We start from the raw sequence: 230,686 nt of genomic DNA on the forward strand, positions 1-230,686 counted from the left end.
TCATGAGCCTCGACGACGTGTCCGCTGCCTCCGACGCCCGGGATTCCGGGGTGTTCCACGACAGGGAGTCCAGCGCGTTCCACCTTCTCCTCCGTGAACAGGTGCGACACGAGTTCACCGCCTCGCAGCAGTACATCGCGATCGCGGTCCACTTCGACGGGGCGGATCTGCCGCAGCTCGCCGCACGGTTCTACGCCCAGGCCGACGAGGAACGCGGCCACGCCATGATGATGATCCAGTACCTGCTGGACAACGACCTCGAGGTCCGGGTGCCCGGGGTCGACGACGTCGTGAACGCGTTCGGGTCGGTGCGCGAGCCGGTCGAGCTGGCGCTGCGGCAGGAGAAGAAGGTCACCGAGCAGATCACGACGCTGGCACGCACCGCCCGCGACACCGGCGACTACCTGGGCGAGCAGTTCATGCAGTGGTTCCTCGCCGAGCAGATCGAAGAGGTGGCGTCGATGACGACGCTGCTCACCATCGTCGACCGTGCCGGCGAGAACCTCTTCCACATCGAGGACTTCATCGCCCGCGAGATGACGAGCGAGTCCCGCGGCGGCGGCAACGCGCCGAGGGCCGCCGGGGGACTCGCCTGATCGTCAGCGCAGGGTGACCTGGCGGCTGCGCAGGCCGTCACGGGCGCGCCGCTGCTCGGAGGTGAGCTCGCTGGTGTCGGCCAGCGTCTCGTCGAGCCTGCGGCCGAGAGCCGCTGTGCCCGTTGCCCATTCGTCGGGATGAACCTCGGGATCGAGGTCGAAGACGGGCACGAGCAGGCCGTGGGTACGGAACGAGCCGGCGAAGCGCGATCCCTCCCCCACATGCAGTTCACCCACCGACTGCAAGCGAGCCAGCGCGATCATCAACTGATCCTCGTCCTCGGGGCGGACCCAGCGGATGTGCGCCTTGTCGCCGGCGTCGACCCACCAGGCCGCGGACACACCGTCGGCCGTGATGCGGGCGGACGGGAGGATCGCACCGTTGGCGCGCTCGATGGTGGCGTCGACCTCGGGGTCCGCTCCCGCGCCCTCCGGGATCCACCACGAGAAGTCCTTGTGGACGGTGATGTCCAGGGGCGACGTCGCGTCCACGAGTTCCTTGAGTGCGGGCGTCTCGGCGGACGGGTTCGACGCCGCCGTCGAGGTTCCGGGCGTCGCCGAGGAGGCCCACACGACGGAGGCGGCGAGGTCGGCCGACAGATCCTCCGAGAAGGTCTGGACCTGCATCGCGACGAACGCGTTCTTCTGCTCGTCGTCACGCACGAGTGCGGCGACGGCACCGGGGAGCACGGTCGCGAGGGTGAAGGGACGGTCGCTTCCCGTCACCGGGAGGGATGCCGACGCGGAGGCGACGAACTCGCGCATCGCCACGATGTCGCACTCGAAGGCGAGGCCCTCGAACGGCCGCACCGGCGCGGACGACAGCGCCTCACGCTCGGCTCTGCGCTGTTCCAGCAGCTCCGCGCGTCGACTGTCGGGCTTCGGTCCGCTGTTTCTCTTGCTCTTCTTACCCACGAGCGTCGAACCTACCGGGTGATGCTGTCGTCCAACCACGCGAGCGCCCGACCCGGATGATCGGTGGCGAGCCAGCGCACCCCGAGGTCGTGGCACAGATGCACGTCCTCCTCGGTGTTCACGGTCCAGCAGTACGTCGCTCGACCGGCCGCCGCGGCGTGATCGACCAGGTTCGGATGATCACGCAACGTCTTGATCGAGGGCCCGACCGCCGTGGCGCCCACCGTGGTCGCGGCGCCGCCGCCGATGTAGCGCGACGCGGTGCCGAGCAGCACGGTCGGCAGCATCGGAGCCGATCGCCGCACCCGCCACACCGCCGAGGGGCGCGAACGACATCACGACGGCGCGGGACAGGGACGCCGACCCGGGTCGGCCGATGCCGAAGCGGTGCAGTTCCGCCAGCACGGCGTTCTCGATCAGGCCTCCGTAGCGCACCGGGTGCTTGGTCTCGATGAAGATCTTGGCGGGCTTCGCCTTCCACGCCATGACCATGTCGATGAGATCGCTCAGCAGCAGCACGTTCGCCGGATCGTCGGCTGTCCCGTAGTCGTGGCCGGACAGTGCCTCGTAGGTGAGGGCACTGACGATCCCGGTTCCCGACGACGTCCGGTCGATCCGTCGGTCGTGGACGCACACCACCCGGCCGTCGCGCGTGAGCCGCACGTCGCACTCGACGCCGTCGGCCCCCTCGCGCAGCGCCTGTTCGTACGCCACCAGTGTGTGTTCCGGCCGCGTTCCCGACGAGCCTCGATGCGCGACGACGAGGGGTGTGGCCTCGTGTGCGGAGTAGATCATCGGACGTCGGCGAGCTGGTCGGGTGCGGTGTCCTCCGGGGCCGGGGTCGTGTCGGACACGGGGGTGGTCGGCAGGACCGTCCATCGCGTGAGGGTGCGGGTGTCGCCGCGCACGGTGCGGCCGTCGGCTCGGCGGATCACGGTGAGCGTGAGGGCGGCCACCCCCGCGGCGACCAGGTCGGTGATCGCGGTGAGGACCACACCGTTCGCCTGCGCCTGGATGCCGTCGACGGTGCGCCACGCGACAGTTGCGGCGATCAGCAGCCAGTTGCCGACCCAGGCCGCCCACCACCACGGCACCAGGCGCTCGAGCCGGAGCCGGTGCTCGCTCGTGCGGGCCAGCTCCGTGAGGAAGACCCCGGGCAACAGCAGGGTGACGATCGGCAGCAGCGATCCGAGGTACAGGGTTCGCGTGCGCCGCGGATCGGTGAGTCCGTGACGGGCGTAGGCGCCCCGCCGCAACCGGACCACGCGGGCGACCGTCGCCACCGCGGCGACCAGACCGACTCCGAGGGACAGGAACGACAGGCACCACACGGCGGCGTCCGACAGTGCGAGGACCGCGGCGGGCATCAGTCGGTCGCGACTGACGAGCAGCACGACGTACCGGGCCACCTCGGCGACGGCCGCCGCGACGAACAGGGCGACGGTCGCCGTGAGCAGGGAGGTCGAGCGCCGGGCCAGCCGGTCCGTGGCGCTCTCCGGCGCACTCGGGTGCGGGCGCGGCGCGATCGGCAGACCCCAGGTGGGCATGACGTCGTAACGGGGGGTGGGGGTCGGGACCCGGCGGACACGGCGCCGCGGCGCGGATCCGGGCGCGGAGGCCACCCAGCGGAAGTTACGACGGACGGCCATCGTCGACTGCCCGACCGGGGCAGTCGACTGCCCGACCGGCACCGGGGAGAGCAGGACCCCGTGGCAGACGGGACACCACTGCCGCGGCGACGGCCCCACGTCGATGCGCCGTGTGCAGCGCGCACAGATCTGGAACCAGGCCACCGGCCGAGGAGCGGTCACGGCGTCAGTACACGGTGGCCGGGCGACCGGCGTCGTCGACGACCGGGAGGCCGGCCTGCTGCCACGCCACCATGCCGCCGTCCACGTTCACCGCGTCGACTCCCGCGTGCTGCAGGTACTCGACGACGCGGGCCGAACGCCCACCCTGGCGGCACACCACGTAGAGGGTGCCGTCCACGCTGATGTCGGCCATCCGCGACGGGACGTCGCCCATCGGGACGTGCAGCGCGCCGGGAGCGTGCCCGGCGGTCCACTCGTCGTCCTCACGGACGTCGAGCAGGGCGGCGCTGGGACCGGGCTCCGGGACGTCGGAGACGGACACGGACGGTACGGATCCGAAGCTCACGCACTCGATCCTGTCACGCCCCTCGCCCCGGTGCCACCGTCGATCACCAGTCGTTCTCGAACCGCCCGCTCTCGAACCGTCGTGCGCCGCGGGCCACCACCCACGTGGTCCCCACCTTCGCCGCGGGCAGGGTGCCCGCCGCGATCTGCGCGAGCACGGCCTGTCGGGAGATCGCCCGCTCCGCCGCCACCTCGGACACCGACGACCACCCGTCGGTGGGCGGCAGTCCGGAGACCGACTCGTGGTCTCGTGCCGAGCGGACGGACAGCGACACGAGGTCGCGACCGCCGACGAGGTCTCGCAGCAGAGCCGAGGCGAGGGTGACGGCCTGCGGCAGGCCGTCGGCCGAGAGTGTGACCACCAGGCGCGCGCGGCCGAGATGGCTCCGGGTGAGGCGCCCGCGAAACGGCGCGACCGCCGAGGCCAGGGAGTCGATCTCCGCGGCGTGCAGGTCGTCGAGCGCGGCGGACAGTTCGGCCTCGGCGGTGAAGTCCATGGGGAGCAGTATTGTCGATCAGCATCTTCGAATCCCTATGGGGGTTGCTGATCGACAATCACCATCCCCATCATCCACAGAAACATCCACAGAAACGGGACTCGATCCCGTTTTCTTCGCGTGTGTCGCACCCACGGTCGCTCCCCGACTCCGGCACGCCCTTCTACTGTCGAACCATGGACCTCAGAATCTTCACCGAACCGCAGCAGGGCGCGACCTACGACGACCTGGTCCGCGTGGCGCGCGCCGCCGAGGACTTCGGGTACGACGCCTTCTTCCGCTCCGACCACTACCTGGCGATGAGCACGGACGGTCTCCCCGGACCCACGGACGCCTGGATCACCCTGGCCGGCGTCGCCCGGGAGACCTCCACGATCCGCCTCGGCACCCTCGTCACCTCGGCCACCTTCCGGTACCCGGGCCCCCTGGCGATCTCGGTCGCGCAGGTCGACGCGATGAGCGCCGGCCGCGTCGAACTGGGGCTCGGAGCAGGCTGGTACGCAGAGGAGCACGCGGCGTACGCGATCCCGTTCCCGTCGGTGGGCACGCGCTTCGATCGCTTCGAGGAGACCCTCGCGATCGTCACCGGTCTGTGGGGCACTCCCGCGGGTGAGACGTTCTCGTACCAGGGCGACCACTTCACCGTGACCGACTCACCCGCTCTGCCGAAGCCGGTGCAGAGTCCGCCGCCCATCATCATCGGCGGCATGGGGAAGAAGCGGACGCCGGAACTCGCCGCGCGTCACGCGACGGAGTTCAATCTCCCGTTCGCGGACACCGACGCGACGGCGACACAGTTCGACCGGGTGCGCGCAGCGTGCTCCGACATCGGCCGTGATCCGTCGTCGATGACGTTCTCCAACGCGCTGGTGCTGTGCTGCGGCACCACCGAGGACGAGATCGCCCGCCGCGCCGCCGCGATCGGACGGGACGTGGAGGAGCTCCGGGCGAACGGCGCGGCAGGGACGCCTGCCGAGATCGTCGACAAGCTCGGAACGTACGCCGAGCTCGGATCCACCCGGTTCTACCTGCAGATGCTGGACCTGTCCGATCTCGACCACATCGAGCTGGTCGCCGCCGAGGTGATGCGTCAGCTGGCCTGAGGGCCGGAGGTCGGGTCACTCGAGGTCGGCTCGTTCGCGGTCGGGGCAGGCGTCCGCGGATGCCCGCGACCAGTGGCGGGCGATCCACCGTGCCGCCGGCGTCTCGACGTAGCGGTACACGAGATCCGAGAGCACACCGGTGATCAGCGCGAAGACGAGCACCGCAACGGTCGCACCGAGATGCGGCTCGACGAGCGAGTAGATGCGGTAGAGCACCAGAGTGTGGACCAGGTAGATCGTGTAGCTGCGCGTCGCGAGCCAGTGGATCACGCGCGAGCGGCCGAACGCGGTGTCGGTGGGAGCCACCAACACCACCGCGACGACGAGCACCAGTACCGTCCACAGGTGACCCTGCTGACCGACGTGGAAGGCGTCCACCGTCGTCGCGTACCGGATGACGGCGAACTGGGCGAGACCCGCGAGAAGAAGGAACCGCCACGACGCGAGCCGGGCGAACGCGAGATACACGATCTGGCCCAGGAAGACGGTGGGCAACGTCGCCGCGACCTTGTCGACCATGGGGATCGTGTACTCGTACGGCACCAGATCGGTGTAGAGCAGGATCAGCCAGCACACGGCCGCACCGACGATCGGAACCAGCACGGGGCGGGACGCGAGCACCCGGCGCATGCTCACCGCGTACACGTAGAAGACCCCCTGGACCACGAGCGTCCAGGTGACCCCGAGGACCACGACCTCCGGGCGCACGAAGAAGCCGCCGAGCACGAAGCTCATGGCGGCCTCGGCGTTGCTGATGCCCACGGTCTGCGAGAACATCCCGTTCACCCCGAGGCGAACCAGCACGATCGCGGCGAGGACCGACAGCCAGAACACCGGGAGCAACCGCGCTGCCCGCCCCACGAGGAAGGCGCGCGGCGAGTTGCGGACGACGGACGCGGTCGCGACCAGTCCGGTGAGGATCATGAAGAACGCGACGCCCACGAACGAGAGATGGTGGTTCAGACCGCCGTGCTCGACGAACACGAGGGTGACGACGTCGATGAGCCACCACGGTGTTCCGAGATCATCGACCAGGAAGTACGAGATGTGCGAGTACACGACGGTCAGGACCGCCAGCGCACGCAGGACGTCGACTCCGCCGAACCGGATCCGCGGCGGATCGGCCGCCGTACGGACGGAGACCACCCCACCGTCCGAGTCGGGCGTCGAGGAGGTCATCACCCTCGATCTTAAGGTTCCGTTCACCTGTCGGTCGAGTTCGCCCACGTCATCGCTGCGCGCGGGCAAGGGGACCACGGTCCGCATCGGTGCGTCTGCGCTGCACTCCGACTGCGTCGAACTCTTGCGCGAGGTGTACGAATGACGTTGGCTGGGTAACGCCAGCAGTCAGCTACAACAGATGCAAGAGAAGGGAAACACGTGTCCGAGTACACACTGCCCGACCTCGACTACGACTATGCAGCTCTCGAGCCCCACATCTCCGGGGAGATCAACGAGCTGCATCACTCCAAGCACCACGCCACCTACGTCGCCGGCGTGAACACCGCACTGGAGAAGCTGGCCGACGCCCGTGACAAGGACGATCACGGCTCGATCTTCCTGCAGGAGAAGAACCTCGCGTTCCACCTCGGTGGCCACGTGAACCACTCCATCTGGTGGAAGAACCTCTCCCCCAACGGTGGAGACAAGCCCGAGGGCGAGCTCGCGGCCGCACTGGACGACCACTTCGGCTCGTTCGACAAGTTCCGCGCGCAGTTCACCGCCGCGGCCAACGGTCTGCAGGGCTCCGGCTGGGCAGTGCTCGGCTACGACACGCTGGGCAAGAAGCTCCTCACGTTCCAGCTGTACGACCAGCAGGCGAACGTGCCGCTCGGCATCATTCCCCTGCTGCAGGTCGACATGTGGGAGCACGCCTTCTACCTGCAGTACAAGAACGTCAAGGCCGACTACGTGAAGGCGTTCTGGAACGTCGTCAACTGGGCCGACGTGCAGCAGCGCTTCGCCGCAGCCACGTCGCAGACCTCGGGTCTCATCTTCCCGTAGTCCCGCCGCACAGTCGCACCGCGAATGCCGCGTCCCACGAGGGCGCGGCATTCGTCGTCTCACCGGCCACATCTGGCACTCGTGACCACTTGTGTGCCAGCGCGATGGTGGTGTTCTCTTCCTCTACCCGACGTTGTGTGCCGATGGTCCGCGCACGTTCCGCGCAGGCCGTCCCGCTCGATGCCGGCCAGTGCGAGGAGAACGTCATGACCAGTCCCGATCGTCGCATCATCGGTGTGGCCCCGTTCCACGACTCGGGAACCCTGCGCGGCTTCGTCATCTCCGGCCGGTGGCCCGACACGACGAAGGAATGGGCGCAGCTTCTCGCCTTCACGGTGCGGGTCGCGTCGACCCCCGGCCTGCTCGACACCAGCACCGTCTTCTGTGTCCGCGAGGAACTGCCCGACGACCCGCACGAGGGGACCGTGGGCATCGTGGTGTCCGAGGGCCCCGTCATCGGGGACCACGCGGTGACCCCGGAGCGCTTCGCGCTGCATCAGCCGGCCGCGCTGATGATGCTGCATCCGCCGTCGGAGACGATGCCGACGCTGCCGGAGTGCGCCGGGGCCGCGTCGGGGTGCGTGCTGTTGCCGGGTCTGCCGCACCTCGGGCTGGACCATCGCGCCGCCTGGGTCGAGGCCGAGGCGGACGGCACCGTGACGTCGATGATCAGCCGTGTGGGCCTCGATCCCATCAGCCATCCCGATACGGCCGTCCTCGCGATGTTGCTCGCTGCATGACACGACAAATTTCGGGTAGCCGAACAGGTTTGTCGAAGTTGCAGAAGCCTGACCAGGGCTTTAGCGTGGAGATCAGCGAAGGGGAGTAGCCCCCGATCATCCAGTCGACATACTGGCGCGCACCGGTTCGCCGGAGCGCTCCCGGCTCGGTGAACCGAGCTGCCACCCACGCGGCAGCAGGTGGGCGAGACCTTTCGTCGACCGGCCGGCCTCCGGCCTTCCCGCACCGGTCCCGATGACCGCACGGTGCGCTGCACCGAGCGTCGGCCAGGTTCTCCCCTCGTGTCGGCCGACGCGCCCTGTCCTGGAGGTTCGACGTGCTCGCCGCCCTGCTGCTCAGCTTCGGAGTCATCTTCGTCGCCGAACTCGGTGACAAATCCCAGCTGATGGCCATGACGTTCGCCCTGAAGTACCGCTGGTGGGTCGTCATCGGCGGCATCACGGTCGCCACGACGCTCGTCCACCTCGTCTCCGTCGCCGTGGGCCACTACCTCGGTGTCGCGTTGCCCACGCACCTGATCGGCATCGTCGGCGGCGTCGCGTTCCTGGTCTTCGGCCTGTGGACGCTACGCGGCGATTCGCTCGACGACGAGGAGAAGACGAAGGCCGACCGGGTGACGAAGTCCGCCTTCATCGCCGTCGCGTCCGCCTTCTTCCTCGCCGAGCTCGGCGACAAGACGATGTTGGCCACCGTCACGCTCGCCTCCGACAACGACTGGGTCGGCGTGTGGATCGGCTCGACGCTGGGCATGGTCGCCGCCGACGCTCTGGCCATCGTCATCGGCGCGACCCTGGGCAAGCACCTGCCCGAGCGGCTCATCACCCTCGGTGCCGCGACCCTGTTCTTCGTCTTCGGCGTGTGGCTGATCCTCGAGGGGCTGCTTCCCGGCACACCCGTCGGACTGATCGCCGCAGCCGTGGTCCTCGCCCTCGGTATCGCGGCGACGAGCTGGACTCTCACCCGTCCGACGGCAGACCGGCATTCCGACGATGAAGTGCCCGCATCTCCGCGCTGACCTCCGGTACGGGCCCCCGCACCCGGATCCGCGGCGCAACGTCGCCGATGGGCAGCGCGGCGACAGGGCCCGGCTCCAGACCCCACTCCGACCGCCACGCGGTGAGCTGAGCACTCGTCACCGCGACGACGATGTCGCCGAGCCCCACCCACGCGTGCGCCGCCGAACACATCGGGCAGTGCTCCCCCGATGTGTACACCGTGGTCCGGGCGCGCTCGTCGGCCGTCAGGTTCCGCACGGCCCACTCCACGATCGTGAACTCGGGATGGCGCGTCGAGTCCCCGCCGCCCACGCGATTGCGGTCCTCGAAGAGCACCTGACCGTCCGCGTCGACCAACACCGACCCGAACGGCTCGTCACCGGCGTCGAGTGCCTCGCGCGCGAGCGCGACACAACGCCGGACATGGACCTCGTCTGCCGAACCGGGGAACGTCATGTCGCGAGTCTGCACCCACCGACTAGGGTTCGTTTCAGTGAGCGGCCGGTAACCGAGTCGGCCGTCCGACGAGAGGACACGGCAGTGGAGATCGCGGGAACAGCGGCATTGGTCACCGGCGGCGCATCGGGGCTCGGCGCGGCCACGGCGAAGCGGTTCGCCGACAACGGCGTCACCGTCTTCGGCCTCGACCTGCAGCAGTCCATCGACAAGGCCGGTGACTCCGTACCGGACGGCGTGACGCTCATCGCCGCCGACGTCACCAGCGACGAGGAGGTACGGGCCGCCCTCGCACAGATCGGCGAGGCCGGCGTCCCGCTGCGCATCGCCGTGAACTGCGCCGGCGTGGGCTGGGCGGGACGCATCCTGTCCAAGAAGGGCGTGCACGATCTCGAGCTCTTCCGCACGGTCATCACCATCAACCTGCTCGGCACCTTCAACGTCATGCGTCTGGCGGCCGATCACATGCAGACGCTGCCGACCGTCGACGAGGCCGGACAGCGCGGCGTCATCATCAACACCGCGTCGGTGGCCGCGTTCGAGGGCCAGATCGGTCAGATCGCCTACTCCGCCTCCAAGGGCGGCGTGCACGGCATGACCGTCCCCGCGGCGCGCGACCTCGCCCAGGTGGGCATCCGCGTCAACACCATCGCCCCCGGCATCGTCGACACCCCGATGCTCGCCGGCGTCACCCCGGAATACCGCGCCGGCCTCGAGGCGGGCGTCCCGTTCCCGTCCCGACTCGCTCAGCCCACCGAGTACGCGCAGCTCGCACAGATGATCGTCGAGCACGACTACCTCAACGGCGAGACCATCCGCATGGACGGCGCACTCCGGATGGCACCGCGGTAACTGCTCGAAAAAAAGTTCTTCGTCACCACCCATCCACACCGTGTACTGGGACGAATCACATCTCGAGACGCTCGTCGTCGCTGCCAACCCCCGACTGGTAGCGATGGCGAGCGTTTCACTTCGTTACAGAGGAAATCCCGCCGAGCTCGTCCGCAGTCGGAATCTCCCGCGCGGCCGCCCCGTCCATCCAGACCCGCAGCGCGCGGGTGGCCTGCACGTCGTCCTCGTTGTACTCGAGCAACCGCGTGCGTTGCGACGCGTCGACGTCTCCGTCGTATCCCACCGCGCGGCGGTACCAGGCCATCGACGCCTCGCCGCCCGCCTCGTCGTCCCGCCAGTGGAAGCCCGCGACCGGTGCGACCTTCTTGAGGCCCTTGCCCGACGGACACACGAAGTTCTGGGACACCGCGATGTAGATGTCGACCCAGTCCGGCCCGTCGATGAACTCCCGCACCTCGGCCTCGGTGGGGACACCGGGCATGCCGGCGAACCGCCGCGCGGATCCCAGCAGCCATTTGTCCTCGGCGGCGCGCGAGTAGCAGTAGGCCGCGAACGTCAGGCCCTCCGCGTGCGCGTCCGCACGCACGCCCTGCATCCAGGACCAGAACTCGCCGAACGAGCGCGCCTCGTCCATCGTGGGAACCGGTTCCCACGTCACGAAGGCGCGGTACTGCGGCTCGGCACCGTCCCGCCGGTCGAGGAGCGTTCCCCACATGTAGGCGCCGTGCTCCTGATAGCTCTCCATGTCGACGTCCACCTCGACGTCCGCCCGCTGGACCGTCACGGTGTCGCGGCGCCGGACGAGCGGCAGGTCGGCGATCCATGCACGGGCGATGACGACCGTCTCGTCGAAGTCGCCGTGCGGCCACTCGTCGGGCACGCCGCCCGTCCAGTCCGCCAGGTCGTCGATGGTGACGATGCCCGCGGACCGCAGGGCGTCCGCTCGCGACCCCGCCGCCACCAGCGAGACGTCCCGCGTGCGCCGCAGGGTCTCGCCGCACTCGGACCACCACGGACAGGACCGACATTCCGACACCTTCGACGGCGACGTGACGACCGAGCCCGACGCGATGGCCAGTCGGTCACCGAAGCGCGTGTCGTACTCCGCCTCGACCGCCGTCAGATCGTGCACGAGCATCACCTCGGCACCGAAGCCGATGACACCGGCTCGCGCCGACACACCGGCCTGACCGATGCGGCCCAGGAGCCGATGCACGTGCACGGCCGCCAACTGGTCCCGTAACTGCGGTCGCACCTTGCGCGTGGGATCGAGAGCCGGGGCCCACGACGTGAACGGCGTGGTCACCGCGCCGCTTCCCGGATCGGTGACCTTGTGGTTGACCACCAGTACCGGGATGTACCCGCCGTCCGGATCGCGCACCAGCATGTCGCACCGGCCACGCCGACCGGCGTCCTCGTCGTCGGCGAAGGTGGCGTTCCAGATGCGCTCGACACCGGACTCGCACGCCGCGCGGGTGGCGCGGACCTGCATCGAGCGGGACATCGACGGGGAGACCACCACCCACGACTGCGGATCCGCGGCGACCAGGGTGTCCCGGATCTCGGCTCGGTACGCGGCGGCCGCCTCCCGGCGCATCTGCACCCCCGCGTCCTCCGCGGTGTCGACGAGCAGAGAGCGGTAGGCGGTGTCGAGATACACGCGGTGGCGGCACCGGGTGAGCGACGACGCGTCGATCAGCACGGAGGGGCCGGACGCCGGAGCGGGGGGCGGCACGACGTGGGACATTCTCGCAGCGTAGATCCACAGGCCGACACCTCACGCGGATGCAGCGCACCCGGAGCGGACCGATAGGCTGGCGGCAGGCATTCAGGCGCTCGTCGGTCATCCGGTCGGAGCGTTCTGGCGACGTAGTCGGACACGATAGGGGCACGTACACCATGGCTCTGCGCAAGAAGCGTTCTCGCCGTGCGACCCGGAAGGCCGAGGCCAAGGCCCTGCGCCACAAGGCGGGCCTCGAGGCGAAGTACACCGCCCGGAACGAGCGCAAGCATCTGAAAAAGCTGGCGAAGAACGACGCCAAGGCGCTGACCAGCCAACAGAAGGTGGATCAGGCGCACATCAGGACCCTGGCCGCACGGGAGAAGGCCGCGCGCGAAGGCAAGATCAACGCGGCGAAGGTGCGCAAGTACGTCGGCATCGGTCGCGTCCTGGCCCCCGTCCTCGTGCCGATCGCGTACCGCGCGGCGACCCTCCTGCGGGGTCAGCTCGACCAGTACCGGGCCGGCCGCATCGGCGTCGACGTGAAGGAGCTCGGCCAGTACACCGGACACGGCGCGAAGCTCAGCGCTCGCATCGTCGGTGCCGAGCGTTCCGTCGCCGAGGTCGCCGCGTCGCACCAGGACGCCGAGACGGGCGCCTTCGCCGACGCGATCCGGTCGCGCCTGACCGAGCTCACCACCGCGGTGCACGCCGCCGAGCAGATGCCGCCGTCGCGCCGCAAGCTGGCTCACGGCGCCATCTCCGACGAGCTCGACGGCATCGAGGCCGACATCCTCGCGCGCCTCGGCGTGCGCTGATCCCTGCCTGAGTCGACGATGGGGACCGAGCGCACGCGCGTGTGGCGTGGTGGTGCCGTGGGAGCACTCACGGCCACGCTCGCCGTCGCCGCGCACGGTGTCGGCGGTGGTGGCGTGCCCACCTCGTCCGCTCTCTCCCTGCTGCTCGCCGTCGCGATCGGTGCGGGCGTGCTCGCCGCCGGTGTCGGGACCGCCCGGACCGGCCCCCTCCCGATCCTCCTGTGGCTCGTGGGCGGACAGGTCGTCGCGCACGAGGCACTGGCCGCCGTCGCGGAACACGCCCACCCGCTCGACGCGTCGATGCTCGCGGCGCACGCCGTCGCCGTCGGTGTCGGCGCAGTCCTGGTCGCCTCGTCGGAGCGGCTGTTCGCCGCGATCACGTCGGTGCTGCGCGCACCGCAGCTCACGTTCTCGCCGCCGCGTCGCCCCCGACCCGTCACCGCCACCGCGCCGCTCGATCGGCCCGTTCCCGTACCCGTTCTGTCCGCCGTCTCCAGGAGAGGACCACCGCAGGTGCTCGTGCAGCCACTCACACCGCGGTACTCCCTCACCTGAACGGAAGACATCTGTCATGACCAGCTTCTCCACGCGTGCCCTGGGCACGAGTGTCCTCACCGCCGCCGCCCTCCTCGCCTCCGCAGGACTGGCGTCCGCCCACGTCGTCGTGTCCGCTCCGGACGCGGCACAGGGCGGATACGGCGTTCTCACCTTCCGGGTGCCGACCGAGTCGGAGGCGGCGTCCACCACCTCCGTCACCGTCCAGCTGCCCGGCCTCACCTCGGCCCGCACGCAGCCCATGCCCGGATGGACCGCCGTCGTCGAACGCTCGGCGGACGAACTGGCCACCTCGGTCACCTGGACGGCGGATCCCGGCAACCCCGGTGTCGGGCCCGGACAGTTCGAGCAGTTCCAGCTCTCGGCCGGCCCCCTGCCTGAGGAGGAGAGCGTGTCCTTCCCGGCCCGCCAGACCTACAGTGACGGCGAGGTCGTGAACTGGGACCAGCCGACACCGGAGGACGGTACCGAGCCCGAACTGCCGGCTCCCACACTGGAACTCGCGGCGAGCAGCGGCGATCATCACAGCAGCCCCACGGTGTCGTCAGCGTCCTCGACCACCGAGGCCGCCGCGTCGTCGTCCGACACCACGGCCCGGTGGCTCGGCGGGATCGGCCTGGTTCTCGGAGCACTCGGTGCCGCACTCGGGATCGGCGCCACGGTGCGGAGTCGACGCTCGTGAGCCGGTTCCTCGCTCTGCTGCTCGCCCTCGCCGCGGCGCTGCTGCTCGGCACCTCGACGGCGTCCGCGCACTCGGTGGTGGTGTCCAGCTCCCCCGAGAACGAGAGTTCCGTCGATCAGGGTCCGGCGGAGGCGACGGTGACGTTCAACGAGGCCGTGCAGTCGCAGTTCGCCTCGCTGACCGTCGTCGGTCCCGACGGCAACCTCTGGTCCGACGGTGACCCGCGGGTGTCGGGTTCCACCGTCGCGGTGGACCTCCGAGAGCTCGGGCCGACGGGCACATACACCATCGCGTTCCGCGTCACGTCAGCCGACGGCCACCCCGTGAGCGGTACGCGGACATTCGAGCTGACGACGGCCGGCACCGGGACCCCCGGTCCCGCGGCCGACGCCGGCGCGTCCTCGACCGAGTCGGGGGGCGGTGTGCCGCTCTGGCCGTTCCTGGTCGCCGCCGCGGTGGTGTTCCTCGGCGGTCTCGCGTTCGCTCTGCGGAAGAAGAACTGAGTCGTGGCCGGAACGACGACGGCGCGGTGGTCACCGCTCGCCGTCGTTCCGGCTGCACTGCTCGGAGTGATCGCCGCCCTCGTACTGGCGCCCTCCGACCTTCCGCTCGACTCCCTCGTGCGGACCGGTGCCGACGTCGCCGGTGCCGTGGTGCTCGGGTTCGGTCTGCTGATCCTGTGGGCCCGCGATTCCCGGCACGTCGACGACCACCTCGCGTGGCGCGGCGCCCTCGTCGCGGCCGCGTGCTGGGCAGTCTCCGAGGTCACGCTGCTGGTGCTGGGGGCGGCGCGGTCCGATGCCGTCAGCGCCACCGCGGTGTCGCTCGGCACGTTCACCGACTACGTCCAGAACATCGCGAACGGCCGGATCGGCTCCGCGGTCGTGGTCGTCGCGCTCGCGATGGCCGTGCTGGCGGCCACTGCCCTCCGCTCCGATCTGGAAGTCTCCGGCATCGTCGTCGTCGTACCCACCGCCGTCGCCCTCATCGCTCGCCCGATGACCGGCCACATGGCGCAGCACGCCGTCGGCGCGCTGCTCGTCGCCGTGCACGTCGTGGCGGCATCGGTGTGGCTCGGGCTGCTGGTCGCGATGGCGGTGACCCTGCGGTCACGGACCGCCTGGGCGGATCTGCTCCCGCGCTACTCGGCGGCCGCGCTGTGGTGTGTGGTCGCCGTCGCCGTCACCGGTGTCGTCAACGCCGCCGTGCGGCTCACCTCGGTGACCGCCCTGGTCGACACCGACTACGGGCGGCTGATCCTGCTCAAGTCGGTCCTGCTGGTCGCCCTGGTGATCGGCGGGTGGTGGCGACGGCGCACGTGGGTGAGCGTCATCGGTGCCCACACCACGCACGCCACGGTCTCGACGCGGCGTGCCGTCGTCGAGACCGCGGCGATGGCCGCGGCGTTCGGCGTGGCCGCCGCACTGGCGACCACGGCCTGATCACGCGGGCAGCGGGTCCGCGCTGGGCAGCAACCGGACGAGCACGTCCGACATGGTGATGACACCGACCACCGCACCGCCGTCGCGCACCACCGCGAGATGGTTGCGGGTCTCCCGCATCTCCGCGAGCGCGACGTACACGGGCGCGGCGGCGTCGAGCTCGAAGGCCGGTCGCACGAAGTCGTCCACCGAGCGGGAGTCCTCCGCCTGCAACGTGTCCCGCACGTGGACCAGACCGATCACGTCGGCGCCGTCCCGCACGAGGATGCGCAGATGGCCCGTGCGCAGCGACGCCGCCCGCACGTCGGCGACCGTCGCCGTCGTCGCCACCGCGGTGGGCTCGGAATCGATGCGCACGAGGTCCGCCACCGTGAGCTTCTGCAGTTCCAGCGCACTCGAGAGCTGATCCGAGTAGCCCTTGTCCAGCGATCCGACACTCACCGAGTGCGCGACCAGCTGCTCGAGATCGTCCGGGTTCTGGCCCGACATCACCTGATCGGCCGGCTCCACACCGGCCCGGCGCAGCAGTGCATTCGCCATCCCGTTGAGCGACACCAGGATCGGGCGGGTGAAGAACATGAAGACACGCATCGGGATCGCGAGCATCGTCGCCGACTTCTCGGGATGCGCGATGGCCCACGACTTCGGCGCCATCTCGCCGACGACCAGGTGCAGGAAGGTCACGATGACCAGGGCCAGGACGAAGCCGAGCACGTCGGATGCCCAGTAGGGCAGACCGAGTGACTCGAACAGCGGCCGGAGCCAGTAGTGCACGGCGGGCTTGGTGAACGCACCGAGTGCCAACGTGCACAACGTGATACCCAGCTGCGAGCCGGCGAGCAGCACCGTGAGCTCGGTGGAACTGCGGAGAGCGGCGCGCGCCGACCGCGAATCGGCCGCCGCGTCCTCGAGCCGGTGCCGCTTGGCGGCGAGGAGCGCGAACTCGACGGCGACGAAGAAGGCGCTGAGCGCGATCAGGCCGACGGTGACGACGAGGAACACCAGGGGGTTGCTCACAGCGCGTCCTCCGTCTCACTCATGGCCGGGACGTCGTCGGAAGTGCGCTCCACGACCTCGAGCGTGACCGACGACGGCACGTGGTTGTCGATCTCCAGGACCTTCATGACGAGGAACCGTCGGGGCGGTTCGGCGTCGGTCGCGAGGTCACCGGGGTCGATGGGCAGCTCCAGTTCGATGACGTCGCCGACCTCGGGAAGCGATCCGTGGACGCTTATGGCCAGTCCGGCGATGGTCTCGATGTCACCCTCCGGAAGTTCGCGGTCCAGAGCACGTTCCACCTCGTCGAGGTGGACGTCGCCGGCCACCGTCCACACACCGTCGTCGCCGGGCACGGGTTCCGCGCCGTCGGCGTCGTCGTGCTCGTCGGTGATCTCGCCGACGAGCTCCTCGGCCAGGTCCTCGATGGTGACGACACCGGTGAAGGAGCCGTATTCGTCGATGACGCAGGCGAGTTGGTTCTTCGACGCGCGAAGCTCCCCCATGGCGTCGGGGAGCATCTGGGTCTCGGGGAGCACCAGTGCGTCGCGGGACAGCACGGCGACCGGTGTGTCGCCGGGCAGGTCGGTGGCGAGCACGTCGCGCAGGTGCACGACGCCCTCGATCGAGTCGTCGGCATGGAGCACCGGATACCGCGAGTGCTCGACGCTCATGAGGGCGCGCACCTCGGCGATGGTGGAGTCGGAGCGCACCGTCGCCACCTTCGCGCGGGGGATCATCGCGTGACCCGTGGTCTGGGTGGGGAAGTCGAGGATGCGGTCGAGCAGTGTGGACAGCTCCTCGGGCAGGTCACCGGTGCCCCGGCTCTCGGCCACGATGTGTTCGAGGTCGCGCGGGGTCGCCGAGTGCTCGACGTCGTGGACCGGCTCGATCTTCAGCGCCTTCAGCAGCGCGTTGGACGAGGCGTCGAAGATACGGATGAGCCAGCCGAACAGCTTGAGGTAGATCGTCGTCGACAGCGAGAGCCATCGCGCGACGGGTTCGGGGCGGGCGATGGCGAAGTTCTTGGGGAACAGCTCGCCGAAGAGCATCTGCACGAACGTCGACACCACCAGCGCCGTCACCGCACCGACGGCGAGTCCGACACCGCTCGGAATGCCGACGCCGCCGAGCAGAGTCCCGAGGGACTGTCCGATGAGCGGCTCGGCGAAGTTACCGACGAGCAGGCCGGTGACGGTGATGCCCAACTGAGCGCCCGAGAGCATGAAGGACGTGCGCTTCGTGACGACGAGGGTACGCGCGGCGACGGTGTCACCCGCTTTCGAGCGCGCTTCGAGCCTCGACCGGTCCACGGTCATGTAGGCGAATTCCTGGGCCACGAAATAGCCTGTGCCAGCGGTGATTCCGACGACGACGACGATACCGAGGAGAAGCGTCAACAACTCGCTCATGTGCCGGTCACCGCCCTGGTCGCATCGGTCGATACGAGGGGGGCCATGACCGGCCCGGGTTTGTCGCTGTCCATTCGTCCTCTAGTCGCTGCGGGTGTTTCGCCCGATTCTACGGGATGCGCGCCGCTACCGTCCCGGCACGTACTTCAGCGCCCGGATGAAGATCGGCAACGTCTTCGCCCAGAGCTTCGGAGGCAGCCGTCGTCCGCCGAGGTTGATCAGGCGCGTCGTGGAGACGGTCTGCGACTCGGTGTACTTCAGGACGCCGTCCGGTCCGTGTCGACGACCGACGCCCGAGACACCCATGCCGCCCATCGGCGCACCGGTGCTTCCCCAGGTCGGCGCGTACCCCTCGTCCACGTTCACGGTGCCGGCGTGCAGTCGCGCGGCGATGGCCTCGCCCTGCGCCTTCGTCTTCGCCCACACGCTGGCGTTCAGTCCGTACTCGGTGGCGTTGGCCCGCTCGACAGCCTCGTCGACACTGGCGACGGGGTAGATGGAGACGAGGGGACCGAACGTCTCGGCTCCCCAGCACTCCATGTCGTCGGTCACGCCGGTGAGCACGGTGGGCTCGTAGAACAGCGGGCCGATGTCGGGGCGTGCCTTGCCGCCGGCGACCACGGTCGCACCCTTCACCCTCGCATCGTCCACGTGGTTCGAGATGGCCTTGACCTGGTCCTCCGAGATGAGGCTGCCCATCTCGACCCCGAACTCGTACGTGGCGGCCAGCGTCATGCGGCGCACCCGCTCACCGAACGCGGCGGTGAACTTGTCGGCGATCGACTTCTCGACGTAGATGCGCTCGATGGAGATGCAGAGCTGACCGGAGTTGGAGAAGCAGGCACGGACGGCCGCGTCGACCACCTCGGGGATCTTGGCGCCGGCGGCGACGATCATGGCGTTCTTGCCGCCGAGCTCGGCGGAGAACCCGATGAGTCGCCGACCGGTCTGCTCGGCGAGAAGCTGGCCGGTGGCGGTGGAACCCGTGAACATCAGGTAGTCGGAGGTGTCGACGATGGCGGTGCCCACCACCGATCCGGGGCCGGGAACCACGGCGAAGAGGTCACGGGGCAGACCGGCCTGGTAGAGCAGTTCGACACATGCGAGCGCGCAGTACGGCGTCTGGCTGTCCGGCTTCAGCACGATGCCGTTGCCGGCCATCAGAGCCGGGATGGCATCGGACACCGCGAGGGTCATCGGGTAGTTCCACGGCGAGATGATGCCGACGATGCCTTTGGGCTGGTAGTTGACCTGCGTCTTGGTCAGCACGGGAAGCATGCCCTTGACGCGCTTGCTCTTCAGCAGTTCGCCGGAGACCCGCGCGTAGTGCCGCGCCGTCATCGCGATGTCGAGGACCTCCTCCTGGGCGGCGGACCGGGACTTCCCGGTCTCTGCCTGCGCCAGGTCGATGAGCGACGCCCGGTGCTTCAACACGAGGTCGCGATACTTGTGGAGGATCTTCGCTCGATCTGCGATGGACGTCGTCGCCCACCGCTTCTGGGCTGCGCGGACCTTGTCGTTCGCCGCCAGCACGTCGTCGCGGGTGCCGACGGGGATGGTCGCCATCTCGCGGCCGGTGAACACCTCGATGACGGGCTTGGTCTCCCGGCCCGGTGCGACCGAGGCGAGGGCGACGAGTCGTGTGAACGTGTCTGCGGTCGGCGCTGACATGCGTATCTCCCAGTGGCGGATGAGTGTGACGACGGTTGACGGATACACCGTCGGTATCGACACGGTACGCCAGGAGTGCGTTCGGACACAGCCCCCGACCGGACGCCTCGGCGGATCGGGCCAAGATTGTGCTTGACCCTCACGCAACGGGAGGCAGAACAGTGACCGGTGTGAACGATGCACTGACCGTGGGACAGGTCGCCGCGCTGGCAGACGTCAGCGTGCGCACCCTGCACCACTACGACGCGGTGGGCCTGGTGGTGCCCGGCGGCAGGTCTCCTGCGGGATACCGCACCTACTCCTCGCAGGACGTGGAGCGCCTGTACTCCGTGCTGACCTATCGCGAACTCGGGTTCCCGCTGACCGAGATCAAGGAGATACTCGACGATCCCGCCGCGGACGCGCTCGAGCATCTCCGACGGCAGCGCACCCTGCTCGACCGGCGCATCGCTCACCTGACAGCCATGGCGAACGCCGTGGACACCGTGATCGAGAGGAAGACGATGGGTACGAACCTGACCCCGGCCGAGCAGCGTGAGATCTGGGGCGACGACTGGGCCGGCGAGAAGTACGAGGACGAGGCCCGCGAGCGCTGGGGAACCACCGATGCGTGGGCCCAGAGCACGGAGCGCACCGCCGCGATGTCGGCCGACGACTGGCGTGCGATCAAGGCCGACACCGAACAACTCGAGGCTGATCTCGCTGCAGCGATGCTCCGCGGCGTGGAGCCCGGTTCGGACGAGGCCGACGTCCTCGCGGAACGCCACCGAGCGTCGATCGACCGTTTCTACGACTGCGATCACGCGATGCATGTCTGCGTGGCCGGGATGTACACCGCCGACGAGCGATTCCGCGCGCACTACGACGGGCGGGCCGCCGGGCTGGCGGAGTGGATCGTCGCCGTCGTCGGAGCGAACGCCCGCGAGAACGGGGCCTGACACACGGACGGAGCACGAGGCCGAGAGGCCACGTGCTCCGTCGTCAGTACTGTCGGGGGCTCTAGACGAGGCCCGCGATCCTGCCCACGACACCGAGGACGATCAGCACCACGACGACGCCGACCGCGACCAGGAACACGATCGCGGGTGTCCGAGTGCGCTGGGGCGGTTCATGATTGGGACCCGCGGCCGACGTGGAGTCCGGCGGCGTGTCACCCGGCACGATGCTGCCACCGGGTTCGAGTCCTGCAGTCTCTGCGGGATCGGGGTTCTGGCCGGACATGGGGTGGTCCTCTCGGGTGGCGTCGCGCGCAGTCTCGTCACCGGTGTGACCGTCGTTGCCGTCGTGACTTGTACTCATGACGTGCGGGTTCCCCCGACCTGCACCGTCCAATCGACCTCGAGGGTCCGAACCGCCGACGCACCAACCGCCGCCCCGGCGGGTGTCCCCGACAGCGTGACCCGACGTGCCGCAGGACTGCCGCTAGCCTGTGACGCCATGAGCACCTTCATCGCGACCGCCGATCTCGCCGACACCATCGGGCCGGACATCCGGAGCTGCGACACGCAGTTCCGTCAGCTCGGGGCCGTGCGGGAGTTCTGCGGACCCATCACCACCATTCGCTGCTTTCAGGACAACTTGCTGGTCAAGCAGACATTGTCGGAGCCCGGCAACGGCGGAGTCCTGGTGGTCGACGGCGACGCGAGTGTCCACACCGCCCTCGTCGGCGACATCATCGCCGGGCGCGGTGTGGACAACGGGTGGGCGGGCGTCATCGTCAACGGTGCCGTGCGCGACTCGGCCATCCTGACGACTCTCGCCATCGGGGTGAAGGCGCTGGGAACCAACCCGCGCAAGAGCACGCAGACAGGGTCGGGTGAGAAGAACGTCACAGTCGAGTTCGGCGGAGTCACCTTCATCCCCGGCGAGTTCGTCTACAGCGACGACGACGGTGTCGTCGTCGCGGCGCAACCCCTCCCGCCTCAGGGCTGACCGGCAGCTCAGGCCTGAGCGACGCGGGCGGACACCCCGCCGACGGTGACGGTGTCGCCCGCACGGAGCTGACGTCCTCGGCGCAGTTCGGTCTCACCGTTGACTTCGACGAGACCGTCCGCGATGACGGCCTTCGCCTCGGACCCCGACTCGATGAGGTCGGCCAGCTTGAGGAACTGCCCCAGCCTGATCACCTCGTCGCGGATCTCGACCGTTCGATCGCTGCTGTGATCCCGGCCGTCCTCCGGCCTTCCCGCATGACCCCGGCCGGCCTCCGGCCTTCCCGCAGTCACAGGAAGGTCACCCCCTGGGCGAGCGGCAGCTCCGAGCTGTAGTTGACCGTGTTGGTGGTGCGTCGCATGTAGGACTTCCAGGCGTCACTGCCCGATTCGCGCCCGCCACCGGTCTCCTTCTCGCCGCCGAACGCGCCGCCGATCTCCGCGCCCGACGGGCCGATGTTCACGTTCGCGATGCCGCAGTCCGATCCTGCCGCCGACAGGAAGCGTTCCGCCTCGCGCAGGTCGGTCGTGAAGATCGACGACGACAGCCCCTGCGGTACGTCGTTGTGGAGGGCGATGGCCTCGTCCAGATCGCTGTAGGTCATGACGTACAGAATGGGCGCGAACGTCTCACGGCGCACCACGTCGGTCTGCGCGGGCATCCGCACGATGGCCGGCTGGACGTAGACACCGTCCTCGGCGCCCGCCACTCGCACCCGCTCACCACCCGCGACGACGGTGCCGCCGTCCTTCCGCGCGAGCTCCAACGCGTCGGCGTACCCGTCGTGCGCGGCCTCGTCGATCAGCGGTCCGACCAGTGTCGACGAGTCGAGCGGCGACCCGACGGGCAACGACGAGTACGCGGTACCCAGTCGGTCGACGAGGGTGTCGGCGACGGACTCGTGCACGATGACGCGGCGCAGGGACGTGCATCGTTGACCGGCCGTGCCGGCCGCGGAGAACACCAGGCCGCGGACGGTGAGGTCGAGATCGGCGCTCGGACAGACGATCGCGGCGTTGTTGCCGCCGAGTTCGAGGAGCACGCGGCCGAACCGTGCCGCGACGCGGGGGCCCACCTCGCGGCCCATGCGGGTCGATCCGGTGGCGGAGACCAGGGCGATGCGCGGATCGTCGACGAGGGTCTCACCGACGGCACGGTCACCGACGACGAGTTGCGCCACCGCCGGCGACACCCCGGCACGGCGTGCGGCTTCCTCGAACAGCGCCTGCACGGCCACCGCGGTGACGGGCGTCTTCTCCGACGGCTTCCACACCACCGTGTCGCCGGCGACGAGGGCGAGCACGGTGTTCCACGACCACACCGCGACCGGGAAGTTGAAGGCCGTGATCACGGCGACGACTCCGAGTGGGTGCCACTGCTCCATCATCCGGTGGCCGGGCCGCTCGGTGGAGATGGTGTTGCCGTAGAGCTGGCGGGACAGTCCGACGCCGAAGTCGCAGATGTCGATCATCTCCTGGACCTCGCCGAGGCCCTCGCTGACGATCTTGCCGGCCTCGATGGACACCAGCTCACCGAGTGCGTCCTTGTGTTCGCGGAGCAGTTCACCCAGCTCACGCACCAGACCGCCGCGTACCGGCGCGGGAACGAGAGACCACGACCGGTAGGCGTCCGCGGCTGCGGCGATCACCGAGTCCACGTCGCTCGTGAGCGGCACGTGGCCCAGCACCGCACCGGTGATCGGGCTGGTCGCGGCCAGGCCGGAGTCGTGGTCGAGCGGCGCGGCCCCGACTGCGGCGAGCAGCTCGGACGTACGGGCGGACAGGTCGACGGTCGATGTCATGGATTCATTGTCTCCGATGGTCGTGACAGGATTTATTCCGGCTTAGCTGTTGTTTGACAGTATTTTATCGCGTACTTTCGCCTTCATGACGCAGGTACTGCCATCGCGGCCCACCACCCCCGTTCCCGCCGGTGCGCCGGAGTCGGTCCACGACGTGCTGTCGCGCCACATCCTGGCCGACGGCTTCGACATGGTTCTCGACCTCGAGCGGTCGCACGGCTCCACACTCGTCGACGCGCGGACCGGTGCGTCCTATCTCGACATGTTCACGTTCTTCGCCTCGAACGCGCTCGGGATGAACCATCCGTCGCTCGCCCGCGACGACGAGTTCCGGGCGGATCTGCTGACGGCCGCGCTGCACAAGCCGAGCAACTCCGACCTCTACTCCGAGCCGATGGCCCGCTTCGTCGCGACCTTCGCGCGCGTGCTCGGCATCCCCGAACTACCCCACCTCTTCTTCGTCGAGGGCGGTGCGCTCGCCGTCGAGAACGCCCTGAAGGTGGCCTTCGACTGGAAGAGCCGGTTGAACGAGTCCCGCGGTCTCGACCCGGCACTGGGCGGACGGATCCTGCACCTCGAGCACGCCTTCCACGGCCGGTCGGGCTACACCATGTCGCTCACCAACACGGATCCGATCAAGGTCGCGCGTTTCCCGAAGTTCGACTGGCCCCGCATCCCGTCGCCGTACCTGCGCGAGGGCGCGGACATGGACGCTCTCGAGGCGCGCTCACTGGCCGCTGCGCGGGCCGCGTTCGAGTCCTTCCCCGACGACATCGCCGCCGCCATCGTCGAGCCGATCCAGGGCGAGGGCGGCGACCATCACTTCCGACCGTCGTTCCTCCTCGGGCTGCAGGCTCTGTGCCACGAGTTCGACGCGTTGTTCGTCGTCGACGAGGTCCAGTCCGGGGCGGGCATCACCGGCACCGCGTGGGCGCACCAGCAGCTGGGCGTCGAACCCGATGTCCTCGCCTTCGGCAAGAAGACCCAGGTGTGCGGCATCATGGCGGGCCGCCGCGTGGACATGGTGCGCGACAACGTCTTCGAGGTCGGATCACGGATCAACTCGACGTGGGGCGGCGGCCTGGCCGACATGGTGCGAGCACGGCGGATCCTCGAGGTGATCGAACGCGACGGCCTCATCGCCCGCGCCGCGGAGAGGGGCGCGATCCTCGGCGCCGCTCTCGACGCACTCGCGGTGCGTCACCCGTCGATCTCCGACGTGCGGGGACGCGGCCTGTTCCGGGCGTTCTCACTGCCGGACACCGCGACTCGCGATCGACTGATCACGCGGCTCCTCGTCGACGAGCGCGTGATCATGCTGGGGTGCGGCTCGCGCAGCGTCCGGTTCCGTCCCGCGCTGACCGTGACCGAGGAGGCGCTGGCCGACGCCGTCGCGGCGATCGACCGGGTTCTCAGCTCGTGACCGGATTGTCTGTGTACGCCGAGTGACAGGCACTGCGCCGGGCTCCGCTACCATCCGCCCATGACACTGCGCTACGACGTCGACGGTCACGGTCCCACCCTCGTACTGGTGCACGGAGTCGTTCACCGCCGCCAGGCGTGGGACGCGGTGCTGGACCTGCTCACGCCCTATCGGCGGGTCGTGACCGTGGACCTGCCCGGGCACGGGGAGTCGGAGCCGCTGCACGAGTCCGGTGAGAACGTGCTGCTCACGCTCCAGAACGAGGTCACCGAGTTCGTCCGCGAGATCGAGGAGCCGGACCACCAGGTGCACATCGCCGGCAACTCGCTCGGCGGCTACGTCGCGCTGTGTCTCGCCGCGCAGGGCGAGGTGGCGTCGGCCACCGCGCTGTCCCCCGCCGGCTTCTTCCTCAACCACACCGACCAGGCTCGAACCATGGTGACGTTCCGCGCGATGCGGACCGTCGCGCGCACGTTCGGCAAGGCCACACCGACGGCGCTCAAGATGCGGGCGGTGCGGTACCCCACGCTGCTGCCGTTCTTCGCGCATCCGAGCAGGGTGTCGTACGAGGCCGCCGTCGTCGACGCCTCGTCACTCACCACCAACGCGATGATCGACGCGGGCATCGACGCGCCGTTCGAGTTCCCGCCACTCACCGAGCCGCTGGTGCCGGTGACGGTGGCGTGGGGCACGCGAGACCTGATCCTGCCGCACTACCAGGTGCGGGGCGTCCGTCGCCGCTTCCCGCACGCCCGCGTCATCTCGGTCCCCGGGGTCGGCCATGTGCCGATGACGGACAATCCCGAGCTGATCGCGTCGATCCTCCTCGCGGGAAGTCAGGACCGGTCCCCGACCGCAGACCCGTCCTGAGGTTCTAGGCGGTCTCCATCTCGGCGACGATCCGCGCGACGATGTCCGCGGCCGGCGCGGCGGTCACCGAACGCCACCCGGTACCGGCCCACAGGTTGGGCACGTCCGCTCGGCCGGCAGCCGTCGCCGCGGTGCGGATCGGGCCCGTGATCGCGTTGACATCGGGATAGCCGGCCGGTGCGGAGGCCGTGAACTGCGCCGCGAACTCGTTCTCGAGTCCCCGAGCCGGTCGTCCCGAGAACGCGCGCGTCACCACGGTGCGCCGGTAGCGGCGGTCCAGCAGTGCGGCGCGGTGCACCGCCGAGGTACCGGCCTCGTCGGAGCACAGGAACGCGGTGCCCATCTGCGCAGCGACGGCGCCGAGTCCGAGAGCGGCCACCACGCCGGACCCGTCCATGATCCCGCCGGCCGCGATCAGGGGCACGTCGACCGACAGTCCGACGGCGAGCAGCAGGGACGGCAGCGACATCGCGTCACCGCCTCGAGGAGACGACGCGTCGTCGGTGAAGACGCCCCGGTGTCCGCCGGCCTCGCTGCCCTGGACGACGAGCATGTCGGCCCCGTCCTCGACGGCCTCGCGGGCCTCGTCGACGGAGGTGACCGTCCCGATCATCAGGGCGCCGATCTCGTGCACGCGGGCGGTGAGTTCGGCGCCGGGTCGACCGAACGTGACCGATACGGCCGCCGGGCGGTGGGCGAGCACCACGTCGATCACCGCGTCGATGTCGTCGGGGCCGGGTGTCGCCGGGCCGGGTTCGACCCCGAACTCGGCGGCGATCGGGGCCAGCGCGGCGCGGTACGACTCCATCTCGTCGGCGACCGCGATGTGCGCTGACGGGAGGAAGAGATTGACGCCGTACGGCGCCGACGTGAGGGACTCGATCTCGGAGAGCCGGCCGTCGAGCGCCTCCGGGCTCAGCAGCGCTCCGGCCAGGAACCCCAGGCCACCGGCATCGCTCACGGCGGCGGTCAGGGCGGGGGTGGACGGGCCTCCGGCCATCGGCGCGCACACGACGGGAAGCCTGGCAGGGAACACAGCGGTCATGCGGCCGATCGTACGTCGAGGGATGATCTCGGCTACCTACCACGAATACCCGATGTTTCACCGGTTTTGGGCCGACCAAACCGACTACACGTACACTTCACTGGTCACCAGCAGGGACACACGCCGCGTCGGGGGTCGCATCGAGTTCGAAGGGATTCTCCACGCATGCCGCACCCGACCCGTCCGCCGGTCACGCAGCGCGTCCGCGCGTCCCGCGATCGCGCTCGCCCGGGTCGACACAGCGGATCCCGGCGCATCCGCAACGCGCAACGCAGACCCCTCACCCACCGGCCTCGGGACAGCGCACTCGACGTCGTGCGTCGGTGGCTGACCACGCCGCACGATTTCGACTGGATCTTCGTCCACCACTCCACCCGGTCCATCCACGGCATCATCCGGCTGGTCTTCGCCGGCGCGGTGCTGCTCAACGCGACCGTGTCCATGTTGATGCTCGCCTCGCCCAACGGCCCCTCCGGCACGCCGGCGATCGTCTACGTCTTCCTCGTGCTGGCCCTGCAGATCGCCGCGATGATCTGGGTGCTCACGGGACCGACGCCGGACACGAAGGCGCAGTTCCTCGGGTTCCTGATCTTCGGCGACGTCGGCATCGCGTCGGTGATCCTGCTGGACACCCCGACGTCGGCACTGATCGGCACCTTCCTGTTCGCGATCAACGGCGCTCTCTGCACGTTCTTCCTCAGCCCACGAGTGCTGCTCGCCCATCTCGCGTTCACCAATGCCGTCATCGTCCTCATCGGCACCCTGGCGTACGTCCAGAACCTGTGGGGGCCGTGGGACGCGATCGCCGCGGTGCTGGTGGCCAGCGGCGCGAGCAGTGGGGTGCCGGTCTTCGCGTCCATCGCGTGGTCACTCGTCTCGACGGACGCGAAAGCCTCGGACCTCGATTCGCTGACCGGCGTCAGGAACCGCCGCGGTCTGCAGAACTCGGTCGAGGATCTGTGGGAGACGGCACTCGCGACCACATCGCCCGTGGTGGTCGTGATGATCGACATCGATCGTTTCAAGAGCGTCAACGACCGCTTCGGACACGATCAGGGCGACACCGTGATCGTCCTGGTCGCGACCCGGCTCGCCGAGCTCTTCGACGGCCACGGGGTGCTCGCGCGTACCGGCGGCGAGGAGTTCGTGGCGGTCCTCACCGATGTGGACGGTGACGTCGAGTCGGTGGTCGCCCGTGTCACCGAGACGGTCCACGATCGACAGGACACCATTCCCGTGACCGCCAGCGTCGGCGTCGCCGTGTTGACTCCCGACTCGTCGCTGTGGAGTTCCGGACCCGGGGCGATCGACCGCGCGACGCGGGGTGCGGACTCGATGATGTACCGAGCCAAGGCCGCCGGCGGGCATCGGCTGCTCTCGACCTTCCTGTGACACCCGCCCTGCATCGGACCCAGACGAGGAAACCCACCCCGTGATCGACATCTTCCACGCACTCGTGGTCATGAACTCGCTGTTCGCCGCGTCGGCGTGGTGCCTGGCGCGGCCGAACGCCTGGTCGATCTCCGCGGTGGTGCTCGCGTCGATCGGCTGGCTGCTCTTCAACGCGCCGCTCGAGGGCCGTGTGCTGGTGGTGTTCTCACTCCAGCACGGATTCACCGAGTCGGACGTGCTGTCCATCGTGGGCATGATCATCGGGGCGGTCGGCGTCGTGCGCGCGAGGCGACGAGCCGACCGCCCCGAGATCAGGCGTCGAGACTGATCAGACGCTGATGCCGAAGTCGCGGGCGATGCCGGCGAGTCCGGAGGCGTAGCCCTGGCCGACGGCGCGGAACTTCCACTCCGCACCGTTGCGGTACAGCTCGCCGAAGACCATGGCGGTCTCCGTCGAGGCGTCCTCGGTGAGGTCGTAACGGGCGAGCTCGGTGCCGTTCGACTTGTCGATCACGCGGATGTAGGCGCCGCGGACCTGGCCGAACGACTGCGAGCGCGCGTCGGCCTCGTAGATCGAGACGGGGAACGTGACGATGTCGACGGTGGACGGGACCGCTGCGAGATCGACGTCGATGACCTCGTCGTCGCCGTCGCCCTCACCGGTCTTGTTGTCACCCGTGTGCTGGATCGAGCCGTCCGGAGTCTTCAGATTGTTGAAGAAGACGAAGTACTCGTTGCCGGGCGCCTTCTTGTCCGGGCCGAGCGCGATGGCGCTGGCGTCGAGATCGAAATCCGTTCCGGTCGTCGTGCGCAGATCCCATCCGAGTCCGACGGACACCGCGGTCAGATTCGGTGCGGCCTTCGTGAGAGACACGTTGCCACCCTTGGTCAGGCTGACGCCCATGTGAGAGATCCCTTCTCGTTTCGCCCGATTCATCCGTATTCGGATCGGTGCTGCCCGGCCAACGAACCCGACGTCGTTCCGGTTCCCGGCCCTTCGTGACGACCCGCCGCGCAGCACAGGGCGCGCGGCGGCATCGAACGCTGCATAGTTGTCTGTCACAGCCTGTGTCCTGCGGAGCACGGGCTCGTCCCGTCATCCACGGTCCCGGCAGGAGGCGCTCGATCATGGCCACACAGGCGACCCCGGCGGCATCCGCCGCGGGCACTGCATCACCGTCCCCGTCAGGCCTGTCCGACGCGTCCCGCGTCGCCCGCGCCGATCGCCGGTCGCGCCACAAGGGGCGCCTGCGGCAGGTGCCGCACCACGTCGGCCTCGTGCTCGGTGTCTACGCGACGCTGGTCCTCCTGTGGAGCCTGTCACCCGCGCTCCGAGCCCTCGTCCACGTACCCCGCGAGTGGCTCGACTCGTACGTCATCGACGCTCCCGACACGAGCCTGTCCTACGGCTTCGTGGTCGCGCTGGTCGCCGCGGCGCTGTCGACGCGCAAACGCGTCGCGTGGTGGATCGCTCTTCTCTACACGGCCGGATCCGCGGTGGTGAACGTATCGACCCTGGTGGACGATCCCGGCAGCGTCGGGTCCTGGATCGGCCTCGTCCTGCAGGTCGCGGTGCTCGCACTGCTGCTCGCCTCCCGCACCGAGTTCGACACCAAGGTCCGACGCGGCGCCGGATGGAAGGCACTCGGTGTTCTCGTCACCGGTCTGATCGTCGGCATCCTCGCCGGGTGGGCGCTGCTCGAGGCCTTCCCGGGTTCGCTGCCGCGGAACGAGACCTTCCTGTGGTCACTCAACCGAGTGGCCGGCCTGGCACTGGTGGACAACGAGCAGTTCAGCGGCCGACCACACGGATTCCTCAACTTTCTTCTGGGACTGCTCGCCTTCGTCGCCCTCGCCGCGGCGGTGGTGACACTGTTCCGCTCGCAGCGTGCGAGCAACGCCCTCACCGGCACGGACGAGTCGGCGCTACGCGGACTCATCGCCCGCTCCGGCCACGACGACTCGTTGGCCTACTTCGCCACCCGCCGCGACAAGGCGGTGGTCTTCGCACCGAACGGCAAGGCCGCCATCACCTATCGCGTCGAGGTCGGAGTGTGCCTCGCCAGCGGCGATCCCATCGGCCTCGAGGAGTCCTGGCCTCACGCGATCGAGGCGTGGCTCGAGATGTCGTCTCGGTACGGGTGGGCCCCGGCGGTGATGGGAGCGAGCGAGACCGGTGCCGCCGCGTTCCGGCGGGCGGGACTCGCCGTGCTCGAACTCGGCGACGAGGCGATCCTGCAGACCCGCTCGTTCAGCCTGAACGGACCCGACATGCGCCCGGTGCGCCAAGCGGTCAATCGGGCGCGCGGCAAGGGCGTGACGGTGCGCATCCGACGGCATCGCGACATCCCCGAGGACGAGTGGCCGGGCATCGTCGAGCGTGCCGACCGCTGGCGTGACACCGAGACCGAACGAGGGTTCTCCATGGCACTCGGGCGCCTCGGCGACCCTCTCGACGGCGACTGCCTGCTCGTCGAGGCCGTGCTCGATGCGGACGACCGCGTCGTCGGCACCCTCTCCCTCGTGCCCTGGGGCGCGAGCGGAGCATCGCTCGACCTCATGCGCCGTGATCCCGCCTCACCCAACGGCACCGTCGAGCTCATGGTCTCCGAGCTCGCGTCCCGCTCGGACACCGTGGGCATCACCAAGGTGTCCCTGAACTTCGCCGTCTTCCGCTCCGTGTTCGAGGAGGGCGGCCGCATCGGTGCGGGACCTGTTCTGCGCTTGTGGCGTTCGACGCTCGTGTTCTTCTCGCGATGGTGGCAGCTCGAGGCGCTGTACCGATCGAACCTCAAGTACCAGCCCGAGTGGGTACCGCGGTACCTGTGCTTCGAGGACAACCGCGATCTGCCGAAGGTGGGTACCGCATCGGCCATCGCGGAGGGCTTCCTCACGCTGCCGGGCCTCGGTGCACGCACTCACACCGGCACCCGACAGGCTGTTCCCGCCGCGCTGCTGGCCGACGGCACGCTGCACGCCGACGGGAGCGAGCCCGACGACACACCCGTCGACACGCTGCCCGGCCGGCGACGGCCGGAACAGGTCCGGGTGCGGATGTCCAAGCTGGACAGGCTCTCCGCGGACGGCGTCGACGCCTACCCCGTCGCGCATCCGCCCACCCACACCGTGGACTCCGCGGCGAACGCCCCGGAGGGCACCACCGTGCGCGTGTCCGGTCGCCTGCTGCGCATCCGCGACTACGGCGGCGTCGTCTTCGGCCTCGTGCGCGACTGGAGCGGGGACCTGCAGATCCTCCTCGACAGCGAGCGCATCGATCGAGATCGGTTGCGACGCTTCACCTCCGACTTCGACCTGGGCGACCTCATCTCCTGCACGGGAGTGGTCGGTCGCAGTCGCACCGGAGCGCTCGCGCTGCTGGTGAGCGACTGGCGCATGAACGCGAAATCGCTGCACCCGCTGCCCGACAAGTTCCGCGGGCTCACCGACCCGGAGGCGCGGGTGCGTCAGCGCTACGTCGACATGGAGATCAATCCGCAGGCGCGCGCCCTCATGCGTGCTCGCAGCGCGGTGGTGAAGTCGCTGCGCGACACGTTGGGCGACCGCGGATACATGGAGGTGGAAACGCCGATCCTGCAACAGATTCACGGCGGCGCGAACGCGGCACCCTTCCTCACGCACATCAATGCCTACAACCTCGATCTCTACCTCCGTATCGCGCCGGAGCTGTACCTCAAGCGGCTGTGCGTCGGCGGCATGGAGCGGGTCTTCGAGATCGGTCGCGTGTTCCGCAACGAGGGCGCCGACTTCAAGCACAATCCGGAGTTCACGATCCTCGAGGCCTACGAGGCGCACAGCGACTACGAGCGCGCGATGGTGTTGTGCCGGGAGCTGATCCAGCGCGCCGCCGTGGCCGCGCACGGCCGCGAGGTGATCTACCGGCCGGCCGAGGACGGCACCATGACGGAGATCGACATCTCCGGCGAGTGGCCGGTGAAGACCATGCACGGCGCCGTCGCGGAGAAGATCGGTGCCGACGTCCGGCCCGACACACCGCTCGCGGAGCTGCAGCGTCTGTGCGATCTGCACGACGTCCCGTATCAGTCGACCTGGGACGAGGGGGCCGTGGCGCAGGAGATGTACGAGCACCTCGTCGAGGACTTCACCGAGTTCCCGACGTTCTACACCAATTTTCCCACGTCGATGTCCCCGTTGACCCGGCCCCACCGCAGCATCGCGGGCGTCGCCGAGAAGTGGGATCTGGTGGCGTGGGGGGTCGAGTTGGGCACCGCGTACAGCGAGTTGACCGACCCCGTGGACCAACGCGCTCGTCTCACCGCGCAGTCGATGCTCGCCGCGGGCGGCGATCCCGAGGCGATGGAACTGGACGAGGACTTCCTCCAGGCGCTCGAGCACGGCATGCCGCCGACCAGTGGCCTCGGAATGGGTGTCGACCGGGTGGTCATGCTCATCACGGGCGGGTCGATCCGCGAGACCCTCGCGTTCCCGTTGGCCAAGCCTCGGAGCTGAATGTTTCACATGAAACCGAACGGCGAGGTGGTCGTCGACGTACTGGGGACCGCCGTGCACGTGGTGGTCTCCCGTCCTGACGCGGCGGCGGCGCCCGCCCCGGTCGTCGTGCTGTGCGGGGGGCTCGCCTCGACGTGGCACGACTGGATCGACGTGTCCGCGCTGCTGGTGGCGGCCGGCCACACGACGGTGGCCATCGATCGACCAGGCTTCGGCGACAGCGAACCGCTGCCTCCGGACCGGGTGCCGACGGTGCACGAGGAGGCCGATCGCATCCTCGCCGTCCTGGACGCCCTCGCGATGACGGACCCCGTGGTCCTGGTGGGGCACTCGATGGCCGGCTTCTACGTCGAGGGCTTCGCGCGGTCGTACCCCGCGCGCACGGCGGGGCTCGTGCTGCTCGACTCGAGCGTCGAGAAGTCGCCGTCGGCCCTGGTGCCGCCGCGCATCCGCATTCCGGTGACTCGCGTGATCGCCCGCATCGTCTCGGCCGCCGGTCTGCAACGGTTGCTCGCCGATCCGGTGCGCCACGTCCTGACGCAGGCCATTCCCCCGGACGGGTACGCGCCCGACCGGGTCGACGATCTCCGCCGCATCTACCGCGATCCCTCCTATCTGGAGGCCGCCGCGATCGAGTACGCGGTGTACGCCGACATGGCCCTCGAGTTGAACCGCCTGCGCCGCACGACGCCCGTTCCGTCCGTCCCCGTCATCGTGGCCGCCGCGCACACGGGGCGACGGACCCCGTGGGGAGCGCAGTGGTTGCGGCGCCAGCAGCGTCTGGCCCGCTACCTCAGCGGCCGCTTCGCCGTGGTGTCCCCGTCGCACCACCACGCCATGATCGATCAGCCCCGGCGAGTCGCGGCGCTGGTGAGAACTGTCTCCACCGGCTGAACGCCGCGCGAGCGCACACTGGAGAGATGAATCCTCTGCGCACGGTCCAGACCCGAGTGGGCGAGACCATCTTCGCGCGGGTCGCGGGCGACGAGGGCCCCGCTCGACGCGACCGGATCCACCTGGCCGAGGGGCCGCGTCGGTACGGCCCCGATTCGGCGATCCAGCGCGTCCACGCCGATGCGTCGATGTTCGTCGGCGGAATGCGCGCCCTGCTCCTGCAGTCGTTGCACCCGCTGGCGATGGCTGCCGTGGACGAGCACTCCGGCTACCGCGGCGACCCGTGGGGCCGTCTGCAACGCACCAGCACGTTCCTCGCCGAGACCACGTTCGGCACCATCGAGGACGCGGAGCGCGCCGTGCGAATCGTGCGCGCCGTGCACAAGCGCATCACGGGAGTCGCGCCGGACGGGCGGCCGTACGCCGCGTCGGATCCGCACCTGCTGCGGTGGGTCCACGTCGCGGAGATCGACAGCTTCCTGCGCGCGCACGATCGTTACGGTGCCCGACCTCTCGATGCCGGCGGCCGCGACGCCTACGTCCGGGAGTCGGCCTGGGTCGCTCGCGGGCTCGGCGCCGAGGACGTGCCCGAGACGGTCGACGAGCTGAACGAGATGCTGGCGATGTACCGGCCCGAACTGCGCGGCACTCCCGCAGCACGTCGCACCGCCCGCTTCATCCTGCTCAACCCACCGATCCCGTTGGCAGTACGCCCCGCCTACGGTCTGCTGTCGTCGGTGGCGGTGTCGATGATGCCGCGGTGGACCCGCTTCCCCCTCCGGTTGCCCTACCTTCCGATCACCGAGGCCACCGCCGTGCGCGCGAGCGGCATCGCCGTCACCACCGCCATCCGGTGGGCACTGGGTGCGGGCCCGACGGTGCAGGATGGGCGCGAAGCGGGCTGAGGAGGGCGGCGGGCCTCCCGGGCATCGGATCACAGGTGCGGCCGTGCCGGAGTCGGGGGCCGATCTGTCACGCTCCACGATGATCGTGCACGGTCGCCCGGCCGGTGAGGATCAGGACAACCGCTTTCGCCGGTAAGATCAAGGTGTCGCCGTCTCCGATGCGGAAGTCGATGTCGGACGCCTGAAGTGCACACCCGTCGAGGTCGGCGCCGAAATAGGCCATCCGATTCCTGGACTCGATCGTGCGAAGCACCACCTCCAGTTGCGGCGTCGTGGCGGTCGCGGGCAGTCCCAGTCCCTCCGTCAGATCGAGTCCGTGAACGACGTCGTGGCACAACGAATCGACGAGGTCACCTCCCGGTGGACTCCACTCGGTGGTGATGTTGTCTCGGAGCGCGGCAATCAGTTCGACTCGGCCCATCGTCGCGGCGTCACGGCGGGCAAGACGGTCGGCCGCGCGGTCGAAGCTGCCGCGTTCTCGAATCATCGTCACCAACAACTTGGGCAAGCTCACCCGAAAAGACATCGACAGATGCGCCGCCAGGTCGGCAACGGTCCAACCCTCGCACAGAGTCGGTTGTTGCCACTCGGTGTTCGACAGTCCTTCGAGTACCGCGACCGTTGCCTGCCTCTGCGTCGCGGTCAGTGCCGCGACGCGCTCTCTGTCCAACTCGTTCGACATGCGACTCCACATCCTCCGTCGTGTTCGAGACCTGCCACTGGACAGGCCTGCCACTGGACAGACATGGCGGCGGATCGAAAGTCATCGAAGCGCGGGGCTTCCGGACCACACGCGGTCCGGGCGATCTTCCGCCCGTGACCGGTGGCATCATGCGGTAGTGACGCGTGACGTATCTGCCCACCTCGACGTGACCGTCGTCGACCCCAGCAACCTCGAGTTCCAGATCGCGGTCGCCGAACTACCGGGGACGACGGTCACCGAGTCGCTGTCGTTCCGGCTCGACGGCGAGGAGATCACGCCCACGGTGATCCGTGCGGAGACCGGCGGGCGCATCCACCGATTCGATTGTGGGCGTGGTCAACTCGTCGTCGACTACCGCGCCCGCGTGGAGGGCGAGGCGGATCCCGCCCCGGTGGTCGAGCGGGACCTGTCGGTCTACCTGCGGCCGAGCCGCTACAGCGAGTCGGACAAGTTCCTGGGCTTCGCCGAGACCGAGTTCGGGCGCTACACCTCCGACGCCGACGTGCTCGAGCGCGTCTCAGCCTGGGTCGGCCGCCGTCTGCGCTACGTCCCCGGCAGCAGTGACCCCATCGACGGCGCCACCGACACCCTCCTCGCGGGTAGCGGAGTCTGCCGCGACTACACGCATCTCGTCGTCGCGTTGCTGCGGGCGATGACGGTGCCGGCCCGCCTCGTCGCGGTCTACGCGCCCGGCTGCGACCCGATGGACTTCCACGCGGTCGCGGAGGCCTACGTCGACGGCGTCTGGCGCGTCGTCGACGCGACGCGGCTGGCCCCACGGCAGAGCCTCGTGCGCATCGCCACCGGGCGGGACGCGTCCGACACCGCGTTCCTCGACAACCACGACGGGTACATCGTTCTGGACCGCATGCAGGTCATGGCCACGGTGGACGGGATGCTCCCCTACGACGACGTCCACGAACTCGTGTCCATGCGCTGATCGTGATCACCTTCCGGCGGGTCACCGAGGACGACTTCCCGCTGCTCGCGCGCTGGTTGTCTCACCCGCACGTGGCGCGGTGGTGGAACCACGAGGTCACCGCCGAGGCCGTCGCCCGCGACTTCGGAGCGTCCGCCCGCGGCGAGGAGCCGTCCGAGGACGTGCTGGCTCTCGACGACGGAACCCCCGTCGGCCTGCTCCAGCGCGCCCGGTGGCACGACTACCCGGAGTACGTCGACGAGCTGGCGCCGTTCTGGGCGGTGCCCGCGGAGGCCGTCACCATCGACTACCTCATCGGCGAGGCGCACCTCGTCGGGCACGGCCTAGGCACCCGCGTGCTGATCGAGTTCACGGCCGACACGTGGCGGCGGTACCCGAGCGCGACGTGCGTCGTCGTGCCGGTGGCCACGGGCAACGTGGCGTCGTGGCGGGCGCTCGAGAAGGCCGGGTACCGACGTGTCGCCGAGGCCCACCTCACCCCGGACAATCCGATCGACCCCACCGACCATGTGGTGATGGCGATCGACCGCCCGGCTCGATGACGAGGGCCTAGTCTCCTCGGTCATGGAGCATCCCGTGCGATTCCGCGACGACGATCCGTTGTTGGCCACGGTGCGGGAACGAGCCCTGCGCCTGCCGGGCGCCACCGAGAAGGTCTCCCACGGCCGCCCCAACTTCCGCACCACGAAGGTCTTCGCGATCTACGGCGCCACGGTGAAGGGGGACCATCACTCCACCCGCTGGGATCGGTCGCTGCAGGTTCTGCCCGACACCGACGAGCGAGCGGCGTTGCTGGACGACGAGCGATTCTTCGAGCCCGCGTACACCGCGGCGAGCGGCTGGGTGGGACTCGACCTGACGATCGGGACCCCCGACTGGACCGAGGTCGACGAACTGCTCGACATGTCGTTCCGGCGGACGGCGCCGGCACGGCTGGTGGCAGAACTCGGAACGCTCTCGTGACCGTGAGACAGTGGCCGCTGTGCAACTGCTGCTGATCCGCCACGCTCTCCCGCTGCGTTCCGACGCGGATGCCGATCCCGCCCTCGCGCCGCTGGGACTCGAGCAGGCCGCGCGCGTGCCCGACGGGCTGCGCGCCCATCGGCTCGCGCGCATCGTCAGCAGTCCACAACTGCGCGCCCGGCAGACCGCGGAACCGCTCGCCGCGGACACCGGACTCCCGGTGGACGTGCTCGACGGTCTGGCCGAGTACGACCGCGACTTCCCGGGTTACCTCCCCATCGAGGAGGCGCGCGAGAAGTTCCCCGCCGAGTTCGAGCGCATCAAGGCCGGGCATCTGCCGAGCGCGGTGGACGCCGACGCCTTCCGCCGACGGGTGTTCGACGACATCGCCTCGGTGGTGCGGGACGCGGAGCCGGAGGACACGGTCGCGATCTTCGCCCACGGCGGGGTGATCAACGTCCACCTGCAGGATCTGCTCGGCACCGCCATGCCTCTGACCTTCCCGATCGACTACGTCTCGGTCACGCGAATACTGTTCTCGCGCAGCGGCAGACGTACGGTAGCGTCGGTGAACGAGACGCAGCACGTGTGGGATCTGCTCCCCCGGAACCGCGCACGATCCTCACCGACTTCTTAATCGCGCAGGTCACCGGGCATTACGGGCACGATCGGTGCTCGGCACGGTCCGTCGAGCGCGTCGGCACCGGTTAGCCTGAGCAGTATCATGACTTCTCCCTCAGCACACGGTGCCCCGCGTTCGGGTCTCGTCGCCACGTTGTCGCGGCCCGTGATCGTCGTTCTCGTGATCGCCCTCCCCCTGCTCCTGGCCGGCCTCTACGCGTCGTTCAGCGGGAACGACGTCGTTCCCCTGGCCTCGCAGAGCAATTCCGAGACCACCACCTCGGCAGACGGTTCCGAGGGCACGGACGGCGGCACCCCCGCTGCGGGAGACCCGCTGGCGAAGACGCGCTCGGCTCTCACCCAGACGCAGTTGCCCCTGAGCCTGCTCAGCGGTGGACTCACTCAGCTGACCGACGCGGCGCCGCAGCTCACCGACGGCGTCACCCAGCTCTCCGACGGCCTCGGGCAGGCGCGCTCCGGGTCGCAGCAGCTCGCGGACGGCAACTCCCAGCTGGCAGGCGGACTCGTGCAGCTGCAGGGCGGCGTGGGCCAGCTCGGTGACGGCGCCGTGCAGATCAGCGGCGGCGTGAACCAGCTGACGACGCCCCTGCTGGCGCTCGGCGAGAAGCAGGCTCAGGTCACCTCGTCCATCGCGGACGTCGCGAACCGCATCGAGGTGCTGAACAACCCGATCACCACCGACGCGGCACGGCAGCTGCGTGAGCTCATCGACACGCTGAACGCGCAGGGCATCGGCCCCGACACCGTCTCCCAGATCAACCAGCTGCGCGACGGCGCCGCCCTGCTCGCGTTCCAGCTCGACGATCCGTCCAGTGAGTTCGTCACCGGCGTGAACACTGCCGTCGACGGCAGCGCGCTGCTCTCCACGGGCGCCGGCCAGCTGAACGACGGCATCATCCAGCTCGACGACGGCGGCAAGCAGCTCAAGGCGGGCACCGACCAGATCACGACCGGCATCGAGCCGATCGGCGGCGTCGTCAGCAGCCTGCAGACCAACGTGAAGACCGCGCAGACCTCGCTGCCCGCGGCCAACGCAGTAGCGGCGACCACGACCACCGACGAGAACGGTCAGACGCAGACCACCCTCGTCGTGCAGGGAAGCACCCCGTCGAACTACTACCTGATCGCGGCACTGGTGGCCGTGGCCGCGGCTGCCGCCGTGAGCCTGATGCGCCTGCTGACGCGTCGGGACCGCGTGGCGCGCATCGCACCCGTCCTCGGGGCCCTCGCGGTCACCGCAGCTGCGGGTATCGCCTACTGGTTCGTCGGCGACGGTCTCAGCTTCGGCTCGCTCCTCGGCGGCATCGTCTTCCTGTTCCTGGGTTCTGCGGCGTTCCTCGCCGCGGCGGGCGCCGTGCAGATGGCGTTCGGCCGTGCCGTCGGCCAGTCGATCAACCTGGTGCTGCTGCTCGTCCAGCTGGTCCTGGCAGGCGGAGCCCTGGTGGGGTCGCCCGACAGCTCCGTCTTCGGCAAGGCCGCGTCCTTCACGCCCGTCGGATGGCTCGCCGCCGGGCTCGAGCGCATCGCGGCGGACGCCATGGACTCGACCGGCTGGCTCGCCGTCCTCGTGATGGTCGCCCTGCTCGCGGTGTCCGGTCTCGTCTACTCGCTCGTCGCCCGGTCCGACCCGGAGGACGACCGCGCGGCCTACCGGGACGAACCGCGCCTCGCCTGACTCAGGCGGGCGTCAACGGGTGGATCGCCAGGGCGCCCAGCTTGGCGCCGTGGCGACCCATGACGTCGGCCATGTGCGGTGACGCCATGTGCCCGTCGAGGGCCGCCTGGTCCCGCCACACCTCGACGGTGACGATGGTGTCGGGCGCCGCGTTCGAGGTGTAGACGTCGTACTCCAGGCAGCCGTCCTCCTCGCGCGTGAGAACGGCGAACTGCCGCATCGCCTCCAGCACCTCGTCGAAGCCGTCCGTCACCGGAATGGTGGCCACCACGTGCAGATCACTCATCGTCGTTCTCGTCTCGCTCGTTCGTCATCGGTCCACCCGAACGTACGGCGAGGAGCGGCGGCGGGCGTCGGTTATCGCCCGACTGCCCGCTGGCGACTCAGCCCTGGAACCCCTCGTCGTTCTCGAAGGCCGTGACGACGGCCGCCAGATCGTCGGCGCCGTGCCCCGCGACGCTCGCGTCCACGTACGCACTGCGCACGGCCTGCAGCAGGCGGGAGGTGCGCGGATCCACCGCATCGATCATGAGGTCGACGTCCTTGACCACGCCGTCGATCCCGAACGACGGGGTGAAGTCGCGCTCGATCATCGAGCGGCCCTTCATCTGTGTGTACGGCGCGTTGATCGGACCACCGTCGAGCGCCTCGAGGACGAGCGAGGGCTCCAGGCCCAGTTCCGACGCCATCGCGAGGGACTGCGCCGTGGCCGCCGTGAGCGTGGACACCATCGCGTTGCACGCCAGTTTGAGCGCACTCGCCCGGCCGGGTTCCGTCCCCGCGTTCACGATCTTCACCGTCATCGACTCGAGCACCGGGCGCACCGACTCGAGCCCCCCGGCGGGTCCGGAGGCCAGCGCCGTGAGCTTTCCCGACTCCGCCGGCTCCTTGGTCCCCAGCATCGGGCAGTCGAGAAAGGCGACCCCGTGGTGCTGCGCCAGATCGGCCAGCCGTCGGGCGCCGGCCGGACCGACGGTCGCGGACTGGACCCACACGGCGCCGTCCTTCACCGCTGACAGGAAGGTGGTGGCCGTGTCCGCGGTGGCCGACTCGTCGTAGAGCATCGTGACGATCACGTCGGCGTCGGCGACGCAGGCCGCCGGATCGTCCGCGACGGTCGCCCCCTGGTCCTTCAGCGGCGCCGCGCGATCGGCGTTGCGGTTCCACACCGTCACCTCGTGGTCGCCGCGGAGCAGAGACCCCGCCATGCCCGCGCCCATCGTTCCGGTTCCCAGTACTGCCACCCGCATGTTCGTTCCCTCTCACCGGCTGGAGCGGATTCTTTTCCGACCCGCTCCGTGTGTTGCAATGCAGGGTGTTCCCCTCACGGAGCACCACCACACGCACTCTCGAACGGATCACGCATGACCAGCACCGACACGCCCGCCACCGAACGGGCGGGGCGTCGCGAGTGGTGGGGTCTCGCCGTCCTCGTCGTCCCCATCGTCCTCGTCTCGATGGACATGTCGGTCCTGTACCTCGCCCTGCCCTCGCTGACCGAGGACCTCCAGCCGAGCAGCTCGCAGCAGCTGTGGATCCTCGACATCTACAGCTTCATGCTCGCCGGCCTACTGGTCACGATGGGCTCCCTCGGCGACCGCATCGGCACCCGTCGGCTGCTCATGATCGGGTCGCTCGTCTTCGGCATCGCGTCCGTCGCCGCCGCCTTCTCGCACACCCCGGAGGCCCTCATCGCCTCGCGGGTGCTTCTCGGAATCGGCGGCGCCACCCTCGCGCCGTCGACACTGTCGTTGCTGCGCAAGCTCTTCGTCGACCCCGTGCAGCGCGGTGTCGCCATCGGAATCTGGACGGCCGGATTCGCCGGCGGTGGCTCGTTCGGCCCGGTCATCGCGGGCGCGTTGCTCGAGTACTTCTGGTGGGGCTCGGTGTTCCTCATCAACATCCCGATCATGGTGGTCCTGCTGATCGCCGCGCCGGTGATGCTGCCCGAGGCGAAGAACCCGAACCCCGGCCGCTTCGACCTGCCCGCCGTCGGCGCCTCGATCGTCGCGATGCTCGGTATCGTCTACGCGCTCAAGCACGCCGCGCAGAACGGCCTCGACTGGCAGGTGGCCGCCGCGCTCGCGGTGGGGCTCCTGGTCGGCTGGTGGTTCGTGCGACGTCAACGCGCGAGCACGCACCCCGTCATCGAGTTCGATCTGTTCCGCACCCCGGCGTTCTCCGTCGCGGTGATCGTCATCCTCGTGTCGGTCTTCATCATCACGGGCTTCAATCTGATGCTGTCGCAGTATCTTCAGCTCGTCATGGGGCTCGGAACCCTCGAGGCGGGACTGTGGTCGCTGATCCCGGCGATCGCGACGGCCACCGCCTCACTGACGGCCCCCCTGATCATGAAGCGCCGCCCGCCGGCCGTCATCCTCGTCGGCGCCATCTCCGTGATGTTCGTCGGTGCCGTCGTGATCGGTGCGGTGGCCCTCCCCTCGGACGTCGGGTCGGGCGCCACGCTCGCGATCCTGCTGTGCGGCATGGTGATCGCTGCGTTCGGTGTGGGTACCGGCACGACGTTCGGCTCGGATCGGGTGCTCGCCACCGCGGCACCGGAGAAGGCGGGCGCGGCCGGTGCCGTGTCGGAGACGGGCGCGGAACTCGGTGGGGCACTGGGCATCGCCGTGCTCGGCTCCATCAGCGTGGCCACGTACCGCCTGGTGCTGGGGCCCGCCGACACGTCCGGAGACGGCACGCTCGCCGGCACCCTGGCCGAAGCCGGCCGGATGTCACCCGACGTCGGGCCCGACCTCGCGTCCCGCGCCCGCGAGGCGTACGTGGACGGCATCGTCGCCGCGTCCGGGGCCACGCTCGTCACGCTGCTGATCGCCGGCAGCGCGGCCGCCGTCCTGTTCCGTCGAGCGCGCTGACGCACCGACTCCCGACACAGAACACCCCCCGCAGCAGGCTGCAGGGGGTGTTCTGTTCGTACCGGGGGTGTGGGCTCGCTACCGCTGGGGCGCCTGGGTGGGCACGATCGGCGCGGGCAGCGCCGTCTTTCCCATGAGGAACGAATCGACCGCGGACGCGCAGGAGCGGCCCTCGGCGATGGCCCACACGATGAGCGACTGACCGCGGCCCATGTCGCCGGCCACGAAGACGCCATCGACGTTGGTGTTCCACTTGTCGGTCCGCGACACGTTGCCGCGCTCGTTGAGGTTCACCCCGAGATCGGTGAGCAGGCCCGGCTTCTCGGGTCCGGTGAAGCCCATCGCGAGGAACACGATGTCGGCCTCGAGGTGGAAGTCCGACCCCTCGACCTTGGCGAAGCGACCGTCCTTGAACTCGACCTCGTGCGCGTCGAGTCCGGTGACCATGCCGTTCTCGCCCGTGAAGCGCTCCGTGTTGACGGAGAAGACGCGCTCGCCGCCCTCCTCGTGAGCCGAGGACACGCGGTAGACCAGCGGGTAGGTCGGCCACGGGGTGGATCCGGCGCGCTCCTCCGGCGGGCGGGGCATGATCTCGAACTGGTGGACGCTGGCCGCGCCCTGACGGTGCGACGTGCCGAGGCAGTCCGCGCCGGTGTCGCCGCCGCCGATTATGACGACCTTCTTGCCCTTCGCCGTGATGGGCGGCTGGCCGTACTGGTCGACGACGTCGTCGCCGAGCTGAACACGATTGGCCCAGGGCAGGAACTCCATCGCCTGATGGATGCCGCCGTACTCGCGGCCGGGGACCTCGAGGTCGCGGGCCTTGGTGGCACCGCCCGACAGGACGACCGAGTCGAACTCCTCTCGGAGCTCGTCCGCGGTGATGTCGACACCGACGTTGACACCGGTTCGGAAGATGGTGCCCTCGGCCTCCATCTGCGCCAACCGGCGATCGATGTGGCGCTTCTCCATCTTGAACTCGGGGATGCCGTAGCGCAGGAGTCCGCCGATGCGATCCGCTCGCTCGAACACGGTGACGGTGTGGCCGGCACGCGTGAGCTGCTGCGCTGCAGCGAGACCCGCGGGACCGGAACCGACGACGGCCACCTTCTTGCCGGTGAGGTACGTCGGGTAGACGGGCTGGACCCATCCCTCGTCGAAGGCGCGATCGATGATCTCGACCTCGACCTGCTTGATGGTCACCGGGTCCTGGTTGATGCCCAGGACGCACGACGCCTCACACGGAGCCGGGCACAGCCGGCCCGTGAACTCCGGGAAGTTGTTGGTGGCGTGCAACCGGTCGATGCTCTCGCGCCACCGGTCCTTGTACACCAGGTCGTTCCACTCGGGAATCAGATTCCCGAGCGGGCACCCGTTGTGGCAGAACGGAATGCCACAGTCCATGCACCGGCTGGCCTGGGTGCGGAGGGTGTCCGTGGAGAAGTCCTCGTACACCTCCTTCCAGTCCATCAGGCGCAGGTCGACGGGGCGCCGCGACGGGAGCTCCCGCGACGTGTTCTTCAGAAATCCTTGTGGATCACCCACGAGCTGCCTCCATGATCGCCTCGTCCACGTCCGCGCCGTTCTTCTCGGCCTCGGAGATCGCGAGCAGTACCTTCTTGTAGTCGCGGGGCATCACCTTCACGAAGTGATTGACCTGCTGAGACCAGTCCGCGAGGATGCGCTCGGCGACCTCGGACCCGGTCTCGTCACGATGCCGCGTGATCGCATCCTTGAGCCACGCGAACTCGTCACCCTGGAGCTCCTCGATGTCGACGAGCTCGGTGTTGAGGTTGTCCTCGAACGTCGAGTTCGGGTCGAAGACGAACGCCACACCGCCGGACATGCCGGCACCGAAGTTGCGGCCGGTCTCGCCGAGAATGACGACCTTGCCACCGGTCATGTACTCGCACCCGTGGTCACCGACACCCTCGACCACCGCGACGGCGCCCGAGTTACGGACGGCGAACCGCTCACCGACGACACCGCGGATGAGCGCCTCACCCTCGGTGGCACCGAAGAGGATCACGTTGCCGGCGATGATGTTGTTCTCGGCGACGAAGCTCGAGTTGGCCTGGAGCGACGGGCGTACGACGATCCGCCCACCGGACAGACCCTTGCCGACGAAGTCGTTGGCGTCGCCCTGCAGTCGCAGCGTCATGCCCTTGGGCACGAACGCTCCGAAGCTGTTACCGGCCGATCCGGTGAAGGTGATGTCGATCGTGCCTTCCGGCAGACCGTCCTCGCCGTACGCCTTGGTGACCTCGTGGCCGAGCATCGTGCCCACGGTGCGGTTCACGTTGGTGATCCGCGTCGAGAACTCGACCTTCTCGCCCTTGTCCAGTGCCTCGCGGCTCTGCGCGATGAGTTGCTGGTCGAGAGCCTTGTCCAGTGCGTGGTCCTGCGTGCCGGTGCAGTAGAGATCCTGGTTCATGAACGCCGACTCCGCGACGTCCAGGATCGGCGACAGATCGAGCTTCGACGCCTTCCAGTGATCCTTCGCCGCGGTGGTGTCCAGCAGCGCGACCTGGCCGATGGCCTCGTCGAGCGTGCGGAAACCGAATTCCGCGAGGTACTCGCGGACCTCCTCGGCGATGTACAGGAAGAAGTTCTCGACGAACTCCGGCTGACCGGCGAACCGCTTGCGCAGCAGTGGGTTCTGCGTCGCCACGCCCACCGGGCAGGTGTCGAGGTGGCAGACGCGCATCATGATGCAGCCCGAGACCACCAGCGGCGCGGTGGCGAAGCCGAACTCCTCACCACCGAGCAGCGCGGCGACCATGACGTCGCGACCGGTCTTGAGCTGACCGTCGACCTGCACGACGATGCGATCGCGAAGACCGTTGAGCAGCAACGTCTGCTGGGTCTCGGCCAGGCCGAGCTCCCACGGTGCGCCGGCGTGCTTGACCGACGTCAACGGGGTGGCGCCCGTGCCGCCGTCGTGGCCCGAGATGAGCACCACGTCCGCGTGCGCCTTGGAGACACCGGCGGCGACCGTACCGACACCGACCTCGGAGACGAGCTTCACGTGGATGCGCGCCGACGGGTTGGCGTTCTTCAGGTCGTGGATCAGCTGAGCCAGATCCTCGATCGAGTAGATGTCGTGGTGCGGGGGCGGCGAGATGAGGCCGACACCCGGCGTCGAGTGACGCACCTCGGCCACCCACGGGTACACCTTGTGCGCCGGAAGCTGGCCGCCCTCACCGGGCTTGGCGCCCTGCGCCATCTTGATCTGGATGTCGGTGCAGTTGGTCAGGTAGTTCGACGTGACACCGAAACGACCCGACGCGACCTGCTTGATGGCCGACCGACGCCAGTCACCGTTCTCGTCGGGGAGGAAGCGTGCGGTGTCCTCGCCGCCCTCACCCGAGTTCGAGCGACCACCGAGGCGGTTCATCGCGATGGCCAGCGTCTCGTGCGCCTCTGCCGAGATGGAGCCGTAGCTCATCGCACCCGTGGAGAAACGCTTGACGATGTCGCGTGCCGACTCGACCTCGTCGATCGGGATCGGGGTGCGACCCTCGGTCTTGAAGCGGAACAGTCCGCGCAGCGACGCGAGCCGCTCGGACTGGTCGTCCACCATGCGGGTGTACTCCTTGAACACGGAGTACTGACCGGTGCGGGTGGCGTGCTGGAGCTTGAACACCGTGTCCGGGTTGAACAGGTGGTACTCGCCCTCGCGGCGCCACTGGTACTCGCCGCCCGTCTCGAGCTCGCGGTGCGCGCGCTCGAACTTGTTGTCCAGGTAAGCGACTCCGTGACGCACCGCGACGTCGGCCGCGATCTGGTCGAGGTCGATGCCGCCGAGCGGCGACTGCACGCCGTAGAAGTACTCGTCGACCAGGGCCTGCGACAGGCCGATGACCTGGAACAGCTGGGCGCCGGTGTACGAGGCGAGCGTCGAGATGCCCATCTTCGACATCACCTTCAGCACGCCCTTGCCGGCGGCCTTGATGTAGTTCTTGACGGCACTGTCGTAGTCGATGCCCTGCAGGGTGTCGCGGTCGATCATGTCCTCGATCGACTCGAACGCCATGTAGGGGTTGACCGCTGCGGCACCGAAGCCGACGAGGGTGGCCATGTGGTGGACCTCGCGGGCGTCACCGGCCTCGACGATCAGCCCCACCTTGGTGCGGGTCTTCTCCCGGACGAGGTGGTGATGCACGGCCGAGGTCAGCAGCAGCGACGGGATCGGTGCCAGCCGTTCGCTCGACTCGCGGTCGGACAGGATGACGATGCGCGCGCCGCCGTCGATCGCCGCGGAGACCTGCGAACGAATGATCTCGAGCGAACGACGTAGTCCCTCACCGCCTTCGGCGACCGGGTAGAGGCCGCGGACCACCACGGAGCGCAGTCCGTCCTGGGTGCCGTCGTCGTTGATGTGGACCAGCTTGGCCAGCTCGTCGTTGTGCAGGATCGGCGACTTCAGCACGATCTGCCGGCATGCTTCGGCACTGGGCTGCAGGAGATCTCGCTCGGGACCGATGGTGCCGCCGAGGCTGGTGACCACCTCTTCCCGGATGGCGTCCAGGGGCGGATTCGTCACCTGGGCGAACAGCTGGGAGAAGTAGTCGAACAGCATGCGCGGGCGGTTCGAGAGCACGGCGACGGGCGTGTCGGTGCCCATGGACCCGATGGCCTCGGCGCCCGCCTTGGCCATGGGAGCGACCAGCATGGTCAGTTCCTCGGTGGTGTACCCGAAGATCTGCTGACGGATCAGCACGCGGTCGTGCGTCATGTGGACGTGCGGGCGCTCGGGCAGGTCGTCGATCTCGACGAGACCCTCGTCGAGCCACTCCTGGTAGGGGTGCTCGGCGGCGAGCTCGTCCTTGATCTCGTCGTCGCTGACGATGCGGCCCTGCGCGGTGTCCACCAGGAACATGCGACCGGGCTGCAGGCGGACCTTGCGCACGATCTTCGACGGCTCGATGTCGAGGACGCCGACCTCGGACGCCATGATGACCAGGCCGTCCTCGGTGACCCAGAGACGGCTCGGACGCAGGCCGTTGCGGTCGAGAACCGCGCCGATGACGGTGCCGTCGGTGAAGCACACCGACGCCGGTCCGTCCCACGGCTCCATCAGAGTCGAGTGGTACTGGTAGAACGCCCGGCGAGCCGGATCCATCTTGTCGTGGTGCTCCCACGCCTCGGGGATCATCATCAGCACGGCGTGCGGCAGGCTGCGACCGCCGAGGTGCAGGAACTCCAGCACCTCGTCGAAGCGCGCGGTGTCCGACGCTCCGTGCGTGTTCACCGGGAAGATCTTCTCGAGCTTCTCCGGGCCCCCGAAGACGTCCGACTCGATGAGGGCCTCGCGGGCACGCATCCAGTTCTCGTTGCCGGTGACGGTGTTGATCTCACCGTTGTGCGCGACACGGCGGAACGGGTGTGCCAGCGGCCAGGAGGGGAACGTGTTGGTGGAGAAGCGCGAGTGCACCAGACCGAGGGCACTGACGACGCGCTCGTCCTGCAGATCGAGGTAGAAGCCTCGCAGCTGCGGCGTCGTGAGCATGCCCTTGTAGACGATGGTCGACGGCGACAGCGACGGGAAGTACACGGACTCGCGTCCGGGACCGTCCTTGCCGGGGCCTTCGAGGCCGAGTTCGTGCTCGACGCGCTTGCGCACGACGAACGCACGGCGCTCGAGATCGATGCCGGACAGCGCACGGTCGGGAGCGGCGACGAACAGCTGGCGGAACGTCGGCATGGCGTCGCGCGCCAGCGCGCCCAGGGAGGCGTCGTCCGTCTCGATGTCGCGCCAGCCGAGAACCTCGAGGCCCTCCTCGGTCACGACACGCTCGACACCGGCGACAGCCTCGGCGGACGCGGCGCGCGCCTGCGGGAGGAACGCGATACCGGTGGCATAGGAACCCTCGGGCGGCAGATCGAAGTCGACCACGGCGCGGTAGAACGCGTCGGGGACCTGGATCAGGATGCCGGCACCGTCACCCGTGTTGGGCTCGGCACCCGCAGCGCCGCGGTGTTCGAGATTGATCAGCGCCGTGATCGCCTTGTCGACGATGTCGCGGCTCCGTCGGCCGTGCATGTCGACCACGAACGCGACACCGCAGGAGTCGTGTTCGTTGGCGGGATCGTAGAGGCCGCGCGCTGATGGGTACCGGTGTCCGGGAAGCTGCATGTGTCTTGCCTAACTGACGAGTCGAGCCAAGATCCGCGAGAGCGCGGCCACGTCCGAGATTCGACGCGAGCCACCGCGGGGCGATGCGAGAGCGGGTTCGCCGTTGAACACGCACTCCGATGGGGCTCCGGCCACTCTCGGACAACGATCCGTTCCGAGGTGGTGACCGAGTGTTTTCGGGCAGGGGCGATCCTTGTGGGTCGACCCCGCAGCTGAACGATAAGTCAGGAACCGGTCGAATTCACAAATCAGGGCATCCTCATTCAGGCCTGACCTGGTCGTTCCCCCGGTGGTGTGGGTGTGTGCGCGACGTTGCGCGGTACCTCGGCGTTCGTTCACGAGAATACTCCGGGAGCGCACGAGCTCGACGTCGGAGATCTCACACCGAGACGTACGTCCGATGAAAGACTACTGGCCGTAGCGATTTCTCGGCTACGGCCAGTGTGGTGGGCGAAGGGGGACTTGAACCCCCACGTCCCGAAGGACACTGGCACCTGAAGCCAGCGCGTCTGCCATTCCGCCACTCGCCCGAGCGACGGGACGAGATTAACACGACCCGTCACTCGGGCAGAAATCCATACCGTCGGTCCGGGTTTCCGGTCCCGAGGCGGGGCCGGGAACCGGTTCCGGGCGTATAGCATGGATCGGTAGTCGCACGACGGAAGGACACGCGAGGCCGCACGGCCTGCGCGGACGTCGGCGGCGTGGACGCCTCGGGGACGGTTCCAGCATCATGAGTCTCCGACGCACGGACGCAGTACCGATGTGAGACGCAGTACCGACGAAGACGGAGAAGGAGGGTGTCGTGGGAGTGGTTCAGCGATTCGAGAGAAAGCTGCAGAGTGCTGTCGGTGACGCCTTCGCTCGCGTCTTCGGTGGCGGTGTGGTGCCGCAGGAGGTCGAGGCGGCCCTCCAGCAGGAGGCCACCATGTCGGTCCGCACGCTGGACGGCGGACATCTGCTGGCACCCAACGCCTACGTCATCACCATCAGCCCGTCGGATCACGACAGGCTCGCGTCCGACCACGACCTCACCACTCGCGCCTTCTCACGCCATCTCCAGGACTTCATCACCGACCAGGGATGGCAGACGTACGGGCGCGTGGTGGTCCGCTTCGAACCGTCCACCACACTGCACACGGGACAGTTCCGCACGTCGGGAACAGTCGATCCCGACGCGTCACCCCAGCAGAGCGCTCCACCTCACCAGTCCACTGCACAAGACCGACCGTCGTCGACATCAGGAGCCGGCCCCATGACCCAGAACTCAGGGACTCAGAACCAGGGCGACGAGCCCGACCGCGACAACGATCGGCCCGCATCGGGCGTCGCCGCCCGTGCCCCTCGCAACGGCAGCGCGTACCCGTCCGAGGCGTACGACCCCGAGGCGTCGGGCCGCGTCGACCCGGCGGCGGAGAACCGGGTGCGCCCGCCCCGCGCGTACGGCGACTCCGAGCAGGACGCCCGCGGCTACGGCCGCCCGCCCGCCGGTCAGGAGCAGGGCGGATACGGACGCGCACCGTACGGACAGGGGCACGATCAGCAGGGCTACGGCCAGGCCGGGTACGACCAGCAGGGGTACGGCCAGGCCGGGTACGACCAGCAGGGTCACGAGCAGGGCGGCTACGACCAGGGTTACGGACGCCAGCCGCAGAACCGCGCCCCCTACGACTCGCGTGCCTACGGCCAGCAGCCTCCCGCTCAGCAGCCGTACGACCGCCAGGCCTACGGACAGCCGGCGGCGGATCCGCGCGGTCACGGCCGTCCTCAGTACGACCAGGGTGGACCCGATCCCCGCGCCTACGGCCAGCAGGGCTACGACCAGGGCGGCTATGACCAGCGCGGGTACGACCAGGGCGGCTATGACCAGCGCGGCTACGACCAGGGTGGTCACGACCAGCGCGGGTACGACCAGGGTGGGTACGACCAGCGCGGCTACGACCAGGGCGGCTACGACCGATCGGGCTACGACCAGCACGGTCAGGACCAGCACGGTCAGGACCGTCAGCAGGCGTACGGCGACTACGACCAGCGCGGCTACGACCAGGGCGGCCAGGCCGCACAGCCGCGGGCGTACGGCGCCGCGGCGGCGTACGACCAGCCGGCCACACAGGGCTACCAGCAGGTCGCGGACGGGGACGACTACGACCGCCCGGCCGCGTCTCGCGGGCTCGCCGCCACCCTGCAGCTCGAGGACGGCAGCGGCCGTCACTACCAGCTGCGCGAGGGCGGCAACGTCGTCGGTCGCGGCCAGGAGGCCCAGTTCCGGCTCCCCGACACCGGCGTCTCGCGTCGGCACTTCGAGATCCGCTGGGACGGCCGGGTGGCCATGCTGTCCGACCTGGGTTCCACCAACGGCACGACCGTGAACGGTGCACCGGTCCAGGACTGGCAGCTGGCCGACGGCGACATCGTCCGCGCCGGACATTCGGAGATCCTCGTCCGCATCGTCTGACACGACCGGACCGGCGACGGGTGCGGCGGCCGACACCGGCCGTCGGCGCCTGCCCTTATGATGCTCCGAGACGGGACGTCCCCCGGGCGACCGAGAAAGCCGTGACCCGGCTTCTGGTGACACGAGGAGGTGACACGCTGTGCAGGGATTGATTCTGCAGCTCACTCGAGCTGGCTTCCTCCTGATCCTGTGGTTGTTCGTCTGGGCAGTGCTGCGCACCCTGCGGTCGGACATCTATGCGGCCTCCGGGCTGCGCGTGGCACCGCGCTCCCGCACGTCACCGGTGTCGCTGCAGGGCCGCAAGGCGAAGGTGGCCAAGCAGCTGGTGGTCACGCAGGGTTCGCTGGCCGGTACCCGCATCACGCTCGGGTCGCAGCCGGTCCTCATGGGTCGGGCGGACGACTCGACGTTGGTCCTCACCGACGACTACGCGTCCACGCGCCACGCACGGCTGTCTCCTCGCGGGGGTGACTGGTACGTCGAGGATCTCGGTTCGACCAACGGCACCTACCTCGACCGGGCCAAGGTCACGACGGCGGTGCGCGTCCCGCTGGGCACGCCCGTCCGCGTCGGCAAGACCGTGATCGAGCTGCGCCCGTGACACTGGTTCTCCGCTACGCCGCGCGCAGCGATCGCGGTCTCGTGCGATCCAACAACGAGGACTCGGTCTACGCCGGTGCGCGCCTGCTCGCTCTCGCCGACGGCATGGGAGGGCACGCCGCCGGTGAGGTCGCGTCCCAGCTCATGATCGCGGCGCTCGCCCACCTCGACGACGACGAGCCGGGAGACGATCTCCTGGGCAAGCTCGAACGGGCGACGCGCGAGGGCAACTCCACCATCGCCGAGCAGGTCGAGGAGGATCCCGAGCTCGACGGCATGGGCACGACCCTGACGGCGATCCTGTTCGGCGGCAGAAAGATCGGGCTCGTCCACATCGGCGACTCGCGTGCCTACCTGCTGCGCGACGACGAGCTGACGCAGATCACGCGAGACGACACGTTCGTCCAGTCCCTGGTCGACGAGGGCCGGATCACGGCCGAGCAGGCGCACTCGCACCCGCAGCGGTCGCTCATCATGCGCGCGCTCACCGGTAACGAGATCGAGCCGACGCTCACGGTGCGTGAGGCCCGCGCCGGGGATCGGTATCTCCTGTGCTCGGACGGCCTGTCCGACGTCGTCAGCAGCGAGACCATCGCCGACACGCTCCGCGAGGGCGAGAACGACGAGTGCGCCGATCGGCTCATCGAGCTGGCGCTGCGCAGCGGTGGCCCCGACAACGTCACCGTCGTCGTCGCCGACGTCATCGATCTGGACTACGGCCAGTCGCACCCCATTCTCGCCGGAGCCGCGTCGATGTCCGACGAGGAGGACGCGCCGCCGCCGAACACGGCAGCCGGCCGCGCCGCCGCCATGCGGCCGCCCCGCACCACCCCGAAACGTGTCGTGACACCGCCGCCCGTGCCGGAGAAGAAGTCGCACAAGCTCCGGTGGTCACTCGCCGGCCTCGGCGTGGTCGCCCTTCTCGTCGTCGGCCTCGTCGTGGGATGGCAACTGCTGCAACGTAACTACTACGTCGGAACCGACGACGGTCGCGTGGTGGTGATGCGCGGAGTCTCCGGTTCGGTGCTCGGCTTCTCGCTGCAGGAGGTCGATCTGGTCGGCTGCGTCCGCGACGGGGCCACGGCCACCGAGGACGCGACGGTCGAGCTGCGCGCTCCCGGCGACGCCGACTGCACGATCCTGGGTGTCGACGATCTCCAGCCCTCGGCACGCGAACAGGTGCGCTCGGGTCTGCCGTCGGGCACCCTCGACGACGCGCGCACCCAGGTGGCGCGACTTGCGTCCGGTGACCTGCTGCCCCCGTGCACGCCGCCGGCGAGCACCACCACCACGCCGAGCGCCACTCCCGAGGCCACGCCTGCTCCCACGGCCGCACCGCCCGCTCCGGACCCGGCGGTGCCCGTCGATCCGGCGGCTCCCGTGACCACCACGATCGAGCCCACCCCGGCACCGACGCCGACGCTGGTGGCGGGCCAGACCTGCAGGACGGGTTCGTGATGTCCGCTCCGAACCTGCCGACCCCGAACCGGCCCACCCCCAGCCAGTCGTCCGCCTCATTCCCCAGCCCGCCAGGTGGGTTCGCCCCCGCCCCGCCGCAGTCGACGAGACGCGGTGTCGAGGCGGCACTGCTCGGCGCGGCCGCGGTCATCACCACGGTGTCGCTGGTGCTCGTCGAGGCGAGCCAGGAGCAGGCCATCACCTGGGACCTGGCGAAGTACGGCCTCGCCTACCTCGCGATGTTCGCGGTCGCCCACGCCGCGGTCCGTCGTTTCGCCACCCACGCGGATCCGCTGCTGCTCCCGGTAGTCGCCATGCTGAACGGGCTCGGACTGGTGCTCATCCACCGGCTCGACCTGGCGGCGCAGCAGTCGGCGGTGTACCTCGGCATCGAGGAGCCGTCGGCCGACGCCACGCAGCAGGTGCTGTGGACGGCCCTGGGCATCGCCGGGTTCATCGCTGTCCTCGTGCTGATCCGCGACTACCGCACCCTCGCGCGGTACGGCTACACCCTGGGCCTCGGCGGTCTGGTGTTCCTGGCCCTGCCGGCCGTCCTGCCCTCCTCGTTGTCCGAGGTCAACGGCTCGAAGATCTGGATCCGGTTGCCCGGCTTCAGCATCCAACCCGGTGAGTTCTCGAAGATCCTGCTGCTCATCTTCTTCGCCTCGGTGCTCGTGGCGAAGCGCGAGCTCTTCACCACCGCGGGCAAGCACGTGCTCGGCATGGACTTCCCGCGCGCCCGCGATCTCGGACCCATCGTCGTCGCGTGGATCGTGTCCATCGGCGTCCTGGTGTTCGAGAAGGATCTCGGCACGTCGCTGCTGATCTACTGCACGGTCCTGGTGATGATCTACGTCGCCACCGAGCGCGTCGGCTGGATCGTCGTGGGTGTGGCGCTGCTCCTGCTCGGCTTCCTGCTCGCGTATCAGTTCTTCGGGCACGTGAAGATCCGCACCGACACATGGCTGGATCCGTTCGCGGACTACAACGACACCGGCTATCAGATCTCGCAGTCGCTCTTCGGTCTGGCGACCGGCGGCATGGGCGGTACCGGGCTCGGCAGTGGCCGGCCGTCGCAGGTGCCGTTCGCGAGCACCGACTTCATCATCGCGACCATCGGCGAGGAGCTCGGCCTCATCGGCCTGGCCGCCGTGTTGATGCTCTATCTGGTCTTCGTGTTGCGTGGGCTGCGCACCGCCCTCGCGGTGCGCGACAGCTTCGGCAAGCTGCTCGCCGCCGGACTGTCCGTCACCATCGCGGTGCAGCTGTTCGTCGTCGTCGGCGGCGTCACCAAGCTCATCCCGCTCACCGGTCTCACCACACCGTTCATGTCCTACGGAGGATCCTCGCTGCTCGCGAACTACGCTCTGGTCGCCCTGCTCATCAAGATCTCGGACGCCGCACGGGCGCCCGTCGTGCCGCAGAAACGCGGACCGGCGGCTCCGATCGGTGACGCTCCCACCGAGGTGGTGAAGCGACCGTGAACACACCTCTGCGCAGAGTCGCCATCGGCGTCATGGCGATGATCGTCGTCCTGCTCGCGAACGCGACGTACGTCCAGGTCATCAAGGCGGACGACCTCCGAACGGATCCGCGGAACTCGCGGGTGCTGCTCGACGAGTACGCACGCCAGCGTGGGCAGATCTCGAGCGGCGGCCAGGTGCTCGCGGCCTCCGTCGCGACCGACGATCGCTACAAGTACCTGCGGACGTACCCCGCCAACCCCGCGGCACCGTCCAGCCCGGCCGCCAACGCACCGGTCACCGGCTTCTACTCGATGCTGTACTCGAGCACCGCTCTCGAACGGTCCGAGGACGCAGTGTTGAACGGCTCGGACAACCGACTGTTCGGCAAGCGGTTCTTCGACCTGCTCTCCGGTCGCGACCCCCGCGGCGGCAACGTCGTCACCACGATCGATCCGGTGATGCAGCAGGTCGCCTACGACCAGTTGACGTCGAAGGGCTACACCGGCTCCGTCGTGGCCATCGAGCCGTCCACCGGCAAGATCCTGACGATGGTGAGCACGCCGAGCTACGACCCCAACGAGCTCGCGACGCACGACGGCGAGACGTCGACGCAGGCGTGGGAGCGACTGAGCAGCGATCCGGGCGAACCCCTGGTCAACCGCGCGGTCTCCCAGACCTACCCGCCCGGTTCGACGTTCAAGGTGGTCGTCACCGCGGCGGCGCTGGCGGCCGGCTCCACCCCGGACACCCAGCTCACGGCGGCGCCGACCATCACGCTGCCCGACACGTCGACGACGCTCGAGAACTACAACGGCTCCACGTGCGGCGGCGGCGCCACCGCGTCGTTGCGCGAGGCGTTCGCGCGCTCGTGCAACACCGCCTTCGTGGAACTCGGTATCGACGCCGGCACCCAGAACGTCAAGGACACCGCGTCCGCGTTCGGCATCGGCGAGGCGAACCAGGCCGTGCCGATCCCGGTCGCCGACAGCACCGTCGGGGAGATCCCCGACGACGCCGCCCTCGGTCAGAGCAGCATCGGCCAACGCGACGTCGCACTGACACCGCTGCAGAACGCCGAGATCGCCGCCACCATCGCGAACGGTGGCGTGCGCATGGCGCCGCACATGGTGGCCCAGCTGCAGGGTCCGGATCTGTCGACCCTCGACACCACCGAGCCCACGTCACTGGGCCAGTCGATCTCTCCCGAGGTCGCGTCCACGCTCACCGATCTGATGGTCGGCTCGGAGAACAACTCCGGCGGCGAGGGCAAGATCGCGGGGGTGCAGATCGCATCCAAGACCGGCACCGCCGAGCACGGCAGCGATCCGCGCAACACCCCTCCGCACGCCTGGTACATCGCGTTCGCGCCGGCACAGGACCCGAAGATCGCCATCGCGGTCATCGTCGAGAACGGTGGTGACCGCGCACTCGCCGCCACCGGTGGGTCCGTCGCGGCACCAGTGGCGAGAGCAGTGCTCGGCGCCGGATTGCAGGGGAGGTGAGCCCCGCATGAGTGGAGGCCTGGGTAACGGAGCAGTGGTCGCCGACCGCTATCGACTGCTCCGACTGATCGCGACCGGTGGAATGGGACAGGTCTGGGAAGCGACGGACAACCGGCTCGATCGCCGCGTCGCCGTCAAGATCCTCAAGCCGGAGTTCTCGGACGACCCCGAGTTCGTCGAACGGTTCCGTGTCGAGGCGCGCACGACCGCGCTGTTGAACCATCCCGGCATCGCCAACATCTACGACTACGGCGAGGTGCGGGACGCCAACGGGCAGTCGCTCGCGTATCTCGTCATGGAGCTCGTCATCGGCGAGCCCCTCAACACGGTGCTCACGCGCATGGGTCGGCTTCCGCTGGTCCACGCACTGGACATGCTCGAGCAGACCGGCCGCGCCCTGCAGGCCGCGCACCGCGCAGGCATCGTCCACCGTGACGTGAAGCCGGGCAACATCATGATCACGCCCGACGGGACGGTGAAGATCACCGACTTCGGCATCGCGAAGGCCGTGGACGCCTCGCCCGTCACGCGGACCGGCATGGTCATGGGCACCGCGCAGTACATCGCTCCCGAACAGGCGCTGGGTCAGGACGCGACGTCCGCGTCCGACGTGTACTCGCTCGGCGTCGTGGGCTACGAGGCCATCAGCGGGACCCGTCCGTTCGTCGGCGACGGCGCGCTGACGGTCGCGATGAAGCACGTGCGGGACGCCGCGCCGCCGCTTCCCGGCGATCTGCCGCAGCCGGTGCGGGAGCTCATCGAGATCACCATGACCAAGGACCCGGCCGCACGGTACGAGAACGGCGGGGAGTTCGCCGACGCGGTCGCTGCCGTGCGCGCCGGCCGGCGCCCGCCCGCCCCGGGCACGGCGTCCGGTACCGGTCGGGTCGCCCCGCCCGTCGGCGCCGTCGGTGGGCCGTCCAGCACCCGCATGATGACCACGTCCGCCACCGGCTACGCCGCCGCGGCAGCGGCCACACCACGATCACCGGAACCTGATCGTGACCGCGAATCGGGCATGACCCCCGGGCAGAAGGCCCTGGCCTGGGCTGCCGGTGGACTGCTCCTGCTCGCCGCCGTCGTCGCGTTCGGGCTGTTCGTCTTCACCGAGAGCAACGGTTCGACGCCCGTCGTCACCTCGACCACCACGGCGGCGACCACCACGGAGCCGACCACCACCACGACGCGGCCGACGACCACCACCACCGAGCCCACGACGACGACCACCACCACCACGACCACCACGACGACGGAACCGACGACGACCACCACCGAGCCCACGACCACCGAGCCGACGACCACCACCACGACCACGACCGACGGGGGACTGTTCACCATCCCCGGTCTCGGCGGCGGGAACGGCAACGGCAACGGGGACGGCAACCCCTTCAACTACGCACCGGGAGGATCGCGATGACCACACCGCGCAAGCTCTCGTCCCGGTACGACCTCGGGGAGATCCTCGGTTTCGGTGGCATGTCGGAGGTCCACCTCGCGAAGGACGGCCGTCTCGATCGCGACGTGGCCATCAAGGTGCTGCGTCAGGATCTGGCACGCGATCCCACGTTCTACCTGCGGTTCCGCCGCGAGGCACAGAACGCTGCGGCACTGAACCATCCGGCGATCGTGGCGGTGTACGACACGGGTGAGGCGGAGACCGAGACGGGTCCGCTGCCCTACATCGTCATGGAGTACGTCGACGGCGACACGCTGCGCGACATCGTCCGCGCCGAGGGGCCGATGGCTCCCAAGCGTGCAATGGAGGTCATCGCCGACGTCTGCGCCGCCCTCGACTTCAGCCACCGCAACGGCATCGTGCACCGCGACGTCAAACCGGCCAACGTGATGATCAACCGCGCCGGTGCGGTCAAGGTCATGGACTTCGGCATCGCGCGGGCCATCGCCGACAGTTCGTCTCCGATGACGCAGACCGCTGCCGTCATCGGTACCGCCCAGTACCTGTCGCCCGAGCAGGCTCGCGGCGAACAGGTCGATGCGCGATCCGACGTCTACTCGCTGGGCTGCGTGCTGTTCGAGATCCTGACGGGCGAGCCGCCGTTCACGGGTGACTCCCCGGTCGCGGTCGCGTACCAGCACGTCCGGGAAGATCCGCGACTGCCGTCGTCGGTGAATCCGGACATCCCGCGGGAGCTGGACTCGATCATTCTCAAGGCGATGAGCAAGAACCCGGCCAATCGGTACCAGAGCGCCGCGGACATGCGCACCGATCTCATCCGCGTCCTCGGTGGCCAGCGGCCCAGTGCGCCGATGGTGATGAACGACGAGGATCGCACCACCATCCTCGGCTCGATGGATGCGCCGCGGTCCGGCGCTCGGCCGGCGTCCGACAACTCCGGCGAGCCTCGCCGGATCGCCCGCCACGCGCATCCCGACGCGGACGACGACGGAGACCGACCGCGCCGCAAGGGCGTGCGCGTCGCCGTCATGGCGCTCGCCGCCCTCGTGGTCGTCGGCATCGTCGGCGTCTTCCTGTGGAATCTCGGCCCCGGTGCGGAGGCCCGTTCGGTGACCGTCCCGGACGTGTCCGCGCAGACCGCCGACGCCGCCCGCACCACCCTCGAGAACGCGGGCTTCCGCGTCGACGTCCAGCAACGCTCCGACGCGACGGTGCCCGAGGGGTCCGTCATCGGCACGCGACCCGTGTCCGGCACGACGGTCGACGAGAACAGCACCCTCGTTCTCGAGGTGTCCACCGGTCCGGAGCAGATCCAGGTCCCCCAGCTGGCAGGACTGACGCAGAGCGCTGCGGAACAGGCACTGGTGCAGGCCGGTCTCGCTCTCGACCCGTCGATCGGCCGGGCCGCGTCGTCTCGCGCGGACGTCGACAAGGTCATCGGTCAGGAGCCGGCTCGCGGATCGTCGATGGCTCAGGGCTCGTCGGTACGCATCACGCTCGGATCGGGACCGCGTCAGGTGCGGGTCCCCGACGTGGTCGGTCAGAACATCGAGGTCGCTCAGCCCAACATCGCGGGTGCCGGTTTCCTCGTCGACCGCCAGAACGTCGACTCGACGCTCCCGGCCGGTCAGGTGGTCGCCACGACGCCCGCGGGCGGCAGCAACGCCACCGACGGCGACACCGTGGTGGTGCGGGTGTCCAACGGATCGCAGTTCGAGATCCCGGACCTGGCAGGCCAGACCCCGGTCCAGGCCGTCGACCTCCTCCGCGCCGCCGGCTGGGAGGGCACCATCGCCGAGATCGACCAGGTCGACGTCCAGACGTCGGACCTCACGCAGGTCAACCGCGTTCAGCAGCAGGCGGTCGCGCCGGGGACGGCCATCGCCAAGACGGCGCGCGTCAACGTGACCGTCGGCAAGTTCGGGCTCTGACCCGACGCGGCGCCGTGCTCAGACGCGGGCGGCGCTCTCGAGCTCGGCCACCAGGCCCGGTTCGGGAGCCTCGCCGCACACGGCGAGCCAGTTCGCCAGCATGCGGTGACCACCCTGCGTCATGACCGACTCGGGGTGGAACTGCACGCCGTGGATCGGCAGCTCCCGGTGGCGCATCGCCATGACGATGCCGCTCTCGGTGCGCGCGGTCACCTCGAGGTCGTCCGGGATCGTGTCCTCCCGCACCGTCAACGAGTGGTAGCGCGTCGCGGTGAACGGATCCGGCAACCCTGCCAGCACGCCGTCTCCGGAGTGGTGGACGACGCTGGTCTTACCGTGCAGCAGTTCCGGCGCGCGTTCGACCACGCCGCCGAAGGAGGCACCGATGGCCTGGTGTCCGAGGCACACGCCCAGCAGGGGCGTTCCCGACGACGCGCAGGCCTGCACCATGTCCATGGTGACGCCGGCACGCTGCGGCGTGCCGGGTCCGGGACTGAGCAGCACTCCGTCCACCTCCGCCACTGCGGCCTCGACATCGAGCACCCCGGGGTCGTCGTTCCGCAGCACTCGGGCCCGTGTCCCCAGCTGGCCGAGGTACTGGACCAGGTTGAACACGAAGCTGTCGTAGTTGTCGACGACGAGGATGCGCATGTCACAAGACTAATGCCGCACGGGTGGGAGCTCGGCTGCAGGTTATCGTGGACGTGAGCAGTGAGCGTCCCCACCGTGGCTCACACCCGCCCGCCTGCAGTCCGGTACGAGAGTTCGAGGTCATCCATGCCCAAGTCGAAGGTCCGCAAGAAGCCCGACTACACGATCGATCCGGCGTCGCGGACGCCCGTCAAGGTCAAGGCCGCGCCGTCGAGCACGCTGTATCTGTCGGTCATGTTCGGTTTCATGGTGCTCGGTCTGGTGTATCTCATCGTGTACTACCTCGCCCAGGACAGCATCGGCTGGATGTCGGATCTGGGGGCCTACAACCTGCTGATCGGCTTCGGTTTCTGGATTGTCGGTCTCGTCATGACGATGAAATGGCGCTGACCGGGGCTTCCTCCGCCATGCGCGCCGAAATTACACGCGTGTTGTTCATCCACACTGTGGATAACTTCTGTGGATAACTTGTCCACAGGTGGCCGCGAGGCACCGCAGTCCTGGTCCACACCCCTCGCCGCCGTGGCCGCGCTGGGGGTGGGAGCCGCTGCACTCGCCGCCGCTGCCGTCGCCACGACGGGTGATCCGGCCGGCCGCGCGCTCATCGGACTCGCCGCACTGGCAGCCCTGGCGCTGGCTGTGCTGGCCGCGGTCCAACGTCCGAAGTTGAGTGTCGACGGCGACGTCCTGCGCATCAGAACTCTGCGCGGAACCCGCGACTACGGGCGCGACGACGTGCTCTCACTGCGTCTGGTCCCGTACCCGCGGCTCGGTCGACGGGTTCCGATGCTGGAGATGGACGTGACCGACGGCGACGACGAGCGACTCGTCATCTTCGGTCGCTGGGACCTCGGGGCCGATCCGCGCGCCGTGTTCGACACCCTCGAGCTACACGGGTGGGTCGACGCGGGCTGGTCGCAGCGGGACTAGCTGTAGTTCCCAGGGACGTTGCGGACGGGGACGCGGTCGATAGGTGACTGGCCACCGATGCCGGTGTGGGGTCGGTGGTGATTGTAGGTGTGGATCCAGTCCTGGTAGGTCGCTGCGCGGGCTTCGTCGGACAGGTAAGTGTGGGCGTGGGCCCACTCGGCGGCGAGGGTGCGGTTGAACCGTTCGACTTTGCCGTTGGTCTGCGGCCGGTACGGGCGGGTCCGTTTGCGGACCACAGTTCCGAGCGCTTCGGCGAACAGTGTTGAGCGGTAACAGGATCCGTTGTCGGTGAGCACTCGGGTGACGGTGACGCCGTGCGCTGCGAAGTACGCTTGGGCGCGGGTCCAGAACGCTGCGGCGGTCTCCTTGCGTTCATCGGCGAGGATCTCGGAGTACGCGAGCCGGGAGTGGTCGTCGACGGCGTGGTGGACGTACGCGTATCCGAGGCTTTGCTTCTTGTTGTGCCGGTTGCCGATCGTGCGGCCGAACTTGCGGTGCCCGCCGCCGTCGGGGATGCGGCCCAGTTTCTTGATGTCGACGTGCACCAGATCGCCAGGGGTGGGGTGTTCGTAGCGTTGGGCCCGTGGGCGTCGGACGGGTAGTCCGGTGTTCTGGTCCAGGTGGGACAGCAACGGCATCGCGTATCGGCGCAGTACTGCTTCGACGGTCGAGCGGGCCAGGTGCAGGTGGTAGGCGATGCGGTGAGGTCCCCACCGCCTGGTGAAGCGCAGGTTGATGATTCGGCGTTCGGTGCGCTGGTCGGTGCGGGTGGGACTGCGGTGTGGGCGGCTCGAGGCGTCGCTCATCGCCGCTGCACCGCCGGCGGCGTAACGCCGCGCCCACTTCGATGCGGTGGCGGGTGAGCACTGGAATCGTTCGGCGGCGCGGCGGACGGTCCAGCCGGCGTCGACGATGGTGCGTGCCAGGTCCAACCGTCCCCGAGGGGTGAGGTAGGCGTTAGCGTGTGTCATGAGGGCCTCTGGTGGTCGGGGTGTGTGTGGTAACCACACCGATACCGGAGGCCCTCCCTCATCGACTCACGCCACGCCGTTCACAACCTCAGCAAGAACTACAACTAGCCCACCACGAGAGTCGGAGCGAGCGTCGCGGCACGCAGACCGATCAGCGCCAGGGCGAGCAGCCCGACGCCGGCGATGCCGAACCATCCCAGTCGGCGTGACCGACGAGCGTCCGAACCGGTGACGAACAGCACCGCGGCCGTGGCGGCGGCACCGGCGGCGAGCCCGCCGAGGTGTCCCCACAGGGAGATACCGGGGATCGCGATGCTCAGCACCACGTTGAGCCCGATCACGACGAGCACCGGGGTGGGGCTGCGGCGCAGTCGGACGAGGATCACGGCCTGTGCACCGAGGAGGCCGAACACGGCGCCGGATGCTCCGACCGTCGCCACCAGGGGGCTGGACAGCCACATCACCGCCGCGGCGCCGCCCAGCAGCGCGACGACGTACACGGCGAGGTATCGCGAGCGTCCGAGCACCAGTTCGCAATCGCGCCCGATGACGTACAGGGCGAACATGTTCACGGCGAGGTGCACGATGCCGGAGTGCAGGAAACCACTGCCCAGGATGCGGACGACATCGCCGTCGGCCACCAGGAGCGGAACGAGCTGCCAGCTGCGGAACAGCGAGCTCGACTGGTTCGCCAGGCCGCCGGACTGAGCGGCCGTGAGGGCGAACACGAGGATGTTCAGTGCCATCAGCGCGTAGGTGACGACGGGGGTGGAGACGGTCCTGCTGACACCGCCGGCCATCGTGCGGGCACGCGGGATAGACCCCGCAGCCTGTGCCACGCACTCGACACAGTGCTGACCCACCGCGGCCGGCCGCAGGCATTCCGGGCAGGCCGGTCGGTCGCACCGGGTGCAGGACAGGCCGGTGGGCCGATCGGGGTGGCGCACGCAGACAGGGAGGGGCGGCACCGGAGCGCCGCCCCATCCTGGTCCTGTCATGTCACACCGATCTCGCGACGGGGGACCGTGTCGGTCGAATCAGGCAATGGTGACGGATTCGATGACGACGTCGTTCACGGGGCGATCGCCGCGGCCGGTCGCGGTCGAGCCGATCTCGTCGACGACCTTCTGCGACGCGGGATCGATGACCTCGCCGAAGATGGTGTGGCGACGGTTGAGATGCGGAGTCGGGCCGACGGTGATGAAGAACTGCGAACCGTTGGTGCCGGGGCCCGCGTTCGCCATGGCGAGCAGGTACGGACGGTCGAACGACAGCTCGGGGTGGAACTCGTCACCGAACTTGTATCCGGGACCACCCGTGCCGGTGCCGGTGGGGTCACCACCCTGGAGCATGAAGCCCGCGATGACGCGGTGGAAGATCGCGCCGTCGTAGAAAGGTCCCTCGGAGGAGCCCGACGCGTTCTTCGTGCTGTAGTCCTTGGTGCCCTGCGCGAGACCGACGAAGTTCTCGACCGTCTTCGGCGCGTGGTTGCCGAAGAGGGCGATCACGATGTCGCCGTGATTCGTGTGCAGGGTCGCGGTCTGAGTCTGTAGAGGTGAGGTCACAACACCATCGTGCCACCCGGGGAATGTGCAAGGGTGAACGGATGACGTCAACACCCGACAGTGCCACCGCCAAGAAGGCGCTCGGCATCGCCCGTGACACCGCCCTCACGCTCGCGAAGGGCCCCGCAGCAACAGGTTTCGTCGTCACTCGCAAGGGGGTGTCGGTCCTCCGGTCACGACGCGCCCAGCAGCGTGCCGCTCGTCCCGCACCCGTGCGTGCGGCGGCGCCCGTTCGACGCGGTCGGTTCGTGCCCGGCCGCCGCGCCGGCGTGATCGGACTGCTCGTCCTCCTCGGCGCCGGCGCTGTCGCGTTCTCCCGCTCGCGCCGCACCGAGCTGCCCCCTCCCGCCGCCGAGCCGCCGAGCCTGGGCACGCCGACGACCAACGGTCACCAGGCGCCCTGACACTGCTCCGCCGGTCAGAGCATCCCGAGCACGAACCGCGCCACGTCGGCCAAGTCCATGGTTCGTGGGGCGGGTGGGCTCGGCACTCCGGCCACCACCTCGGCCACGGCCCGTGCCGACACGCTGCCCGGTTCCAGGTAGTCGGCATGGCCCACGGTGCCCGCCGTGTCCAGCGCCTCGGTCTCGGGTCGCTCGCTGGGATCGGGCCCGAACCGTCCCAGGTCGGCGACGGGGTCCCACGCCGCCTCGGCGACGTGCACCGGGCCCGGCGCGGCTGCGGCGGCGCGGTCGCTCCATCCGGGCGAGCCCATCACCACCACGGCGTCGACGGGGGCACCGGCCTCGATGGCCTGCGCCGCGACGACGGTGCCGTAGGAGTGCGCCACCAGCGTCACCTCCGGAGCATCACCACCGTGTCGACGATCGCCGAGCGCCTCGAGAACGCCGACGAGTGCCGGCGCGCCGGCCGCAGCCGGTGCGGTCGAGGCCACGCTGCGCCCGGGCTCGACGAGCTCCGTGTTCCATTGCGGCGCTTCGTATCCGAGCCACGACACACCTGCGGCGAAGGAGCCGGGTGACAGCGCACCCGCCTCGGTGACGAGTGCCGCCGTCTCGCCGTCGTGTCGCGCGATCGACCCCGCCACCGTGGTCCCGGCGCCCGGAACCACCACCGCCACCCGATCCGCACCGTCGAGGTCGCCGACGGACACCGCCGCCAGGGTGCGGCGCGCGCCAGCCTCGTAGTGCACGAGACGGCGCTCGGGTCGCGCGAGCACCTCGATCAGCGCGTCGATGGCCGCCAGGCGCTGCCGCGTCTCGGCGAGTCCCGCGTCCACGTTCGAGAACGCGCCCCCGAACGCGGCGTCGTCGAGTCGCGCGGACAAGTCGCGTTCGGCGACGACGAGGCGCTCACGGTCCTCGGCCATCCGCGCCCGGTTGGCGGTGTCGAGCACCGCCGCGGCCCTCGTGGGCGCCGAGTCCGGCGGCGCGTCTCCGCCTGCCCTGGTCAGGTCCTCGGCGACCGTGCGATCCAGTTCGGCGAGGGCGCCCGTCCGATCCGCGGGATCCCATCGCGACAGGGCTGCACGGTCGTCACCCGCGCGGGCGAGGACGTCCGCGATCCGACCCAACACGTCCGCTCGCGTCGACAGCTCCGCCGCCGTACCCACGACGGCCGACCGAGCGGCGTCGGCCGCCGCTCCCTCCCACCCGGGCAGCCGCCCGATCGCGGTCGTGCGATCGACCAGCACGCGCAGGCGAGTCCCCGCGGACACCACCCTCGTGTGCATGTTCCACATGTCCGGTGCTGTCCAGACCACCGACTCGCTCACGCCGACCCCCGTCGTTCCCGGACGGCACGTGGAGGCCGCCTCGAGCGGACAGTGGACCAGATGGAGCCGGCGGGCCTGGCTGCGTCGTCCACAGCCCGGGGAACGAGCCGTCAGCGCCGCTCGGCGGGCACTCCGGTGTCCTCGATGACGGCCCTGGGCACCGGCGTGGACATCTGCTGGGCACCTCGGCTGCGCTTGGCCTTGTAGAGCTCGGCGTCGGCGGCCCGGTAGATCTCCGACCACTTGCGCACGGTGGGCATGCAGACCAGTCCGACGCTCCACTCGGCCGAGTGCGCTGCCCGCAGCCGCTCCAGAAGGGTCGCCGCCTCGCCCTCACCGGTTCCCGGCATGAACAGCACGAACTCGTCGCCGCCGAGACGGCCCAGGACGTCGCCCTTGCGCAGCTGACCGCGCCACGCTGCCGAGACCCGCTCGAGCAGTACGTCGCCGGCGATGTGCCCGTAGATGTCGTTCACCGTCTTGAAGTTGTCGAGATCGAGAACCGCCATGCTCACCGGCAGACCACGAGAGGCGAAGACCGGGAGCAGTTTCTCGACGCGGTCCTCGAGGCCCTGACGGTTGAGGAGTCCGGTCAGGGCGTCCCGCGACGCCGAGTGCCGCATGCGCCGCGAGTGGGAGCCGAAGAACTCGGCGGCGGCCACGATGCCCAGCGCGGTGAGGACGTAACCCACCATCGGCATGGTCGACGGCGACAGCGCGGCCGCCACGACCGATCCCACCGTCAGCACGCTCACCCACACCCAGCCGCCGCGCTCACTCCAGTACCCCGCGAGCTGCATGCCCAGGAACATCGCCGCCTGACTCAGCAGCAGGTACGCCACCGGTCCGTCCGACGTGAGGAACATCGCGCACAGCGACGCGACGGCGCCGCCCGTCACGATGCCCAGCGTGCGAGGCGAGGTCGGACGCGGGCCGAAGTGCAGGACGGCCGCACCGAGGAGTTGGAGACCTGCCGCGAGGACCATGACCACGGTTCCGGTGGTCGTGCCCGAGAACGCGACGGCACCGGCGATGAAGAGAACGGCGGTGGGACAGAGATAGACCACCATCGCGGTGCTCGCTTCTGTTCCTCGTCCGGGGTTCACGCGTCAAGTATCGACGATGAGGCGCGCAGTGGTGGACGAAGCATCGCCGGTGGGCATGGTGACATGTCCAGAGACGAGAACACCCTGCTCCGGCATGCGGAACAGGGTGTGGTCGTGACTGTGGAGCCTAGGAGATTCGAACTCCTGACATCTGCCTTGCAAAGGCAGCGCTCTACCAACTGAGCTAAGGCCCCGGATCGACATCCGGCAGACGATGCCACCGCGTACTCTCCACGCGGATCGCGCGAACAGTGACGGCAACGACGACCGACGTCACGAGGGCGGGGAGAAGAATCCTCACGGACATCCTTTCTCGCTCTCGTTCGTGGGCCTAGGAGGACTTGAACCTCCGACCTCTTCCTTATCAGGGAAGCGCTCTAACCGCCTGAGCTATAGGCCCGCACTCGGCTCGCAGAGCACGGTGGAACGTGCTGTGCTGACCGAGGAACGAGATTACCGCACACACGGCGCGAGACCAAAACGCCGGTGTGCGGTGGGTCAGTCCCGGTCCGCCAGCGTCACTTCCAGGCCACCGACGAGGTCGGAGCACAGGTTGTAGATGAACGTGCCGATGGTCGTCAGTGCTGTGAACAGCACCACGTTGATGAGACCGATGACGGCGGCGTAACCAAAGATCTGGCCGGCCGACACCAACCCGGACTCGCCGGACGTGGCGACGATGTCGGAGAACGCATTGTTCAGTCGATCCCACACGCCCATGCCGTCGAGCACCATGTACAGCAGCCCGACGGCCACCATCCAGACGAAGAACAGCGACACGGAGATCACGAGCGACAGCTTCAACATCGACCACGGATCGATCTTGCGCACCTGGACGGTCGCGCGCAGCGGCTCACCGGACTCCGACGATCGCGCCGTCATCATCGGGGTGGCGCGCTCGGTGCGCTGCTCCTCCTGCTGCGGGTGACGGACCGTCGAGAGGTCCGGCATGTCGGTGGGCAGGTCGTTCCGCGCGATGTTGCGCGTCGGCCCGTCGATCACCGCAGCCTTGGCCGTCGCCTCGGCGGGACGCCCCTGGCGGGGACGGTCCTGACCGTCCGTCGGACGTGCAGCGGGCTGCACGGTCGTCCGGGCCTGACCCTGGTCCGGACGAGCCTGCTCGGGAGCGCGGCCCGTCGGAGAGGGACGGCTCTGCAGGTTCGTCTGCGGCTGCCGCTGAGGTGGCTGCTGCTCCCGCACGGGAGCCTGCTGGGAGTCCGGTGTCCGAGCCGGACGGGGACCCTGATGGCCGGGGTCCTGCCGAGCAGGGTCCTGTCGAGCGGAGTCCTGCTGCACCCCGTCCTGGCGTGCGCCGTCCTGCTGGGCAGGCGGCCACGCCGCGGGCGGGCGAGGTGCCGGGGGTCCGCCGGCAGGCCGTGGGGCCTGACGGTCGGACGTGGTGCTCGGCGCGGGGCGTCCGTTTCCGGTGGACCCGGGCTGTTCGGGAGTACTCACTGCGCTCATGACTCCTTGGATCCGTCGGCCTCGGCGATCGCGAGGTCCTCCGGCTCGTCCGCGTTGCGTGCGATGGCCAGCAGGTTGTCGCCGTCGCCGAGGTTCATCAGCCGAACGCCCTTGGTCTGGCGTCCTGCCTTGCGAACCTGACGAGCCGCGGTGCGGATGACACCGCCGCTCGAGGTGATGGCGTAGAGCTCGTCGTCGTCCTCGACGATGAGCGCTCCCACCAGGGTGCCACGACGCGGGTCGTACTGAATGGTCAGCACGCCCTTGCCACCGCGGCCCTGCGGGGGGTAGTCCTCCATCGCGGTGCGCTTCGCGTAGCCACCGGACGTGGCGACCAGCAGGTACGTGCCGTCCTTCACCACGTTCAGGGAGAGCAGTGCGTCCTCGCCGTTGAAGCGCATTCCCTGGACACCCGAAGTGGCGCGGCCCATCGGGCGCAGCACCTCGTCGGTGGCCGAGAAGCGGATCGACTGGCCCTGAGCGGACACGAGCAGCAGGTCGTCCGAATTGGTGCACAGCACGGCTCCGACCAGCTCGTCGTCGCCACGCAGGTTGACGGCCACGATGCCACCGGAACGGTTGGAGTCGAAGTCGGCCAACTTGGACTTCTTCACCAGACCGGCCTTCGTCGCGAGCACCAGGTACGGCGCGTCGTCGTAGGTCTTGATCTGGATGATCTGCGCGATGCGCTCGTCGGGCTGGAACGCCAACAGGTTGGCGACGTGCTGTCCGCGGGCCGTGCGGTTGGCCTCGGGGAGCTCGTACGCCTTGGCCCGGTAGACCCGGCCCTTCGTGGTGAAGAACAGGATCCAGTCGTGCGTCGAGCAGACGAAGAACTTGCTGACGATGTCGTCCTGCTTGAGACCCGCGCCCTGCACACCCTTGCCGCCGCGCTTCTGCGATCGGTAGAGGTCGGTCCGCGTGCGCTTGGCATACCCCGTCTCCGTGATGGTGACCACGACGTTCTCACGCGCGATCAGGTCCTCGTCGCTGACGTCGCCGTCGGCCGCGATGATCCGGGTACGACGATCGTCGCCGAACTTGTCGACGATCTCCTTCAGCTCCGAGCGCACGATCTCCCGCTGACGCTCCGGACGGTCCAGGATGTCCTGCAGGTCCGCGATCTCGATCTCGATCGCGGCGAGCTCGTCGACGATGCGCTGCCGTTCGAGGGCAGCGAGGCGACGCAGCTGCATCGCGAGGATGGCGTCCGCCTGGATCTGGTCGACGTCGAGCAGGTCCATCAGGCCCTGGCGTGCGACATCGGCGTCGGCGGACCGGCGGATCAACGCGATGACCTCGTCGAGGGCGTCGAGCGCCTTCACCAGTCCGCGCAGGATGTGGGCCCGCTCCTCGGCCTTCCGCAACCGGTACCGCGTACGACGGACGATCACGTCGAGCTGGTGGGTCACGTACAGCTTGATCATCTGGTCGATTCGCAGGGTGCGCGGAACGCCGTCGACGATCGAGAGCATGTTGGCGCCGAAGCTCGTCTGCAACTGGCTGTGCTTGTAGAGGTTGTTCAGCACCACCTTCGCGACCGCGTCGCGACGCAGCTTGATGACGATGCGCATACCGACGCGGTCGGACGACTGGTCCTCGATGTCGGAGATGCCGGCGATGCGGCCGTCCTTGAGCTGCTCGGCGATCGAGGCGATCATGTTGTCCGGGTTCACCTGGAACGGCAGCTCGGTGACGACGATCTGCGTGCCGCCGCGCTCCCCCTCCTCGATGTCGACCACGCCGCGCATGCGGATCGATCCGCGACCGGTGCGGTACGCGTCCTCGATGCCCTGCGATCCGACGATGAGACCGTGAGTGGGGAAGTCCGGTCCCTTGATCCGCTCGATCATCGCCTCGAGGGCGATCTCTTCACTGGCCTCGTAGTTGTCCAACATCCAGTACACACCCTCGGCGAGTTCCCGAAGGTTGTGCGGCGGAACGTTGGTCGCCATGCCGACCGCGATGCCGCCACTGCCGTTGGCGAGCAGGTTGGGGAACCGGGCGGGCAGCACGGTCGGCTCGAGGGTGCGGCCGTCGTAGTTCGCGATGAAGTCGACGGTCTCCTCCTCGATGTCCGCGAGCATCTGCATCGCGAGAGGAGTGAGCCGACACTCGGTGTACCGCATGGCCGCCGGGCCGTCGTTGCCGCGGGAACCGAAGTTGCCCTGACCGTCGACGAGCGGGTACCGCATGGACCACGGCTGCGCCATGCGCACGAGGGTGTCGTAGATCGAGCTGTCGCCGTGGGGGTGGTAGTTGCCCATGGTCTCGGCCACCGGTCGAGCCGACTTCACGTATCCGCGATCGGGTCGATATCCGTTGTCGAACATGGCGTACAGCACGCGGCGGTGCACGGGCTTGAGACCGTCGCGCACCTCCGGGAGTGCTCGACCGACGATGACGCTCATCGCGTAGTCGATGTAGCTGTTCTGCATCTCCTGCTGGATGTCGACCAGCTCGATGCGGTCGGACGTGGGTCCGTCGCCGCCGGTGGGGGGCAGGGTGGTGTCTGTCATTGCATTCTCCTAGCGCGGCGCTCGGGGCGCGGAGCGCCTATACGTCGAGGAAACGAACGTCCTTGGCATTACGGGTGATGAAGCTGCGGCGGGCCTCGACGTCCTCACCCATGAGGATGGAGAAGAGTTCGTCGGCGGCGGCAGCGTCGTCCAGAGTCACTTGACGCAGCACGCGCACGCTCGGATCCATCGTGGTCTCCCACAGTTCCTTCGCGTTCATCTCGCCCAGGCCTTTGTAGCGCTGGATGCCGTCGTCCTTGTTGATCTTCTTGCCCGACGCCAGGCCGGCCTCGATCAGTCCGTCGCGCTCCCGATCGGAGTAGGCGAACTCGGGATCCGCACCTCGCTGCCACTTGAGCTTGTACAGCGGCGGCATGGCCAGGTAGACGTAGCCGTGCTCCACGAGAGGCCGCATGAAGCGGAACAGCAAGGTGAGCAACAGAGTCGAGATGTGCTGGCCGTCGACGTCGGCGTCGGCCATCAGCACGATCTTGTGATAGCGCAGCTTCGCGATGTCGAACTCGTCGTGGATGCCGGTGCCGAACGCCGTGATGATCGACTGGACCTCGGTGTTCTTGAGGACACGGTCGATGCGGGCCTTCTCGACGTTGATGATCTTGCCGCGCAACGGAAGAATGGCCTGATACATCGAGTCGCGACCGGACTTGGCGGAGCCGCCGGCCGAGTCGCCCTCCACGATGTAGATCTCGCACTTCGACGGATCATTGGAACGGCAGTCCGCGAGCTTGCCCGGCAGTCCACCGATGTCGGTGGCGCTCTTGCGCCGCACCAGATCTCGCGCACGACGAGCAGCTGTGCGCGCCTGCATCGAGGCGACGGCCTTGGAGATGATGAGCTTGGCCTCGGCGGGATTCGCCTCGAACCAGTGCGTGAGGTGTTCGCCGGCGGCCTTCTGCACGAAGGACTTCACCTCGGTGTTGCCGAGCTTGGTCTTCGTCTGGCCCTCGAACTGCGGCTCACCGACCTTGACGGAGATGATGGCGGCGAGACCCTCGCGGATGTCGTCTCCGGTGAGGATGCCGTCCTTCTCCTTGACGAGCTTCTTCTCGTTGGCGTACTTCTTCACGACGTTGGTCAGCGCGGAGCGGAACCCCTCTTCGTGCGTACCGCCCTCGTGCGTGTTGATCGTGTTTGCGAACGTGTGCACGGACTCCGCGTACGTCGAGTTCCACTGCATCGCGATCTCGAGTTCGTGGCCCGGGCCCTTGGCCGAGAAGCCGATGACCGACGGATGCTGCGGCGTCTTCGCACGGTTGATGTAGCGGACGTAGTCCTCGAGACCACCGGGGTAGTGGTAGGTCCGGGTCTTGATCTTGGCCGGTGCTCCCGACGGCTCCTCGGCGTCCGCCTTGGGCGTCTCCGCCAGCTCGCTCTCGGAGGCCTCGTCGGCGATGCGCTCGATGTCCGAGGCGCGCTCGTCGGTGAGGACGATGGTGAGTCCCTTGTTCAGGAACGCCATCTCCTGCAGGCGACGCGCGACCGTGTCGAACTTGAAGACGGTCTCCTCGAAGATGTCCGCGTCCGGCCAGAACGAGATCGCCGTACCCGTGCGCTTCGTCGGCTCGCCCTTGATCAGCTCGCCGGGGACGGATCGCGTGTAGGTCTGCTCCCAGTGGAAGCCGTCGTTGTCGACCTGCGCCAGCAGGGTCGTCGACAGAGCGTTGACCACGGAGATACCCACGCCGTGCAGGCCGCCGGACACCGCGTAGGAGTCGGAGTCGAACTTGCCGCCGGCGTGCAGCTGAGTCATGACGACCTCGATGGTCGGGATGCCCGAGGAGTGCATGCCGACGGGGATACCGCGACCGTCGTCGACGACCCGCACGCCGCCGTCGGCGAGAAGGGTGACCTCCACCGTGGTGGCATGACCTGCCATCGCCTCGTCGACGGAGTTGTCGACGACCTCCCAGATCAGGTGGTGCAGGCCGCGCTCTCCGGTGGAACCGATGTACATACCGGGTCGCTTGCGTACCGCCTCGAGTCCTTCGAGGACGGTGATCGACGACGCGTCGTATTCCTTCGGCTTGTCGCTCTTGCCTGCCTTGGGGTCAGCCACGGTCAGCTGTTCTCCTTCTCGACTACGCTCCCCCGACACTCACCTCGCTCGGTGAGGACGGCAGAGGACCTCGACCCGAAAAAATGCGCTCGGGGACGCATGCCCCTCGCGCTCGGTGGTCTTTACCGGTCCATCGTACCGGTAAAGCGTGGGTCGCGGCTCACGTCGACACCCGAAACGGCCCCTCATTGCGTCGGAGACGGACTTTTCTCGTGTTCCGCGGTTCATTTCGTGGGTACGAGGGCTCCGCGCGTCAGAGATCGAGCGTCAGCCGCTCGCCCGCGGAGCGCGACACACAGATCAGCATGTGATCCTCGCGCTCGTCGTCGGCGAGGCGTCGGTCCCGGTGCTCGGGAGCGCCGGCCAGAACCTTCACCTTGCACGTTCCGCAGAAGCCCTGGCGGCACGAGTACGGCACACCCGGGACGACCTCGCGGATCACGTCGAGTGCCGTCCGGTCCGCCGCGACGTCGAGCACCGTCCCGGACGACGCGAGTTCGACACTGAACGGGGATCCCGCTACGACGGGCGGCGGCGAGAACCGCTCGTAGTGCAGACGCGTCGCCCCCGTCGCCGGGACACCTTCACGCACCAGAGCCAGCATCGGCGGCGGACCACAGCAGTAGACGGATCCGCCGTCCGGCGCGTGGCGGAGAAGATCCGCTGCGGTGGGCAACCCGTCGACGTCGTCGGTCCGGACGGTCACACGCTCCTGGTCCCACGTCGACACCTCGTCGAGGAACGGCATCGACTGCCGTGAGCGTCCGCTGTAGACCAGATGCCAGTCCATGCCGAGGGCACGGGCCCGCCGCACCATCGGGATGATCGCGGTGATGCCGATACCGCCGGCCACGAACAACGCGGATCCGGACGCGTAGAACGGAAAAGCGTTGCGCGGGCCGGTGACCGAGAGTCTGTCTCCCACCTCGAGGGTGTGCATCTCGGCCGAACCGCCGCCGCCGTCCGGTACCAGTCGCACCGCGATCGAGTACGCGTCCTTCTCGAGCGGGTCACCGCACAGCGAGTACTGCCGGCGACGCCCCGAAGGGAGCACGAGGTCGAGGTGGCTGCCCGGATGCCACGGCGGGACGTCCCCGCCGTCGACTCGGCGAAGCGTCAGCCCGACCACGTTCTCGTCCCGGCACAGCGTGAAACGCTCGGAGACCGCCATCGTGTGCGTCCGCGTCTGGACCGGCGCCGCACGCGCCTTGTACTTCGAGTGATCCAGGATGGCGAACAGTTTGTCCAGCCCGTCCGTGATCTGCGCCAGCGACTCGTCCATGCCGCCCTTGCCGAGCAGATCCTCGGGAATCGTCCGGGACGCGCGGTACTCGCGCACGGCCGCCATGGCTCGTGCGAACGTGCGATCGCCCATCAGACCGTGGCGGCCCTCGCCGCCGGGGAGGTGGCGAGGTACGCGACTGCCAACGAGGTGGATCCCTCCTTGGACGGGTGGTAGTCCTTCCGCAGGTACCGCACGGACGCCTTGCCGACGGCCTTGGCGGTGGGGAACAACCCGCGCTGCGTGACGGCCCTGATCTGCTTCAGCGTGTAGCTGCGCTGATCGTCCGTCAGCGTCGGATCGTTCTTCATGAGGAAGCGGAGACCGCGGCCCCACATGACCACGACGGTCGGTGCGACGAGAAGGTAGGTACGCGTGCGGCGGAACCGTCGCGTGTCGAAGTACTGCAACACGTCGTAGGCCACGGCGCGGTGCTCCACCTCCTCGGCCCCGTGCCAGCGCACGAGGTCCAGCATGCGGGGATCCACGTCCGCCTCGTCCAGGCCTTTCTCCGTCAGCACCCACATGCCGAGGAACGACGTGAGGTGCTCGATGGCGGCGATCAGGGCCAGGCGCTCGACGAGGCTGTTCTTGGTGTTCGTCGACCTCTTGTCGAGAGCGACCCGGAAGACGTACTCCATCTGCTTCACGTACGGCGCCGGGTCCAGGCCCTGGTCGGCCAGGAACGTGTGGATGCCGGAGTGCGCCTGCGCGTGCATGGCCTCCTGGCCGATGAAGCCGATCACGTCGGCGCGCAGCTTCTCGTCGTGGATCAACGGCAGCGCCTCCTTGAACACGCGCACGAACCACTCCTCGCCCTCGGGGAGGAACAGGTGCATCACGTTCATGAGGTGCGTGGCCAGGGGGTCACCGTCCATGTAGTGCATGCGCATGGACTCCCAGTCGAACGAGACGTTGCGCGCCTGCAGGACGACGGGTCCTGGATCGTCGTTCATCATCGGGTCCTTTCGTGGCTGATCATTCGATCATTCGCCGCAGAGCGCGAGTTCGGATCGGATCCACCGTGACGCTGTCCCCGATCACCACGTCCGGTCGTTTCCCCGTGAAACGCTACGCACCCTCGTGACATCGATCAATGGGCCCGGGGGTTCACCCGTAGGTGTCACGAGGTCCGCGACCCGACACGTGACGGTCGCCCTTCTTCCAACTGGGCGCAGCCGGGCCGGTGATACGGAGCGACGTGACCACACCGTGGCCCACGGACGCGGCGATCTTCGCGAGGATCTGCGACTGCATCAACCGCAACTGGGTCGCCCACGCCGTGGACTCCGCCGACACCGCCAGCACGCCGTCCCGGACGGACACCGGCTCCGCGTGTGCCGCGATGTCCTCACCCACCACCTGGGGCCACCGGCCGAGCACCGTGCCCTCGTCCACCTTCGCCGACCAGCCACGCGACGCGGCGAGCGTCTTCGCGAGCGACCCGAGTGCCTGCGGATCACGGTCGTCGGGCCTCGAGCCGGACCAGGTGCGCGACCGTCGCGGCCGGCGTTGCGTCGACGCGCGACCCTGCCCCACGGCCTTGCCGTTGGCCTTGGCCGCCGCACGCGCGTTCTCGAGCGCACGCCGCGCGATGTCCGCTCCGCGCAGCGGGGGCTCGGCCGGATCGCTGCCGGACGGCGTCTCGTCCGTCATGACTCCTCCTCCACGTGGCTCGTGTCGACATCAGTATCGGACGTGCCTCCGACAGAATCCGACCCGGACACCTCGGTCAGTTCCGATCTGCGTGCACCCTCGGTCTCGTAGGCACGGACGTCCATGCGGCGCGCTCTCAACTCGGGCGGAACGTCCTCTGGCACTGCCGCGGTCACCAACACCTGCTCCGCCGTCACCGCGACCCCCGCCAGGGCGGTCCGCCGCGCACGATCGAGTTCGGCGAAGACGTCGTCGAGGAGGAGCACGGGATCCGAACCCTCGGAACGCAGCAACTCGAAAGCGCCGAGCCGCAGGGACAGTGCGAAGGACCACGACTCGCCGTGACTCGCGAACCCCTTGGCAGGATCGGTTCCGAGTACGAGGTCGAGATCGTCACGATGCGGGCCGACGAGGGTGACACCGCGTTCGATCTCCCGTGTCCGCATCACCGAGAGCTGTTGCAGGAAGGCTGCTTCGAGCACCTCGACGTCGTCCGGTTCCTCCGTTCGATCCAGCGCGAGCATCTCGGGGGGCATGGCGTCGGCGAGACTGCTCCGGTACGCGATGGCCGCAGGCCGCGACGACGGTGCGATCCGGCGGTAGGCGTCGACGACGAAGGGACCGACGTCGCGTACCGCGCGCAGCCGGTGCTCCACGATCTCGGCACCGAAGCCGGCGAGCTGCCCGTCCCACACGTCGAGCGTGGCCAACGCGTTCGCGCCGTCGCTCGACGACGATCCGCGTCGCAGAACCCCGCTCGCGCTCTTGAGTAGCGCGGACCTCTGCCGGAGAACGCGGTCGTAATCCGCACGGACAGCGGCCATTCGAGGAGACCGCGCGACGATCAGCTCATCGAGGTAGCGGCGACGCTCGCTCGGATCGCCGCGCACCATCGCCAGATCCTCGGGTGCGAACAGCACCGTGTTCAGGATGCCCAGCACCTCCCGTGTCCGCCGCACCGGAGAAGTGTTGATGCGAGCGCGATTCGCCCGCCCGTCGTTGATCTCCACGTCGACGGTGAGCTCGCGACCGAGGTTGACGACGGACGCCCGCACGAGAGCGCGTTCCGCACCCGTCCGGACGAGCGGAGCATCGGCCGACACCCGGTGCGACGACAGCGTCGCGACGTACCCCAGTGCCTCGAGAATGTTGGTCTTCCCGTGGCCGTTGGGACCGACGAACACCGTCACCCCCGGCGCGAGATCCACCGAGAGTTGTTGCCAGGAACGAAAATCGACCAGGGTCGCCGAGCGGACGAACACTTACGCGCCGGTGCTCTCCGTGTTGGGGGCACGCTGCACCGCGTGTCCACCGAACTGGTTGCGCAGCGCGGACACCGCTTTCATGGCGGGCGAATCCACCTGTCGCGACGCGAATCTCGCGAACAGTGCCGCGGAGATGACGGGAGCCGGCACCGAGTGTCGGATCGCCTCCTCGACGGTCCAGCGTCCTTCACCGGAATCCTGTGTGTAGCCGGAGATGTCGGTGAAGCCCGGATCTTCCTGCAGAGCCTTCACCAGGAGATCGAGCAACCACGACCGTACGACGGTGCCCTTGGTCCACGCACGCACCACACCGGTGACGTCCTCGATGAGATCCTCCGCGGCGAGGAGCTCGTACCCCTCGGCGTAGGCGTGCATGAGGCCGTACTCGATACCGTTGTGCACCATCTTCGCGTAGTGACCCGCGCCCACCGGGCCGGCGTGGACGAAGCCGTCCGCCCGCTCGCCCTCGGGACGCAACGCATCGAACACGGGCATGGCGCGCTCGACGTCCGCGGCAGCACCGCCGACCATGAGGCCGTACCCGTTCTCCAGGCCCCAGACGCCGCCCGAGACGCCGGCGTCGACATAGCCGATGCCCTTCGCGGACAACAGTTCCGCGTGCACCGCGTCATCGGTGAAGCGCGAGTTGCCGCCGTCGATCACGAGGTCGCCCTCGGACAGCACGCCGGCCAGAGTGGTGACGGTGTCGCGTGTGACGGGGCCGGACGGCACCATCACCCAGACGATGCGGGGAGCGGGGAGCGCGGCGGCGAGGGCCTCGAGCGACTCGACGTCGGTGACCTCCGGCCGCGGATCGTAACCGGTGACCTCGATGTCGTGGCGCCGCAAGCGCTCACGCATGTTGAAGCCCATCTTGCCGAGACCGACCAACCCGATGTTCATGCGTGGCTTCCTTTCGATGGACCTGCGCCGGTGCCTCGCGAGCGACTCAGCCCGGAAGGCGTACCGGCATGAGCAGGTACGTGTACGCACTCTTCGGTGCGCTGAACGTTCCGGTCTCGTCCGGCTCGAGCTCGTCCTCACCCGCCGGGCGCAGCACTGCGGGCCGGCTCGGTGTGGTGAACCCGAAGGACACCCGCTCGGAGTGCAGCGAGTTGAGACCGTCGATGAGATACCCCGGATTGAACGCGATCACCAGGGGCTCGCCCTGGAAGTTCGCCTCGATCGACTCCTCGGCCCGGCCTGCATCGTCGCCGCCGGCGGACAGAGTGACCGTGTCGGCCGAGAACTCGAGGCGGACCTGCGCCCCACGCTCGGCGAGCAGAGCGACACGCTTGATGGCCTCGAGGAGGGGAGCGATGGGCACGCTGGCGACCGCGGTGTGCTCGGACGGCAGCAACTGCCGGAACTTCGGGAACTCTGCGTCGAGCAGGCGGGTGGTGGTGCGGCGGCCGTCGCTGACGATGCCCAGGAGGCCGTCGTTGCCGATGTGCGATGCGGAGCCCAGAGCGAGCTCGACGCCCGACTCCGCGCCTCCCCCAATGCTTTTCGCGGACTCGGACAGGGTCTTGGCGGGGATGAGGACCGCCGCGGCCGTACCGGGTGCGGCCGGAGTCCAGTCGAGTTCGCGCACGGCGAGACGGAACCGGTCGGTAGCGGCGAGCACCACGGAGTCGCCGTCGATCTCCATGCGGATACCGGTGAGCATCGGGAGCGTGTCGTCACGGCCCGCGGCGATGGCCACCTGGCTGATGGCCTCGGCGAACACGTCGACCGGGACGGTGCCCGTCTGCGACGGCAGTTCGGGGAGTTGCGGGTAGTCCTCCACCGGCATCGTGGGAAGCGAGAATTTGGCACTGCCGCACGTGATGAGCACCTTGGTCCCGTCGACCGAGACGTCGACCGGCTTGTTCGGCAACGAGCGCGTGATGTCGGCGAGCAGCTTGCCCGACACGAGCACCTGGCCTCCGCCGGCGACCTCCACGGGAACGCGTACCTGGGCCGACACCTCGTAGTCGAAGCCGGAGACCGTCAGTCCGGAGTCGTCGACCGACAGCAGCACACCGCCGAGGACGGGAACCGCGGGACGGGACGGGAGTGATCGCGCCACCCAGGCCACCGAATCGGAGAAATCTTCTCGAGCAACTCGAAACTTCACACTGCCAAGCTCCATCGCCCGGTTGATCCTCTCGCTGACCTGCTCCACACGAGTCGGTGGGCAAACCACACCGTATGCCCTCGAGCGCGTGCTGAAAAGTCGGGGTTGGTCTCGATCAGAGGCCTCGGAGGCGGTTGTGAATGGATCCGTCCCCACCCTGTTTTCAAAGAGATGTTCCTAGGAAGAAATACAAGCAGTAGTCATAGGTCCTGTGGAATCTGTGGACCGACCCTGTCCGGTGCTGGTGGCACGGCGTGGCGGCTCGAGGATGAACCCGGGCATCACGACGGGCTCGGTGCGGGTCACATGTGGACGGACGGTGGACTCGGTGCGAACTACAGATTTCATCCCCGGGGTATCCACGTTATTCACACAGTTGTCCACAGGTGTGTATCGAGCAGAATCGGCCCGGATCCCGGCCGAACTCGTCTCCCTTCGGGGCTCCGTACCGACGAGAACGGCCGCCCGCATCGCCGCGGGGGCGAGTCGAACGGCCGTGGACACTCGGAGGGGTCAGCGCTTGGAGCGCTGCTTCACGCGAGCGGTGAGCTCCTGCACCTGGTTGTACGTGCGGTGCCGCTCGGCCATCTCCTTGCGGATCTTCTTGTCGGCGTACATGACGGTGGTGTGGTCACGGCCGAACGTCTGACCGATCTTGGGCAGCGACAGATCGGTCAGCTCGCGGCACAGATACATCGCGATCTGTCGCGCCTGCGCCAGCGCGCGGGCCTTGCCGGGGCCGCACAGTTCCTCGATCGAGGTGTCGAAGTACTCCGCGGTGACGGCCATGATCGTCGCCGCCGTGATCTCCAGTCCCGTCGAGTCCGGCATCAGATCTCGGAGAACGGCCTCGGCGAGCGCGGTGTCCAGGTTGTGCCCGTTGAGCGACGCGAAGGCCGTGACTCGGATGAGCGCGCCCTCGAGCTCACGGATGTTCCGCTCGATCCGGCTCGCGATGAGTTCGAGCACCTCGTGGGGCACGTCGAGGCGGTCCATCTGCGCCTTCTTGCTCAGGATCGCGATACGCGTCTCGAGCTCGGGCGGTTGCACGTCGGTGATGAGGCCCCACTCGAAGCGGGTGCGCAGTCGTTCCTCGAGGGTCGCGAGCTGCTTGGGCGGCCGATCGGAGGAGACCACGATCTGCTTGTTCGCGTTGTGCAGCGTGTTGAAGGTGTGGAAGAACTCCTCCTGGATACCTTCCTTGCCCTCGATGAACTGGATGTCGTCGACCAGCAGGACGTCCGTCTCGCGGTAGCGGCGCTTGAACGCCACCTTGCGGTCGTCTCGAAGGCTGTTGATGAAGTCGTTCGTGAACTCCTCGGTGGACACGTACTTCACACGCATGCCGGGAAACAGACGTTGGGCGTAGTGGCCGGCGGCGTGCAGCAGGTGCGTCTTCCCCAGTCCGGACGCACCCCAGACGAACAGCGGGTTGTACGCCCGCGCCGGAGCCTCCGCGATGGCGACGGCGGCCGCGTGGGCGAACCGGTTGGAGGCGCCGATGACGAAGGTGTCGAACGTGTACTTCGCGTTGAGGCTGGTGCTGCCCGTCGGAGTGGACGTCGAGCGCGGCGGCACCGTGTACGAGGTGGGCCACGAGTTCTGGACGCTGGTCAGAGCGTCCCGGTCGTCGTCGACCTCCTCGTGATCGCCGTAGTCACTGCTCTCGGAGTCGGACGGCTCGCCCGCGGTGGACTCGGTGAGCAGGCGCCGGCGATACACGGGTGCACTGTGTGCGGTGTCGGGGCGACGTTCGGTGTCGACGGGCGTGGGAACGTCCGAGAGGTCGGCGTCGGCTCCGGGCGCCAGCCGGACACCGAGTCCCTCGACCGGGCGGTCGAGGTGGCGACCGAGGGCCGCGAGGATGGGTTCACGCAGACCGCGCTCGACCGCCTCCTGCGCGATCGGCGACGGAACCGAGAGCAGAGCGAAACCTTGCGCCAGAGTGATGGGGCGGACGAGAGCGAGCCACGCCTTCTGGGCGCGAGACAGGGAGGACCCCGAATTCGACTCCGCCGTGAGCTCGGCGACGACGCTCGGCCATACAGCGGCCAAGACGTCCGGATCGTCCTCCACGGTGCCTCCCCAGGGCCGTGGCGTGACCGCGGCCGTCGATGATGCTGCGGTGCCTCGAGGGCCCCGCCGACGACACGAATATGCCACCCGACCTGTGTTTCCACATAATTATCCACAGCTGTGGACAAACGACACCGGTGTAGCTCGACGGCATCTCGCACGGAGACGGCCCGGAGCAGCGGCGTTCTGACCTGCGGCGATGCAGAGCCTTGGTGAGAGATCCCCACCGACGGGGCGAGACGTCGTCACCCGCACAGCGAAGTTAGCAGGCTCGTCGGTGCACAACAAGACGAACGGTCCTCTCCTGCCTCCGCGAGGTCGTCGTCGTGCTCGAGGCGTGTCATCGTGACAGGAGCACCGTCCCCGGGGTAGCGCGGTTTGACCTCGTTCGACGCCGTCAGTACCCTCGAACGGTCACCCGCGACATGCGTGGATCGGTCCTGCCGTTCTCCTGCGCGAGTGGCCACCGAACTCGAGTTCGCCGAACTCGCGACCATCAGCACACCACCGGCAGTCCTCGGGACTGCCGATATCTCGAGGAGTACCACCGTGGCCAAGGGCAAGCGGACGTTCCAGCCGAACAACCGTCGTCGTGCACGCGTGCACGGTTTCCGTCTGCGCATGCGCACGCGTGCCGGTCGCGCGATCGTGTCGGCTCGTCGCGGCAAGGGCCGCGCGTCGCTGACCGCCTGATTTCCCGGTAACCGGAACGCTCGGGTGTTACCTGAGCAGCATCGGCTGCACCAGTCGTCGGATTTCCAGGCGACGGTGCGCCGCGGCCGCCGTACAGGACGCCACGACATCGTCGTGCACCTGAGGTTCCGGGGGGACGAGAACGCTCTCGTCTCTTCCGGACACCCGCGTTTCGGGCTCGTGGTCAGTAAAGCAGTGGGGCCGGCGGTGACTCGACACAGAGTCGCACGCCGGCTTCGTCATATCTGCAGCTCGATGCTTCCTCTCGTCGAGTCGGATGTCGACGTGGTCGTGCGGGCACTGCCCGGAGCAGCGACCGCGGCGTCCTCCGAACTCGAACGCCAGCTGGCGTCGGGTCTGCGACGACTCGGAGCGATGCGCGCGATGAACTCCTCTCACCCGGTTCCCGCCGAGCGCCCCCGCGCCCTCGGCCGGTCCGAGACGTGATGACGGAGTCCGCGAATCCGGTCCCGGTCGAGCCTGCGTCCGACCGGAGCCTCCTGCGTCGGCTGATGTCTCTCCCGGCCCGATCGGTCATCCTCATCATCGAGGGGTACCGGTCCTACATCTCCCCTCTTCGCCTTCCGACGTGTCGATTCACGCCGACGTGCAGTGAGTACGCCGTGGAGGCGCTCCGCACCCGTGGGTTCGTCGTCGGTGCCGTTCTGGCGGTCGTCCGCCTCCTGAAGTGCGCGCCCTGGCACCCTGGTGGGTGGGATCCCGTTCCACCCCCGCGTCGTCTCCGGGGTGGTGCCGACGCGGTGCCCACCGACACCGACCACGCTTGCCCGCAGTCTCGTGACCCCGTGAGGGTGAATCAACAGAGGAGTACATAGAGCCGTGCTCGACTTCATCTACTACCCGGTATCCGGAATTCTCTGGGTCTGGCACAAAGTGTTCGGCGCCGTGCTCGGCGCGGACAGCGGTTTCGCCTGGGCGCTGTCCGTGGTGTTCCTCGTCTTCACACTGCGTCTGATCCTCTACAAGCCCTTCGTCAAGCAGGTGCGGACGACGCGCCAGATGCAGGAACTTCAGCCGCAGATCAAGGCTCTGCAGAAGAAGTACGGCAAGGACCGTCAAAAGCTGGCCGTGGAGATGCAGAAGCTCCAGAAGGAGCACGGCTTCAACCCGATCATGGGTTGCCTCCCCGTGCTCGCACAGGCGCCGGTGTTCATCGGCCTGTTCCACGTGCTCCGGTCGTTCAACCGCACCGGCACCGGAATCGGGCAGCTGGGTCTGAGCCCGGAGGTCAACGCCGAGACTCCGAACTACTTCTTCAGCGTCGAGGACGTCCAGTCCTTCCTGTCGGCACGTCTGTTCGGTGCGCCCATCTCGGCGGCCATCACGTCACCCGAGTCGCAGCTGCGCGCGTTCGAGCCGTTCGGCGGCATCCCGTCGATCGGTCCGATCCTCGCCGTCTCGATCCCGCTGATGATCATCGCCAGCATCGCGACCCACCTGAACTCGCGCGCGTCGGTGGCGCGTCAGAGCGAGGCAGCTGCGGCCAACCCGCAGTCCGCGATCATGAACAAGCTCGCTCTGTACGTGTTCCCGCTCGGCGTGCTCGTCGGTGGCCCGTTCCTCCCCGTGGCCATCCTCCTGTACTGGGTGAGCAACAACGTGTGGACCTACGCGCAGCAGCACCTCGTCTTCGGTCGCATCGACAAGGAAGAGGCGGCGAAGAAGGAAGCCGCTCTGGAGCGCCGGAACGAGAACGCTCCGAAGCCCGGTGCGCGCCCTGACGCTCTGAAGAAGAAGCCGGCACCGGGAGCCAAGCCCACCCGCGCCGTCGCGGCAGAATCGACCACGGACACCGGTAGTGACACGGCATCATCGGAGTCGAACCCGACACCGGGCACCGCGGCCACCAACGGCGCCACCACTCCTCGGAAGAAGAAGACTCCTCCCGGCAAGGTGCGACCCAAGCAGCAGAAGCGCCGCTGATCCGGCCGTCGTGACCCTGCCGGTCCGCCCGCGGACCAGAACCACGTGAAGTGATACGAGTGCGAACGGAAATGGACGACAACGTGACCATCGATTCGAAGACGGACGAGCAAAGCACACCCGAGGTCGAGGCCTCGGCAGACGACACCGTGGTGGCCGCTGCTCCCGTGACCCCGGAATCAGACACAGAGGCGGACGAGCCCGAGGGTGACGCCGAGGACTACCTCGTCGAGGAGGGCGAGATCGCGGGCGACTACCTGGAGCAGTTGCTCGACGTCCTCGACTTCGACGGCGACATCGACCTCGACGTGGAGGGTGACCGTGCAGTCGTCAGCATCGACGGCGGCAAGGATCTCAACAAGCTGGTCGGTCGCAAGGGTGAGGTACTCGACGCACTGCAGGAACTGACGCGTCTCGCTGTGCAGCAGTCGACGGGCGACCGCAGCAAGCTGATGCTCGATGTGGCCGGATGGCGTGCGGGCCGCCGCGAGGAGTTGACGCGACTGGGAACCGAGGCCGCCGAGCGAGTCGCGGCGTCCGGTGACAGCGAACCCCTGGAGCCGATGACCCCGTTCGAGCGCAAGATCGTGCACGACGCTGTGGCGATGATCGCCGGTGTGACGAGTGAGAGTGACGGCGTCGAGCCGAATCGACACGTGGTCGTCGTCAAGGAGTGATCTGACGACGGAGTCGACAAGGGGCGCGGTCCACGGACCGCGCCCCTTTCTCGTGCCCGGGGCCGGACGACGTCTCGGCGGGTGAGGAATGTCTGCGGTCCGCACTAGACTGCCTCCAGCGCGTGGCGCCCGGCGTCAGCAGAATTACACGAGTGTGGTTCACGACCACTCAGGACGACGCGAGAGGATGTTTCACGTGGAACATGAGGAAGAGTCCGCGACTCCAGCGTGGGTCGACGATGCCATCGTTCGAGTGTTCGGTGACCGTGCCGACACGGCTCGGGCGTACTACGACTCCCTGAAGGGTGACGGTGTCGTCAGAGGATTGATCGGTCCGCGCGAGGTCCCTCGGCTGTGGGAGCGTCATCTCCTGAATTGCGCCGTGATCGGAGAGCTCATCCCCGAGGGCGCCAGCGTGGTCGACGTCGGCAGTGGTGCCGGGCTGCCAGGGATCCCTCTCGCGATCGCTCGACCGGATCTGTCCGTGTTCCTTGTCGAGCCGCTCCTACGGCGCACGGTGTATCTCGCAGAGATCGTGGAGCAACTCGGTCTCGACGTGACGGTGGTGCGCGGACGAGCCGAGCAGCCGGGCGTCATCAAAGAAGCCGGCGGTTGTGACATCGTCACGTCGCGTGCGGTTGCCCCGTTGGAGAAGTTGGCGCGCTGGTCCCTGCCCCTCGTGCACGAGGGCGGCGTGATGCTCGCCTTGAAGGGCAGCACGGCGCAGGAGGAGATCGATCGCGACTCCGGGACGCTCACGCGGATAGGCGCGAAGAACTTCCAGGTGTTGCAGTGTGGTGAGGGCGTCGTTCCCACACCGACTATCGTTGTACGCGCGGAGCGCGCTGTGCGTGGTAACCGCGTCCCCAAGTTCTCCGCCGGCTCACGCTGACGTCTGCGTGGATCGATCGTTGTCGAAGGAGCAAGTCATGTCGGGTGAATCCGAAGCCGCTGTTTCACGTGAAACACCCGCCGTCGACGTTTCACGTGAAACACGATCGGCATCGGAGTCCTACGGCTACTCCCCCATCACGTCGGACGACACCCCCATCGGTGCGGCGGCGCAGCGCGCGAGCCAGGTTCTGCACAAGAGCGGCGTCGCTCTGCCGCGACCCCCGGTTCGGAGAGTGCTGACGATCGCCAACCAGAAGGGCGGCGTCGGCAAGACGACGACGGCGGTGAACATCGCCGCGGCACTCGCTGTGCAAGGACTGTCTGTTCTGGTCGTCGATCTGGATCCCCAGGGCAATGCGTCCACGGCTCTCGGCGCCGTCCACACGTCGGGCACCCCGTCCAGCTACGAGCTGCTCCTCGGTGAGATCACCGCCGTGGAGGCCATTCAACGCAGCCCGAAGAACGATCGCCTGATGTGCATCCCGGCGACGATCGATCTGGCAGGCGCCGAGATCGAGCTGGTCTCCATGGTGGCTCGCGAAGGTCGACTCAAGACCGCGTTGTCCAGCGCGGCGCTCGACGATCTGCAGATCGACTTCGTCCTCATCGACTGCCCGCCGTCGCTCGGACTCCTGACCGTCAACGCGATGGTCGCGGCAACGGAGGTGCTCATCCCCATCCAGTGCGAGTACTACGCACTGGAAGGCGTCGGTCAGCTGCTGCGCAACATCGAGTTGGTCCAGGCGCACCTCAATCCGCGTCTGCACGTGTCCACCGTGATCCTCACGATGTACGACGGCCGAACCAAGCTCGCCGACCAGGTGGCCGACGAGGTGCGCAAGCACTTCGGTGATGCCGTACTCAAGTCGGTGATTCCTCGCAGCGTGAAGGTCTCCGAAGCTCCCGGATACGGAATGACCGTCTTGGACTACGACCCGGGTTCACGTGGCGCCATGTCCTATCTCGACGCGGGGCGTGAGATGGCAGCGCGGAGCGCGAGCATGAACGCAGCAACGGAGGGAACGGCATGAGTTCGACCAAGAAGGGCGGTCTCGGCCGCGGTCTGGCGGCTCTCATACCGACATCCCCCGGTCAGAGTTCCGGCCTGGGATCGGCGGCCGCGGACGTCGTCATCGGTGGCGAGTCCCGCACGGCGACGGCTCCGTCCCCCACTCCGCCGTCCATCGAGGAGGACGACCTCTCGCCCGCCGGCGCGGTCTATCGGGAGATCGCACCCAGCAAGATCGAACCGAATCCGAAGCAGCCGCGCTCGGTGTTCGAGCAGGAAGCGCTCGACGAACTGGTGCACTCGATCCGCGAGTTCGGCCTCATGCAGCCGATCGTGGTCCGCCAGATCGGCGACGATCGCTACCAGTTGGTCATGGGTGAGCGCCGTTGGCGGGCGAGCCAGGAAGCCGGACTCGACGCGATTCCGGCGATCGTGCGCGAGACATCCGACGACACGCTCCTCCGCGACGCGCTCCTCGAGAACATTCATCGGGTCCAGCTGAACCCACTCGAAGAGGCGGCTGCGTACCAGCAGCTCCTCGAGGAGTTCGACGTGACGCACGATCAGCTCGCTGCGCGGCTGGGTCGATCACGCCCCGTCATCACGAACATGATCAGGCTTCTACGGCTCCCCATTCCCGTACAGAGGCGCGTGGCGGCGGGCGTTCTGTCCGCCGGTCACGCTCGAGCACTGTTGTCGCTCGAGGCGGGCGCCGCGGCACAGGAGGAGTTGGCGGCACGCATCGTGGCCGAGGGCATGTCGGTGCGAGCCACCGAAGAGGCGGTGACTCTCGCGAATCGGGAGGACCCGGCTGCGCCGGCCCCGGCTCCGAAACGCAAGCCGATCCAGATGCCGGGTCTGCAGGACGTCGCGGAGCGGCTCTCCGAATCGTTCGACACCCGTGTCACCGTGAGCCTCGGCAAGCGTAAAGGCAAGATCGTGGTCGAGTTCGGCTCGGTGGACGACCTTCAGCGCATCGTGGAGATGATGGAACGCCAGAAGTCGTCGTGACCGCGTCGATCGCGGGTATGGCCACCCCCGCTCCTTTCGTCACTGTGACGTAACTTCGCCATCGAAACCGAAAGTCAGTGCACTGCTTCGACTTTCGTCTGGCGGGCGACGTGGTGTCCTCGGGAGAGGCCTATCGCTTATCCTGAAGGGGCACACACAGTCGCGGAGGCTCGTCGCCGCCGCGAGTCGGGGTACGGAGGCTGAGTCAACGCGTGTCGATCGTCGTCTCCACACTCACCCTCGGCGGATTCGATGCGCTGCCGGCACACGACCGCCAGTGCGTCTTCTGGACCATGGATCCCGCGGCCCCCTCCACGGCAACTCTCGTCGACACCGAATTCGAGAAGGAAGCGTGGCTGTCGATGGTCATGCTCGAGTGGGGTCCGTGCGGACAGGTCGCCACCGATGTCGCGGGCGCCGATGTACCGGCATCCTCCGACTCGGTGGGGTGCGCTCTGTACGCACCTCCCGGCGCCGTGCCCCGAGTCGCGCACTTCCCCACCGCACCGGTCAGCCCGGATGCAGTCCTGTTGACGTCGCTCTACTCACCGCTGTCCGCGGAGGACGGTGACGGAATTCGGGACACGCTCCTGCACGCAGTGGTGCGCGATCTCGTCAACCGTGGTGTGCGAGCTCTCGAGGCGTTCGGAATCCGGCTCGAGGATAACGAGGTCGACGAACGCCGGTCCCTCATCGACACCCCACCGTGCGGGGAGGCGACCTGCATGATCGACGCCGACTTCCTCGAGAAGTACGGCTTCGAGGTCGTGGCTCCGCATCACCGGTTCCCGCGGCTCCGGTTGGAGCTCGATCGGGACCACGGGTGGAAGGAAGACGTGGAGGCTGCGCTCGAGCGGTTGCTGGAGGCTGCAGCACTCACCGTGATGGAAGCCGATGCTCGCGTGCCCGTCGGGGCTCGCTGAGCGACGTCCGGCCGGCCGGACGGAGGAGTGTCAGGCGCCCTCGGCGACAGACAGCTCGTAGGCGAGCAGCTCGGCGAAGGTGAACGTTCCCGTCGGCTGATCGTCCTGGCCGAGGAGATACAGGCGCTTCACCGCGACGAGGACGGCCTCCGCGATGATGTCGCGCATCCGCGGATCGGCGAGCACCTCGACGTCCTCGTGGCTGGTGAGGTAACCCAGCTCGAGCTGCACGGTCGGCATGTTGGTCAGACGCAGCAGGTCCCACGTGCGACCGTGACTCCGGCAGTCCTGCAACGAGGTCCGTGCCACGATCTCACGCTGGATGTAGCTGGTGAGCACCTGACCGATGAGCGACGCGGAGCCGTGTGAATTGCCGAAGTGGAAGCTTGCCACACCGTGCGCCACCGGCGACGGGTAGCTGCTGCAGCGCAGCGAGATCATGAGGTCGGCGCCGATACCGTTGGCGGTCTCGGCACGCTCAGCCGTGCTGGGATCCGCGGACCGGGCACGCGACAGGTACGTCTCCATACCGGTCGCCGCCATGCGCCCCTCGAGCCGTCCGGCGAGATCCCACAGGATCGCCTCCTCGGTCAGCGGACCGTCGGGGGTCTGGACGACCATGCCGGAGTTCACGCCACCCAGTCCCGGGTCGATCACGATGCGCTTGCCCGTCAGCTGCGGTCCCGACCGACGGACGAGCTCCTCCTCGGAGATCGCGTGCGGCGATCCGCCGGTGACCCTGGTGCCGAGCAGGTCGAGGGCACGCAGGGTGGCGGGTCCACAGATGCCGTCGGGCGACAGTCCGATCTCGCTCTGGAAGGACGACAGACCCTCGTGCGTCTCGCCACCGAAGTAGCCGTCGACCCGTCCGTTGTAGAACCCCAGGTCCTGCAGGCGACGCTGCAGGGTGGCGACGTCGTCGCCGTACAGCGGAGCGGAGAGCTGGTAGATCAGGGTGCGGGCGCCGAGTCGGAAGGATGCCTCCTTCACCGAGCGGTACGTGGCGGTGTCGACCTCGCCGGTGACCAGGAGGCCGCGCTGCTGTTGGAACGCGCGGACGGCCTCGTCGAGAGCGGCGTCGAACAGGACGTCCGGCTCCGCCCAGGCAGTGTCGCCGTCCACCGCGGCCGAGGGAGGCAGGAAGCCGAGACCCGAGAGGATGTCCCGGACCTCCGCGACGGCTGGACCTCGATCGCCGTGGCGGAGTGGCTTCATACTGTCGTCGACCCTTCTTGGTGACCGATCGCAACGGCGACCGGCGGTACACGTCCCCGGTGGGTGTTCCTGATGGACGATTGTCTCAGAAGATCATGCTCCTCCCACAATCGTCCCGGCCGCAGAACGCACACACGCCCGGCGTGTCATGGACAGGCCGGGCGTGTGGTGGTGCGGGAATGTCAGGTCAGGCGAGGACGCCGTCCAGGTCGCGCAGCAGCGCGGCCTTACCCTTGGCTCCGACGATGGTCTTCACGGGCTCACCGTTCTGGAACAGGATCATGGTGGGGATGGACATCACCTTGAAGTCACGCGCTGCCTGCGGATTCGCATCGATGTCGAGCTTGGCGACGGTGATCCTGTCGGCGTGCTCTCCGGCGATCTCCTCGAGCACCGGTGCGACCATCTTGCACGGTCCGCACCACGTCGCCCAGAAGTCGACCAGGACGGGCTTCTCGCTCTGCAGGACCTCGGTGGCGAAGGTGTCGTCACTGATGGTGACGGTGTTCTTGTCGGTCATGTTCTCGTGCCTCTCGTGTGCCGGACGTAGCGGGATGGACGGTGCTCAGACACTCACGACGTCGACGTCGCGGTCGGCGTTCTCGAGCGTGTTCTCGGTGATGTCGCCCTGGTCGGCGAGCCAGCGCTCGGCGTCGATGGACGCGGCGCAGCCGGTACCGGCCGCGGTGATGGCCTGCTGGTAGACGTGATCCACCAGGTCGCCGGCCGCGAAGACACCGTCGATGGAGGTGGACGTGGTGGGCGCCTGAACCACCACGTAGCCCGCGTCGTCGAGCTCGACCTGTCCGCGGACGAGCTCGGAGCGGGGGTCGTGGCCGATGGCGACGAACACGCCGGTGACATCGAGGACGCGCTCCTCACCGGATCCCGTGTCACGGATCTTCAGACCCGTCACGCCGGACTCACCCTGCACCTCGACGACGTCGGCGTTGGTGACGAACGTGATCTTCTCGTTCTCCTTGGCGCGCTCGAGCATGATGCGCGACGCACGGAACTCCTCGCGGCGGTGCACGATGGTGACCGAGCGCGCGAAACGGGTGAGGAAGGTGGCCTCCTCCATGGCGGAGTCGCCACCACCGATGACGGCGATGTCCTGGTCGCGGAAGAAGAAGCCGTCGCATGTCGCACACGCGGAGACGCCGCGGCCGAGCAGCGTCTGCTCTCCGGGAACACCGAGGTAGCGTGCGGCGGCACCCATGGCCAGGATGATCGCGCGGGCACGGTACTCGGTGCCGTCGACGGTCACGGTCTTGACGTCACCGGTCAGTGACAGCTCCTCGACGTCCTCGGTGCGGATGTCGGCGCCGAAACGCATGGCCTGCTCGCGCATCTGCTCCATGAGGTCGGGGCCCATGATGCCGTCACGGAAGCCGGGGAAGTTCTCCACCTCGGTCGTGGTCATCAGCGCGCCGCCGAACTGGGTGCCCTCGAACACCAGGGGCTTCAGCTCCGCGCGAGCGGCGTACACCGCAGCGGTGTAGCCGGCGGGACCGGACCCGACGATGATCAGGTCGTGGATGTCCGAAGTAGTCATCTTCGCCTTCCGAGATCGTGTGTGGAACCAGGGTCGGCGCTCCAGCGCTCGCCCTCTGATGCCCTCAACACTAGGTCAGGAGACGTTGTTCCCTCACTCGAGGCAGGCGGCCCGAGGCGACGGCACCGGGCGTGTCAGCCGATCTCCGCGCGCGAGACCGTGTCCGGATCGTCCGGACCGCAGGAGTCGCCCACAGCGACCGCGACGAGCGAACCGGGCGTGGTCCCGGCCGTGACGAGAAGGGTCGCCTCGATGCCGTCCAAGGTGACCGGGCCGGATCCGACCACCGTGGCCGACGCCGGGATGCCGTTGGCCTCGAGGCAACCGGCCAGCACGGCGGCATCGACGAAGCGGCCTCGATCGACCGACCCGACGACGGACAACACCGTGCGGTCGTCGAGTGGCCGGGCCGAGGCGATCACCTGATCACCGCCCCCGACCGTCTCGATGGACGCGAGTGCCAGTCCCGCACCGGCCCCCACCAGCGCGACGATCGCCGCGGCCGCCGCGATGATCGGGATCCGAGTGCGTCGGCCCGAGCGTCGTGCCGCCAACTCGTCCCGCGGTACTCCGGTGAGCGCGCCCTGCAGTCGCTCGGCGACGTCGGGCGGCATCGTGACACCGGCGGTGAGATCGGCGCCCCGTGCGCGCACCATGTCGACGACGGCGTCCAGGTCGGCCAGACGGGCCGCTGCCTCGGGATCGGTCTCGACGCGCTGGCGGATGCGGGCGGCCTCGTCCTCCGGGAGCAGGCCCGCGTGCAGGTCGGCGAGGAGGTCGGGAGTGAGGGGAGCGCGGTCGGTCACGGACACGTCACCGCCTCGTCTGTCGCCATGACAGATTGGACGCCCGCGGAGGGTCCCCGGTTCCCCTCACTCGTCCGAGTTCTGCACACGGACGGAGGCGAGGACGACGGCGAGCTTCTGACGGCCCCGGGCGCAACGGCTCTTGATCGTGCCGACGGGAACCCCGAGCGCCGCGGCGGCATCGGCGACGGAGTACCCCTCCATGTCGACGGCGACGATCGCGGCGCGCTGGTCGGGAGGGAGTGAGAACAGTGCCTTCTCGACGACGAGGGAGAGATCGACGTCGGCGTAGCGGTCGAAGGGATCACGTGGCTCGCGGGTCTCCTCCCCGAGCGGCACGGTGGGTCGGACGCGATTGCGGCGGATGCGGTCGAGGCACGCGTTGACGACGATCCGGTGCAGCCAACTGCGGACGGCGGCGTCCGCACGGAACGAGGCGGCGGTGCGGTGCGCGGACAGCAGCGCCTCCTGGAGGGAGTCCGCCGCGTCCTCCGCGGAGTAGCTGGCCCTCCGTGCCGTGAGCCAGAGATGGTCCTGGTGGCGCCGTACGAGCACGGCGAAAGCCGTCGCGTCCCCCGCGATGTGCGCCCCGAGCAGCTCGCCGTCCGTGGCCTCACCACCCGCGACTCCCCCGATTTGTCGCACCCGCGGAGGCTAGCCCAGAAACGAACCGTCCGAGCTGGTCACGAAATCTGTTGTGACAGCGCACGACACGCGGCGATCAGGATGCTGCGGAGACCCCGATGTCCGCGATGGTGCTCTGGTTGCCGCCACCGGATGTGCTGAGATCCGTGATCCAGAACAGCACGTACCGGACGGGTCCGTCGGGTGTGACGGCGATGTCGGTGAGGCCGTTGCCGAGCGTCGCGGACCCGATCACCTGGGTCTCGTCCAGGCTGGGTGTCGCGCTGGTGGCCGACCGGATCTCGACGACCGTGCCGGGCGACGGCGAGTTCACGTAGACGCTGGCGGGAGTGGTCTCCTGGTCGAGCGTCGCCATGATGCCGACGCCGGACTTGAGGGACGGGAACGGGTTGAAGTACGAGTCCGTCTCCCACACCGTCCCCGCGTCGTTGTCGGCCACGTTGTCGACGGTGCCCGGGTTGTCCGGGGTGCCCTGCGGCGAGAAGACGTCGACGGACGACAGAGCGACGGGCACGGTGGTCGGCGCGGGTGCCGCCTCTCCGGGCGCGGCCGGAGCCGACGCGGACGTCGTGAGCCCGAAGTTCTGCTCGGTGAGAGGTTCGTCGGAACCGCCGCCGGCGAACAGGTTGGCGAGCCACCAGCCGACGAGGCCGAGCACCACGACAGTGAGGACTCCGAGGCCCACCAACGCGGCGACCATGACGTTGGAGCGGTCCGCGGGCGGCTCGTCGTCGGGGTCGGCGAGTGCGTGACCGGTCGATCCGGGCGGCCGTTGACCCAGCCGCAGTGCGGGGATCATCTCGGTCTTCTCGTTGACCACCGCGGCCTGGCCGAGGATGTGCTGCACGGTGGCGGCGGTCCGGATGCCGCTGTTCTGCTCGAGGGCACGCACGGCGACGGCGGAGATCTCGAACGGTACGTCGGGGCGGATCTCGCGGGGCTCGACGGCCGCACCGGACGCCGTGCGATCGGCGATGCGCATCCCGCCGACGGTCGCGGGGCCCGACGGGTCGCCCAGGGGCCACCGCGCGGTGATCAGGGCGTAGAGCATCGCGCCCAGTCCGCGTACGTCGGAGCCGGGATCGGCATCACCGAAGGTGGCCGGGAACGCGAGAACGGCGTCACCCTTGATGCTGATGCGCACACGGTCCGGGTGGTCGATGGACAGTGCGCCGCCGCCGCGATGGGCGGCCTCGGCCGCAGCGGCCAGCGACTTGATGGCGTTGGCGGCGCCCAGGGGCGACGGTTCCGTGTCGGCCATCTCGCGCAGGGATCGTCCGCGAGTCCACTCCGCGACGACGATGCCGCCCGAGCTGCCGCGGACGACGTCGAGGACGCGGGCGAGGCCGGGCGAGTTGATCCGGCCCAGGCGCAGAGTCCGGGACAGCACGGCCTGCGGGCCGTCGGCGCGCTCGGGTGGCGTCGCCGGTCGATCGTTGGTCGGCGTCGACGAACGTCAGGGCCACCTCGCGGTCGAGCTTGACGTCGTGGGCCTGCCAGAACTTGAGGCCGCGTGCGCCGCCGTGCGGTGCGAGAAGGCGGTAGCGCCCGCCGGCGACCGACGCGCCGGGGATGAGCTTCGGTCCGCGCAACGGTGTGCGGGGCGACTCGGCGACGGGGACGGCCGGGGGCAGCGTGGGCGATCCGACCGGCATGACGCCGGTGTCGACGAGTCCGGACTCGGTCTCGTCGGCCGTGCGCTCGGTCTCGGTGACGTCGGCCTGGCCGGACACGTCGGGGCTCGACTCGATCGGATCCGTGGTGGACGCGTCGTGCTGCCGGTCGGTGTCCTCGGACGACCCGGTGGCGGCATCGGAGTCGGCGACGCGACGGTCGTCGGTGGACACGCCACCGGGCTGAGCGGCGTCCTCGGCCTCGGACGGCGTACGCCCCCGTGCACCCTCGTCGTCGGTCACTGACACTCCTTCGTCACTACTGGTCGTGAACGCGCCGGTGTACGCGGGGATGATCGTCGTCTCCGACTCGTCTCCGGTGTACATCGGCGCGCGGGAACCGCCGTGTGCTCGCGGGTCCACTCGCCTGTCAGGGTACGGGAGCCGACCCGCGCCGGTGGCCCGACCGAACCCCTCGGTCGGCCGACCCACCGGGGGCATGTCGGGGCCGCCGATCGCGGGGATCAACTCGGTCTCCGCATACATCGGATCGGTCCCGACATGCGCTGTCGTCACAGGTCCGGACGTCACGGCCGGGGCGCGGCCGAGGCGACGCGCCACCGCGACGGTGATGGATTCGATTTCCGGGATCCGTGCCCGGTACAGGCACAGACCGGTGATCAGCAGCATGACTGCGCCGTCGAAAGCGACGCGGAGCAGCGCGCCCGGTCCGGTCAGACGGTCGAGCCCGAGGGCCGTGTCGGCCGCGAACACCGCGAGCATGCCGATCGCGGTGGAGATCAGCGTCGCCGCGACCGTGCGCCGGACTCCCGCGAGTCGTAGTTCGCCGAGGCTGCGACGCAGCAGCATCCATCCGATGATCGCCCCGGTGATGTAACCGAGACCGTTGGCCGCGCCGAGCAACAGGACCACGGATCGATCCGACGTCGCCAGGAACGGCGTCAGGGCGGACAGCGCGATCTTGACGCCGGTGATGCCGAGAACGATCCACGTGGGCGTCCACGCCTGCTCGCGGGCGTAGAAGACCCGCAGGTGGATCAGGACTAGCGAGTAGGGAACGAGGGTGAAGGCCGACCAGCTGACGGCTTCACCGAGTCGCTCGGCGTCGGCTGCGCCGAAGTTGCCGTAGCCGTACAGAGCCTCGCCGACCTGCGGGCCGGCCACGGTGAGGAAGCCGATGACCGGGATGAGCGCGAGCATGGTCATCCGGGTGGCCACCGACAGGTCGTCGACGACGGCCGGGGTGTCCTTGGCGGCGGCGTTGCGGCTGAGCCGGGGCATGATCGCCGTCAGCACCGTCACGCCGAGCACGCCGTACGGCAGCTGCAGCAGGATCCAGGCCTGGTTGTAGATGAGCGGGCCGGCGGGGTCGACGTGCGAGGAGATGCGCGTCGCGAACACCATGCCGGCCTGACTGATGACGACGTAGAGCACGATCGCGACGGCCATGCCGCCGAACTGACGCAGCCTGTCGTCGAGCCCCCACAGCGGGCGCAGATCGATCTTGTTGCGCCGCAGCGCGGGCACCAGGCTCAGGGCCTGGACCACGACGCCGAGCGTGATGCCGACGCCCAGCACCAGCAGCTTCGGGTCGCTGATGCGCACCGGATCGAGGGAGATCTCGCCCGGTACGACGAGGTAGATCACCAGGACGGCGAGCACCACCAGGTTGTTGAGCACGGGTGCCCAGGCACCGGGCTTGAAGTTCTGCCGAGTGTTCAGGATCGCCGTGAACAGAGCGGAGAGGCCGTAGAACAGGATCGCGGGCAACAGCAGGAGAAGGAGTGCGGTGGTGAGACCCGTGTTCACCTGGCCGTCCTCCGACAGGAAGACGTAGCGCGTGAGCAGTGGCGCCGCGGCCGTCGCCAGCACCGCCGCGAGGATCAGCATGGTCAGCGCAGCAGTGAAGAGCCTGCGCACGAAAGCACGGCCGTTGTCGGCGTCCTCGCTCTCCGCCCGCACCAGCACCGGCACGACGATGGCCGTCAGCACGGCACCGAGGACGAGCTCGGCGATCATGTTGGGGATGACACTCGCGACGGTGTACGACGTGGCGACGGTGGTGCCCAGCACCGTCACCAGCAGCAGTTGCTTCGCGAATCCGGTGATGCGGCTGATCAATGTCGCGAACGCGATCGCACCCGTCGCGGAGAGCAGGCGGGAGGAGCTGGAGCCGGACGCCGGCTGCGGTGACGCCGTGGCCGGGGGTATGCGGGTCGGGGCGGCAGGACGGACCGGGGGCGCGACGCTCGTGGGCACCATCATCGGATCCTGAGCCGCGTCGGAGCTGCGCTGCTGCGCCCCATCGGAGCTGCGCTCCCAGGGCGCGCGAGGCGCCCGCGGTACGGCGTCCCGTCGCCCGTGAGGAATGCTCCCCGTCATCGAGAATCCTTACTGTTCGTCGGCGGGATCCGGTTGGCCCCGGAACCGGTGCCACAACCGTCGGCCCGCGAGCAGCAGCAGGAGCGCACCGGCGCCTGCTGTGATGATCGCCAAAGCACGACCGTACGCATTGGACCGCACATTGACGGTCGCAGCCTGCCCGAGTCGCGTCCCGTCGGTGGTGCTCAGGGAGAACTCCACCACCATCTTGCGCGAATCGCTCACTCGAGCGGGGATCTGCAGAGAACGACTTCCCCGTGGGGGCAGCTGCTGCGGGCCGATGTTCTCGATCTGCATCGCGTCGGGCGCGTCGACCGCCAGGTCGACGGTGATGCCGATGGGCAGATCGTTCCGCGCGACCAACAGCAGCGGGCTGGCCTCCGAGGCGAGGGTGAAGACACCGCCGGGCGCGAGGATCGTCACGGATCCGTACAGCCGGTCCAGGCCGGCGGCAACGTCGGCGGCACGGCGGCGCGCGGCCTGTTCCGACTCCCCGCGCTGCCCGCCCCGACGATCCGACGTGGTCATCGCCCGCAGGAGATCCTCCCGGAGCGGAGCGACGTACAGCGCGGGCGAGATCGCGGCACGCGAATCGTCGATCAGCGCGGCCGCCAGCGCACCGATGCGGGCGTTCTGGGCAGCCACGACATCGCGGACATCGGCCGGTGCGCCGTCCTCCACGGCCGCGTCCGGGTAGTCCGACTCGGCCGCCTCCAGCGGAGGCGGGACCGCCAGCAGGTCGGACAGGGAGCGCGGCGTCGCGAGTCCGCTACGGAACAGGCCCGCGATGGTGCCGAGCACCGCGGAGGCCTCGTCGCGGTCGGGAGTCCAGGTCTGTGGCGGCGCGACGGTGAGTGATCGTGGGCCGTCCGTGGCAGCGACCGTGTCCGGGGCGCCGGCGTTCAGCGCGTCGAAGTGCAATGCGCCGAGCGCGTCCTGCAATCGGGCCGTGCGCGAGTCCTCGGCGACGTCGTACACCTGCTCACGCGGTGTCACGGACGGGGTCGTCGGGTGCTCGCCCACCGCGGACAGCGCGGTGGAGACCTCGGTGTCGTAGAGCGCGGCACGCAGCGGAGGGGTGCCCGCATCGGTCGCGAGGGTCACCGTGTCGGGCGTACTGACGGTCTGCACGGCGTCCTGTGCGAGCAGTGCGACCGTCCGGCCCGACGCCGCGACCATGCCCGCCCCCGCATCGTCGAGAGCACCCGCGTCCGGCCACAGGACGTCGCGGCGGGACGTGACTCCGAGGATCGAGTCGGCGACGTCCGTCGGAGTCGTGATCGCGGCAGAGGTCAGAACCGGGTCGGCCACGGCGGCGACGGCCGCGAGGTCGGTCTGGGCGAACGGCACCGCGGTGACACACATCGAGGACGCGAGGGTGCGGACGCGATCGAGCCACGACGCGGCGGCGACGGCGCCGCTGCCCTCGGAGGCAGGGCCGGTGGGATCGGCCGGGTCGTCGACCACGAGGTAACCCCGCGTCATGCTCGAGACGGTGACCAGCAGGTCGGGATCGACGGCGAGACACGTCGAGGAGGCGAGTGCGCCCTCGGTGTCGACGGTCGGTCCGGTCGCGAACTCCAGTGCCGACACCAGTCCTTCGAGTCGACCGCCGGCGGAGAGCGAGGCGGCGAGGTCGTCGTCGTTCAGTCGCACCTCCTCGTCGACGGTGCCGGGCAGGCCCGCCGCCAGGTGTGGGCGGTCGGCCAGCGGCCAGAGCAGCGTCGTGGCGACGGGGCGTCCCGTGTCCGGTGGAAGCGGAACGGCATCGGGAGCGGCCGGATCGAGCACCGTGGTGTCCCGCGGCAGACCCGCGACGGGAAGCAGGAACGCGGCGTCGTCCAGCCGTGCCTCCTGCCCGTACTCGGGGTTGCCGTTGACGTTCACCATCATCGGATAGACACCCGGCCGATCCAGACCCAGTGACGGTCCGGTGGTCGAGCGCAGCGGCAGGGTCAGCTCGAACGGCAGCGTGTCGCCGCGTTGCAGCGCGGTGTCCGATCCGTCGCCGGTGAGCGACTCGAAGGGCCCGACCGTGTCGAAGCGGTCCTGATCCTCGGTGAGCGAGGTCCGGAGTTCGTCGGCCGTGCGTACCGCGGGTGCTCGCTGCAGCCGGACCGAGATGTCGCTGACCGCGCGGTCCCCGACGTTGGTCACCGTTCCCGTGACGGTGACGACCGGCGCACTGCTGGTGGAGACGGTGGTCGGCGTGACCTCGTCGACGGAGATCGACAGGAACGTGCCGTCGATCGAGGTGTCCGGTGGCGCCAGCGTGGCCGAGGGCGACGGTGTGCTCCGCGTCGTGGTGGGGTCGCTGGGCGGGGTGGAGGGTTGCGCTCCCGCGGGGACGGTCAGCCAGGCGAGCACGGCGAGGATCGCCATGACCACGGCGAGGCGCCGGGCCGTCGGTGCGGACCGGGTCATTCGGCGGCGGGAAGGTCGGAGACCGGTCGGGGGGAGGCGGGAAGGTCGGAGACCGGTCGGGGGGAGGCGGGGAGGTCGGAGACCGGTCGGGATGGTGCGGGAAGGTCGGAGACCGGTCGGGGGGAGGCGGGAAGGTCGGAGACCGGTCGGGGGGAGGCGGGGAGGTCGGAGACCGGTCGGGATGGTGCGGGAAGGTCGGAGACCGGTCGGGGATTCTGCGTGTCGGCGGACTTCTCGCGCGCCATCGAGTCGATCATCTCGCCGGCTCGCTCGGCGAGCTTGCGCTCGTCGGCGTACGCGAGCCGGGAGTGCAGTTCGCTGAGCGGCACCCAGGCCACCTCGGTGACCTCGACGTCCTCGTCCGACAGTTCGCCGCCGAGGGATCGCAGCAGGTAGTGGTGGACGGTCTTGTGGACGCGTCGTCCCTCGGTCACGAACCAGTAGTCGATGCTTCCCAGGGGCGCGAGGACGGACCCGGTGATGCCGGTCTCCTCCTCCACTTCCCGCTCGGCGGTCTGCTCGGGCGTCTCGCCCTGCTCGATGTGACCCTTGGGCAGCGACCACAGCAGGCGGCCGCGTCGGTCGGTGCGACCGATGAGGGCGGCGCACAGTCCGTCGCGGGGTCCGTCGAGTCCGTCGACGACCAGGCCGCCGGCCGAGGTCTCTCGAACGGTGCGCAGTGTGGGTTTGTCGGCCCCTCGTGTTCCGGGGTCGGCGGCGGCACGAGGACGCCGTCGCACACCGCGACGTGTTCTCTTGGCTCGCTCGGCACCGGACACCCGATCGATACTAGTTCCGTCCGCCCTGCTCCCGGTGGGACGCACCGCGAAGTGCGCGCCTCGGTAGGGTGTGACGTCGTGCCTCCCCCGCCTGCCACCGATCCGGACCGCCGCGCACGGCTCCTCGCGTCGGGTGCCGTGGCCCTGCGCGCGCACGACGACATCCTCGGTCCACTGGGGTCGCTGTTCGCTGCGGCGGCGCCACGAGTTGTACCTCGTCGGCGGGAGCGTCCGGGACGCTCTCCTGGGCCGCTTGAGCAGTGACCTCGACTTCACGACGAACGCTCTGCCCGAGCACGTGCAGGCGCTGCTGGCGGGCTGGGCCGACCATCAGTGGGACACCGGCATCGACTTCGGCACCGTCAGTGCGGTCAAGCACGGTCGGCAGATCGAGATCACGACGTTCCGGAGCGACAAGTACGACCGGGTGTCCCGGAATCCGATCGTGCAGTACGGCTCGACGCTCGAGGACGACCTGGTCCGGCGCGATTTCACGCTCAACGCCATGGCCGTGCGGATCGGGCCGGACGGGGCCGGTGAGTTCGTCGATCCCCTGGGTGGCCTGGACGCGCTGCTCGAGGGAGTCCTGGACACGCCGACCACCCCGGAGGCGTCCTTCGACGACGATCCGCTCCGGATGCTGCGCGCTGCGCGGTTCGTCGCCCAGCTCGGCTTCACGATGCTGCCGCGGGTCCGCGCGGCGATCGAGAACATGGCGGAGCAGATCGACCGGATCACGGTCGAACGCGTCACCGCCGAGCTGGACAAGCTGATTCTCGGCGAGTTCGCCGTCGACGGCATCGACGCCCTGTGCGAGACGGGGATCGCGGCACGCATCCTCCCGGAGGTGCCGGCGATGACGCTCGAGATCGACGAGCATCACCAGCACAAGGACGTCTATCAGCACTCCCTCACGGTTCTGCAGCAGGCGATCGACCTCGAGGACGGCGATCCGGACCTGGTGCTCCGATGGGCGGCGCTGCTCCACGACATAGGCAAGCCCGACACCAAACGCAACGAGCCCGGCGGCGGGGTGAGCTTCCACCACCACGAGGTGGTGGGCGCCAAGATGGTGCGTCGCCGCCTGCGCGCACTGAAGTTCCCGAAGAAGCTGACCGACGACATCGCGCAGCTCGTCTTCCTTCATCTGCGTTTCCACGGCTACGGCAAGGGTCAGTGGACCGATTCGGCCGTGCGTCGTTACGTCACCGACGCCGGCGATCTGCTGCCCCGGCTGCACAAGCTGGTCCGCGCCGACTGCACCACCCGCAACAAGCGCCGTGCAGCGTCCCTGCAGGCGACGTACGACGATCTCGAGCGGCGTATCGCGGCACTCGCCGAGCAGGAGGACCTGGCCAGGGTGCGTCCGGATCTGGACGGCAACGCCATCATGGAACTGCTCGGCATTCCGGCCGGCCCGCAGGTGGGAGAGGCGTGGAAGTTCCTGAAGGAGCTTCGTCTCGACCGCGGGCCGCTCAGTCGTGAGGATGCGGAGAAGGAGCTCCTGGCGTGGTGGGCCGCGAGGTCCTGACGCCGATCCGGAGCGCGATCGCCGCTGCCGCCGCGTAGGCGACGACGCCGGCGACCACGCAGACGATGGCTGCGGACGTGTCGACCGCGGTCGACCCCGGACCGATCACGAGGGCCGCGCCCGCCACGGCGCCGACGAACGCCGCGCTGAACACGGTGTCCTGTACTCCGAAGACGCGTCCGCGAGTGTCGTCGTCGATGTCCGTCTGCATGGCCGCGTCGGCGGTCAGCTTGACCGTCTGACCTGCGAACCCCAGGAGAAAGGCCGCGAGGATCAGCAGGTCCGGCACCAGCCCGACGACGAGGGTGGCCTGGGTGAGCGTGGCCAGGACCAGCGCACCGACCACTGTGCGCGTGCGGCCGAGGCGCGGCAGGAGAACGGACGTGCCGAGTGCGGCGAGGAACATGCCCGCCGCGGCGGCACCCACCGTCAACCCGAAGCCCGCCACACCGCCGGGCAGGACGGACGAGTGCGCGCCCTCGCGCAGCACCAGCACCATCACGAGGGTGTCGATGCCGAAGGCAACCCGGTGGGCACCCACTCCCACCAGCGCGGCGGCGACGGACGGGGTACGGCGCACCGCGACGAAGCCGGACACCCAGTCGGCGAGAACGCGGCGGGTCGGGGCGGACACCGAGGCGGCGCCGGGACCCAGCCGTCCGGAAGCGAAGCCGCGCGCCAGGAGAGTCGCCGCGACGGCACCCACGGCGGACACGGCCGTCGCGAAGGCCGTGGCCCGATCCGACGGCCCGACGAGTCCGAGCACCAGGACAGCCACCGACGCGCCGACGGCGGAGACGACTGCGCCGACGGTGACCAGGGCGGCGTTGGTCGCGACGAGCGATCGCACCGGAACGACGTGCGGTAGCGACGCGGACAGGCCCGCCAGGACGAACCGGCTCACTCCGACGACGGCGAGGGCCGTGATCAGGACGGCCGTCGTCGAGGCGCCCGCGACGAGTTGCCCGGTGGCGCAGAGGATGAGGAGCGACTTCACGATGCCTGCGCGGGCGAGCACGGTCGCTCGATCGACGCGGTCGAGGATCCGCGCGGCGAACGGGCCGATCAGCGAGTACGGCAACAAGAGCACCGCGAAGCCGGCGGCGATCGCAGCGGGATCGCCGCCGCGCTGTGGGTCGAAGAGAATCGCGCCTCCGAGGGCGGCCTGGAACATGCCGTCGCCGAACTGAGAGGCGACACGCAGCGCGACCAGACGAGGTGCTCCGGGCTCGTGTCGGACGGATCGCAGCGCGTCGACGGCGCCGGTCCGCTCCGTTCGGGTCACGCGGGTGACACTAACCGCCGCCTCGGCGCGTCATCTCTCGCACTGTCGAGGCTGCCGGTGCCATGATGAGGAGGTGGCACACGCAGAAGAACCGGAGGACCGGACCGCGTCGGCCGATCAGGTGGTGCGGCCGGGATCGCTGCTGGTCTCGTCCACGGAACTCGTCGAACCGACGTTCCGTCGCACCGTGGTCTACATCATCGAGCACAACGACGCCGGCAGCCTGGGCGTCGTCATCAATCGGCCGAGCGAGACCGCTGTGCACAACGTGCTCCCGCAGTGGTCGGATCTCGCGGCGTCCCCGAAAGCGCTCTACGTGGGCGGACCCGTCAAACGCGACTCCGCACTGTGTCTGGCCACGCTGCGGTCCGGCGTGGACGTCGACGACGTGCGGGGCATCCGTCGAGTGGACGGCCGTGTCGTGATGGTCGACCTGGACTCCGACCCGGCTGCGATCACCCCGCTGGTGGAGGGAATGCGCATCTTCGCCGGCTACTCGGGATGGACGCTCGGACAGCTCGAGGGAGAACTCGAGCGGGACGACTGGATGGTGGTGTCCGCGCTGCCGTCCGACGTCGTGGGCCCGCCGCGCGTCGATCTGTGGGCGCAGGTGTTGCGCCGTCAGCCGCTGCCGCTGGCGATGCTGGCGACCCACCCGATCGACGTCGACCGGAACTGAGACCGAAGTTCTCGTCAGTGGGCGAAGTGCCGAGCGTGCGAGTGCCCGTCGCCGTCGGTGGAGAGCGACGCCAGGACGGCGTCGATCGCTTCGCACAGCATCCTACCCAGGTCTGCCGAGAAGCCCTCTCGCACAACGATTCTCAGGACCGAGACCGACTCGGCACGGGCCGGCATGGTGTACGCGGGAACCTGCCACCCGCGGGCGCGGAGTTCGTGAGAGACGTCGAAGACGGTGAAGCCGCAGTTCTCCCGCAGCGCGAATGCCACCACCGGGATGTCGGACCCGTCGGAGATGACGTCGACGTCGCCGTGCTCGCGCAGGTGGTCGGCGACGCGGGTCGCGGTCGAGCGCAGCGAGGTCATGACATCCGTGTAGCCGGCGCGGCCGAGGCGGAGGAAGTTGTAGTACTGACCGATCACCTGATTGCCCGGGCGTGAGAAGTTCAGGGTGAACGTCGGCATGTCACCGCCGAGGTAGTTGACGCGGAACACGAGGTCCTCGGGGAGGTCCTCCTTCTCGCGCCACACGACGAATCCCAGGCCGGGGTAGGTCAGTCCGTACTTGTGACCACTGGCGTTGACGGACTTCACGCGCGGCAACCGGAAGTCCCACACCAGATCCGGGTTCAGGAACGGGACCACGAAACCGCCGCTGGCACCGTCCACGTGGATGGGGACGTCCGGCCCGCCGGCCGCGGCGATCTCGTCGAGCACGGCCGAGATCTCCTCGACCGGTTCGAGTTCGCCGGTGAACGTGGTCCCGAGAATCGCGAGCACGCCGATGGTGTTCTCGTCGACGGCGTCGCGCACCTGGTCGGCCGTGACGACGTAGCGGCCCGGCTCCATGTCGAGGTACTTCGGCTCGACGTCGAAGTAGCGACAGAACTTCTCCCAGACCACCTGGACGTTCGTCCCCAACACGAGGTTGGGCCGACCGGTGTCCGCACCGGCCGCGGTCCGACGTGCGCGCCACCGCCATTTCAGTGCCAGACCGGCGAGCATGACGGCCTCGGACGAACCGATCGTCGAGACGCCCGTTGCGCTGGACGGATCGGTCGGGTCGAGCCCGGGCGCGTTCCAGAGATCCGCCACCATGTTGACGCACCGCTCCTCGATCGCCGCGGTGGCCGGGTACTCGTCCTTGTCGATCATGTTCTTGTCGAACGTCTCGGCCATCAGCTTCTCGGCCTCGGGCTCCATCCACGTGGTGACGAACGTGGCGAGGTTGAGGCGGGAACTGCCGTCGAGCATCAGCTCGTCGTGGATGAAGCGGTAGGTGACGTCGGGATCCATGCGGTCGTCCGGCAGTCGCAGCGCCGGAACGGGATCGTTGGCCAAGCGCCCGGTGTAGGCAGGAGAGATCGTTCCGTCGCGCGGGATTCTCGTCACGACGCCACGCTACTGCGGTGACCGGGGCGGTGCCTGTGAACTTCCGGTGTCATTCCAGAAGTGATGCGGCCACTCGCAGATCGGCGACGAGTGCGTCGAACGCGGCATCGCGTTCGTCGTCCGGCGCTCGGAGGACGGCCGACGGGTGCGCGGTGGCAACAGCTCTCGCCTCGCCCACCTCGAGGACGCGCCCCCGGTCGACACCGATCCGGAACGAGGTCCCCAGCATCGCCTGCGCCGCCGTCGCGCCGAGGAGGACCACGACGGACGGGTCGACGGCGCGGATCTCCGCCTCGAGCCACGGGTGACACGCGACGACCTCCGAGCGCAGCGGCTTCTTGTGGATGCGCCGCGGGCCGCGGTCGGCACGCGTGAATTTGAAGTGCTTGACCGCGTTGGTGACGTAGGTCAGCTCCCGGTCGATGTCCGCCTGCGCCAGAGCACGATTCAGGAGCGCACCCGCCGGGCCGACGAAGGGCTGTGCCCGTCGATCCTCCTGATCACCCGGTTGCTCGCCGATGAGCATCATGCGAGCGGACGGGGTGCCGGCTCCGAACACCGTGTTCTCCGCGGGCTCCCACAGGTCGCATCCCCGGCAACTGCGGGCGGCGTCGGCGAGAACGCGGAGATCGTCGGACTCGGGCACGAAGGTGCCTGCGCCGGGAAACTTCGGGGCCATGTCTTCGGTGGTACCCGCCACGGACCCGGTGACACCTGTTTGGCACCCCCCACGGCCGGGGCATGCCACGGCGATGACCGACCAGTACACGTTCACCGATCCCGTCACCCAGTACCGACAGGACGGGTACCCCGAGCAGCACCAGGATCCGCCGGGCCTCGCCGCGGAACTCGAGCCCAAGGCCGACCACGGTGAGGGCAGCTACCGCGGCACCGGCCGGCTGACCGGGCGCAAGGCACTGGTCACCGGTGCGGACAGCGGCATCGGCCGCGCCGTCGCCATCGCGCTGGCCCGCGAGGGCGCCGACGTCGTTCTCAACTACCTGCCGTCGGAGGAGAAGGACGCGCAAGAGGTGGCCGACCTGGTGCGCACCGCTGGGAGGACCGCGGTACTCGCTCCCGCCGACCTCACGGACGAGTCCGCGGCTCGCGGCATCGTGCGCACCACCGTCGAGAAGTTCGGTGGCATAGACCTTCTCGTGAACGTCGCCGGCAAGCAGCAGTACGTCGAGAAGCTCGAGGATCTGAGCCCGGAGCAGTTCGACGCCACGTTCAAGACCAACGTGTACGCGCTGTTCTGGATCATCCAGGAAGCGGTTCCGCACATGCCGGCAGGATCGACCATCGTCAACACCAGTTCGATCCAGGCGTACACGCCGTCACCGGGACTCGTGGACTACGCGACGACCAAGATGGCGATCAACACGATGAGCAAGGCGCTGGCGCAGCAACTCGCTCCTCGTGGGATCCGCGTCAACGTCGTTGCTCCCGGTCCGTTCTGGACGCCCTTGCAGGCGTCCGGCGGACAGCCCACGTCGGCGCTGCCCGAGTTCGGCCAGGAGACGCCGCTCGGTCGTGCGGGTCAGCCCGCCGAGTTGGCCGGTGCCTACGTGTACCTCTCGTCGGCCGAGTCCGGGTACGTCACCGGCGACACGCTGAACGTCAACGGCGGCATGCCGACGCCGTAGTCGCCCGATCGTGGACTTCCGGCCCCGCATTCCGGGGTCGGGAGTCCACGATCACCGGAGCTCTCAGGCCTACCCTGGTGACATGACCGACTTCTCGTCCGACCAGGCCGCGTCGTTGCCCGATGCGGAGGTACTCGATCTCGTCGTCGCACTCACGAGTGCTCGACCGGCGCTGCGTTCGGTGCACGCCGCCGCCGTGGCTCTGACTCCCGAGGCGTCGGTCGACCCCGACATCATGCCGCGCACGCCGTCGGTGTCCGACATCCCCCAGGTTCCGACGGACCCGGGGTTCACCTACGCCGGAGTGCCCACCTTCGACGCGGTGCGCGAACGCATCGACGGGCGTTCGGGGCGCGCGGTGGGTTCCACCGAGCTGGACGCCGAGAGCGCGGTCGGACGCACCGAGGCGGAGAAGTTCGCCGAGCGGGAGCGTGCCGGCAAGGCGCGCCTCGACGAGATCAGGAAGTCGATGCAGCGTCCCTGATCGCCTCGCGCTCGTAGCGGCCCGCCAGGACGGCGCACACCACGAGTTGGATCTGGTGGAAGATCAGCAGGGGAAGCACGATCACTCCCACGGGTTGCCCGACGAAGAGCACGGAGGCGATCGCGATGCCGCTGGCCAGGCTCTTCTTCGACCCGCAGAACACCACGACGATGCGGTCGGCGCGAGACATGCGCAATGTTCGCGCGATCCCGGCTGTCGTCGCGAGAACAACAGCGAGCAGTGCACTGCACAAGACCACCACTGCGACGATCTGCCACGGCGTCGTGGCAGCCCAGACTCCCTCGACCCGTGACGCACTGAATGCGGCGTAGACGATCAGGAGGATCGATCCGCGGTCGACGAGCAGCGTGGTGGACCGATGCCGCTCCACCCGTCCTGCGAGCCATCGCCTCGCGAACTGTCCGGCCACGAACGGCAGCAGGAGTTGGAGCATGATGTCGACGATCGATCCGGCATCGATGCTCGCACCGCCCGTCGTGCTCATCAGCAGGACCACCAGCAGCGGCGTCGCGAACACTCCGATGATGTTGGACAGCGACGCGCTGACGACGGCGCCGGCGACGTTGCCGCGGGCGATCGAGGTGAAGGCGATCGACGACTGGATCGTGGACGGAACGAGGCAGAGGTAGAGCATCCCGGTGTAGAGGTCGTCGGTCAGCAGCCCCGGCGCCAGTACGCGAACGCCGAGTCCGAGGAGCGGGAACAGCAGGTACGTGCAGGCCAGAACGACCCCGTGCAGTCGCCAGTGCCGGACTCCGTCCATGGCGTCACGCGGAGACAGTCTGATTCCGTACAGGAAGAACAGCAGGGCGATGCCGATCGTGGTGACCCACGACAGGACGTCCGCTGCGGTGCCGGAGACCGGGAACACGGTGGCCGCGATGGCAGCAGCGAAGATCGCGAGGACGAAGCCGTCGAGCGCTCTGATGGTGCCTGTCAGGGAGAACGCCACGTCAGGACGGCTGGCACGCGTCCTTGAGGCTGCACGAGATGCAGCTGTGGCCGCATCCACCGGTCTCCTCGACCGGCACTGCGGCCGCGGCGCGGGTGCCCATGGCACCGCCGTACGCAGCGGTGACGAGCGCGGCGACGGTGGTCAGCACGGCGGCGACCACGCCGAAGATGCCGCCCGGCGCGAGGGTCGCCACTGCGCCGACCAGCAGGAAGACCGCGGCGGCAGCCGTCGTCGGGCCGGCGACTCGGTTGGCGACGGTGAACGTCTCGTCCGAGCGCATGCTCGCTTCCGTTCGGACTCCGGCGACGGAGTTGCGCTTCAAGCGGCCGGTCAGACCGAGGAACGCCACCGCGCCCAGCGCCACGGCGCCGACGAGGAGTACGAGCAGAAGGATCACGGACACGACAATCACGAGCACCACTTTACGGCGTCGTGGCCGGGCGTCCGCGTGCGGATCGTCACGCTTTACGCTGGTCGGGTGAGTGAACACGGCGACACCTCCCCCGACACGACCCCCGGCCACCGCTACACGGCGGATCTGGCGGGTTCCCTCGAGTCGCGCTGGCAGGAGCGGTGGGCCGCCGAGGGGACGTTCGACGCACCCAATCCGGTGGGCGAGCTCAGCACCGGCGATCCGGTTCCGACCGACAAGTTGTTCGTGCAGGACATGTTCCCGTACCCGTCCGGCAGCGGTCTGCACGTCGGCCACCCGCTCGGTTACATCGCGACGGACGTGTTCGCCCGCTACCACCGCATGCAGGGCCGCAACGTGCTGCACACGCTGGGTTACGACGCCTTCGGCCTGCCCGCCGAGCAGTACGCGGTGCAGACGGGCACGCACCCGCGCACCACCACCGAGGCGAACATCGCCAACATGCGCCGGCAGCTGGGGCGGCTGGGACTCGGTCACGACACCCGCCGCTCGCTCGCCACGACGGACGTCGACTTCTATCACTGGACGCAGTGGATCTTCCTGCAGATCTTCGATTCCTGGTACGACACCGAGGCCGGTAAGGCACGACGGATCGCCGAGCTCGAGGAGGAGTTCACCTCCGGTGCTCGGACTCTGGACGACGGGCGTGCGTGGGCCGATCTCTCGGTCTCCGAGCGTCGCGACGTCATCGACGGTCATCGTCTGGTCTACCAGTCCAACTCGCTGGTCAACTGGTGCCCCGGTCTGGGCACCGTGCTGGCCAACGAGGAGGTCACCGCCGACGGTCGCAGCGACCGCGGCAACTTCCCGGTGTTCCGGAAGAACCTGCGCCAGTGGATGATGCGGATCACCGCGTACTCCGACCGGTTGATCGACGACCTGGATCTGCTGGATTGGCCGGACAAGGTCAAGACGATGCAGCGCAACTGGATCGGGCGCTCCCGCGGCGCCGAGGTGACGTTCGTCGCCGGTCTGCCGCACGGGTCCGGCACCGCCGACATCGACGTGTTCACCACCCGCCCCGACACGCTCTTCGGCGCCAGCTACGTGGTGCTGGCACCCGAACACCCGCTGGTGGACGACATCACGGCGGCGGCATGGCCGACGGACACCGACGAGCGCTGGACGCACGGTGAGGGAACTCCCGTGCTCGCGGTCGGTGCCTACCGTCGTGCGATCGCAGCCAAGTCGGACCTCGAGCGCCAGGAGAACAAGGAGAAGACCGGTGTGTTCACCGGCGCCTTCGCCGTCAACCCCGTCAACGGCGCGTCGGTGCCGGTCTTCATCGCCGACTACGTCCTGACCGGCTACGGCACCGGTGCCATCATGGCCGTCCCGGGTCACGACCAGCGTGACTGGGAGTTCGCCACGAAGTTCGGACTGCCTGTGGTGCAGGTCATCTCGGGCGGCGCTGTCGACGAGTCCGCATGGACCGGCGACGGCGAGCTGATCAACTCCGATTTCCTGGACGGCCTCACCGTCGACGCGGCCAAGGCGCGTGTCATCGAGCACCTCGAGTCCGAGGGCCGCGGCAGGGGCACCATCCAGTACAAGCTGCGCGACTGGCTGTTCGCCCGTCAGCGGTACTGGGGCGAGCCCTTCCCGGTGGTGTACGACGCGGAGGGCAAGGCGCACCCGTTGCCGGATTCTGCTCTGCCGGTGGAACTTCCGGAGGTGGAGGACTACGCACCCGTGTCGTTCGACCCGGACGACGCGAACAGTGAGCCGTCTCCCCCGTTGGCGAAGGCGACCGACTGGGTGAACGTCGAGCTCGACCTGGGCGACGGGCTGCAGACGTACACGCGCGACACCAATGTCATGCCGCAGTGGGCCGGTAGCTCGTGGTACCAGCTGCGCTACATCGATCCGACCAACTCCGAGCAGATGTGCGCTCCGGAGAACGAGGCGTACTGGATGGGACCGCGCCCCGACGTTCACGGCGAGAACGACCCCGGCGGCCTCGACCTCTACGTCGGCGGCGTGGAACACGCTGTGCTGCACCTGCTGTACGCGCGGTTCTGGCACAAGGTGCTGTTCGACCTGGGGCACGTCAGCTCGAAGGAGCCGTACCGCCGCCTGTACAACCAGGGGTACATCCAGGCGTACGCGTTCACCGACGCGCGCGGCGTCTACGTCGCGGCCGACGAGGTGGAGGAGCGCGACGGCGGGTACTTCCACGACGGGCAGCCCGTCACTCGTGAGTACGGGAAGATGGGCAAGTCCCTGAAGAACTCCGTCTCCCCCGACGAGATCTTCACCGAGTACGGCGCGGACACCCTGCGCATGTACGAGATGTCGATGGGTCCGTTGGACACGTCCCGGCCGTGGGCGACCAAGGACGTCGTCGGCGCGCACCGTTTCCTGCAGCGCGTCTGGCGTCTGGTGATCGACGAGGAGACCGGCGCCGTCCGGACCACCGACGCGACGCCGAGCGACGCCACGCTGAAGGCTCTCAACCGGACCGTCGAGGGTGTCGACGCGGATTACGCTGCGCTGCGGGACAACACGGCCGGCGCGAAGCTCATCGAGTACACCAACCACCTCACGAAGGAGTACCCGCAGGGCGCACCTCGGGACGCCGTCGAGCCGTTGGTGCTGATGCTGGCTCCTCTCGCACCACACATCGCCGAGGAACTGTGGAACACGTTGGGACACAGCGAGTCACTGGCTCACGGTCCCTTCCCCACGGTCGACGAGAAGTGGCTCGTGGACGACACGGTGGACTACCCGATCCAGGTCAACGGCAAGGTGCGCAGTCGCATCACGGTGGCGGCCGACGCGTCCCGCGAGGACGTGCAGGCGGTGGCCCTGGCCGACGAGAAGATCGTCGCGCTTCTCGACGGCAAGGATCCGAAGAAGGTCATCGTCGTGCCGGGCAGAATGGTGAACATCGTTCTGTAGCTCGACCGACCTCACCACACCAGGTCGTCGGCTCTCTCGATCTCGCGCCATTCGACGGGCCGGACGCCGGGAACCAGAGCGAGGCGATCGGCCGCCGTCAGCTCGGCCATCGCCAGGTCGGTCGCAGCGGCGATGTCGGTGATCGGCACCTGATACGTGCGGTACGCCCCGAGCGGAGGGATGTCGCTCGCCAGGACGCCGCGTTCGAGAATGGGTGCCAGCGACTCCGACTGGTCGAGCACGTAGCCGGTCGCGGCGAGCACGTCGTTCTGCCACCAGGCCGCGATCTTGAAGAAGCGCCGCGGGATCGCGACACCGCGGTAGACGGGATCGTCCTCGGCGAACACGCAGCCGCTGAAGACGGAGATCGTCTGCCCGTACGTCCGCGCGTGCTCGAGCACGTAGTCCTCGAGGCCCAACCACAGTTCCTTGGACTGGTTGAGTGTCGCCGTCTGCGGTCCGCACACGGTGTAGTGGAAGGTGTCCTCGTTGGCCTGCTCCGCGACGTCGAGAGTGCCCCACACGGGATCGCGTCGTCGTACGAGGTGCCCACGGTCGATGTCGTTGTTCGCGTACAGCTCCGGGCCCGCCTGCGCGGTCGCCGGCAGTCGCGGATCGAGGCGCCAGTCGTCTCCGCGGTCCACCTCCTGCAACGCGCCGCCGTCGATGTTCACCGCGGTCACGGCGGCGAGGCGCCGTTCGGGGTCCATCGACACGGAGAAGTGCGTGTAGGTCAGGACGGTCAGGTCCGGCCGGGCGGGGAGCGGCAGCGGGGTGGTGGACAGGAAGGTCTCGTCGTATCCCATGCCGTCATTCAGCCACGGTGGGGTGACACGGGGGTGAACACCCACGAACCCCCCGCGAGTACGTCCTGATTGTCGTGATCAGCAGCTGGATCACGACACTGTCGACGTACTCGCGAGGGGTGAGGGATGAAGCACGGTGCTCTAGAAGTCCACCTTCGCCCGCGACCGCACCTTCGTCACGATGGAGAAGACCACCGCGATGACCATCAGCGTGTACAGCACGACGGTGATGCCACTGCCGACGAGGACGGAGACGTCCCCTTCACTGACGGCCAGGGCTCGTCGCAGCGAATCCTCGGCGAGCGGTCCCAGGATGACGGCGATGAGCACCGGCGCCAACGGGATCCCGAAGCGGCGCAGCATGAATCCGATGATGCCGAGTCCGAGCATGGCGATGAGGTCCACGATCGAGGCGCTCACCGCGTAGACGCCGAGCGAGGCGAACACGGTGATGCCGGCGTACAGGTAGTTCTTGGGGATCTTGAGCAGCTGCGCCCACAGGGGGGCGAACGGCAGATTCAGGATCAACAGGACCACCATGCCGACGAAGAGGCTGGCGAGCAGTGCCCAGACGACCTCACCGTTGCGCTCGAACAGCAACGGTCCCGGTTGGATCCCGTACTGCTGGAACGCTGCGAGCAGGATCGCTGCCGTCGCCGACGTGGGGAGCCCGAGAGCGAGAAGTGCACCCATCGCGGTACCGGCGGTGGAGTTGCCGGCGGCTTCCGGTCCGGCGACGCCGCGGATCGCGCCCTTCCCGAACATCGGATTCTTGCTGCGTCGGTCCAACCGGCGCTCGGTGCCGTAGGCCAGGAAGCTCGGCACCTCGGCGCCGCCGGCGGGAATGACGCCGAAGGGGACTCCGAATGCGGTGCCGCGCAACCATGCAGGCATCGCTTCGCGGAACTCTGCCTTGCTCAGGAAGGGTCGACCCTTCGACGGGATCAGCGTGTTGTCGTCGGGCTTGCCGATCTTCGAGGCGATGAAGATGACCTCGCCGAGGGCGAGCATCGCGACGGTGATGACCACCACGGAGATGCCGTCGAACAGTGCCGGTACCTCGAACGTGAACCGTGATGCGCCCGAGGGTCCGTCGATACCGATGACGGCGAGTGTCAGACCGATCAGCAGTGCGCTCAGACCCTTGAGGACGGAGTCGGACACCACCGCGGACGTCGCGATGAAGGCGAACACCGCCAGGGCGAAGTACTCCGCGGGTCCGAAGTTCGTGGCCAGGTCGGCGAGCGTCGGGGCGAAGAACACCACGAGGGTGGTGGCGATGATGCCGCCGATGAAGGCGCCGATGGCGGAGGTGGCCAACGCTTGTGGGGCGCGGCCGTTCTTCGCCATGCGGTGCCCCTCGAACGTTCCCGCGATCGCCGTGCTGTTTCCGGGGGTGTTCATGAGGATGCCGGAGATCGAGTCACCGAACAGGCCGCCGAAGTAGACGCCGGCGAACATGATGAGCGCCGAGGTCGGCTCGAGGGTGAACGTCACGGGCAGGAGCAGGGCGACAGCCATGGCCGATCCGAGTCCGGGGAGGACACCCACCGCGGTGCCGAGCAGGGCGCCGACGACGACCCACACGATGTTCATGGGCGTCAGCGCGGTGCCGAAGCCGTCGATGAGATTGGAGAGTGCGTCCATCAGAACACCGCCGCGAGGATGCCGCCGGGCAGCGTGAGCCCGAGTCCACCGGAGAAGACCAGCTGGACGACGGACGACATGACCAGCGCCACACCGGCGTCGAAGACGAACCGGGTGCCGCCGAGTCCGATCGAGACGCCCCAGAACAGCAGCGCACCGGCGAGAACCCATCCCAGCGGATTCAGCAGGGCGATGAACAGGGCGATCGAGCCGACGGTGATGCCGACGGAACGCCAGTTGGACACGGTTCCGGTGTTGGGCTCGCCTGCCTCGTCGACGCCGAGGTCGACCTCGTCCGGAGTGCGCAGCAGTTGAACCGCGACGAGCACGGCGATCACGAAGCACAGTCCCGCGATGATGGCCGGGAAGACCTGCGGGCCGGGCGATGTCGCGGTGTCGGGTACGTCCATGGTGACGGTGCCGTAGATCAGGAACAGGCCGAGGGCGACGAGAAGCGCCGACACCACCAGTCCGCTCCGGCCGTGGAGGAAACCACGATCGGTATCGGGCGGCGTTTCCGCCCGCGTGGTCGAAACACTCTCACTCATACCAGGCCCAACTCTCGGAGGATGTCGGTGATGCGGGTCTGTTCGACCTCGAGGAAGTCACCGAAGTCGTCCCCGGTGACGAAGGACGGCTTCCACCGGTTGCGCTCGATGGCGGTGTCCCACTGTTCGGTCTCCTGCATCTCGGTGACGATCTCGATCAACGTCTGCCTGTCGGTGTCCGAGATGCCGGGAGGTGCGACGAATCCGCGCCAGTTGACCAGGTCGACGTCGTACCCGAGTTCCTTGAACGTCGGGGTGTCGATCCCGTCGACGGGCTCGGGTGCCGCCACCGCGAGGGCGCGGACGTTCCCGGATTCGATCTGGTCGCGGAAGTCGTTGTATCCGCTGACGGCGATGCCGACGGTGTTGGACAACAGCGAGGTCAGCACCTCACCACCGCCGGAGAACGCGATGTAGTTGATCGCTGCCGGATCGATGTCGACCTGCTGTGCCAGCTGGCCGGAGACGATGTGGTCGATACCGCCGAGCGAGCCGCCGCCGATGGGGAGACCGCCGGGGTTGGCCCGCCATGCGGCGATGAAGTCCTCGAGGTTCTGGTACGGCGAGTCTCGCGGTACGACGAAGACCTCGAAGTCCTCGGCCATCTTGGCAATGGGCACGGTGTCCTGCAGGGTGATGTCGGAATCGTTGATCGCGATACCGCCGAGCATGACCGTGCCGGTCACCATGACCGTGGTCGACTGGCCCGTGAGATTCTCGAGCTGACTGAGCCCGATGGTCCCGCCGGCCCCGGGGACGTTCACCACCTGGGCGTTGTTCACGATGCCGTCGGAACGGAGTGCTTGCTGCGACTCACGCGCCACCAGGTCCCATCCACCTCCCGCGGCGGCGGGAGCGATCAGGGTCAACTTGGCGCGGGCGTCGGATCCGCTGGCGCTGCCGGCCGCGTCGATGCCGGCGACGGCGACGACAGCGACGACAGCGAGCGTGCCGAGCGCGCGCTTCACTGTGATCTGCATGGGCACGACAACTCAGGAGTGGTTTCGGTCACATCAGGAGGCTAGGTTCTGGATGTCCGAATAGTCCAGGGAATCCGAGTTGTGGCCATAGTGTGCACGGACGAATACCGCGAAACGTACGTCGCCGCGACGGAATCTCGGTGAACCTGGAGTCTCCCCGATGTGAAAGGCACCGTCATGACCGTTGCAGTAGCGATGAATTCGACACCCGAAGGCCGTGAGGCGCTCGTGCAGGGACAGGCGGAGGCGACGCTGAGGGGAACCGATCTCGTCGTCCTGTCGGTGATCGACGCCGATTCGGTCACCACCGCCCACCGGGACGCAGCCGAGGCGCAGGCACGTCAGGTGCTGGGAGAGAACTCCTTCACGGTGCGCGTCGAACCCGACGGCGGCGATCCGGCGGGGGCTCTCGTCGATCTGGTCTCGGATGTCGGTGCCACGCTGGTGATCATCGGATCACGTCGCCGAAGCGCGGTCGGAAAGTTCCTGACCGGCAGCACGGTTCAGCGCGTGTTGCTCGACAGTCCGGTCCCCGTGCTCGTGGTCAAGGCGAACGAGCACTGAGTCACGCTCGCCCCTGATCCCCGATCACCGTGTGCGCAGGACGATCTCGGTGGGATGCGCATCAGCAGGGGTGTCCACGGCCTGGCGGACGGCGCGGGCGACGGTCTCGACGGTGAGGTACTTCGAGGCGTCGTACTCGTCGCCCTCGCCCGCGACGATCGCGCGCTGCATGTCGGTGTCGATGCGCCCCGGGTGGACGGACGTCACGCGCAGGGTCGGCTCCTCGAGGCGCAGTGCGTCGCCGAAGGCCCGCAGCGCGAACTTGCTCGCGGCGTAGGCACTCCACCCCGGGTTGGCCCTGATGCCGGCGCCCGAGTTGATCAGCACGACGTGGCCGCAGGCTGCTCGGAGCGCGGGCAGCAGGAGGCGGGTGAGCTCGGCCACCGCGAAGACGTTGGCCTCGAACGTGTGTCGCCAGTCCGCGAGCGTCAGCGTCTCCACCGTGCCGAGATCGGCGACGCCCGCGTTGTGCACCAGGACGTCGAGGCTCGTGATGTCCGCGGTGGCCGCGGCGAGAGCGTCCGCGTCGGTGAGGTCGACGGGCCACGGCCGCGCGCTGATCAGTTCGTCGGAGATGCCCGCGACGGAGTCGGCCGTCGACCCCCCGACCCAGACGTCGTGATCGGCGGACAACAGGCGAGCGATTCCCGCTCCTAGTCCGCGGGCGGCTCCGGTGACGAGTGCTGTGCGTGGCATACAGCGAGGCTATCCGGCGCCCTTCTGGATGTGCGTCCGCATGTCCGAGTACGCCCTCGCGAAGGTCGCGACGTCGTCGTCGGTGAGGACGTCGAACATCGACGCCCGGACGGCGCCGACATGGCCGGGGCTCGACGCCGCGAGCTTGTCCATACCCGCGTCGGTGAGTTCCGCGAGCATCCCGCGACGGTCGTCCTCGCACTCGACGCGGACGACCCAGCCGGCGTCGACGAGTCGGGTGATCGCCCGGGTGACGCCACTGCGGGTGGTGGTCACCGCATCGGCCAGGTCGCGCATCCGCATCTGTCGGCCGGGTGCCTCCGAGAGCACGACGAGCAGCTCGAAGTCGGTGAAGGAGATCCCGGAATCGCGCGTGAGCTGCCGATCGAGCGTCTGCATCAGCAGACGCGTCGCGTCGAGGTACGAGCGCCAGGCGCGCTGCTCGTCCTCGGTCAGCCACTGAGTCATGACACGAGTCTACCCAAGTAGTTGACAGCGCAACCATGTGCGGTACTGTTCTCGGTAGTTGACAACGCAACGATTCGATCGAAGGCGGAGACGATGAGCATGACAGCCGACGAGCAGCAGCGCTCGGACGAGTTCGAGGCCCGGCGCGACCGACTGCGGGGCCTGCACCTGCAGCCTGCGGAGTCCCGCCCGACGTCCTCGGCGCGCGGACTGCACCACACCGCGCTGATCAGCAGCGACGTCGAGCAGACCATCCTGTTCTACCAGGGTGTGCTCGAGTTCCCGCTGACCGAGTTGATCGAGAACCGCGACTACCCCGGCTCGTCGCACTTCTTCTTCGACATCGGGAACAGCAACCTCCTCGCCTTCTTCGACTTCCCCGGCCTCGACGTCGGCCCCTACGAGGAGGTGCTCGGCGGACTGCATCACGTGGCCATCAGCGTGGAACCCGACCGCTGGGAACACCTGCGCACCAAGCTGACGGATGCGGGCGTCGAGCTCACGGAGCACAGTGGAGTCTCGATCTACTTCCGTGATCCCGACGGTGCACGCCTCGAACTCATCGCCGACCCGCTCGGCGAGATGTACGGCCACCACGTTCTCTGAGTCCGAATCACCCCCGAACCACGTCCCTCTCCCGAAAGGTCACTCATGACGAAGCTCGCGATCCTCTACTACTCCTCCACCGGCCACGGCACCACGATGGCGGCCGAGCTAGAGAAGGCCGCTCAGGCGGCCGGCGCCGAGGTGCGCGTCCGGCACATCGCCGAGACCCGTGACCCGGCGACCTTCGCCGAGAACCCCGCCTGGACTGCCAACTACGAGGCCACCAAGGATCTGCCGGCCGCCACCGGTGACGACATCGTGTGGGCCGACGGCGTCATCTTCGGCTCGCCGACCCGTTTCGGCAGCGTCGCGTCCCCGTTCCAGACCTTCTTCGACACGCTCGGTGGCCTGTGGGCCCAGGGCAAGCTCGCCGACAAAGCCTACGCCGCGTTCACCTCGAGCCAGACGGCCCACGGCGGCCAGGAGACGACCATCGTCAACCTGTACACCTCGCTCATGCACTTCGGCGGCATCCTCGTTCCCCCCGGCTACACCGACGGACTGAAGTTCGCCGACGGCAACCCCTACGGCGTCGGCCACGTCACCGGACCCGACAACCAGAACGAACTGGACGACGCGACCCGCGCCGCGCTCGGACATCTCGCCACCCGCGTCGTCACCATCGCGGGCAAGCTCGCTCGGTAGTCTCACTGTCCATCCCGAGAAGGGACCCCCATGACGACCTCCACCGCACCCGAACTCGACGTCCGTCGCGCCGACGACCGGCCGGCCACGAACATCGGCTGGCTCGACTCGCACCATTCGTTCTCGTTCGGACATCACTACGACCCCGACAACACCCACCACGGGGTGCTGATGGTGAACAACGACGACATCGTGGACGCGGGTACCGGTTTCGACACGCACCCGCACCGGGACATGGAGATCGTCACGTGGGTCCTGCAGGGATCCCTCGTGCACCAGGACTCCATCGGGCACAACGGGCTCATCTACCCGGGGCTCGCCCAGCGGATGAGCGCCGGCACGGGAATCCTGCACTCGGAGAAGAACGACTCGTGGCGTCTCGCGTCGACGGAGAACCCGTCGCAGAAGCATCGGGACCCGGTGCACTTCGTGCAGATGTGGGTCGTGCCCGACGAGGCCGGCATCACCCCCGGGTACGAGCAGCTCGAGATCTACGACGAACTGCTCTCGGGCGGGCTGGTTCCGGTCGCGTCGGGAATGGACGCCTACAAGGACCACTCGGCGATCCGCATCAAGAACAAGTACGCCGCGATGCACGTCGCACGGTTGCGTTCCGACACCCCGGCTCAGGACCTTCCGGATGCTCCGTTCCTGCACGTCTTCGTCGCCCGCGGCGAGGCCTCGCTCGAGGGCGTGGGCCTGCTGCGCGAGGGTGACGCGGTCCGCATCAAGGGCGGTGGCGGACAGACACTGTCGACGACGTCCGCAGCCGAGGTCATCGTCTGGGAGATGCACGCCACCATCGGTCGCTGATCAGCCCTGGAGCCTGTTCGGCTCCAGGGTCGATCGCCGTCGTGAGTAGGTGAAGTAGAGCACCGACGTGGCCGCCAGCCAGACCGCGAAGAGGATCCACGTCTGGATGTGCAGGGTGCTGATGAGGTACAGGCATGCGCAGATCGACAGGATCGGGAGCACCGGGTACAGCGGAACCTTGAAGCCGCGCTCGATGTTCGGCTCGCGGCGGCGCAGGATGATCACTCCGGCGGAGACGACGATGAAGGCCACGAGCGTGCCCATCGACACCAGGTCCGCCAGGAAGTCCAGCGGCAGGAAACCCGCGAGCAGGGACACGAAGAACGCCACGATGATCGTGTTCTTCACCGGTGCGAGGCTGCGAGGGTTCACCTGCGAGAACACCTTCGGGATCAGACCGTCGCGGCTCATCGCGAACAGGATCCGAGTCTGCCCGTAGAGGGTGACCAGCGTGACCGAGAAGATCGAGACGACGGCGCCCGCCGACAGCACGATCGACGGCCAGCTCGATCCTGTGACGTACTGCAGGATCTCGGCGAGACCGGCCTCCTGGCCCTCGAACTCGGTGTACTTCTGCGCGCCGATCGCCGACATCGTCACCAACAGGTAGATCAGCGTGACCACCACCAGCGCGCTGATGAGCGCGATGGGCAGCGTGCGCTTGGGATTGTGCACCTCCTCGCCGGCCGTCGACACCGCGTCGAGTCCGATGAACGAGAAGAAGATCAGGCCGGACGCCGCACCGACACCGGCGACTCCGAACGGGGCGAACGGTTCCAGATTCTCGAGACTGAATCCGGTGAAACCGACGATGGCGAACATCGCGAGGATGCCGATCTTGATGACGACCATGACGGCGTTCGCACGAGCGGACTCGCTCGTTCCGCGGATCAGCAACACGGCGCACAGCGCGACGAGAACGATGGCGGGCAGGTTGACGCCGAAACCGGCGCCGTCTCCGGGTGCATGCGACAGCACGTCCGGAATGCGTAGTCCGACAGTACGATCGAGCAGGTCGTTGAGATACTGGGACCACAGCACCGACACCGCGGCCGTCGACACGCCGTACTCGAGGATGAGGCAGGCGCCGACGAGGATCGCGACGAACTCGCCGATGGTGGTGTACGTGTAGGTGTAGGTAGACCCGGAGGCCGGGATCGACGACGCCAGCTCGGCGTAGCAGAGCGCCGTCAGGCCGGCCGTGACGGCGGCGATGACGAACGAGAAGATGACCGCGGGGCCCGCCACCGGGACGGCGGACGAGAAGATGAAGAAGATGCCGGTGCCCACGGTCGAGCCGACGCCGATGCACGTCAGCTGGAACGTGGTGATCGACCGCTTCAGCCGACCTTCGCCCGTCGTTTCCAGTGCCGCGATGTCGCTGATCGACTTGCGTCGCAGCAATCCCGAACCGTTGCTCGGATCGCTCATGTTTCCTCCACTATCGGCGTGGTTCACCGAGCGAATCGGCTTCCACGGGGAACGACCAGAATCGGAACAGGGCTGTGCCGCAAGATCTTCGACGCGGTGGAGCCGAGGAACACCCGGGCGAGAGGTCCGAGGCGGGACGAACCGAGCACCAGCAGGTCCTCGGGCCCCAGCTCGACCGAGTCCACCACGTGCTGCCAGTCCCCGCCGGATCCCACCGCGCACGTAGGGGACAGGGCCGGGTAGGCGGACGTGACGTCCGACGCCGCGGAGTGGAGCATCTCGGTGGCCTGCTCGCGCCACTGCGACGTCACCAGATCCTCCGCGTCGTAGCCGCCGAAGGGGGGATACGTCGTCGAGCGTCGTGGTGCGAACGCCACCAGGCGCAGCGCGATGTTCCAGCGCACCGCGAGAGCCGCCGCGGAATACAGCGCATCCTTGGCTTCCGGGGTCCCGGTGTAGGCGCAGGAGATGCGGGAGACGGCGTCGGTGCGGCGGCGCGCGCCGCGCGGCGCCAGTGCCAGCGGAACAGCCGACGAGTGCAGCAGCGTCTCGCTCGTGCTCCCCGGCGTGAAGCGATCGTCGGGACCGTCGGAGCTCCCCAGCACCACCAGGTCGGCATGGTGAGTGGCCGCCGCCGCGGTGAGTGCGGCCGACTCGGCGGCGTTCTCGGCGAAGAAGGCGGAGGGCGATCCCAGATCGGCCGGAGTGAGCAGGTCCGCCATCGCCGCATCGGCCCGAGCGGCCGCATCCGTGCCGCGCTCCTCGAGCCAGCGTCGGTACTCCGCGTCCACGTGCGCCATCGACGGGAACGGCCACGTCCGCGGCAGGACGGTGCACGTGCGGACCGTCATCGCGCCGCCCGCGGCCCGAGCGGTGGTCGCCATGCGCGCGGCCAGACCCAGAGCATCGTGACCGGAGTCGTCCGGCAGCCACCCGACCAGCGCGGACATCGACGCGGTCGACACACCCACCACCCCCGACCAGTTGCCCCGGCGCGTTCGACGCCGATGGCTCAGTATGCGACCGACGCGCCGGGCCCGCACCCCGACTCACCGGCGCGTCCTGCAGGATTGCGCCGTCCGACGGATGATGTCTCCCATGGCCGCCCCCGGATTCACCCCGACTCAGCTCGCAGCACGGGCCGCCTACCTCCTGCGCGGCAACGATCTGGGCACCATGACCAGCGCGGCTCCGCGTCTGTACCCGCACATGTGGAGCTGGGACGCCGCCTTCGTGTCGGTCGGGCTCGCCCCGTTGAGTGTCGAGCGGGCCGTCGTCGAGCTCGACACCCTGTTGTCCGCGCAGTGGTCCAACGGCATGATCCCGCACATCGTCTTCGCCAGCGGTGTCGACGGATACTTCCCCGGGCCCGCCCGCTGGCAGGTGAACGAACTCGCCGCGCACGCACCCGTCGGCGTCCACACCTCGGGCATCACGCAGCCCCCCGTGCACGCCATCGCCGTGCAGCGCATTCTCGATCACGCCCGTCGACGTGGGCGGACCACGCGGCAGGTCGCCGGTGAGTTCCTCGATCGGCGATGGCCGGATCTGGTGCGGTGGCACCGCTGGCTGGCACACGCACGCGATCAGAACCACACGGGGCGCATCACGCTGTACCACGGGTGGGAATCGGGCATGGACAACTCGCCGCGCTGGGACGCGGCGTACGCGAAGGTGATTCCGGGGGCGGTGCCGCCGTACATCCGGGAGGACACGTCCATCGTCACCGACTCGTCGCAGCGCCCGAGCAACATCGAGTACGACCGCTATCTCTGGCTGCTCGAGGAGATGAAGCTCGCCCGGTACGACGATCTCGCGCTGAACAGTGCCATGAGCTTCGCGGTGGAGGACGTGTTCGTCAGCGCGATCTTCGCCGTCGCCTGTGACGTGCTGGCCACCATCGGCGAGGACCATTCCCGGCCTCATGCGGACGTGCGGGACCTGCGCGCCTGGGCCGACCGGTTCCGGAGCGGCGTCGTCGCCACCACCGACGCGCGTTCCGGCGCGGCTCGGGATCGCGACGTGCGGTCCGGGGAGTGGATCAAGACCGACACGATGGCGATGTTCGCGCCGCTGCTGTGCGGTGGGTTGCCTCGTGACACCGAGCGGGCGCTGCTGCGACTCTTCGAGGGTCCGCGCTTCTGCGGGCACCCGGACTTCAAGTACGCCGTTCCCCCGTCGACGTCGCCGATCTCGAGGGACTTCCGACCTCGTGAGTACTGGCGCGGTCCCGTGTGGCCGGTGGTGACGTGGCTGTTCTCGTGGGCCTTCGCCCGACGCGGGTGGTCGGAGCGGTCGGCGATGTTGCGCGAGGAGGGGTTGCGGCAGGCAAGCGACGGCAGCTTCGCCGAGTACTACGAGCCGTTCACCGGAGAGCCGTTGGGAAGCATGCAGCAATCGTGGACCGCGGCCAGCGTGCTCGACTGGCTGGGCTGACCGCGGTCCACGACGGCAGGGAGAAGGTCAGACCTTCCACACCGCGACGACCGACGGACGGGGCTGCGAGTCGCCACCGTCGGGCCAGTGCGAGGCGGGGGCGTCGGCACTGGCGTCGTCCTCCTCGCCCGGGTGCTGCACGCTCACGACGACACGCTGCTCCTGCACGATCGGACCGCAGGTCTCGGCGCCCTTCGGCACGGTGAGGAACTGCTTCGTCTGGCCGCGGCGGTCACCGTCGAGAACCACCGAGAACAGGCCGTCGTTGGAGTCGAGGGCGTTGCCGTCCGTCGACACCCACAGGTTGCCGTCGGCGTCGAACGCCAGGTTGTCCGGGCACGAGATCGGGCTGACCTGCGACTTGTCGAAGCCACCGAAGTAGGTGTCGGCGGCTGCGGGATCGCCACAGACGAGCAGAAGGTTCCACGTGAAACTGGTCCCGGCGTGGTCGTCGTCGAGCTCGAGGACCTGTCCGTTCTTGTTCTTGTCCCGCGGATTCGCCTCGTCGGCGGCGGCCTTGCCCTCGGTGCCTCGGTTCGAGTTGTTGGTCAGCGCCACGTACACCTTGCCGGTGACGGGGTTCGGCTCGAAGTCCTCCGGCCGGTCCATCTTGGTGGCGCCGACCTTGTCACCGGCGAGGCGCGTGAAGACGGCGACCTCCTCGGCGGACATGCCGTCGACCAGGGACTCGCCGCGGCCGTCCTCGCCGGTACGCAACAACGGGATCCACTCGCCCTTGCCGGCGAACTGTCCCGTCGTCGGGAGCTTTCCGGAGCCGTCGATCTGGTCGGGCGCGTCACCGGAGAGCGTCGCGACGTAGAGGGTTCCGGCGTCGAGAAGCGTCACGTTGGACCGCAGTGCCGCAGCGCCGGTGCCCTGCATCATCTTCCGGCTGGAGACGAACTTGTACATGTAGTCGAAACGCTCGTCGTCACCGCTGTAGGCGACCACGGTGCCGTCGTCGGTCACGTGGATGGTCGCGGCCTCGTGCTTGAACCGGCCGAGTGCCGTGTGCTTGATCGGCGCTGCGGTGGGGTCCCACGGGTTCACCTCGACGACCCAGCCGAAGCGATTCACCTCGTTCGGCTCCTGCGCCAGATCGAAGCGCTTGTCGAATCGCTCCCACTTGCGCTCGGACGCAGCACCTTCCACGCCGTAGCGCGCCAGACGCTCGGCGACCACGGGGTCGGTCACACTCTCGGCGTTGGCGAAGTACTGGTTGATGTTCTCCTCGCCGGACAACACGGTGCCCCACGGGGTGACGCCACCGGAGCAGTTGTTGAACGTGCCGAACACCCTGGTGCCGGTGGGATCGGCGGAGGTCTTGAGGAAGTCACTGCCGGCCGCGGGTCCGGTGAGGACGAACTCGGTCGATCCGGTGATGCGACGGTTGTAGCGGCCCATCTGCGGGGTGAGCTTGCCCGAGCCGTTCTCACCGGCCACCTGGACCACCGAGAGACCATGGGCGGCAAGGCCGATGGCGACCTGCTCCGCGGTGGGGTTCTCCGCGTCGTACCCCTTGAAGAGGAACGGTTCCGTCGTGTACTCGTGGTTGACCACCAGCAGGTACTCGGTGGACGACCCGTCGATCGGCAGCAGACCCGCGAAGTCGTTGTTGAATCCGAACTGCTTCTCCTGGGCCGCCGAGGTCTGGTTGTCGAAGTCGAAGGCAGGCGCACCCTCGACCACCGGGTCGCCCCACCGGATGACGACGGCCTGCTCGTACCCCTCCGGGACGACGACCGCGTCCTCGGTGTTGGGCGCGACGGCGGCGAAGTCGAGTCCACGTGGCTCCGGGGTCGGGGTGGCCGACGCGGTGGTGGCCGTGCCCGAGTCCTCTGTGCCGCACGCGGCGAGGGCGCTGGTGGCGCCGACGGCCAGCACGGCCATCGCACTACCGCGCAGGATGCCGCGGCGCGTCATCGCCGTCTTGACGATGTCGCCGAAGTACTCGCTCGACGACGTGTTGGGCACCTCGTGGAAGCAGGCGTCGCCGCACTTGTACTTGCACGTCAGCGACGACCGCGAGGAGCTGCCGTCGTGCTGATGGGAGACGATCAGGGGAAGCGGAATCGTGGTCACCGGTCGACCGTAGAAGTGCCGGGCAAAAGGCAAAGGGAAGGTAAGCAACTCCCCGGGTGCAGGAAGGTGAACGGTGGGCGAACGTGTGTCGTCGGGGCACGCTCCGGGTAGACCGAGAGCGACGCGGAGACACCGCGACGAAGGAGGCACGACATGCCGATGCTCTCGGTGGGAGTCGAGAACGACGCCCCGATCGACCTGCACTACCAGGACCGAGGCGAGGGCGCGCCGGTGGTGTTGATCCACGGCTGGCCGCTCAACGAGCGGTCGTGGGAGCCCCAGATCGTCGCACTGCTCGACGCGGGCCACCGCGTCGTCACGTACGACCGGCGTGGATTCGGCAGCTCGTCGCAGCCCGAGTCCGGTTACGACTACGACACGTTCGCCGCGGACCTGTCGGTCCTGCTGGAGACGCTCGACCTGCGGGACGTGACGCTGGTGGGTTTCTCCATGGGCGGCGGCGAGGTGGTGCGCTACCTCGCGAAGTACGGCAGCGACCGCATCGCGAAGGCGGTTCTCGCCGGTGCTGTTCCCCCGTACCTCTACAAGTCCGAGGACAACCCCGACGGCGGCTTGGACGACGAGACGATCGCGGGTTTCGAGAACGGCGTCGAGGAGGACCGCAACGCCTTCCTCGACGGCTTCGCCACCAACTTCTTCAGCGCGAACGGCGAGCTGAAGGTCTCGGAGGAGGATCGTCAGTACGCGGTGGACATGGCGGCCGAAGCGTCGACACCGGCGATCCTCGGGTGCATCGAGGCGTTCGCGCGCACCGACTTCCGTGAGGACATGCCGAAGATCGACGTCCCCACCCTCGTCATCCACGGCGACGCGGACGCCATCGTTCCGTTCGAGGTGAGTGGCAAGCGCTCACACGAGGCGATCGCGAACAGCACCCTGGTACTCGTCGAGGGCGGCCCGCACGGGTTCAACACCTCGCACCCGGATCGGTTCAACCAGGAACTGCTCGCGTTCCTGGGCTGACGCGCACTCGCGAGGTGGGCGCCACAGCCCACCTCGCGAGAGTCGGTCAGGCCGCGCCGAGGAGCCCGTGGGGGTCGAGCACGAACTTCGTGGCCTCACCGGAGTCGAAGTCGGCGTAGCCCTGCGGAGCCTGCTCGAGCGAGATGGCGCGTGCGTTGACGGCCTTCGCGATCTGCACGCGATCGTGCAGGATCGCCATCATCAGGCCGCGGTGGTACTGCATCGTCGGGCACTGTCCGGTGGCGAAGGACAACGACTTGGCCCACCCGGTGCCGAGGCTCAGCGACAACGCGCCGACCTTGGCGGCTTCGTCGGATGCGCCGGGATCGCCGGTGACGTACAACCCCGGAATGCCGAGCGAACCACCCGCCGTCGTGATGTCCATCAGCGAATTCAGCACGGTGGCAGGCGCTTCCGTCGCCGACCCGTCACCGTGACCGCGTGCCTCGAAACCGACGGCGTCGACGCCGCAGTCGACTTCCGGCACCCCGAGCAGCTGCTCGATCTGATCCTTCGGATCGCCCTTGCTGACGTCGACGGTCTCGCAACCGAAGCTTCGGGCCTGCGCGAGCCGGCTCTCGTTGAGGTCGCCGACGATGACGACGGCGGCGCCGAGCAGTTGCGCACTGGCTGCGGCGGCGAGCCCGACCGGACCGGCGCCGGCGATGTAGACCGTCGATCCGACGCCCACTCCAGCGGTGACGCAGCCGTGGAAGCCGGTGGGGAAGATGTCCGACAGCATCGTCAGGTCGAGGATCTTCTCCATGGCCTGGTCTCGGTTCGGGAACTTCAACAGGTTCCAGTCCGCGTACGGCACCATGACGTATTCGGCCTGGCCGCCGACCCAGCCGCCCATGTCGACGTAGCCGTAGGCGGCGCCGGGACGATCAGGATTGACGTTCAGACAGATGCCGGTCTTGCGTTCCTTGCAGTTCTTGCAGCGACCGCACGCGATGTTGAACGGCACCGAGCACAGATCACCCTGCTTGATGAACTCCACGTCGCGGCCCACCTCGATGACCTCGCCCGTGATCTCGTGCCCGAGCACCAGGCCCTCGGGTGCCGTCGTGCGGCCGCGAACCATGTGCTGATCGCTGCCGCAGATGTTGGTGGACACCACCTTCAGGATCACTCCGTGCGGGCACTCGCGGCCCACACTCGCCGGGTTCACGCCGGGCCCGTCTTGCAAGGTGAAGCTGGGGAAGTCGATGTCGACGACCTCGACCTTCCCGGCTCCGGCGTAGGCGACGGCTCTGTTGTCGGCCATGTTTTCAGCTCCCGTTCGAGGTAGAGCGCCGACATTCTCGAGTGCGAATGTCGGCATCTCTCTCGACCGTACGCGAGATGCTGTGCGCGGCGTCACATTCGCGGCTCGGGGATCAGAGCACTTCGGACAGGAACCTCTGCAGTCGCTCGGTCTGCGGGTCGTCGAACAGCGCTGCGGGCGGGCCCACCTCGACGGCGCTGCCGTGGTCCATGAACAGCACGCGGTCGGACACCGAGCGGGCGAAGCCCATCTCGTGCGTGACGACGACCATCGTCATGCCGCCGGTCGCGAGGTCCGCCATGAGGGCGAGCACGCCCTTGACGAGCTCCGGGTCGAGGGCGGACGTGGCCTCGTCGAAGAACATCACCTGCGGTTCCATGGCGAGTGCTCGCGCGATGGCCACGCGCTGCTGCTGACCGCCGGAGAGGTTGCCGGGGCGCGAGCCCGCTTTCTCCTTCAGGCCCACCTTGTCGAGCTGGGCGAGCGCGGCGGCGTGTGCGTCGTCCTTGCTCAGTCCCTTCAACTTCCACGGACCGAGCGCGACGTTGTCGAGGACGGTCCGGTGCGGGAACAGGTTGAACTGCTGGAACACCATGCCGATGCGCTGGCGCAGCGCGTCGGGATCGTCCTTCAGCACCGAGCGTCCGTCGAGCAGGATGTCGCCCTGCTCGGGCTCGTGCAGTCGGTTGAGCACGCGCAGGAGCGTGGACTTGCCCGACCCGGACGGTCCGATGACAGTGGTGGTGGCTCCTGCGGCGACGTCGATGTCGACGCCGCGCAGGACCTTGTTGGTGCCGAAGGACAGGTGCAGGTCACGGCCGGCGAGTGAGACGCCGGTCAACGGCTCGGTCGAGGGTGCGGTGGTCATGTGTCAGCCTCTTTCCACGACGATGGCCTGCTCGACCGGGTCGAGTGTCTGCTCGGCCTTGCCGACGCGCAGACGCTTGTCGATGTAGTTGACCAGGTGGGTCAGCGGGACGGTCATCGCGAGATAGACGAGTCCGGCCGCCACCAGGGGTGACAGGTTTCCGGTCTGCGCGTTGAGGTCTCGGCCGACGGCGAACAGTTCGCGCTGCGTCGCCAGCAGACCCAGGAAGTAGATCAGCGACGAGTCCTTGATCAGCGAGATGAACTGGTTGACGAGTGCGGGAAGCACGCGCCGGACACCCTGCGGCACCACGACCAGGCGCATCGAGCGTCGGTAGCTGAACCCGAGAGCACGCGCTGCCTCGATCTGCCCCTTCTCGACGCTCTGGATGCCGGATCGGAAGATCTCGCCGATGTACGCGGCCGCGAGCAGCGACAACGCCACCGCACCGAGCCAGTACGGGTTGTTGCCGGTGATGCCGCTGACCACCGGTCCGATGCCGAGACCGATGACGAGGATGATCACGACGGCGGGCAGTCCGCGGAAGATGTCGGTGTAGACGCGTGCCGGCCAGCGCAGCCAGCGGGTGCGGGACAGGCCCGCCAGTGCGAGAAGCATGCCGAGAACCGTGCCGATGATGCCCGATGCCAGCGCGAGGATCAGCGTGTTCGGCAGGCCGGTCTCCAGCAGGTCCGGCAGCGCCTGCTTGTAGAGGTTCCAGTCGAAGAACGTGTCGCCGAGCTGCTCGAACGTCGACTTCGGTGCGACGGCCTGCGCGGCCGGGGCATTCGCGTCGTTCTCGGCGGCGATGGCCGCGAAGTCGGGAAGCTCGGGCTGCGGCGCTGCCTTGCTACCGGGCTTGAATCCTTCCGGGAGTTCGCGCGGCACCCAGTCGGAGTACAGCTGGGCCCAGGTCCCGTCCTCGATGATCGCGTCGAGGCCGGAGTTCAACGCGTCGATCAGCGGCTGGTTGTCCCGCGCGACGGCCCACCCGACGAAGTTGTTGAGGCTGAACGTGTTCTGCGTGATCGCGGTGCCGTCCTCCGGCTTCACCAGGCCCTCGGCCTGCTGCGACGGTGCGACCCAGGCGTCGATCTGTCCGGTGCGGAGATTTGCGTACGCGGTGTTGTAGTCGGGGAACTTCACCGGGTCCAGGCCCAGGGTGTTGACGACGTAGTCGTCCTGCACCGTTCCCTGCACGACGCCGATACGGGTGTCCGGCCCCAGGTTCTCGAAGGCGGTGATCGGTCCGCCGGCCTTCGCGACCAGGGAGAAGTAGCCGAAATCATAGCCGTTGGTGAAGCCGACCGTGTTGCGCCGCTCGTCGGTGGTGGTGATGGACGACGACCCGACGTCGAAGCGTCGGCCGGCGACCTGCGCGAGCAGACCCGAGAACTCGGTGCCCGAGAAGTTGATCTGCAGGCCGAGCTTCGCGGCGACGGCCTTCAGCAGCTCGTTGTCGTAGCCGGTGTAGGTGCCGGAGCCGTCGACGCAGATGCTCGGCGGCGCGTCGGAGAGCGTGCCGACGGTGAGCTGGCCGGGCGTGATCAGTCCGAGCTGCGAGGTGTCGATGCGATCGAGCGGCGTGACCGACGGCGTCGTGTACCGATCCTCGGTCGCGGCGGCGGCCGCGGCGTCGAAGTTGGTCGGCGTGGACGACGCGCTGTCCACACCGGGAGGTGAGCACAGTTCGGTCGGTGCCGCGGCAGCGGACGAGGAGCCGTCCGACGAGCCGCCGTCCGAGGTGCCGCAGGACGCGAGGAGGACGGCGAGGAGAAGTGTGGAGACGAGGACGATGAGTTTCCGTCCCACGCGGTGCGCAAGCATGAGATGAACACTAGGGCTCACGTGCCGGGATCACCGAAACGTCGAACGCGCAATGGTTGTGCTCAGTGATCTGTTGCCGGTGATCGCCGTGGGGACCGCTCCGACCAGGGGTCTAGTCTCCGTCGGGGCGCACGTCACCGACTATCCAGGACGCCTGGAGGGTGTGCGCCGGGGGACGGAAGGTGTTCGTATGTACTCCAGTCTCGAGTACCCGCTGACGGGCGCTCCGGATGCCGGCAACACGGCGTGGGTTCTGGCCAGTGCCGCGATGGTGCTGTTGATGACTCCGGGGCTCGCGTTCTTCTACGGCGGCATGGTGCGCGTGAAGAGCGTGCTGAACATGATGATGATGAGCCTGTCGGCCATCGGGGTCGTGTGGGTGCTGTGGGTCCTGTTCGGATACTCGATGGTGTTCGGCGACGACAGCGTCGGTGGGTGGATCGGGAACCCGACGCAGTTCGCCGGCCTCACCTCGTTGATCGGCGGCAGCTTCGGAGCCGGGGGCGGCGCGGTCGAGATCCCGCTGGTGGGAACCGTTCCGGCGCTCGCCTTCGTCGCCTTCCAGGCAGGCTTCGCGATGGTCACCGTGGCGCTCGTGTCCGGCGCCGTCGCCGACCGGATGCGTTTCATGCCGTGGGTGATCTTCGCCGGCCTCTGGGCGACACTCGTCTACTTCCCCGTCGCACACTGGGTGTTCGCGTTCGACGGTGTCACCGCGGAGACCGGGGGCTGGATCGCCAACCAGCTGAAGGCCATCGACTTCGCCGGGGGCACCGCGGTGGAGATCAATGCCGGCGCGGCCGGACTGGCGCTCGCCCTGGTCGTCGGCAAGCGTCGTGGGTGGCCCCGGGAGGCGATGCGACCGCACAACCTGCCCGCCGTCATGGTGGGTGCCGGGCTGCTGTGGTTCGGCTGGTTCGGCTTCAACGCCGGATCGTCGCTCGCGGCGGACGGCGTCGCCGCGGTCGCGTTGGTCAACACGATGGGCGCGGGCGCGATGTCGATGGTGGCGTGGCTGGTGGTCGAGAAGATCCGCGACGGGAAGGCCACATCCTTCGGCGCGGCGTCGGGTGTCGTCGCCGGTCTGGTGGCCATCACGCCGTCGTGCACGGCCGTCACCCCGATCGGCGCTCTGGGCGTCGGCGCTGCCGCCGGTGTCGCCTGCGCCCTGGCGATCGGCCTCAAGTACCGCTTCCGGTACGACGACTCGCTCGACGTGGTCGGAGTGCACCTGGTCGGCGGCATCGTCGGCACGCTCATGATCGGCCTCCTCGCGAGCAGCGACATGCCGCCCGGTGTCGACGGCCTGTTCTACGGCGGCGGCGTCACGCAGCTGGGTCGACAGGTGGTCGCCGTCGTCGTCGTTCTCGCCTATGCGTTCCTGGTCACCGCGGCCATCGCCACGGTGCTGAAGCTGACCATCGGGATCAGAGCGGATCCGCAGCACGAGACGGACGGCATCGACGAACACGAGCATGCCGAGTCCGCCTACGAGTTCGCCTCCTCGCACGGCGGACACGGCAGCTCGGGTCTGTTCGGGAAACAGTCCGGCTGACCGTCAGCCCTGGTGCGACCGCGCCCAGGAGATCGCGTCGGTCAGCTCGGTGAGGTCGTAGTCGGGGCCGTTGACGCCGACGGTGAAGAGGGTGGCTCCGGCGTCGACGAAGGCCTGCGCGTCGCCCGCGCCCGGCCACGCCACCGATCGCTCGATCTGCGACACGTCGCGGCCGACGGTCTCACCGTGTCCGGCCAGGACCTCGGACTTGTGCTTCAGCGCGTCCAGGTCGGCGAAGCTGTGCCAGACGTCCGCGTAGCGGGCGACCATCTTGAGCGTCTTCTTCTCACCACCGCCGCCGATGAGAATCGGGATGTGGCGAGTGGGCGCCGGATTGCCGACGGCGAGACGCGAGGTGATGCGGGCGAGACTCTCGTCGAGCAGTGCCAGGCGTGAGCCGGCGGTGCCGAAGTCGTAGCCGAAGTTGTCGTAGTCCTTCTGGTTCCACCCGGCGCCGATGCCCAGGATCAGCCGTCCTCCACTGATGTGGTCCACGGTGCGCGCCATGTCGGCCAGCAGGTCGGGATTGCGGTAGCCGCCGCCGGTGACGAGCGCGCCGATCTCGACGTTCGAGGTCTGCTCGGCCCAGGCGCCCAGCATCGTCCAGCACTCGAAGTGGGCGCCGTCGAGGTCGCCGTACAACGGGTAGAAATGATCCCAGTTGAAGACGATGTCCACGCCGGCGTCCTCGGACCGCAACACCGCGTCGCGGATGAGGCCGTAATCGGGGGCGTGTTGGGGCTGAAGCTGAACTCCGATGCGAACGGACATGTGTGATCCTTCGGTGAGTGCGCTGGCTGTCGCTTCCATGGTGCCCGGCCTGTCAACCGATGCGCACTCCACACGCGTGCATCGTCGCGCGGAGGACGAAACCTGCCTCGGCGCCGATGATCTCCGAGACCAGGGTGAGATAGCGATCGACGAACGCGCCGCCGTGGGCCGGTTCGCGGTGGTCGTCCGGATCGCCGGGTTCGAGATGGTGCGCGATCTCGTGCAGCACCACCATCTCGCGCAGGGCCCATGCGCGTCCCCGTACGTGGAGTGGGACAGCGATGGTGGCGGTGTCGACCTCGTAGTGCGCGGCGCCCGCGCCCGAGCGGGCCCGGACCCGTACCGGGACGGCCGCGCGTGGCCACTCGCTGCGCACCCAGTCCAGAGCGGTGACGCCGTCGACGTAGGTCTGCACCGAGTCGAGCGAGGCGAAGCGCCGCTCGATCGGCAGGGTGACCGTGGACCCGAGGATCTCGACGGTGCGCAGGCCCCGTTCGTCCGCGCGGTCGAACATGGTGCGGACCTGATGCTCGGCGTCGTAGACGCGGGAGCGCTGGCTGTCGCGGGTCACCGTTCGAGTTGTCCTCGGGGGCCGCCGATCTCGCTCTGATTGCCCAGGCGTGCACGTCGACCGGCGTGGTCTCCGGCTCGCCGAGCCTCCGACGAGTACGAGCGACCCGAGCTGCCGCGCCAGGTACCCCGGGCGGTGGAGGCGGACCGGTAGAAGTCGCGCAGCTCGATCTCCTTGTCACGCAACACCAGTGCGGTGCCGGCCTCGGGAGCTTCCGTGGCGACCGCCTCGGCCTCGGCCTCCTTCTTGACGGCGGCCAGGCGCTCGCCGACCCGGTGCGCGAACGCGGTCTGGAACTCGATCCTGGCAGTGACGCCGGCGAGCGGCGCCCGCTCGACCGTGCGATAGCGCCGGCGTCCTCGGACGACGGTGACCTCACGGTCCACGGTGGCGTCCCGGTACGCACCCGACGAGATGTACGTGTCGCTCGCGCGCACCATCTGCACGAGCAGGCTCGCGTACAGGGCCTCGCACGTGTCGATGTCGCTCTCGAACCCGTACGCGAAGACCTGCGTCGACGACTGCGCCACGTCGCACTGCACGTCGTTCGCGCGGGCGATGGCCACGAACAGCAGGACGTAGGTGCGCAGGCCCTTCTTGCCGTGCTCCCCGATGTGGACGACGCGCTGCACCGGCGTCGCCCGCTTCTCGCGCGAGGCGGTGTGCGAGCGTGCCACGGCCAGATCGACCGAGGCGGCGGTCGCGAGACGCTGCGCGGCCTCCATGAACGCCTCGGCCTCGTGGGGATTGTCCGTGGACTCGGCCTGACGCAGAAGCCCACCGATGCGGGCCACCATCCTGTCTGAACTCACGGGCCGAGAGTACGCCCGGACCAGCCGTGAGCCGGGCCCACCGAGCGTCCCCGGGGACGGCCGTCCACAGGCGCTCGCAGGGTCTTGCGGACGACCGCGTCGGCGAGTAGCAGTCAGCGCTCGGAGTTCTCCACCAAGGCCGCGACGGCGTCGATGCGCCGCCGGACCGCCGAGGCTCCGATGACGTCCGCACGGGTGCGGGCCGACGCCAGAGCGCGGGCCGCGAGCCGTCCGGTGCGGGCGTGCTCGATGCGGAGACCGAGATACGCGTCCTCCGCGCTCCATCCCTCGAAGCCGCGGGCGACGTGCAGGCGCCGCGCGGCGTGCAGATGGCGACCCGCTCGCTCGACGTGACCGGTGGCCAGGGACGCGTCGGCCAGGTGGTGGTGCACCACGCCGAAGACGCTCGGGGCGACCGACACGGTCTGCTCCGCGTAGGGCAGCAACCGTTCGTACACGTCGGTGCACACCAGTGTGTTGCCCACCGTGGCACCGGCACGGGCGATGAAGGTCATCGACATCAGCCAGAGCATGTCCGGGGCGATCGCCGCGAGCCGTTGCTCGTCGTACCAGTCCATCAGCTCGCGCGCCTCGTCCATGCGTCCGACGTCGGCGAGCGAGGACGCCACGACCGGGCGGAACGCCGGGATCAGGTCGAACATCGTGGCCATCTCGTCGCGCCGATCCGCGAAGTGCCGGAGATCTCCGCGCATCGTCCGGAGGGTGAGGATCGACGTGTGTTCGCGGCCGTAGGTGTGGCTGCCGAGCGCGGCGTCGGGCGTCTCGCAGATCCGTGCCAGCACGGTCTCCGCGCGCACCAGTCGTCCTGCCGACACGTCCACGCCGAACTTGGAACACACCATGGCCCAGGTCATCTCGGGGTCGCCCGCGAGATCGGCCCGGGTCACCGCCGCGAGTGTCGAGTCGGCGCCGCCGAGGTCGCCGAACGCCTGCTGGGTCCTGGCCAGGATGGTGGCGGCGGACGGATCGCGATGCCGCCGAGACGATGTCGACTCCAGCTCGACGAGGCGCGTCATCGCCTCCTGGCGCAGATCCCAGCACTGGGGCACCAGGAGGCACCACAGCATCGCGCGCAGCGCCGACTCGAGGGCACTGCGGTCTCCCACCGAATGCGCCAGCGTCACAGCCTGTTCGAGAAGGTCTCGGCGTTCCTTCCAGTCATCGGTCCAGCTCAGCTCCATGGCCAGCAGTACCAGGACCTTGGCCGTGGCGGCGCTGTTCGAGCGGCCGGAGTCCTCGAGGACGTGCAGTGCGTCGTGCAGGCTGTCGAGTCGTTCCGGCAACGGGTCGAACATCTGGAACAGGCCCGCACCACTGATCGTGTCCGCCAGCGTCGCGTCGACCTGTAGGTCGACGTCGCCCAGTCTCCGCGCCATGGCGATCGCGTCGAAGAGAGTGGCCCGGTAGGACCGGTCGATGCACTTGCGCTGCGCCCGGCCGAGGTCGATCAGCAGTCGGCACCGCTCTCGGGAGTCGCCGTGCGGCACCATCTTCCGAAGGGCGGTCCGGTACCCCACCACCGCGTCCTCGTACGCGGACACCGCGTAGGCGGCGTCGCCGGCACGCCGCGCGTAGAGCGCGGCCTCGGAGCGGTCGGAGTCCAGCGCCCTGCCGAAGTGGTACGCGATGCGCGCGAGTTCGTCGGCGGTGGTGTCGGCACCGAGATCGACCAGGGCCCGAGCCACGTCGGAGTGCATCTGCGCTCGCCGCGCCCCGGGTATCGCGTCGTACAGAGTCGACTGCACGAGAGCGTGTCTCATCACCAGCTCGTCGTCGGTGTCGCCGGCGACCAGGAAGTTCACGGCCAGCAGTTCGTCGAGGGTCTCGGCGAAACGGAGATCGGACGGGATCGTCGAGGCGGCCCGCAGCAGCGGGCGCGAGACCGTCACCCCGGTCACCGCGCACAGTTCGAGCAGAGTGACTGCGTCACAGCTGAGTTCGCGACTCGCGAGACGCACCGCGTCCGTGACCGTGAAGGGGAGCGAGCCGCCGGGTTCGCGCTCGTGTGCCGCGATGACGGTTGCGACCAGCAGGGCGGAGCCACCCGTCCGTGCCACGATGGCCTCGGGGTCGAGGGTCGAGTTCTGCTCGCGAAGGAGGTCGTGCACCGCGGCCAGAGACAGTCCGCCCAGGGTGATCTCGCGGAACCCCGCCGACAACCGGATGACGTCGAGGGTCGCCTGGAGTTCCGGGTACACGAGGTTCTCGTCCCGCATTGTCGCGAGGATGCAGAGTCGGTCGTTCTGCGTCGACCGCGCGAGATGGCGGACCAGGGCGGCCGTCGTGCCGGAGGCCCACTGCAGGTCGTCGATCACGAGCAGGGTCGGGGCCTGTCGAGCGGGCCCGACGAGCCACCGCTGCACCGCGTCGGACGCCCCTGTGCGGTCGTCGTCCACGTGCGGGGGGATGAGGTCCCCGAATCGACGTGCGGCCCCGGGATGATGCCGAGGATGTCGGTGCCGTTGGTCCGCAGCCACTGACGCGCTCCGATGACGCCGCGCGAGTCGAGGTCGCGGGTGACTGCCTCCACGAACGGTTCGTACGGGATGGTCGAGTGTTCGCTGCAGCGACCCGACACGACGTCCGTGCCGGCGGCGCGGGCACGCTGCATCACGGCGCGGGCGAGTGACGTCTTCCCTGCCCCCGGCGGACCCGAGACCAGGAGAAACCGTCCATGACCGGCAGCGGCCGCCTCGAGGTCCTCGACGATGCGGCTCATCTCGACATCGCGTCCGACGAAGGCGGATCCCACCGGCGGCTCCTCGCGCTGCGCTGGGGTGGTCTCGGTATCGTCCTCCAACAACTCCAGGTACAACGACTGGGTCTCGCGTGAGGGGCTCACCCCGAGCCGGTCCGCCAGCACCGCTCGGCATCGCGCCGCCGCCCCGAGAGCCTGTCCGCGGTCGCCCAGTGCCACGTAGCCACGCATGGCGATGCGGTACGCGCTCTCGCGCAGGGGGTCGGCTGCCAGCAGGGACTCCGCGGAGGACACGGCATTCTCGAACGCACCCAGATCCATCGACGCGGTGGCGTCCGCTTCGAGGGCCGTGAGCCGCAGGTCGTCGAACTCTCGCCGGACGTCGTCCGCCCACGCGCCGTTGGCTCCGATGAGCACGGGTTCGGCGAGCAGACGCAACGCCGTCCGGGCATCGCGGGCGCGGTCCGCGGGTGATCCCTCCGTGCGCCGGCACGCGTCCCGGATCTCCTCGAGATCGACCGTGGTGTCCGGCGGAAGAGTCAGACGCACCATGCCGGTACGGGACACGATCGACGTACCCGCGATGTCTGCGGCGTCGAGAACGTCCCGCACCTTCGAGATCACCCCGCGCAACACAGAATTCCAGGTGCGCGGCCGCTTCTCCGGCCAGAGCAGGTCCGCCAACTCGTCGTGCGAGACCTCTCGATGGCGATTGACCGTCAGATACGACAGCAGTTCGACGCAGCGCGGCCCACCGATGATGCGGGGATCGACCACCCGAGAGCCACGCTCGACGGTGACGGCACCGACGAGTCGGACGGAAGCGGGTGAGTCACTCGTCACCGGACAAGTCTAGTCAGCTGTACGTATTCGCGCCGCACGCAGGCACTTTTGCACTTCTTGTGCACGCGTCGGGCACGGTGAGTCAAGGAGAATCCGGCCGACCCGGCCGGCGCACGACCCTCAGGAGCGACCCATGCCTCGAACCTCCGTCACGGCCTGCCTGCTGGCGGGGTCCGTCGCCTCGCCCCTGTGCCCACAGCGGAGCCACCGACTGGGTTCCGGCCCGTCCTGCGGTACCGCGGACGTCGCGTCCGACGGGATGTTCACCTACTCGCGTACGGCGTCCGTGGACCGGTGGGAGGACGACCCGTCGTCCTTCGGCTCCGATCGCTTCACCATCGTCGTCACCGACGGCGACCACGAGGTGGGGGAGATCGTGATCACGCCGGTGTTGTCCACGAGTGCGACGGAACCGATCACGGCCGTCGGCGTGGTCACCACCGAGGGCACCGTCGTGACGTACGAGCACGACGCGGCGGCGTCCGCACGTCGCCGACCGCTCACGGAATCGTCTCCTCCGCGGGGGCCGCGCGTGACGGGTGCGCACCATCGACTCGCCGTCGTCCGCTTCGGTACCGAGACCTGCGATAAGACGTTCCAGGTGTTCGTGTCCGACGGTGTCCGCGGCACCACGTCGTACCTGCTCGGCGTCCCCGACGGCCCGCTCGACCGGTGAGACGCCGACGGGGCCGCCGCGGCCGAGTGATCGACCGTGACGACCCCGTCGGGACGTTCGCGAGTGGCTACTGCTCGTCGGAGCCGATGATGAACGCCTCGAGCTGCTGACGAGCGATGTCGTCGGCGAGCTGCTTCGGCGGGCTCTTCATCAGGTACGCGGACGCGGGCACGACAGGTCCGCCGATTCCGCGGTCCTGAGCGATCTTCGCTGCACGCACGGCGTCGATGATGACGCCGGCGGAGTTCGGGGAGTCCCAGACCTCGAGCTTGTACTCGAGGTTCAGCGGGACGTCACCGAACGCGCGACCCTCGAGGCGGACGTAGGCCCACTTGCGGTCGTCGAGCCAGCCGACGTGATCGGACGGGCCGATGTGCACGTCCTTCGCATTGAACTCACGCTGCAGGTTGGACGTGACGGCCTGCGTCTTCGAGATCTTCTTCGACTCGAGGCGCGTGCGCTCGAGCATGTTGAGGAAGTCCATGTTGCCGCCGACGTTCAGCTGCATCGTGCGATCGAGCTGGACGCCGCGATCCTCGAACAGCTTGGCCATGACGCGGTGGGTGATGGTGGCACCGACCTGGCTCTTGATGTCGTCGCCGACGATGGGCACACCGGCGTCGGTGAACTTCTTGGCCCAGACCGGATCGGACGCGATGAAGACGGGCAGCGCGTTGACGAACGCGACCTTCGCGTCGATGCAGGCCTGCGCGTAGAACTTGTCGGCTTCTTCGGATCCGACGGGCAGGTAGGAGACGAGCACGTCGACCTTCGCGTCACGCAGTGCCTGCGCCACGTCGACCGGCTCCGCGTCGGAGATCTCGATGGTCTCCGAGTAGTACTTGCCGATGCCGTCGAGTGTCGGGCCGCGCTGGACGCTGACGTCGCTCGGGGGCACGTCGGCGATCTTGATGGTGTTGTTCTCGCTGTTGAAGATGGCTTCGGACAGATCGAAGCCGACCTTCTTGGCGTCCACGTCGAACGCGGCGACGAACTCGACGTCGCGGACGTGGTACTTGCCGAACTTCACGTGCATGAGGCCGGGAACGGTGGTGTTCTCGTCGGCGTCCTTGTAGTACTGCACGCCCTGAACCAGGGACGACGCGCAGTTACCCACGCCCACAATGGCCACGCGCACCGCAGTGCTGTTGTCACTCATGGTCGGGTTCTCCTTCTTTTCCGTATCGGGTGGCCGGAGCCGACGTGCTCTCCGGGTGTGCCACGGCCGAGGTGTCGGTCGTGGGTGCGGGCGGTGGACTCTCCGAAGTGATCGCCATTGCCTCGGCAGCGATCAATTCGTTGAGCCACCGCACTTCGCGCTCGCTCGACTCGAGGCCGAGCTGATGCAATCCGCGCGTGTACCTGTCCAACGACCCACTTGCTCGGCCGATGGCGTCGCGGAGCCCCTCACGGCGCTCCTCGACCTGGCGACGCCGACCTTCGAGTATCCGCATCCGCGCCTCAGCGGGGGTGCGCCCGAAAAAGGCCAGGTGTACGCCGAATCCATCATCTGTGTAGTTCTGCGGACCCGTGTCCGCGACCAGCTCGGTGAACCGAGCTCGGCCGGCCGGCGTGAGTTCGTAGACACGACGTGCCCGACGCTTGACGGCGCCCTGGACTCCGGGGTTCTCGACGATGAGCCCGTCCGCCTGCATACGACGCAAGGTGGGGTAGAGCGAACCGTACGAGAAGGCCCGGAAGGCACCGAGAAGTCCGGTGAGTCGCTTACGAAGCTCGTAACCGTGCATGGGTGTCTCCAGGAGCAGGCCGAGGATCGCCAGTTCGAGCATGTGCGGTCCCCTTCCTGTTCCGACCCGAGTCCGCGTCGAGATGACGCTCGCTCACTATAACCGCCACATGTATCGGGCCGATATATGGGGGTACGTGTAACTGTCGAGAACATGAACACGGGCCCCGTCAGGGACGGTGGGGGCTGACCCGCGTGACCTCACCGGCCAGGGTGGCCTGCAGGTATCCACCGCGGCCGTCCGCATCCGCGGCGTAGACCAGTACCTCCGGCACTCCCTCGTTGCGCACGATCACGTGGGTGACCGACGCGTCCGGTACCTCGACGAACGACGCGGAACCCGCCATCAGGCCCGCCAGTGCCGCGACGTCGAGCGCGGTGAGGTCGAAGGGCAGCTCGTCCGTCTCCCTCGGGCTCGTGGCGGCGGACTCCTCGAAACCGCCGCGGACCGACACGTCGCGCACGCGGTCGCTCTCGGCGAGGCGGGTCAGAGAGGCGCGATCGTCCGACGGGTACAGCACCAACTCGGTGACCTCGGGGTCGCCGAATCGTGTGATCCACCGGTCGCGGAAGTCGGCCAGGCCCTCCGGGGTGTCGAATACGAAGGGTCGCGCGACGATCGGCGTCACGGTGCCCGCGGCCGTCGCTCCCGGGCCGACGGACGACGACGGAGCCGCGACGCTCGGCGACGACGGCGCATCGGATCCGCGGACCGCCAGCACGACGGCGAGTCCGAGGACGAGGACCACGACGAGCAGACCCACGATCACCGGGCGCCGGGACGGTCCGGGTGCGGGCCGTATCGCCTCGGGCAGCGGTACGGCCGCCTGCAGATCGGCGGCCAACGCGTGGAGATCGCCCAGTGTCGTCGCCGTTCTCGCCGCCGCCACCCGTGACCGGTGCTCGTCGAATGTCAGCTGCCCGTCCGCGTACGCGGTGTCGAGAGCGGTCGCGACCACGGCGCGATCGATGTCACGGGCGCGCAGTCGTCGATCCTGTCCGGTCGCCATCGTCGTCTCCTACTCGGTCGGATCGAACGGGGTGACGCTGAGGAAGTCGCCCGACAGGGAAGCCTCGAGGTATCCGTCCTCGTTCGCGGCCTCGTTGCTCGCGTGCAGGCTGATCGCGGGGCCGGCGCCGGTGTTCCGGACGAACAGGTACAGCGAGTCGATCTCGGCGATGTTCAGGCTCGCACCGGCGCCCAGGACCAATCCGCCGAGCACGCCGGGGCCCAGGTCGGCGAGGTCGACGATCGCCGTCTCTCGGTCCCTGTCCGCGTCGTCCGACTGTCTCCACTCGCCGTCGCGGTACTGATAACGCCTCTCCCGGCCCGGATCGTCGGGACTCGGCGCCCTCAGCAGCGCGTACTCGGAGTAGAACATCAGCTCGTCGACGACGGTGGTTCCCAGCAGCATGCCCGTCGACGCCACGATGTCGTCCATCGCGCGCGGTTCGAGATAGCCGGCCGAGCCGTAGGTGCCGGTCGCGCTGTCGTCGGACGCACAGGCGCGGACACCGAAGAACAGGAGTGCGGCGACGACCAGGAGAACAGCCCACCGGATCACCGCGCTCAGCACGCTCGGCCGACCCCGACGGGAGAGCCCCGCGGCTGCCGTCCCGGGCGACGCCATCGGAGCCAAATCGGACTCGCCCTGCAGATCGCCGATCAGATCGTGGAGGTCCTCGAGCGCACGTGCATCGGTGGCGAGGGCGATACGGGTGGCGTGCTCCTCGGCGTCGATCTGGCCGTCCGCGAGCGCACGGTCCAGCGCGGCGCACGCGTGCACTCTGTCCTGGTCACGCGCTCTGACACCCACAGATCGGACCGTCGGCATCGCCAGATGGTAGGCCCGTGGACCGGGTCCCTCAAGTGCTCCGGCTCCACGGCTCCGCTCCAGCGCACGGGACGGGGTCGAGCACCACCCCACCTCGACGGCGCACGTACTCTGGTCACCGTGAGATCACAGCGGCAGGTGGTGGACTACGCGTTGCAGCGCAAGTCGCTGCTCGCCGAGGTCTACTCCGGACGAACGGCGATGGCCCAGGTCTGCGACGCCGATCCCTACCTCCTCCGAGCGGCGAAGTTCCACGGTCGGCCGTCCACCGTGGCGTGCCCCATCTGCCGGAAGGAGCAGCTCACGCTGGTCTCCTGGGTGTTCGGGGAGAAGCTCGGGACGATGAACGGCTCGGCCCGGACCGCGGACGAGCTCATCCGCCTCGCCGGCACGCAGGAGGAGTTCTCCGTGCACGTCGTCGAGGTCTGCCGAACCTGCAGTTGGAACCACCTCGTGCAGTCGTACGTCCTGGGCGCCGTTCCGGCGCCCAAGAGCCCCCGCACACGCTCCGCCTCCCGCCGACGCACGGCCAGTGAGTGACGGACGCAGGTCGTCGGCGGTACCGTCCGTCGGTGGTCCCCCGCGCAACCGAGTCGAACGAGCCCGACGCACACGTGACCGTCGCCACCTGGTCACACGTGCGTCCTGACAGTGGAGTACGTGAGTGAGTTCCCCCTACGACAGTTCCGGTGACGATCGCGGGCGTTCGTCCGGCCGCCACGGTCGACCCGACGGGCCCGGGGAACCACCGCGTCACGGGCGCCCGAGCCACGAGCCGGTCCGCGATCCCCAGCAGCGGCCGTCGGGCCCACCCCCACCGCGTGCGCCTCGCCGGGACGGCCCCGGTGGTCCCCCGCCGAGCTGGCCGCCGGCCGATCACCCGCGGCGCCCGGCCTACGGTCCGCCGTCCTACGACGATCGTGGACCGGACACCACCCAGATCCCCCCGACCGCGCCCCCGCCGCGGTCGCAGGCGTTCTCGCAGCCGCGCCCGTACTCGGACGATCCACGGGCGACCGACGTTCCACCCTCCCGGCCCGTGACGTCCCACTCGCGTGGCGACGCCGACGGTGACCGGGACCGGTTCGGTGGAGGACCCACCGAACCGCCATCAGGAGGTACTGCCACGAAGACGAAGAAGAAGTCGAAGTGGAAGGTCCTGCGGCGCACGCTGTACGGCTTGATCGCGCTGGGCATGGTCGTTCCGGTCCTGGTGTTCATGGTCGCGTACGTCGTCGAGGACGTTCCGCGGCCCGGTGACATCAAGACCAACCAGGTCGCCACCGTCCTCGCGTCGGACGGAACGTCCGTCCTCGGCACGGTGGTCCCTCCCGAGGGCAACCGCACCGACGTCGAGATCGGACAGATCCCCGAGCACGTCCGCAATGCGGTGTTGTCGGCCGAGGATCGTGACTTCTACTCCAACCCCGGATTCTCGGTCACCGGCTTCGCACGCGCCGCTCGCGACAACGTGCTCGGGCGCGACAGCGCCGGTGGTGGATCCACCATCACGCAGCAGTACGTGAAGAACGCGCTCGTGGGGTCCGAGCGGACGCTCACCCGCAAGATGCGCGAGCTGGTCATCTCCTCGAAGATGGCGCGTCAGTGGACCAAGGACGACATCCTCGCCGCGTACCTCAACACCATCTACTTCGGCCGCGGCGCGTACGGCATCGCGGCGGCGTCGAAGGCGTACTTCGACAAGCCCGTCGAGCAGTTGAGCGTCGAGGAGGGTGCCGTGCTCGCGGCCACCATCCAGCAGCCCTCCGGACTCGATCCGGAGAACAACCCGACGGGTGCGCAGAGCCGCTGGAACTACGTCCTCGACGGCATGGTCACGATGGGTGCGCTCGATCAGACCCAGCGTCAGGCGATGCAGTACCCGCAGTGGCGACCGCTCGCCTCGGTGGACAGCGGCGACGCCGCCGACGCCGGCCCGAACGGACTGATCAAGAACCAGGTGCTCAAGGAGCTCACCGCGTCGGGCATCAGTGAGCAGGACCTGAACACCGCCGGACTGCAGATCACCACGACGATCGATCCGCAGGATCAGCAGGCCGCCATCGACGCCGTGAACTCCAACATGGAGGGTGAACCGTCCGAGCTGCGCACGGCGTCGGTGTCGATCGACCCCCGCACCGGTGCGGTGCGCTCGTACTACGGCGGTGTCGACGGCCGCGGCTTCGACTTCGCGCAGTCCGGCCTGCAGACCGGTTCGTCGTTCAAGGTCTTCGGCCTGGCGGCGGCTTTGGATCAGGGCATCCCGCTGTCGCAGATGTACGACAGCTCGCCGCTGACGGTCAACGGCATCTCCATCGGCAACGTCGAGGGCGAGTCCTGCGGTACCTGCACCATTGCCGAGGCGCTCAAGCGGTCGCTGAACACAAGCTTCTACCGGTTGCAGCTCAGCCTCGACGGCGGCCCGCAGGCGGTGGCCGACATGGCGCACCGCCTCGGTATCCCGACCGAGGTCGAGGGCATCGGCGAGACCCTGACCGAGCCGAACGGCGCCGGCCCCAACAACGGCATCGTGCTCGGGCAGTACCAGTCCCGTGTCATCGACATGGCCAGCGCGTACGCGACGCTCGCCGCATCGGGTACCTACCACGCACCGCACTTCGTGCAGAAGGTCGTGACGGCCGACGGCACCGTGTTGCTCGATCGCGGAGCGGACCCCGGCGAGCAGCGGGTCGACCCCGCCGTCGCGGACAACGTCACGGCGGCCATGCGTCCCATCGCGGGCTACTCGAACGGCCACAACCTGGCCGAGGGACGCGCCTCCGCCGCGAAGACCGGTACCGCGCAGCTCGGTGACACCGGCGAGAACAAGGACGCCTGGATGGTCGGGTACACGCCGTCTCTGGCGACGGCCGTGTGGGTCGGTACCGAGCAGGGCCTCCCGCTGGAGAACAGCTACGGGGGACCCATCTACGGCTCCGGACTTCCGTCGGACATCTGGAAGGACACGCTCGACGCGTCCCTCGAGGGCTCGCCCGTCGAGTCGTTCCCTGCACCGGGTGCGATCGCCGGCCAGGCCGGTGTGCCGCAGTACTCGGCACCCGCGCCGACACGGACCGCGGCGCCGCCCACATCCTCTTCCGCAGCGCCGGAGCCCACGACGCCGGAGCCCGTCGCTCCGCCGGTCGTCGTCCCCTCGCAGGTCGAGATCCTGCCGGGCATCACCATTCCGGTTCCCGGTCTGGCCCCGGCGCCGGCGGAACCCTCCGCCGTCACCCCGCCCGACGACGGGGCGGCTCCGGAGCCGGCCACGCCGCCCGGCGGCTAGGGGTGACGGGCAGGCCGGAGGCCGGTCGAGACGACTCGTCCGACGAGTTGTTGGCGAGTCCGGGTGAGTTGGCGACGGATCGACGCTCCGCTCGTCGGCGCGATCGGCCGAGTCTGACCGACCCCATGGTCGCGGAGTTGTCGACGGTGGTCGGCGGCCCCGTGGGCAAGCACGCGTTGGTGGGGCGGCAGCGCCACATCACGCCACTGCGCGTGATCTTCGCGTTCACGGTCGTGTTTCTCGCGCTGGGCTGGTTCGGCAAGGCCGCGTGCATCCAGCAGGCCCCGAACGGCCCCGGCGGCGAGCTGGGACTCGACTGGAGCGGGAGCCGTCAGTACGTCGCGATGTGTTACTCCGACGTGGTCCCCCTCTACGGCGCGGAGCGACTCGATCAGGGCGCGTTCCCGTACAAGAAGTCGTGGGAGGAAACGGGTTCCGACGGTTCCACGATCACCCGGTACATGGAGTATCCGGTGGTGGCGGGGCTGTACCAGTACGTGTCGATGCAGGTGGCCCACGCGTGGTCTGCGGTCCCGTGGTTGCCGCAGGCGCTCACGGTCGCGCTGTATTTCAACGTTGTGGCGTTCGGCTCCGCTCTCGCCTGGCTCGTGACGATCTGGGCGACCACGATGTTGGCGGGACGTCGGGTGTGGGACGCCGCGCTGGCCGCGTGTTCCCCTCTGGTGATCGTGCACGTCTTCACCAACTTCGACGCCCTCGCAACGGCATTCGCCTCCGGTGGGTTGCTGGCGTGGGCGCGACGCAGGCCGGTGCTGGCCGGTGTCCTGCTCGGCATCGGGGGCGCGACGAAGCTCTACCCGCTGTTCCTGCTCGGTCCGCTCCTCGTGCTGTGCATCCGCACGGGGAACATGAGGGACTGGTCGCGGACCACGGCGGCGGCGCTCTCGGCGTGGGTTCTGGTCAATCTGCCCATCGCACTGCTGTTTCCGCGTGGCTGGTCGGAGTTCTTCCGACTGAACTCCGACCGCGGCGCCGATCCGGACTCGCTCTACAACGTGGCCCGGTCGTTCACCGGCTGGGCCGGATTCGACGGCCCGCTCGGTCCCGGCGAGAAGCCGGTGATCCTCAATCTCGTGACGGCGCTGCTCTTCGTGGTCGTGTGCCTCGCCATCGGCTGGGTGGCGCTGACGGCTCCGCGGCGTCCTCGCCTGATGCAGCTGTGTTTCCTCGTGGTCGCCGGTTTCCTGCTGACGAACAAGGTGTGGAGTCCGCAGTACTCCTTGTGGCTGGTGCCGCTCGCGGTCCTGGCTCTGCCGCACCGGCGAATCCTGTTGGCGTGGATGACCATCGACGCACTCGTCTGGGTTCCGCGGATGATGTACTACCTGGGCGTGGCCGACAAGGGTCTGCCCGAGCAGTACTTCACGGCGACCGTCCTGGTGCGCGATCTCGCCGTCGTCGGATTGTGTGTCCTGGTGGTGCGGCAGATCTACCGGCCGGTGGACGATCTGGTGCGTCGCAGCGGCGACGACGATCCGGCCGGTGGTGTGCTCGACGGAGCACCCGACGCGTACCCGTCGTGGGTGCCGGCGATGGTGCGTCCGCGGCCCGTCGAGGTTCCGATCGCGGATGCGGCGCCACCGCCTAGGGCACCACGGTCACCGGCCACCGACCCAGCTTGACCAGTCGGACGGCGACGGAGCCGAAGATGCGGTGCCCGGCAGACTCGGACGTGCCCACGACGATCGCGTCGGCACGCAGTTCGTCGCCGACGGCGGCGAGTCCCATCGCCGGGTCGCCGCGGAACGTCCGGAACTCCCAGTTCACGTGCTGGTGCTCGCCGAAACGCACCACGTGGTCGCGGATCTCGGTGAGCAGCTGGTCCGCCACCTGGCTCCCCGAGTCGTAGACCACGCCGCTCGCCTGCGCGAAGGCGCCGGCCGCCAGCGTCTGCACGTAGACCAGCACGAGCTTGGAGTGCTGCCGGCGCGCCAGTCCGGCGGCGTACGCGGCCGCCCGCCAGGAGGAGTCGGAGCCGTCGAGGCCCACGACGATCAGCTTGGGGCCGTCCACTCCGTACTCGAAGACGGAGGGATCGTTCGACGAGGTCACGACCCGAGCCTACGACTCCTCGTCAGGAGAGGTACGGACGGAGCTGCGGCAACGCTTCGCCCGCGTGCTTGGCGTTGATGCCGTCGCCGATCGCCTGCAGCTTCCACTCGCTCCCGGCTCGGTACACCTTGGCCATGACCAGCCCGGTGAACGGCATGCCGCCCTGCAGCGTGAAGCGTGCCAGCTCGGTGTTGATCGTGTTGTCGACCAGGCGGGTGAAGGCGTTCGCCACCTGCTCGAACGTCTGCCCGCGGTACGAGGTCACGATGAAGACGATCGAGCTCACATGGGCGGGCACCCGCGTCAGGTCCACCGTGATCACCTCGTCGTCGCCCTCGCCCTCGCCGGTGAGGTTGTCGCCCTGGTGGACGATCGACCCGTCCTTCGACCGCAGCTGGCCGAAGTAGACGACGTCGGCGTGCTTGTCGCCGGAGAACATCAGCGCCGAGGCGTCGAGATCGACGTCCGCGCTGCGCCCGCCTCCGAAGAAGCCGGCCTTCTTGATGGGGTCCCAACCGAGGCCCATGCGGATGGTGGTCAGTGCGACGCCACCGTCCTTCTTCAGCGTCACCTTCTGACCCTTGGTGAGGCTGACGGGCCGAGCCTTCGTCAGGCTCACCTCGGCGGGGGCCGCGGGCGCAGAAGGTGCCGCGGGCGGCGGCGTGGGGGCCGGCGGAGGTGTGGGAGCGGCAGGCGGAGGTGTGGGTGCAGCAGGCGCAGGCGCCGCTGCGGGAGCGTCGTCCACCGAGACCCCGTGGTCACCGACGAGAGCGGCGAACCCGCCCGCGTAACCCTGGCCCACGGCACGGACCTTCCAGCCGTCGCCGCGCCGGTATAGCTCGAGCGCGATGACGATGGACTCCGTCGTGAGGCCGTCCACGGTGTACGAATAGAGCGTCGCACCGGTGCCGCCGTCGATCACGTGGGCGGTGGGCGCGGAGACGCGTCCGAAGCTGCTCGACGAGTCGTCGAGCGTGACGACGACTCGGATCTGCGTGATGTCGGCCGGGACCGCGGCGAGGGTCACGGCTACTTCCTGCGGCCCACCTTGGCCCGGAACCAGCTGCACACCGGGGCCGGAGGGCTGGTTGAAGAAGACGAAGTCGGCGTCGGAGCGAACCTTGCCGCTGTCGGTGACGAGCAGGGCAGAGATGTCCGCCGGTGCGGTCAGCTCGAGACCGATACGAACGGTGGCGGTGGACAGAGGAGCATTCTGTCCCTTGGTCAACGGCTGTGCAGCCACGTCTCGTCCTCTTCCGGGGTGGTCGGGTACGTCCGAATTCAGCGTACGTGTGTCGGCGGGGCAGCGGCGGAGCCCGACGTGCCGGCCGTTGCCCGGAACCAGTGCAGGATCTCCTCGCTCGCAGCACCGCCGGACCGTTCGGTGACCACCAGCCCGGGGGCGTCCCACTGCAGCAGTTCCAGTTCACCGTGCCGCGGACGGATGGCGGCGGTAGCGGCACGAAGCATCTCCGCGTCGAGGGCGCCGTCCCCGGCGGCGAGCACCGGGGCGTCGGCCTCCAGCGTTCCCGCGTTCACGCACCGTCGGCGCACCTCGGCGACGGCGTGCGACTTGCACACCGCGTCGGGCATCGCATAGACCTTGCGGCCCTGCCGGGACACGCCCCAGCCGCGCTCGGTGCACCAGTGTGCGAACTCGTCGACGAAATCCTCGGGCATCGTCTCCACGTTCACGACGAGGTAGCAGAACAGATCGTCCGCCGTCCGCTGCGTGAGCACCCACGAGTCGTCGCCCCGCCGTGTCATCTCCGCGGTCACCTCCGCGAGCGGCACCGCGGATCCGGCGACGGCGTCCTCGACGGCGCGGCGCCAGTCGAGATCCGGCTCACCGTCGACGAGGATGGTGGCCCCGTTGGTCGTGATCGCATGCCGCCAGGGTGCTCCCGGCAGGGCGATGCGTCGGAACTGCTCGACGGTGCGCGTCGTGGTCGGCACCACCACCACCTCGGACGCGAGGCTGGTGAGCAGGTCGGCGGCGCGTGTGGTCATGTACGACAGCGGAGCGCCCTCGTAGTACTCGACGCAGCGCACGTCGTCGTCCTGTCCGTCCGTGCGACCCTCCGCCAAGGCGGTGGCGCTGTAGATCATCGTGCGGTCGAGATCGGTCGCGACCAGTGCGGTCCTCGCCTCGGTCACGAGACGTCCCGGACGAGACCCATGCAGGAGTAGGCGAGATCGGGAACGACGTCCACGGGCACTCCCCTCGCCTCGGCGAGCATCCGGATGTGGCGGTGCTCCGGCGCCCGCGCGTCGCGCACGAGAACGCGCCACGGGACCCGGCGGAGCAGCACGCGGGTGGTCTCTCCCACTCCGGGTTTGACGAAGTTGACCGTGCTGATGCCGTACTCCTCCCGTACACGCTCGACCGAGGCCCAGCCACTCCACGTCGGTGTCCGGTCGGCGGACCGTACCGTCGACAGTCCCTCTGCCACGGCGTCCGCGACATCGTCGAATCCGGCGGACACGCTGTCCAGCAACAGGTTCGACACGTCCACCGCGGCGAGGTCGGCGTAGAACTTGGCGCCGTGGAACTCACCGGGCCCGATGAGCGTGTCGTTGAGCACGGTGCGGGAGATCAGGCCCGACACCGTCGAGTTGAGGCATGCCGACGCGATGAGGAAGTCGTCGCGGGTGCCGTAGGTGGTCACACAGTGCCCGGGGTCCGCCAGTACCGCGAGCCGGTCGTCGAAGCGGGGGCCTCCCGCCCGGTGCACCGCGTCGAGGGCGGCGGTCAATTCCCGAGTGATGGCGCCCTTGCCGGTCCACCCGTCCACGAAGACGACGTCGGCCGGGTCGTGGTGACGGGCGAGATGATCCAGTGCGGCCGAGTCGATTCCGCGATCGCGCACGATGGACACGGCGTAGTGCGGCCACGTCAGACCGCGCACGTCCCGCGCCCAGCGGCGCATCAGGATGCCGATGGGGGTGCCGGCGCGGGCGAGAGAGGCGAGCACCAGGTTCTCACCGCGCTCGGCGATCACCAGATCGGTGACGATGCCGACCGCGGTGGCGAGGCGCGTCGCGCTCTCCTCCAGGACGGTGGCGAACAGGTCGCGGTAGGCGGCATCGGGTTGATACTCGACGGGCAGGCTCTCGGCATAGTGCGCTGCGCCCGACTGGATCTGCTGCTCCCGCGACGCGGTGTCCGCCTCCAGCGAGACGTGCGAGAGATCCTTCAGGAGCCAGGACACCTCGTCCGCCGCGTAGGACCCGAACGCCGGACCGTGCAGCGGTGCCGTCATCGAGACTCCGTCCGCAGCGAGTGCGGATCCGCCGCCACCACGGCGACGGTGACGTCGATACCGGTGCGGGTGAGGGCGTCCACGAGACCGTCCGGACCCGTCAACGCCTCGGTGTCCGCGGGCGGATCCACGACGAGAAGAACGGGGCTCGGCGCCGCCTCGTCCGGTACCCGAGCGTTGTAGAGATGACGTCGGCCACCCGCCGCGGGTTCCGGTGCGACGAACGAGAAGCCGCGCCGCAGCGGGTAACCCGGCTCGTCGAGCACATGAGCGGGTGAGCGGGTGGTGGTCTGGAACAGTGTCGGCGTTCCGCGGTCCGACAGTGCGCGGGCGATGCGGAGCGGGAGGTACATCAGTTCCTCGTGCCCGATCACGACGGTGGTGTCCGAGCCGAGGTGCGGTCGCAGCAGATCGGCCGACTCCTCGACCGCGGCGTCGAAGGCGGCGACGTCCTCGGCCCGGAAACCGTGGCGACCGCCGTCAGGGACTCCCCCCGGCCAGGGCACGTCGACCCTGGTGACGGTCCCTCGGTGTGGAGCATCCACCGGTGCAGGTGCAGCGGGTAGCGCTTCCACGACGGCGATGATGTCGTCGGGCAGATGCACGGTGCCCGTCGCGAGCGACACCGAGTCGATGACCACCCCGAGTTCCGCAGCGACGCGGTCGGTCTCGCGGCGCTGATCCGCCGAGCGCATGTCGACGAGCGAGGCGATCACGTAGCGCGCCCGCGGCGCGAGTGCGTGCACCGCGCGAATGGCACCGAGGGCCGTCGTTCCCGTGGAGATCTCGTCGTCGACCAGAACCATCGGGAGGTAAGAGGGCAGGTCGCGCTCCGGATCGGTGGGTAGGAGGCGATGATCCGTCGCGTGCGAGTGGCCCTCCTCGAACTCGCCGTGCACGGCGAATCCCTCGACGGGTCGACGGGTCGAGTGGATGTAGGACCGTGCGCCGAGGCGCGTCGCCACGCAGTGGCCGAGTCCCGTCGCGGTCTCGGCGAATCCGAGTACCACCACGCCGTCGTCGTGCCCGGCGAGCACGTCGGCGCACAGGGAGCCCAGGAGCTCACCTGCTCGGATCACCTCGGCCGGGTCCTGCGGGATGTGTTTGCCCAGAACGGTCGACACCAGCAGGTGTGCTCGGCGTGGGTTGCGCCGCAGCCCCGGCTGCACCAGGTCGCCCACCCGCCGGCCCACCGACGAGGTGCCGTGCTCGAGGACGAGCCCCAGTTCCGCTGTCGCCCAGGGCAGTCGACGGTCCATCGCGCGGCTCATCGTGCAGTGCCGGTCGTGGACGCGGGACGCCTGGCCAGTGCCTGCATCACGTCGACGAACGACACACCCTCGGCGGTGACGCCGAAGACGGCGGCCCGGCGCAGCGTCTGCTCGGCCCACGGCCGGTGCGGGCCGAGTTCGTTCATCTTGTTGCCGTAGCCGGAGGCGAGGACGCCGCCTCCGCCGGAGGACGACGCGATGGCCTGTGCATCCTGATACTCCTCGTGGGTGACCACCGACAGCGAGTGCACGGCGGCGACGTGGGACGGGTGGATGACGGTCTTGCCGTGCAGCCCGTTGGCACGGTCGAGCGCGACCTCACGGAGCAGACCGTCGATGTCGCGGCTGACCAGCTGCTGGCGGAAGCGGACGGCGTCGTGCTCGGCGAAGGGCGTGGCTCTCAGCATCGGGCGGAACAGCCGCTCGTGGTCGGCGAAGTACTCCCAGACCGGGCCGGTGACGACGAAACCCGTTCCGTCACTGCGCCCGAGGTGGTTGACGATGGCGCCGATGGTGTCCGCGACCACCCGCACGTCGTAGATCGTCAGGTCGCGGTCGCGTCGGATCCCGAAGGCGCCGCTCATGTCGGTGGCACCGACTCGCACCGCCAGGACGCTGTCGCGGTATCGGTCGAGCACGTCACGTGCACCGGCCAACTCGTCGTCACGGGTCTCCCGGTAGACCATCTCGCGGGACTCCATCACGGGCATGACCACCAGGTGTCTGCCCGCTGCGGCCGACCGAGCGGCCACCTCCTCGAGAAACTTCTCGCCGCTCTCCGGCCGGAACTTGGGAAGAACGAAGCCGTGCAGGACGTCGATGCCGGTGGTGAGACGGTCGCAGACGTGGTGCATGTCCTCCGCCGTGCGGACGCGGACGAAGACGGCGGCCTCGGGCGGATCGACGGCGAGTGCGTCCAGCGCGGCGACGACGTGTCCGCGCGCCGCTTCGAGGTCGGCGTCGGCAACGGCGTCCTCGAGATCGAGCACGACGGACCGGGAGCCCTCGGCCGCGCGCTTGCGTACCGTCTCCACCAGGTTCGCCCTGGTGGCCGGGACGTAGAGCGTGGCGCCCAGGGCGAGCGCCCGCGTCGTGAGGTCGCTCTCCGCGGTCACGGCGACGGGCGGGCGGTGGAACAGGTACTCGAGTGTGGCGGGTTCCAGGTGAGAGAAGTGCTGCACTGCAACCCCTTTCGTATCAGGTCCGACTCTGTCGGCCGCGGATGCGGTCGACCACACCGGAGATGAAGTCCTCGACGGAATCGAGTTCGCGCAGGTACGCCCAGTAGTCGGGCCGGCCCGTTCCGAGTGCCGCGGCGGCCCTCTCGATCCGTGCGAGCTGAGCATCCAACACCGAGCCCCATTCGGCAACCAGTCCCCGGTCGACGGCCAGCAGCTGCGCGTCGCGCAGCCGGAACCGGACGCGCCGATCCACGGCCCCGGGGTCGTCCCGCACCTCGCGCAGGCGTGCCAGGCGTCCGGTGACGGCCTCGATGTCCGCCTCCGCGTCGGCCAGATGCTGCCGTGCGGCGGTGATCCGGTCGAGTGCCTCCTCCGGGTCGCCTCGGTCGCGTGCGGTCGCCGCGTCGTCGATGTCGCGGGCCGCCTCGACCATGTGGGTCTCGCAGTTCTCCCGAGCTCGGGAGAGATCGTCCGAGCTGGCGGCCACGAACTCGCGCAGCAGGGCGGAGTAGGCGGGCGCGATGTACTCGGCCTTGGTGCCGACCGCCTGGAGCCGGGTGCGGACCGATGCCAGGGCGGTGGACGCCGATCCGGCGCGGCCGGGTGCCTCGGCGAGTGCCCTCCGGAGATCGTCCGCGGCGGAGCGCACCTGCGCTGCGCGGCCGGTGACCGCGGTGCCGCTGCCACCGGATTCCGCCGCCGCGAGACCGTCCAGTGCACGGTGTACCGCGGCGACGGCGTCACGCACGGAGCGATAGGAGTGGTGCGGTTCCGATCCGGTGACGGTCGCCAGCACCGAGGTCGCCGCGGTGCGTGCGTCGTTCGCCAATCGCGGGACCGCGGCGTACTCGAGCGTCGCGTGCTCGAGCCGGGCCCGATGCGCCTCGTAGAACTGGTCGACCGCGGCGCTGGCGGCGGAGAGATGGGCGATGGCGGTGGCGAAGGCGTCGTACGCCTCCTCGCTCGCCTCGGACTCGGGGCGCTCCGTGGCCGCCAGATACGAGGCACCCGCTGCGAAGCACTGCTCCTCCACCGGCCGCCAGCGCGCTCGCAGACTGTCGTCCGACCTGCCCAGTCGTTCCAGCGCGTCGACCCCCGCGGATGCGATCGACTGACGCTTGTCCATGTCGAGGAAGGTCCGGACCGTGTTGGCCCGGATGGCAGCGACCGCCTCGGTGCGCGCCCGGCCGCGGCTCAGGCGCCCGGGCCAGCGGTGTGTCACCCGCCCGATGGTACTGGCGGCGCCGTTCTCGGACGCGCCGGCGATCTCGAGTCGCACCGGCTCGCGGGAACGCTGGTGCGATGCCACACGTTGAGGGTATGAACGCGAGTGGACAGCACTTTCCAGCACGCGACCGGTAGCACGCAACCGAAAGGACTCGAGCCATGGGCGTCAGCCTGACCAAGGGTGGCAATGTCTCCCTCACGAAAGCCGCACCGAACCTCACGGCCGTCTCGGTGGGTCTCGGATGGGACATCCGCACGACCACCGGCACCGACTTCGACCTCGATGCCAGCGCCATCGCGCTCGGTACGGACAAAAAGGTGGTCAGCGACCAGCACTTCGTGTTCTTCAACAACCTGAAGAGCCCCGACGGGTCGATCGAACACACCGGTGACAACACCACCGGTGAGGGCGACGGCGACGACGAGGTCATCAACGTCGAGCTCTCCGCCGTGCCGCCGAACATCGACACCATCAACTTCCCGGTGTCCATCTACGAGGCCGACGCACGCTCGCAGTCGTTCGGCCAGGTCCGCAACGCCTACATCCGCGTCGTCGACAAGTCCAACGGCACCGAACTCGCCCGCTACGACCTCAGCGAGGACGCCTCGACGGAGACCGCCATGGTGTTCGGCGAGCTCTACCGCAACGGTGCGGAGTGGAAGTTCCGCGCCGTGGGCCAGGGCTACGCCTCCGGTCTGGCCGGCATCGCCCGCGACTTCGGAGTGAACGTCTGACCCCTGTGAAGGAGTAATGTCCCGCTCGACGGGGCATTCGGTCCGAGTACCGGAGAGTGTTGCGCGTCGTCCTCGTCGGACGGCGCTGCGACACTCTCCGTTGCATGTCGGGGCAACGACGCCCCGTTGCCGGAGCCCGCAGGGATCGACACCAGAGAAAGGCCACCACCCGTGGTTCTACGCATCTTCGGATGGTCGTTCGCGATCACCGCGCTCGCCATCGTGGTGGCCTTCATCTACGGGAGCTGGCAGGCCGTCGCTCTCGTCGTGATCCTCGGCATCCTCGAGGTGTCGCTGTCCTTCGACAACGCGGTCATCAACGCGACGGTCCTGCGCCGGATGAGCGAGTTCTGGCAGAAGATCTTCCTCACCATCGGCATCATCATCGCCGTCTTCGGTATGCGGCTGGTCTTCCCGCTGGTCATCGTCTGGGCCGCGTCCGGCCTGGGCCCCGTGGCGGCGCTCCGTCTCGCGCTCAACCCGCCCGCGGACGATGCCGCTTACTTCCCCGACGGCAGCCCGTCGTACGAGACGCTGATCACCGACGCGCATCCGCAGATCGCCGCGTTCGGTGGCATGTTCCTGCTCATGCTGTTCCTCGGCTTCATCTTCGAGGAGCGCGAGCACACCTGGCTCTCGTGGATCGAGAAGCCGCTGGCCAAGGCCGGCAAGCTCGACATGATGTCCGTGATCGTCGCCGGCATCCTGCTGGTTCTCGCGGCCGAGTTCATGGCGGAGGACGACAAGATCTCCACGGTCATGGTGTCCGGCGTGCTGGGCATGGTCACCTACATCGCGGTGAACGGCCTCGGCAATCTGTTCCACGTCCCCGGTGAAGACGAGGAGGAGGAGACCTCCGGCGGGCCGTCGGACCTCGCGAAGGCGACCGGCAAGGCCGGCTTCTTCCTGTTCCTCTACCTCGAGGTCCTCGACGCGTCCTTCAGCTTCGACGGCGTCATCGGCGCGTTCGCCATCACCGCCGACCCCATCATCATCGCCCTGGGCCTCGGCTTCATCGGTGCGATGTTCGTGCGGTCGCTCACGGTCTATCTGGTGCGCAAGGGCACGCTCGACGACTACGTGTACCTCGAGCACGGCGCCCACTGGGCCATCGGCGCACTGTCGATCATCCTGCTGGTCTCGATCGGCGTGCACATCAACGAGATCATCACCGGACTCGTCGGTGTGGTCCTCATCGGACTGTCGTTCCTGTCCAGCGTGCGCCGTAACCGGCGCCTCGCGGTCGAGGGGCATGCCGACGACGCCAAGGTGCACATCCAGGAGTGACGGGCGGACCTCAGAGTTCGTCGATGTCGATCAGGCCGTCCTGCAGGGCCCGCGCGACCAGGGATGCCTTGGTCGGTGCGGGCCGGCCGACGGCCGCGTACTTCTGACGGATCCGCGTCAGGTGGGTGTTCACCGTTCCGAGCGAGAGGAACATGCTGGCCGCGACTGCCGGCTTGGAATCGCAGCGGAACCAGCTGATGAGCACCTCGATCTCACGAACCGTGAGGTTGGGGCGCTGGTAGGTGGTGCTGTCGGTGTGGCCATGCGTGCGAACGGTGGCCGAGCCGTCCTGATCCGGACGGCGCCATGTCGTGGTCGTCACTGGTGTGCCCTTGTTTCTCGTGTCCCTGGTTTCCGGTCGAACTGCCGGTTTCTTCAACAGTCTCTCACCGAACAGTCGGTTTTGTCATCGTCCCCCGGAGGATGACTCGTCACGAACTCTGCCGGACGACTGCACACATTCTGTAAAAGGCGCAGGTCGACGGACGGCTCAGCTGTCGATGCGGCTGCGCAGAACGTCCCGGGCCGCCGGCCATTCGTCGTCGGTCATCGAGAACAGCGCCGTGGTGCGCCACGTTCCGTCGACGCGGCGACGATGCTTGCGCAGCAATCCCTCGAAGTGTGCGCCGAGCTTGCCGATCGCCGCGCGGGACTGCTCGTTCAGCGCGTCGGTGTGCCACTCCACGCGCACCACGTCGGCGGAGCCGAAGGCGTGCTCGAGCAGAAGGAACTTCGATTCGGGGTTGATCCTGGTTCCCTGGGCCGAGCGCGAGAGCCAGGTGTATCCGATGGCGACGCTCCGGTTCGAGGCGTCGATCTGGTAGTAGGACGTCGTGCCGACCGCGACGCCGGTACGCGCGTCCCGCTGCAGGAACGCCCGCCGCGCCGTGTCCGCGAGGGCGGTGTCGATGTACGCGCGGGCGGTCGTGTCGTCGGACACGACGGATCCGGTCCAGCGGAAGATCGCGGGGTCGTCCGCGGCCGCCGCGAGCGCGCCCGCGTGATCGGGCGTCAGCGGCTCGAGGTGCACGTGCTCGCCGAGCAGGGGGACGGGATCGAACGGCGTGCTCACACGGGTACCTCCGCTTCGGCGTCGGTCCGGCGGCGCGGGGACCGGGTGGGACGGGCGTCGAGAGTGCGGCGACGGGACCGTGCGAACAGGACGACGAGAACGACCAGCAGCACGGCGCGCACCCACACCCCGAACACCACGACGTTCTCCTCGGTGGTCGCGTCACTGCCACTCGACAACGCGGCGAAGTACCGGAAGACGCCGACACCGAGTACGACGTCGGTGATCAGGTAAGCCGTCACCACGTGCCAGGGAACGTGCAGCAGGACGAAGAACGGGACGAGCCACAGCGTGTACTGCGGTGAGTGCACCTTGTGGAACAGAAGGAACGCCACGAGCATCACCGCGCTGGTCTGCACCCAGGGGTAGGTGCCCTCCGCGAGACGTCGACGCCAGCCGAACCACAGCGCGGCGGCGAACGACACCAGCACCAGCAAAGGCGAGAGCACCGAGACCAGGCTCTGGTACGCCTGGTCGTTGGCGGCGCTCATGTCCGGCGTCGCCGACGGCACGTCGTAGAGGATCCGCAGTCCCCAGTACCAGATCGAGTTGGTCGTGATGTCGGCCTGCCGCATGCCCTGGAAGGCGAACGACGCCCGCCATCCGTCGTAGCCGAGGATCGCGAAGGGCAGGTTGACGGCGGCCACCACGGCAGCGGCGACGGCGATCACTCCGGCTGCCCCGCGCACGTCGAGTCGGCGCGGCGACCGGCGTGCGGACACGGGGGACTCCACCCCGCCCACGCCCCCGGCCAGGACGTACGACGCGAGCGGGAGAACGAAGGCGCCCGGATAGAGCTTGAGGCAGAAGCCCACCGCCAGGAGTGCCGACGCCAGATACGCCCGACGTCGGAGCGGCATGCGGGTGGACATCACGTACACGGCGCCGACGGTCGTCGCCACCACGGGGAGTTCCCAGTTGTGGAACGCGTAGAGAACCAGCGCGGGGCCGGCCGACCAGAGCAGCGCGACGCGGCCGCCGAGGCGTCCGAGCATCCAGGCGGTCACCGCGCCGAACGGTGCGAGCAGGAGCGCCGAGTAGAGGAGGAACTGGGCGTCGGTGTGGCTCGCCAGACCGCCGACCCACATGAGGAGTCCGCTGAGCACCGGGTACTCGACGGTTCCGCCGGTGAGTGTGCCGTCGGCGGAGATTCCCCCGGTCAGGTAGGGGAACAGGTGCTGATCGATGCCGCGGTCGAGCCACAGGAACTGGATGTCGGAGTAGCAGACGGACGAGTCCTTGATGCGGTCGAACGCCAGACTGCGTCCGGTCTCGTCGAAGGGTGCTCCCGCGCACCGCGCCTTGTTGACGTAGCCGAGCACCATCGTGACCACCGAGATCGCCGTGACGGCGGCCGCCGTGGCGACCCCGGCGCGGCCGGAGATCGTCGCGCGGCCGGTGGTCATGAGGACAAGAGTAGGTGCCCCGGACCTCGCGCCGTGCTGTCCGCACCGTCGATCCGCCGATTTCGTGGTGAGCCGCGGTCCAGGTACCCTGGACCGGTTGCTGACGCAACGACCCTCCTGTCACGGATCGTCCGTGACCGTTTCACAGTCCATAGGAGGTGATGAGGTCTTATGCGTCATTACGAACTGATGGTCATCCTCGACCCCAATCTCGACGAGCGCACGGTCGCCCCGTCGCTGGATACGTTCCTGAACGTCATCCGCAAGGACGGCGGCAAGGTCGACAAGGTCGACGTGTGGGGAAAGCGCCGTCTCGCCTACGAGATCGAGAAGCACGCCGAAGGCATCTACGCGGTGATCGACATCAACGCGGAGCCCGCCACGGTGTCGGAGCTCGATCGCCAGCTCGGCCTGAACGAATCGGTGCTGCGCACCAAGGTTCTGCGCCGCGGCAAGTGATCCCTCGTGTCACCGTCTCGCCCTAGGCTGACGGCAACCGAGAAGATCATGCGCTGACAAGGCACGAGAAAGAGGAATCATGGCAGGCGAAACCGTCATCACCGTCGTCGGGAACCTGACGGCCGATCCCGAACTCCGATTCACCCCCGCAGGTGCAGCGGTCGCGAACTTCACCGTCGCGTCCACGCCCCGCACGTTCGATCGTCAGTCCAACGAATGGAAGGACGGCGACGCACTCTTCATGCGCTGCAACATCTGGCGCGAGGCTGCGGAGAACGTCGCGGAGTCGCTCACCCGCGGTGCGCGAGTCGTCGTGACGGGTCGGTTGCGGCAGCGTTCCTACGAGACGCGTGAAGGCGAGAAGCGCACTGTCGTCGAACTCGAGGTCGACGAGGTCGGTCCCTCCCTGCGGTACGCGACGGCCAAGGTCAACAAGGTCAGTCGTGGTAGTGGCGGAGGCGGCGGCAACAGCGGCGGCGGGTTCGGTGGTTCCTCCGGTGGATCGGGTGGCTCGTCGAGCCGTTCGTCCGGTGGCAGCTCGGGCGGTGACGATCCGTGGGGCAGTGCCCCGCAGGCATCGGGATCGTTCGGTGGCTCCCGTGGCGGCGGCGACGACGAACCGCCGTTCTGATCCGGTACGCACCACACATGCAGTGAATCAAGATTCGGAGATTGTCCATGCCTAAACCGCCGTTGCGCGACAAGGTGATCAAGAAGAAGGTCTGTGCCTTCTGCAAGGAAAAGAACACGTCCATCGACTACAAGGACACGACGTTGCTGCGTAAGTACGTCAGCGACCGCGGCAAGATCCGCGCTCGTCGTGTCACCGGCAACTGCGTCCAGCACCAGCGGGACATCGCCATCGCAGTCAAGAACTCGCGTGAGGTAGCACTGCTGCCCTACGCCGCGACTGCGCGATAAGGGGAAAGGTAACCATGAAGCTCATCCTCACCGCTGATGTCGACAACCTCGGCGCACCCGGAGACACCGTCGAGGTCAAGGACGGCTACGGACGTAACTTCCTGCTGCCCCGTGGACTGGCCATTGCGGCCACCCGCGGAGCACAGAAGCAGGTCGAGGGCATCCGTCGTGCCCAGGAAGCTCGCGCCGTGCGCGGGCTGGACCATGCCAACGAGCTCAAGCAGGCCATCGAGGGCCTGACGTCCGTGACGCTGTCGGTGCGAACCGGCGGCTCGGGCAAGCTCTTCGGTGCGGTCACCGCAGCCGACGTCGCCGCTGCCGTCAAGAGCGCCGGTGGCCCGGTGCTCGACAAGCGCAGCATCGAACTGCCGAAGTCGCACGTGAAGTCCACCGGAACGCACCGCATCACCGTGGCGCTGCACCCCGATGTGACGGCGTCGTTCGACCTCGAGGTCACCGCCTCGTAAGCATCACCGACACGCAGTACCGAATGCCCCGGCCGATTCTCGGCCGGGGCATTCTGCGTTTGCGTTCGTTCTTTTCCTGCCTGTCTCGGCCGTCCTCCGGCGTGGGCGAGGTGGTGATTCTGTACGCGGTGAGTGTTTCCGGGTGGGTCCACTGGCACCGTCCCCAAACCTCGGAGCAGACGCGGCCCGAGCACCGTCCGGCGCCGAGGGTGCGCCGAAACCTTTACGTACTCTTCGAGATGTCTTGACCAACGATGCGCCCCGAGGAGAGACCGGGCGTTCTGCACCGACGAAACCGCACAGACCCACACCATCCGTGTCCGCCTGGAGGCTTCACCGTGACTGCACAACTCGATCGCTCGTCCCCCGCCGAACCACCCGTACCCGCCCCGAGCCCCACACCGCGCGACCGGCTGGCGAGCGTCGCCCGGTACGACGTGCCCGCGTCTCTCGTGGTGTTCCTGGTGGCGGTACCGCTCTCCATCGGAATCGCGGTGGCCTCCGGCGCTCCCGTCATGGCGGGCCTCATCGCGGCCGTCATCGGCGGCATCCTCGCCGGTGCGCTGGGTGGGTCCCCGCTGCAGGTGAGCGGGCCGGCCGCCGGCCTGACCGTGGTGGTGGCCGAGTTGGTGAACCAGTTCGGTTGGCGCATCACGTGTCTCATCACGGTGTTCGCCGGTGTGCTGCAGGTGGTGCTGGGTCTGAGCCGTATCGCCCGCCAGGCGCTCGCCATCTCGCCGGTGGTGGTGCACGCGATGCTGGCCGGTATCGGTATCACCATCGCGCTGCAGCAGATCCACGTGCTGCTCGGTGGGGAGAGCCGGAGTTCCGCCGTCGCCAACATCACGTCTCTGCCTTCGTCGATCCTGAACGCCGAGGCGGCGCCGGTCGCCATCGGCGGTGTGGTCGTTGCGCTGATGCTGCTGTGGCCGCGCATCACCGGCCCACTCGGTAAGGTCCCCGGCCCGCTGGTGGCCGTGGTCGCGGGAACCGGTCTCTCACTGGCCTTCTCGATGAACGTCGAACGAATCGATCTGCCCGGCAACCTGATCGAGGCCGTGGAGTTGCCGGCATTCCCGGACGGGCAGTGGGCAGCGTTCGCGACCGGTGTGCTGACCATCGCGTTGATCGCGAGCGTCGAGAGTCTGCTCTCCGCCGTCGCCATCGACAAGATGCACTCGGGCAGACGCACCAACTTCGATCGCGAACTCATGGGTCAGGGCGCCGCCAACATGGTGTCCGGTGTCGCCGGCGGACTGCCCGTCACCGGCGTCATCGTGCGCAGCGCCACCAACGTCCGATCCGGCGCCCGATCCCCCGCTTCGGCTGTACTGCACGGTGTCTGGGTTCTCATCTTCTCGGTCCTGTTCATCGGTGTGGTCGAGCTGGTCCCCTACGCCGCACTGGCAGGTCTGCTCGTCATGATCGGTGTGCAGCTGGTCAAGCTCGCGGACATACGCTCGGCGACGAAGACCGGCGACGTGGTGGTGTACGCGGCGACGGTCGTCGGTGTCGTCACCCTCAATCTGCTCGAGGGTGTGCTGATCGGGCTCGCCATCTCCGTCCTGCTGGTGTTGCGCCGCGTGCTGTGGGCACGGGTGCGTGCCGAGCAGCTCACCGAGGACTCCTGGCGCGTCGTGGTGGAGGGATCGCTCAGCTTCCTGTCGCTTCCTCGCCTCACGCGGGTGCTGCAGTCCGTTCCTGCCGGCCGATCCGTGACGATCGAGCTGACCGTCGACTTCCTCGACCACGCGGTGTACGACGCGCTGCACGAGTGGACGAAGCAGTACGAGGCGACGGGCGGCACCGTCGTCGTCGACGAGGTCGGCGCCGTGGACATGGCGTCGGCCACGGCCGGGCCACCGAGACGCATGCCCCACATGCTGTCCGCGCGCACGTTCATGCCGTGGTCGCAGTGGCAGACCGTCGACAGCCACTCCGGGCCGTTCACCGCCGACGCCGTCACCCCGGCGGCGCTCCGGCCGGTCCTGGCCGGTGTCGAGGAATACCACCGTCGCAGCGCGTCGTCCATGCGCCCGCACCTCGAGAAGCTGAGCGAGTTCCAGGACCCGGACACGTTCTTCCTGAGTTGTGTCGACTCGCGCGTGCTGCCGAACACGATCACCAGCGCCGGACCCGGAGACCTCTTCACCGTCCGCAACATGGGCAATCTGATCCCGGTCGGTGATCCGGACACGTCGCTCGAGGCCGCTCTGGAGTACGGCGTGAACACGCTCGCCATCAGTTCCGTCGTGGTCTGCGGCCACTCCGGCTGTGGAGCCATGCGGGGGCTGCTCGCGGACGCCCACGACGCCGACGGGGTGGTGGGTGAGTGGCTCTCGCACGGCCGGGCGAGCCTCAGTGCGTTCCGGAGTGGCCACCCCGTCGCGCGAGATGCCGCAGAGCTGGGGTTCTCCGAGATCGACCAGCTCGCCATGGTGAACGTGGCAGTACAACTGCAGACCCTGTCGCGTCACGCCGTGGTGGGCAAGGCGGTCGCCGAGGGGAGGCTCAAGGTGGTCGGACTCTTCTTCGACATTCCCACGGCGCGGGTCGTGCTCGTCGACGCGGCCTCGGTCACCGAGCTCGATCAGGAGCAAGCGCAGAACTGACCAGGGTCTCCACGGGGCGCCGCGATGCACTGCATCGCGGCGCCCCGTCGCGTGTCCGGCGGCTGTTATCCGGACCGGATCAGAATCACTCGGCGGTTTCACCGGCGGATACCGACATGTGACCCAGGTCATGTTGATAACTCCAGCCATGGAGACCTGACACGCCCGACATGTCAAGTCGGCAGGACACGCCGAGTGCGGATTCATCCACAGAGAGAAAAATTGCGAAATCGCCCTGACGTGCACCGATGGGCTGTGTGATCTTGTTGCTGCACAGGTTCTGCACAGGTGGTCAACACGACTCGCCTGCGTTGTCCACACCCCGTCCACAGATTGCTCAACAGGCCCGTTTGGTGCTGGCGGACCGAGCACCTAACGTCCCTCCGGCACACCATCGACGGGCCTCGTCGACCGCCGGACAGCCGCTCGCGCACGCGCGTGCAGTCACGTGTTCGGACCGTGTCGGAGGCCGGGGGTACAACGTGGTGAGCACGGACTCGGCCGACACGGCCGAGGACGGACGAGATCTCCGGGGGCGAGCTTCGGTCGAGCGAGAGGGCGGCGAACTTCTGTGGCAGTCGTGGACGATCGGGGAACGAACGACTACCAGGGGCCGTCCGAGGCGCCCGGTGAGGACTTCGGTCGTCAGCCCCCTCAGGACATGGCTGCCGAGCAGTCCGTTCTGGGCGGCATGCTGCTCAGCAAGGACGCCATCGCCGACGTCCTCGAGGTCCTGCGGCCCGGTGACTTCTACCGCCCCGCTCACCAGATGGTCTACGACGCGATCCTCGATCTGTACGGCCGCGGCGACCCCGCCGACCCGGTCACCGTCTCCGCGGAGCTCGAACGGCGCGGCGAGCTCAAGCGCATCGGCGGCCCGCCCTACCTCGTCACGCTGACGCAGACGGTCCCCACGGCGGCCAACGCGTCGTTCTACGCCGAGATCGTCGTCGAGAAGGCGATCCTGCGTCGCCTCGTCGAGGCCGGTACGCGCATCGTCCAGTTCGGCTACGCGGGCGCGGACGGTCAGGACGTGTCCGAAGTCGTCGACCGGGCTCAGGCCGAGGTGTACGAGGTCACCGAGCGTCGTACCGCGGAGGACTTCGTCCAACTCGAAGAGCTGCTGCAGCCCACGATGGACGAGATCGACTCCATCGCCAGCCGCGGCGGCATGTCGAACGGTGTCCCCACCGGCTTCACCGAGCTCGACGAGGTGACCAACGGTCTGCACCCGGGCCAGATGATCATCGTCGCGGCGAGGCCTGGTGTGGGCAAGGCGCTCGCCCTCGACACGCCGTTGGCGACGCCCACTGGGTGGACGACGATGGGTGAAGTCGAGGTCGGGGACCATCTCATCGATGCGTCCGGATCTGCGACTCGGGTCGTCGCTGCGACCGACGTGATGGTCGGTAGGCCGTGTTACGAGGTCGAGTTCTCCGACGGCACGGTCATCGTGGCCGACGCGGAGCATCAGTGGCTCACGGATACCCGCGCATCGCGAAAGTCGGCGCAGGCTGCGGCTGCTCGATACAACAGGACCAAGAACCAAGGAACGTTCGCCGAGGTGCGCACCACCGAGCAGATCGCCGGTTCGGTCAGGTGCGCGACCAAGGACGCTCGACTGAATCACTCGGTGACCAACGCGAAGCCGATCCAGCGTCCGGACGCGGTCCTTTCCGTCCCTCCCTACACGCTGGGCGCGTGGTTGGGGGACGGCACCAGCGCTTGCGCGCAGATCACCTCCGACGATCCCGAGATCATTGCTCGGATCGAAGGTGAGGGGTTGGTGGCCGTTCGATCCGCAGCAGCTGAGTTGCGATACTCGATTCAGCTTCCCGCACCCGAACCTGTACCGGCCAAGTTCTGTACGGTGTGCGGAAAACGCTTCGTGCCGTTCTCTTCTCAGGTGCGTACCTGCGGCCGTTCATGCGGTGGCCGGGCTCGTTTCCAGGATGACGTGGTGGATCAGCCGCTGTGCCCGCTCTGCGGTGAGCTGTGCACCGGACTTCGGATGTGCCAGAAGTGCCGAAACGCCACGGGGACGGTGCAAGCTCGCCTCCGAACACTCGGTGTGTTGAACAACAAGCACATTCCCATGGAGTACCTCAGGTCGTCGGAGTCGCAGCGGCGAGCTGTACTCGCCGGCCTGCTGGACACCGACGGGACCGTCACGGCAGGCGGATCCGCGCAGTTCAGTGTCACCGATGAGCGACTGGCACTCGACGTCGAGGAACTCATCGTCAGTCTGGGGTACCGAGTACATCGATCGACGAAGAGGGTGGCAGGACGCACCGAGGCGTCGTCGACGGCGTTCACACTCACCTTCTCGACCGATGATGTGGTCTTCGGTCTGCATCGAAAGCAGTTGCTGCACAAAGAGCGTCGTGCCTCGTCGAATGTGTCCAGGTCTTCGAGTCGCTTCATCGTCGACGTTCGTCGCGTCGACTCGGTGCCGGTCAGATGTGTCGAGGTCGATAACACGGACCACCTCTATCTCGCCGGTCGTTCGATGGTGCCGACACACAACTCCACTCTCGGAATGGATTTCATGCGCTCGTGCTCCATCAAGCACGGCATGGCCAGCGTCATGTTCTCGCTCGAGATGAGCCGCACCGAGATCGTCATGCGTCTCCTCTCCGCCGAGGCCAAGATCAAGCTCGGCGACATGCGCTCGGGAAAGATGACGGACGACGACTGGACCCGCCTCGCCCGCAGGATGAGCGAGATCAGCGAGGCACCACTCTTCGTCGACGACTCCCCCAACCTCACCATGATGGAGATCCGCGCCAAGGCGCGGCGACTCAAGCAGCGACACGATCTCAAGCTCATCGTCATCGACTACCTGCAGCTGATGTCGTCCGGCAAGAAGGTGGAGTCGCGTCAGCAGGAGGTCTCGGACTTCTCGCGATCGCTGAAGCTGTTGGCCAAGGAGCTCATGGTTCCGGTGGTCGCCATCTGTCAGCTCAACCGTGGTCCCGAGCAGCGCACGGACAAGAAGCCGATGGTCTCGGACCTTCGTGAGTCCGGCTCGCTCGAGCAGGACGCCGACATGGTCATCCTGCTCTACCGTCCGGATGCGACCGAGCGCGACGATCCCCGCGGCGGCGAAGCCGACCTGATCCTCGGCAAGCACCGCAACGGACCCACGGCCACCATCACTGTGGCGCACCAGCTGCACCTGTCGCGCTTCGTCGACATGGCGCGCGGCTAGTCCGCCGAGGCCGGCCAGGAGATCGAGGCCGGCTGGGAGATCGGGGCAGGGCTACGAGATCGAGGCGGAGAAGGACACGTCGACGTCGTCGACGACCTTCATCGATCCGAGCAGCTGGGAGTAGGGCTTCACGCCGAAGTCCGTCTGCGTCACCACCGCGTCGAAGGCGACGTGCGTGGTCCCGTCGGAGGTGGAGACCGAAAGGTCGACGGTGTGCTCGCGTGTCACGCCGTGGATCGTCAGCGTGCCGTCGAGACGGTAGCCGTCCTTCGTCGACTCGACGGTGGTCGCGTCGTAGCGGATCTCGGGATGGTCCGACGCGTCCAGCGTGCCGAGGGCGTTGGACCGCGCGAGCATCTTCTCGGGGCCGAACATCGGTGTGACGCCGCCCTCGCCACTGACGACCTCCATGGAGTCGACGCGCACCCGAACCGTGACGGCCGTCGGAGCGCCGTCCGACTCGTCGACGGTGACGCTCCAGTCGCGGAACGCGATGGTCAGCCGGTGCCCCATCTTCGACGCTCGACCGGTCACCCCGGTGTGGACGTTCAGCGTGCCGTCCGCCGCGGTCAGGGTCCTGCTCGAGGTGGTCATCACCCGACTGTATCCGCGCTGCTGGGGCAGAATGCGTGGCCGTGACCACACATGGCTTCTCGGACTACGTCGCGCATCCCCGCCACGGGCCGCTGCCGATGATCCTGCTGGCCGTCACGGTCGTCACCGGTGCGATCGACGCGCTCAGCCTGCTGGCTCTCGGTCGAGTGTTCGTGGCCAACATGACGGGCAACGTCGTGTTCATCGGTTTCGCACTGGGCGGGGCGGCCGGTTTCTCGTTGTGGGGCTCGGTGCTCGCCCTGGTCGGATTCCTGGTGGGCGCGATGGTCGGTGGAACACTGATCACGCGGGCCGGTGGTCGACGAGATCATCTGCTACGCAACGCACTCGGGGTCGAGTTCGTCCTCGCGCTCGCGTCGCTGATCGCCGCGATCCTCATGGTGGACGGTCCCGGCCGCGGATACGTCATCGTCGTGCTGCTCGCGCTGGGCCTGGGGCTGCAGAACGCGGCGGTGCGGCATCTCGCCGTCCCGGACATGACCACCACCGTGCTGACGATGGCCCTCACCGGCATCGGGTCCGATCTCCGGAAACGGGACGGGGCGGCTGTACTGCGTCGGCTCTCCTCCGTCGTCGCCATGTTCCTCGGTGCGATCCTGGGCACCGTGGTGGTGTTGCATTCGGGTGTGGTGGCGACGCTGGTGCTCGTGGCCGCGCTGTTCGCGGCGATCCTCGTGGTCGTGTGGGCGGTGGGGCGCCGCGAGCGACCATGGCAGGTCGCGGCCTGAGCCCGACCTTGCCTCAGGTCGCGGACCGGCCCATCTCAGGGGTCGGTCGAGCGGATGAATTTCCGGACAGAACAGGCATGTCCCCCGAATTCTGTGTGCATACTGTATCGCACAGTCTGCTTCCGGAGGTTTGTCGTGATTGCCCCTTTCCCTGCTGCGGTTTCCACGTCGACGACGGGCCGATGGTTCGGACCGACGGGCGACACATCCTTCGGATGGCTGACCCGTTCCTCGTCGCCCAGCCGCTGTGGCGTCGTCATCGTGCCGCCCTTCGGTTACGAGTACTGGACCTCGCATCGGGCACTCCGCGTACTCGCCGAATCATTGGCCGCGCAGGGTTTTCTGGTGCTTCGGCTGGATCTCCGCGGGACCGGTGACGCCCGCGGTGATCTGTGGAGTGGCGCCGTCATGTCGACGTGGCACGACGACATCGCCGAGGCGGTGGCCGAGGTCCGTCGGGCCGGCGCCGATTCGGTGTCGCTCGTCGGGCTACGACTCGGCGGACTGCTGGCGTTGTCCTCCGCGTCCGCGCTCTCCGTGGACCGCGTGATCGCGTGGGCCGCGGTCACGGACGGGAAGCGGTACGCGAGGGAGCTGTCGATGTTGTCGACGCAGGTGCCCGACGACGAGAACGTCTACGGACACGCTTCGGCGCGGACGCTCGCGGGAACGGTTCTCACAGACACCTTTCTCGCAGACGTGGCATCCGCGTCGTCGAGGACTCTGGGGAAGCCGGCGCGCGAGGTGCTCGTGTTGGACCGAGACGACCGTCCTGCCTCGTCGGCATTGGTGCAGCGTCTCCGCGACAACGCGGTGGAGGTCGAGCACCAAGTGTGCGGCGGGGCCGGATCGATGCTCGACGTGCCCACGGAGGAGGCCACGGTGCCCGTTGGGCACGTCGCTCGGATCGTCGAGTATCTGGCCCCGATCGCTGCCACCGCTGACGAGGTCGAGACCGACGACTCTCACCGCAGTGGTGTGGTTCTCGGCGAGCACGGAATCAGCGAGGCGGTGACGACGCTCGGCCCTCATCGACTCGCCGCGGTGATCTCCTCCCCAGTCCCCTCCCGGTCGACAGGAGTGACCGTGGTGTTCCTCAACACCGGCTCAGAATCCCATGTCGGGTCCGGCCGGGTGTGGGTCGAATTCTCACGTGCCCTGGCGGCCGAGGGTACGACAGCCGTACGGCTGGATTTCCTCGGCTGGGGCGAGAGTCCGGACGAGGGCCATGCACCCGGTCGGCCGTACGACGGTCACACGGTGCACGACGTGGTGGACGCGGTGACGGCACTGCGCCAGTCCGGCCACGAGCGCATCGTGCTCGTGGGTATCTGTGCAGGTGCCTGGATCGGTCTGCGTGCCGCCCGATCGTCGGCAGTGGACGGGGTCGTCGCATTCAACCCCCAGTTGTACTGGCAGGAGGGCGATCCGGTGGAAGCCCTGATGTCGGACACTCGCAAGCGCCGAGCCGACGAGATCGCCGCGATCGCTGCGGGAGCAGTCTCCGGAGAGTGGGATCGTCTCGAGGCGGGAGCGCCGCTGTGCGCCACCGGTCGGTGGCTCGAGGAGCTCGCGACGTCGGCGTTCCCGGTCGTGCTCGCGTTCTCTCCGAACGACGACGGGCTCGAGTATCTCGAGAACCGCTTCGGTGCCAGGCTGCATCGAGCGCAGTCGAGATCGGGCTCGCCGCTGTCCGTCGTGAGGATGGCATCGCTCGATCACCCGATGCATGCGCACCATCGGCGACACGAGGGACTGAACATCATTCGGTCCTTGGTGCAGGATCTGGCCTAGTCGAGGCTGACCGCGACCACCGTGTTCCGGCCGCGTCGTTTCGCGTCGTACAGCGCATGATCCGCGGACACGAGCAGCGGCGAGACGGACTGCGGGGCGTAGCTCGTCCAGGCCAACCCGATGCTCACCGTCGCCGTGCGCGACGAGAGGACGTGCAGCCGTTCGTGATCGCGGCGGATCGAGTCGGCGATGGAGGCGGCGTCCTCCTGATCCGCGTGCGGGAGGAGGATCGCGAACTCCTCACCGCCCATGCGCCCCGCGATCGCGTCGTCCGGTAGGGCACCGAGGATGCAGGCGGCGCTGCGGACCAACGCGATGTCGCCCACGGCGTGGCCGAGCGTGTCGTTGATGGACTTGAAGTGGTCGAGGTCGAGCATGAGCAGCGCGACCGGCCGCGAGTCGGTGATGAGGGTGTCGAGGCGCTGCTGGCTCCGTCGCAGGAAGGCGGCGCGGGAGAGGACGCCGGTGAGACTGTCGTACTCGAGGGCCTCGCGGAGCTTGTTCTGCACGGCCATCCGGTCCAGCGACACGGCGGCGACCAGCAGCGGTCCGAGTGCGACCAATGCGACGGACAGCACCGCGGAGGCGCCGTCCTGGCCGTCCGCGCCCAGCAGCCCACCGGTCTGGAGTTCCCCGCGTCCGAGGAAGAGCAGCGTCCATGCGGACCACAGTGCGGTGAGCAGCGCGGTGCCGAAGATGGGGATGCGGGTGGCGCACCAGAGCAGCGCGGGCAGCGGCAGCGCGAGCAGCAACGGGCCCTGGACGATGAGACCGGCCAGCATCAGCAGGACGGTCAGCGCGATCGGTGCCGTCTCACCCGTGATCAGACGCCGAAGCGAGGCGGGGCCGGTGCGGCGGCGCGGAGTCGACGCGCGGAAGGACAGTAGGACGGGGACGATCAGCAGGTAGCTCGTGAGCTCGGATCCGAACCAGCTCAGAGCCTCGACGGCGGGTGCGTGCGGTCCCAGCCGGCCGCTCGAGAGGGTGGCGACGGTCGTCGACAGGAGGGCGGCGACGACGATGCCGAGGCACATTCTGGCGAAGTCCGCGGATCCCGCGAGGGTCATCGGCTCGGGGTGCCGCCGCCGGATCACCAGCGTGCCTCCGAGGACCCCGACGATGTTCGCGACATTGAACGCGACCGCAGCGTAGACGTCGGTACCCGAGACGAGGTCCGCGGTGACGAGGGCGAGCAGCGCTGCGACGGCCGCCGGCGCGGTGAAGGTGCGGGGCCAGCGTACGAAGACGCTCAGCGCCACCGCGTTGGCCACCCACACCGAGGCGAGAAGTCCCGGTGGCCGCGAATGGATTCCGATGATCGCCGCGATGAAGACGGCGGCGGTCAGGAGGGCGATGTCGGTCGCGGCGCGCGCGGCCGGACTGCGCATGTCCGGCTCGGGTGTCGCAGGCAAGGTCGTCCTTCGCATGGACGGGAACCCCCTGTGACATCTCAGTCGTCCCCAACGGCTTCGTTGTTATCGAGTGCAGTATCTACTACCGCAACCGCACGTGGCGACCGATGCGACAGACTGCTCACTCGCGCTGAGGCGCCGCGCTCGCCCACGTCTCCGGTTCCGGTACGGGGACCGATATTCAGTCCACTGCCGGTCGGTGGACTGGACTCGAGCAGCGGACGGGCGGACAGACTCGAGACATGAACGCCCGCGACCTCGCACTCCGGACCACCCTGCTCGTGGGTGGCCTCACGCTCTACGGCACGTCGATGGCCATGATGATCACCGGTGGTCTCGGGCTCAACCCGTGGGACGTGTTCCACCAGGGGCTGGCCGCACGGCTCCCGATCAGTTTCGGGGCGATCACGGCGGTGACCGGCGTGATGGTGCTGCTGCTGTGGATCCCGTTGCGTCAGCGGCCGGGCATCGGAACCGTCGCGAACATCGTCATCATCGCAGTGAGCGTCGACCTCGCGCTGGACTGGTTGCCCGAAGTCGCCTCGATCCCGTCACGCGTAGCGCTGCTCACCGGAGGAGTCGTGCTCAACGGTCTCGCCACGGCGGCCTACATCTCGGCCGGCCTGGGCGCGGGTCCGCGCGACGGCCTGATGACAGGACTCGTCGCGCGGAGCGGACTGTCCGTGCGCCTGGTGCGCACGGCCATCGAACTCGCGGTGCTGGGAACCGGATGGCTCCTCGGCGGCACGGCCGGTGTGGGGACGGTGCTGTACGCGCTCGCGATCGGGCCGCTGGTGCACTTCTTCCTCGGCGTGATGCCCCAGAAGTTCACGGCCCAGAAGTTCACGGCCCGGAAGTGCGCGGTGCGAGCAGGAGGAGATCACTCCTCGGTGGAGAGCTCCGAACCGGCCGACAGGATCCCGACCGAGACACCGTAGGGAAGGAAGCGGACCTTGCGATTCGGATCCACGTTGTCCCGGTGGGCACGCAGAGCATCGAGTTCGGTCGCGAAGACCTGATCGACGCTCGCCGACCCGTCGGAGTCGACGGAGTAGACGGCCCACACCCCGTCGCCCTTCTGACCCGTGGTCTCCGGCTCCGGGGTGGACTTGGTAGCGGCGGGCGTGAACATGCCGACCCACGGAGCGCCTCCGCCCGACTGATCGGCCATCTTCATGGCCTGGCCCAGCATGTCCCGCAGGCCCTCGCCCGCTTCGCGAGCGACGCGCTCGAAGTCCTCGGGATCGAAACCGAACTGTCCTTTACCGCTCATGGTGTACCTCGCAGAGTGTGGTGTGACGGGCTTTACTCCCCCAACGACCGGTGAGCTTCATCCGTTCCCGGGTCAGTACGGCGCGGACGGGTACACCATGAAAGCAAGTACCCCTCGACGAACGGACATCACCGCATGACGAAGCTTCTGTACGTGGTCACCGGATCGGATCACTGGACGCTGAAGGACGGAACCGCGCACCCCACCGGGTACTGGGCGGAGGAGCTCGTCGAGTCGCACCGGACCTTCACCGAGGCCGGCTGGGACATCGTCGTCGCGACGCCCGGTGGTGTGACCCCGACCGTCGACGAGGGATCGCTGGCCGTCGAGGCGAACGGCGGCGACGAGGCCAAGGTCGCCGACCTGAAGTCGTACCTGGAGTCGGTGAAGGACGTGCTCGCGTCACCCGCGCGCCTCGAGGACCAGACGGCGTCGTCCTTCGACGCGGTCTTCGTCCCCGGTGGCCACGGTCCGATGGAAGACCTCGCGGTGTCGGACGACTTCGGCGCCCTGGTCACCGAGTTCCTCGACTCGGGCAAGATCGTGTCGGCCGTGTGCCACGCACCCGCCGCGCTGCTGTCGGCGAAGCGCGACGACGGCAGCTGGCCCTTCTCCGGCTACCAGCTCACGGGCTTCACCAACCAGGAGGAGGAGCAGGCCGGACTGGCCGACAAGGCGCCCTGGCTGCTCGAGACCCGTCTGCGCGACGGTGGAGCGAGCTTCTCGGCGGCGGATGCCTGGTCGCCCCACGTCATCGTCGACCGCACCGTCTACACCGGCCAGAACCCGGCATCGACCAAGGCATTGGCGGATCGGCTCGTCGCTGCTCTGAGCTGACGGCACCCTCGCTGACTCCCGGCGCCCGCTGACCCTCCCTGCCGCCCCCGCTGACCCTCACTGATCCCCGCTGATCCCCCCGCGAGTACGTCCACACTGTCGCGATTCCACGCCGATTCACGACGCTTCGGACGTACTCGCCGGGAGCGGGCGGGGGGAAGGGGGTCAAACCATCGCGGCGGCAGCCCGCTCGGCGAGGTCGAGCAGCGGTTGCGGGAAGACCCCGAGCACCACGGTGGCGACGGCCGACACGGCGACGGCCACGGTCGCGCCCGTTCCGTGGGTGATCGTCGCCGAGGGTCCCTCCGTTTCGGTGAAGAACAGCACCACGATGACGCGGATGTAGAACGACGCGGCGATGGCACTGCTGACGACGCCGACGATCACCAGCGCGGCACCGCCGTCCTCGAGTGCGGCCTGGAAGACGGCGAACTTGCTCGTGAAGCCGCTCGTCAGCGGGATGCCGGCGAAGGCGAGCAGGAACAGCGCGAAGGCCGCTGCGGTCAGGGGCGACGATCGTCCGAGGCCCGCCCACCGGGACAGTTCGGTGACCTCGCCGCCCTGATCCCGCACGAGGGACACCACGGCGAAGGCGCCGAGTGTGCTGAAGGCGTAGGCCGCGAGATAGAACAGCGTGGCGGACACGCCCGCCGCTCCCGCGGAGACACCCGTGAGGATGAAGCCCGCGTGGGCGATCGACGAGTACGCCAGCATCCGCGTGACGTCGGTCTGCGCCACCGCGATCACGGCTCCCACGAGCATGGTGACGATGGCGACGGCCCACAGCATCGGCCGCCACGCGTCCTGGAGATCGGGCACGCCCACGACGAGAATGCGCAGCAGCGCGCCGAAGGCCGCCACCTTCGTGGCCGAGGCCATGAACGCGGTCACGGGCGTGGGTGCGCCCTGGTACACGTCGGGGATCCACGAATGAAACGGCACCGCACCGACTTTGAACAGCAGGCCGACGGCCACGAGACCGATCCCCAGCACGCCGAGAACCTGGTCCCCGTCGGCCACATCGGCGATGTCGTCGAGTCGGACGCTGCCCGCGTAGCCGTAGAGCAGCGCCGTGCCGAACAGAAAGAAGGCCGACGAGAACGCTCCGAGGAGGAAGTACTTGAGCGACGCCTCCTGGGACAGCAGACGCCGACGACGCGCGAGACCGCACAGCAGGTACAGCGGGAGCGAGAGCACCTCCAGCGCGACGAACATGCTCAGCAGATCGTTCGAGGCCGGCAACACCATCATGCCGCCGACGGCGAACAGGGTGAGCGGGTAGATCTCGGTACGGGTGACCCGGGCGGTGACGGCACGGGCCTCGGCGACCGTGCCCGGCACCGTGGACGCCGCGGGCGTGAAGGCATCGACCGCAGCCACTTCGGGATGGTCGGACGAGCGATGCGCCATCAGTACGACCGACGCCGCGGACACCGCGACGATGACCCCCTGCAGGAACAGTGTGGGCCCGTCCACGGCCACCGACCCCACCGCGGCGACGGTGCTGGTTCCGGCCAGCGCGACGACGGCGGCGAACGCTGCCGCGAGTGCGCCGAGGGCGAGCACGAGATGGGTGACTCGGCGCCGATCGGCGGGAACGAACGCCTCGACCAGGACGCCGATCACCGCGGCCGCCAGAACGATGATCATGGGCGACAGCAGGCTGTACTCGAGGGACGGGGTGTCGATGGTCATGGCGCGGCCACTCCTGTCTCGAGTTGCTCGACCGATGTGCGTTCGACGGCCGGCGTGAGGATGTCCAGCGCGGGTCTCGGGTACACGCCCAGCGCGATGACGAGCACGAGAAGTGGAGCAACGACGGCGATCTCGCGCGGCACGAGATCGCGGATCCGTTCCGAGCCGGCGGCGACGGGCCCGGTCATCACCCGTTGATACAGCCACAGCACGTAGATCGCCGAGAGCACCAGCGCCGACGCCGCGATCACCGCCGCGACGCCGTAGCGCGGGAACGTTCCCACGAGGACCAGGAATTCGCTGACGAACGGGGCGAGTCCGGGAAGCGACAGAGTGGCCAGTCCGGCGACGAGGAACGTGCCGGCGAGCACGGGCGCCACCTTCTGCACACCCCCGTGGTCGGCGATGAGCGCGCTCCCGCGCCGGGTGACGAGGAACCCTGCGACGAGGAACAGTGCGGCCGTGGCGATCCCGTGGTTCACCATGTACAGCGCGGCCCCCGCCTGCGACTGGCTCGTCATGGCGAAGATGCCGAGGATGATGAACCCGAAGTGCGAGATGGAGGTGTACGCGATGAGGCGCATGATGTCGGTCGCGCCGATCGCCAGCACCGCGCCGTAGACGATCCCGACGACGGCGAGCGTGATCACCGCCGGCGCGAAGGTCGCCGACGACTCCGGGAACAGCTGCAGGCAGTACCGCAGCATCCCGAAGGTGCCCACCTTGTCGACGACGGCCATCATCAGCACCGCGGTCGCCGGGGTGCTCTCGGTCGCCGCGCCGGGCAACCAGGTGTGCAGCGGCCACAGCGGCGCCTTCACGGCGAAGGCCACGAGGAATCCCAGGAACAGCGCGTTCAGCACGCCGGGCGAGGCACCGAGTTCGCCGGCCGCCGCGGCGTCCGCGATGGCGCGCAGGTCGAACGTGCCGGCCGAGAAGGGACTCGCATCCGAGGCGGTGACGACGTACAGGCCGATGACGGCCGCCAGCATGACGAGCCCGCCCACGAGGTTGTAGAGCAGGAAGGTCACCGCGGCGGAACGCGCTCGTCCGGCATCACGGCCGAAGCCGCCGATGAGGAAGTACATCGGCACGAGCATGGCCTCGAAGAAGAGGTAGAAGAGCAGGATGTCGAGGGAGACGAACGAGACCATGACCATCGACTCGACGACGAGGATCAACGCGACGTAGGTGTGGGTGCGGCGTGAGCGCGACGCGGGCGGGGTGTCGTTCCACCCGGCCAGCAGGAGGATCGGGACCAGGACCGCGGTCAGCAGTACGAGAGTCAGTGCGATGCCGTCGATCCCGAGTGTGTAGCCCGCACCGAAGCTCGGGATCCACTCGTGCTCTTCCACGAACTGGTATCCCGGCGCGCCCGCCTCGAACCCGATCGCACACAGCACGGCGAGGATCAGCACGACGCACGATGTCGTGTGCCCCACCGCGCGGGCGGCCGCAGACCGGGTGGGCGGCACGGCGATCACTGCCAGCGCTCCGATCAGCGGGAGGAGCCAGAGCGCGCTCAGCACGGGAAGGTCGGTCATCGCGTCACTCCCAGTGCCACGGTCAGGGCGACGACCACCAGGACGGCCCCGGCGAACATCGAGAGGGCGTACGACCGGACGAACCCGTTCTGCCACCGGCGCAGTCGTGTGGAGGACTCCCGGACCGCGGTGGCGACGGCACTCACCACTCCCTCGACGCCGACGCGGTCGGCGGTGACCACCGCGGCGGTCGCCCGCTGACCCGGCCGCATGAAGACGGCCTCGTTCACTGCGTCCCCGTACAGATCTCGGCGGGCGGCCGCTGTGAGGACCGACCCCGTGGGTGCGGTCACCGGGATCGCCGATCGGCCGTACATGCGCACGGCCACGCCCACCCCCGAGGCGACGGTCACCAGCACCGCGAGGGTGACGGCCCACGCGGGTACGAGGTGTGCGGGGTCGTGTTCACCGACGACCGGGGCGAGCCATCCCTCCAATCGGGCGCCGATCGCGAGAAGCGCACCGGCACCGACGGATCCGACGGCCAGCACGATCATCGGGCCGGTCATGCTCGCGGGTGCCTCGTGCGGGTGGACTCCGCTCCGCCACCGCCGCTCGCCGAAGAACGTGAGGATCATGACCCGCGTCATGTAGAACGCTGTCAGTCCCGCGCCGACCAGGGTGGCCGCGCCGAGCGCCGCACCCTTCGCACCGCCGGCGTCGATCGCGGCCTCGATGATGCCGTCCTTCGAGAAGAACCCCGAGAACGGTGGGACACCGATGATGGCGAGATAGGCCAGCCCGAACGTCACGTAGGTGATCGGCAGGACGGTGCGCAGTCCGCCGTACCGCCGCAGGTCCGTCTCGTCGTTCGTCGCGTGCATCACGGACCCCGCGCCGAGGAACAGGCCGGCCTTGAAGAATCCGTGCGTGAGCAGGTGCAGGATCGCGACCGCGTACCCGGCGGGGCCGAGACCGGCCGCGAGCACCATGTACCCGATCTGGCTCATCGTCGACGCTGCCAGAGCCTTCTTGATGTCGTCCTTCGCGCAGCCGATGACGGCCCCGAAGAGCAGCGTCACGGCGCCGACCAGCACGACGACGTTCTGGGCGGCCGGGGACGCCTCGAAGACGGGCCCGGACCGGACGATGAGGTACACACCGGCGGTGACCATCGTCGCGGCGTGGATGAGCGCCGAGACGGGCGTCGGGCCCTCCATCGCGTCGCCCAGCCACGATTGCAGCGGCACCTGCGCCGACTTGCCGCACGCGGCGAGCAGGAGGACGAGGCCGAGGGCGGTCGCGGTGCCATCGCCCATGCCGTCGACCCCGGCGAACACGTCGTCGTACGAGACGGATCCGACGGACGAGATCATGATCATCAGCGCGACGGCCAGTCCGATGTCGCCGACACGATTGACGACGAACGCCTTGCGTGCGGCCGAGGCCGCCGACGGCCGGGTGGACCAGAACCCGATCAACAGGTACGACGCGAGGCCCACGCCCTCCCATCCGACGTACAGGCCGAGGAAGTTGTCCGCCATGACCAGCAGCAGCATCGCGGCCACGAAGAGATTGAGGTACGCGAAGAATCGGCGGCGCGCGGGATCGTCCCGCATGTACCCGATCGAGTACACGTGGATGAGGGTTCCGACGCCGGTGACGAGCAGGACGAAGCACACCGACAGCTGGTCGAGGCGGAGACCGAACTCGATCTGCAGCGACTCGACCGGAACGTAGGTGAAGACCGTCTGCGAGAGCGCGCGGTCCTCCGCTGCCCGCCCGGCCATGTCGACGAAGGCGACGACGGCCAGCGCGAACGACGCGAGCATCGCCGCGCACGCGAGGAGGTGGCCCCACGCATCGCTCCGGCGTCCAGCCAGCAGCAGCACGACGGCTCCGGCGAGGGGAATGAGCGGCAGCAGAACCAGAGTCGTCGCCATGTCAGTACTTCAACAGACTGTCGTCGTCGACCGAGACGGATCGACGAGAGCGGAAGATCGCCATGATGACGGCCAGACCCACCACCACCTCGGCGGCGGCGACGACCATCGTGAAGAACGCGAAGACCTGTCCGTCCAGTCCGCCGTGCATCCGCGAGAACGTCACGAAGGCCAGGTTCGCGGCGTTGAGCATCAGCTCGATGCACATGAAGACGACGATGGCGTTGCGGCGCAGGAGGACACCGGCGGCGCCGATGGTGAACAGGGCCGCGGACAGGTACAGGTAGTACTCCGGGTTCATCGGCTCGGCCCGTCGCGGAACTGCCGACTGACCGACGACTCGGCGTCGCTGCCGTCGGGGAGACGAGCGGGCCGGTCCACACCGTTGTGGCGTGCGTAGACACCCGGGCTCGGCAGCGGTGTCACGCGGTCTCCGAAGCGGAACCTGTCCTGCGACAGCTCCTTCTGGGTTCTGGTCCGGCCGACGGCGTCCCGGTGGGTCAGCACCATGGCACCGATCGTGGCAGTGATGAGCAGCGCTCCGGTGAGCTCGAAGGCCCACACGTAGCGCACGAACACCAGCTCGGCGAGCCCCTCGACGTTCGCCGGCGACTGCGCGGTGAAGCCGCGGAAGTCGTTCAGCGCGGCATTGCCGAGCCCCCCGATCAGCAGGACACCGAATCCGAGACCCACGACGATGGCCGCGATGCGGTGCCCCCGTAGCGATTCGACGAGCGAGTCCGACGAGTCCACCCCCACGAGCATGAGTACGAAGAGGAAGAGCATCATCACGGCGCCGGTGTAGACCACGATCTGGACGACACCGAGGAAGACGGCACCCTGGACGATGTAGAAGATCGCGAGCACCACCATCGTCGATGCCAGGAACAGAGCCGAGTACACGGCTTTCGCCGACGCCACGACGCCCAGCGCGCCGATGAGAGCGAGCGGGGCGAGGATCCAGAAGGCGATGGCCTCGGAGGTCGAGACGATCATCGGTCCGCCTCCCGCCGGGCGATGACGGCCCCGCGGTAGTAGTCCTCGTCGGTGGCGCCGTCGGCCATGGCGTGCGGGGGCGCGTCCATCCCCTCGGCGAGCGAGGCCAACAGATCGGTCTTCTCGTAGATCAGATCGGCGCGGTTGTCGTCGGCCATCTCGTACTCGTTGGTCATGGTCAGGGCGCGGGTGGGGCACGCCTCGATGCACAGACCGCACCCGATGCACCGCAGGTAGTTGATCTGGTAGACGCGCCCGTACCGTTCGCCGGGCGAGTACCGCTCGGTCTCCGTGTTGTCGGCGCCCTCGACGTAGATGGCGTCGGCGGGGCACGCCCACGCGCACAGTTCGCAGCCGATGCACTTCTCCAGGCCGTCCGCGTAGCGATTGAGCTGGTGACGGCCGTGGTACCGCGTCGCCGTCGGCACCTTCTCCTCCGGATACGACTCGGTCTCCGGCTTCTTGAACATGGTGGCGAAGGTGACGCCGAAACCCGCCACAGGTCCGAGGAATTCAGGCATCGGTCGTCTCCTTGGTGATGGGTCGACGGCGGGCCGGACCGGGTGAGCGGTCCGGCATCGGAGGCACGGGGAACCCGCCCGCCGCGGCATCGACCCTCTGCTGGTCCGCCGTCGCACCGGAGTGGGTCCGTTCCAGGCGCCCACGCCGTAGCGTCCGGGCGAGCACGGCGATCAGGGCGGCGGTGTAGACCAGTGACACCACCACGGTGACCGGCCGGACGTGCGGGGAGTCGAGGAGGAGGACGCGCACGGCCGCGATGACCATGATCCACAGCAGCGCAGCGGGAATGAGCACCTTCCACCCGAAGTTCATGAACTGGTCGTAGCGCAGGCGTGGCAGGGTGCTGCGGAGCCAGACGAAGACGAACAGGAAGCCCCACACCTTGATCGTGAACCAGAGAACGGGCCACCAGCCCTGATTGGCGCCGTCCCACAGGCTGATCGGGAAGGGGGCGCGCCAGCCGCCGAGAAAGAGCGTGGTCGCGAGCGCCGAGACGGTGACCATGTTCACGTACTCCGCGAGCATGAACATGGCGAACCGGAGCGAGGAGTACTCGGTGTGGAATCCGCCGACCAGTTCGCCCTCCGCCTCGGGGAGATCGAACGGCGCACGGTTGGTCTCGCCCACCATCGAGGTGATGTAGACGAGGAACGACGGCAGCAGCATCACGACGAACCACAGGCGCTCCTGCGAGGCGACGATGCCGGACGTCGACATGGTGCCCGCGTAGAGGAACACGGCCGCGAAGCTCAGGCCCATGGCCACCTCGTACGAGATCACCTGCGCGGTCGAGCGCAGTGCTCCCAGAAGCGGATACGTGGAACCGGACGACCACCCGGCCAGGACGATGCCGTACACACCGATCGAGGTCACGGCCAGGATGTAGAGCACCGCGACGGGCATGTCGGTCAGCTGGAGCGGGGTGATGTGCCCGAACACCGACACGGTGGGGCCGAACGGGATCACGGCGAAGGCCATGAAGGCGGGGACGACCGAGATGATCGGTGCCAGCAGGTAGATCGGACGGTCCACGCCCCTCGGGACGATCCCCTCCTTCAGGGCGAGCTTCACACCGTCGGCGAGGCTCTGCAGGATGCCCCACGGCCCGACCCTATTGGGGCCGATGCGCATCTGCATCCAGGCCATGACCTTGCGCTCGGCGTAGATCGCGATGAGCGGTGTCAGCACGAGGAAGCCGAAGACGGCGAGCGCCTTGGCGACGACCAGCCACAGTGGGTCGATCCCGAAGACGGAGAGGTCGGTCATGACGGTGCTCCTGCCGAGAGACGCACGGCGGCACCGGGTGCGACGTGGAGGGTCGCACTCACTCGGGACGGTGCCGAGTTCCACGGCAGCCACACCACGTGGTCCGGCATGGCGGTGACGCGGAGCGGCAGCGTGATCGACCCCGAGTCGGTGGAGACGGTCAGTGGCTCACCGTCGGACACCCCGGTGTCGGCCGCGGTCGCGGGCGACAGCCGGGCGACGGGGGTCCGCGCCGTGCCGGCGAGATCGGTCTCCCCGTCCTGCATCCGCCCGGCGTCGAGCAGCATCCGCCAGCCGGCCAGTACGGCGGTTCCTGCGCCGAGGGCGGTCGGTGCCGCGCTGCCGCGGTCCGGAACGTCGGGGGATCCGGGTGCCGACCCGGCCGCGTCGAGTTCGCGGCGTGCCGCGTCGGCGTCCGGCAGTCCGAGGCGGTGACCCATCTCGGTGGCGATCGCGTCGAGGACCCGCAGGTCGGCCATCATGGACGGCGTCGGGAGTGCTGCTCCGAACGTGCGCCGGCGGCCTTCCCAGGTGGTGAACGATCCGGCTTTCTGCGCGACGGCGGCGACCGGGAACACGACGTCGGCCCGGTCGGTCACCTCGCTGCTGCGCAGATCCAGTGCGACGACGAAGGGGGCTCGGTCGAGCGCGGCGCGGGCCGCCTCGGGATCGGGGAGGTCGTCGAGCTCGACACCGGCCACGACGAGCGCGCGGAGGTCGGCGCCGAGGATGCCGACCGTGTCCCGGCCCGGTGTCGCCGGCAGATCGTCGACACCCCACGCCGCGGCCACCGCGTGCCGAGCCGCGGGGTCGTCCACCCGGCGACCTCCGTGCAGGAGGGTGGGGAACGCACCCGAGTCGAGGGCGCCGCGGTCACCGGCACGGCGGGGGATCCACGCGACGCGGGCGCCGGTGGTGTCGGCGGTGCGCGCGACCGCGGCGAGGGTGCCGGGGCTCGACGCCGCGCGCTCGCCGACGAGGATCACCGCGCCCGGCACGCGCAGCTGGTCGAGCACGTCCGGGTCCGCCAGCCCCGCGGCCTCCGTCCCCGGCACCGTGGGACGCACGTCGGCTCTCAGCTTCGTGCTGCCGGGCGACGTGAAGGGCGCCAGTGTCAGTACGCGAGTGTGTCCCCCGCGCACTGCCTTCCGCAGGCGGAGGAAGACGATGGGGCTCTCCTCCTCCGGTTCGAAGGACACGAGGACGACGATCGGTGCGTCCTCGAGTGCCGCGTACGTGACGTCGATCCCGCGGCCGGCCACCCGAGCGGACAGGAAGTCGGTCTCCTCCTCGGAGGTCTGGCGGGCCCGGAAGTCGATGTCGTTGGTACCCAGCGCGATCCGCGCGAACTTGCTGTAGGCATACGCGTCCTCGACGGTGAGACGGCCACCGGTGAGCACCCCGGCGTGTCCGCGAGCCTCCGCCAGGCCCCGAGCGGCCACCGCCAGGGCCTCCGACCACGACGCGGGCTCGAGGGTGGTTCCGCGTCGGACCAGCGGGGTGTCGAGGCGATCGGGCAGCGTGCCGTACGCGAACGCCCAGCGGCCCTTGTCGCAGCTCCATTCCTCGTTGACCTCGAGATCGTCGCCGGCCAACCGACGCAACACCTTTCCGCGGCGATGGTCCGTGCGCTGGGCGCACCCCACTGGAGCAGTGCTCGCAGACGCTGGGAGTCGACACCAGGTCGAAGGGCCGCGCGCGGAATCGGTAGGCGGTGTTGGTGAGTGCACCCACCGGGCAGATCTGCACGGTGTTGCCGGAGAAGTACGACTCGAACGGCTCGGCGCCGTAGATGCCGACCTGTTGCAGCGCACCGCGTTCGAGCAGATCGATGAACGGGTCACCGGCGATCTGCTCGGAGAAGCGCGTGCACCGGGCGCAGAGGACGCACCGCTCCCGGTCGAGCAGGACCTCGGTCGACAGGGGGATCGGCTTGGGATACGTGCGTTTGGTCTCCGTGAAGCGCGACTCGGTGCGGCCGGTGGACATGGCCTGGTTCTGCAGCGGGCACTCGCCACCCTTGTCGCACACCGGGCAGTCGAGCGGATGGTTGATCAGGAGCAGTTCCATCACTCCGCGCTGCGCCTTCTCGGCGATCTCCGAGCTGTGCTGCGTCCGGATCACCATGCCGTCGGACACCGTGGTGGTGCACGACGCCAAGGGCTTGCGTTGGCCCTCGACGTCGACCAGGCACTGCCGGCACGCGCCGACCGGGTCGAGCAGCGGGTGGTCGCAGAACCGCGGGATCTGCACACCGAGCATCTCGGCCGCCCGGATGACCAGGGTGCCCTTCGGGACCGACATCGGGACGCCGTCGAGGGTGATGTCCACCGTCGTCTCGGCGCACGCGCCGTCGTTCTGCACCGCGGTCATGTCAGTTGTCCTGCCATCAGGGTGGAGAGGTGCGGATCGAAGGGGCATCCACCCTGCTCCACGTGCGCCACGTACTCGTCCCGGAAGTGGGCGATCGACGAGACGATGGGGCTGGCCGCCCCGTCTCCCAACGCGCAGAACGACTTTCCCAGGATGCTGTCGGCGACGTCGAGCAGCTTCTGCAGGTCACCCTCCGATCCGGTGCCGTTCTCGAGGCGCGCGAGTATCTGCACCAGCCAGTAGGTGCCCTCGCGGCACGGGGTGCACTTCCCGCACGATTCGTGCGCGTAGAACTCGCTCCAGCGACGGACCGCGCGGACCACGCACGTCGTCTCGTCGAAGATCTGGAGTGCTTTCGTGCCGAGCATCGATCCCGCGGCACTCACGCCCTCGTAGTCGAGCGGGACGTCGAGGTGCTCGGCCGTGAAAATCGGGGTGGAGGATCCGCCGGGTGTCCAGAACTTCAGCGTGTGCCCGGCGCGGACACCGCCCGCGTGCTCGAGCAACTCGCGCAACGTGATGCCGAGCGGCGCCTCGTACTGTCCGGGGCGGGTGACGTGGCCGGAGAGCGAGTACAGCGTGAAGCCGGGTGACTTCTCACTGCCCATCGAGCGGAACCATTGCGTCCCGCGCGCCAGGACCGTCGGCACACTCGCGATGGACTCGACGTTGTTGACGACGGTGGGGCTCGCGTAGAGGCCCGCCACGGCGGGGAACGGTGGCCGCAGCCGGGGCTGGCCGCGGCGCCCCTCGAGGGAGTCGAGCAGTGCGGTCTCCTCGCCGCAGATGTAGGCGCCCGCCCCCGCATGGACGACGAGGTCCAGATCGAACCCGGAGCCCTGGATGTCCGTGCCCAGATACCCCGCGGCGTAGGCCTCGGCGACCGCGGCCTGCAGCCGCCGCAGCACCGGCACCACCTCACCGCGGAGGTAGACGAACGCGTGCGACGAGCGGATGGCGTACGCCGCGATCACGATGCCCTCGACCAGCGCGTGGGGTGTGGCCATCAGCAGCGGCATGTCCTTGCACGTGCCCGGCTCCGACTCGTCGGCGTTCACCACCAGGTAGTGCGGCACGGTCTGGTTCGCGGGTGTCGGGCCGTCCTGGGGGATGAAGCTCCACTTCGTGCCGGTGGGGAAGCCGGCGCCGCCGCGACCACGCAGGCCCGAGTCCTTGACCGTGCCGATCACCTCGTCGGGTGTCATCGCCAGGGCTGCGGCGAGACCGTCGTACCCGCCGTGGCGGCGGTAGGTGTCCAGAGTCCAGGACTCGGGCTCGTCCCAGTAGCGGCTCAGAACCGGGGTGAGTGTCACGGCCGGGCCTCCTTCGCTGCAGTGCCGTCCGGGCGGGGCACATCGGCCGACGGGGCGGGCGCGGGCTTGTCCGGGGTGGAGTCCGTCGGCGGCTCGGCTGCCGCCGCCGCGTCGGGTTCCGCGTGATCGGGGGCGCGCATGTCCTTCTCCCGCGCGACACGCAGGCCTGCCAGCGTCGCCTCGCCTGCGGTCGGTGCGTCGAGCGCGCCGGGCCGGGTGTCAGGGAAGCCCGCCAGGATGCGCGAGGTCTCGCGGAAGGTGCACAGGGTCGCACCGCGCGTCGGGGTGACCGGGCGCCCGGCGCGGAGTTCGTCGACCAGCGTGCGCGCCGACTCGGGAGTCTGGTTGTCGAAGAACTCCCAGTTCACCATCACCACCGGTGCGTAGTCGCAGGCGGCGTTGCACTCGATGTGTTCGAGCGTCACGGTGCCGTCCGTGACGCCGTCGAGGTGGTCGACGAGGGCCTCGTGAATGGCGTCCCCGCCCATCACGGCGCAGAGAGTGTTGGTGCACACGCCGACGAGGTAGTCGCCTGTCGGCTCGCGGCGGTACATCGAGTAGAACGTCGCCACCGCCGCGACCTCGGCACCCGTGAGGTCGAGTGTGTGCGAACAGAAGTCGATCGCGGCGGGGGTGAGGTACCCGTCCTCGGCCTGGAGCAGATGAAGGATCGGGATGATCGCGGACCGGGCGCGCGGGTAGCGGGCCACGATGGTGGCGGCGTCCGCCTCGAGGCGAGCCAGCACGTCCTCGGGGTAGGTCCGCCGGGCGCCTGGTCGCACGAGTTGGACGCGTTCCTCCGGACGGGGTCCGAAGGGTATCGCCACCGGTTCCCGTGCGCTCATCGGTCCACCCCACCCATCACGGGATCGATGCTCGCCACGGACGCGATCACGTCGGACACCATGCCGCCCTCGCACATCGCCGCGACGGCCTGCAGATTGGTGAACGACGGGTCCCCGGAAGTGCACACGGTAGGGCCGGGATCCACCGTCGGAGACCATGTGCACACCCAGCTCGCCGCGGGGTGACTCCACCGCGACGTACACCTGTCCCTCGGGCACGCGGATGCCCTCGGTGACGAGCTTGAAATGGTGGATCAGCGATTCCATCGATCCGTCCATGATCTTCTGCACGTGCTCGCGGGAGTTGCCCAGTCCGTCGGGGCCCGAGACCAGGTCCGCAGGCCACGCGATCTTCTTGTCCGACACCATCACGGGCCCCGGCGCCAGTCGGTCGAGGCACTGTTCGACGATCTTCAGCGACTCGCTCATCTCGTCGACACGGATGAGATACCGCGCGTAGCAGTCACTCTCCTGTTCGGTGATCACGTCGAACTCGTAGGTCTCGTAGCCGCAGTAGGGCTCCGCGCGACGGAGATCGTGGGGCAAGCCCGTGGCACGCAGCACCGGACCGGTGATCCCGAGTGCCATGCACCCGGTGAGATCGAGGTACCCGATGCCGCGGGTCCGACCCTTCCAGATGGGGTTGTCGTCCAGCATCGCGCTCATGTCGCGCAGGCGGATCGGCAACAGGTGCAGCAGGTCCCGGATCTTCGGCACGGCGTCGTCGGGCAGGTCCATCGCCAGCCCGCCCGGCCGGACGAACGCGTGATTCATCCGCAGGCCCGTGATCGTCTCGAAGATGTCGAGGATCAGTTCACGTTCCCGGAATCCGAAGAGCATGGCGGTGACCGCGCCGAGCTCCATGCCGCCGGTGGCCAGAGCGACCAGGTGCGAGGAGATGCGGTTGAGTTCCATCAGCAACACCCGGATCACGGTCGCGCGTTCCGGCACGTCGTCGGTGATGCCGAGCAGCTTCTCCACGCCGAGGCAGTACGCCGTCTCGTTGAAGAAGGGCGACAGGTAGTCCATCCGCGTCACGTAGGTGACGCCCTGCGTCCAGTTCCGGTACTCGAGGTTCTTCTCGATACCGGTGTGCAGGTAGCCGATTCCGCACCGCGCCTCGGTGACGGTCTCCCCCTCGATCTCGAGGATGAGGCGGAGGACCCCGTGCGTGGAGGGGTGCTGCGGTCCCATGTTGACGACGATGCGCTCCTCACCGGCGGTGCCGGCCAGGTCGACGATCTCGTCCCAGTCCTGGCCCGACGCGGTGTAGACGGTCGGCGTGGTGTGATCCTTCTCGAGTGTCATCAGTTGTACGACCTGCGCTGATCGGGGGGCGCGATCCGCGCGCCCTTGAACTCCACCGGGATGCCGCCCAGCGGGTAGTCCTTGCGTTGCGGGTGCCCCACCCAGTCGTCGGGCATCTCGATGCGTGTCAGGGACGGGTGCCCGTCGAACTCGATGCCGAAGAAGTCGTACGTCTCGCGCTCGTGCCAGTCGGTGGTGGGGTAGATGCCGCACAGCGACGGAATGTGCGGGTCGGACTCCGGCACTGACACTTCGAGACGCAACCGACGACCGTGCGTGATGGACTGCAGATGGTAGACGGCGTGCAGCTCGCGTCCGGTCTCACCGGGCTGGTGGACGCCACTGACACCGAGGCACAGTTCGAAGCGGAGTGCCTCGTCGTCGCGTAGCGCGGACGCGACAGCGGGCAGGTGCGTACGCGCGATGTGCAGAGTCAGCTCACCGCGGTGGAGCACGGCACGCTCGACGGCGTCGTCCCAACGTTCGTCCCGAGCCGCGAGCGCCGACTCCAGTGCGTCCGCCACGACGTCGTGGTCCCCACCGAACGGTCGACTCGCGTTGTCGTGTCGGGGTTTCGGCGGCGCCAGTCGGCCGTAACCCGACGTGTCGCCCGAACCGCGCACTCCGAACATGCCCCGCGCTCTCATCGCAGCAGCGTCTTCGCGTCGATGACGGACGGAGAACTCAGCGCGGCCTTCTCGGTCTCGGCGATGGCCCTCTCGCGGTCGACGCCCAGCGGCATCGCCTGGATCGACGCGTGCAACTGCAGGATGGCGTTGATCAGCATCTCGGGCCGCGGCGGACAACCGGGCAGATAGATGTCGACCGGTACCACGTGGTCGACGCCCTGCACGATGGCGTAGTTGTTGAACATTCCTCCCGAGGATGCGCAGACACCCATCGCCAGAACCCATTTCGGCTCGGCCATCTGGTCGTACACCTGCCGGAGCACCGGTGCCATCTTCTGGCTCACCCGTCCCGCGACGATCATGAGATCGGCCTGGCGGGGGGAGGCGCGGAAGGCTTCCATACCGAACCGGGCGAGATCGAACCGGCCGGACGTCGTCGACATCATCTCGATCGCACAGCACGCCAGTCCGAAGGTCGCGGGCCACAGAGACCCCTTGCGGGCGAAGCCGGCGAGGCCTTCGACAGTGGTCAGCAGGAAGCCGCTCGGCAGCTTCTCTTCCAATCCCATGCGATCACTTCTTCCACGGCGAGTGGATCAGTCCCAGCTGAGACCTCCACGACGCCACTCGTATGCGTAGGCGACGGAAACGTTGACGATGAACAGGGCCATCGCGGCGAGACCGAACACACCCAGTGCCTCGAAGTGCACAGCCCACGGGTACAGGAACACGATCTCGATGTCGAAGATGATGAAAAGCATTGCGGTGAGGTAGAACTTGACCGGAAAGCGACCGCCGCCGATGTGCTGCGGGGTGGGCTCGACGCCACATTCGTACGCGTCGAGCTTGGCGCGGTTGTATCGCTTCGGTCCCACTTCCGATGCCACGAGGACCGAGAACAGCGCGAAGGCGACCGCGATCGCGCCGAGAACGAGGACCGGCACATATGCGTTCATGCCACTCGAACTCCTGCCCGTGTCGTGGGTTCCGACCGGAACCGCCCTACGCCTCGAGGTGATCTGTGCCACACAGTAGGACTTTTTCGTCGCGATGGGTCCGGTTTGGTGACTCGGGCTCACAATCGTCGCGAATCGGTGATCCCCCGCGGCGTCACAGATCGGAGATCCGGCGGGGCCTCAGGCAGGGTCGCGGAGCAGTCCCACCACGGCGCGGCCGAGTTCGAGTGGGTCGATGGGGTGCGACACCGACGCGTCGGCACGCGACCAGGTGGCCAACCACGCATCGTCGGGGCGGCCGGTGAGCACGAGAAGTGGTGGACACGGGTCGATCTCGTCGCGCAGTTGCTTCGCGAGGCCCAGCCCGCCGACGGGAGCGCTCTCGCCGTCGAGGATCACCAGATCGACACCGCCGCGATCCAGGTGCTCGATCACGACGGGCGCCGTCGCCACGTCGAGATACTCGATCTCGGGCAGGTCGGGGTGCGGGCGACGGCCCAGCGCCTGGTGGACGAGCGCCCGCGTGGACGCGTGGCTGCTGTAGATCAGCACCGACAACGTTGCGTCCGCCACGGGTGGGACGTTACCCAGTGCGCTTCGCGCCCGTGCGCCTTTTGCGTATGCCTGGATGCGCAAGAGGCGCACAGGCGCGGAGCGCATCTACGACCGGTACAGCGACTCCTCGTATGCCGGCCCGTAGTACGCCCGCAGCTCCTCGAGCGATTCCGGCGAGTCGGGGATCAGCGTCTTGGAGATCTCTGCGACCGTCGGCAGCACCGACGGATTCCAGGTGTCCGGCTCCCACAGCCGTGACCGCAGGAACGCCTTGGCGCAGTGATGGAAGACCTGCTCGATGTCGACGACGAGCGCGAGGATCGGGCGGTGTCCCTTGACCACGAGGTCGTCGAAGAACGGCGCGTCGGAGATCAACCGCGCGCGGCCGTTGATGCGCAGCGTGTCCCCGCGTCCGGGAACCAGGAAGTCGAGACCCACGAACGGGTTGCTCAGCACGTTGCGGTACCCGTCCATCCGCTTGTTGCCGGGCCGTTCCGCCAGCGCGATGGTGGCGTCGTCGAGGACGTGCACCAGCGAGCCGGGCGGGTCTCCCTTCGGCGAGACGTCGCACCGTCCGGTCTCGTCGGCGGTGGCCACCAGGCAGAACGGCGAGGCCGCGAGGAAGTCGCGGTCGAGCGGATGCAGCCGGGGGCGATCCTTGTGGGCGGCGCGGAAGCTCGGCGTGCCGAACATCGCCGTCAGCGTCTCGCCGTCGGTCACCTGTGTCCACGTCACGACGCGTCACCCACCGGGAGTGCCGGGAGATTCTGCTCGATCTGCTCCCGCGTCGGCTCGAGCCACGGCGGCAGCTTCAACGAGCGCCCGAGTTCGAGCAGTGGCTCGTCGACGTCGAATCCCGGCGCCTCGGTCGCGATCTCGAACAGCACGCCGCCCGGCTCCCGGAAGTAGATCGACTGGAAATACTGCCGGTCCAGGATCTCGGTGACGTGCGCGCCGCTGTCGACCAGCTCGGTGCGCCAGGCGGTGAGCGTCTCGTGGTCGGGCGCACGGAAGGCGACGTGGTGAACGGTGCCGCCTGCCTGCAGACCACGGTCGCTGCGGTCGGTGACGACGTCGACCAGCGCGCCCGCGCCGCCCGCGGCCATGGCGAACCGCGCGCTCGCGGCACCGTCCGCCGCGACGGTCATGCTCATCCGGTCGGTGAGCAGCTCGGCTGTCGCGTCGAGTGTCGTCTCGGTGAGGGTGACCGAGTGCAGTCCGCGCACCGCGTGTTCGGTGGGCACCGATGCCACGCCGTCCCAGCCGGAGCGGGTGTCCCCGTCGGAGGCGATCAGGTCGAGGACCATGCCGTCGTGGTCGTACAGGCGCAGGACCTCGTCGTCGCCGCGGGTCACCGGCGCCTCGACGCGCACGTTCAGCTCCCGGAGCCGGTCGTGCCAGAAGGACAGCGACGAGCCCGGAACGCTGAACGCTGTCGAGGTCGCGAGTCCGGTTCCCTGTCGTCCGCGCTCGACGTCCTTCCACGGGAAGAAGGTGATGAGCGACGACGGGCTACCGCGGAAGTCCCCGTAATACAGGTGGTAGGTGCCGGGGTCGTCGAAGTTGACGGTCTGCTTCACCAACCGCAGGCCGAGCACGCGCGTGTAGAACTCCACGTTCCGGCCGGGGTCCGACGCGATGGCGGTGACGTGGTGAAGACCGAGAGGGGCGAGTGTCGTCATGGGACCATCGTCCTACGTGTGCGCCGATATCTCCGTGAAAGGGATGCAGTGACCGAAACGAACGATGCCTGGCCGGAACTCGTCGTGGACTCGTGGCAGGACACCCGCGACACCGTGCACATGTGGACGCAGATCGTCGGCAAGGTGCGCATGGCTCTGGCTCCGCCGCTCAACCACTGGTGGGGCGTGACGTCCTACGTCGATGCGTCCGGACTCACCACCTCGCTCATGCCCTACCGAGGCGGCGGAGTCGAGATCCGCTTCGACTTCCTCCGACACCGGCTTACCATCGAGACCACGTGGGGCGACGCACGCGAGATGGAGTTGCGGCCGCGCACGGTCGCGGACTTCCACGACGAGTTCTTCGCCCACCTCGAGGCGCTCGGGGTCCACGTCTCGATCATGGGCTCCCCTGTCGAGGTCGACCCGTCGATCCCGTTCGCCGAGGACACCGTGCATGCCAGCTACGACGCCGAGGGCGATGACGCGATACTGGCGCTCGCTGGTGTCGGCGCATCGGGTGTTCTCTGCGTTCCGCGGCGGGTTCCGCGGGAAGTCCAGTCCGTCCCACTTCTTCTGGGGGGCCTTCGACCTGGCGGTGACCCGGTTCTCGGGTCGCCCCGCGGCGCAGCACCCGGGCGGGGTGCCCAACTGCCCCGACTGGGTGATGCACGAGGCCTACAACGAGGAGGTGTCCAGCGCCGGGTACTGGCCCGGCGGGGCGTCGGAGGGCATCTTCTACTCGTACGCCTACCCGCAACCCGACGGCTTCGACACCGCGGTCGTCGAGCCGGCGCAGGCGTACTTCGATCGCGATCTCGGCGAGTTCGTGCTCCCCTACTCGGCGGTGCGTGAGGCCGAGGACGGCGACGCCCTGCTGCGGGAGTTCCTCGAGAGCACTGCACGCATCGCCGCGGACCTCGCGGAGTGGCCCGACGGTCAGGGCAGGATCGAGTCCACGTAGCCGCCGTCGACGCGCAGTGGCGCCGCCCGTGGTGGCCGACGCGAGAGGTGAACTGAGGTAGACCACCATGTTGGCGATCTCCTCGGGCTCGATGAGTCGCTGGATCAGGCTCTGCGGGCGGTACTTCACCATGAACTCGTGCTGCGCCTCGTCCCACGGCAACTCGTCGCCCACCAGATCGCGGACGAAGGTCTCGACACCTCCCGTGTGTGTCGGTCCGGCGATGACGGAGTTGACGGTCACGCCCGAGCCGGCCGCCTCCTTCGCGAAGCCGCGCGACACCGCGAGCAGCGCGGTCTTGGACATGCCGTAATGAATCATCTCGGCCGGAATCACGACGGCCGAGTCGCTGGCGATCGACAGGATCCGGCCCCAGCCCCGGTCCTTCATACCCGGAAGGTAGGCGCGGATCAGACGCACGGCGGCGAGGACGTTGACCTCGAAATAGCGGCGCCACTCGTCGTCGTCGATCTCCAGAGCCGTTGTGGCGCCGAAGATTCCGAGATTGTTCACCAGGACGTCGACATCGGGGTGTGCCTGCACCAGGGCGCGTGTGCCGTCCTCCGTGCTGACGTCCGCCGGGGCCGCGACGACCGTCGCGTCGGGTACCTCCGCGGTGAGACGGTCGAGTGCCGCACCGACGGACGCGTCGGACCGGCCGTTGATCAGCACGGTCGCTCCCGCTCGGGCGAGGCCGACGGCGATGGCGTAGCCGATGCCCTGCGTGGAACCCGTGACGAGGGCTGTCCGGCCGCTCAGATCGATCTGCATGTGTCCTCCTGGTGTCAGGTACGGGTCAGCAGCATCGGCAGGTGGTCTATTCCTGCCTCCAGATAGTTCGGCCCGGTGCGCACGAAGCCGAGGCGCCCGTACCACTCCTCCAGGTAGGCCTGGGCGGAGATCGCGACGTCGGTGCCCGCGAACTCGATCGCCGCCCGCACCAGGTCGGCGGCCAGCCCGCGTCCGCGTGCCGCCGACGCCGTGGCGACGCGGCCGATGTGGGCCGGCACCTCGTCCTGCAGCACCCGCAGTGTCGCGAGCACGTCGCCGTTCGGCTCCTCCGACCAGAACAAGGTGGTCGTGGGTTCGAGATCGCGCCCGTCGATCTCCTGCTCGCCGACGATGCCCTGCTCGTGGATGAACACCTCGGTGCGCAACTGCAGGACGCGGTACAGCGCAACGGGATCGACGTCTCGAACGGTGGCGTGATGGATGCTGGTCACCGCACCACTATCCCAGGGCCGCGAACCCCACCGGATCCGAGAGCAGGGTCGCGACGGTGGACAGAAATGTCGAGCCCTGTTCGCCGTCGACGAGCCGGTGATCGAACGACAGACTGAGGGTCGTGACGTGCCGCAGCGCGATCTCCCCGCGGTACTCCCACGGCTGACGCCGGACGGCCCCGAAGCACAGGATGGCGGCTTCGCCGGGCGTGAGGATCGGTGTGCCCGAATCGATGCCGAACACGCCGATGTTGGTGATCGTGATGGTCCCGTCGGCGAGTTCCGCCGGACCGGTCTTTCCCCTCCTTGGCGACGGCGGTGAGCGCGGACAGTGACGAGCACAGGTCGCGGAATCCGAGGGTCTGCGCGTTCTTGATGTTGGGAACCATCAGCCCGCGCGGTGTCGCCGCGGCGATACCGAGGTTCACGTACTTCTTGGTGACGATCTCGTTCGCCGCCTCGTCCCACGACGAGTTGAGGCTCGGGTGCTCCCGGACGGCGATGAGCAGGGCCTTCGCGACGAGAGCGAGCGGCGTCACGCGGACACCGGCCAGCAGTGGGCTCGCCTTCAGCTCGTCGAGCAACTCCATCATCGGTGTGACGTCGACGGTGACGAACTCGGTGACGTGCGGCGCGGTGAACGCGCTGCGCACCATGGCCTCGGCGGTGTGCTTGCGGACGCCCTTGATCGGCGTGCGCTCCTCGTCCGCGTGCGGCGCGGAGGAGACGGCCAGGTCGTCGCGGGTCACGTTGCCGTGCGGTCCCGTCGGGGCCACGGTCGCGAGGTCGATACCGCGCTCGCGCGCTTCCTTGCGTACCGGCGGCGCGGCCAGGGGCCGTCGACTCGATGTCTCCTCCGCGACGCCGTAGCCGACGAGGACGGGCGTCCGCGTCGGCGCGGCCTCGACCGTCTCGGACTCCGCCTTCTCGACCGACGGCTCGGGACGCGCGTCGGCTGCCGCCTCGTCGGCGGTGTCGGGCGAGGCCGGACCGGTCGTCGCCGGACCCGCCACCTCGATGTCGAGGAACGGTGCGCCCACGTCGATGGTGGTGCCCTCCTCGGCGTGCCGCGCCACGACCACGCCGGCATAGGGAGACGGCAGTTCGACGGACGCCTTCGCAGTCTCGACCTCGGCGATGGTCTGGTTGAGCGTGATGGTGTCGCCGACGTCGACCGACCAGGTGAGCAGCTCGGCGTCGGCGAGCCCCTCGCCGAGGTCCGGCAGCAGGAATGTCTTGACCGTGGACATGGCGGATGCTCCTCGTGAGTGCACTCGTGAACGCTGTGTGTCAGGTCACACAATCACCAAGCCGCACAGTGCGCAAGAGACGGCCGACCGAGTGAGCACGATGACCAACGGCGGCGGTCGAGCGAGGCGGTCGGTCGTGCACCGTGCGCCAGCGCAGTGCGGCCACGATCTCGCGCGCGGTGTTCTCGTGACTTTCCGCCGTGGGGTGCAGCGGCACCACCGCGTCCGGAGACGTCGGCACCGCGCCGACCATCCAGCTGTCGGCGGCGCACACGTCGTGGTCACGGGTGGTCGGCGCGAGGTCGACGAACGTGGCGTCGTGCGCGGCGGCGGCGCGACTCATCACCGAGTTGAGCTGATCGATGCGGGCCTGTAGGTAGGTCGCGTCCGCGGGCCGCACGGGCTGCGAGTCGAGGCAGCCACCGGGCCGGATGCCGGTGGGATACCCGACCATCACCACCTGCGCGGCCGGCGCCCGGCGGGCGATCTCGTCGAGGATCGTGTCGTACGTCGCGGCGAAGGCGTCGATACGGTCGCTGTAGGTGTCCGGACGATCGGAGCACGACGGCGTCAGAGGAGCCGGGAGCACGCTGATACAGCCCGCCGCGAGCTGAACCAACTGGATGTCGTTGCCGCCGATTCCCAGGGTGACGAGCGTGGTGTCCGGACCGAGCGCGTCGAACTGCGGTGCGGCGACTCCGCCGCCGAGCCCGGTCTGCGGTCCCGCGAGGTTCTCGCTCTCCGCGGCGCCGCACGTCACGTCGCGCACCGTGTCGATGCCGAGTTCGCGAGCGACGAGCGTGGGGTAGTTCACCGCGGACCGGCCGCAGATCCCGGACGGTGTCTGCGGTGCGATTCCGCTGCCGGCGGAGAACGAATCTCCCAGCGCGACATACGCACCGGGTGCCGGCGCGGCGGTCGCGGGAGCGGCGGACAGAGTGCTCGCGGCGGCGGCAGCCGACACTGCAACGACGAGTCGGCGTGTCGACATGCGCGCAGTCCTAGTCGGCGTCGTTCGATGCTTCCGACTCCGCGACGTCGGGTGCGTTCTCCCGCGTCGCCATACCGCCGGCGCCGCCCTGATCGGCGGGTCCGGGTCGACCGCCCTTGGGCTCGTCGGTGGAGTCGTTCGTCGTCGTCTTCTCGGCCATGGACTCAGCGTAAACGGCCGTGGCGCCGTCGGACGTCGAAAGGTCGGGACCGGGTGCACGCATCCCTACCGCCGCCAGTTCGAGCGCCGCGAGCGAGCGGACCACGGCGGGGTCGCCCGCGCGCCAGGCGCCGGCGGGATCGGGATGGATGTGCGTCAGTTCCGTCAGCGGTCGCCGCGCGAGAGCACGCAGCGCGAAGAGGTCGAGGTCGGCGCCGGACCGGAGCAGCGCCGCCGCGGCGGTGGCCTGCCGGGCGAAGCGGATCCGCCGCGGGAGCCACAGGAGCAGCAGCGCGACGATGGGGAGCAGGGCGACGGTGACACCGAGGAACGACGCCAGCGCCTCGACCGCCGCGACCTGCGCCTCACCTGCGCCGCGCAGTGCGGCGCCGGCGTCCCCGGCCCGGTCGAACGGTGTGCGGACGTCGTCACCGATGAGTGGGACGGAGGACACCCGTTCGCCCGCGGACCGGAGGTTGTTCTCCAGTCCGCTTCCGGCGTCGGCGATCTCGCGTCCGGGCGCCGCCAACGCCATCACCGCGTCGTGCAGCGCCGAGCCCACCCGGATCCAGACCACGGTCCACACCGCGACCACCACGTCGGCGACCACCTGGCGGGTCCGGCGGGCGGGCAGCTCCGAGTAGAGGGTCATCACACGGATTCCGACCAGACGCCTGTCGCGAGGAAGTGGTCGATGCAGGCGCGGTGTGCGTCGAGGTTCATGCCGTGGCTTCTCACCCAGGCGTCGTCGTAGTAGGTGCCCTCGTAGCGCTCTCCCCCGTCGCACAGCAGCGTGACGATGCTCCCCTGCTCTCCGCGAGCCTTCATGTCCGCTGCCAACCGGAACGCGCCGACGAGGTTGGTCCCGGTCGATCCACCGGCGTGCAGGCCCGTCACCTTGGTCGAGCATGCGGACGGCCGCCACCGAGGCGGCGTCGGGGATCTGCACCATGTGTTCGATGACGGCGGGGACGAACGACGGCTCGACGCGGGGCCGACCGATTCCCTCGATGCGCGATCCGGTGCCGACGGCGTCGCGGGTGTCGTCGCGCCACGCCTCGAAGAACGCGGATCCCTCGGGGTCGACGACGCACACCCGGGTGGGCACGCGCCGGTAGCGGCAGTACCGGCCGATGGTCGCGCTGGTGCCACCGGTGCCGGCGCCGACCACCACCCAGGTGGGGACGGGGAACCGTTCGAGGGCCATCTGATCGAAGATGGAGGCGGCGATGCTGTTGTTGCCGCGCCAGTCGGTGACCACCGACGCATTGGTGAACTGGTCGAGATACAGCCAGTCCTTCTGCGCACCCAGTTCCTCCGCGACGTCGTACACGGCACCCGAGTGCTCGACGAGGCGACAGATGCCGCCGTAGCGCTCGATCAGCGCGATCTTCGTCGGGCTGGTGGTGGCCGGCATGACCGCGACGAACTCGAGGCCGATGAGCCGGGCGAAGTACGCCTCCGACACGGCGGTCGACCCGGACGACGCCTCGACGAGCGTGGTGCGGGGCCCGATGTCCCCGTTGGCCAGGCCGAAGAGGAAGAGCGACCGCGCGAGCCGATGCTTGAGCGATCCGGTGGGGTGGACCGACTCGTCCTTGAGGTAGAGATCGATGCCCCACTCGGCCGGCAGTGGGAAGGGATGCAGATGAGTGTCCGCGCTGCGGTTCGCGTCGGCCTCGACGATGCGCAGCGCGTTCTCCACCCAGGAACGGTCCTCGATTCTCATGACGGTCATTCTGTCCGACGCGCGGCCCCGCTCGGTGGTTGACTGCGGTGGTCAGGGGGAACTCGACCTGTCGAGCCCCCACCTTCACGAGAGGCACCTGTGACGACCGCATACATCAATGCCATCTCGACCGCCGTTCCCGAGCACGACGTCCACGACGACTTCGTCGCCTACGCCGACAGCACGTTCACGCTGCGACGGAAGCAATTGCTGTTCCGCCGCATGGCGGATCGCGCGCAGATCTCGCACCGGTGGTCCGCGTTCCCGTCCATCGCCAGTTTCTACGGCGACGATCCCAACGCCGTCGACACGCAGGCGCGGATGCAGGAGTTCGAGCGCACCGCTCCCGGACTCGCCGTTCGTGCCGTCGACGGGCTCGGCCTCGGCGACGCGGCAGGGGGCATCACCCATCTCATCGTCCTGACATGTACCGGGTTCTACACTCCGGGAATCGATTTCGAGATCATGAAGCAGTGCGGCGTGCCCACCACGGCAGAGCGCACCCAGGTCGGTTTCATGGGCTGCTTCGCCGGCATCAACGGTCTCAAGCTCGCCCACCACATCGTGCGCTCCGAGCCCGCCGCGAAGGTGCTCGTGGTCAGCGTCGAACTGTGCTCGCTGCACATGCAGCAGACCGACGATCTCGAGACGATGCTGTCGTTCCTGGTGTTCGGCGACGGCGCCGCGGCCGTGCTGGTCACTGCCGAGTCCACCGGTCTGGCCATGGACTCCTTCCAGGCCCTCATGATCGAGGACTCCCGCGACCTCATCACCTGGCGCATCGGCGGCATGGGGTTCGACATGGTGCTCTCCGGCAAGGTGCCGGGCTCGTTGTCACGCGCGTTGGACGAGACCACGATGAAGACGGTGCTCTCGGGGGCGGAGACGTCGTCGATCGACCTGTGGGCCGTGCATCCCGGTGGTCGCTCGATCCTCGACGCGGTGGAGGGCGCGCTGCACCTCGACGCAGACGCTCTGACGTCGTCGCGCCGCGTGCTCGAGAACTACGGCAACATGTCGTCGGCCACCGTGCTGTTCGTGCTCGCGGACATGCTCGAGCGGGGTGACACCGGGTCGGGATGCGCGATGGCGTTCGGCCCCGGACTCACCGCCGAGACCATGCTGTTCCACGCAGCCTGATCACCCCAGCCGTTCGATCGACCCAGCCGTTCCGTCAATCCAGCAGGCGCGTGGCTTCCTCGCGTAGTTCGATCTTGCGGATCTTGCCGGTCACGGTCATGGGGAAGGCATCCATGACGCGCAGGTAGCGCGGGATCTTGTATCGCGCGATGCGGCCGTCGCAGTAGGCCCGGAGATCGTCGACGGTCATGGCCGCCGCGCCCTCACGCAGACGGACGCAGGCCATCAGTTCCTCGCCGTACTTGTCGTCGGGCACACCGATGACCTGGGCGTCCAGGATGTCGGGGTGGGAGTACAGGAACTCCTCGATCTCACGGGGGTAGATGTTCTCGCCGCCGCGGATCACCATGTCCTTGATGCGCCCGGTGATGGCGACGTAGCCGTCGTCGTCCATGGTGCCGATGTCGCCCGTGTGCATCCAGTGCTCGGAATCGAGTGCCTCGGCGGTCTTCTCGGGGTCGTCCCAGTAACCGAGCATCACGGAGTACCCCCGTGTGCACAGTTCACCGGGCTCTCCGCGGGGAACCGTCTCCCCGGTGACGGGGTCGACGATCTTCACCTCGAGATGCGGTCCGACTCGTCCGACCGTGGACACGCGCTGCTCGATCGTGTCGTCGGAGCGGGTCTGCAGTGACACCGGGGACGTCTCGGTCATCCCGTAACAGATGGAGACCTCCGCCATTCCCATGACGTCGATGACCTGCTTCATCACCTCGGTGGGACAGGGTGATCCGGCCATGATGCCCGTGCGCAGCGACCGAAGATCGTGCTCCGCCAGGTCGGGAACGGCCAGTTCCGCGATGAACATGGTGGGAACTCCGTAGAGCGAGGTGCACCGCTCGGCGGAGACCGCGGCCAGTGTCGCTGCCGGATCGAACGACGGTCCCGGGATCACCATGGTCGAACCGTGCGAGGTGCAGGCGAGGTTTCCCATCACCATCCCGAAGCAGTGATAGAACGGCACGGGAATGCAGACACTGTCCGCCTCGGTGTAATGGCAGAGTTCGCCGACGAAGTAGCCGTTGTTCAGGATGTTGCGGTGGCTCAGCGTCGCGCCCTTGGGGAATCCCGTGGTGCCGGAGGTGTACTGGATGTTGATGGCGTCGTCGGGGCCGAGTTCGGCACTGCGCCGGTCGAGTTCGTCCACATCGACGGACTCACCATCGGTGACGAGGTCGGTCCAGTCGTCGGTGCCGAGGTACACGACGTGGGCCAGATCGGTGCACTCGCCGCGCACGGCGTCGATCATCGACGCGTAGTCCGAGGTGCCGTGCGCCCGGACCGCCACCAGCATGGTGGCGCCGGACTGGTCGAGCACGTACTGCAGCTCGTGCGCACGGTAGGCAGGGTTGATGGTCACCAGCACCGCGCCGATCTTCGCGGTGGCGTACTGGACGATGGTCCACTCCGGGCAGTTCGGTGCCCAGATCCCCACGCGATCCCCGCGACGGATTCCGCGCGCGAGCAGGCCGCGGGCGAGATCGTCGACGTCGGATCGCAACTCGTCGTACGTCCACCGGCGACCGGACGCGACGTCCACGAGAGCGTCCGACGAGCCCACCCGCGCGGCGGTGCGATCGAAGTTCCGTCCGATCGTCTCGTCGAGCAGCGGCGTGTCGGTCGGGCCGGACGAGTAGGAAGTCTGCGGTGACAAAGTCGCTCCTCGAGGCTCGGGTACTTCCGCGACGCTAATCCATGGGACGGCCGCCCGTCTGCGGTTTCCCCGATTTCGGTTAATCGTGATTCATCGAAGTGGCGGTGTTTCCGATCGGCGTTCACCGGGGGTCCCTATGCTTCGTCGATGCCGCTGCAACGACGACTGAGCACGCGCGACGCCGTCGTCATCGGCGTGGGGTCGATGGTCGGCGCCGGGGTGTTCTCCGCCTTCGGCCCGGCCGCAGCGTCCGCGGGTGGCGGGCTGCTGGTCGGGCTCGCCGTCGCCGCCGTCGTGGCGTTCTGCAACGCGACGTCGACTGCCCAGCTCGCCGCGGTGCACCCCACGTCCGGCGGCGCCTACGCCTACGGGCGAGCGCGACTCGGTGACCGGTGGGGCTTCCTGGCGGGCTGGAGCTTCGTGGTCGGCAAGACCGCGAGTTGTTCCGCCATGGCCCTGACGTTCGGCGCGTACGCGTGGCCCGAGCACGCACGGGCGCTCGCCGTGATCGCGGTGGTGGCGCTGGCGGCGGTCAACTGCCTGGGCATCACCCGCACCGCGTCGGTCACGCGCGTGCTCGTGGCGGTGGTGCTCGTCGTGCTCGTCGCGGCACTGATCGTCGGTGCGACCGGCTCGTCCACCGTGACGGGCGCCGGGTTCTCGGCGACCTCGGGTCCGGTGGGCGTTCTGCAGTCCGCGGGGATCCTGTTCTTCGCCTTCGCTGGGTACGCGCGCATCGCGACGCTCGGAGAGGAGGTGCGGGACCCGGCGCGCACCATCCCGCGCGCCGTGGTCGGCGCCCTCGCGTGCGCGATCGTGATCTACGCGGCCGTCGCAGTGATGCTGCTGCACGTTCTCGGGGCGGACGCACTCGCGCGCTCGACGGCTCCGGTGGCCGCGGCAATGGACGCGGTCGGGGCACACTGGGCGGGCCCGGTGGTGCGCGTCGGGGCATCGGCCGCGGCTCTCGGAGCCCTGCTGGGACTGATCGCGGGAATCGGCCGCACCACGATGGCGATGGCGCGGGAAGGGGACATGCCGCGATACCTCGCGCACGTCGACGAGCGCCGTTCGGTTCCGCGCGCCGCGGAGATCACCGTGGCCGCCGTGGTGGTGGTCGTGGTTCTCACGCTCGACGTGCGGAACGCGATCGGATTCTCGTCGTTCGGAGTTCTCGTCTATTACGCCGTGGCCAATGCCGCGGCATTCACGCAGACCGGTTCCGATCGCCGGTGGCCGCGGGCACTGCAGATGCTCGGGCTCTGCGGCTGCGTCCTGCTGGCGGTCACACTGCCCGCGGCGGCGGTGGTGGTCGGAATCGGGGTTCTGTCGGCAGGGTCGGCCGGACGGTGGATGCTGCAGCGCCGGCGCGCACTGCGGTCATGACATCACTACTGCCCTGACGTCACTGGGCGGAGTTGTACGCCTCTTCGACCTCGGCCGGAATACGTCCGCGGCTCGAGACCGTGTACCCGTTCTGATTCGCCCACTCGCGAATGGCTTTGGTCTGCAGAGGATCTCGCGGAGACGAGCCGACCTGCGTCGCCGTTCCGGTCGCCTTCTTCGCCGTGGCCTTCTTGCCACGTGACGACACCTTCGTGGCGTGCTCGGCCCAGTAATCGAGTTGCTTGCGGAACTCCTTGGCATTCTTCACACCGAGGTCGATCTCGTACTCCACACCGTCGACCGAGAAACCGATGGTCTCCCCTTTACCCGATTTGATGGGTGCGCCGTCGATATCGTCGACCAATTCCACGAAGACCTGTTTCGCCATGACGCTGTGGTTCCTTTCGATGATGAGTTCCCCGACCGAACCGGACATGGATTCATCGAGCCGTCGTCGACTCGTGGGTCCGACCACCATCGCGGTTCTTCCGCCAGAGTTTATCCATCTCGAAGCCCGATTAGCGAGTCACCGCCAATTCCGGTTCGATGTCGTGTACTCGTGCCGGTCCTTCGATACCGCACGGTTCGGTCGTTCGAGGTCACGCGGCTCGGGAAATATTCTCCGCCGGGCGGGCGTTCGCATCTGAGAAGTCTTCTTTTTCTCGAAAGGGTGAACGCACGTGGCCGTACCACTGTCCGTACTCGATCTCGCACAGGTCGGCGAGGGTGAAACTCCTCGAAGCAGTTTCGATGCCAGTGTCGCGTTGGCCCGCCTCGCGGAGGAGAGCGGATATCGGCGAGTCTGGTACGCGGAGCACCACAACATGCCCTCCATCGCGTCCTCGGCGACGTCGGTCCTCATCGCACACGTGGCCGCGCACACCTCGTCCATTCGTCTCGGATCGGGTGGAGTGATGTTGCCGAACCATTCTCCGCTGACCATTGCCGAGCAATTCGGAACGCTGGCCACACTCCATCCGGACCGTATCGATCTCGGTCTCGGCAGAGCACCGGGATCCGATCAGACCACCATGCGTGCTCTGCGCCGTGACCCGTCGTCGGCCGATTCCTTCCCGCAGGACGTTCTCGAACTCCAGGGCTACCTGTCGGGTTCGAGTCGGGTTCCGGGAGTGCAGGCAGTGCCGGGCGCGGGAACCGATGTGCCGCTCTACATTCTGGGATCCTCGCTCTTCGGTGCTCAGCTCGCAGCACATCTCGGCCTTCCGTATGCCAACGCGTCGCACTTCTCTCCCGACTCGCTCGAGGAGGCCGTAGCCGTCTATCGGGACACGTTCCAGCCGTCCGCACAGCTCGCCGAGCCCTACGTCATCGCCGCCGTCAACGCGACGGTCGCACCGACGTCCGCTCGCGCGCACGAGCTGTTCACGGCCGGTCTGCGGCGCCGGGTGGTGCAGATGGTGGGACGTGGCCGTTCCTTCTCCGAGGAGGAGGTCGACATGATCATGGACTCGCCCGCGGGCCGACAGATTCAGGGAATGGTGAAGTACTCGGCCGTCGGAACGCCGGCGGAGGCCTCGGACTACATCGATCGTTTCGCCGCGCACGCCCGAGCGGACGAGGTCATCGTCGCCAGCGGTATCGACGACACCGACGAGCGACTGCTCTCCTACCGCCTGCTCGCCGAGCAGCACGTGCACGCCACCGCGGCCTGACACCGCACGACCGACACCGCCCGCGCGATGACTTTTCCGCCCGGGCGGTGTCGGTAGTGGTGAGTGGCCCTGACGCCGGGGCCGACGACACCACACCAGGAGACACCATGTCCGGCATGATCTTCGTCAACACCTTCGTCCAGGACGTCGCCGCGAGCCGCGCGTTCTTCACGTCGCTGGGATTCTCTTTCAACGACACCTTCAGCGACGAGAACACCGCGTGCCTGATCGTCAACGAGCAGGCCGTCGTGATGCTGCTGAACGTCCCGCGCTTCAAAGATTTCATCCGCGACGACGTCGCGGACCTCTCCACCTCGCGCGAGATGCTGCTGGCCGTGTCGGCCGACAGCAAGGAGGCCGTCGACGCCATGGCCGACGCGGCGCTCGCCGCGGGCGGCAGTGACTGGATGGATCCGCAGGACCACGGCTTCATGTACGGGCGGTCGTTCCGCGACCTCGACGGTCACGTGTGGGAAGTGACCTGGATGGACCCGGCCGTCGCCTCGGGCGAGGCCACGCCTCCCGACATGTGAGCCGCGGCTGGTGACCCGGGCTCAGCCCGGGTACACCGGTGGCAGGCCGAACCGATCGAACAGCGTGAGATCGAAGAAGCACGCCACATGCGCGACGCGGGCGTCGATGATCTCGAGGACGTGCAGCTGGAACGGACGGTGTACCCCGTCCTCTCCGAGCATGTAGAGGCCGAAGGCCGGCTGCCCGTTGGCGGTGGTCGCCATCATCCGCATCGACTCGGGGCCGGTCGCGGGGCACTTCGTCGAGATGAGGGCGCCGATGTCGGCCGGGCCGCGGTACCACCCGGTGAACGGCGGCATCTCCCAGACCGCCTCTGCGGCGAAGAGTTTCACGATGCCGTCGATGTCGTACGTCTCGAATCCCTCGACGTAGCGTCGCAACAACTCTCGCGTCTCCGGTGACTCCGGCTCGGACACGGAGTTCTCGTCGGGCATGATCGCCTCGATCTGGCCGCGCGCACGTTGCAGCAGGCTGTTGACTGCAGCAGTGGAGGTGCCGAGCAGTTCGGCCACCTCGGACGCCTTCCACTGCAGCACCTCTCGGAGTACGAGGACGGCTCGCTGCCGGGCGGACAGATGCTGCAACGCGGCCACGAACGCGAGCCGCACCGATTCACGCGAGCCGATCAGCGATGCCGGGTCGTCGTCCACCGGATCGCCGAACGGCGGCGCCGGCTCGAGCCACGCGATCTCGTGGCGCTCGACCAGCTCGTCCGACGGATCGGACGACGGCGTACCCAGCCCCGACGGCATCGGTCGGCGCTTGCGGCCCTCGAGCGAGGTGAGACAGGTGTTCGTGGCGATGCGGTAGAGCCACGTGCGCAGCGACGAGTCGCCCTTGAAGTTCGCGTACCCCTTCCACCCTCGGACCAGGGTGTCCTGCACCAGATCCTCCGCGTCGTGGATTGATCCGGTCATGCGGTAACAGTGCGCGAGGAGCTCGCGGCGGTACGGTTCCGCGAGAGTCATGAAGTCGTTGCCGAGCTCCTGCGTCGCAGTCATGCGAGGAGGATAGTCCTCGCATGGACGACTCGCCGAGGAAAATTTCGGGGCTTCGTGATGAGTTTCCGTGGCGTACGCGGTCGACAGTCACATGACCACACACCTCACCCGCGCCACCACCACCGCACCGTCCCGCGGAGCCGTTCGAGCAGGATGGATCGTCAGCGCGCTGGTGGTCGTCTTCATGCTGTTCGACGCCGTGATCCATCTGCTGAACCTGGACGTCGTAAGGGACGCGTCCGCCGAACTCGGACTCCCCGTCGACATGGCCCCGAAGATCGGCGTCGTCTGCCTCGTGATCGTGACCCTGTACGTGATTCCGCGGACCGCGCCGCTGGGTGCCGTCCTGTTGACCGCCTACCTCGGTGGAGCGGTGATCACGAACTGGCGCACCGACCAGCCACTCGTCAGCACGGTGTTCTTCGCGATCTACGTCGGCATCGCCGCGTGGCTCGGACTCTGGCTGCGTGACGGCCGAGTCCGAGCCTTGCTCGCAGGCTGAGTCACACCACCGAGGACCGGAAGGATCGGAGCCGCAGGCTGTTGGTGACGACGAAGACCGACGACAGCGCCATCGCGGCACCGGCCAGCATGGGGTTGAGCAGTCCGGCGGCCGCGAGCGGGATCGCCGCGACGTTGTAGGCGAAGGCCCAGAAGAGATTGACCTTGATGGTGCGGAGGGTTGCGCGCGAGAGGCGCACCGCGTCGACCGCGACGCGCAGATCTCCCCGCACCAGCGTGAGGTCGCCGGCCTCGATCGCGACGTCGGTGCCCGTGCCCATCGAGAGTCCGAGGTCCGACGTAGCCAGTGCCGCAGCATCGTTGACGCCGTCACCGACCATGGCGACGACCTTGCCCGACGCCTGCAGCTCGCGGATCGCGTCCACCTTCTGCTCCGGCAGCACACCGGCGATGACGGTGTCGATACCGACCGAGGCGGCCACCGTGCGGGCTGCGGACTCGTTGTCACCGGTGAGCATGATCGGGTCGAGACCCAGTGCGCGGAGCTCCGAGACCGCCTGCGCGGACGTCTCCTTCACGGTGTCGGAGACCGCGATGACGGCGCGGGCCTCGTCGTCCCACCCGACGACCACCGCGGTGGCCCCGGTGGCCTCGGCGTCCTCGAAGGCCGTCTGCAGAGCGCTGGGCAGTGCGCCGCCCACCAGGCCGGGGCGTCCGACGACCACGCGGTGGCCGTCGACCGTCGCGGTGACACCGCGTCCCGCCGTGGTGGTGAAGTCGGTGGCGGCGACGGGCTCTCCGTGCGCGGTCCGGTACGCGTCGACGATCGCGCGGGCGACCGGGTGCTCGGAACCGGACTCCGCCGCCGCGGCGAACCGCAGCGCGTCGTCGCGAGCGTCTCCCACGACGGACTGCACGCTCATGACACCGCTGGTGATGGTGCCCGTCTTGTCCAGCACGATGGTGTTCACGCGGCGGGTGCGCTCGAGCACCTCGGGTCCCTTGATGAGGACGCCGAGTTGGGCGCCGCGTCCGGTGCCCACCATCAGGGCTGTCGGAGTGGCCAGGCCCAGCGCGCACGGGCACGCGATGATGAGGACCGCGACGGATGCGGTGAACGCGGCGGACCAGCTGCCGCTGACGAGGACCCAGCCCAGCAGGGTGGCCAGGGCGAGACCGATCACGACGGGGACGAAGACGCCCGAGATGCGGTCGGCCAGGCGCTGCGCCTCGGCCTTGCCGTTCTGCGCGTCCTCCACGATGCGGGCCATGCGCGCGAGCTGCGTGTCCGCGCCCACGCGGTCGGCGACGACGGTGAGCGCGCCACCCACGTTGACGGTCCCGCCCGTGACCGTGGCGCCCGGACCGACCTCCACGGGGATGGACTCACCGGAGATCATCGAGGCGTCGACGGCGGACGTGCCGCTCTCGACGGTGCCGTCGGCGGCGATCTTCTCGCCCGGTCGGACGACGATGCGGTCTCCGACCACGAGCTCGTCGGCGGGCACGCTGACCTCACTGCCGTTGCGCAGCACGGTCGCGTTCCTGGAGCCGACCTCGAGCAACGCACGCAGAGCGGCGCCTGCGCTGCGCTTGGACCGCGCTTCCAGATACCGACCGGCGAGCAGGAACGTCGTGACGCCGGCCGCCGCCTCGAGATAGATGTTCGCGCTGCCGTCGCCACGCGAGACGGTGAACTCGAAGGCGTGGCGCATGCCGGGCATGCCCGCGTGGCCGAAGAAGAGCGCGTACAGCGACCAGCCGAAGGCGGCCAGAGTGCCCACCGACACGAGCGTGTCCATGGTGGTCGCGCCGTGCCGCGCGGTGGTGACGGCGGCGCGGTGGAACGGCAGCCCGCCCCACACGACGACGGGCGCGGCGAGGGTGAGCGAGAGCCACTGCCAGTTGTCGAACTGCAGCGGCGGGATCATCGCCATCGCGATGACGGGAACGGACAGCAGCGTCGACACGAGCAGACGCGTGCGCAGGGGATCGGACTCGGCTGCGGCGACATCGGACTCGGCTGCGGGAGGGCCGGACGGTCGGTGGGGTTCGTGCACGGTCGCGGTGTAGCCGGCCTTCTCGACGGTGCCGATGAGGTCCCCGGTCTCGACGGTCGCGTCCGTGGCGATGCTCGCCTTCTCGGTGGCGTAGTTGACCGTCGCGGTCACACCGTCGAGGCGGTTGAGCTTCTTCTCGATGCGGTTGGCGCACGACGCACAGGTCATGCCGCCGATGTCGAGCTGGATGTTCGCGGCCTTCTCCCCGGTGGTCACGGCTGAGCCAGCTCGTACCCGGCCTCGTCCACCGCGGCTGCGAGGGCAGCGTCGTCGACGGGTGTGTCGGACTCGACATCGACGCGTCCCGACTCGAGGTCGACGTGGACCGAGGTGACTCCCTGCAGGGCGCTCACCTCCTCCGTCACTGCTGCGACGCAGTGCTGGCAGGTCATTCCGACGACGGTGACAGTCTTCGTGGTCATGAGAACTACCATACCCCCCTACGGTATGCCGTCAACCCCGTGTCGCCCGGCGTTCGGCGGCTCGACACCTCCTGTGGTTAGGGTGGACGAGCCCGGTACACACAGGGTGACCGAGCTCCGATCCGGGAGCACTGGGAAGCGAGAACTCATGGAGCCAGTCGAGCAGACCTGGCGCACCGCCGAGCATCCACGGCCGGACCATTTCCTCCTGCACATCAGTGACACGCACCTGGTCGGCGCGGGCGAGTTGTACGACGCGGTCGACAGCGAGGCGCGTCTTCGCCAGATCTTCGCGGAGCTCGAGGCGACGGGTGCCCGGCCGGAGGCTCTGGTGTTCACGGGTGATCTCGCGGACAAGGGCGAGCCCGACGCGTACGACTCGTTGCGCGCACTGGTCGATCCGGTTGCCGCAGCCCTGGGGTCCGAGGTGATCTGGGCGATGGGCAACCACGACGACCGAGCGGCGTTCCGTCGCGGCCTGCTCGACGAGCGCGGCTCGACCGAGCCCGTGGACAGGGTCTACGACATCGGTGGACTGCGAGTCATCACGTTGGACTCGACCGTCCCCGGCCACCACTACGGCCAGATCTCCGAGGAACAGTTGCGATGGCTCGCAGCAGAACTGGCGATGCCGGCGCCGGACGGCACAGTGCTCGCGCTGCACCATCCGCCGGTTCCCTGCGTGCAAGATCTCGCGGTGTTGGTGGAACTCCGCGACCAGGACTCGCTCGCGGAGGTGCTCGCGGGCAGCGACGTGCGGGCGATCCTCGCGGGCCACCTGCACTACTCCACGTCCGCGACCTTCGCCGGAATCCCGGTGTCGGTGGCGTCGGCCACCTGCTACACCCAGGACCTCAACGTCCCGGTGGGTGCGCAACGCGGGCGCGACGGGGCGCAGGCCTACAACCTGGTGCATCTGTACCAGGACACGGTGGTCCACTCGGTGGTGCCCATCGGGACGGGCGACACCGTCGGCACCTACGTGTCGGCCGACGAGGCCGCCCAGCGCCTGCACGATGACGGCGTCGTCATCGCCGACGCTCCCCAGAAGGCGATCAGCCGGCAGTCGTAGCTGTGGCGATCAGCCGGCAGTCGTAGCTGTGGCGATCAGCCGACCGGTGTGACGGCGTGTTCCCAGGGCGCCGGCACCGGGAAGTAGGTGCTCAGGAACGTCGTCACCGCCGCTGCGCGCTCGTCGGCGTCGATCTCGGGGAAGCTGCCGTCGTTGAGGCAGAAGAAGTCCATCGACCGCTTCGCGAGCAGGCGGTCCATGTCCCGCAGTCCACTGCGCATCGTCGTGTCGACGTACTTGACCGAGGCCTGCGTCTGCACCACGGCGCGGCCGGTCAGCAGGGCGTAGTAGTGGTACAGCGAGTTGGTCACCGAGATGTTGGAGCTCGCGCGGAATCGACTGGCGGCCGTGGCCGCGAACTCGTCGGGGAACTCCTTCTCGAGCTCGAACATCACACTGCGCCGGAGCGGCACGGGAGCGTGCTCGAGGTGGCGCGTGGTGATGCGACCGAATCGGTCGTGAAGCAGGCGACGGTTGACCCGCGCGGCGTTCTCGAATCCGCTGCGCTGCTCGTCGTTGGCGCCCAGTCCGATCCGGGTTCCCGCCTCGACGAACATGCTGATGCCGCCGGGTGAGAAGAACATCTGGGGACCGACCGGGCGGCCGAAGAACATGTCGTCGTTCGAGTACAGGAAGTGCTCGGCGAGACCGTCGATGTGGTGGAGCTGGCATTCCACGGCCTGCGAGTTGTAGGTGGGCAGCACGGAGGTGTCGGTGAAGAACTCCTCGCTGCGCACGAACGTGACGTCGGGATGATCGTCGAGCCACCGCGGCTTCGGTGAGTCGGTGACGACGAAGATGCGCCGGATCCACGGCGCGTACAGGTGTACCGAGCGCAGGGCGTACTTGAGTTCGTCGATCTGGCGGAAGCGGGCCTCGTGATCGTCGCCCTCGCCCACGACGACCTCACGCAGCATCGCCGCGCGTTCCGCCTGCCACTCCACGTCGGTGCCGTCGACCCAGGAGAAGATCAGGTCGATGTCGAAGTCGATGTCCGACGCGTGGTCGGCGAACATGTTCTCGATGGTCGGCCAGTGTCGGCCGAAGCGCTCGACCGTGCCACGCACCGCCTCGTCCTGACGGATGGTGCGTCGGGTCAGCGAGTTCTCGACGGGGAGAACGATCGTGTCGTCCGAGAACTCCCACAGTTCGATCTGGATGCCCTTGCCGGATCCGTAGAAGAGCCCGCTCGGGCGGTGCGCACGAGGGCGGAACAACCGGAAGATCCGCGCCTGCGTGGCCGACGCCAGGAGTCCGTCCGCGATGAGCAGGGCCGGGGATCCCTTGACGTCCATCGGCTTGGAGTAGAACGGCTCGTCCGCGCAGGCCGCGACCAGCGCATCGCGCAACGTCGGCCTGTCGTGCCTGTCGATGGCGATGACGGGCCGCTCGTCGTTGCCGCGGACGAGCAGGTACTCGATCGCGGTCGCGTCCAGCACATCGCGGACGAACAGGAGGTCCTCCACCATCGCCTCGTGGGGCGTCGTGGTGGTGATGGACAGTGCGAACTTGTCCTTGACCCACACGATGTCGGAGCGCTCGGTCAACCGATGTCGGGACGCCGCGGACGCGACGCGCGCCCGTTCGATCTCGCCGCTGTCGGGCGGGACGAGGTAGACATCGGGCGTCTCGACGTTCTGCAGGGCTGGCGGCTGTGTGATGGTGGACCTTCCCGACGTGCTGGTGGGCGAGCCTGTGCGGCGCTGTGACCTGCTCATTCTAAGTGATGCCGAGGGTGGGTCCGGACCACGGGAGTCATCGGCCGCGAAGCTGGCCGAGTGCGTCCTGCACGTGCGTCAGGTGTCGGCTCATCGCCTCGGACGCGGCCTCGCCGGACCCCGAGTCGATGGCGTCGACGATGCTCTCGTGCTCGACGTTGGACCGGTGCCGACGGTCGGGCAGCAGGTTCACCATCTCGGACTGCTGCGACAGGGCCTCGCGGATCTCGGTGATGACGGCGGCGAAGACGTCGTTGCCGCTCGCGGTCGCGATGAGCAGATGGAACTCCGCGTCGAGACGGACCCACTCCTTGGGATCGTTCTCGGCGATCATCCGATTCAACAGGCTGCGGATCGCGTCCATCTGCTCCGGCGTCCGCCGTTCGGCAGCGAGTGCGGCGGCAGGAATCTCGATGTGCGGGCGGGCCTCGCGCAGGGAATCGACGGAATGGTTGCCGAAGACTCTGTCGGTCTCGACGGTCTTCGCCAGGACGAACGTTCCCTTGCCGGTGTGCGTCTCCGTCAGTCCGAGAGCCGTGGTCGAGCGCAGTGCCTCGCGAACCACCGACCGGCTCACGCCGAAGCGCGTCGCGAGAGCGGCCTCGGGCGGGAGCTTGGTGCCGACCTCGAGTTCGCCGCTCTCGATCGCCGAACGCAGCTCGCGCAGGACGGCCTCGGCCGCCCCCACGCGCGTCACTGTGGCCTGTTTGCTGGCCCAACTGTCCGACAGGGTCATGGCGTCACTGTGAACGAGGAATGGTGGTCAGGCAAATCGGACGTGCACAGGACGATATTCGCGGTTCTAGTCTCAGCGCTAGAGAGCGAGAGAGAGCCCGATGGAACGGTGATCGGGTGCAGTCCGACACACGTCCGTGCACTCGGTCGACTGCCGGATCTACGGTCGAGGGGAACGAAGGAGTTCACATGGCGCACAGCATCGTCACCGTCACAGGCGCGGCCGGCAGCATCGGCTACGCGGCACTGTTCCGCATCGCATCGGGTGCGATGCTCGGTCCGGACACGTCCGTCACATTGCGGCTTCTCGAGATCCCGCCGGCACTGCGCGCAGCCGAGGGCACGGCCATGGAACTGCACGACAGTGCGTTCCCCCTGCTGCGGTCGGTGGAGATCCACGACGATCCGGTCGACGCCTTCGACGGCGCGAACGTCGCGCTGCTGATCGGCGCTCGCCCTCGTACCGCGGGGATGGAGCGCGCCGACCTGCTCGAGGCCAACGGGTCGATCTTCGGGCCGCAGGGCGCCGCTCTCGAGGCGGGCGCCGCGTCCGACATCCGGGTGGTCGTCGTGGGCAATCCCGCCAACACCAACGCGGCCATCGCCGCGGCGCACGCACCAAGCATCCCCGCCGATCGGTTCACCGCGCTGACCCGGCTCGATCACAACCGCGCCGTCGCGCAACTGTCCGCTCGTGCGGACGTCCCGGTGGGTGAGATCTCGCGGGTCAGCATCTGGGGCAACCATTCCGCCACGCAGTACCCGGACATCTTCCACGCGCGAGTCGGTGACCGGTCGGGCGCCGAGTTCGCCGCGGACACCACCTGGCTCGAGGACGTCTTCGTGCCGACGGTGGCGCGCCGCGGTACCGCGATCATCGAGGCGCGCGGTGCGTCGTCCGCTGCCTCCGCGGCGAACGCCACCATCGATCATGTGCGCGACTGGGTCCTGGGCACTCCCGCCGCCGACTGGACGTCCGTCGCACTCCCGTCGACGGGCGCGTACGGCGTGCCCGAGGGACTGGTGTCCTCGTTCCCCGTGCGGTCCTCCGGCGGCGCCTGGCAGATCGTGGAGGGCCTCGAGATCGGCGAGTTCTCCCGGCGCCGTATCGACGCCTCCGTCGCGGAACTGCAGGCCGAGCGCGAGGCTGTCACGAGACTCGGGATGCTGCCGAACTGACGCCAGGGTTCGACAGCCATGGCGATGCCCGACAGGTGGGTCCGGGCGGGTCTGACCGCGCGACGCATCACCGCCGACGATCTGTCGTTCGTCCACTCGATGCACACCGACTCGGCGACGATGGCGCCGATCGGTGGAGTGCGAGACCTCGACGAGAGCATCGACTACCTCCGAATCGCGGTCGAGCACTGGGCCGACCACGGTGTCGGCATGTACCTGCTGTTCGATGGAGACCGACTCGCCGGGCGTGCGGGGATCAAGCGCGACGGTGATGACATCGAACTGGCGTACACCCTGGTCCCGACGCACTGGGGTCGCGGTCTGGCGACTGCCGTCGCGTCCCACCTGGTGCAGTCTGCGGTGGTGCACCAGGTCCCTGCCGAGCGCGTCGTCGCGTACACGCGGCTCGACAACGCTGCCTCGCGCCGCGTGATGGACAAGGTCGGGCTGCGGCTGGACGCACACGTCGAGCGGAACGGTCACCCGTGCGTGAAGTATTCGCGCTCCTTGCACCGCCCGTAGCGGCGTGTCACACGGCGTTCGCGCCGCGACCACCCGCTCCCACTCGACCTCGCGCGGAGTCGGCGACGCTGCGTGCACAGGTAGACATACACGTATCCAGCGATGGCGGTAGATCACTGCAGGATCTGACGTCGAACGGCGGCCCGCCGTAGATCGAGGCAGGCGATGCAGCTCTCGCCACATTATTTTGGTGAATTCTGCCGTCCGGCAGAATTCGGCGTGGTCGGGTGCGAATACACGCACGGCGGCGCTCCAGCGGAACCGGCGAGCGTCTCGGCATTGGATAACCTGCATCGGTGCACGACGACTGCCCCTGCGGCCGCCCCCTACCGATGTCCGAGTGCTGTGGACCCTTGCTCGAGGGACGGATCGGTGCGCCGACCGCCGAGCGGCTCATGCGCTCGCGGTACACCGCCTTCACGGTGCTCGATGCCGAGTATCTGCTGCGCACATGGCATCCCGATACTCGACCGTCGGCGCTCGACCTCGACGACCGCCGCCGGTGGACCGGGCTCGAGATCCTGGGCACCACCGGAGGCGGCATGCTGAACACCACGGGCACGGTCGAGTTCGTGGCTCACTTCCGTGACGCGGGTGCCCGGCGACCGGGTTCGCAGCGGGAGAACAGCACGTTCTCCCGCGTCGATGGAGCCTGGGTCTACGTCGACGCGGTCTGACGCCGCGACTCGATGCCGTCGACGAACTCGGACGTGACGCGCGCGATGTCCCACGGATGCGACAGAGGCGACCAGTGTCCTGCATCGAGATCGGTTCGCGACAGGTCGGCCACCCAGCGCGGCGTGTCCTCGTAGTGGAACGGACGCACCGCCGCGTCACGGGTGTTGACGATCAGATGCACGGGCACGGTGACGTAGCGACGCCGCGGAGAGGTGAAGCGCGGCAGAAGATTTGCTCGATAGATGCGCAGGCCGTTCCACGCGTCGTCGAGAAGTGTCGGTGACTCCTCCACCATCGCGGCGGGGACGTCGGAGAACTCGCCGATGAACTGGGTCCAGCCCTTGCGCTTCATGCGGTACATCCGCACCCGAGCCAACGGCGGGACGTGGAAGGTGACCGTGTACCAGGACGCTCGCGTCTGGGCGAACACCTGTGCCAGGTTGCGCGGTGTGGGCCTACGGAGCCGCGAGCGGGCCCACAGTGCGAGGTGGTCGAGGTTGGGTCCCGACACGGACGTGTAGGACGAGATGCGGAGCGGCGCATCGGCTTCGGCGACGAGCTCCCAGGCCTCCACCGCGCCCCAGTCGTGACCGAGCACGTGGACCGGGGCGTCGGGACTGACCGCGTCGATCACCGCTCGCAGATCGGAGGCCATCGCGTCGAGTCGGTACCCGCGGGTCCGTGCGGGGACCGTGGAGTCACCGGCGCCGCGTGAGTCGTAGGTGACGACGCGGTAGCGGTCGGCGAGCAGTCCGACGACGTGGTTCCAGAGAGTGTGATTGTCCGGCCAGCCGTGCACCAGCACGAGAGTGGGGCCGTCGGACACGCCGGCGGTGTACACGGCGAGCTCGACGTCACCGTTCCGCACGGTGGAGCGCTCGGACTCGAACGGGCGGGTGACGGTCATGGACGCTCCCGAATCGGTGGACGTGGGGTGTGCGGGGGACATCAGACGTCGAGCGTGAGGTGGTCGGAGTCTGCCCGAGACACGCACGGCAGCATGTGTTCCTGCTGCTCGGTGGGACTCAGTCGAGTCTCGCGGTGCTCGGGCGTCCCCGCGAGAACACGCACCTTGCAGGTGCCGCAGAAGCCTTGGCGACACGAGTACGCGACTGTCGGGTCCTCGTCCACGATGACGGACAGTGCAGACCTGTCGGCGGGAACTGTCAGCGTGCGACCGCTTCTCGCGAAAGTGACCGTGAACGGCCGACCGCCCACCACGGGTGGGGCCCCGAAACGTTCGAAGTGCAGAGCAGACGCGCCGCAGCCCGCGAACGACGTGCGCACGGTGTTCAGCATCGGCGTCGGTCCACAGCAGTACACCGCGCCGCCACGGGCGGCCGGACCCAGAAGGTCCGTGACAGTGGGCAGTCCGTCCTCGACGTCGGTGCGGACGGCGACACGCGGCGAATTCCAGCTCTCGATCTCGTCGAGAAAGGGCATGCTCTCGCGGGAGCGTCCGCAGTAGACGAAGGTCCAGTCCAGGCCGAGATCGCGAGCGGCGCGGACCATCGGCAGGATCGGGGTGATGCCGATGCCGCCGGCGACGAAGTGCACCGAGCGTTCCTGCGCGAACAGGAAGGCGTTGCGGGGACCGCGCACCGTCACCGTGTCGCCGGGGCGCAGGGCGTGCATCCGCTCCGAGACGGTGCCGATGCGTCGGACGGCGATGCGGTACCGCGTCGTGTCGGCGGGGTCGCCGCACAGCGAGTACTGCCGCCGGAGCGGTCCCGACGTCGCGTCGCCCTCCAGGTGCACGTCGATGTGGCAGCCCGGCTGCCAGGCCGGCAGTGACGATCCGCCCGCATCGACGAGATCGATCTGCGCGACATCGCCGTCGCTGGTCACCGGCGTGACACTCGCGACCGTCAGTGTGGCCGCGGTGTCCGGGGGACGCAGGGCCACCCGAGGGTCGTAGGGGACACGCGACATCGCACCGAGGTAGTTGCCGACGACCAGGCCGATCAGGCCGAGGGCCCGATCGCCCCGAGGTCGTCCGCGGAGGTCGCGTGGTGCGTCGATCATCGCGACGCTGCCCGCGCCGCGGGCGAGGAGGCCAGATAGGCGACGGCCTGCGCCGTCGAGCCCTCCTGACTGGGGTGGTAGCTGCGACGGAAGTAGCGCGAGAGCCGCAGGCCGAGATCGACAGGCCCCGGCACGGTGCCCTTCTTCGCCGCGCGGCGCCAGGCGAGTGGCGTGGGACGGCGCCGGGACGCCGGTCCGTCGGCGAGAAGCGGATCGTTCTGCATGAGGAAGCGGGTTCCGCGGATCCACAGGTAGACCAGCAGCGGTGCCGCGAGTGCCTGGGTGCGAAGGCGTCGGACCTCGCGGCGATCGAAGTAGCGCATCGTCTCGTAGGCGACAGAGCGGTGCTCGACCTCCTCGGACCCGTGCCATCGCAGCAGGTCGAGCATGGTCGGGTGGATGTTGGCGCGGTCGAGCCCCTCGGCGTTCAGAACCCAGTCGCCGAGAAACGCGGTGATGTGCTCGATGGCCGCGATGATCGCCAGGCGCTCGACGAGGTAGTTCTTCTCGCGGCTGCTGGTGATGGGTCGAGGGCCGATGACCTTGCCGAAGACCCAGTTCATCTGGTCGGTGAACGGCGTCGGATCGAGTCCGCTGCGCTGCAGGTGCTCGAGGACACCGGAGTGCGCCGACGAGTGCATGGCCTCCTGGCCGATGAACCCGATGACGTCCTCGCGGAGCTTCTCGTCCTCGATGAACGGGAGCGCCTGGCGGAACGTCTCGACGAACCATTCCTCCCCGGCGGGGAGGAGCAGGTGCAGCACGTTGAGCGCGTGTGTGGAGAACGGCTCACCCGGGATCCAGTGCATCGGCAGGTCGTCCCAGTCGAAGTGCACGTCGCGCGCCTGCAGCACGAGATTGTCGGCATCGGCGGTCATGTCGGGTCCTTCCGGTGTGGCTTCGTTCACACAAATCTTAGTATGACAACTGGTAACAGTAAAGCACCTCGGGTAAGCGAGAACACATGTGACGTGACGCGAACGACCTTGCCGAGGTCACACGCTGCGCGGACGCTGGACAGAAGGTCGGACACGCAGGACACCCGCCGCCGTCACGGCGCACGGGGTCCGTGACGCAGGCAGGACACGAGACGATGGCGGACAATTCCAAGAGGGCGGAGCGCGGGACCGACGACACTCGGCGGCCCGTGGCGCGCACACCGCGCAACCCGCTCGTTCGAGGCGTCGACCGCGCGGAGGCTCGACTGCACCGTCTTCTCGTGACGCTGTTCCTGCTCGCCGTCCCGTTCGTCGCCGTGATGGGCGTCAGCCTCTACCATGATCAGCAGACCATGGCGGCCGACGCCGTGACGTCGTCCTCGTCGGTGCTCGCCACGACCACCGCGGACGCCGTGGCGCCGGTGGCGTCGGACGAATTCGCGGCGGTCACTCCCACCGTGTTGGCTCCCGCGACCTGGTCCTCCGACGGCGTGAAGCACGTCGGGTCGGTTCCTGTTGCGGCGCAGAGTCCGTCGGGTACCGAGGTGACCATCACCGTCGACGCGGACGGTCGTCGCATCGCACCCCCGCCCACCGGGGTCGACGTCGTGGTGGTCAGCATCTTCGGCGCCGCAGCACTTCTCGCGCTCGTGGCGATCGTGCTCGTGATCGTGCGCAGCGTCTTCGCCCGCGTCTACGACCGTCGTCGGGACCGGGAGTGGGACGACGCGATCGCGCGATTCCTGTCCTGACGGACGTGTGCAGACGGCTGTCGCTACCTCGTCAGAGCGTCGTGAATCGCGACGCCGAGTTCTGCTCTCGGTGAGTCCGGGAACGTGTGATGGGTGGCGCCGTCGAGGATTCGGGTACTGATCGACGGCCAGTTCTTCTGGACGCGATCTCGCACCGCAGCACTGTCGTGAATCCGGCTGGACCCGGCGAGAACGACCGTCGTGGTCGCCTGGAGCGAGTGCAGCGCCGAAGAACTCGGCCGCCTCGGAACGATGGGCCGACGACGAGGGTGATGGGCTGTTCCGAGTTCGGACAGTCGGGACAGGTCGGCGTCGAGAACTGCGTCGCCCGTCTCCCACGCCGTGAATCGTCTCTGTCGCTCTTCCGACGGTCGCAGCAGGAGCGGTAACGCATGAGCCAGGTAGGCGGCGCGCATGCCGGCGAAGCACGAATTCGGATCGAGCAGGACGAGGCGGTCGACGTCGGCCGGCCGACGGAGAGCGAACGCCAGAGCGATCATCGCGCCGTACGAGTGAGCGAGAATCGACGGTCGCCGCAGTGCCGACCCGGCGAACACATCGTCCAACCACAGCATGAGGTCGTCGACGTTCCTCGCGGGTTCACCCGCCGGAACCGATCGCCCCACGTCACCGAGAATGTCCACCGCGACCACTCGGTGGCGACGACTCAGTTCGGTCGCCTGGCCGGTCCAGGCCATCGAGGTAGCCCCGGATCCGGGGAGCAGTACGACAGGGCGACCGTCGGTGGGACCGGCCGAGGTGACATGGGTGTCGCCGAATCGTGTCGGCACCATCGTCGTGGTCGTTTCCGCCGGCCACGTCCCGAGTACGCGGTCGTAGGCCGCAGCGAACTCCCGCCCCTCGGGCGATCGATGGAACGTCTGCATCGCGTCTGTCATGCGGCACCCCGTTGTCTCGATGGTCGAGTAATACGATAGGTGACATACTGATGCCGTGGACGAAGTCGATGCAACCCCTTCGGTGGACACGGACGTCATGGACCTGGTGCACGGCCTGCGTGCGCTCGTCGTCGAGCTCGATCTGCTGGGTGCGGGATTCGCCGAGAAGCACCGCATGCACAGCACCGACGTGCGGGCATTGATCGTTCTTCTCGATGCTGCTCGTGACGGTCGAACGGCTACTCCGTCCTGGCTGCGGACGCAGCTGGGAATCACCTCGGCGACCGTGACGGCACTCGTCGACAGGCTCGAACTCGCCGGCCACGTCGAACGGCAGTCGGTCGTCGGTGACCGCCGCAAGGTGGCCCTGAGGGTCACCGACAAGGCGCAGCGACTGGGCACAGAATTCTTCGGCCCGCTGATCCTCAGGGCGGCCACGCAACTCTCCGAGTTGTCGGACGACGACCGAGCAACCATCCGTCGGTATCAGTCCGCGATGCTGGCCGCCATCAGATCGACTGCGCCGGGCTCGTGAGAGCCGTGTTATCGCCGACTACTGGTTCTGCATCCGATTAGCCGCAGCGACAAGGGCTTTGGCGGTCGACTCTGTCGGATCCGAGCCCGTCCCCATGGCCCACGCGGTGCGGTGATCCTGCTGTCCGCGGATGTAGGTGACGTATCCCGTCTCGGTGATCTGCTGGTGGAACGACAAGATCTCGAGGTTGACGCCGACGTCGTAGAGCATCGACGTCATGGCCTCGGCGGGCCCGTGGCAGACGATCGACGAACTGCGGATGGTGTCGCCGATGGCGAGGGTGGCCGTGAACTCGAACCTGCCCGCGCCCTTCGGCGCGCACTCTGCGGAACCGAGCCGGATGGGGCCCGAGGTGGGCGAGTAGGTGTGGACGAACTCCGCGAAGGACATGCCGTCAGCCTCCGCGCGCAACCCGTGCGGCAGAGCCGACGAGGCGTGAATGGCAGCGGAACTGTGTGAGAAGTGTTCGGTGAGGGAATGTGCGCTGGTGCTCATGTCGCTGGGGTCTTTCCGGTGAGAGGAAGGACCGACGGGCGCTCGTTCGACCCGCAGCGGGGGGTCGGTCCGAGATCAGACCCCGCTGCGGTGAACTACGAGAATGCGCGACATGGCCCCAGAGTAGCTGCGTCGCGGCGTCACAGGCAAGGGTCCGGTTCTCGATTGCTCTCTGTTCGGTTCTAGAACACGCGCTAGAGAAGGGCAGAGAACGCTACCGACGTTGCTACCGTCACGCCATGGACCCCGTTCGCAATCCGTACGCACCCGGCGCCGGCCAGCGGCCACCCGAGCTCGCCGGCAGGTCCAAGCAACTCGACGCGTTCGACGTGGTGCTCGAGCGCATCGCGCGCGGTCGGCCCGAACGCAGTGTCGTGCTCACCGGGTTGCGCGGCGTCGGCAAGACGGTGCTGCTGAACCACCTGCGATCGGCGGCGATCTCGCGGAAGTGGGGAACCGGGAAGATCGAGGCCCGCCCCGACCAGGACCTGCGGCGACCGCTGTCGTCGGCGCTGCACATGGCAGTGCGGGAGATCGCGGTGGCGCATCGCGATCCCGAACGCGTGGACCAGTTCCTCGGTGTGCTGAAGTCCTTCGCTCTTCGTGCGTCCGCAGACAAGGGCATGCGGGACAAGTGGCAGCCCGGCATCGACGCGCCCGCTCTCAAGGGGCGCGCGGACACCGGTGACATCGAGATCGACCTGGTCGAACTGCTGCTCGACGCCGCGTCGCTGGCTCGGGACGTCGGCGTCGGTATCGCCCTCTTCATCGACGAGATGCAGGATCTCGCGGCGGAGGACATCTCCGCGATCTGCGGCGCGTGCCACGAACTGAGCCAGGACGCGGCGCCGCTGATCGTCGTCGGCGCCGGTCTTCCCCACCTGCCTGCGGTGCTGTCCGCGTCGAAGAGCTACTCCGAGCGACTGTTCAGCTACCACCGCATCGACCGCCTGGACCGCGCTTCGGCGGACCGCGCCCTCATCGCACCGGCCGAGCGGGAGGACGTCGAGTACACGAGCGAGGCACTCGACGCGCTGTACGAGGCCGCGGACGGGTACCCCTACTTCGTTCAGGCGTACGGCAAGGCGACGTGGGATCTGGCCGCGGACAGCCCGATCACGGTCCACGACGTGCGGGTCGCAGCACCGACGGCCGAGGACGAGCTGGCCGTCGGGTTCTTCGGATCCCGTTACGAGAGAGCAACTCCCGCCGAACGCGAGTACATGCGAGCGATGGCCGACCTGTCAGGCGACGACGGTCCCGTCTCCACGTCGAAGATCGCCGTGGAACTCGGACGGAAACCGGCGTCGCTGTCCCCCGCACGCGACGGGTTGATCAAGAAGGGACTGATCTACTCCGCCGAGCGCGGGTCGATCGGCTTCACCGTCCCCCACTTCGGGCGGTACCTGAGGGCGCAGGCCGACTAGCGCCGACCTGCACGCTTTGGGTGTGGAACCGGCTACTCGGCTGCGGGAACCCGCAGGATGAGGGCGTCGCCCTGTCCGCCGCCGCCGCACAGTGCTGCGGCGCCGACTCCGCCGCCGCGTCGCTGCAGCTCCAGGGCGAGGTGCAGGGCGATGCGGGCGCCGGACGCGCCGAGGGGGTGACCGATGGCGATGGCGCCGCCGTTGACGTTGACCTTCTCGGGGTCGATGCCCAGTTCGCGGGTGGAGACGATGCCGACGGCGGCGAACGCCTCGTTGATCTCGACGAGGTCGAGGTCGGTCGGGGCGATGCCCTCCTTGGCGCAGGCGGTGGTGATGGCGTTGGCGGGCTGGGACTGGAGCGAGGAGTCGGGTCCGGCGACGACGCCGTGGGCGCCGATCTCGGCGAGCCAGGTCAGTCCCAGTTCCTCGGCCTTGGCGCGGCTCATGACGACGACGGCGGCGGCGCCGTCGGAGATCTGCGACGCGGAGCCGGCGGTGATGGTGCCGTTCCTGTCGAACGACGGGCGGAGCTTGGCGAGGCTCTCGGTGGTGGTGTCGGCGCGGATGCCCTCGTCGCTGGTGACGACGACGGGGTCACCCTTGCGCTGCGGGATGCTGACGGGAACGACCTCGTCGTCGAAGACGCCGTTCTTCCAGGCTGCGGCGGCGCGCTGGTGCGACGCGGCGGCGAAGGCGTCCTGCTCCTCGCGGGTGACGAAGCGGGTGTCGGCGTTGCGGTCCTCGGTGAGGGCGCCCATGGCCTGGTCGGTGAAGATGTCGTACAGGCCGTCGTAGGCCATGTGGTCCTTCATGGTGACGTCGCCGTACTTGAATCCGCTGCGGCTCTTCTCGAGCATGTGCGGGGCGAGGGACATCGATTCCTGGCCGCCGGCGACGACGATGTCGAACTCTCCGGCGCGGATCATCTGGTCGGCGAGGGCGATGGCGTCGACACCGGACAGACACACCTTGTTGATGGTCAGGGCAGGAACGCTGAGGGGGATGCCGCCGGCGTGGGCGGCCTGGCGTGCGGGAATCTGGCCTGCGCCGGCCGTGAGGACCTGGCCCATGATGACGTACTGGACCTGGTCACCGCTGATCCCGGCCTTCTCGAGGGCGCCGGCGATGGCGACGCCGCCGAGGTCCGAGCCGGAGAGGGTCGACAGCGATCCGAGCAGACGGCCGATGGGAGTGCGGGCACCGGCCACGATGACGGACGTGGTGCCGGAAGGTGCGGTCATGCTGTTTCCTCACTGGTGGGGGCAGATGTGATGGTGGATGCGGCGGGGTCGATCCCCAGAGCGGTCAGAGCCATGGTGGACAAACGGTGTCGGAGCAGCGACGCGGGCACGCGGCCCATCGACTGCGGAGTGGAGTTGAGCAGACCGAACGCCGCGTGAGCCTGGACACGAGCGTCGTCCTCGGAGCAGTCCGAGTCCAGTTCCCGCAGGGTGCGGACCCAGATCTCGACGTAGCGGCGCTGCAGCGAGCGCACCGAACGCTGGGCGTCGGTCGGCAGGTTCGCGAGATCGCGGAACTGGATCTCGATGAGGCGCGGCGAGGTCATGGCGAAGTCGAGGTGGAACGCGACCAGTTCGTGCAGCGTCGGCAGCGGTGCCGACCGTCGCGCCAGGACCTCTTCCCCACCGGCGTGGAGGTACTCGGAGATTCCCACCAGCAGTTCGACGAGGACGGCTTCCTTGTTCGGAAAGTGGCGATACACGGCGGGACCGCTGATCCCCACCGCGGCGCCGAGGTCCTCGAGTCGTAGACCGTGGTACCCGCGCTCCGCGACGAGGACGGCGGCGGCGTCGACCAGTGCGCTGCGGCGCTCGGCCTTCATCCGTGAACGTTCGGTGGACGCGGAGCCCGCCGCAATACGGTTCACCACCCGGGCCTCCCACCTGTCGTCGGTCGCGAGCAGCCAGTTTACCGTATTCGGTTAGTGACCATTCACTTGGTGACCGCGCTCTCTTCGCGGGATTTCCGCGATGCGCGCCCGTCTGCGGCGGTACATTCATTCCGTCCATGTCGGTCGGGGTCACGAGAGAGGCAGCATGGTCTCGATGTCCTCGCCGACCCGTTTTCTCGTGGTCGGTGCGCTCGCGATCGCCGTGTACGCGACGCTTCCGCCCGGCGTGGTGTCCAGCGTGCTGTACTGCGTCATCGCCGTGGGTGCGGTGGCGTCCATTCCTGTCGGCATCCGCGCACACCGCAAGGTGAGCACCCATTCGTGGTGGATCGTCGCGACGGCGCTGTCGTTCTGGGTCGTCGGCGACATCGCGATCGCGGTGATGGAGAACTCGGGCGGCGGAGTACCTCTCCCGTCGGTGGCGGACGCCGCCTACGTCCTGGGGTACCTCCTCATCGTCGTGGCCCTGCTGTCGGTCCGCAGTTCGGGGACCCCGATGCTGAGTCCGGCGGACGGACTCGAAGCCGCGATCATGACCGCGGGGGTGGGTCTCGCGTCCTGGGTCGTGGTGTCCGGTCCCCGAGGCGAGCGCGTGCCCGACGCCGGAACGTGGCTCGGCATCTTCTACACCGAGATCGACGTCTTCCTGCTGGTACTGCTCGTCTTCGTCGTGTTGAAGCGACGCGCGGGCTCCACCACCCACTGGCTGCTGGGTGCGGCCACGGCACTGATGGTGGTCGCCGACTACACCTCGTACGTGGTGGTCGCGGACGGTCCCGCCGAGAGCACGATCCTCAACGTCTGCTGGCTCGCGTCCTACGTGCTCTTCGGTGCGGCGGCGTTGCGACACGACGAGCGTCCGCGTGTCAGCACCATCAGTCGTGCGCAGACGGGGATGGCTCGACTGATCCTGCTGACCTCGGCCGTGGCGATGACGCCGGTCGTCATGAGCATCGAACTGATGCGCGGCACTCCGGTCACTCGCTGGGGGCCCGCGGTGGTGATCGCCGCCTCGATCATCGTCGTCCTCGGCGCCGTGCGGATGACCTCGTTCCTGACACTGCTGCAACGACAGTCGCGGGCACTGCGCCTTGCGGCCGACACCGATTCCGTCACGGGACTGGCGAACCGCGGCCGGCTCGGGCGCCGGCTGCACGAGATCCTCGGTCCGGAGGGCCGCGACGGAGTGGCCCTGGTGCTGGTGGATCTCAACCGGTTCTCCGACATCAACCAGACCTTCGGCTACGCGGTGGGAGATCAGGTGCTCACCGAGATCGGTCGCCGACTCGTCGACACGGTGGACTCGTCGGCGACGGTGGGACGTCTCGGGGGTGACGAGTTCGCCCTCGTCCTGCCGGGCCCCGTCGACAGGCACGACGCCGTAGCGGTCGCGATCGCTGCGCAACGCGCGGTCGGGGCCCCGCTCGAGGTGCGGGACATGAAGCTGACGCTGGAAAGCAGTGTGGCCGTGGCACTGTCGACCGACACGCCGCACCCACGATCCGAGGAGCTGGTGCAGCGGGCGTACGCCGCCGTGGTGGCCGCGAAGTCCCGGCAACCGCGACTGGCCGTCTACGACCACACGATGGACATCGACAGGATCGATCAGCTCCGGAGGATGGGCGAGTTGGAGGACGCCATCACGGGAGGTGAGCTCGAGGTGTTCTTCCAGCCCCGCCTCGACCTGCGCACCGGAGCCGTGTCGGGAATGGAAGCCCTTCTGCGGTGGCGACATCCGCGCGAGGGGCTGCTGCTGCCGGCCGCGTTCCTGCCGAGTGCGGAGCAGACCGGCATGCTCCCGGCCGTCACCTCGTTCGTCATCGACACGGCGATGGCCGCGTGCCGACGCTGGCGGCTGGCGGGACTGGACATCGACGTGGCCGTCAATCTCTCCGTCCGGGATCTCGTGGACTCCTCCCTGGCGTCCCGAGTGCGAACGGCTCTGGACGACCACGGCCTTCCCGGGCACGCCGTCGTCTTCGAGGTCACCGAGTCGTCCGCGATGACCGATCCCGAACGATCCATCGACACGCTCGAAGCGCTTCGCGCGCAGGGAGTCTCACTCTCCATCGACGACTTCGGCACGGGGTACAGCTCCTTGACGTACCTGGCGTCGCTTCCGGTGCAGCAGCTGAAGATGGACCGGTCCTTCGTCACCTCGCTCGCGTCGGACTCCGCCAACCTCGCGATCGTCCGATCCACCATCGCTCTCGCGCACAGCATGGGTCTGCACATCGTGGCCGAGGGCGTCGAGGACGAACACACCCTCGACGTGCTGCGCGGACTCGGATGCGACGCGGTGCAGGGCTTCCACATCGCGCGGCCGGTCCCCGCGGGCGACGTCGTGCGCACGGTGAAGGCCGTGAACTCTGCAGTGGGCGCCGCTCGTACTGCTGTGTGACCCAGCGCACCGGCGACGGCGGGTTCTTTGTAACCTGAGGCCCGAGTCGACTCGCACCACCACCCCTCGACCGTCGACCGGCGAAAGGACAGTCCGTGCGCGCAGTGCAGGTGACCACCCTCGAAGGCCCCGAAGCCCTCACCCTCACCGATCTCGACGAGCCCACCGGCGACGGCGTGGTGATCGACGTGCGTGCGGCCGGCGTGGCCTTCCCCGACGCACTGCTCAGTCGTGGGCTCTACCAGTACAAGCCGGACCTGCCGTTCGTGCCCGGAAGCGAGGTCGCCGGTGTCGTGCGGTCCGCGCCCGAGGGCTCGGGATTCGCGCCCGGTGACCGAGTGGCGGCGCTGACCGGATTCGGCGGCGGTATGGCCGAGGTGGCGGTGGCGACCCCCGACCTCGTCTTCGCGCTGCCCGACGCCGTCTCGTTCGAGGCCGGTGCGGGACTGCTGTTCAACGATCTGACGGTGCACTTCGCCCTCCGCGAGCGCGGACGTCTGGCCGAGGGCGAGACCGTCCTGGTCCACGGCGCCGGTGGCGGCATCGGGACATCGACGCTGCGACTCGCCCCGGTACTGGGAGCGTCACGCACCATCGCGGTGGTGAGCAGCGAGGCCAAGGCCGAGGTCGCTCGCGCCGCGGGCGCCACCGATGTGGTGATGCTGCAGGGCCCGAACGGCGAGGGCTGGAAGGACACGGTCAAGGAACTCACCGGTGGCCGCGGAGTCGACATCGTCATCGACCCCGTCGGTGGGGATCGCTTCACCGACAGCATCCGATCGCTGGCGCCTGCGGGTCGACTCGTGGTCATCGGCTTCACCGGTGGCGACATCCCGACGGTCAAGGTCAACCGACTGCTGCTGAGCAACGTCGAGGTCGTCGGCGCCGGATGGGGTGCGTGGTGGATGAGCCGGCCCGGTTACACGACGACGCAGTGGGCCGAGCTCGAGCCGCTGTTCGCCTCGGGCGCGCTGGTGGCGCCGGAGCCGGTGGTGTACCCACTCGACAAGGCCGGCGAGGCCATCGCATCTCTCGAGAACCGGACCGCCACAGGCAAAGTCGTGGTGACGCTGCAGTGAGTGATGCCTATCGGGACGGTCTCGCGGTCCGCCGCGAGGTGATGGGCGATACCTTCGTCGCGGCCGCCCTCGAGAACAGCACGGGCACCGACTCGGAAGCGTTGCAACGCCACGTCACCGAGCACGTGTGGGACGCCGTGTGGAACAGGCCGGGCCTCGACCGACGGAGTCGGAGCCTGCTGAACATCGGCATGCTGATCGCCCTCCGGGCCGAGCAGGAGCTCGGCGGGCACATCCGGGGCGCACTCACCAACGGTCTGACCCGCGAGGAGATCGTGGAGTCCGTGGTCCACGCCAGTGGCTACTGCGGCGCGCCGGCGGCGCTCGCAGCGATGCGGGTGGTGCAGCGAGTACTCGACGAGGAGCTGGGTCCGCTCGAGTAAGGTCGGGACATGCGTATCGGTGCACACGTCCGCAACTCGGAGAACCCGCTCGGCGAGGCCGAGGATCTCGACGTCGACCTGGTGCAACTGTTCCTCACGGACCCGCAGAAGTGGAACAAGCCCGTTGTCGGTTCGGGGTTGGAGGCGGTCCGGGACAGTGCGGTCGACATCGTCGTCCACTCGTCCTACGTCATCAACGTCGCGAGCCTGAACAACCGCATCCGCATCCCGTCCCGCAAGGCCGTCGCGCAGCAGGCCGACGTGGCCGCAGAGATCGGTGCCCTCGGGTTGGTGGTCCACGGTGGACACGTTCGCGACGGGGAGGATCCCGCCGAGGGAGTGGCCAACTGGCGCAAGCTGTTCGAACGGCAGGCCGAGTCCGGTGGATTCGCGGTTCCGATCTGGATCGAGAACACCGCCGGCGGCGACTCCGCGATGGCGCGGCGCTTCGACGCCATCGCTCGCCTCTGGGACGCCGTCGGGGAGTTCGGAGCAGGGTTCTGCCTCGACACGTGCCACGCCTGGGCCGGCGGCGAGGACCTCGTGGACGCCGTGGAGCGCGTCAGGGCGATCACCGGACGCATCGACCTGGTGCACCTGAACAACTCTCGCGACGAGTTCGATTCGGCTCGCGACCGTCACGCCAATCTCGAGAGCGGCGAGATCGAGGCCGAGGTGCTGGCCGCCGTCGCCGCCGCGGCGGATGCTCCGGTGATGCTGGAGACGCCCGCCGACGGCATGAAGGACGACGTCGCGTACCTCCGCTCGCTCTGAGTCAGACTGCGTCGGCGGGTACCGGCTTCTCGGACCGGACGCTCGCGAGAGCGAGCAGCGCGATGGTCGCGCCACCGGTCATCGCGATGGCCATGGCTGGGCCGTCGTTGCCGAGGACGCCCACCAGAGGCGCGATGAGCGCACCGATGCCGAACTGCGCGGCACCCAGCAGAGCGGCGGCGGTGCCGGCGGCCTCACCGTGGCGTGACAGGGCGAGCGCCGGGGAGTTGGGCATGACGAATCCTGCCGACGCCAGCACGAACAGCACGGGCACCATGAATCCGACGATGCCGCCGAATCCGGTGGTCGTGGTGATGATGAGGGCGGCGCCGGACGCGGCCATCGCGACCAGTGCCACGGTGACGATCCGCTGCGGGGTGAAGCGCTGCAGCGCCAGGACGTTGAGTTGCGACGCGCTGATCAGTGCGACGGCGCCGATGCCGAACACCAGGGCGAACTGCTGCTCGCCGAGTCCGTAGCCGTCCTGCAGCACGAACGAGCTGCCGGAGATGTAGGCGAACAGCGCGGACATACCGAGGCCGGCCACGAGAACGAGAACCACGAACCGTCGGTCGCCGAGCAACGATCCGTAGGTGCGCAGGACGGGCAGGAACTCGTTGGGTCGACGACGCTCCTCGGGGAGCGTCTCCTTCAGCAGGAACATCGCCACGAGCATGAGGGCGGCACCCACGACCGCGAGCCCGGCGAACACGCCGCGCCACGACCCGTGGATGAGGACGAGGCTGCCGAGGCTGGGTGCCACGATCGGCGCGACGCCCATGACCAGGACCAGACGCGACATCACGGTGGCGGCGGGCCCTGCCGTCGAACAGGTCGCGGACGATGGCGATCGCGATGACCATGGCGGCGGCGGCACCGAAGCCCTGCAGGGCTCGGGTCACACCCAGGACGCCGACGGTCGGAGCGATCATGCACAGGAGCGACGCGACGATGTGGATCATCGTTCCGGCGATGAGGGGCCGTCGACGTCCCAGGGAGTCCGAGAGCGGCCCGATCACCAGCTGTCCCACGGCCAGTCCGATGAGGGTGCCGGTGAGGGTGAACTGCACCGCGGCATCCGTGGACCCGAGGTCCTCGGTGATCGCGGGCAGCGCCGGGAGGTAGACGTCGATCGTGAGCGGCCCCAGTGCGACGAGGGCGCCGAGAACCAGGATGGTGCGAAGCCTGGAGGGTGCGGCCGGCTGGTCGGAGGTACCGACTGCCGTGCCGGGAGTCGCCGAGGTGGTGCGGGAGTCTGTCGTCACCCGGGGTGCAGCACCGTGCGGCCGCGATGTGTTCCCGATCCGTGTGACGGTCAGGTGAACTGTCGGCGATGCGTGAGGTGCGGGACTGTCGGAACGGGGGACTCCCCGCGGTCCAGCGCAGCCACCAGAAGGTCGGCCCACCGCATCAGGCCCGCGATGTCGATGTCGTGGGGTGCGTCGGCGTACGTCCCGATGCGATCACGTCCCTGCGTCAACAGCGAGGTGGCTCCCACGCTATTCCCCCGCAGCAGGTGGGTGAGACCGACGGCGAGCTGGGCCAGGCCCTGCCACAGTGCACGTTCCCCTGGCGTACTGATCTTCCACGTGCCTTCGAGGATCTCGTGCGCGTGGAAGGGCATGCCGTCGTCGAGGAGCTGCTGGGCACGGACCAGGGACTCGACCGGCGGGAGCTGGACGTCGTCCGGAATGCGCTCGACGCCCTCGGCTCCGCGGGGCAGGGGACGTCCGAGCCCGTCGCGGGGCCGGCCGTTCTGCGGCCGGCCCTCGGGGTTGCGCTCTCGTCTCGGCGTGACCACCGAGACGACGCTACTCGCCGACCTTGTCCGACAATGCGGTCAGACGGTCGAGCTCGTCGGCGGTCAGCGACAACGTCGGGGCGTCCGTCAGGGACGCGAGCTGTTCGAGACGGCTCGCGCTGGCGATGGGTGCCACGATGCCGTTGCGGGAGAGCAGCCACGCCAGTGCCACGGTGGGGATCGCGGAGCCGTGAGCGTCCGCGATGTCGGCGAGCGCCCCGACGACCTCGAGGCCGGCGTCACTGAAGTAGCCGGACGTCATCGCTGCACGGGGTGTGCCCTCGATGTCCTCGCGCGTGCGGTACTTGCCCGTCAGGAAGCCCGAGGCGAGCGCGAAGTACGGGAAGACGCCCAACTGATTCTTCTCGGCGACCTCCATCAGCTCCGGCTCGTAGCTGCGGCGATGCACCAGGTTGTAGTGCGGCTGCAGCGCCACGGGTGCGTCGAACCCCTCGCGCTGTGCGATGTCGATCCACTGCCGCGCGCGCTCCGCCGTGTAGTTGGAGACACCGACGTACCGCACCTTGCCGGCCTTCACGAGTGCGTCGAAGGCGGCCACCGTCTCCTCGAGCGGGGTGTCCGCGTCATCGAAGTGTGCGTAGTAGAGGTCGATGCGATCGGTCTGCAGGCGCTGCAACGACGCGTCGGCCGCGGCAGCGACCGTGCCCGCGGCCAGACCCTTGAACTGCGGGTGCTGGCTCACCTTGGTGGCCAGGACGACGTCGTCGCGCCGGCCCGTCGAGGTGAACCAGTTCCCGATCACCGTCTCCGACTCGCCGCCCGAGTTACCGGGGGCGAAGGCGGAGTACGAGTCCGCGGTGTCGATCAGCGAACCACCGGCTCCGAGGAAGGCCTCGATGATGCGGTGCGAGTCCGGCTCGTCGCTCGTCCATCCGAAGGTGTTGGCACCGAGTGCGAGCGGGAAGACGTCCAGGTCCGAGGTTCCGATACGAGTCATGTTCGGTGCAACACCTGTGAGCCGTCGCTATTTCCGCCCGGCACCGGGTGAGAGGCGTCCGTCAGGACAGCGCCGCCGTGCTGACGCCGATGCCGCCCGTGGTGTCGGCGCCGTAACGAGCGATCTCCGCGTCGAGGTCCAGCGGAGCGATGCTGGAACGACCGTGGAGGACGGCGTCGTCGACGCGGTCCGCGGGAACGAGCCAGGCGATCTCGAACTCGATGCCGTCGGGATCCTGGCCGTAGAGACTCTTGGACGTCGAGTGATCGGATGCGCCGACCAGTGCGCCCGCGGTGGCCAGCTTCTCCCGCAGGTCGACGAGATCGGACAGCGTCTGCACCTCCCAGGCCAGGTGGTAGAGCCCGACGGTGCTGCGGCCGGCCGGGGACGCGCCCGCTCCGTCGCCGACGGAGAACAGGCCGAGGTCGTGGTCGTTCGTGCTGTCCGGCGCCTGCACGAACACGGCGCGATCGCCCATGGACATGACGACGCGGAAACCGAGCACGTCCGAGTAGAAGCGTGCGCTGCGCTGGGCGTCGCGCACGTAGAGCACGGCGTGGTTCAGACGGGAGATGGCCATGAGAGGTCCCTTCGGATCGAGGCGTTGTCGCTAGCTTGAAGCTTCAACTTAAACTGTACCCCGGTTGTTCCCGCAGCCGCGTGGACACAGCCTGCGTGAACCGAACACCCGCTCCTGCGTGCGGGAGATCGTGTGGGCTCACCAGTACCTGTATGCACACACCTCGCAGCGTCCGTCAGTGATGGCGGTGGTCGGTGACCACGGTGCGCGGACCGAACTTCGGGCGCAGGGCCGTTCCGCTGACCTCGATCAGACGTACCGCGCGATAGCGGTGCGGCCGGATCGGCGCCAGGTACTCGAGCATCTCGTCGTCCGTCATCGGTGCCCCCGTCAACGTCCATCCGATCACCGACGCCAGGTGGTAGTCGCCGACGGACAGAGCGTCCGCATCTCCCAGCGCCCGTTGCATCACCTCGGCCGCGGTCCACACGCCGATTCCGGGAACGTGGCGCAACCGGCGCTCGGCATCCTCCCTCGTCATGGACACGATCGGTTCGAGCTTGTCGGCCAGGGCGGCGCTCCGCACGATCGTCTTGGAGCGTTTCGGATCCACGTTCGCCCGGTGGAACTCCCAGGACGGCACCCGTCGCCAGACCTCGGCGGGCGGCGGTACCCGCATTCCCGCGGGCGCCGGTCCCGGTGCCGGCTCGCCGAACTTCGAGAGCAGGTAGCGCCATGCCGCGAAGGCGGCGACCCCGTGCACCTTCTGCTCCAGAACGGCCGGGACCAGCGCTTCCATGACCTGCCCGGTGCGGCCGATGCGCAGATGGGGAAATCGACGATGCGCCTCGGCGAGGATGCGGTGCTCGGGCGCGAATCCGTCGGCGTCGTCCTCCATGCCCACGAGCCCTGGAAGAGAGTCGAGGAACTCCGCTGAGCCGGCGCCCCAGACCTCGCAGGTCACCTCGAACCGGTCCACCTGGCGCAGGCGATACGTCACCGGCCCCGTGCGAAACCGTGAGGTGCGCCAGATGGATCCGTCGGCCTCCACCCGATGGGCGGGATCGCCCGCTCCGCGGCGGTGTGGCGACAACGAATACCGCAGGGCGAGTGGGCGATCCGAGGTGAGAGTGATCTCCACCGCGCCGCCGCGGGAAGTGTGTCCGGGGTCGAGCACGGGAAACGAGCTAGCCGACACGGACGAGGGTGCGACCGATGGTGGCCCCGTCGCGCAGGGAGTCGAGCACTCCCGCCACCTCGTCGAGAGTCACCTCGGTGGTGACCTCGGCGAGCCGACTCGGGCGCAGGGAACCGGCCAGGCCGTTCCACAGGGTGCGTCGGGCCTCGATGGGCAACTGCACCGAGTCGATGCCCAGCAGGGCCACTCCCCGGAGAATGAAGGGCAACACCGTGGTCGAGAGCCCGGCTCCCCCGGTGAGCCCGCTGGCGGCGACCGCGCCGCCGTACCTCGTGGTGCTGAGTACGTGCGCGAGGGTCTTGCCGCCGACACAGTCGACCGCGGCGGCCCACTGCGCCTTCCCGAGGGGACGCGGCGCCGCGTCGGGGTCCTCGGGGAGGCGGCCGATGATCGAGGACGCGCCGAGTGTGGTCAGCAGGTCGTGTGCCGACTCCTTGCCGGTGGAGGCGACCACCTCGAACCCGGCCTGCGACAACAGGTCCACGCTGACACTGCCGACCCCGCCGCTCGCTCCGGTGACCAATACCGGACCGTCGGACGGGGTGAGGCCACGCGCCAGCAGGGCCTGCACGCTGAGTGCGGCGGTGAAGCCCGCGGTGCCGATGGTGGCGGCGTCGGCCGTCGACAGTCCCTCCGCGAGTGGCACGACCCACTCGGCCGGAACGCGCGCGTACTCGGCATA

206 protein-coding genes, 3 tRNA genes and 11 pseudogenes (1 of these 220 cut by a window edge) are annotated in these 230,686 nt (G+C 68.5%); 90 read left to right on the plus strand and 130 right to left on the minus strand.

Translation table 11 applies throughout. The annotated features are described in order from the left end of the window. Positions 1-2 precede the first annotated feature (2 nt). Complete coding sequence (locus QE449_RS00815) at positions 3-596, plus strand: ferritin (protein WP_081821499.1); 594 nt, start codon at positions 3-5, stop codon at positions 594-596. A 3-nt stretch (positions 597-599) separates the two neighbouring features. Here QE449_RS00815 and QE449_RS00820 read toward each other — a convergent pair whose 3' ends face one another. The 5 genes and pseudogenes from QE449_RS00820 to QE449_RS00840 all read right to left on the minus strand — a co-directional run bounded on the left by QE449_RS00820 (position 600) and on the right by QE449_RS00840 (position 4,164). Further along, positions 600-1,511: a DUF5926 family protein gene (locus tag QE449_RS00820; RefSeq protein ID WP_285186248.1), complete on the minus strand. Its 912-nt coding sequence runs from the start codon at positions 1,509-1,511 to the stop codon at positions 600-602. A gap of 11 nt (positions 1,512-1,522) precedes the next feature. Then, positions 1,523-2,306 (minus strand): annotated as a pseudogene (locus QE449_RS00825) (glycerophosphodiester phosphodiesterase family protein). Continuing rightward, positions 2,303-3,322 (minus strand): DUF4328 domain-containing protein, encoded by a 1,020-nt coding sequence (locus tag QE449_RS00830; RefSeq protein WP_307108016.1) that lies wholly within the window; start codon positions 3,320-3,322, stop codon positions 2,303-2,305. Before QE449_RS00830 ends, QE449_RS00825 begins: the two are co-directional and overlap by 4 nt. A gap of 4 nt (positions 3,323-3,326) precedes the next feature. Next, entirely contained in the window at positions 3,327-3,668 is a 342-nt protein-coding gene (locus QE449_RS00835; protein ID WP_204869490.1) for a rhodanese-like domain-containing protein, read from the minus strand. 43 nt (positions 3,669-3,711) lie between these two features. Next, entirely contained in the window at positions 3,712-4,164 is a 453-nt protein-coding gene (locus QE449_RS00840) for a hypothetical protein (protein WP_261776415.1), read from the minus strand. A 176-nt stretch (positions 4,165-4,340) separates the two neighbouring features. Here QE449_RS00840 and QE449_RS00845 point away from each other — a divergent pair, with 176 nt between their 5' ends. Continuing rightward, the gene (locus tag QE449_RS00845) at positions 4,341-5,267 is read left to right on the plus strand and encodes an LLM class F420-dependent oxidoreductase (RefSeq protein WP_307108017.1); all 927 of its coding nucleotides are present in this window, start codon (positions 4,341-4,343) and stop codon (positions 5,265-5,267) included. A gap of 15 nt (positions 5,268-5,282) precedes the next feature. Here the strand turns inward: QE449_RS00845 and QE449_RS00850 are convergent, their stop codons facing one another. Then, entirely contained in the window at positions 5,283-6,446 is a 1,164-nt protein-coding gene (locus tag QE449_RS00850) for an acyltransferase (RefSeq protein WP_307108018.1), read from the minus strand. A gap of 201 nt (positions 6,447-6,647) precedes the next feature. Here QE449_RS00850 and QE449_RS00855 point away from each other — a divergent pair, with 201 nt between their 5' ends. The 3 genes from QE449_RS00855 to QE449_RS00865 all read left to right on the plus strand — a co-directional run bounded on the left by QE449_RS00855 (position 6,648) and on the right by QE449_RS00865 (position 9,027). After that, a complete protein-coding gene (locus QE449_RS00855) occupies positions 6,648-7,271 on the plus strand; it encodes a superoxide dismutase (RefSeq protein ID WP_027507329.1) in 624 nt (207 codons plus the stop codon). Positions 7,272-7,477: 206 nt separating this feature from the next. Continuing rightward, positions 7,478-8,011, plus strand: coding sequence for a peptidase (locus tag QE449_RS00860; protein WP_307109652.1), 534 nt, complete (start codon positions 7,478-7,480; stop codon positions 8,009-8,011). Positions 8,012-8,328: 317 nt separating this feature from the next. Further along, on the plus strand, positions 8,329-9,027 hold the full coding sequence (locus QE449_RS00865; RefSeq protein ID WP_056440761.1) for a TMEM165/GDT1 family protein: 699 nt from the start codon (positions 8,329-8,331) through the stop codon (positions 9,025-9,027). On the opposite strand, the gene QE449_RS00870 is transcribed toward QE449_RS00865, so the two are convergent. Beyond that, positions 8,969-9,463 (minus strand): nucleoside deaminase, encoded by a 495-nt coding sequence (locus QE449_RS00870; protein WP_307108019.1) that lies wholly within the window; start codon positions 9,461-9,463, stop codon positions 8,969-8,971. The genes QE449_RS00865 and QE449_RS00870 overlap by 59 nt on opposite strands. Positions 9,464-9,547: 84 nt before the next feature. Between QE449_RS00870 and QE449_RS00875 the strand changes: the two genes are divergently transcribed. After that, a complete protein-coding gene (locus QE449_RS00875) occupies positions 9,548-10,315 on the plus strand; it encodes an SDR family NAD(P)-dependent oxidoreductase (protein ID WP_307108020.1) in 768 nt (255 codons plus the stop codon). Positions 10,316-10,430: 115 nt separating this feature from the next. On the opposite strand, the gene QE449_RS00880 is transcribed toward QE449_RS00875, so the two are convergent. Next, positions 10,431-12,062, minus strand: a complete 1,632-nt coding sequence (locus QE449_RS00880) for a TM0106 family RecB-like putative nuclease (RefSeq protein ID WP_197027802.1) — start codon at positions 12,060-12,062, stop codon at positions 10,431-10,433. Between the two features lie 152 nt (positions 12,063-12,214). Between QE449_RS00880 and QE449_RS00885 the strand changes: the two genes are divergently transcribed. From QE449_RS00885 to QE449_RS00905, 5 genes are read left to right on the plus strand one after another with little or no spacing between them, the layout of a single operon-like run. After that, the gene (locus QE449_RS00885) at positions 12,215-12,853 is read left to right on the plus strand and encodes a DUF6474 family protein (RefSeq protein ID WP_027505892.1); all 639 of its coding nucleotides are present in this window, start codon (positions 12,215-12,217) and stop codon (positions 12,851-12,853) included. 57 nt (positions 12,854-12,910) lie between these two features. Further along, complete coding sequence (locus tag QE449_RS00890) at positions 12,911-13,408, plus strand: hypothetical protein (RefSeq protein ID WP_222632535.1); 498 nt, start codon at positions 12,911-12,913, stop codon at positions 13,406-13,408. A gap of 16 nt (positions 13,409-13,424) precedes the next feature. Continuing rightward, positions 13,425-14,090 carry a YcnI family protein gene (locus tag QE449_RS00895; protein WP_027505893.1) on the plus strand — a complete coding sequence of 222 codons (666 nt, stop codon included), beginning with the start codon at positions 13,425-13,427 and terminating at the stop codon, positions 14,088-14,090. Further along, positions 14,087-14,593: a copper resistance CopC family protein gene (locus QE449_RS00900; RefSeq protein ID WP_056440779.1), complete on the plus strand. Its 507-nt coding sequence runs from the start codon at positions 14,087-14,089 to the stop codon at positions 14,591-14,593. The genes QE449_RS00895 and QE449_RS00900 overlap by 4 nt, the downstream gene beginning before the upstream one ends. 3 nt (positions 14,594-14,596) lie before the next feature. Continuing rightward, positions 14,597-15,532: a CopD family protein gene (locus QE449_RS00905; protein ID WP_307108021.1), complete on the plus strand. Its 936-nt coding sequence runs from the start codon at positions 14,597-14,599 to the stop codon at positions 15,530-15,532. On the opposite strand, the gene QE449_RS00910 is transcribed toward QE449_RS00905, so the two are convergent. The 3 genes from QE449_RS00910 to QE449_RS00920 form a co-directional block, all read right to left on the minus strand. Then, positions 15,533-16,549: a CNNM domain-containing protein gene (locus QE449_RS00910; RefSeq protein ID WP_222650010.1), complete on the minus strand. Its 1,017-nt coding sequence runs from the start codon at positions 16,547-16,549 to the stop codon at positions 15,533-15,535. After that, positions 16,546-17,940 (minus strand): hemolysin family protein, encoded by a 1,395-nt coding sequence (locus tag QE449_RS00915; protein ID WP_307108022.1) that lies wholly within the window; start codon positions 17,938-17,940, stop codon positions 16,546-16,548. Before QE449_RS00915 ends, QE449_RS00910 begins: the two co-directional genes overlap by 4 nt. Before the next feature lie 126 nt (positions 17,941-18,066). Beyond that, positions 18,067-19,611 carry a succinic semialdehyde dehydrogenase gene (locus QE449_RS00920; protein WP_056442105.1) on the minus strand — a complete coding sequence of 515 codons (1,545 nt, stop codon included), beginning with the start codon at positions 19,609-19,611 and terminating at the stop codon, positions 18,067-18,069. A gap of 170 nt (positions 19,612-19,781) precedes the next feature. Between QE449_RS00920 and QE449_RS00925 the strand changes: the two genes are divergently transcribed. Beyond that, complete coding sequence (locus tag QE449_RS00925; protein ID WP_027505899.1) at positions 19,782-20,549, plus strand: MerR family transcriptional regulator; 768 nt, start codon at positions 19,782-19,784, stop codon at positions 20,547-20,549. A 61-nt stretch (positions 20,550-20,610) separates the two neighbouring features. Here the strand turns inward: QE449_RS00925 and QE449_RS00930 are convergent, their stop codons facing one another. Next, on the minus strand, positions 20,611-20,910 hold the full coding sequence (locus QE449_RS00930; RefSeq protein WP_231476342.1) for a DUF6480 family protein: 300 nt from the start codon (positions 20,908-20,910) through the stop codon (positions 20,611-20,613). A gap of 138 nt (positions 20,911-21,048) precedes the next feature. Here QE449_RS00930 and rraA point away from each other — a divergent pair, with 138 nt between their 5' ends. After that, the gene (gene rraA, locus QE449_RS00935; RefSeq protein WP_056440786.1) at positions 21,049-21,543 is read left to right on the plus strand and encodes a ribonuclease E activity regulator RraA; all 495 of its coding nucleotides are present in this window, start codon (positions 21,049-21,051) and stop codon (positions 21,541-21,543) included. An 8-nt stretch (positions 21,544-21,551) separates the two neighbouring features. Here rraA and QE449_RS00940 read toward each other — a convergent pair whose 3' ends face one another. Next, positions 21,552-21,749 (minus strand): RNA-binding S4 domain-containing protein, encoded by a 198-nt coding sequence (locus QE449_RS00940; RefSeq protein WP_027505902.1) that lies wholly within the window; start codon positions 21,747-21,749, stop codon positions 21,552-21,554. Between the two features lie 83 nt (positions 21,750-21,832). After that, positions 21,833-23,344, minus strand: coding sequence for an aldehyde dehydrogenase family protein (locus tag QE449_RS00945; RefSeq protein ID WP_307108023.1), 1,512 nt, complete (start codon positions 23,342-23,344; stop codon positions 21,833-21,835). A gap of 85 nt (positions 23,345-23,429) precedes the next feature. Between QE449_RS00945 and lat the strand changes: the two genes are divergently transcribed. Next, complete coding sequence (lat, locus tag QE449_RS00950; protein ID WP_056440791.1) at positions 23,430-24,767, plus strand: L-lysine 6-transaminase; 1,338 nt, start codon at positions 23,430-23,432, stop codon at positions 24,765-24,767. A gap of 60 nt (positions 24,768-24,827) precedes the next feature. Further along, the gene (locus QE449_RS00955) at positions 24,828-25,637 is read left to right on the plus strand and encodes an alpha/beta fold hydrolase (RefSeq protein WP_027505905.1); all 810 of its coding nucleotides are present in this window, start codon (positions 24,828-24,830) and stop codon (positions 25,635-25,637) included. A gap of 4 nt (positions 25,638-25,641) precedes the next feature. Here the strand turns inward: QE449_RS00955 and QE449_RS00960 are convergent, their stop codons facing one another. Then, on the minus strand, positions 25,642-26,682 hold the full coding sequence (locus tag QE449_RS00960) for a nitronate monooxygenase family protein (RefSeq protein ID WP_222647791.1): 1,041 nt from the start codon (positions 26,680-26,682) through the stop codon (positions 25,642-25,644). 165 nt (positions 26,683-26,847) lie between these two features. On the opposite strand from QE449_RS00960, the gene QE449_RS00965 reads away from it, so the two are divergent. Then, positions 26,848-28,074, plus strand: coding sequence for a diguanylate cyclase (locus QE449_RS00965; RefSeq protein WP_307108024.1), 1,227 nt, complete (start codon positions 26,848-26,850; stop codon positions 28,072-28,074). Between the two features lie 40 nt (positions 28,075-28,114). Next, complete coding sequence (locus QE449_RS00970; protein ID WP_285186306.1) at positions 28,115-28,402, plus strand: hypothetical protein; 288 nt, start codon at positions 28,115-28,117, stop codon at positions 28,400-28,402. Here QE449_RS00970 and QE449_RS00975 read toward each other — a convergent pair whose 3' ends face one another. Then, entirely contained in the window at positions 28,403-28,978 is a 576-nt protein-coding gene (locus QE449_RS00975; RefSeq protein WP_027505908.1) for a TerD family protein, read from the minus strand. It lies immediately after the preceding gene. A 224-nt stretch (positions 28,979-29,202) separates the two neighbouring features. On the opposite strand from QE449_RS00975, the gene lysX reads away from it, so the two are divergent. The 3 genes from lysX to QE449_RS00990 are packed head-to-tail and all read left to right on the plus strand — an operon-like array spanning position 29,203 to position 34,361. Next, positions 29,203-32,562, plus strand: a complete 3,360-nt coding sequence (gene lysX, locus QE449_RS00980) for a bifunctional lysylphosphatidylglycerol synthetase/lysine--tRNA ligase LysX (RefSeq protein WP_307108025.1) — start codon at positions 29,203-29,205, stop codon at positions 32,560-32,562. A 9-nt stretch (positions 32,563-32,571) separates the two neighbouring features. Then, positions 32,572-33,456, plus strand: coding sequence for an alpha/beta fold hydrolase (locus QE449_RS00985; RefSeq protein WP_307108026.1), 885 nt, complete (start codon positions 32,572-32,574; stop codon positions 33,454-33,456). A 26-nt stretch (positions 33,457-33,482) separates the two neighbouring features. Continuing rightward, entirely contained in the window at positions 33,483-34,361 is an 879-nt protein-coding gene (locus tag QE449_RS00990) for an oxygenase MpaB family protein (protein WP_027505911.1), read from the plus strand. Positions 34,362-34,428: 67 nt separating this feature from the next. Here the strand turns inward: QE449_RS00990 and QE449_RS00995 are convergent, their stop codons facing one another. Continuing rightward, on the minus strand, positions 34,429-35,043 hold the full coding sequence (locus QE449_RS00995; protein WP_051613396.1) for a maleylpyruvate isomerase family mycothiol-dependent enzyme: 615 nt from the start codon (positions 35,041-35,043) through the stop codon (positions 34,429-34,431). Between the two features lie 157 nt (positions 35,044-35,200). Here QE449_RS00995 and QE449_RS01000 point away from each other — a divergent pair, with 157 nt between their 5' ends. The 5 genes from QE449_RS01000 to QE449_RS01020 all read left to right on the plus strand — a co-directional run bounded on the left by QE449_RS01000 (position 35,201) and on the right by QE449_RS01020 (position 39,284). Further along, positions 35,201-36,004 (plus strand): transglutaminase family protein, encoded by an 804-nt coding sequence (locus QE449_RS01000; RefSeq protein ID WP_027505913.1) that lies wholly within the window; start codon positions 35,201-35,203, stop codon positions 36,002-36,004. A 2-nt stretch (positions 36,005-36,006) separates the two neighbouring features. Continuing rightward, the gene (locus tag QE449_RS01005) at positions 36,007-36,546 is read left to right on the plus strand and encodes a GNAT family N-acetyltransferase (protein ID WP_222641386.1); all 540 of its coding nucleotides are present in this window, start codon (positions 36,007-36,009) and stop codon (positions 36,544-36,546) included. A 22-nt stretch (positions 36,547-36,568) separates the two neighbouring features. Next, positions 36,569-36,967 (plus strand): MmcQ/YjbR family DNA-binding protein, encoded by a 399-nt coding sequence (locus QE449_RS01010; RefSeq protein ID WP_222629352.1) that lies wholly within the window; start codon positions 36,569-36,571, stop codon positions 36,965-36,967. Positions 36,968-36,986: 19 nt separating this feature from the next. Continuing rightward, positions 36,987-37,604: a histidine phosphatase family protein gene (locus QE449_RS01015; protein WP_027505916.1), complete on the plus strand. Its 618-nt coding sequence runs from the start codon at positions 36,987-36,989 to the stop codon at positions 37,602-37,604. 87 nt (positions 37,605-37,691) lie between these two features. Next, positions 37,692-39,284 (plus strand): phage infection protein, encoded by a 1,593-nt coding sequence (locus tag QE449_RS01020; protein ID WP_307108027.1) that lies wholly within the window; start codon positions 37,692-37,694, stop codon positions 39,282-39,284. A 1-nt stretch (position 39,285) separates the two neighbouring features. Here QE449_RS01020 and QE449_RS01025 read toward each other — a convergent pair whose 3' ends face one another. Together QE449_RS01025 and QE449_RS01030 are read right to left on the minus strand one after the other, a co-directional pair. Next, the gene (locus QE449_RS01025) at positions 39,286-39,570 is read right to left on the minus strand and encodes a putative quinol monooxygenase (RefSeq protein WP_027505918.1); all 285 of its coding nucleotides are present in this window, start codon (positions 39,568-39,570) and stop codon (positions 39,286-39,288) included. Between the two features lie 97 nt (positions 39,571-39,667). Further along, positions 39,668-40,534 (minus strand): NAD(P)-dependent oxidoreductase, encoded by an 867-nt coding sequence (locus tag QE449_RS01030; protein WP_027505919.1) that lies wholly within the window; start codon positions 40,532-40,534, stop codon positions 39,668-39,670. Positions 40,535-40,648: 114 nt separating this feature from the next. Between QE449_RS01030 and QE449_RS01035 the strand changes: the two genes are divergently transcribed. Beyond that, positions 40,649-42,160, plus strand: coding sequence for an MFS transporter (locus QE449_RS01035; RefSeq protein ID WP_027505920.1), 1,512 nt, complete (start codon positions 40,649-40,651; stop codon positions 42,158-42,160). Between the two features lie 78 nt (positions 42,161-42,238). On the opposite strand, the gene QE449_RS01040 is transcribed toward QE449_RS01035, so the two are convergent. The 3 genes from QE449_RS01040 to QE449_RS01050 all read right to left on the minus strand — a co-directional run bounded on the left by QE449_RS01040 (position 42,239) and on the right by QE449_RS01050 (position 48,829). Then, positions 42,239-43,705 carry a glutamate synthase subunit beta gene (locus QE449_RS01040; protein ID WP_027505921.1) on the minus strand — a complete coding sequence of 489 codons (1,467 nt, stop codon included), beginning with the start codon at positions 43,703-43,705 and terminating at the stop codon, positions 42,239-42,241. Then, entirely contained in the window at positions 43,698-48,299 is a 4,602-nt protein-coding gene (gene gltB, locus QE449_RS01045) for a glutamate synthase large subunit (protein ID WP_222632497.1), read from the minus strand. The genes QE449_RS01040 and gltB overlap by 8 nt, the downstream gene beginning before the upstream one ends. A gap of 444 nt (positions 48,300-48,743) precedes the next feature. Next, positions 48,744-48,829, minus strand: a tRNA-Leu gene (locus tag QE449_RS01050). A gap of 275 nt (positions 48,830-49,104) precedes the next feature. On the opposite strand from QE449_RS01050, the gene QE449_RS01055 reads away from it, so the two are divergent. The 7 genes from QE449_RS01055 to pknB all read left to right on the plus strand — a co-directional run bounded on the left by QE449_RS01055 (position 49,105) and on the right by pknB (position 59,128). Then, positions 49,105-50,754, plus strand: coding sequence for a DUF3662 and FHA domain-containing protein (locus QE449_RS01055; protein ID WP_307108028.1), 1,650 nt, complete (start codon positions 49,105-49,107; stop codon positions 50,752-50,754). Positions 50,755-50,893: 139 nt separating this feature from the next. After that, entirely contained in the window at positions 50,894-51,355 is a 462-nt protein-coding gene (locus QE449_RS01060) for an FHA domain-containing protein (protein ID WP_027505924.1), read from the plus strand. After that, positions 51,352-52,812 carry a PP2C family serine/threonine-protein phosphatase gene (locus QE449_RS01065; protein WP_222632487.1) on the plus strand — a complete coding sequence of 487 codons (1,461 nt, stop codon included), beginning with the start codon at positions 51,352-51,354 and terminating at the stop codon, positions 52,810-52,812. Before QE449_RS01060 ends, QE449_RS01065 begins: the two co-directional genes overlap by 4 nt. Beyond that, a complete protein-coding gene (locus QE449_RS01070; protein WP_222632699.1) occupies positions 52,812-54,296 on the plus strand; it encodes an FtsW/RodA/SpoVE family cell cycle protein in 1,485 nt (494 codons plus the stop codon). Before QE449_RS01065 ends, QE449_RS01070 begins: the two co-directional genes overlap by 1 nt. After that, entirely contained in the window at positions 54,293-55,780 is a 1,488-nt protein-coding gene (locus QE449_RS01075) for a penicillin-binding protein 2 (protein WP_222637829.1), read from the plus strand. Before QE449_RS01070 ends, QE449_RS01075 begins: the two co-directional genes overlap by 4 nt. Before the next feature lie 7 nt (positions 55,781-55,787). Beyond that, positions 55,788-57,197: a serine/threonine-protein kinase gene (locus QE449_RS01080; RefSeq protein ID WP_307108029.1), complete on the plus strand. Its 1,410-nt coding sequence runs from the start codon at positions 55,788-55,790 to the stop codon at positions 57,195-57,197. Continuing rightward, on the plus strand, positions 57,194-59,128 hold the full coding sequence (pknB, locus tag QE449_RS01085; protein ID WP_222646461.1) for a Stk1 family PASTA domain-containing Ser/Thr kinase: 1,935 nt from the start codon (positions 57,194-57,196) through the stop codon (positions 59,126-59,128). The genes QE449_RS01080 and pknB overlap by 4 nt, the downstream gene beginning before the upstream one ends. An 18-nt stretch (positions 59,129-59,146) precedes the next feature. On the opposite strand, the gene QE449_RS01090 is transcribed toward pknB, so the two are convergent. Further along, complete coding sequence (locus QE449_RS01090; protein WP_222632479.1) at positions 59,147-59,779, minus strand: aminodeoxychorismate/anthranilate synthase component II; 633 nt, start codon at positions 59,777-59,779, stop codon at positions 59,147-59,149. A 126-nt stretch (positions 59,780-59,905) separates the two neighbouring features. On the opposite strand from QE449_RS01090, the gene crgA reads away from it, so the two are divergent. Continuing rightward, positions 59,906-60,169 carry a cell division protein CrgA gene (gene crgA, locus QE449_RS01095; protein WP_027505930.1) on the plus strand — a complete coding sequence of 88 codons (264 nt, stop codon included), beginning with the start codon at positions 59,906-59,908 and terminating at the stop codon, positions 60,167-60,169. A gap of 78 nt (positions 60,170-60,247) precedes the next feature. Next, positions 60,248-60,709: a PH domain-containing protein gene (locus QE449_RS01100; RefSeq protein WP_027505931.1), complete on the plus strand. Its 462-nt coding sequence runs from the start codon at positions 60,248-60,250 to the stop codon at positions 60,707-60,709. Here QE449_RS01100 and QE449_RS01105 read toward each other — a convergent pair. The 3 genes from QE449_RS01105 to QE449_RS01115 all read right to left on the minus strand — a co-directional run bounded on the left by QE449_RS01105 (position 60,706) and on the right by QE449_RS01115 (position 63,245). Next, complete coding sequence (locus QE449_RS01105; protein WP_307108030.1) at positions 60,706-61,680, minus strand: IS481 family transposase; 975 nt, start codon at positions 61,678-61,680, stop codon at positions 60,706-60,708. The genes QE449_RS01100 and QE449_RS01105 overlap by 4 nt on opposite strands. A 104-nt stretch (positions 61,681-61,784) precedes the next feature. Further along, positions 61,785-62,678: a rhomboid family intramembrane serine protease gene (locus QE449_RS01110; protein ID WP_307108031.1), complete on the minus strand. Its 894-nt coding sequence runs from the start codon at positions 62,676-62,678 to the stop codon at positions 61,785-61,787. Positions 62,679-62,717: 39 nt separating this feature from the next. Further along, positions 62,718-63,245 carry a peptidylprolyl isomerase gene (locus tag QE449_RS01115; protein ID WP_027505933.1) on the minus strand — a complete coding sequence of 176 codons (528 nt, stop codon included), beginning with the start codon at positions 63,243-63,245 and terminating at the stop codon, positions 62,718-62,720. Between the two features lie 41 nt (positions 63,246-63,286). On the opposite strand from QE449_RS01115, the gene QE449_RS01120 reads away from it, so the two are divergent. Continuing rightward, positions 63,287-63,649: a hypothetical protein gene (locus QE449_RS01120; protein WP_056695686.1), complete on the plus strand. Its 363-nt coding sequence runs from the start codon at positions 63,287-63,289 to the stop codon at positions 63,647-63,649. Between the two features lie 14 nt (positions 63,650-63,663). Here QE449_RS01120 and QE449_RS01125 read toward each other — a convergent pair whose 3' ends face one another. The 14 genes from QE449_RS01125 to dnaA all read right to left on the minus strand — a co-directional run bounded on the left by QE449_RS01125 (position 63,664) and on the right by dnaA (position 80,544). Beyond that, the gene (locus QE449_RS01125; protein ID WP_307108032.1) at positions 63,664-64,980 is read right to left on the minus strand and encodes an alpha/beta hydrolase; all 1,317 of its coding nucleotides are present in this window, start codon (positions 64,978-64,980) and stop codon (positions 63,664-63,666) included. Between the two features lie 110 nt (positions 64,981-65,090). After that, positions 65,091-66,086 (minus strand): GGDEF domain-containing protein, encoded by a 996-nt coding sequence (locus tag QE449_RS01130; RefSeq protein ID WP_231476347.1) that lies wholly within the window; start codon positions 66,084-66,086, stop codon positions 65,091-65,093. A gap of 121 nt (positions 66,087-66,207) precedes the next feature. Then, positions 66,208-66,280: transfer RNA gene (locus tag QE449_RS01135), tRNA-Ala, on the minus strand. A 132-nt stretch (positions 66,281-66,412) separates the two neighbouring features. Next, positions 66,413-66,486: transfer RNA gene (locus tag QE449_RS01140), tRNA-Ile, on the minus strand. A gap of 98 nt (positions 66,487-66,584) precedes the next feature. Then, positions 66,585-67,550, minus strand: coding sequence for a DUF3566 domain-containing protein (locus QE449_RS01145; protein ID WP_307108033.1), 966 nt, complete (start codon positions 67,548-67,550; stop codon positions 66,585-66,587). Next, a complete protein-coding gene (gyrA, locus tag QE449_RS01150) occupies positions 67,547-70,069 on the minus strand; it encodes a DNA gyrase subunit A (protein WP_222649992.1) in 2,523 nt (840 codons plus the stop codon). Before gyrA ends, QE449_RS01145 begins: the two co-directional genes overlap by 4 nt. A 37-nt stretch (positions 70,070-70,106) precedes the next feature. Further along, complete coding sequence (gyrB, locus tag QE449_RS01155) at positions 70,107-72,146, minus strand: DNA topoisomerase (ATP-hydrolyzing) subunit B (protein ID WP_027505936.1); 2,040 nt, start codon at positions 72,144-72,146, stop codon at positions 70,107-70,109. 253 nt (positions 72,147-72,399) lie between these two features. Next, positions 72,400-73,494 (minus strand): PDR/VanB family oxidoreductase, encoded by a 1,095-nt coding sequence (locus tag QE449_RS01160; RefSeq protein ID WP_222632697.1) that lies wholly within the window; start codon positions 73,492-73,494, stop codon positions 72,400-72,402. Between the two features lie 26 nt (positions 73,495-73,520). Then, positions 73,521-74,384, minus strand: coding sequence for a metal-dependent hydrolase (locus tag QE449_RS01165; RefSeq protein ID WP_231476351.1), 864 nt, complete (start codon positions 74,382-74,384; stop codon positions 73,521-73,523). A 154-nt stretch (positions 74,385-74,538) separates the two neighbouring features. Further along, positions 74,539-75,084 (minus strand): DUF721 family protein, encoded by a 546-nt coding sequence (locus tag QE449_RS01170; protein ID WP_027505939.1) that lies wholly within the window; start codon positions 75,082-75,084, stop codon positions 74,539-74,541. After that, on the minus strand, positions 75,081-76,346 hold the full coding sequence (gene recF / locus QE449_RS01175; RefSeq protein ID WP_307108034.1) for a DNA replication/repair protein RecF: 1,266 nt from the start codon (positions 76,344-76,346) through the stop codon (positions 75,081-75,083). The genes QE449_RS01170 and recF overlap by 4 nt, the downstream gene beginning before the upstream one ends. Next, on the minus strand, positions 76,347-77,252 hold the full coding sequence (gene gnd / locus QE449_RS01180; RefSeq protein WP_027505941.1) for a phosphogluconate dehydrogenase (NAD(+)-dependent, decarboxylating): 906 nt from the start codon (positions 77,250-77,252) through the stop codon (positions 76,347-76,349). A 46-nt stretch (positions 77,253-77,298) separates the two neighbouring features. Next, positions 77,299-78,483 carry a DNA polymerase III subunit beta gene (gene dnaN / locus QE449_RS01185; protein ID WP_027505942.1) on the minus strand — a complete coding sequence of 395 codons (1,185 nt, stop codon included), beginning with the start codon at positions 78,481-78,483 and terminating at the stop codon, positions 77,299-77,301. 498 nt (positions 78,484-78,981) lie between these two features. After that, positions 78,982-80,544: a chromosomal replication initiator protein DnaA gene (gene dnaA, locus QE449_RS01190; RefSeq protein ID WP_027505943.1), complete on the minus strand. Its 1,563-nt coding sequence runs from the start codon at positions 80,542-80,544 to the stop codon at positions 78,982-78,984. A gap of 549 nt (positions 80,545-81,093) precedes the next feature. Here dnaA and rpmH point away from each other — a divergent pair. The 9 genes from rpmH (at position 81,094) to QE449_RS01235 (ending at position 87,695) form a co-directional block, all read left to right on the plus strand. Further along, positions 81,094-81,237, plus strand: a complete 144-nt coding sequence (gene rpmH, locus QE449_RS01195) for a 50S ribosomal protein L34 (protein WP_027505944.1) — start codon at positions 81,094-81,096, stop codon at positions 81,235-81,237. Between the two features lie 24 nt (positions 81,238-81,261). Beyond that, positions 81,262-81,684 carry a ribonuclease P protein component gene (gene rnpA / locus QE449_RS01200; RefSeq protein WP_051613399.1) on the plus strand — a complete coding sequence of 141 codons (423 nt, stop codon included), beginning with the start codon at positions 81,262-81,264 and terminating at the stop codon, positions 81,682-81,684. A gap of 65 nt (positions 81,685-81,749) precedes the next feature. After that, on the plus strand, positions 81,750-82,073 hold the full coding sequence (gene yidD, locus QE449_RS01205) for a membrane protein insertion efficiency factor YidD (RefSeq protein ID WP_037186004.1): 324 nt from the start codon (positions 81,750-81,752) through the stop codon (positions 82,071-82,073). Between the two features lie 4 nt (positions 82,074-82,077). Continuing rightward, a complete protein-coding gene (gene yidC, locus QE449_RS01210; protein ID WP_027505946.1) occupies positions 82,078-83,181 on the plus strand; it encodes a membrane protein insertase YidC in 1,104 nt (367 codons plus the stop codon). Positions 83,182-83,252: 71 nt separating this feature from the next. Then, complete coding sequence (locus QE449_RS01215) at positions 83,253-83,858, plus strand: protein jag (RefSeq protein ID WP_373428239.1); 606 nt, start codon at positions 83,253-83,255, stop codon at positions 83,856-83,858. Between the two features lie 187 nt (positions 83,859-84,045). Further along, entirely contained in the window at positions 84,046-84,750 is a 705-nt protein-coding gene (rsmG, locus tag QE449_RS01220) for a 16S rRNA (guanine(527)-N(7))-methyltransferase RsmG (RefSeq protein WP_027505948.1), read from the plus strand. A gap of 37 nt (positions 84,751-84,787) precedes the next feature. Beyond that, positions 84,788-85,783 carry a ParA family protein gene (locus QE449_RS01225; protein WP_027505949.1) on the plus strand — a complete coding sequence of 332 codons (996 nt, stop codon included), beginning with the start codon at positions 84,788-84,790 and terminating at the stop codon, positions 85,781-85,783. Further along, complete coding sequence (locus QE449_RS01230; RefSeq protein WP_307108036.1) at positions 85,780-86,772, plus strand: ParB/RepB/Spo0J family partition protein; 993 nt, start codon at positions 85,780-85,782, stop codon at positions 86,770-86,772. The genes QE449_RS01225 and QE449_RS01230 overlap by 4 nt, the downstream gene beginning before the upstream one ends. Before the next feature lie 212 nt (positions 86,773-86,984). Next, complete coding sequence (locus QE449_RS01235; RefSeq protein WP_307108037.1) at positions 86,985-87,695, plus strand: GNAT family N-acetyltransferase; 711 nt, start codon at positions 86,985-86,987, stop codon at positions 87,693-87,695. A gap of 30 nt (positions 87,696-87,725) precedes the next feature. On the opposite strand, the gene QE449_RS01240 is transcribed toward QE449_RS01235, so the two are convergent. From QE449_RS01240 to QE449_RS01275, 8 genes and pseudogenes are all read right to left on the minus strand, one after another. Then, positions 87,726-88,910: an N-acetylmuramoyl-L-alanine amidase gene (locus QE449_RS01240; RefSeq protein ID WP_027505952.1), complete on the minus strand. Its 1,185-nt coding sequence runs from the start codon at positions 88,908-88,910 to the stop codon at positions 87,726-87,728. 187 nt (positions 88,911-89,097) lie between these two features. After that, on the minus strand, positions 89,098-89,430 hold the full coding sequence (gene trxA, locus QE449_RS01245) for a thioredoxin (protein WP_307108038.1): 333 nt from the start codon (positions 89,428-89,430) through the stop codon (positions 89,098-89,100). A 45-nt stretch (positions 89,431-89,475) separates the two neighbouring features. Beyond that, entirely contained in the window at positions 89,476-90,465 is a 990-nt protein-coding gene (gene trxB / locus QE449_RS01250) for a thioredoxin-disulfide reductase (RefSeq protein ID WP_056440853.1), read from the minus strand. Positions 90,466-90,599: 134 nt separating this feature from the next. Continuing rightward, positions 90,600-91,277 carry a hypothetical protein gene (locus QE449_RS01255; RefSeq protein WP_307108039.1) on the minus strand — a complete coding sequence of 226 codons (678 nt, stop codon included), beginning with the start codon at positions 91,275-91,277 and terminating at the stop codon, positions 90,600-90,602. 60 nt (positions 91,278-91,337) lie between these two features. Continuing rightward, positions 91,338-91,916 carry an RNA polymerase sigma factor SigM gene (sigM, locus tag QE449_RS01260; RefSeq protein ID WP_307108040.1) on the minus strand — a complete coding sequence of 193 codons (579 nt, stop codon included), beginning with the start codon at positions 91,914-91,916 and terminating at the stop codon, positions 91,338-91,340. 76 nt (positions 91,917-91,992) lie between these two features. Beyond that, positions 91,993-95,815 (minus strand): annotated as a pseudogene (gene murJ, locus QE449_RS01265) (murein biosynthesis integral membrane protein MurJ). A gap of 126 nt (positions 95,816-95,941) precedes the next feature. Next, complete coding sequence (locus QE449_RS01270; RefSeq protein ID WP_307108041.1) at positions 95,942-98,356, minus strand: DUF6049 family protein; 2,415 nt, start codon at positions 98,354-98,356, stop codon at positions 95,942-95,944. Between the two features lie 146 nt (positions 98,357-98,502). Next, a pseudogene (locus tag QE449_RS01275) lies at positions 98,503-99,135 on the minus strand (NUDIX hydrolase); the annotation flags it as partial. Between the two features lie 78 nt (positions 99,136-99,213). On the opposite strand from QE449_RS01275, the pseudogene QE449_RS01280 reads away from it, so the two are divergent. After that, positions 99,214-100,666: pseudogene (locus QE449_RS01280) on the plus strand (CCA tRNA nucleotidyltransferase). On the opposite strand, the gene QE449_RS01285 reads toward QE449_RS01280, so the two are convergent. Then, positions 100,611-101,951, minus strand: coding sequence for an MFS transporter (locus QE449_RS01285; RefSeq protein WP_307108042.1), 1,341 nt, complete (start codon positions 101,949-101,951; stop codon positions 100,611-100,613). The pseudogene QE449_RS01280 and the gene QE449_RS01285 overlap by 56 nt on opposite strands. Before the next feature lie 73 nt (positions 101,952-102,024). Here QE449_RS01285 and QE449_RS01290 point away from each other — a divergent pair, with 73 nt between their 5' ends. Then, positions 102,025-102,630: a YqgE/AlgH family protein gene (locus QE449_RS01290; protein WP_307108043.1), complete on the plus strand. Its 606-nt coding sequence runs from the start codon at positions 102,025-102,027 to the stop codon at positions 102,628-102,630. A gap of 14 nt (positions 102,631-102,644) precedes the next feature. On the opposite strand, the gene QE449_RS01295 is transcribed toward QE449_RS01290, so the two are convergent. Beyond that, on the minus strand, positions 102,645-104,021 hold the full coding sequence (locus QE449_RS01295) for a glutamate decarboxylase (RefSeq protein ID WP_222632460.1): 1,377 nt from the start codon (positions 104,019-104,021) through the stop codon (positions 102,645-102,647). A 49-nt stretch (positions 104,022-104,070) separates the two neighbouring features. Continuing rightward, positions 104,071-104,700 carry a UdgX family uracil-DNA binding protein gene (locus tag QE449_RS01300; RefSeq protein ID WP_027505975.1) on the minus strand — a complete coding sequence of 210 codons (630 nt, stop codon included), beginning with the start codon at positions 104,698-104,700 and terminating at the stop codon, positions 104,071-104,073. A gap of 73 nt (positions 104,701-104,773) precedes the next feature. Between QE449_RS01300 and QE449_RS01305 the strand changes: the two genes are divergently transcribed. Together QE449_RS01305 and QE449_RS01310 are read left to right on the plus strand one after the other, a co-directional pair. Continuing rightward, entirely contained in the window at positions 104,774-105,667 is an 894-nt protein-coding gene (locus tag QE449_RS01305) for a glucose 1-dehydrogenase (RefSeq protein ID WP_204869424.1), read from the plus strand. Between the two features lie 82 nt (positions 105,668-105,749). Then, positions 105,750-106,151, plus strand: coding sequence for a hypothetical protein (locus tag QE449_RS01310; protein ID WP_307108044.1), 402 nt, complete (start codon positions 105,750-105,752; stop codon positions 106,149-106,151). Here QE449_RS01310 and QE449_RS01315 read toward each other — a convergent pair. After that, the gene (locus tag QE449_RS01315) at positions 106,126-107,124 is read right to left on the minus strand and encodes a bile acid:sodium symporter family protein (protein ID WP_307108045.1); all 999 of its coding nucleotides are present in this window, start codon (positions 107,122-107,124) and stop codon (positions 106,126-106,128) included. The genes QE449_RS01310 and QE449_RS01315 overlap by 26 nt on opposite strands. Before the next feature lies 1 nt (position 107,125). Further along, on the minus strand, positions 107,126-107,539 hold the full coding sequence (locus tag QE449_RS01320) for an SdpI family protein (RefSeq protein WP_027505979.1): 414 nt from the start codon (positions 107,537-107,539) through the stop codon (positions 107,126-107,128). A gap of 66 nt (positions 107,540-107,605) precedes the next feature. On the opposite strand from QE449_RS01320, the gene leuS reads away from it, so the two are divergent. Beyond that, complete coding sequence (gene leuS, locus QE449_RS01325; protein ID WP_307108046.1) at positions 107,606-110,461, plus strand: leucine--tRNA ligase; 2,856 nt, start codon at positions 107,606-107,608, stop codon at positions 110,459-110,461. An 11-nt stretch (positions 110,462-110,472) separates the two neighbouring features. Here leuS and QE449_RS01330 read toward each other — a convergent pair whose 3' ends face one another. The 4 genes from QE449_RS01330 to QE449_RS01345 all read right to left on the minus strand — a co-directional run bounded on the left by QE449_RS01330 (position 110,473) and on the right by QE449_RS01345 (position 114,442). Then, positions 110,473-111,267 (minus strand): DNA/RNA non-specific endonuclease, encoded by a 795-nt coding sequence (locus QE449_RS01330; RefSeq protein WP_307108047.1) that lies wholly within the window; start codon positions 111,265-111,267, stop codon positions 110,473-110,475. 141 nt (positions 111,268-111,408) lie between these two features. Continuing rightward, positions 111,409-112,914 (minus strand): tripartite tricarboxylate transporter permease, encoded by a 1,506-nt coding sequence (locus tag QE449_RS01335; protein WP_027505981.1) that lies wholly within the window; start codon positions 112,912-112,914, stop codon positions 111,409-111,411. Further along, the gene (locus QE449_RS01340) at positions 112,914-113,462 is read right to left on the minus strand and encodes a tripartite tricarboxylate transporter TctB family protein (RefSeq protein ID WP_056440883.1); all 549 of its coding nucleotides are present in this window, start codon (positions 113,460-113,462) and stop codon (positions 112,914-112,916) included. The genes QE449_RS01335 and QE449_RS01340 overlap by 1 nt, the downstream gene beginning before the upstream one ends. Next, a complete protein-coding gene (locus QE449_RS01345; protein ID WP_235578857.1) occupies positions 113,459-114,442 on the minus strand; it encodes a tripartite tricarboxylate transporter substrate binding protein in 984 nt (327 codons plus the stop codon). The genes QE449_RS01340 and QE449_RS01345 overlap by 4 nt, the downstream gene beginning before the upstream one ends. 177 nt (positions 114,443-114,619) lie before the next feature. On the opposite strand from QE449_RS01345, the gene QE449_RS01350 reads away from it, so the two are divergent. Next, positions 114,620-115,006 carry a universal stress protein gene (locus tag QE449_RS01350; RefSeq protein ID WP_027505984.1) on the plus strand — a complete coding sequence of 129 codons (387 nt, stop codon included), beginning with the start codon at positions 114,620-114,622 and terminating at the stop codon, positions 115,004-115,006. Between the two features lie 24 nt (positions 115,007-115,030). Here QE449_RS01350 and QE449_RS01355 read toward each other — a convergent pair whose 3' ends face one another. Beyond that, on the minus strand, positions 115,031-115,702 hold the full coding sequence (locus tag QE449_RS01355; protein WP_307108048.1) for an SDR family oxidoreductase: 672 nt from the start codon (positions 115,700-115,702) through the stop codon (positions 115,031-115,033). A gap of 9 nt (positions 115,703-115,711) precedes the next feature. Next, complete coding sequence (locus QE449_RS01360; protein WP_027505986.1) at positions 115,712-116,170, minus strand: MarR family winged helix-turn-helix transcriptional regulator; 459 nt, start codon at positions 116,168-116,170, stop codon at positions 115,712-115,714. Positions 116,171-116,269: 99 nt separating this feature from the next. On the opposite strand from QE449_RS01360, the gene QE449_RS01365 reads away from it, so the two are divergent. The 3 genes from QE449_RS01365 to QE449_RS01375 are packed head-to-tail and all read left to right on the plus strand — an operon-like array spanning position 116,270 to position 118,234. Then, complete coding sequence (locus QE449_RS01365) at positions 116,270-116,776, plus strand: VOC family protein (RefSeq protein ID WP_027505987.1); 507 nt, start codon at positions 116,270-116,272, stop codon at positions 116,774-116,776. A gap of 45 nt (positions 116,777-116,821) precedes the next feature. Continuing rightward, a complete protein-coding gene (gene wrbA / locus QE449_RS01370; RefSeq protein ID WP_027505988.1) occupies positions 116,822-117,421 on the plus strand; it encodes an NAD(P)H:quinone oxidoreductase in 600 nt (199 codons plus the stop codon). A gap of 30 nt (positions 117,422-117,451) precedes the next feature. Beyond that, positions 117,452-118,234: a pirin-like bicupin family protein gene (locus QE449_RS01375; protein ID WP_307108049.1), complete on the plus strand. Its 783-nt coding sequence runs from the start codon at positions 117,452-117,454 to the stop codon at positions 118,232-118,234. On the opposite strand, the gene QE449_RS01380 is transcribed toward QE449_RS01375, so the two are convergent. Then, positions 118,235-119,665: an amino acid permease gene (locus QE449_RS01380; protein WP_222649975.1), complete on the minus strand. Its 1,431-nt coding sequence runs from the start codon at positions 119,663-119,665 to the stop codon at positions 118,235-118,237. It lies immediately after the preceding gene. Positions 119,666-119,688: 23 nt separating this feature from the next. Continuing rightward, positions 119,689-120,630, minus strand: a complete 942-nt coding sequence (locus QE449_RS01385; protein ID WP_155957043.1) for a universal stress protein — start codon at positions 120,628-120,630, stop codon at positions 119,689-119,691. Positions 120,631-120,763: 133 nt separating this feature from the next. Between QE449_RS01385 and QE449_RS01390 the strand changes: the two genes are divergently transcribed. Beyond that, entirely contained in the window at positions 120,764-122,101 is a 1,338-nt protein-coding gene (locus QE449_RS01390; protein WP_204869410.1) for an amylo-alpha-1,6-glucosidase, read from the plus strand. Positions 122,102-122,128: 27 nt separating this feature from the next. Here QE449_RS01390 and QE449_RS01395 read toward each other — a convergent pair whose 3' ends face one another. Continuing rightward, complete coding sequence (locus QE449_RS01395; RefSeq protein WP_027505992.1) at positions 122,129-124,183, minus strand: PhoX family phosphatase; 2,055 nt, start codon at positions 124,181-124,183, stop codon at positions 122,129-122,131. 153 nt (positions 124,184-124,336) lie between these two features. Here QE449_RS01395 and QE449_RS01400 point away from each other — a divergent pair, with 153 nt between their 5' ends. After that, positions 124,337-125,167 carry an alpha/beta fold hydrolase gene (locus QE449_RS01400; protein ID WP_056440899.1) on the plus strand — a complete coding sequence of 277 codons (831 nt, stop codon included), beginning with the start codon at positions 124,337-124,339 and terminating at the stop codon, positions 125,165-125,167. A 46-nt stretch (positions 125,168-125,213) separates the two neighbouring features. On the opposite strand, the gene fdhA is transcribed toward QE449_RS01400, so the two are convergent. From fdhA to QE449_RS01415, 3 genes are all read right to left on the minus strand, one after another. After that, the gene (fdhA, locus tag QE449_RS01405; RefSeq protein ID WP_056440903.1) at positions 125,214-126,434 is read right to left on the minus strand and encodes a formaldehyde dehydrogenase, glutathione-independent; all 1,221 of its coding nucleotides are present in this window, start codon (positions 126,432-126,434) and stop codon (positions 125,214-125,216) included. Positions 126,435-126,546: 112 nt separating this feature from the next. Next, entirely contained in the window at positions 126,547-127,302 is a 756-nt protein-coding gene (locus tag QE449_RS01410) for an amino acid ABC transporter ATP-binding protein (RefSeq protein WP_056440906.1), read from the minus strand. A gap of 3 nt (positions 127,303-127,305) precedes the next feature. After that, entirely contained in the window at positions 127,306-129,129 is a 1,824-nt protein-coding gene (locus QE449_RS01415) for an ABC transporter substrate-binding protein/permease (RefSeq protein WP_307108050.1), read from the minus strand. Positions 129,130-129,319: 190 nt separating this feature from the next. Between QE449_RS01415 and QE449_RS01420 the strand changes: the two genes are divergently transcribed. Further along, entirely contained in the window at positions 129,320-130,684 is a 1,365-nt protein-coding gene (locus QE449_RS01420) for an ammonium transporter (RefSeq protein WP_307108051.1), read from the plus strand. Positions 130,685-130,687: 3 nt separating this feature from the next. Here the strand turns inward: QE449_RS01420 and QE449_RS01425 are convergent, their stop codons facing one another. The 5 genes from QE449_RS01425 to QE449_RS01445 all read right to left on the minus strand — a co-directional run bounded on the left by QE449_RS01425 (position 130,688) and on the right by QE449_RS01445 (position 136,400). Continuing rightward, positions 130,688-131,455, minus strand: a complete 768-nt coding sequence (locus QE449_RS01425) for an LLM class F420-dependent oxidoreductase (RefSeq protein ID WP_307108052.1) — start codon at positions 131,453-131,455, stop codon at positions 130,688-130,690. Between the two features lie 52 nt (positions 131,456-131,507). Continuing rightward, a complete protein-coding gene (locus QE449_RS01430; RefSeq protein WP_307108053.1) occupies positions 131,508-132,026 on the minus strand; it encodes a TIGR04338 family metallohydrolase in 519 nt (172 codons plus the stop codon). Next, entirely contained in the window at positions 132,023-132,838 is an 816-nt protein-coding gene (locus tag QE449_RS01435) for a DUF2786 domain-containing protein (protein WP_056440912.1), read from the minus strand. The genes QE449_RS01430 and QE449_RS01435 overlap by 4 nt, the downstream gene beginning before the upstream one ends. Positions 132,839-132,951: 113 nt before the next feature. Next, positions 132,952-135,255, minus strand: coding sequence for a hypothetical protein (locus tag QE449_RS01440; protein ID WP_307108054.1), 2,304 nt, complete (start codon positions 135,253-135,255; stop codon positions 132,952-132,954). After that, entirely contained in the window at positions 135,171-136,400 is a 1,230-nt protein-coding gene (locus QE449_RS01445) for a BREX system ATP-binding domain-containing protein (RefSeq protein ID WP_307108055.1), read from the minus strand. Before QE449_RS01445 ends, QE449_RS01440 begins: the two co-directional genes overlap by 85 nt. Positions 136,401-136,533: 133 nt before the next feature. Here QE449_RS01445 and QE449_RS01450 point away from each other — a divergent pair, with 133 nt between their 5' ends. Further along, positions 136,534-137,076: a hypothetical protein gene (locus tag QE449_RS01450; protein WP_307108056.1), complete on the plus strand. Its 543-nt coding sequence runs from the start codon at positions 136,534-136,536 to the stop codon at positions 137,074-137,076. Positions 137,077-137,143: 67 nt separating this feature from the next. Here QE449_RS01450 and QE449_RS01455 read toward each other — a convergent pair whose 3' ends face one another. The 4 genes from QE449_RS01455 to QE449_RS01470 all read right to left on the minus strand — a co-directional run bounded on the left by QE449_RS01455 (position 137,144) and on the right by QE449_RS01470 (position 140,640). Continuing rightward, positions 137,144-138,235, minus strand: coding sequence for an inositol-3-phosphate synthase (locus tag QE449_RS01455; RefSeq protein ID WP_027506003.1), 1,092 nt, complete (start codon positions 138,233-138,235; stop codon positions 137,144-137,146). Beyond that, a complete protein-coding gene (locus QE449_RS01460) occupies positions 138,228-138,866 on the minus strand; it encodes a PadR family transcriptional regulator (protein ID WP_027506004.1) in 639 nt (212 codons plus the stop codon). The genes QE449_RS01455 and QE449_RS01460 overlap by 8 nt, the downstream gene beginning before the upstream one ends. A 127-nt stretch (positions 138,867-138,993) precedes the next feature. Further along, positions 138,994-139,833: a DUF1707 domain-containing protein gene (locus QE449_RS01465; RefSeq protein ID WP_307108057.1), complete on the minus strand. Its 840-nt coding sequence runs from the start codon at positions 139,831-139,833 to the stop codon at positions 138,994-138,996. Between the two features lie 9 nt (positions 139,834-139,842). Beyond that, positions 139,843-140,640 carry a DUF1707 domain-containing protein gene (locus QE449_RS01470; protein WP_307108058.1) on the minus strand — a complete coding sequence of 266 codons (798 nt, stop codon included), beginning with the start codon at positions 140,638-140,640 and terminating at the stop codon, positions 139,843-139,845. A gap of 138 nt (positions 140,641-140,778) precedes the next feature. On the opposite strand from QE449_RS01470, the gene QE449_RS01475 reads away from it, so the two are divergent. From QE449_RS01475 to QE449_RS01485, 3 genes are all read left to right on the plus strand, one after another. Next, positions 140,779-141,198, plus strand: coding sequence for a DUF5318 domain-containing protein (locus QE449_RS01475; RefSeq protein ID WP_307108059.1), 420 nt, complete (start codon positions 140,779-140,781; stop codon positions 141,196-141,198). A 655-nt stretch (positions 141,199-141,853) separates the two neighbouring features. Continuing rightward, on the plus strand, positions 141,854-143,944 hold the full coding sequence (locus tag QE449_RS01480) for a transglycosylase domain-containing protein (protein WP_081821327.1): 2,091 nt from the start codon (positions 141,854-141,856) through the stop codon (positions 143,942-143,944). 125 nt (positions 143,945-144,069) lie between these two features. Continuing rightward, complete coding sequence (locus QE449_RS01485; protein ID WP_307109653.1) at positions 144,070-145,587, plus strand: glycosyltransferase family 87 protein; 1,518 nt, start codon at positions 144,070-144,072, stop codon at positions 145,585-145,587. On the opposite strand, the gene QE449_RS01490 is transcribed toward QE449_RS01485, so the two are convergent. From QE449_RS01490 to QE449_RS01520, 7 genes are read right to left on the minus strand one after another with little or no spacing between them, the layout of a single operon-like run. Further along, entirely contained in the window at positions 145,550-146,017 is a 468-nt protein-coding gene (locus tag QE449_RS01490; RefSeq protein WP_027506008.1) for a universal stress protein, read from the minus strand. The two genes, QE449_RS01485 and QE449_RS01490, sit on opposite strands and share 38 nt — an antisense overlap. Before the next feature lie 22 nt (positions 146,018-146,039). Then, complete coding sequence (locus QE449_RS01495; protein ID WP_307108060.1) at positions 146,040-147,260, minus strand: TerD family protein; 1,221 nt, start codon at positions 147,258-147,260, stop codon at positions 146,040-146,042. 38 nt (positions 147,261-147,298) lie between these two features. Then, positions 147,299-148,126: an HAD family hydrolase gene (locus tag QE449_RS01500; protein ID WP_307109654.1), complete on the minus strand. Its 828-nt coding sequence runs from the start codon at positions 148,124-148,126 to the stop codon at positions 147,299-147,301. Between the two features lie 44 nt (positions 148,127-148,170). Further along, positions 148,171-149,280, minus strand: coding sequence for a cysteine protease StiP family protein (locus tag QE449_RS01505; RefSeq protein ID WP_307108061.1), 1,110 nt, complete (start codon positions 149,278-149,280; stop codon positions 148,171-148,173). After that, a complete protein-coding gene (locus QE449_RS01510) occupies positions 149,277-150,551 on the minus strand; it encodes a phosphoribosyltransferase family protein (RefSeq protein WP_307108062.1) in 1,275 nt (424 codons plus the stop codon). The genes QE449_RS01505 and QE449_RS01510 overlap by 4 nt, the downstream gene beginning before the upstream one ends. Then, positions 150,548-151,732: an HpcH/HpaI aldolase/citrate lyase family protein gene (locus QE449_RS01515; protein ID WP_056440932.1), complete on the minus strand. Its 1,185-nt coding sequence runs from the start codon at positions 151,730-151,732 to the stop codon at positions 150,548-150,550. Before QE449_RS01515 ends, QE449_RS01510 begins: the two co-directional genes overlap by 4 nt. Before the next feature lie 16 nt (positions 151,733-151,748). After that, positions 151,749-153,041: a hypothetical protein gene (locus tag QE449_RS01520; RefSeq protein WP_307108063.1), complete on the minus strand. Its 1,293-nt coding sequence runs from the start codon at positions 153,039-153,041 to the stop codon at positions 151,749-151,751. Between the two features lie 77 nt (positions 153,042-153,118). Here QE449_RS01520 and QE449_RS01525 point away from each other — a divergent pair, with 77 nt between their 5' ends. Beyond that, positions 153,119-153,694 (plus strand): TerD family protein, encoded by a 576-nt coding sequence (locus tag QE449_RS01525; RefSeq protein ID WP_027506015.1) that lies wholly within the window; start codon positions 153,119-153,121, stop codon positions 153,692-153,694. Between the two features lie 171 nt (positions 153,695-153,865). After that, positions 153,866-154,981: a DUF475 domain-containing protein gene (locus tag QE449_RS01530; protein ID WP_285186500.1), complete on the plus strand. Its 1,116-nt coding sequence runs from the start codon at positions 153,866-153,868 to the stop codon at positions 154,979-154,981. A 10-nt stretch (positions 154,982-154,991) separates the two neighbouring features. Here the strand turns inward: QE449_RS01530 and QE449_RS21415 are convergent, their stop codons facing one another. The 3 genes from QE449_RS21415 to QE449_RS01545 all read right to left on the minus strand — a co-directional run bounded on the left by QE449_RS21415 (position 154,992) and on the right by QE449_RS01545 (position 157,459). Continuing rightward, positions 154,992-155,378, minus strand: a complete 387-nt coding sequence (locus tag QE449_RS21415) for a helix-turn-helix transcriptional regulator (protein ID WP_373428357.1) — start codon at positions 155,376-155,378, stop codon at positions 154,992-154,994. A 93-nt stretch (positions 155,379-155,471) separates the two neighbouring features. Beyond that, entirely contained in the window at positions 155,472-156,053 is a 582-nt protein-coding gene (locus tag QE449_RS01540) for a GNAT family N-acetyltransferase (protein WP_222632406.1), read from the minus strand. Further along, on the minus strand, positions 156,050-157,459 hold the full coding sequence (locus QE449_RS01545; RefSeq protein ID WP_373425264.1) for a hypothetical protein: 1,410 nt from the start codon (positions 157,457-157,459) through the stop codon (positions 156,050-156,052). Before QE449_RS01545 ends, QE449_RS01540 begins: the two co-directional genes overlap by 4 nt. 171 nt (positions 157,460-157,630) lie before the next feature. On the opposite strand from QE449_RS01545, the gene rpsF reads away from it, so the two are divergent. The 6 genes from rpsF to dnaB all read left to right on the plus strand — a co-directional run bounded on the left by rpsF (position 157,631) and on the right by dnaB (position 165,129). Beyond that, positions 157,631-157,918, plus strand: a complete 288-nt coding sequence (gene rpsF / locus QE449_RS01550) for a 30S ribosomal protein S6 (RefSeq protein WP_027506019.1) — start codon at positions 157,631-157,633, stop codon at positions 157,916-157,918. 79 nt (positions 157,919-157,997) lie between these two features. Continuing rightward, positions 157,998-158,549 carry a single-stranded DNA-binding protein gene (locus QE449_RS01555; protein WP_027506020.1) on the plus strand — a complete coding sequence of 184 codons (552 nt, stop codon included), beginning with the start codon at positions 157,998-158,000 and terminating at the stop codon, positions 158,547-158,549. A 47-nt stretch (positions 158,550-158,596) separates the two neighbouring features. Continuing rightward, on the plus strand, positions 158,597-158,839 hold the full coding sequence (gene rpsR, locus QE449_RS01560) for a 30S ribosomal protein S18 (protein WP_027506021.1): 243 nt from the start codon (positions 158,597-158,599) through the stop codon (positions 158,837-158,839). A 14-nt stretch (positions 158,840-158,853) separates the two neighbouring features. Further along, entirely contained in the window at positions 158,854-159,306 is a 453-nt protein-coding gene (gene rplI, locus QE449_RS01565; RefSeq protein ID WP_027506022.1) for a 50S ribosomal protein L9, read from the plus strand. 338 nt (positions 159,307-159,644) lie between these two features. Beyond that, positions 159,645-161,918 carry a SulP family inorganic anion transporter gene (locus QE449_RS01570; RefSeq protein ID WP_373428244.1) on the plus strand — a complete coding sequence of 758 codons (2,274 nt, stop codon included), beginning with the start codon at positions 159,645-159,647 and terminating at the stop codon, positions 161,916-161,918. Positions 161,919-162,489: 571 nt separating this feature from the next. Continuing rightward, a complete protein-coding gene (dnaB, locus tag QE449_RS01575; RefSeq protein WP_307108064.1) occupies positions 162,490-165,129 on the plus strand; it encodes a replicative DNA helicase in 2,640 nt (879 codons plus the stop codon). Between the two features lie 51 nt (positions 165,130-165,180). Here dnaB and QE449_RS01580 read toward each other — a convergent pair whose 3' ends face one another. Beyond that, entirely contained in the window at positions 165,181-165,723 is a 543-nt protein-coding gene (locus QE449_RS01580; RefSeq protein WP_222649964.1) for a YceI family protein, read from the minus strand. A gap of 41 nt (positions 165,724-165,764) precedes the next feature. Here QE449_RS01580 and QE449_RS01585 point away from each other — a divergent pair, with 41 nt between their 5' ends. Both QE449_RS01585 and QE449_RS01590 read left to right on the plus strand, forming a co-directional pair. Further along, positions 165,765-166,472, plus strand: a complete 708-nt coding sequence (locus QE449_RS01585; protein ID WP_222649963.1) for a YoaK family protein — start codon at positions 165,765-165,767, stop codon at positions 166,470-166,472. Positions 166,473-166,733: 261 nt separating this feature from the next. Beyond that, positions 166,734-168,266 carry an alpha/beta hydrolase family protein gene (locus QE449_RS01590; RefSeq protein WP_307108065.1) on the plus strand — a complete coding sequence of 511 codons (1,533 nt, stop codon included), beginning with the start codon at positions 166,734-166,736 and terminating at the stop codon, positions 168,264-168,266. On the opposite strand, the gene QE449_RS01595 is transcribed toward QE449_RS01590, so the two are convergent. Further along, positions 168,263-169,678, minus strand: coding sequence for a diguanylate cyclase (locus tag QE449_RS01595; RefSeq protein WP_307108066.1), 1,416 nt, complete (start codon positions 169,676-169,678; stop codon positions 168,263-168,265). The genes QE449_RS01590 and QE449_RS01595 overlap by 4 nt on opposite strands. Positions 169,679-169,920: 242 nt before the next feature. On the opposite strand from QE449_RS01595, the gene QE449_RS01600 reads away from it, so the two are divergent. After that, positions 169,921-170,616, plus strand: coding sequence for a YitT family protein (locus tag QE449_RS01600; RefSeq protein ID WP_081821313.1), 696 nt, complete (start codon positions 169,921-169,923; stop codon positions 170,614-170,616). Here QE449_RS01600 and QE449_RS01605 read toward each other — a convergent pair. Then, positions 170,559-170,951: a hypothetical protein gene (locus QE449_RS01605; protein ID WP_027506026.1), complete on the minus strand. Its 393-nt coding sequence runs from the start codon at positions 170,949-170,951 to the stop codon at positions 170,559-170,561. The genes QE449_RS01600 and QE449_RS01605 overlap by 58 nt on opposite strands. Before the next feature lie 135 nt (positions 170,952-171,086). On the opposite strand from QE449_RS01605, the gene QE449_RS01610 reads away from it, so the two are divergent. Next, a complete protein-coding gene (locus tag QE449_RS01610; protein WP_204869380.1) occupies positions 171,087-171,788 on the plus strand; it encodes a type 1 glutamine amidotransferase domain-containing protein in 702 nt (233 codons plus the stop codon). 165 nt (positions 171,789-171,953) lie between these two features. Here QE449_RS01610 and nuoN read toward each other — a convergent pair whose 3' ends face one another. From nuoN to QE449_RS01695, 17 genes and pseudogenes are all read right to left on the minus strand, one after another. Further along, positions 171,954-173,483, minus strand: a complete 1,530-nt coding sequence (nuoN, locus tag QE449_RS01615; RefSeq protein ID WP_307108067.1) for an NADH-quinone oxidoreductase subunit NuoN — start codon at positions 173,481-173,483, stop codon at positions 171,954-171,956. Continuing rightward, complete coding sequence (locus tag QE449_RS01620) at positions 173,480-175,027, minus strand: NADH-quinone oxidoreductase subunit M (RefSeq protein ID WP_307108068.1); 1,548 nt, start codon at positions 175,025-175,027, stop codon at positions 173,480-173,482. The genes nuoN and QE449_RS01620 overlap by 4 nt, the downstream gene beginning before the upstream one ends. Further along, entirely contained in the window at positions 175,024-176,910 is a 1,887-nt protein-coding gene (nuoL, locus tag QE449_RS01625; protein ID WP_307108069.1) for an NADH-quinone oxidoreductase subunit L, read from the minus strand. The genes QE449_RS01620 and nuoL overlap by 4 nt, the downstream gene beginning before the upstream one ends. A gap of 1 nt (position 176,911) precedes the next feature. Continuing rightward, positions 176,912-177,211 (minus strand): NADH-quinone oxidoreductase subunit NuoK, encoded by a 300-nt coding sequence (nuoK, locus tag QE449_RS01630; protein ID WP_056440973.1) that lies wholly within the window; start codon positions 177,209-177,211, stop codon positions 176,912-176,914. Then, positions 177,208-177,906 (minus strand): NADH-quinone oxidoreductase subunit J, encoded by a 699-nt coding sequence (locus tag QE449_RS01635; protein WP_307108070.1) that lies wholly within the window; start codon positions 177,904-177,906, stop codon positions 177,208-177,210. The genes nuoK and QE449_RS01635 overlap by 4 nt, the downstream gene beginning before the upstream one ends. Then, the gene (nuoI, locus tag QE449_RS01640) at positions 177,903-178,427 is read right to left on the minus strand and encodes an NADH-quinone oxidoreductase subunit NuoI (protein WP_027506032.1); all 525 of its coding nucleotides are present in this window, start codon (positions 178,425-178,427) and stop codon (positions 177,903-177,905) included. The genes QE449_RS01635 and nuoI overlap by 4 nt, the downstream gene beginning before the upstream one ends. Further along, positions 178,420-179,694, minus strand: a complete 1,275-nt coding sequence (gene nuoH / locus QE449_RS01645) for an NADH-quinone oxidoreductase subunit NuoH (protein WP_307108071.1) — start codon at positions 179,692-179,694, stop codon at positions 178,420-178,422. Before nuoH ends, nuoI begins: the two co-directional genes overlap by 8 nt. Further along, positions 179,691-182,067, minus strand: a pseudogene (locus tag QE449_RS01650) (NADH-quinone oxidoreductase subunit G). The gene nuoH and the pseudogene QE449_RS01650 overlap by 4 nt, the downstream one beginning before the upstream one ends. Beyond that, the gene (gene nuoF / locus QE449_RS01655) at positions 182,064-183,380 is read right to left on the minus strand and encodes an NADH-quinone oxidoreductase subunit NuoF (RefSeq protein ID WP_285186536.1); all 1,317 of its coding nucleotides are present in this window, start codon (positions 183,378-183,380) and stop codon (positions 182,064-182,066) included. Before nuoF ends, QE449_RS01650 begins: the two are co-directional and overlap by 4 nt. Beyond that, a complete protein-coding gene (gene nuoE / locus QE449_RS01660; protein ID WP_082544271.1) occupies positions 183,377-184,225 on the minus strand; it encodes an NADH-quinone oxidoreductase subunit NuoE in 849 nt (282 codons plus the stop codon). The genes nuoF and nuoE overlap by 4 nt, the downstream gene beginning before the upstream one ends. Beyond that, a pseudogene (gene nuoD, locus QE449_RS01665) lies at positions 184,222-185,533 on the minus strand (NADH dehydrogenase (quinone) subunit D). The gene nuoE and the pseudogene nuoD overlap by 4 nt, the downstream one beginning before the upstream one ends. After that, complete coding sequence (locus QE449_RS01670; protein ID WP_222632355.1) at positions 185,533-186,180, minus strand: NADH-quinone oxidoreductase subunit C; 648 nt, start codon at positions 186,178-186,180, stop codon at positions 185,533-185,535. Before QE449_RS01670 ends, nuoD begins: the two are co-directional and overlap by 1 nt. Beyond that, on the minus strand, positions 186,177-186,731 hold the full coding sequence (locus tag QE449_RS01675) for an NADH-quinone oxidoreductase subunit B family protein (protein ID WP_027506037.1): 555 nt from the start codon (positions 186,729-186,731) through the stop codon (positions 186,177-186,179). Before QE449_RS01675 ends, QE449_RS01670 begins: the two co-directional genes overlap by 4 nt. Before the next feature lie 27 nt (positions 186,732-186,758). After that, positions 186,759-187,118, minus strand: a complete 360-nt coding sequence (locus QE449_RS01680; protein ID WP_027506038.1) for an NADH-quinone oxidoreductase subunit A — start codon at positions 187,116-187,118, stop codon at positions 186,759-186,761. 180 nt (positions 187,119-187,298) lie between these two features. Next, complete coding sequence (locus tag QE449_RS01685; protein WP_222646419.1) at positions 187,299-187,691, minus strand: hypothetical protein; 393 nt, start codon at positions 187,689-187,691, stop codon at positions 187,299-187,301. Positions 187,692-187,778: 87 nt separating this feature from the next. Beyond that, the gene (locus QE449_RS01690) at positions 187,779-188,408 is read right to left on the minus strand and encodes an MSMEG_1061 family FMN-dependent PPOX-type flavoprotein (protein ID WP_027506040.1); all 630 of its coding nucleotides are present in this window, start codon (positions 188,406-188,408) and stop codon (positions 187,779-187,781) included. Beyond that, complete coding sequence (locus tag QE449_RS01695; protein ID WP_056440995.1) at positions 188,405-189,355, minus strand: ring-cleaving dioxygenase; 951 nt, start codon at positions 189,353-189,355, stop codon at positions 188,405-188,407. The genes QE449_RS01690 and QE449_RS01695 overlap by 4 nt, the downstream gene beginning before the upstream one ends. Positions 189,356-189,475: 120 nt before the next feature. On the opposite strand from QE449_RS01695, the pseudogene QE449_RS01700 reads away from it, so the two are divergent. Then, a pseudogene (locus tag QE449_RS01700) lies at positions 189,476-190,319 on the plus strand (DUF5996 family protein). Here the strand turns inward: QE449_RS01700 and QE449_RS01705 are convergent. From QE449_RS01705 to QE449_RS01730, 6 genes and pseudogenes are all read right to left on the minus strand, one after another. Continuing rightward, positions 190,295-191,090, minus strand: a pseudogene (locus tag QE449_RS01705) (SDR family NAD(P)-dependent oxidoreductase). The pseudogenes QE449_RS01700 and QE449_RS01705 sit on opposite strands and share 25 nt — an antisense overlap. Before the next feature lie 14 nt (positions 191,091-191,104). Continuing rightward, complete coding sequence (locus tag QE449_RS01710; RefSeq protein WP_307108072.1) at positions 191,105-191,542, minus strand: GNAT family N-acetyltransferase; 438 nt, start codon at positions 191,540-191,542, stop codon at positions 191,105-191,107. 7 nt (positions 191,543-191,549) lie between these two features. Continuing rightward, a pseudogene (locus QE449_RS01715) lies at positions 191,550-192,792 on the minus strand (dihydrolipoamide acetyltransferase family protein). 40 nt (positions 192,793-192,832) lie between these two features. Continuing rightward, positions 192,833-193,783 carry an SGNH/GDSL hydrolase family protein gene (locus QE449_RS01720; protein ID WP_307108073.1) on the minus strand — a complete coding sequence of 317 codons (951 nt, stop codon included), beginning with the start codon at positions 193,781-193,783 and terminating at the stop codon, positions 192,833-192,835. Positions 193,784-193,793: 10 nt separating this feature from the next. Beyond that, positions 193,794-194,597, minus strand: coding sequence for a hypothetical protein (locus QE449_RS01725; RefSeq protein ID WP_307108074.1), 804 nt, complete (start codon positions 194,595-194,597; stop codon positions 193,794-193,796). Continuing rightward, positions 194,594-195,680, minus strand: a pseudogene (locus QE449_RS01730) (PLP-dependent cysteine synthase family protein). Before QE449_RS01730 ends, QE449_RS01725 begins: the two are co-directional and overlap by 4 nt. Before the next feature lie 90 nt (positions 195,681-195,770). Between QE449_RS01730 and QE449_RS01735 the strand changes: the two are divergent. Then, positions 195,771-196,811 (plus strand): type III polyketide synthase, encoded by a 1,041-nt coding sequence (locus QE449_RS01735; RefSeq protein ID WP_307108075.1) that lies wholly within the window; start codon positions 195,771-195,773, stop codon positions 196,809-196,811. A 34-nt stretch (positions 196,812-196,845) separates the two neighbouring features. On the opposite strand, the gene QE449_RS01740 is transcribed toward QE449_RS01735, so the two are convergent. Beyond that, positions 196,846-198,465, minus strand: coding sequence for an AMP-binding protein (locus tag QE449_RS01740; RefSeq protein WP_307108076.1), 1,620 nt, complete (start codon positions 198,463-198,465; stop codon positions 196,846-196,848). 147 nt (positions 198,466-198,612) lie between these two features. Between QE449_RS01740 and QE449_RS01745 the strand changes: the two genes are divergently transcribed. Beyond that, positions 198,613-199,851, plus strand: a complete 1,239-nt coding sequence (locus QE449_RS01745; protein ID WP_307108077.1) for an APC family permease — start codon at positions 198,613-198,615, stop codon at positions 199,849-199,851. Between the two features lie 19 nt (positions 199,852-199,870). On the opposite strand, the gene QE449_RS01750 is transcribed toward QE449_RS01745, so the two are convergent. Further along, complete coding sequence (locus tag QE449_RS01750) at positions 199,871-200,239, minus strand: Lsr2 family protein (protein WP_222632680.1); 369 nt, start codon at positions 200,237-200,239, stop codon at positions 199,871-199,873. A gap of 292 nt (positions 200,240-200,531) precedes the next feature. Here QE449_RS01750 and QE449_RS01755 point away from each other — a divergent pair, with 292 nt between their 5' ends. Beyond that, entirely contained in the window at positions 200,532-201,524 is a 993-nt protein-coding gene (locus tag QE449_RS01755) for an LLM class flavin-dependent oxidoreductase (protein WP_307108078.1), read from the plus strand. Positions 201,525-201,631: 107 nt separating this feature from the next. Next, a complete protein-coding gene (locus tag QE449_RS01760; protein ID WP_027506052.1) occupies positions 201,632-202,057 on the plus strand; it encodes a VOC family protein in 426 nt (141 codons plus the stop codon). A 21-nt stretch (positions 202,058-202,078) separates the two neighbouring features. Here QE449_RS01760 and QE449_RS01765 read toward each other — a convergent pair whose 3' ends face one another. Next, a complete protein-coding gene (locus tag QE449_RS01765) occupies positions 202,079-203,059 on the minus strand; it encodes a sigma-70 family RNA polymerase sigma factor (RefSeq protein ID WP_056441007.1) in 981 nt (326 codons plus the stop codon). A gap of 91 nt (positions 203,060-203,150) precedes the next feature. Here QE449_RS01765 and QE449_RS01770 point away from each other — a divergent pair, with 91 nt between their 5' ends. Next, complete coding sequence (locus tag QE449_RS01770; protein WP_307108079.1) at positions 203,151-203,561, plus strand: DoxX family protein; 411 nt, start codon at positions 203,151-203,153, stop codon at positions 203,559-203,561. A 1-nt stretch (position 203,562) separates the two neighbouring features. Here the strand turns inward: QE449_RS01770 and QE449_RS01775 are convergent, their stop codons facing one another. Both QE449_RS01775 and QE449_RS01780 read right to left on the minus strand, forming a co-directional pair. Further along, the gene (locus tag QE449_RS01775) at positions 203,563-205,797 is read right to left on the minus strand and encodes a cation-translocating P-type ATPase (protein ID WP_307108080.1); all 2,235 of its coding nucleotides are present in this window, start codon (positions 205,795-205,797) and stop codon (positions 203,563-203,565) included. Further along, entirely contained in the window at positions 205,794-206,003 is a 210-nt protein-coding gene (locus tag QE449_RS01780; protein ID WP_285186575.1) for a heavy-metal-associated domain-containing protein, read from the minus strand. Before QE449_RS01780 ends, QE449_RS01775 begins: the two co-directional genes overlap by 4 nt. A 148-nt stretch (positions 206,004-206,151) precedes the next feature. Between QE449_RS01780 and QE449_RS01785 the strand changes: the two genes are divergently transcribed. Further along, positions 206,152-207,075: a phosphodiesterase gene (locus tag QE449_RS01785; protein ID WP_307108081.1), complete on the plus strand. Its 924-nt coding sequence runs from the start codon at positions 206,152-206,154 to the stop codon at positions 207,073-207,075. Between the two features lie 35 nt (positions 207,076-207,110). Here the strand turns inward: QE449_RS01785 and QE449_RS01790 are convergent, their stop codons facing one another. Next, positions 207,111-208,544: a stealth family protein gene (locus QE449_RS01790; protein WP_373428358.1), complete on the minus strand. Its 1,434-nt coding sequence runs from the start codon at positions 208,542-208,544 to the stop codon at positions 207,111-207,113. A 286-nt stretch (positions 208,545-208,830) separates the two neighbouring features. Next, complete coding sequence (locus QE449_RS01795; protein WP_307108082.1) at positions 208,831-209,529, minus strand: FadR/GntR family transcriptional regulator; 699 nt, start codon at positions 209,527-209,529, stop codon at positions 208,831-208,833. A 188-nt stretch (positions 209,530-209,717) separates the two neighbouring features. Between QE449_RS01795 and QE449_RS01800 the strand changes: the two genes are divergently transcribed. The 3 genes from QE449_RS01800 to QE449_RS01810 all read left to right on the plus strand — a co-directional run bounded on the left by QE449_RS01800 (position 209,718) and on the right by QE449_RS01810 (position 211,906). Beyond that, a complete protein-coding gene (locus tag QE449_RS01800) occupies positions 209,718-210,707 on the plus strand; it encodes a malate dehydrogenase (RefSeq protein WP_222649946.1) in 990 nt (329 codons plus the stop codon). 18 nt (positions 210,708-210,725) lie between these two features. Continuing rightward, positions 210,726-211,229, plus strand: coding sequence for a GNAT family N-acetyltransferase (locus QE449_RS01805; RefSeq protein ID WP_307108083.1), 504 nt, complete (start codon positions 210,726-210,728; stop codon positions 211,227-211,229). A gap of 332 nt (positions 211,230-211,561) precedes the next feature. Then, positions 211,562-211,906, plus strand: coding sequence for a YchJ family protein (locus tag QE449_RS01810; protein WP_307097026.1), 345 nt, complete (start codon positions 211,562-211,564; stop codon positions 211,904-211,906). On the opposite strand, the gene QE449_RS01815 is transcribed toward QE449_RS01810, so the two are convergent. Genes QE449_RS01815 through QE449_RS01825 form a run of 3 tightly spaced genes read right to left on the minus strand, consistent with a single transcriptional unit; the run spans position 211,888 to position 214,810 of the window. Then, positions 211,888-212,814, minus strand: coding sequence for an alpha/beta fold hydrolase (locus QE449_RS01815; RefSeq protein WP_307097028.1), 927 nt, complete (start codon positions 212,812-212,814; stop codon positions 211,888-211,890). The genes QE449_RS01810 and QE449_RS01815 overlap by 19 nt on opposite strands. A gap of 41 nt (positions 212,815-212,855) precedes the next feature. Next, positions 212,856-213,932: a PDR/VanB family oxidoreductase gene (locus tag QE449_RS01820; protein ID WP_307097030.1), complete on the minus strand. Its 1,077-nt coding sequence runs from the start codon at positions 213,930-213,932 to the stop codon at positions 212,856-212,858. Further along, a complete protein-coding gene (locus QE449_RS01825) occupies positions 213,929-214,810 on the minus strand; it encodes a metal-dependent hydrolase (protein ID WP_027506066.1) in 882 nt (293 codons plus the stop codon). Before QE449_RS01825 ends, QE449_RS01820 begins: the two co-directional genes overlap by 4 nt. Positions 214,811-215,025: 215 nt before the next feature. Between QE449_RS01825 and QE449_RS01830 the strand changes: the two genes are divergently transcribed. Continuing rightward, positions 215,026-215,622 (plus strand): hypothetical protein, encoded by a 597-nt coding sequence (locus QE449_RS01830; RefSeq protein ID WP_027506067.1) that lies wholly within the window; start codon positions 215,026-215,028, stop codon positions 215,620-215,622. A 23-nt stretch (positions 215,623-215,645) separates the two neighbouring features. On the opposite strand, the gene QE449_RS01835 is transcribed toward QE449_RS01830, so the two are convergent. After that, positions 215,646-216,521 carry an alpha/beta fold hydrolase gene (locus QE449_RS01835; protein ID WP_307097034.1) on the minus strand — a complete coding sequence of 292 codons (876 nt, stop codon included), beginning with the start codon at positions 216,519-216,521 and terminating at the stop codon, positions 215,646-215,648. A 55-nt stretch (positions 216,522-216,576) separates the two neighbouring features. Between QE449_RS01835 and QE449_RS01840 the strand changes: the two genes are divergently transcribed. Then, the gene (locus QE449_RS01840; protein ID WP_307108084.1) at positions 216,577-217,056 is read left to right on the plus strand and encodes a MarR family winged helix-turn-helix transcriptional regulator; all 480 of its coding nucleotides are present in this window, start codon (positions 216,577-216,579) and stop codon (positions 217,054-217,056) included. An 18-nt stretch (positions 217,057-217,074) separates the two neighbouring features. Here QE449_RS01840 and QE449_RS01845 read toward each other — a convergent pair whose 3' ends face one another. Beyond that, the gene (locus tag QE449_RS01845) at positions 217,075-217,551 is read right to left on the minus strand and encodes an alpha-isopropylmalate synthase regulatory domain-containing protein (protein ID WP_307097037.1); all 477 of its coding nucleotides are present in this window, start codon (positions 217,549-217,551) and stop codon (positions 217,075-217,077) included. 239 nt (positions 217,552-217,790) lie between these two features. On the opposite strand from QE449_RS01845, the gene QE449_RS01850 reads away from it, so the two are divergent. After that, on the plus strand, positions 217,791-218,978 hold the full coding sequence (locus tag QE449_RS01850) for an AAA family ATPase (RefSeq protein ID WP_307108085.1): 1,188 nt from the start codon (positions 217,791-217,793) through the stop codon (positions 218,976-218,978). Between the two features lie 32 nt (positions 218,979-219,010). Here QE449_RS01850 and QE449_RS01855 read toward each other — a convergent pair whose 3' ends face one another. Together QE449_RS01855 and QE449_RS01860 are read right to left on the minus strand one after the other, a co-directional pair. After that, on the minus strand, positions 219,011-220,219 hold the full coding sequence (locus QE449_RS01855; protein WP_222632311.1) for an acetyl-CoA C-acetyltransferase: 1,209 nt from the start codon (positions 220,217-220,219) through the stop codon (positions 219,011-219,013). After that, entirely contained in the window at positions 220,216-220,821 is a 606-nt protein-coding gene (locus QE449_RS01860; protein WP_051613430.1) for a TetR/AcrR family transcriptional regulator, read from the minus strand. The genes QE449_RS01855 and QE449_RS01860 overlap by 4 nt, the downstream gene beginning before the upstream one ends. Before the next feature lie 223 nt (positions 220,822-221,044). Here QE449_RS01860 and QE449_RS01865 point away from each other — a divergent pair, with 223 nt between their 5' ends. The 4 genes from QE449_RS01865 to QE449_RS01880 all read left to right on the plus strand — a co-directional run bounded on the left by QE449_RS01865 (position 221,045) and on the right by QE449_RS01880 (position 225,527). Then, positions 221,045-223,291, plus strand: a complete 2,247-nt coding sequence (locus QE449_RS01865) for a bifunctional diguanylate cyclase/phosphodiesterase (protein WP_307108086.1) — start codon at positions 221,045-221,047, stop codon at positions 223,289-223,291. A 95-nt stretch (positions 223,292-223,386) separates the two neighbouring features. Further along, the gene (locus QE449_RS01870; protein ID WP_027506074.1) at positions 223,387-224,370 is read left to right on the plus strand and encodes an NADPH:quinone oxidoreductase family protein; all 984 of its coding nucleotides are present in this window, start codon (positions 223,387-223,389) and stop codon (positions 224,368-224,370) included. Positions 224,371-224,411: 41 nt separating this feature from the next. After that, positions 224,412-224,753, plus strand: a complete 342-nt coding sequence (locus tag QE449_RS01875) for a carboxymuconolactone decarboxylase family protein (protein ID WP_051613431.1) — start codon at positions 224,412-224,414, stop codon at positions 224,751-224,753. 9 nt (positions 224,754-224,762) lie between these two features. Further along, positions 224,763-225,527: a deoxyribonuclease IV gene (locus QE449_RS01880; RefSeq protein WP_307108087.1), complete on the plus strand. Its 765-nt coding sequence runs from the start codon at positions 224,763-224,765 to the stop codon at positions 225,525-225,527. 1 nt (position 225,528) lies between these two features. Here QE449_RS01880 and QE449_RS01885 read toward each other — a convergent pair. The 6 genes and pseudogenes from QE449_RS01885 to QE449_RS01910 all read right to left on the minus strand — a co-directional run. After that, positions 225,529-226,792: pseudogene (locus QE449_RS01885) on the minus strand (multidrug effflux MFS transporter). Between the two features lie 50 nt (positions 226,793-226,842). Beyond that, complete coding sequence (locus QE449_RS01890) at positions 226,843-227,328, minus strand: DUF309 domain-containing protein (RefSeq protein WP_222632303.1); 486 nt, start codon at positions 227,326-227,328, stop codon at positions 226,843-226,845. Between the two features lie 10 nt (positions 227,329-227,338). Continuing rightward, positions 227,339-228,286 carry an aldo/keto reductase gene (locus tag QE449_RS01895; RefSeq protein ID WP_307108088.1) on the minus strand — a complete coding sequence of 316 codons (948 nt, stop codon included), beginning with the start codon at positions 228,284-228,286 and terminating at the stop codon, positions 227,339-227,341. Positions 228,287-228,347: 61 nt separating this feature from the next. Then, positions 228,348-228,866, minus strand: a complete 519-nt coding sequence (locus tag QE449_RS01900; protein WP_307108089.1) for a VOC family protein — start codon at positions 228,864-228,866, stop codon at positions 228,348-228,350. 175 nt (positions 228,867-229,041) lie between these two features. Then, positions 229,042-230,004: a DNA-3-methyladenine glycosylase gene (locus tag QE449_RS01905; protein ID WP_373428247.1), complete on the minus strand. Its 963-nt coding sequence runs from the start codon at positions 230,002-230,004 to the stop codon at positions 229,042-229,044. Beyond that, on the minus strand, positions 229,994-230,686 hold the 3' portion of the coding sequence (locus QE449_RS01910) for an oxidoreductase (RefSeq protein ID WP_373428248.1). 339 nt of this gene lie beyond the right edge of the window; 693 of the gene's 1,032 nt are visible here — the last part of the coding sequence; the start codon falls outside the window, past its right edge; the stop codon is at positions 229,994-229,996. Before QE449_RS01910 ends, QE449_RS01905 begins: the two co-directional genes overlap by 11 nt.

It is taken from the genome of Rhodococcus sp. SORGH_AS_0303 (genome assembly GCF_030819335.1).
Taxonomy (GTDB): Bacteria; Actinomycetota; Actinomycetes; order Mycobacteriales; family Mycobacteriaceae; genus Rhodococcoides.

Bases quoted from the DNA above. Each gene is read 5' to 3' on its own strand.
- QE449_RS01760 (WP_027506052.1), top strand. From the start codon at position 201,632: ATGTCCGGCATGATCTTCGTCAACACCTTCGTCCAGGACGTCGCCGCG.
- QE449_RS01795 (WP_307108082.1), bottom strand. From the start codon at position 209,529: ATGACCCTGTCGGACAGTTGGGCCAGCAAACAGGCCACAGTGACGCGC.
- QE449_RS01400 (WP_056440899.1), top strand. From the start codon at position 124,337: ATGCCGATGCTCTCGGTGGGAGTCGAGAACGACGCCCCGATCGACCTG.
- QE449_RS01305 (WP_204869424.1), top strand. From the start codon at position 104,774: ATGACCGACCAGTACACGTTCACCGATCCCGTCACCCAGTACCGACAG.
- QE449_RS01505 (WP_307108061.1), bottom strand. From the start codon at position 149,280: ATGACGGCACCGCTGCACGGTCCGGCGTTCGGGTCCTACGCGGCGGAC.
- QE449_RS01365 (WP_027505987.1), top strand. From the start codon at position 116,270: ATGACAGCCGACGAGCAGCAGCGCTCGGACGAGTTCGAGGCCCGGCGC.
- QE449_RS01225 (WP_027505949.1), top strand. From the start codon at position 84,788: ATGTCGGGTGAATCCGAAGCCGCTGTTTCACGTGAAACACCCGCCGTC.
- rraA (WP_056440786.1), top strand. From the start codon at position 21,049: ATGAGCACCTTCATCGCGACCGCCGATCTCGCCGACACCATCGGGCCG.
- QE449_RS01855 (WP_222632311.1), bottom strand. From the start codon at position 220,219: ATGACCGCACCTTCCGGCACCACGTCCGTCATCGTGGCCGGTGCCCGC.
- QE449_RS01880 (WP_307108087.1), top strand. From the start codon at position 224,763: ATGCGTATCGGTGCACACGTCCGCAACTCGGAGAACCCGCTCGGCGAG.
- QE449_RS01845 (WP_307097037.1), bottom strand. From the start codon at position 217,551: ATGAGCACCAGCGCACATTCCCTCACCGAACACTTCTCACACAGTTCC.
- QE449_RS00860 (WP_307109652.1), top strand. From the start codon at position 7,478: ATGACCAGTCCCGATCGTCGCATCATCGGTGTGGCCCCGTTCCACGAC.
- QE449_RS00965 (WP_307108024.1), top strand. From the start codon at position 26,848: ATGCCGCACCCGACCCGTCCGCCGGTCACGCAGCGCGTCCGCGCGTCC.
- QE449_RS00880 (WP_197027802.1), bottom strand. From the start codon at position 12,062: ATGTCCCACGTCGTGCCGCCCCCCGCTCCGGCGTCCGGCCCCTCCGTG.
- QE449_RS01620 (WP_307108068.1), bottom strand. From the start codon at position 175,027: ATGACCGACCTTCCCGTGCTGAGCGCGCTCTGGCTCCTCCCGCTGATC.
- QE449_RS00915 (WP_307108022.1), bottom strand. From the start codon at position 17,940: ATGAGCGAGTTGTTGACGCTTCTCCTCGGTATCGTCGTCGTCGTCGGA.
- QE449_RS01465 (WP_307108057.1), bottom strand. From the start codon at position 139,833: ATGGCGACCGGACAGGATCGACGACTGCGCGCCCGTGACATCGATCGC.
- QE449_RS01820 (WP_307097030.1), bottom strand. From the start codon at position 213,932: ATGATCGACGCACCACGCGACCTCCGCGGACGACCTCGGGGCGATCGG.
- QE449_RS00985 (WP_307108026.1), top strand. From the start codon at position 32,572: ATGAAACCGAACGGCGAGGTGGTCGTCGACGTACTGGGGACCGCCGTG.
- QE449_RS01350 (WP_027505984.1), top strand. From the start codon at position 114,620: ATGACCGTTGCAGTAGCGATGAATTCGACACCCGAAGGCCGTGAGGCG.
- nuoI (WP_027506032.1), bottom strand. From the start codon at position 178,427: ATGCCTGAATTCCTCGGACCTGTGGCGGGTTTCGGCGTCACCTTCGCC.
- QE449_RS01670 (WP_222632355.1), bottom strand. From the start codon at position 186,180: ATGAGAGCGCGGGGCATGTTCGGAGTGCGCGGTTCGGGCGACACGTCG.
- QE449_RS01105 (WP_307108030.1), bottom strand. From the start codon at position 61,680: ATGACACACGCTAACGCCTACCTCACCCCTCGGGGACGGTTGGACCTG.
- rsmG (WP_027505948.1), top strand. From the start codon at position 84,046: ATGTTTCACGTGGAACATGAGGAAGAGTCCGCGACTCCAGCGTGGGTC.
- QE449_RS01865 (WP_307108086.1), top strand. From the start codon at position 221,045: ATGTCCTCGCCGACCCGTTTTCTCGTGGTCGGTGCGCTCGCGATCGCC.
- dnaN (WP_027505942.1), bottom strand. From the start codon at position 78,483: ATGGAGCTTGGCAGTGTGAAGTTTCGAGTTGCTCGAGAAGATTTCTCC.
- QE449_RS01455 (WP_027506003.1), bottom strand. From the start codon at position 138,235: ATGAGTGACAACAGCACTGCGGTGCGCGTGGCCATTGTGGGCGTGGGT.
- QE449_RS00955 (WP_027505905.1), top strand. From the start codon at position 24,828: ATGACACTGCGCTACGACGTCGACGGTCACGGTCCCACCCTCGTACTG.
- QE449_RS01860 (WP_051613430.1), bottom strand. From the start codon at position 220,821: ATGAAGGCCGAGCGCCGCAGCGCACTGGTCGACGCCGCCGCCGTCCTC.
- QE449_RS01425 (WP_307108052.1), bottom strand. From the start codon at position 131,455: ATGTCCGTTCGCATCGGAGTTCAGCTTCAGCCCCAACACGCCCCCGAT.
- QE449_RS01510 (WP_307108062.1), bottom strand. From the start codon at position 150,551: ATGAGCCGCGCGATGGACCGTCGACTGCCCTGGGCGACAGCGGAACTG.
- QE449_RS00945 (WP_307108023.1), bottom strand. From the start codon at position 23,344: ATGACATCGACCGTCGACCTGTCCGCCCGTACGTCCGAGCTGCTCGCC.
- QE449_RS01695 (WP_056440995.1), bottom strand. From the start codon at position 189,355: ATGACGACACTCGCCCCTCTCGGTCTTCACCACGTCACCGCCATCGCG.
- QE449_RS00920 (WP_056442105.1), bottom strand. From the start codon at position 19,611: ATGTCAGCGCCGACCGCAGACACGTTCACACGACTCGTCGCCCTCGCC.
- QE449_RS01165 (WP_231476351.1), bottom strand. From the start codon at position 74,384: ATGAACGACGATCCAGGACCCGTCGTCCTGCAGGCGCGCAACGTCTCG.
- QE449_RS00815 (WP_081821499.1), top strand. From the start codon at position 3: ATGAGCCTCGACGACGTGTCCGCTGCCTCCGACGCCCGGGATTCCGGG.
- QE449_RS01330 (WP_307108047.1), bottom strand. From the start codon at position 111,267: ATGGGATACGACGAGACCTTCCTGTCCACCACCCCGCTGCCGCTCCCC.
- QE449_RS01875 (WP_051613431.1), top strand. From the start codon at position 224,412: ATGGGCGATACCTTCGTCGCGGCCGCCCTCGAGAACAGCACGGGCACC.
- QE449_RS00960 (WP_222647791.1), bottom strand. From the start codon at position 26,682: ATGACCGCTGTGTTCCCTGCCAGGCTTCCCGTCGTGTGCGCGCCGATG.
- QE449_RS01600 (WP_081821313.1), top strand. From the start codon at position 169,921: ATGAACGCCCGCGACCTCGCACTCCGGACCACCCTGCTCGTGGGTGGC.
- QE449_RS01415 (WP_307108050.1), bottom strand. From the start codon at position 129,129: ATGCTTGCGCACCGCGTGGGACGGAAACTCATCGTCCTCGTCTCCACA.
- QE449_RS01805 (WP_307108083.1), top strand. From the start codon at position 210,726: ATGGCGATGCCCGACAGGTGGGTCCGGGCGGGTCTGACCGCGCGACGC.
- QE449_RS01675 (WP_027506037.1), bottom strand. From the start codon at position 186,731: ATGGGATTGGAAGAGAAGCTGCCGAGCGGCTTCCTGCTGACCACTGTC.
- QE449_RS01145 (WP_307108033.1), bottom strand. From the start codon at position 67,550: ATGAGCGCAGTGAGTACTCCCGAACAGCCCGGGTCCACCGGAAACGGA.
- QE449_RS00895 (WP_027505893.1), top strand. From the start codon at position 13,425: ATGACCAGCTTCTCCACGCGTGCCCTGGGCACGAGTGTCCTCACCGCC.
- QE449_RS01825 (WP_027506066.1), bottom strand. From the start codon at position 214,810: ATGACCGCCGATGCCGACAATCTCGTGCTGCAGGCGCGCGACGTGCAC.
- QE449_RS01850 (WP_307108085.1), top strand. From the start codon at position 217,791: ATGGACCCCGTTCGCAATCCGTACGCACCCGGCGCCGGCCAGCGGCCA.
- QE449_RS01765 (WP_056441007.1), bottom strand. From the start codon at position 203,059: ATGACTGCGACGCAGGAGCTCGGCAACGACTTCATGACTCTCGCGGAA.
- QE449_RS00870 (WP_307108019.1), bottom strand. From the start codon at position 9,463: ATGACGTTCCCCGGTTCGGCAGACGAGGTCCATGTCCGGCGTTGTGTC.
- QE449_RS01070 (WP_222632699.1), top strand. From the start codon at position 52,812: ATGTCCGCTCCGAACCTGCCGACCCCGAACCGGCCCACCCCCAGCCAG.
- rplI (WP_027506022.1), top strand. From the start codon at position 158,854: ATGAAGCTCATCCTCACCGCTGATGTCGACAACCTCGGCGCACCCGGA.
- QE449_RS01215 (WP_373428239.1), top strand. From the start codon at position 83,253: ATGGACGACAACGTGACCATCGATTCGAAGACGGACGAGCAAAGCACA.
- gltB (WP_222632497.1), bottom strand. From the start codon at position 48,299: ATGCAGCTTCCCGGACACCGGTACCCATCAGCGCGCGGCCTCTACGAT.
- QE449_RS01680 (WP_027506038.1), bottom strand. From the start codon at position 187,118: ATGAACGCATATGTGCCGGTCCTCGTTCTCGGCGCGATCGCGGTCGCC.
- QE449_RS01720 (WP_307108073.1), bottom strand. From the start codon at position 193,783: ATGTCGACACGCCGACTCGTCGTTGCAGTGTCGGCTGCCGCCGCCGCG.
- QE449_RS01605 (WP_027506026.1), bottom strand. From the start codon at position 170,951: ATGAGCGGTAAAGGACAGTTCGGTTTCGATCCCGAGGACTTCGAGCGC.
- QE449_RS01410 (WP_056440906.1), bottom strand. From the start codon at position 127,302: ATGACCACCGCACCCTCGACCGAGCCGTTGACCGGCGTCTCACTCGCC.
- QE449_RS01300 (WP_027505975.1), bottom strand. From the start codon at position 104,700: ATGGCCCCGAAGTTTCCCGGCGCAGGCACCTTCGTGCCCGAGTCCGAC.
- QE449_RS00995 (WP_051613396.1), bottom strand. From the start codon at position 35,043: ATGTCGAACGAGTTGGACAGAGAGCGCGTCGCGGCACTGACCGCGACG.
- QE449_RS00930 (WP_231476342.1), bottom strand. From the start codon at position 20,910: ATGAGTACAAGTCACGACGGCAACGACGGTCACACCGGTGACGAGACT.
- rpsF (WP_027506019.1), top strand. From the start codon at position 157,631: ATGCGTCATTACGAACTGATGGTCATCCTCGACCCCAATCTCGACGAG.
- QE449_RS01420 (WP_307108051.1), top strand. From the start codon at position 129,320: ATGTACTCCAGTCTCGAGTACCCGCTGACGGGCGCTCCGGATGCCGGC.
- QE449_RS01355 (WP_307108048.1), bottom strand. From the start codon at position 115,702: ATGCCACGCACAGCACTCGTCACCGGAGCCGCCCGCGGACTAGGAGCG.
- QE449_RS00850 (WP_307108018.1), bottom strand. From the start codon at position 6,446: ATGACCTCCTCGACGCCCGACTCGGACGGTGGGGTGGTCTCCGTCCGT.
- QE449_RS01375 (WP_307108049.1), top strand. From the start codon at position 117,452: ATGACGACCTCCACCGCACCCGAACTCGACGTCCGTCGCGCCGACGAC.
- QE449_RS00845 (WP_307108017.1), top strand. From the start codon at position 4,341: ATGGACCTCAGAATCTTCACCGAACCGCAGCAGGGCGCGACCTACGAC.
- QE449_RS01770 (WP_307108079.1), top strand. From the start codon at position 203,151: ATGACCACACACCTCACCCGCGCCACCACCACCGCACCGTCCCGCGGA.
- QE449_RS01750 (WP_222632680.1), bottom strand. From the start codon at position 200,239: ATGGCGAAACAGGTCTTCGTGGAATTGGTCGACGATATCGACGGCGCA.
- QE449_RS01090 (WP_222632479.1), bottom strand. From the start codon at position 59,779: ATGCGCATCCTCGTCGTCGACAACTACGACAGCTTCGTGTTCAACCTG.
- nuoK (WP_056440973.1), bottom strand. From the start codon at position 177,211: ATGAACCCGGAGTACTACCTGTACCTGTCCGCGGCCCTGTTCACCATC.
- crgA (WP_027505930.1), top strand. From the start codon at position 59,906: ATGCCCAAGTCGAAGGTCCGCAAGAAGCCCGACTACACGATCGATCCG.
- QE449_RS01380 (WP_222649975.1), bottom strand. From the start codon at position 119,665: ATGAGCGATCCGAGCAACGGTTCGGGATTGCTGCGACGCAAGTCGATC.
- QE449_RS01360 (WP_027505986.1), bottom strand. From the start codon at position 116,170: ATGACTCAGTGGCTGACCGAGGACGAGCAGCGCGCCTGGCGCTCGTAC.
- QE449_RS01610 (WP_204869380.1), top strand. From the start codon at position 171,087: ATGACGAAGCTTCTGTACGTGGTCACCGGATCGGATCACTGGACGCTG.
- QE449_RS01810 (WP_307097026.1), top strand. From the start codon at position 211,562: ATGTCCGAGTGCTGTGGACCCTTGCTCGAGGGACGGATCGGTGCGCCG.
- QE449_RS00885 (WP_027505892.1), top strand. From the start codon at position 12,215: ATGGCTCTGCGCAAGAAGCGTTCTCGCCGTGCGACCCGGAAGGCCGAG.
- QE449_RS01030 (WP_027505919.1), bottom strand. From the start codon at position 40,534: ATGCGGGTGGCAGTACTGGGAACCGGAACGATGGGCGCGGGCATGGCG.
- wrbA (WP_027505988.1), top strand. From the start codon at position 116,822: ATGACGAAGCTCGCGATCCTCTACTACTCCTCCACCGGCCACGGCACC.
- yidD (WP_037186004.1), top strand. From the start codon at position 81,750: ATGTCTCTCCCGGCCCGATCGGTCATCCTCATCATCGAGGGGTACCGG.
- QE449_RS01580 (WP_222649964.1), bottom strand. From the start codon at position 165,723: ATGACCACCTCGAGCAGGACCCTGACCGCGGCGGACGGCACGCTGAAC.
- gnd (WP_027505941.1), bottom strand. From the start codon at position 77,252: ATGAACATCGGGTTGGTCGGTCTCGGCAAGATGGGCTTCAACATGCGT.
- rpsR (WP_027506021.1), top strand. From the start codon at position 158,597: ATGCCTAAACCGCCGTTGCGCGACAAGGTGATCAAGAAGAAGGTCTGT.
- QE449_RS01230 (WP_307108036.1), top strand. From the start codon at position 85,780: ATGAGTTCGACCAAGAAGGGCGGTCTCGGCCGCGGTCTGGCGGCTCTC.
- QE449_RS01900 (WP_307108089.1), bottom strand. From the start codon at position 228,866: ATGGCCATCTCCCGTCTGAACCACGCCGTGCTCTACGTGCGCGACGCC.
- QE449_RS01120 (WP_056695686.1), top strand. From the start codon at position 63,287: ATGACGTCAACACCCGACAGTGCCACCGCCAAGAAGGCGCTCGGCATC.
- QE449_RS01835 (WP_307097034.1), bottom strand. From the start codon at position 216,521: ATGACAGACGCGATGCAGACGTTCCATCGATCGCCCGAGGGGCGGGAG.
- QE449_RS01025 (WP_027505918.1), bottom strand. From the start codon at position 39,570: ATGAGTGATCTGCACGTGGTGGCCACCATTCCGGTGACGGACGGCTTC.
- QE449_RS01800 (WP_222649946.1), top strand. From the start codon at position 209,718: ATGGCGCACAGCATCGTCACCGTCACAGGCGCGGCCGGCAGCATCGGC.
- pknB (WP_222646461.1), top strand. From the start codon at position 57,194: ATGACCACACCGCGCAAGCTCTCGTCCCGGTACGACCTCGGGGAGATC.
- lysX (WP_307108025.1), top strand. From the start codon at position 29,203: ATGGCCACACAGGCGACCCCGGCGGCATCCGCCGCGGGCACTGCATCA.
- nuoL (WP_307108069.1), bottom strand. From the start codon at position 176,910: ATGGCGACGACTCTGGTTCTGCTGCCGCTCATTCCCCTCGCCGGAGCC.
- QE449_RS01160 (WP_222632697.1), bottom strand. From the start codon at position 73,494: ATGGCGGCCGTGCGCGAGTACCGCGCGTCCCGGACGATTCCCGAGGAT.
- QE449_RS01310 (WP_307108044.1), top strand. From the start codon at position 105,750: ATGACCGACTTCTCGTCCGACCAGGCCGCGTCGTTGCCCGATGCGGAG.
- QE449_RS01035 (WP_027505920.1), top strand. From the start codon at position 40,649: ATGACCAGCACCGACACGCCCGCCACCGAACGGGCGGGGCGTCGCGAG.
- QE449_RS01895 (WP_307108088.1), bottom strand. From the start codon at position 228,286: ATGACTCGTATCGGAACCTCGGACCTGGACGTCTTCCCGCTCGCACTC.
- fdhA (WP_056440903.1), bottom strand. From the start codon at position 126,434: ATGGCCGACAACAGAGCCGTCGCCTACGCCGGAGCCGGGAAGGTCGAG.
- QE449_RS01240 (WP_027505952.1), bottom strand. From the start codon at position 88,910: ATGAAGCCACTCCGCCACGGCGATCGAGGTCCAGCCGTCGCGGAGGTC.
- QE449_RS01010 (WP_222629352.1), top strand. From the start codon at position 36,569: ATGGAGCATCCCGTGCGATTCCGCGACGACGATCCGTTGTTGGCCACG.
- QE449_RS01790 (WP_373428358.1), bottom strand. From the start codon at position 208,544: ATGGTGGAGGACCTCCTGTTCGTCCGCGATGTGCTGGACGCGACCGCG.
- QE449_RS01525 (WP_027506015.1), top strand. From the start codon at position 153,119: ATGGGCGTCAGCCTGACCAAGGGTGGCAATGTCTCCCTCACGAAAGCC.
- QE449_RS01780 (WP_285186575.1), bottom strand. From the start codon at position 206,003: ATGACCACGAAGACTGTCACCGTCGTCGGAATGACCTGCCAGCACTGC.
- QE449_RS01170 (WP_027505939.1), bottom strand. From the start codon at position 75,084: ATGACGGACGAGACGCCGTCCGGCAGCGATCCGGCCGAGCCCCCGCTG.
- QE449_RS01555 (WP_027506020.1), top strand. From the start codon at position 157,998: ATGGCAGGCGAAACCGTCATCACCGTCGTCGGGAACCTGACGGCCGAT.
- QE449_RS01390 (WP_204869410.1), top strand. From the start codon at position 120,764: ATGGCCGCCCCCGGATTCACCCCGACTCAGCTCGCAGCACGGGCCGCC.
- QE449_RS00975 (WP_027505908.1), bottom strand. From the start codon at position 28,978: ATGGGCGTCAGCCTGACCAAGGGTGGCAACGTGTCTCTCACGAAGGCC.
- QE449_RS01340 (WP_056440883.1), bottom strand. From the start codon at position 113,462: ATGAGTGAGAGTGTTTCGACCACGCGGGCGGAAACGCCGCCCGATACC.
- QE449_RS01500 (WP_307109654.1), bottom strand. From the start codon at position 148,126: ATGATCTACAGCGCCACCGCCTTGGCGGAGGGTCGCACGGACGGACAG.
- gyrA (WP_222649992.1), bottom strand. From the start codon at position 70,069: ATGACAGACACCACCCTGCCCCCCACCGGCGGCGACGGACCCACGTCC.
- QE449_RS01270 (WP_307108041.1), bottom strand. From the start codon at position 98,356: ATGACCCGGTCCGCACCGACGGCCCGGCGCCTCGCCGTGGTCATGGCG.
- QE449_RS01460 (WP_027506004.1), bottom strand. From the start codon at position 138,866: ATGCTCGAACTGGCGATCCTCGGCCTGCTCCTGGAGACACCCATGCAC.
- trxB (WP_056440853.1), bottom strand. From the start codon at position 90,465: ATGACTACTTCGGACATCCACGACCTGATCATCGTCGGGTCCGGTCCC.
- QE449_RS01785 (WP_307108081.1), top strand. From the start codon at position 206,152: ATGGAGCCAGTCGAGCAGACCTGGCGCACCGCCGAGCATCCACGGCCG.
- QE449_RS01020 (WP_307108027.1), top strand. From the start codon at position 37,692: ATGACTTCTCCCTCAGCACACGGTGCCCCGCGTTCGGGTCTCGTCGCC.
- QE449_RS01485 (WP_307109653.1), top strand. From the start codon at position 144,070: ATGGTCGCGGAGTTGTCGACGGTGGTCGGCGGCCCCGTGGGCAAGCAC.
- nuoH (WP_307108071.1), bottom strand. From the start codon at position 179,694: ATGACCGACCTCTCCGTCTTCGGGATCGACCCACTGTGGCTGGTCGTC.
- QE449_RS01110 (WP_307108031.1), bottom strand. From the start codon at position 62,678: ATGACAGGACCAGGATGGGGCGGCGCTCCGGTGCCGCCCCTCCCTGTC.
- QE449_RS01745 (WP_307108077.1), top strand. From the start codon at position 198,613: ATGCCGCTGCAACGACGACTGAGCACGCGCGACGCCGTCGTCATCGGC.
- nuoN (WP_307108067.1), bottom strand. From the start codon at position 173,483: ATGACCATCGACACCCCGTCCCTCGAGTACAGCCTGCTGTCGCCCATG.
- QE449_RS01635 (WP_307108070.1), bottom strand. From the start codon at position 177,906: ATGATCGTCTCGACCTCCGAGGCCATCGCCTTCTGGATCCTCGCCCCG.
- nuoE (WP_082544271.1), bottom strand. From the start codon at position 184,225: ATGAGCGCACGGGAACCGGTGGCGATACCCTTCGGACCCCGTCCGGAG.
- QE449_RS01815 (WP_307097028.1), bottom strand. From the start codon at position 212,814: ATGACCGTCACCCGCCCGTTCGAGTCCGAGCGCTCCACCGTGCGGAAC.
- QE449_RS01480 (WP_081821327.1), top strand. From the start codon at position 141,854: ATGGTCGTTCCGGTCCTGGTGTTCATGGTCGCGTACGTCGTCGAGGAC.
- QE449_RS01830 (WP_027506067.1), top strand. From the start codon at position 215,026: ATGGCGGACAATTCCAAGAGGGCGGAGCGCGGGACCGACGACACTCGG.
- QE449_RS01450 (WP_307108056.1), top strand. From the start codon at position 136,534: ATGCCTCGAACCTCCGTCACGGCCTGCCTGCTGGCGGGGTCCGTCGCC.
- QE449_RS00990 (WP_027505911.1), top strand. From the start codon at position 33,483: ATGAATCCTCTGCGCACGGTCCAGACCCGAGTGGGCGAGACCATCTTC.
- QE449_RS00840 (WP_261776415.1), bottom strand. From the start codon at position 4,164: ATGGACTTCACCGCCGAGGCCGAACTGTCCGCCGCGCTCGACGACCTG.
- QE449_RS01345 (WP_235578857.1), bottom strand. From the start codon at position 114,442: ATGCAGATCACAGTGAAGCGCGCGCTCGGCACGCTCGCTGTCGTCGCT.
- lat (WP_056440791.1), top strand. From the start codon at position 23,430: ATGACGCAGGTACTGCCATCGCGGCCCACCACCCCCGTTCCCGCCGGT.
- trxA (WP_307108038.1), bottom strand. From the start codon at position 89,430: ATGACCGACAAGAACACCGTCACCATCAGTGACGACACCTTCGCCACC.
- QE449_RS01545 (WP_373425264.1), bottom strand. From the start codon at position 157,459: ATGACCACCGGCCGCGCGACGATCTCCGGCCGCGCCGGGGTCGCCACG.
- QE449_RS01335 (WP_027505981.1), bottom strand. From the start codon at position 112,914: ATGGACGCACTCTCCAATCTCATCGACGGCTTCGGCACCGCGCTGACG.
- QE449_RS01080 (WP_307108029.1), top strand. From the start codon at position 55,788: ATGAGTGGAGGCCTGGGTAACGGAGCAGTGGTCGCCGACCGCTATCGA.